Source organism: Legionella jamestowniensis, from assembly GCF_001467745.1.
GTDB lineage: Bacteria > Pseudomonadota > Gammaproteobacteria > Legionellales > Legionellaceae > Tatlockia > Tatlockia jamestowniensis.
The window spans coordinates 2,151,306-2,329,967 of record NZ_LNYG01000013.1; the positions used below are offsets into that span (position 1 = coordinate 2,151,306).

Consider the following 178,662-nt stretch of genomic DNA (forward strand, 5'->3'; position numbering starts at 1 on the left):
AGAACAGATCGTTTTTGCTCAAACATTATCAGCGGGGTATCCCTCACAGCCGCCATTATATACCTGGTTGCAATATTTCTTTTTTCAAAGTTTAGGGGTCAGTTTATTCAGTTTCGCCCTCTTAAAATACAGTCTTTTGGTGCTTTGCGTGTATGTCTATCATCAAATCTGTTGTCATTATATTAAAGACTCATTGTTGGTATGGTGTGCAACACTTTCGTGGGCGTTAATTCCTAACATCAGCTATGATTTGCTTCCGCATCGAACCCATGCCATTTTAGCATTATTGGCAGCTTGTTTAACCTGGTATTGGCTGATTAAGCCTTCTCAAATGACAAAATTGTGTTGGTCAGTTGTCTTTGGTTTTATTGTAGGTGTGGGTCTATTATCAAAGTTTAATTATTTAATCTTTTTGGCTGTGTTTGTTTTAACTGCTTTATCAGTTAAAGAATATCGCCTGAAACTCGTAAACTGGCAAATTCTTATTACTATTTTTGTCGCGTTGTTGCTCTCAAGTCCATATTGGTTTTGGTTAGTTAATCACACACAAATAGGATTGTATTCCTCCTATAAGTTAGCTATTCCAGGAGAAAGTCAATGGCATGGAATAATTCGCCTATTTGAAGTATCAGCCTGCTTTGCCATTCCGCTAATTTTAATCTGTATTTTTTTCCCTGTGAGGCGCCAGCACGGTGTGGTTAATTCTCCAAATCAGCTTTTATGGCGTTACCATCTAATAGTCATCCCTTTTTTATTGTTAGTGGTTGTGGCGGCGAAACTTCATAATGTAAAAACCCATTGGGTGCTTCCTCTGTTTTTCATGGTACCTCTGTGGATATTCACACATGTTGATCCGCAACATTACTCCAAAGATTATGCTAAGCGTTTTTTAGGATTATGCTTGGTGGTGCAACTGGCATTAGCGGGCTTATGGATACTTCGCACCCCCTACCTTGCTCAATTTCCCTTAAATGATTTTGCTAACGTGATAAAAAAAGAACAACATCCAGTATCAGCCATCATCTCTGACTCGCATTGGTTATTAGGTAGTCTCATGTTAATGTTGCCGAATCATGCTGGCATTTTAATGCACCCCGTAAAGCCAATAGTATTGCCGGCAGGAGATTTACTATTCGCCTGGGAAGGCGAGCAAATGCCTTGGTGGATAAGTAGTCTCGCATCGGCAACCTCCCAACCTCTGGGGAGTCCGTTGACAACCCGCAATAATAAAGCCGCAATAAGCCATTTATACCGTTACCAGGCTAGTTAGTGGCTGATAAAGTGAATTAAGGAAGCTTGTGTTGTTTTTTTAAAGATTGAATGTTTTCCAATATTAATCTTTTCAACCAAATCACACCATCATCATATTGGCTTTTGCTATGGGTGACCAAATAGATGGGCGTGGGTTCCAAACTAAAGGGCAGGGGTTGCATTCCTAGCAAGAATTGTTCGGCGAAAATATTAATTAAAAAACTTGGTGCTGTGGAAATGACCGTATCCGAACGAGCAACAGCAAAAATTGCTGGTAATATATTATTTACAAATAATATGTCGTTACGAATCATTTTTCTTTTTAGCAAATAGTCTGCTGAATGACTAAATCGTTCTTCATTAAAACTAAAAGCAATATGCTTGCTTGTTAAATAGTCTTCTAAAGACAAGGGTTTTTTAATAATGGGATTGTTCTTGCTGGCAAAGCAAATGATTTCTTCTTCATACAATTTTTGGATCTCAAGGTGCGGCGAAAGTGTATAGTCGTCGATAGCACCTATTGCAAGATCAATATTATTCTCCACAAATAAAAGAGAATCATCTGCCATCGCTTTGATGGTTGTCTCAATAACAATATGAGGAAGTTTTTCAAGAGAAGCAATCAGCACAGGAAGAAGAATTAATTCTACATAATCGGGTAAAGCAATTTTAAATGTTCTTTTAGATTTTAAGGGATCAAACTTTTCTTTCGGTTGCAAAATATTACTGAAGCTTGACATTATTATTTCTAATTGAGGCTGTAATTCCTTGGCCTTAGGTGAAAGCAGGTAGTGTCCTTTTCCAGGAATTAAGAGGGGATCCTGAAATAACTCTCTAAGTTGTTTAAGGGAAGAACTCATCGCCGGTTGGCTTATAAAAACCTTAGCCGCAGCCGCACTTACATTTTTTTCTTTGAGTAAAGCATCTAAATGCAGCATTAAGTTTAAATTAATTTTTTTGAAAGAGGTCATTTCTTCTGATCCCTGGAGCCCGCTCTTTGATCTTAGCATAAATTTTACTTATAAATGCCATGAAAAAAATTCGTTTTACATATAGGAAGAGGAAAGGATTTATTTGAAGCTTAGGATGGAAAGGGTTTCCAGATGCTTGGTCCGAGCATCTGGAAGTATCACTTATTCAAGATCAGTCATAGAAACGGCATGATAGCCAGCATCGACGTGAACAACCTCTGCTGTAATGCCTGAGGCTAAATCTGAGCATAAAAAGGCCGCAGCATTACCTACTTCCTCTGCAGTAATATTACGTTTTAAAGGAGTGCTATTGGCATAGACTGACTGCATTTTGCGAAAATCCTTAATTCCGGCGGCAGCCAATGTCTTAATGGGGCCTGCAGAAATAGCATTCACTCGAATACCCTTAGGACCTAAGCTGGCTGCCAGATAACGTACAGAGGCTTCTAGACTGGCTTTGGCGATACCCATTACGTTATAGTTGGGAACGGCTTTTTCAGCGCCATAATAGCTTAACGTTAGAATAGAGCCTTGGGTGTCTTGCATCATAGGTTGTGCTGCTTTTGCCAAAGCAATTAAGCTATAGGCGCTAATATCATGGGCAATGCGGAAACCATCTCGATTCACATGCTCAACAAAATCACCACTAATTTGATCGGCTGGAGCAAAAGCAACAGAATGGATCAGAATATCCAGCTGATTCCAATGACGATTTAATTGTTCAAACACAGCCTGGACTTCAACATCATTGGCAACGTCGCAAGGGAAGGTTAAATTTGAGTTAAATTCCGCTGCCATGTTTTCGACACGACTTTGCAATTTTTCATTTTGATAGGTAAAGGCAAGTTCTGCACCTTGTTCATGAAAAGCTTTTGCAATACCGTAGGCAATGGATCGATTGCTTGCAAGACCAACGATTAATGCTTTTTTTCCAGTTAAAAATCCCACATTACTCTCCTCTAATTATCGAAGTAGTCATCCTATAAGTAATTCTCTCTATCCGTCCTCTTGAGTATCCCAATCACACTGTGGCAACCATCAAAAAAGACGACCGTCATCCCGAACGTAGTCAGGGAGCCTTTGTATCAGGAGATGTCTCACTACGTTCGACATGACGTCGTCTTTGGGAGTCGCAAAAGAAAATCCTCCCGCCTAAATATCGGATGGCTTGCTGGAGATCCTCCGCTGTGCCCGGGATGACGTGATATCCCTGGTATAACATACATTTCTTTATTCTTCATGATGCCGTTTTGCAATTGTATTTATCCACTACACCTTATCCGTTGTAGCCACACCGTTGGTATGCGTTGCAAGCAGTTCTCGCATTTTGGCCTGAATCATGTCAATGGCAATACGATTTTCACCACCACGAGGAACGATAATATCTGCATAGCGGCTTGATGGTTCTATAAATTGGAAATACATAGGCCTTACTGTTGTTTCATATTGATGGACAACAGATTCAAAGGAGCGATGACGCTCAACAACATCGCGTTTTAAGCGGCGTGTCAGACAAACATCTAAAGGGGTGGACATGAAAATACGAATGTCCATGATTTCTCTTAGTGCTTTGTCACTAAATAAAAGGATCCCCTCCAAAACAATAATGGCATGTTGACCAATGTGGCGTGTTTCTGGTAGGCGAATGTGTTTAGAATGTGAATAAATAGGAATATCAACAGCTTTGCCTTGTTGCAGATTGCGTAAATGTTCGCATAATAGCGCATGATCAAAGGCATCAGGATGGTCGTAGTTGATTTTTTCTCGTTCGGCGAAGGGCAAATGACTATTGTCTTTGTAATAAGCATCCTCTGAAATGACCACCACCTGTTCAGAGCCCAATTCATTGACAATAGTATTGGCTAGGAGACTTTTTCCTGAAGCTGAAGGGCCGGAAATTCCAATAATAATCGCTTTTTTACTCATGATTCTATCATTCAAAATTTTGTGCAAATGGTAAGGGTTTATAAGGATAAATTCAATCCAAAAATACAACTAATCCCGCTATTGTTGGGGTTTTTCCTTTATATAAGCTTAAAATTATCGTTCGCGTTGACGTTTCAACAGGACATAAAGTGCCCCACTTCCCCCATCTCGCCCTAAGGCGCTGTAAAATGCCAAAACCTGAGGAAATTGGCGTAACCAGTGGTTAACCAAATTTTTAAGAATCGGTGCTTCACCATTATGGCTACCCTTTCCATGGATAATTAATACACAACGATGGGTCAGTAAAGTTTGCTCCAAAATATAATTAATTAGTGTTTCTTTTGCAGCCTCAGGTCTGAGACCATGCAAATCCAAACGGGATTCCCATCGAATCTCCCCCTGTTTTAATTCACGAAGACGCTTGTTAGGAATACTATGGCTGCAGTAGGAAAGTAAGGTATGAGCCTGTACTTCTTCCGGATAGTAATCGGATAAGTAAATAGCATGATTTTTTCTCTCGGGAAGCAATTCTTGTGGTTTAGACACCGATGCGCTTGGTTTTTCCGCAATCCAATTCATTTTTTTATTTTGTTGCAGCGGCTTTACTACACCTGCCATTTTGCGAAATAGCGCTTTATCTTCCTCGGATAAGAGATCGTCAGACATACATAATCTTCAACTTTTTACAAATTCATTAGAAATTATAGTCGTTATTTGGCGTGTGATTAAAGATTTAAAATTAACTATTGGCTGGTTTAAGATAATAAATTGTCAGTTATATTATTAACCAATAGGTTAATTTTTAAGCCCGTTCTAATAGTCAAGAGGTTTAAAAGAGCTTGTCGGCTGTACAATATGTTGGTTTTGTTGTTTTAACTGGATATCATGATTAATAATTAACTTAATTCCTGTCGTAAGGGCCATTGCAAATTTTTCATTCTCCTTTCTAATTGGTAATTTCGATAAGCTGTTAACCAATAACTCCATGATTTTGCGGTGCTTTAAAACTCCATTTTTAGGGGGCTCAAGCTTAAGTAGTTCATCATGGATAGAATTAAAGGGATCCCGTGCACGCAAACCAGGGGGTAATTTACTGGGTGGAAACAAAGAGTAAAGTTGTTCTAATAAACTAATTTGAGTGTTACAGGGGGTGGGGGATGCAACGATAGGCAACCATCTGAGCAAAGGTTCATATTCTGAAATAACGTCATCAAATTCCATTTTTCTCATGGGTAAATTATCTTTTAAATAAACAGCGTCATCAAGAACTAATCCGTTACGGATATGGTATTTGGAAAAGAATCCAGGTTTATTGATTGATTCTTGGTTAAAAACAGGATTATCAATGAAATCAGGATTTCGTTTATTCGCCCGCTTCGTTAATAATTCATGAATCAACGGTAATGTGGAATCTATTCTCATAGTCAAATCAGCATTTTTAAAATATTGTTCGCTGATTTTAAGTAACTCAGTATTCCAATAGATTGGGCTACTAAAATCTGGTCTTGTCAAATCAAAAATATATATCCAGGGCGTAAAATCATGATCATTTCTTAAAGAAGCTGACACTCTTAATAAATCAACAGGGTTATTCTCCAGAAAAGGGCGTTGTTTATGCTCTTCCATGATGACATATAATTGAAATAAATGTGAAAATTCCCCATGCGCTACATCAGCGCCTGGATCTTTGAACATGTATCCTTGTGAAATTAAAATCCCCGCAAAGCTACTATCTGGCAATAAACCATAAACTTCAGGCAAACAGGATGGTAAGTTCACTAATTTTCGAGTCTCTTGCTCTTGGCTTTTATCAATACAAAAAGCTTCCCCGCCTTGGTTAAACCCATTATCTTGAAAATAAGATAAAAAAAATGAAGTTAATAAATGTTTTTTACCATGTTTTTTACTAAATTCTTGCAGCTTTTTTTCTAGCTCTAACAGATGAGTATTCGCTACCTCACCAATTTTTATTCGTATACGCTCATAATCTTTAAGATAAGACTGTGGATATTGAAGATAACATCCAGTTAAGAACTGTTTGCTGGTATCGTTGTCTTCCTTAATTGCTTCGATTGCCATGATAATAGCCCATTTGTTTTGCCTTATTATAGACTAACTTCCTATATATCATTTGGCTCAAACTTATCCTCGCGATGAAGAGGTGACAACAGCATAAAGGGGTGCAATACCTCAAGGGGGGATAAAGTGGTCTATTCGTAATTAACTGCAATGCTATAAACACTATTTGTTAATGCAGCCAGCAACATGTTGTAAGGACAAATGCCTTAAACTCGAGTACAATTTGTGATAAATGTGGACATGCTTCCTCAAAAGCAATTCGTAAATAAAGGCTTTTATTATGACCGATTCTTTTAAAACGGCTACGGCTGAATTTGAAACCATTATTGATTTTTTCCGCTTTGGTTTAAGCCAGGCCAATGCAAATAACCTTTATTTCGGTCACGGTACGGATAATGCGTGGGATGATATTTTTTTCTTGATTTTGGAGAGTTTACATCTTCCTTTGGATACCGATCAGTCCATCCTTGCGGCGCGCTTAAGCCCCGAAGAAAAAAAACACCTTGTGAAACTGCTTTCACGGCGTATTCATGACAAAGTTCCTGTACCTTATTTAACGAACAAAGCATATTTTTGTGAATTGCCCTTTTATGTAGACGAGCGTGTATTAATTCCTCGCTCTCCCATCGCGGAACTTATCAAACAACAGTTTGCCCCCTGGTTGGTGGCTGAGCGAGTGCATCGTGTTTTGGATTTATGTACGGGCAGTGGTTGTATCGCCATCGCTTGCTGTTATGCATTCCCTGAGGCTATTGTGGATGCTGTCGACATTTCACCAGAAGCATTAGCTGTGGCTGCGATTAATTGCCAACAGCATGAAGTAGGGGAATTGGTTAATCTGATTGAATCTGATTGTTGGGACAATGTACCTAAACAACGTTACGATTTAATTGTTTCAAATCCCCCTTACGTGGGTAAAGCTGAGATGCAAACGCTCCCAGCTGAATATTATCATGAGCCTAAACTTGCCTTGGAAACCGATAAGAATGGATTAGCTATTGTTGAAAAAATTCTGGCGAAAGCTCATGATTATTTGACAGAAGACGGTGTTTTAGTTGTTGAGGTAGGTAACAGTGACCAAGCCTTAGAAGAAACATTTCCGAATGTACCTTTTACTTGGTTAGAATTCGAACATGGTGGACATGGTGTTTTTCTGTTAACGCAACAACAGTTGAAAATCTATTTTTCGCCCCAAGGAAATAATCCATGAGTGGAAATACATTCGGTAAATTGTTCACAGTCACAAGTTTTGGTGAGAGCCACGGTAAAGCTTTAGGTTGTGTTGTAGATGGCTGCCCACCAGGCTTGGCATTAACAGCGGAAGATATTCAACCTTTTTTAGATAAGCGCAAACCAGGCCAATCTAAATATACGACTCAACGGCGGGAAGAGGATAAAGTTGAAATTCTTTCAGGCGTTTTTGAAGGGTTAACTACTGGTACCCCGATTGCACTAGTCATCAAAAACAGTGATCAACGTTCCAGTGACTATGAGGATATTAAATCCTTATTTCGTCCAGGGCATGCTGACTTTACCTATCACCATAAATATGGACATCGTGATTATCGTGGGGGAGGGCGCTCCTCTGCTCGTGAAACAGCGGCACGGGTTGCGGCAGGGGCAATTGCCCGATTGTATCTGCGCCAAACGTTAGGCGTTGAAATACGGGGCTATCTACAACAAATGGGGACAATAACTATCGATTTTGTGGACGACGCGTTTACCGATACGAATCCCTTTTTTTGTCCTAATGACCATCAAATTCAAGATTTGGCGGCTTACATTGATCAATTGCGCCGCCAAGGTGATTCTATTGGTGCTCGAGTGAATGTCAGCGCGCAAAATGTACCCGTAGGACTTGGAGATCCCGTTTTTGATAAACTGGATGCCACGCTTGCTTTTGCAATGATGTCCATTAATGCTGTCAAAGGGGTGGAGATAGGGGCTGGTTTTAAAGCAGTGCAACAAAAGGGTAGTGAACACCGTGATGAAATGAATAAGTCAGGGTTTTTAAGCAACAATGCAGGTGGCATTCTTGGAGGTATCTCTACAGGACAGGCAATAGAGGTAAGTATTGCACTGAAACCAACGTCAAGCATTGTTAAACCAGGCAAAACAATAAATATTGATGGGGAAGAAGTGACTGTCGTTACCAAAGGGCGACATGATCCTTGTGTAGGCATCAGGGCGGTACCTATTGCAGAAGCCATGATGGCTTTGGTATTAATGGATCACTACTTACGACATAAAGCACAAAATAAATAGATTAACACCCATGGTTATGCCATGTGATGGCAACCATCAAACGAGGGCTAGCGGCAATGAATAGACGTTTAAATATCGCTGTGGTTGGGGCTACAGGCGCTGTAGGTGAAGCATTGTTAACTGTCTTGGAAGAGCGTGATTTTCCTGTGGATAATCTTTATCCTTTGGCAAGTTCGCGGTCAGTAGGTAAAACAGTTACCTTTAATAACACCCCACTAGATGTGGAAGACTTGTCAGGATTTGATTTTTCTAAGGCAGATATTGCTTTATTTTCAGCAGGTGGTTCCGTGTCTAAAGAGTATGCACCTAAAGCTGCTGCAGCAGGATGTATTGTCGTGGACAATACATCCTGTTTTCGCTATGACAATGATATTCCTTTGATTGTCCCTGAAGTGAATGCACATCGTATTAGCGAATATAAGAATCGGGGTATTATCGCCAACCCCAATTGTTCGACCATTCAAATGGTAGTGGCTTTAAAACCCTTACACGATGCGGTAGGCATATGTCGTATCAATGTCGCGACCTATCAGGCAGTGTCTGGCACCGGTAAAAAGGCGATTAATGAACTGGTAACCCAAGTTGGGGAGTTACTCAATGGTAGGCCTGCTAAATCTTCTGTGTACCACAAACAAATTGCATTTAATGTCTTACCTCATATTGATGAGTTTCAAGACAATGGCTATACACGCGAAGAAATGAAAATGGTTTGGGAAACTAAAAAAATTATGGAAGATGATTCTATTTTGGTAAACCCTACCACAGTTCGGGTGCCCGTCCTTTATGGACATTCCGAGGCAATCCATTTGGAATTAAAAGCGCCTATGACAGCTGCGGAGGCGCGAAAATTATTAAGCAAAGCACCTGGCGTAAAATTAATCGATGACGCCAAAAAACTACATTACCCTACACCCATTACGCATGCCATAGGTCATGATGAAGTTTTTGTGGGGCGAATTCGGCAAGATATTTCTCACCCCAATGGTTTAAACTTATGGGTAGTAGCCGATAATATTCGTAAGGGTGCGGCTACCAATGCAGTGCAGATTGCTGAAATTCTGCAGAGAAATTATTTATAATTTATACTTGTTGTTATGCCAGATATAAAAAAACCAGACTCTGATTTACCTAGCTGGCCTCCCCGTACCAAAGGGAGGATTGGTTCTATATTGTCTGAAGAAACGCGCTCTATGGAGCGGCAAAGACGTATTGCTGAACAGCAGCAGCTCAGTAAATTAGCGAAAGTCCATGCACGTGAGCATGGTGATGAAGATAATAAACCGCCTGCCCCGGAAGAAGCCATGCAAAATGGTATTTTACAGCATCCTTATCTGGATTCGCAGCGTAATGATGGAATAGATCCAGGTTTAAATCCTGAACCGCCCTTAAATACAGAAGCACGCCGCGAATATGATAATGAACGGCGTGAGCAGGAAATGGAAAAGCAACTACGTTTGGGCAATATGCCAAAGATGCGAACCGATCCGCAATTTAGACCATAGGATTTTAAATGACCATTGCTAACGATATCATCAGCTGCCGTATGCCTGATTTTGACTTTTACCTGCGTCAAGGGGAGTCATTGGATGATATTGATGAATATGGTTTCACACCACTAATCGAGTGTGCTATTACTAAACAGCCTGAGATTGCCAAACAATTACTTGCTCGTGGAGCCAATGTAAATAAAGCCGATGTAACCGGCCGTACGCCGCTGCATTGGGCTGTGGATAATAATGATTTAGAAATGTCGCGCGTTTTGTTAGAGCATGGGGCCGATGCCAATGCTTATACCACTTCAGGTTTATCCATCTTAGTGTATCCGGTGTTAAGAGGACAAGACTCCCTGAAGCACTTGCTGTATCAGCATGGGGCAAAACTGGATTTTGCCTTAGATTTTATCAATGGCAAATTGATGGGGCATCGTTTTGAGTTGACCGGAGATGTTGACATTGTTAACGCGCAGGGCGAGTTTATTGAGCTTGACTATGAAGGTTTTATTTTAGAGTTTACTGTGGCTGTGGTAAAAGATTCTTTACGCCGGTTTACCAGTAGCTATTCAACTCGTCATTATCGCAGCCGTTTTCCCTATTTATACCAGATTATGGATGCTTTTGGCGTGGCAGCAGAATTACTACAGTTTCAACAACAAAATTTGCTGACTGAGAAGCACAAGGCACGCTTAGCCCAGTTAGTTGCTTCACCTATGTTGATTTTACCTGCAGCTAGCCGCGGGCATGCGCTTGGTTTTGTTCGTTATTATCAATGGTGGGCGAAAATTGACAGAGGAGAAAATAGTCTTAAAGAGGGGAGTGTAAATATTTACTATATTTCACAGCCTGAGGTTATTAACCTTAATTTTATACTTGAGTTTCTTTATAAAAAACAAAGCCGCCGCTATTTTCACGACGTCATCAATCAAAAATTGGGTTTAAAGCCCGTCTTGCAGTTACCAATAAGTTCACAAATTGCAGGCAATTGTTCTTGGGCGAATATTCAAGCGATTGTACCTGCTGCTTATGCACTGCAGGAATTAAGCACAATCCCCATTGAGGAGTTTAATCCTGCCTCAGCGATTAGTTTGTATAATACCTGGGTAGAATGGGATCAAGACAGGGCTTTGGATGAATGCATTCATCGCTTTTATTTAGCGAATCCGATTCGCAAAGCCAGCTTTGCTTCCATGCTGGCTGCAGTTCTTTTTCAAGCTTGTGACTATGATAACCCACATCATCTTGAGCGTGCGGAAAAAATTCTTACCATTCTGACATTGCCTGACTACTATTATATTCTTTATAGTTATCTGGAAGAATATTGCATTAAGCGATTGACACGACGTGGTAATAACTTATTAAAGATATTAGATGACTGTGGTTTTAATCCCAATATTGGTGTTACGCCCATTGCGACGGGTTTAAAAGATAAAAGTTAGCAAGCAGCGAGTAGATTGGGTCATTTTTTCGCCCCAATGCCATCCATGCCATAGGCTTCAATGTTGGGTCAAACGACCTACCTATAGGTTAAGAAAAAGGGGAAGCCATGACGGCAATAATAACCAATGCATGGACCAATGCGCTTCATGCTCTTTTTTTGTTCTTCTATTTTTTAATTGCAGCAATCCAGTGGTTAAAGGGTAATAGCAAATTTACTCTCTATATTGTGATTTTCTTTCTAACTATTTTTGTTCTCAAGCTACTTGGAGTATGGGTTCATTATGCTTTTGATCAAAGTTATACAGTAAAAATTTGGATTGCTATAAGTTTGGGTGTGGTGTTTTTAAACTATTGCCTTATCCATGCTATTAGAATTTCTGATCCTATACGTATTTCCGTCCTATTGATTTCACTGATTTTTACATTTTTTTACTTAAATAAGCATGATTTTTTATATATAGCCCTTTCTGTCATTTTTATTTATTCGTTGGCGGCAGCCTATTCAAAAGGTCTAGTGCGCCTGGGTTTCATCGCTGTTATAGCTTCAAATATCATTTGGATTGGGTTAAGAGAAGGGACTAATTTAATTTTGGGATATGAATTACCTGTTCAATACCGTTACGATAATGACTTGTATCATCTCTTATTAATTGGTTCGACTTATATCATTTTTGTGGCAATTATGCGGGGAGACTGGTCTTACCCCTAAGGTTGGATCAAAACGATCCAACCCAAAAAATCACGCGGTTATTCGTTAACCGCACCAGTATTATTGGTTATCCCTATTGGAAGGCGCTTTTTTTTTTGTTTGTTCAGACTTCATTTGTACAACGCGTCCACCGGTTTGTTGGCCACTCTGGCCTTTTTTGCGTTGCTGATTGGGATTACGTCCTTGATTACCACCTTGATTACCGCTAGGACGTCGTCGTCTGCCCCCTTGGCCTTGCTGCTGACGTCGTTCAGCTTGAGCTTGCTTTTGAGGATAAGGGCGAGTCACTTTGTCCTGACGCGTTGTTGAAACCGTTGTTTCTCCAGCGCCAAATAGACTATTCCATAAACGCTTGATAAAACCATTGTGGTGCGCTTTTGCAGGTGAGGGCAAGGAGAGCGCTTTTACCGCTGGTTCATCGAGTTTTGTCCCGTCTTCAGCACGGACAATAGCCAGTTCAGGCTGATGTATTAAGGAGTAGCTCGGTTTTTTATTTTTGCCAACATTATCTTCTTTTAAGCGTGTAATTTCATAATGGGGGGATTGCAAATAAGGATTGGCGATAATTAACACCTGGACACTATGGCGCTTTTCTATGTTTAAGATAAATTCACGTTTTTCATTGATAATAAACGTTGCCATTTCAGGAGGTAATTGTACCTGAACTTCAGCGGTTTTTTCCTTAAGTGCTTCTTCCTCAATGAGGCGAATAATAGATAAACCATGTGATTGAATATTTCTTACTGTACCTCTGCCTTCACAACGTGGGCATACTTCCTGGGCATTTTCCCCTAATGACAGACGAAGACGCTGGCGAGACATTTCAAGCAGACCAAAGCGAGAGATGCGGCCTACTTGAATGCGAGCACGGTCAGCTTTTAACGCTTCTTTCAAGCGATTTTCCACATCTCTTTGATTTTTGCTTGAACTCATGTCAATAAAATCAATAACGACCAGACCACCTAAATCACGCAGTCGCAATTGACGTGCAATTTCATCAGCGGCTTCCAAATTTGTATTGAGTGCAGTCGTTTCTATATCGGAACCACTGGTGGCTTTCGCTGAGTTAATATCGATGGACACTAATGCTTCTGTTCTATCGATAACGAGTGCTCCGCCAGAAGGCAGGAGAACTTCTCGTTGATAGGCCATTTCAATCTGGCTTTCGATTTGATGAAAATTAAACAGGGGAACCGTGCTGTTATACAGTTTGAGATTCGGTAAAAAATCAGGTTTAACTTGCTCTATATATTGCTTGGCTTTTACATAAGAAACCTGATCATCAATAATAATCTCACCGATTGATTTACGTAGGTTATCGCGAATAGAGCGAATAATGACATCGCCTTCCTGATGGATAAGACAGGGGGCAAGTTGAGTATTATAGGCTTGTTTAATCGCTTGCCATTGATTGCAAAGCATGTCCAAATCAGACTGAAGCTCATCCTGGCTTTTGCCTACGCCTGCAGTACGAATAATTAGCCCCATTTCATCCGGCAATGTCAGTGCATTAAGCGTCTCTTTTAATTCATCCCGATCATCACCCTCTATACGACGAGAAATACCGCCAGAGTTGGGATTATTAGGCATAAGGACTAAATAACAGCCTGCTAAAGTAATGTAAGTAGTTAGAGCGGCACCTTTATTGCCACGTTCTTCTTTATCGACCTGAATAAGTAATTCTTGTCCTTCACGAATTAGTGAAGTGATGGGAGGCTTATCATCGCCAAACTCATCTGGGTGCCTGCTTAAATACTCAGGAGCGATTTCTTTAAGGGGCAGGAATCCCTGACGTTTGGCACCGTATTCAACAAATATGGCATCAAGGCTAGGTTCTCGCCTTGTTACTACGGCTTTATAAATATTTCCCTTTTTCTTGACTTCTGAAGGACACTCAATGTCTAAATCATAAAGATGGTTATCTTTAACCAGTGCAACTCTAATTTCTTCAGCTTGAGTTGCATTTATTAACATTTTTTCCATTAATTTACCCCATAAAGGGCGCCACCTAAGCTAGACAGTGTAAGGAAATTATTTCTTGTTGTTAAAGCAACGTGTATGCTCGAACTTTCATTAAGCTTTTCTATTTGTGTTCTACTTTTTCAAGAAATTAACAAATAATTGGGTAAGCAAACGTTTCTTAACTGTACAAAAAATATTCTTTTTAAGCATTTCCCAAGACCGTAAGGACAGACCACACGCATGTTGCCTGCAAATATTGCGACGCATGCTGGAAGGATACATCTGTAAGGACATTCGTGAGGAATAGGCGATATTGATGGTTTTATTCATAATAAGAAACCATCCTTGCCCGACATTCGCGAAACGAACTGAAACTGATGTAAGGCATGTCTGACATGCGTGGGTATCTGATGAGTTCTTTATTCAATTTTGCTCTGGTATTGGGTGCTTCCTTTTATCTTAAACTTAAGGAGCGCGTTTCATTTTTTAGGACCTATCTTCAATTATACTACAAATAGAGCCTTTAACTATTTTATTGTGCCTGGCAACTCCAGCAAGAAGTTTGCTTAAATTGCACAATCTAGTTGGGCTCATTTTGCGAATTGTTAACGGGTCCTCATATAGCCGACTTTTACACAGCGGCTGATAAACTTTCTGTTTATACGTTATAATTCGGTCGCGCGAATAATTCACGCGATTTTTAATACTATCAAAAAAAACAGCTACAGCAAATAGGTTTATGCATAAATGAGTGATGTACGTTACACTGAAATTAGTAGTGAAGAAGAGGGGCAGCGTTTGGACAACTATTTGATAAGAGTCCTCAAAGGTGTTCCTAAAAGCCATATTTACCGGATTATCCGTGCTGGCGAAGTCAGGGTTAATAAAAAAAGGGCACAGGTCTCTTTGCGTTTGGTACAAGGTGATATAGTGCGAATACCTCCGGTACGTATCACCCATACTAAAGAAATTTTCGTTGGTACAAGGCTTGAACAACAGTTACAGGAGAGTATTCTATTTGAAGACAATACGCTTTTGGTGCTTAATAAACCAGCCGGCATTGCAGTACATGGGGGAAGTGGTCTTAGCCTTGGGGTGATTGAAGCTCTGCGCAAGACACGAACTGATCTTTCTTATTTGGAACTGGTGCATCGTTTGGACAAAGAAACTTCAGGTTGTTTGGTACTTGCTAAAAAACGAAGCATGTTACGTGCTATCCAGGCTTTACTCGAAGAACGACAGGTACAAAAAACCTACTGGGCTTTGTTAAAGGATTCATGGCAAGATAAAAAAACGGTTCTGGTGGACGTACCACTCGTAAAAAATAGTTTAAAGTCGGGTGAGCGAATTGTTTCTGTACACCCAGAAGGCAAACCCTCTCAAACTGTTTTTAACTTACTTGAAAATTACCAACAGGCTTGCCTTGTAGAAGCGTCACCAAAAACAGGACGCACCCATCAAATAAGAGTTCATAGTGCTTATCTTGGACATGCGATAGTTGGTGACGAGAAATATGGCAAATCAGAACCCATAGCAGGTTTGGAAACAATAAAGTTACGACTTTATTTGCATGCAAGAGCAATTCAATTTAACCTGAACGAAAAAAATTATCGGTTTGAAGCTGACTTGGACGAACGATTTATTGAGACACTAAAAAAATTACGTACGAGGAACTTGTTAATTCATGAGTAAATCATATCGCCTGGTGGTGTTTGATTGGGAAGGAACCTTAGGAGACACACTGGGACAAATTTTCAATAGTGTGGCAACGGAAGCCAGGCGTTTAAATTTTGGTGAAATTGATGAGCAGTTAGCTCGTCAATCGGTAGAATTAGGTCTGGTTAAGGCGCTAAGAAAAATTTTCCCTCATTTAAACGAAGACGAACATGAGCAATTATTGAATGCTGTACAGCAATCTTTAATTTCACGCACGACAGAGGTTTATTTAATGCCTGGTGCAAAGGAGTTTGTGAATCGGCTACATGACGCCGGGATTGATATAGCAATCGCTACTAACAAAGGTCAACAATCTTTGCAGCGGGTTTTAAGCGTATCTGGGTTGGATGTATTTTTCAAAATAACACGCTCAGCAGGTCAAACTGCAGCGAAACCTTCTCCTCAAATGCTTGAAGAGATTTTAGAGGCTTTCGGGGTTACACCAAAGGAAGCTGTTATGGTAGGAGACTCAATTACGGACATGGAAATGGCTGGAAATCTTGGTGTGGATGCAGTTGGTGTTGATTTTTATCACCAACAGAAAGAGGCTTTACTGGCTGCTGGAGCAAAAGCAGTTTTCAATGATTATCAGCAGTTGGCGGATTTTTTACACTTGCCTAAAAAGGGAGCATTCAAGTGAGTACCTTAACTAGTTTACCAAACTTACTGACGTTAATGCGTATAGTGCTTATACCCGTGTTTATTATTGCATTTTATTTACCTTTCAATTGGGCCCATGGTTTAGCGGCGACAATTTTTGCTTTAGCAAGTTTTACGGATTGGCTCGATGGTTATTTGGCACGTAAGCTCAAGCAAATGTCTCCTTTTGGGGCATTTCTTGATCCAGTTGCCGACAAATTATTGGTTGCCTGTAGTTTATTGCTGCTCGTAGGGGCGAAAGAAATGAACTATATTACCATTCCTGCCATGGTTATTGTCGGACGGGAAATTGTCATTTCAGCCCTGCGAGAATGGATGGCTGAGATAGGTAGCCGAGCCAGTGTGACGGTTAGCTATATTGGCAAAATAAAAACCACCCTGCAAATGTTTGCTCTTTTTTTATTGGTTGCTTTTACACCTGCCCAATCAGGGTGGGGGGTGTTAGGGTTTATCCTGCTTTATGTAGCGGCAATTTTAACGATTTGGTCTATGGTAATTTATTTATCAATTGCATGGCCGCAGTTAATCAATAAACAACCTGCTGCGCCCTAGAAATTTCTCGCAAAATGGTCTATTTTTGATCACTGTTGTCTTGTTTTAATGTCTTGGCATCAAAGTATTTGGTTTAGATCACCTTCCTGTTTGGTTGTAATTCTAAAAACCAGTAAATTATTTTCATTCAATTCAGGCCATAGATCCTAAAGTTTATATGAGCTAATACAGAATTTTCTGAAAATAAAGCATTAATGTTGAATGAAATCTAAACGTTTTGCATCGTGTTTAGAAATCAATTAAACAGTTATAAAAAAAAGTAATTTAATTGGTTGACAGCGTTTTAATTTAAGGTAGAATTGCAACCCGTAGACAGGCGGGAATAGCTCAGTTGGTAGAGCACAACCTTGCCAAGGTTGGGGTCGCGAGTTCGAGTCTCGTTTCCCGCTCCAAATTAAAGCGACGCGGTAGTCGCTTTTTTTTTTAATAAATTAGTTTTGGCTGTGTGGCAGAGTGGTTATGCAGCGGCCTGCAAAGCCGTGTACGCCGGTTCGATTCCGGCCTCAGCCTCCAAGACTAGATGCCCAGGTGGCGAAACAGGTAGACGCAAGGGACTTAAAATCCCTCGGACCAAAAGTCCGTGCCGGTTCGACTCCGGCCCTGGGCACCATTCTATTATTCTATGTATGTAATCCCTGGTAATTTTGGTAATCATTCTTTAGCGGTAATGCAGGCTCTTATTGAAAAGGGCTTAACCGAAGTGCATTTTTTGTATATCAATACCGGCTGGGCGGCTGCTTGCTGGCCAAAACGAGTCACCGCTTGCTCGGCCTATGCAAAAACGCAAGGTGTGAAAGTACATCAGTTAAATGCTCAAGCCACGTTTACGGAGATGGTGACTGCCCGCAAGCAATTCCCTAGCCCAAAATTTCAATGGTGTGCCAGTTTCTTAAAAGGATTAACCTTACTTAATTATCTGGATGAGCATGATCCCTTTTGCGAAGCTGTAATAGTTTCTGGAAAGCGACAGAGTGATTCGCGACGGTATGCTGATTTACAGGAGTTTGATCACCAAAATGAGTTATATCAGGGGCGAACCTTGTGGTATCCCCTGTGGCAAACTACTGATACGGATTTTATACAATTATTAAAGCGTGCAGGTTTTGAACCTTTGTCGCATCCGAGTTTGGAATGCAGTCCGTGCATTCATGTGGACGTAAAACAGATTAGTCATCTGGAATCCTCTGCTATTGACCGTTTGGATAAGCTAGAACAAACTGTCCAGCAATCAATGTTCCAACACCCTATAAGACAATTGTGTGCTTTTAATCAAGAGGAAAAAGCTCAACAACGATTAAACTTACAGCAATTTGATCTTGGCTGTGGTGCTCCTTGGGGATGCGGAGAGTAATTATAGTGATTGGCTGCAGCTTCATTGATAACTTCAACATGTTTTTCACCGAAGGCATGAGAAATTAACCGTTCTGCTGCTAGTTTATGGAAAAGTCGCACCTTGCTTTTTACCATGGTTAGTCTCAATATCATAGTGTTGATCCCAAAGATGGTATTGGTTGAGAGTAGCCTTTACTGTTTCATCAATTTTTTCTTTTAATGCGTCACAGTTGGGCATTTTTGGTATTTTTAACAATGCATCTTCAATAGCTTTTGCTGCCCTTATGCCATTGCTTTCATGTTGTTTTTCATGATTCTCCAATGCGGTTATATAACGAATCCACTTGGTTTTTAAGTCTATTGGGGCCGAGGTTTGGTTAATCCAGTGAGGGAAATAAAGGGTAATGGTGACATTGACACTACTATTGGTAATGTAGCAAGGGTTTTGCGAAATGTCATCAAAATGCCAGGTATAATGCCATCCAATATGCCAGATCGTCTGCGCATCAAAATGCTCATTATTTATGTTAGGTCCTAATGCATCCATTTGTTGTCGGAGTTCTTCTCCATTATTCCCTGAAATGGTATAAAGTTGTTGCGTTTTAAAAATTGTCGGTGTAGTAAATGCGGGGACAACAATAAATAGAAGACTGCACGTAATCAGGTGTCGCATAACCAAGATTCACAATTGGACTTTAAAAAACAATGTTCTGATTTACTCTTCACGAGGAGAGCGACTCATTAAATTATGGGTTGCTTGTTGTGGAGTAACCGTTTCCTTTAAAACGGCGTTGACCTGAGTACAAATTGGCATTTCAACCTGGAATTTTGCGGCAAGGGAACAAACTTGAGCTGCATTGTGCTTCCCTTCTACAACTTGCCCTATTTGTTTGGTGGCCTCTAAAGCGCTCGTACCGCGTCCTAAAAAAAGGCCAAACCGACGGTTACGCGATTGATCATCGGTACACGTTAAAACAAGATCGCCTACGCCAGCCAACCCCATAAATGTTTCCTCTTTAGCCCCCATTTTAATTCCGAGCCGAGTCATTTCAGCAAGTCCTCGTGTAATCAACGCTGCTTTCGCATTCGCTCCGTAACCTAAACCATCGCTAATACCGCAAGCAATGGCTAGAACATTTTTTACTGCACCGCACAACTGAACCCCAATTGCATCGCCACTGAGATAAACCCTGATATTGTCATGGTGCAACAGGGCACGAATTGATTTCTGATAATTCTTGTTGTTGCCAGCTAATGTCAATGCCGTAGGCAAACGGTTAGCCACTTCTCGTGCAAAAGAAGGGCCCGAGACTATATTGATGGGGAAGTCATCCCCCCAACGTTCAGCAACTAATTGACTTAATAATTTATTGGTAATGGGATCTATGCCTTTAGTTAGCCAGGACAGGCCATGAGAAGGTCTGGGAATTTTAGTCAGTAAACTGGCAAAGGCATGGGAAGGAACAGCTATCATCACTTCCGTTGCCTGCTCAAGGCATTGTTGTAATTCGGCCACAGGAACAAGTGATTCAGGAAAAGAAATACCAGGCAAATACCGTCGATTGCAACGTTCTTCAGTTAGTTCTTGTATATGTTGTGGGGTATGACCCCACAACATAACAGGATTACCACAATTGGCCAGATGAATTGCTACAGCAGTTCCCCAAGAGCCGGCCCCAAGTATGGCAATCGCTTCTTTTTTCATATTAATGTGTCGTTTCAGCCTGTTCTTTAGCAGCCTTTTGCTTCTCTTCCATTTGTTGCATGTATAAGGCATCAAAGTTAATGGGTGCTAATACTAACTGAGGGAAGCTGCCGCGAATAACTTGTGATGTAATGGCTTCACGAGCATAAGGAAAAAGAATATTGGGACAAAAGCTATTGAGCAGATGCTCTAATTGATCTTTAGAAGGTCCCTGAATAGTAAAGATACCTGCTTGTTTTACTTCAACTAAAAAGGCAGTGGTGTTTTGATTTTTTACGGTAGCAGTAACAGTAAGCACTACTTCATACACATCTTGCTCAAGCTGTGTATTTTGTGTATTGAGATCCAAGGATAATTCTGGTTCCCATTTGTGTTGGAAAATCGCAGGTGTGTTAGGTGCTTCGAAAGAAGAATCTTTCATATACACACGTTGAATCATGAATTGGGCTTCTTGTTGTTGTGTATTGCTTGTTTGATCGGTCATTGTTTTTTTATCCTCGTAAAAGTTTATCTAAATGCCCTTGTCTTTCCAGTTCATACATATCATCACAGCCACCAATATGCTGGCCATTAATAAATATTTGTGGCACTGTGCGTCGACCGCTTTTGGTGATCATTTCATCGCGTTTGTCGGGTTCATCATCAATACGGATGTCAGTATAAGTAACTCCCTTTTTATCCAATAGATCTCGAGCCCGTGCACAGTATGGGCAGTAGGCAGTACTGTACATAATTACATCAGCCATAGTATCCTTCCTTTATTATTTCCCTTTAACTAGGGGAAGCTCAGCCGCTTGCCATGCGGCAATACCGCCTGATAAAACTAGCGGCTCTGAAAAGCCTTTCTCGCGTAATTTTGTTGCCAGTTGAGTTGATTGCAAACCGCGTGCACAAACAAGAATTATTGGTCTTTCTTTATATTTATCCATACGTTGCTCATCAAAATCGTCTTGACTCGCACGGATTGCATCAACAATATGACCTTTGCGGAAGGTCTCTACATCACGTAAATCAATAATAACCGCCTCTTTATGATTAATAAAATCAACCGCAGCCTGGGGAGACAACTCTTTGGCCCGTTTTTTTTGTGCTTGTGCTTCATTAATAAAGACTAAAAGTAAAATAATTATTAATGCAAGCCAAAGTGCCCAATGATTTATAATAAATTGCCAAAGTTGCCCCATACCTCTATCCCATTATAACAACGAATGGGCGAATTATCCTAAGAATAGAGATCTAAAGCAAGTAATAGGTCTGATGATTTCGTTACTTATTTTATAACCGATATGGAATTCTTGGTAAGCTATTTTTGCAAAAAATTTAACAATTTATGTATTTTGGGTACAGATTTTTCAGAAGTTGCCGATAAGAAAAATAGCTCAGGAGGAGGACATAATAACCGTTTATTTAAATAGGAAAAAATTCATTTCTCATGAACTTAAACGAAAAAATTTAAAATAATTAAAGAGGCTCTAGAGATTTATCTGCTTGCGCTCCAATAAAGTAAATTTTTACTGGACGCTATTTTAGGCATTGGACTCATCATCTGGTCAGGCGTTTTCTCCTACTTATTTTTTAGATATAAAAATGGTTATAGAGTCCCCTATAGTTAGCCTGTATACCCTAAAGAGGATGTGTTACTCTCAGTAGGCCATAGCAATTCCAATTCGGCCATACCTGCTTTCCGTGCTTCAGAATCGGGTTTTGTTTTAGTCATGATGGTCCATTTTGCCAACATTTTCATTGCTTTACTGTCAAATTTTTCAGTATGGTGCTTCGCTAAATATGCATAAAGATTAATTTCGGGTGTAAAACGATTAACCTCTTGGACATCATAGTCACCAAAAGGGGAGCCTAAGTTAAATCCTTTTTGATACCAAAATATAAGAAGCGGTAGCATACTTAAATTATTTGCCATGATTTCTTTTTCACAAGAGGCAATAAAATTAAAAAAATATTTTTTAATGAGTTCCTCATCTTCTTCACTTTTGGTAATAACAAGTGCTCGTGGTCTATCATCATCCGTTTCTTTCAGCACAAGGGTGTTTGGCTCAGTGATACTTTTAATGATTTTATGCATGTAGGCCATTTCATATTTTTCGTAGTTTACCCTTTCAATAGCAAGGGCATTGCTAAAATAAGCCAGAATAAATTGATGAATAATTTTATAATCAATAAAATCTGTGGGATCAGTCGTTCTTAAGCGCGTGTAAAATCGATGTGAAGAAAGCAATGTTGCGTCTTGTAAGAGAATTTTTACAGATACTTCTGCTTTTAGAAAAAAGTGTTCCAAAAATTGTTTAACTGTCTCCTTTTGAGGATGCCAAAAAATCAACTTTACTGTAGGGTGTAATTTGAGAACCTTGGTTAAAGCCCCTAGGAGCTCTTTCGTTAAAGGCAAGAATGATAAATCTATCGCTGAATCATGGTGTAAATAAGGTTGCATCGCCAATAATACTTCTACGGGATTCGGGCAAACCGCTAAGTCTAAGAGATTGATTTTTTGTAATCTGGCGAGTTTTGCTGCAACAAAGTCTAATTTAGGCTGTTGTTGATAAGAGAAAAAATGATGGCTCTCGCCTACAGGTATTGGATTGCTCTTGTATCCAACCTGTTTTAGCATCCAGGGGGTAATCAAGGGTTCTCCTACGCCGCCGCCGATTAAATAGTTGACTTCATTTGCAGACGTTTGCATTAATACATTACTGGCATCAAAACCATTCTTTAAAACCAGGCGGGTTAATGAACCGGATAACGTTAGTAGGATAGGCCAGTCAGGATTAATCCATCCTTTCGCTTTAGAATCCTGGATGAGCCTCCCAATTCGTAACAAATCCCCTTCTATAAAATTGCACTGGCCTGCATAATTCTGACGGCATGCAGCAATATTTTCCTGGTTAAAATCAAATCCCAGCAATTTCATGTTAAACGTTCTATTTCCAGAGAATCTTCCTTCTATTTTTTTTAAAAGTTTCCCATCACCACAGCCACCATCGATAATATTCAACCCTTGTAAACTTTCCCGGGCGGCTATCATTTCCATACCTGTTATAATTTTTTCATGTAACTCAGTATAAAATACCTCTGGGTCTTTCGTTTGTTGTTTATAAATATAACTCATTGAATTCTCTTGCCAATTCAGCTGATTTTCATTCATCCTAGAGAAGGTTTGAATTGAATTACCCGAATATTTTCGGAAAGATTTCAATACTTCTTGCACGTTATCAGGGTCGATTGACCTCACTTCTTTTTTGCCATTTTCATAATGTATATAGCATGCTGCATGAGAGGGAAGAGTGGGATTGTGCTGATTTTTGGGTTGATAAAGTAACCTTAATTTCCTGACTGGTTCTCCGTTAATCAAAAATTGGTGCGGGTGATCTATTTTTACATCGTAAAATAAGAATGATTGTGGAAATGAAAAAAGAAATCCGTCTTTTCTCTCTGGAAGTAAGGTAGCCTCGAGTAGCTTTGCAAATAATTTCATAGATCCTCAAAATTGATATTTTGTTCTTTAGGTGGTCAATTTGATGATAAATTATATAGAACTAAGATTAAGAAAAAATTAGGTGGGATAAGCTTCTGTTGAACATAAAAATACAGTGCTCGAATTTCGGTCATGCCCTTCGTTAAAGTTTGATATAGTTGCATTATAACGTTTGTAAAGGCAATGATTATGCTCACTGACACTACTAAAAAGAATTATTATCAGGCTTTACTGGATAAAAATACCGAGTATGATGGCGTTTTTTATGTCGCGGTTAAAACGACAGGGATTTTTTGTCGACCAAGCTGTCCCGCGAGAAAGCCAAAATTTAAGCACTGTGAATTTTATCAAACAGCCCAGGAGGCATTGTTGGCCTCCTACCGTCCTTGTAAACGCTGCCGTCCTCTTTCGCATCCCCATCAAGTATCAGCGACAGTGCAATTATTAGTCGAGGCAGTAGAGCTAAATCCAACAAAACGATGGAAAGATAAAGATTTTGATGAATTATCCATTGACGCATCCACAGCCCGCCGACAATTTAAAAAACGATTTGGCATGACCTTTGTGGAATATGCGCGCGCCAGACGCTTAGGTTTGGCATTAAAACAAATTCGTCACGGTGATTCCGTCATTGAGGCACAGTTAGAGGCTGGATTTGAATCGGGTAGTGGTTTTCGGGATGCCTTTACAAAAATCATGGGTGGGCCTCCTTCTTTTGCCAGGAAAGAATATCAAATTTTAAAAGCATCCTGGTTAGATACCCCTTTAGGACCAATGTTGGCTATAGCCGATGAAGAAGCACTGCATCTTTTAGAGTTTGTAGATAGGCGTGGTTTAGAGCGAGAGGTCGAGCGATTAAGGCAGCGGCTAAAAGCAGCGATTATTCCAGGGACGACATTACCAATTAACAGGATTGCCCAAGAATTAAAAGCTTACTTTGAAGGCAGTCTGCAAGTTTTTAAAACCCCTATAGCCTTGTTAGGAAGTTCTTTCCAAAAAAATATCTGGGAAGCATTGCGTCTTATCCCTTATGGAGAAACCCGAAGTTATCGCGAACAAGCGATAGCCTTAAACCGTCCTACCGCTTATCGGGCAGTAGCCAATGCGAATGGTGCTAATCAATTGGCTATCATTGTTCCTTGTCATCGCATTATTAACAGCAATGGGGATTTAGGCGGTTACGGTGGAGGTTTGGCTCGTAAGCGCTGGCTCATTGAACATGAAAGAAAATACGCTGTCTAATTCTTCAGCTGTTGCCTGTAAGATTGATTTTTTTATTGTTCCACATGTCACGGTCACCCCATAAGTGCAGTCGCCAGGCATTGAACTCGACTATATTTTTAGCATTCATCATTAGATTGATTTCAAGGCTCACATTTTTCAAATACCATTTAAAAGTTTGGCGCGCTTCATCATCTTCCGGGGATACTTCAAACATTAATTTTTCGTGTCCGAACCGTTCTATCAAGGAAAAAATAATATCGCTACGCCAGTCATTAACGTCTTTTATGCCTTCAGTAATACCCTCTGATTCAACCATTAGCATAAAAGCGCCTGCATCAAAAAAGCGTTCTGCTTCTTCTAGCAGTTGAGCTTTAGTTTTAGTTGCTTTAACTTGTTGTTGATAACCAATTTCCTTAACCCCTCCGCCTACACCGCTCATAATAGTGATTTCAGGTTTCGCTTTTAATCCTTTTTTTTCAATTGTTTTTACCAGTTTAATTTGATCGGCAAGTGAGAAATCATTAGGGTGTTGAAACATGCCACTCGATATTTCAACGACATCAAATCCTAATTGTTTGGTTTCTTCAAGGTATTCATCAATAAGGGAAACATCTTGAATGAGGATGCGTTCTATAAATCCGCCGGTATTGACATAGACTTGATGTTCATGGGCAAGGTTAGTGAATGATTTAACAGTTTTTTTATCCAATAAAGCTTGCGTTCCTCCGGCAAACTTAAACCCGTCAATATAATAACCCCAAGTGTTTAACAGATCTTTAAGTTGAGTAGTAGTAAAGGCTTCATAATAAGGCCCTCTAATTTCAATGAGTCCGGTACGGCGGGGTTTAGGTGGCAGTTGCTTTAAATTAACAAAAGCAAATGCTCTTTCATAATTTTTGCTCTCCATGCAGATTCTCCTTGTAACTGGGACAGCTAACGGTAACCCCCAGCCATTTCCTGTAAACGTTTAATGCGCTCACCTATGGGGGGATGCGTGGCAAATAAGCTGGACAAGCGTTCACTGCTTAAGGGGTTCACGATAAATAGATGGGCGGTTGTAGGGTGGGTCTCAGCCTGATGAAATTGACCTTGCTGATTGGCCATTTCCAATTTACCCAAGGCACTGGCTAACCATAAAGGGTGTCCACACAATTTGGCCCCTGCTGTATCCGCCTCATATTCTCGTGAACGAGAAACGGCCATTTGTACAAGTGCAGCTGCCAAAGGAGCTAGAATCATCATGAGCAATGCCACGAAACCATTGGGTCTTTCTTCGTCACCATGACTAAACATGGAAGTCCACATAAACATATTGGCAATCCCGCTGATTGCCCCTGCTAACGTGGCAGCAATGACACTAATCAAGGTATCACGATGGGTCACGTGAGAGATTTCATGGGCTAAAACCCCTGTTAATTCCTCTTCTGTTAAGCGGGTTAAAAGCCCTGAGGTAACTGCTATACTGGCATGTTCAGGATTACGGCCAGTCGCAAAGGCATTTGGTGTCGGATTATCCACGACATAAACTTTGGGCATGGGAATTTGCGCGCGTTGTGACAATTCTCTGACAATGCGATAAACAGGATGATTTGTATCTAACGGTTGCGCATTGTACATTTTTAAAACAATAGTATCAGAGAACCAATAAGCACTAAAATTCATGATAACGGCAAAGCCTAGAGCCAGTATTAGCCCTGCTCTCCCGCCTAATAAATTACCAATAACCAGCAATAAGGCTGTTAGGGCCGCCAGTAAGATAAAAGTTTTTACATTGTTCATAAATGAAGTCCATTTTATAAATGCCCCTATTAGGTAAAAAATAGGGGCATTTCGAGTGAATTTCAAGCATCCTTTTCGAATGTTTCAATCACCTCTGTTAGGGGTTGCCCTACGGAGGCGGAGGGAGATTTAATTGACAGAATAGCCGCCAAGGTAGGGGCAATATCCGTTGTATGGACAGGTCTTGTGATATGTTTTGTCTTAAATTGCGCATTGACAAACAATAAAGGGACATAGCTATCATATTGCCAGGGAGTCCCATGGGCTACTCGTTGCTCACTTTTATCGGCCAAGGCTTGATAAGGTGGGGGAACGAGATAAATATCCCCTGAGCGATCAGGAAATGCCATTTTGTCCACTTTCGCACTTAACCAATCGTGTTCAGTATTTGCCAATGGCATGGGGTAAGCTTGAAAAATGCCCACTTGTTGACGCAAGGTTTCTGCCAGATAAGCACTAACCTGATGAATAGACAATTGATGTTCATTAATGATTTCATGATTTAGGTAAATATAGGGTAAGGAGATAGCTTGTAATGCCTTAGCAGGCAGTTGAAAATGTTTTACCAGCGTTTGTTCAATAATTTCTCGCATTTGTGGAATTTTTAAAGAATGATTCTCTTTGATATGATGAGCTGCCAAATAAGCAGGAGAATCACTAACCCCATGGTCAGCCGTTAATACTATTAGAGTATTGTCCAATCCAACTTGTTTGTCGATGGCCGCCAATAATTTGGCCAATGTTTTATCCAGTCTTAACAGATTATCCTCTGACTCAAGGCTGTTAGGTCCAAATTGATGGCCAATCACATCAACGGCAGAAAAGCTGATACCTAAGTAATCCACTTTTCCGTTAGCACTACCTAGTTTTTCGTGAGCGAGTAGATTAATGGCAAAATCAGCCGTTAATTCATCGGCGTAGGGCATCATTGAGAAAAATTTGTAATATGTTTCTGATTTAGGGGAACCTGAATGGTGTGGGAAAGTAGCTCCAAACTCTTGAAAACGATTTTTAAACCCAGGTGCTTTGGCATAAGTATAATTGGCCACAGGAGCACTTAATTGCCAAGTTACCTCTTTGGCTTCATAGCGATTATTCCAATCAGTAACCCATACAGGGTAGGTTGAATAGTAATATTTACTGGTGATAAATCCACCATTTTCTTTGTCAAACCAAAAGGCTTTTCCAGCATGGCCTGTCAAGGTGATGGCAGCGCGATCTTTTAATGATACGGCAAAAGCCCGCCCAATTTGTGCCAATACAATTTCATCGCTTAACGTAGAGGCCATTAAATTACGAGGGGAGCGACCCGCTAACGATTTTTGTGAACGCACAGTTGATAATATGCTGCTTTGCAAATCTTCGACACAATTCATCTCTGACTTTGTTTTTCTGTCGTACCATTCATTGCTTACGATGCCGTGAAGTGCGGGGTAGCTACCTGTAGCAATCGTTGCATGACCTGCACAAGTGACGGTATTGGCATGCGGATGGTGGGCATTCTGATAGTCAAGGCTGTGCTTTAAGAGATAGTTAAATCCATCGGGGCCAAATTTGTGTTGATAACGACTGATTAAATCACCTCTTAATTGATCCACAACAAGCTGGACTACTAATTTAGGTTTAGTCGTTGCTGTAACCAGTGTACTTATCAGTAATAAAAAGAGAGTGATCGTTCTTTTCATTGCGTATCTCAGAAAAAATAAAATAGTGGCATCGTAAAGCAGATTCATGAATGGGTAAATAGAAATAGGTGGTTTTTGTTCAAATTTATGTCTTTTCCAAACTATGCCGTTGACTTATTAGTCCCTCATAACAAGGCTTTGTCGGTGAGATTTAGCAGCACTACCCTAAACAATTGGCCTTGCGGAAAAAGCCGCGAGGCAGTAATTTTTTTAATCAAATCAGTCGCTTGTAAATTGGTTAAACCGTTTAAAGAAAACACATGACGAAAGGTTTTATTTAGTTTACACTGGTTGACGGTGAATGATTGCACCAATAATAACCTATTCATGGAGTAAGGAGAGTACAATGGGTTTTACATTGACGTCGTATAATGATTTAAAATCACAGCTTGCTGTTGAAATTATAGCTTTAAGAGGCAAGCATAGTGCTGAATCGATTGATAAATTGCCTGATCACCGCCGTATTCAAGTAGAAGTATTAAATGCCGCAATTGCGCAACTCGATCACATGCCAGCTAAGTCTAATGAGCGTGAAAATAACCAGCAAGAGATTGAAAAAGCTCGAATTTTAAGCGGTTTAATTTGGATTACCATCAATGAGATTTCTGAAAACTCAGGTTCAGGAAGCTTATTCCGTAAATCATTGGGCAAAGTAATGGGTATCAGGGATGAGGATATAGCGAAAAATATCAAAGCGAACCATGTAGACCCTAATAGTGCTGCCCGCATGATTAATGCTGCTATGAAGTTTTTTTCTACCAATATTTTTGAACACGGTGATTCAACCAGAGCCATGTTGGAAAATAATCCTTTCTCTGCCGTTAAAGGGTTTGATATTCTTGCATTTGCCAAGCGAGGTATTGCTATGGAGGCTGCTGCTCGCACCCAAGTTTTTGTTGACGCAGATCTGGCTTTAAAGAAAGTGATTCATGAACGTGAACTCGCCAATAAAGGCCCTTCCGTGTTTACAAAAGCTGCCAGATATCTAACATGGAATAATACCACTTCCGCTGAAGATGAAGATGAGGAAGAAGATTTGAAAGATAATATTCAGGCTACTGTTTAATTATAAACCACCCTGCCTCCCGCAGGGTGTTATTTTTCTTCTACAGGATAACCAAACATTGCCCATTCAATGATTCCACCATCCACTGAATAAATTTCTGTATATCCTTTCTCCAATAGACAGCTTGCCGCGTAAAGCGAGCGAACACCGCCTTTGCAATGAAGATAAATGGGTTGGTTGAGATCAGAAACAAGTGTTTCAATACGCTGTGGAAGATTATCTTTAGGAATATGAATGGCGCCAGGAATACGAATGCTCTGCCATTCATGCAACTCCCTGACATCAATAAGGCACAACGAGGGATTTTCATCCATTCGTTGCTTTAATTCTTGTACACTAATTGTTGCAATATTATTTGCGTTCATAAGCATCCTCGCGAATCGTCGGTCTTGTGAGGGTCGAGTGGTGAATAAACCAATAGATAGTCGCTGTAATTACACCACCAAGGAGGGTTGCAAATGCCCAGGTTGCTGCCGACACCAAAGCAGGGCGTTGTCCGAGTTGATATAAATTCCCTGCGTCACGCGCCACAGCCCCGGCGAATAGCACATGCAACAAGGCATTAATCAACATCAACAAATACTGCAAGGTTACTATCTGTCCTTCATACTGATTAATAAGTTCCGTGAACGTCACATCGCCTCCTGCACTTGTTTGGATTGTCGCCATGATAGCAGAAAAAGGGCGGTCATCACCAAAAAGATCGCCAGTATTTGTAGATGATTAGGAATTTCATGAAAAACAACGAATCCCCAAAATAATCCCGTCAAGGCAACCATACCACCTGTTAAACTGTAAAAAACGGGGCCGGCTAAGCGAAGAAGGCTGAAAAAGAGCAAATAGCCCAGGCTTGATAAAATAATTTCCAATAAAATGACTTGCTTTACCAGGGTAAAGGAGCCTGCCAAAGAATAAAACGACTGTTGCTGAACAATGAGAGGAAAAAGCAACAAGGTTGATGCCAGTAGCATCCCCGTTGCTGCTTCAAGGGCTGTCATTGGGGAGGGTTGTTTAGCCGCGATGTAGATTGAGCAAAGAGCGAAGGCAAAAGGACTAAGTAATGCCAACAAAGCCCACCCCGATAAGAGGCCATAAAAGGTAGGGCCTATAATTAATAAAATGCCGGAAACACCAATAACTAAAGCCATCATGCGCCAGCTATCAAAGTATTCCTGCTTTACAAGTAATGCCATTGGATAAACGAGCAAAGGCACCGTATTGACCAAAACAGCAAGCAGGCCTGCAGGGATATGACTGGCTATGAAGTACATATTAGTGTTGGGAATAGTAATACCTACTAATCCGCAAATTAAAAAATAAGACCAATATTTCCACTGAAAGATAGCGGTGTTGCCTGTGAGTAGGCAAAGTAAAGTTAATAATAAAGCAGGGCCTGCAGATTGCCAAAAGGCATAACCCAACGCGGGTACGTCATGAGTCATTGCATATTTCGCCAGTGTGTAACCGGAACCCCAAATAAATCCTAGCAGGATTAGAATCGACAGGGAAAGTAAGGTGCGTTTGTTCACGATAAAAGCTAATTAAATAATTAATTCAGTTAGTCTATCATTTATATGTTAATAGATCGTATTTAATGTAAATTTACCTTTTACCTATGTGTCGTGCATAAGCGCAGAACGTAGAGATTTTAAATTATGTACCCAAGAAGTTTCATATTTTGATTCTAACTACACCTTAGGTTACCATCCTTTGATAATTTTTGCTGGAGAGAGAGCATGCAAGCGAGTGATGTACCCGTACCTCATTTGACAACGGCACATTGTGGCCCTCTACATCATGTAGAAAAAATTCTATTAAATCAGGTGGCCACTATTGAGTCCTGGTTTAGGGAAAAATGGCAGGAAACGCCGCCTTCGATTACTTCTTCAGTTGATTTACGTCATGCTGGTTTTAAACTTGCTCCGGTAGACACCAATCTGTTTCCGGCAGGGTTTAATAATCTTAATCGTGATTTTTTACCGTTATGCGTTCAGGCAGTGCAGTCAGTTATGGTTGATTCAATACCTCACTGCATGCGAATTTTATTGATTCCTGAGAGTCATACACGCAACAAGTTTTATTTACAAAGCCTGAGCGTATTACGTGATATTTTTGTACAAGCAGGTTTTATTGTGCGCATTGGTAGTTTAGACCCTGAAATAACAGAACCCCTAGACATTGCCCTAGAGCAAGGCGGCAGTTTACGTTTTGAACCTATAAAGCGCTTTGGCAATCGTGTAGGCCTTTCTGATTTTAATCCCTGTATCCTCTTGCTGAATAACGATATGTCTTCTGGCATACCGGATATTTTACAAGGTTTGGAGCAACCCATTCGGCCCACCGCAAAATTAGGGTGGGCGACACGATTAAAATCCAGCCATTTTCATTTTTTTAATGAGGTTGCTTCGGAGTTTGCCAAATTAGTGAATATGGACCCCTGGCTCATTAATCCTTATTTTACTGCAGTCGACGGCATTGATTTTATGGCTCAGGAGGGACTGGATAACTTAGCAGAAGAAGCCGATAAATTACTGTCTCAAATAAAAGATAAATACGTTACCTATGGCATCACAGAAAAACCTTTTATCGTGGTTAAAGCTGATAATGGTACTTACGGCATGAGTGTCATGATGGCCTATAGCTCCGAAGAATTGAAACAGTTAAACCGTAAACAGCGCACGCGTATGTCCGCCAGTAAGGGAAGTCGCAAAGTTGATAGAGTAATAATACAAGAAGGAGTGTATACCTTTGAGGCAATGCCTAATGGTGCTGTTGCTGAACCTGTCGTTTATATGATAGGGCAATTTGTTGTGGGTGGTTTCTACCGTGTACATCAGGGACGAGGCACAAGTGAAAATCTTAATGCCCCGGGCATGCACTTTGAGCCCCTGGCTTTCGCACAAGCTTGTAACACACCGCGACGGGATCTTGAGGCTATTGATTGTCCAAATCGATTCTATGCTTATGGTGTTATTGCACGCCTTGCAGCATTAGCTGCTGCAAGGGAAATTGCAGCCATCTCAACCTGAAAATTAAGGAGTTCGAATGAAGCTTGCAGTATTGATGGATCCTTTGCATCATTTAAAGCCTTATAAGGACACAACACTCGCCATGTTGAAGGCAGCACAAGGGTTGGGGTGGTATTGTTTTTATTTTACACAAGCTGATTTGTTTTGTCGGCAAGGACGTGCGTTTGCGCGATTATCATCCATTCACCTTGGCGACTTATCCAGCAAAGACTGGCTGCAAGAAAAAGTGCTCGGAGAACAGGGATTAAGTGACATGGATATTGTTCTTATGCGTAAAGACCCTCCCTTTGATATGGAATATATTTATTCAACTTATGCCCTGGATTTGGCGGAAAAAGAAGGCGTCCTAGTGGCCAATAAACCGCAAAGCCTGCGCGATGCCAATGAAAAATTTTTTACTCTAAACTTTCCGCAATGTTGTCCTCCCACCTTGGTAAGCCGCGATATCGCGCATTTACGCGCCTTTTGGCAAGAGCACCGCAATGTCATTTTTAAACCGCTTGAAGGAATGGGCGGTAACTCTGTGTTTCATGTTGATGAAAAAGCCCTGAACCTGTCCGTTATTTTGGAGGTGCTAACCAAGGGCCAAACAGTAAGTATTATGGCCCAGCACTACATTCCTGAAATTGTCCATTCCGGTGATAAGCGAATTTTATTAATTAATGGCGAACCTGTTCCCTATGCTTTGGCCCGTATCCCTGTCAAAGGAGAATTACGCGGTAACCTTGCCGCAGGAGCCAAAGGAGAAGTAGTACCTATTACGGCCAGAGACCGCTGGATTTGTGAACAGATTGGTCCTACATTGCAGGCGAAAGGACTTTATTTTGTAGGGATAGATGTAATTGGGGATTATTTAACAGAAATAAATGTAACCAGTCCGACCTGTTTGCAAGAAATTGCCAAAGAAACGGGGTTGGATATAGCCGGCGATTATTTGCGTTGTCTAGAGAAGTTGATTAGAAACTAAGACCCGTGTCGACTGTGGGCTATTTGTATAAGGGTAAGTTTTTTATTAAACTAAGTTAAATAGACTTAGTTTAGTAAGACTATGCATAAAGTAAATATCCATGAAGCTAAAACGAATTTATCCAAGCTAATTGAAGAAGCTGTTCGAGGAGAACCCTTTATCATTGCGAAATCAGGTAAACCTCTTGTAAAAGTAACAGCACTATCATCTTCTGCTAGCAATAAAATACGTCGTGTAGGATTCATGAAGGGACAAATTACCATTCCCAAAGATTTCGATAGAATGGGTAGTAAAGAAATAGAAGATATTTTTGGCTGTAATTCATGAAATTCCTGCTCGATACGCATTTAATTCTATGGGCAGCCAGCTCCCCTGATGATTTGTCTCAAGAGGCATGTCAACTTATCAATGATGAGGCTAATGAGCTTTTTTTTAGCCCTGCAAACCTTTGGGAAATTGCCATTAAAAGTAGTTTACAAAAGGAGAATTTTCAGGTGGATACCAGGGTTCTTCGACGAAATCTACTGGATAACGGCTATTACGAGTTAGCAATAACAAGTGCTCACACTGTATTTATTCAAAGCTTACCCTCAATACACAATGACCCTTTTGACAGAATATTGGTAGCACAAGCTACCGTGGAAGGCATAACTTTACTTACAGCGGATACCCTAGTAGCCCAGTATCCTGGGGCCGATTCGGCAGGTTTAACCTAATAAATTCTACATGTATGGTCTAAGCCTTATCAGGAACGGCGGTATGGGGTGTACCTTGAACGAAAATCCGATTTAATCGGTAACCAGAGAAAACGAGCATTGTATAGTGAAGACTTTTGAGGAATAAAGTATCATTCGGTCCGTATTAATGTAAACGGACAATTAGAATGCCAACTCAAGAGAAGATTAGAGAAAAAGTAGAAAAAACCTACGCGTCTGCCAAAAAACATCTGAAGAAGGTTGTGAAGGTAGATGATCCCGAAACAAAAAAAGCAATTAAGCATTTTCATAAAGTTCTAAATTTGCAAAGTGATCTTGAAAACTGTAACGACAATGATTATCAATTTGCGTGTTTGAGTAATGAAGGTTTAGCCAAGGCTTATTGTCAAGTGACTTCTGGAGTCAATACTGGGGATGTTGAGTATCGCAAGGAGCTGGCTAACCAGCAATTTCGGAAGATTCAATCCCCTTTAATAAAGCATTCAATTTTGTGTCAAAGTGTTTTTATTTCCGAGACTGCTGAGCAAGATGCTGAACAGACAAATAAGCTAATTAATTGTTAATACCCAGACAATGGTACTAAATACTGCCATTAAACTGCAGCTGCCTCCAAGCTTCAAAAAGAATAATAGCGACAGAATTGGATAAATTTAGACTGCGACTATGAGGACACATGGGAATGCGAATGGCAGTATAACGCTCCCTTAAATGAACGGGTAAACCGCGGGTTTCAGCCCCGAAAAGAAGCATATCTTCATCCTGATAGCTAATTTCATGATAACCTTGAGTTCCTTTCGTGGAGCAAGCATAAATTCTGCGCTGTTGATTTTTTTCCATGAAATGCTGCTCATTTTCATAATGAATGATGTTAGCCCATTCGTGGTAATCAAGGCCTGCTCGTCGCATGCGTTTATCATCTAGTGTAAACCCTAATGGATGAATAAGATGCAACTGTGCACCCGTATTGGCGCACAAGCGAATGATGTTCCCGGTATTCGGTGGGATTTCAGGCTGATGCAGGGCTATGTGAAGCATTCGGCTTTGTACCCGTCGGTTCAGTGTTTTTGGCAGGCAGGGGATCATCATCGATGTAATTGCCAATATCATCGTCGTTATCCTCATCATCGATGTACAGCGAACCGGTTTCTTGTTGCTCACCCGTAATACGGAAATTACGATGCTGTAAATAGGCGTCACGGATAAAAGCATATTTATCCAAAGCTTGGGCCATTAACGCTTCTGTTTCAAACATTTGGGAACGCAAGTCTACATATCTTACGGCTGCCAATCCCCAAATCACACCGGCATGGTCAATATAAGCATAAGGGCTTAACACAGTATAATCAAACACCATTCCCATACCATCACGAATCGTTGCAGGCCCTAATAAAGGAACTACTATGTAGGGTGATTTTTTATCCCCCCATTTGGCGAAAGTAAGTCCCATATCATTGTAATGCGGAGGTAGGCTAAAATGCTTGTCTGCTACATCAAAAATTCCTGCTATACCGAATGTTGAGTTAATCATAAATCGCCAAGTATCTTTGATAGCATAGCGCCACTCTGCTTGTAGGAGGTCATTGGCGACCGTTGGTATCATGGCAACGTTATTAAACGCATTATTAATCCCGCTACGTACGGGGGGGGGTAAAATTACTTTATAAAATTTTGCTGTTGGTTTTAAAACAGTGGCGTCAACAGCCATATTAAAATTATAAATCTTGCGATTAATGGATTCGTAAGGATCAACTGGGTTAGAACCTTTAGTTATGCAAGCAGAGAGCATCAAAGAGCCGATTACTGTAGCAAACGTGACAATTAAGCGCATGATTTTTTAACTTTTTATTGCTGCATGGAGTGATGTTACACCAGTTTATAGCCGTTGAAAACTAAAAAACTGGAACTTATGGGGAAGTTCTAGTGGCACATTTAGGAGATCCTTCAGCGACTATGTCGCTTTCAGGATGACGAATCCCAGGGATGACGTTTCGAAATCTCAGTGATGCGGTGCCGGAGATTTTGGGCATTGCTTGCATCTCGTCCCCCTGAATGCAGCAATTGCTGCATTCAGGCTCTTCCACCAACAAGGCCCCTATTCTATCAGAATGGGTATGAGCCAGCCTTACTAGAACTGAAGAATGAATGTAACGGGCCCATCATTACAAAGATGGACCTGCATATCGGCTCCAAATTGGCCCCTTGCAACCTTATTATGCTGCTGGTGTGCAAGCATGATTAATTCCTCAAACAATACCTGGCCTGCTACAGGGGATGCACCTGCAGAAAAACTGGGGCGCAATCCTTTTTGTGTGTCTGCAACCAAGGTGAATTGAGGAACCAGCAACAAACCGCCATTAATCTCCCTTAGGCTAAGATTCATCTTGCCCTTTGCATCACTGAAAACTCGGTAATTTAAGGATTTTTCTAACATACGCTTTAGTGTTTGTTGATTATCGTGCTGCTCGAAACCACAAAGGATTAAAAGTCCCTGAGAAATTGCGCCCACAACGTTCTCATCAACTGTTACATGAGCTTCACGTACTCGCTGCATAACGATTAGCATACATCCAAATCCTTACCAGCAATTTCTTTACTGACAGATACTAAGGCATCAATGATTCCCGCTTCACGCTCAGAATGACCAGCATCCCGGATAATTCTTAGATTAGAGGCGGGTAATGACTGATGTAAATCCCAGGCTGCGCCAATAGGAGAGATCATGTTATAACGACCATGAATGATATAAGCAGGAATGTGTCTTATTTTATGGACGTGCTCTAAGATTTGATTTTCTTTGATAAAAAAATGATTGCTAATGTAGTGTGACTCCAATTTAGCCAATGCCAAAGCAAAATGGGGATTACAATATTGATCAATAACGTTTAAATGAGGATGCAGGCTGCTACAACGTGCTTCCCATAATGCCCAATGTTTGGCAGCTGCCATTCGTGCCAATTCATTATCGCCTTGCAGGCATTGTGCATAATATTTTACAGGATTATCCTGTTCCGATTCAGGCACCAAACTAATAAAATCTTGCCAATAGTCAGGAAAAATACAATTTGCACCGTCTTGATAAAACCAATCGATATCCTTTTTTCGCCCTAGAAAAATTTGATGCAGCATCAGAGCGCCAATTTGCTGTGGAAATTGCTGTGCATATAGTAACGCTAACAAAGAGCCCCAACCACTACCAAATAAAACAAATCGTGTTATTCCCAAATAGTCCCGAATAGCGTCAATATCATCCAGTAAATCGCGGGTAGTATTGTTTTGCAATTCAACGTGCGGGGTTGAACGGCCACAACCCCTCTGATCAAATAAAACGATGCGATATAGCATTGGATCAAAAAGACGTCGTAAACATTTGTTTCCACCAGCACCGGGCCCTGAATGTAGAACAATGACTGGTTTACCTTGAGGATTACCAATCTCTTCTATGTAAAGTGTGTGAGGTGTGCTTACAGGTAACTCGTGACGCTGGTACGGTTTAATAGCTGGGTAAAGGGAATGCATAAATTCCTCGTTTTTTCTTAAATCTTATACTGTCAATTATCAGAAGCAAAGAAGTTTGAAGCGTAATTGTATCTTTCCATTGTTCTTTTGTAGGTATTAGAACATGCCATGTCTTATTGAGTTTAAGTATAGATAATTGTACTACATTTGATATGTCGTCAATTGCGGTGAAACGAAGTTACAAATCAAGCTTTGTTTTTCACTGCTAAATTTAAGATAATGGGTTTTATTTTGAAGTTATTAGGTTAATGCATGACAGCACTGCTTAAGGAATTAAATGAGAAACAACGGGAGGCGGTGACTGCACCGTTAGGGAATACACTGGTTTTGGCGGGTGCTGGCAGTGGTAAAACACGTGTGCTAGTCAGTCGTATTGCTTGGCTTATCGAACAAGAGCATATTTCTCCTCACGCAATTTTAGCAGTAACTTTTACCAATAAAGCAGCTGGGGAGATGAAAACACGTCTAAACAGTATGTTAGAAACTCCTTTGGTAGGATTATGGGTTGGAACCTTTCATGGTTTATGCCATCGGTTATTACGCCGCCATTATGACGCAGCAAAATTACCTGAGCAGTTTCATATCCTGGATAGTGAAGATCAAGCAAGAGTTATTAAACGTGTTTTAGCATCGCTTAATCTTGCTGAAGATCAATGGCCTGTTAAACAGGCACAAGCCTTTATTAATGGCCAAAAAGACGAAGGTTTACGGCCAGAGCATATTCACATTTTACCCTATGGACCCACCCGTACGTTAGTACAAATCTATAAAGCTTATGAGCAGGCTTGTCAGACAGCAGGCGTCATTGATTTTGCAGAATTGCTGCTGCGTACCCATGAGTTGTTACGTGATAATCCAGATATTTTGATGCACTACCGCCAGCGTTTTCAAGCGATCCTGGTTGACGAATTTCAAGATACCAACACGATTCAGTACGCCTGGATCCGTTTATTAGCGAGTGATCATGCTGCTGTAATGGCCGTCGGGGATGATGACCAATCCATTTATGGCTGGCGTGGTGCAAAAATTGAAAACATACAGCGGTTTTCACAAGACTTCAACAATACGCAAGTTATCCGTCTTGAACAAAATTATCGCTCCACTTCCACCATTTTGGATGCTGCCAACGCCTTGATAACTAACAATAATTCAAGGATGGGTAAAAACTTATGGACTGCCGGTAAAGCGGGCGAAAAAATTGTGGTTTATAGCGCATTTAACGAGCTGGATGAAGCCCGCTTTCTTGGCGAGCGCATTGCAATGGAAATTAATAACGGACGTAGTGCGGACGAAATAGCAATTCTTTACCGTTCCAATGCGCAGTCACGGGTCATTGAGGAAGCTTTGTTACGTGCAGGGATTGCTTATCGTATTTATGGAGGTGTTCGCTTCTTTGAACGCGCAGAAGTAAAAGATACGCTCGCCTATTTGCGATTAATTGCCAATTCTTATGATGATACGGCTTTTGAGCGTGTTGTTAATTTCCCTACCCGGGGTATCGGTGAAAAAACACTGGATGAATTACGTCATCTTGCCAAAGCAGAAGATATTTCTCTGTGGCAAGCAGCAAAAACGGTTTTACAACAAAAGCAGCTGCCGCAGCGTGCAGCAACAGCTCTGGAAAAATTTATTGCGCTTATCGAAACCTTACAAATGCAAACCGCTCATCAGGAGTTAGATGAGCAGATTAGTACCGTCATTGAAAACAGTGGCTTATATGCCCATTTTGCAAAAATCAAAGGGGATAAAGCAGAATCCAGACTAGACAACTTGCAAGAACTTGTAAACGCTGCCAAACAATTCCGCTATGAGCAAGAAATTGAAGAGGAATTACCATTACTGGCTGCCTTTCTTGCCTATGCATCTTTAGAAGCTGGTGAGATGCAAGCTGAAGAACACGAGCGCTCAGTGCATTTGATGACGCTTCACGCTGCAAAGGGATTGGAATTTCCCCTGGTTTTTCTGGTAGGCATGGAAGAAGGTGTATTTCCAAGTAAACAAAGCCTGGAAGAATCGGGAAGACTTGAAGAGGAACGCAGGCTTTGTTACGTAGGTATGACGCGTGCGATGGAAAAATTAATTATCTCTTATGCTGAAGTGCGAAGACAGTATGGCCGTGAAGAATACCACCGCCGTTCACGTTTCCTGCGGGAGTTGCCTGAGGAATTATTGGATGAAGTCCGTTTGAAAGCCCGTGTTCAAGCGCCTCTTTCATCTAAAAATTTATCGTCTGTTGCTGCTGAAGATGTGGGTCTAAAACTTGGACAATCTGTTAGTCATCCCAAGTTTGGTCAAGGGGTCGTTTTGGCTGTTGAGGGCAGTGGGGCTCATACTCGTGTACAAGTAAAATTTGCCGATCATGGTGCCAAATGGTTGGTATTAGCTTATGCCAATCTAACACCTCATGAAGATTATGCACCTTTTTAAGTACTAAAAATATTGAATTTAATGCACACAGGTGCTACGTTTCTGTGTGCGAAAATTTTAGGGTCTGTAGGCCATTTTCTAGGGCACCGAATGATTGAAATTAAAGCGAATAAGCCTACTTGTCCCTACGTACTGCGGCTTGTCCGCGGTATCCATGAATAGGTTAGTCTTTGGGATTCACACTTCTGGATACCGCAAACGAGCCTTGGCACGTAGGAAGAGGTTGAGATGATATATTTGGCCATAAGTAAGTATCATTCGGTGCTTAGAGATACTGTAAAATAAAGACAGATCCGGGAAGGATTTCGTTTATTTGACGTTAATTAATAACAAGGGGAAGGGTGTGAAATTTACAAATCTATTAACTGCCGGGGTATTAGCAACAGCCGTAGCATCGCCATTAGCGATTGCAGCAGGTTCAGCAAATACTCAGTCTGGTACTATGTCTGAAACGCAAAAGAAAGAGATTGAAAAAGTAATTCATGACTATTTAGTGAATAATCCAGAAGTATTATTAGAAGCGTCTCAGGCCTTACAGCAAAAGCAACAGCAAGCTATGCAACAACAAGCACAGGCTGCGATTAAAGACAATGCCAATCAATTGCTTAATGATAATTTGACAGTTCTCGGTAATCCCAAAGGAAATGTGACCTTGGTTGAGTTTTTTGATTATCAATGCATCCACTGTAAGAAGATGGCGCCTGTTATCAATGAATTAATTAAAAAAGATAAAAACTTACGTGTGGTATTTAAAGAATTTCCTATTTTTGGTAAAAGTTCCGACATGGCTTCTCGTGCAGCATTAGCAGCGGCTATGCAGGGTAAATATAAAGAAATGCACGAAGCGTTAATCAAGCAGGATAAACGATTGAATGAACAAGTCATCATGGAGACTGCCAAATCAGTTGGCTTGGATATGGCCAAACTAAAAACGGACATGGACAGTAAAACCGTGACGGATGCTTTAGATGCCAATCGCGAGTTAGCTGAAAAACTCCATCTAATGGGTACACCGGCATTTATTGTTGCAGCGACACCAGCTGGACATTTAAAAGAAGGGAGTACACCGGCCTTTATTCCAGGTGCAGCTAGTGAAGAATCCTTGCAAGAGCTTATTAAAAAAGCATCCAGCAATTAAGCAAGATGGCGGCGATTGATTAAATCGCCGCCGCTTCGCCGTGTAGCCTATTTAAGTATTAGCGTGTATGTTCGCATGGGGTACGTTGCAATAAATCTGATATAAAAAAGTTTAAGACCTGATCCTACAGGTTATACTGTATATTTAATGCTGATTTTCTTCTTTAACCAAGCCAAAAAATGTTACTATCGGGACACCTAGCAGTAAGAGACAGATATGACAAAGCCAAGTACATTTCAAGAGATTATTTTAACGTTGCAGCAGTTTTGGGCTAAACAGGGATGCGTCGTGCTGCAGCCTTTAGATATGGAAGTAGGTGCAGGAACGTTTCATCCAGCTACTTTTTTGCGCGCAATAGGACCTGAGCCATGGAATGCGGCGTATGTACAACCCTCCCGTCGTCCTACAGATGGTCGTTATGGTGAGAATCCAAATCGTGTCCAGCACTATTATCAATTTCAAGTAGTATTAAAGCCCTCACCGTTGGATATACAGGAAAAATACCTTGATTCTCTCCGGGCACTAGGTGTGGATCCTTTGGTCGATGATATTCGTTTTGTTGAAGACAATTGGGAGTCGCCTACCCTGGGTGCATGGGGTTTAGGGTGGGAAGTTTGGCAAAATGGAATGGAAGTATCGCAATTCACCTATTTTCAACAAGTGGGCGGTTTAACTTGCAAACCAGTCACTGGTGAGTTGACCTATGGTCTTGAACGAATTGCCATGTTCATATTAGGAGTAGACAATTTATTTGATCTCCCCTGGAGCAAGACTGCTAATGGTATTATTACGTATGGCGATGTGTTCCATCAGAATGAGGTGGAAATGTCTGCTTATAATTTTGAACATGCCAATGTTGATGCCTTATTTAAACAGTTTGATTATTATGAAGAAGAGGCACAAAAATTAGTCGCCCTTAATCTTCCGTTACCAGCCTATGAGATGGTAATGAAAGCTTCCCATGCATTTAATTTATTAGATGCCAGACGTGCCATTTCAGTTACTGAGCGGCAACGATACATTCTCAGAGTCCGTCACTTATCAAGAGCAGTGGCGCAGACTTATTATGATGCGCGTGAAGCGCTAGGTTTTCCGATGCTAAAGGTGTGCGATGGTCAATGATTTTTTATTTGAATTAGGATGTGAAGAACTTCCTTCGGGTGCTGTATGGCCTTTAACTAACGCCTTAACAGTGAATCTTCTCGCAGCACTTGATAAAGCCCAGATTGGTTATGGGGCAACCCATTCTTTTGCTACCCCCAGGCGTTTGGCAGTAAGAATTAGCAATCTGCAAGATGAACAGCCCACCCAAACTGTCTCTCGACGAGGACCAGCAGTCGCTGCAGCTTATGATGCTAACGGGCAACCGACTCCTGCCCTACTCGGTTTTGCCAAGTCTTGTGGTGTGGAAGTCGAAGCACTATCGATTAATAAAACCGATAAAGGCGAGTGGTTAGTTTATGAATCGGTCTCTCAAGGTGCCAAAACAAGCGATTTGTTGCCCGAATTAATTGCCCAGGCACTTACCAATTTGCCCATTCCCAAACCGATGCGTTGGGGAGATGGGGATGCTGAATTTGCCCGCCCAGTGCATTGGGTAGTTTTGCTGTATGGTAATGAGATTGTTAACGCTACCATTTTGGGGGTAAAAACGGGGCGGTTCACCTATGGTCATCGTTTTCACCATCCACAGGCTATTGAGTTATCTACTCCTAAGGATTATGAGTCGCTACTTCAAGAAGCCTGCGTTATTGCTGATTTCGCTACCCGTAAGAAAGAAATTGTTAGGCAAGTAGAACAACTTGCAGAGAAATATAATGCACAAGCCATTATGCCAGAGAGTTTACTGGATGAAGTCACTTCCATCGTTGAGTGGCCTAAAGCCTTGCTTGCCAATTTTGAAAAAGAATTTCTCAAAGTACCTTCAGAGGTACTCATTGCTTCAATGCAGTCCCATCAGAAATGTTTTGCCTTGCGGGATAAGTCAGGGCAACTTCTACCGCATTTTATTACGGTGTCGAATATTTCAAGTGCACAGCCTAAGCAGGTTGTATCCGGCAATGAAAAAGTGATGCGTGCGCGTCTAAGTGATGCGGCTTTTTTCTTTCACCAGGATCAGAAAGAACCTTTAAGCCATCACATTTTGGCCACAGAGAAGGTGGTGTTTCAAGCCAAACTTGGTAATTTACTTAATAAGGCTGAACGAATTGAAAAGCTTATGTTGTTAATAAGTCCAATTATTGCTCTGGATAAACAACAAGCGATTCGCGCAGCACAACTGTCCAAATGTGATTTAATGACAGGCATGGTAGGGGAGTTTCCAGAATTACAAGGTTTAATGGGTTATTATTATGCCATGCATGATGGAGAAGCAAATGAAGTGGCCATCGCACTTAACGAACAGTACATGCCCCGTTTTGCGGCTGATGACTTACCCTCTACACCGTTAGGTCTTGCAATGTCATTAGCGGACAGACTGGATACGCTGGTGGGCATTTTTGCCATAGGGCAAAAACCTTCAGGGGTAAAAGATCCGTTTAAATTAAGACGCCATGCATTGGCTATTGCACGTCTTTTAATTGCAACGTCGGCAAAGCTTAATTTATCAACCCTAATCGATGAGACGGCTAAAATTTACACTAATGTATTACCAATCAATCACACTACCATTGAAGAAGTGAAGCCGTTTATTTTGGAGCGTATGCAGTCTTACTATCACAGTCAAAATATAGGCGTTGATTTATTCCATGCTGTACGCGCACGACAAGACGATTGGCTTTATGATTTTGACAAGCGAATTCTCGCATTGTCAGAATTTATTTTATTACCGGAGGCCACAGTATTATCTGCAGCCTGTAAACGGGTTAATAATTTATTGCAGCAGGCAGGGCAAATAATTGACGTTGATGTCATTATAGATGAGCACTTATTGGAAGAGGGCGCAGAAAAGTCCTTGTTTGCGCATCTTGATGCTATGGAAAAAACAGTGAAACCACTTTATGACACAGCGGATTACAAAACTATTCTTACCCAGCTTGCCAGTTTGCGAGAGCCTGTTGATGCCTTTTTTGAACATGTGATGGTGATGGTCGACAATGAGGCAATTAAAAAGAATCGATTACAATTATTAGCTCGTCTGCAAACGCTGCTACAAGGTGTTGCTGACATTTCTTTGTTGCAGTTAAACCAATGAATAAGGTAATTCTGCTGGATAGGGATGGGGTCATTAATCAGGATTCCTTGCACTATATTAAATCTGCAGAAGAATTTATCTTTTTACCTGGCAGCCTTGCTGCAATTGCCAGACTTACTGAGGCTGGGTATCGCATTGGCGTGGCCACTAACCAATCCGGGGTTTCTCGTGGTTATTACAGTGAAATAGAATTAGCAGCGATACACCAAAAATTAATGGATGAGGTGCGTGCGGCTGGAGGAGACATTGCAGCGATTGAATATTGCATCCATATGCCCAATGATGGATGCTCTTGCCGCAAGCCTCAACCTGGGATGTTGCGTGCATTAGCGCAGCGTTTGCACTGCTCTTTAACAAATATTCCATTTATAGGAGATAGGGTTTCGGATATACAGGCTGCTGAAGCTGTAGGTGCAAGACCTATGATGGTACTGTCGCCGATGACCGATAGGGTTGGATTACAAAGTTATCCCCATGTTCCTGTGTTTTCCTCACTAACAGACTGCGTTAATTTTTTACTGACTGAACATGAAGAATGAAATCGCAATTGCCTATGAGGGAGAACAACAGTTAGCGCGTGCTGAAGAGCTGGCTAAGTTGTTAACATTAAAAATTGATAATCACGCCCACCAACAATTGCTAGTGACAGCCGATAAGCTTGTTTTAAAAATGGGAAATTTTTCTCCACTGCACGCAGATTTTACTGCATCAACTTGGCAGAAGCGCCGCGATGCTGGTAAGCAGCAAGGGATAGTTCGTGCTTGTAAACCAGGGCCTGGTATTTCCATTATTGATACAACTGCAGGATGGGGACGCGATGCAGCTGTCTTAGCCAGCTTTGGGGCGCAAGTGATTATGCTGGAGCGACAACCCATTCTGGCAACCTTATTGGCAGATGCGTTAATGCGCCGCGATGAACATTCCAAACGGGTTTTACAACTTCAATTGCATGCTGTGGATTCTTTCGACTATTTGCAGGAGTTAACCCAAGAGACTTTTCCTGATGTCATTTATATTGATCCCATGCATCCTGAACGACAAAAGGCTGCTTTGGTAAAAAAAGAGATGCAAGTACTACAACAGCTTGTTAATCGCGATGATAAAACGGATGAATTAATACAATTAGCAAAAACAAAAGCAAAAAAAAGAGTAGTGGTTAAATGGCCACAACGGCTGCCAACACTATTAAAACCGGATACTTCTGTTGATGGAAAAACAGTACGCTTTGATATTTATCTTCCATCTTTACAACTTTAAAATGGATTGCTGTTAGTCACGTCGAAAAGCTTCTTCTTCCTGTGGAACAGGAAAGGTGTCCGAAGGGTGCGGCAGGTATTTTAAAAGTACAGATTGGGTCATTTTTCGACCCAAAAATCATAATCTATCTAAAACCTAATGTAGGGTAAACGGGCCAACCTACTTTGAATTTATCAGGACAAGGAATATCTTTTAAAAACAGCAAGTTAATTTTTCGTTGCTATTTTCCTTAATAGTACGGTTTAATTCTTCTATATCAATAATTTTTTCGCCAATTTTCTCTTGAATAAAATTGATTCGTTTTGCCAAACTACCTTTAGGATTAACTGGTTTTCCTTGTTCAATTAATTTTTCTTCAAGGGTTGAAAGAATGTTATTCTCATTGTTATAACCTTCTTTTAAGGTGGCTAAAACAGCATCATGATGATTGCGTCCCCAATGTCCTGTAACCAATAATTTAGCGGTAGATTGCAAGCTTGCAAAAAACCCAACCCCATTGGAAACCTTGCTGTAATCTTTTAAGAGGGATTTGGCAGCGTCACCTGCTCCTAACTCTGCCTCCCATACATTGTGATAGGATTGCGGAAATTGGGTACTTCGGGGCGGTACGGTTTTTGTAATCTTTATCTTTTTCTCCCATATCGCATTGGCTATAGCCCATAACACATCAACGAGGCTACTCTTGTTGGATTGATCGTCAGTCAAGCCACTATTCTCTTTTGCAGAAGTTACAATTGTTGCGGTTACTTGAATGTCTTTTAGTGTTATAGCATTAAGTTTATCTTGAGGATTCTGACAACAATCTGCTTTCGTGCCAACAAGAATAATGGATGCACGCGGGGAGTGCGTTAGCGCTTGGTCAAGTTCTTGCTGAATTTGCTCAAGGTTAATTTCAGCTGATAAATCCACACAATAACAAAAAATTTCACTTCCTCTATAATAATATGGTCGTAAAGTCTCAAATCTTTTCGCCCCAGATAAATCCCAAATTTCAAGATAATCTGAAGTTTTATTTTTTAACGTTTTAAATGTTACTCCGATAGTTGCAGTATAATTATCATCAAAAGAAAGGTTGTGAAGTCTATCCATTATTTTTGTCTTACCTGACTTCTCCGGACCCATAAAAACTATTTTTAGAAACATAGCGATCTCTTAAAGAAAATTTGCCACATTATAGCATAAACAAAACCAAGACGAGCAAAAAATGAACTTATTTTGAGCAAGGATTAAATCTACTTATAGAGTTTTTGTTGAATAATTTTAAAATGTTAATTTTAGAGTCGCGGACTAGCCGCGACTTGTTACACTGGAGTAAAAGCTAATTGTCAGCACTCAATAAAATCCAATTCATTTAACTCTTCGCGTAAACGCTTTTCTTCAAAGAGTTCTTCAATTCTGCGACGTCGCTCAAGTTTTGTACTTAGTCCTGATTCAATTTCTTGTGAATTAATAGGATCTTCCAGGTCTGTGTCAAAATCATCGATGCTCATTGCATTTCTCCCTGTGCAAATTTAATCCTTAAAAAGAGTTGACCCTCTGGGAAGAAAAATAACAGAAATCCACTGTTAAGAACAGTGGATTTTAATGTTATGTTGGGGATGTCGTTGGAGTAGCAGTAGGATCTGGTTGTGGGGTTGGCATTGGAGCGCTACGAAGTTCAGCCAGTTTTGCTTTATATTCAGCGGTATCCTTAGGAGGTTTGGCTTCATCTTCTCGCACTGCTTTTAATTTCTTTGCAATTTTTTGCGTTGCGGTAAAACGAGACATTTCCTTACCATCAAAAATACCTGCAGCTTCGTCCTTTTTACCAGGATTTGTAAGTTTTCTCTCTGCTTTATTTACAATAATAGAAATTTTATCTGGTTCAAATCCTGCGTTAATGCAGGACTCATACATTTTTCTGGCATATTCCTCGGCTTCTTCAGGATCTTTGTCATAGTTGACATTAATTGTTACAGTCTCGTTGCCCGCAGCTTTAAATGCTTCTGCAAGACTTTGCATATCATAATCTACATTTTGATGATAACTGTTATAGAAAAGGACACCAAATTTGGGAAGTTGAATGTTAAAGCTGCCATCTTCAAGAACGTTTATTTTTCTGCCGGTGATCGTCTTTAATGGGAAATCCTGGACACGGATATTCCTTAGCTGAGAACTATCAGGAGTTAGCGTTATTTCCCCATGTTCGCCCGGGGTTTGGTTCAATTTTTTTTCATTTGCTTCGATTGCTTCATCAATAGCCTTTTGAAGGTCCTTAAATTTTTTACCTTCCAGGGTACGCATTGCTGCAATAAAAGCAATACGGTCATGTTCCTTTTGAATCCCTTTATGAGTGGTGATGATACTTTCATTAGACGTTGTTTCAAATTGTTTTAGCAGCGAATCATTTGCTTTCTCTAAAGATCCTGCCAATTCATCTATCGCTTCCTTTGCCTCTTCATCGTCCAAACCTGTACCATTTTTGAAGTCATTCATAAAGGCTGAATTGGTTTTTAAGTCTTCGATATTTTGTTTAGCACCTTCTTGATATTTCTTTATAGCATCCATTGCCTCTACTTTGGCAGCATGGAGCATTCCAGGAAGATTTTTAATGAGCGAATTATAGGCTTGCATTTCTTCAGGCGTACCTGTAAGAGGAGGATTTTGCAATCTCTCATTAAGCATCTTCATGTCAGCATTATATTGAGCAAGTGCTGTTTTTAGAGCTTCCGTTTCAGTAAGGGCATCTTTAATCGCAGTTTTGACAGGGGCTGCATGTGCATTATCTGGCTTTTGCAAGTTATCCCAATGAGCCCCTTTGAGAGCAGGCATTGTAATGGGATTTCCTTTATCATCTTTTTTACCTGTCTCGACCTGGAATTTTAAAAGATCATTCAATCCCTTAGGATGGTCTTTTTGATAAGTAGTAAACGTATCAGTTCCAGATACCCCATTGGCAAGATGAATACTGTCTAGGTATTGCTGAATGAATTCTTTTCGTTTCGCGAGACTGAAATATTTATCGAGTTCTTTAGTAGTACTAAAATATCTAAATAGTGGATAATTAAAAAGGCCGGGCATGATCATACACCTGCTTTAAGGATCTTCAATAAAAAAAGTATAACACCAATTTATTAACTAATAATTAAGATCTTTCAGATTACCAGGCTGGAATTGCTCCATCACCAAACAGTTGTTTTGCTTTTGCAGCTACAGCAGGTGAATTCATGGCTTTAACAAATTTTTCAAGTTGTGGTTTTTTACTGCTGTTTTGACGAATGACGATTAAATTGGCATAAGGGGAATCTTTCCCTTCTCGGTAGAGGGCATCACGAGTAGGACTTAGTCCTGCAGGAATAGCAAACGTCGTATTAATCACGGCAGCATCGACGTCATCTAAAACACGCGGCAATTGTGCTGCATCGAGTTCTTTAATGATCAAATGCTTGGGATTAGATGCGATATCGGCAGTAGAGGCGGTATTGCTGTTTTTTAAAGTAATTAAGCCTGCTTTTTGTAAAAGCAACAGTGCCCGCGCTTCATTACTTGGATCATTAGGGATGGCAATAATAGCCTTATTTTTTAATTGTTTTAGCGATTTAATTTTATGCGAATAAATTCCTGTTGGATAAATAAACGTTTTACCGATGACTTCCAAATTATAGCCATGGGCTTTCATCGCTGCTTGTAAATAAGGTAGATGTTGATAGACATTGGCATCCAGGCTACCGTCATCCAGCGCCTCATTTGGCAGATTGTAATCATTAAATTCAACAATTTTTACGTCCAAGCCATAGTCTTTTAAAGCCACGTCTTTAGCGACTTCTACCAGTTCAGTTTCAGGACCAGCTATTGTTCCAATGTTCAACGTATTAGGAGAAGGCTTATGGCAGGCAACAACTAAACTTACAAGAACGAACAGACTTAAAATACGCATTAATTCTCTCCTCATGAACACTTTAATCTATTTTTAATTATGAGCAAAACGACGCGCCAGGCGATCGCCTCCCATTTGCAACAATTGCACAATGACAACCAATATCACTACGGTAGCCAGCATAATTCCCACGTTGAAACGCTGATAACCATAACGGATGGCTAAATCTCCCAAACCGCCACCGCCAACAGTACCTGCCATGGCAGAATAATTCACCAAAGTAATTGCGGTGACAGTAGTTGCCTGAATTAAGGCTGGGAATGCTTCTGGCAATAGAATGAATCGAATCATTTGCCAAGTGGTTGTACCCATAGAAAAACCAGCCTCGATAAGGCCATTGGGAAGGTTTTGGTAGATATTGTCAACCAGCCGGGCAAAAAAAGGTGTTGCTCCCAGGGTCAGGGGTACCATGGCTGCATGGATACCAATGGATGTGCCTACCAGTAAACGGGTAAAAGGAATTAATGCAACCAACAAAATAATAAAAGGAATGGAACGACTAAAGTTAATCAATCCTGATATTAAACGACTTAAAAGGGCATGTGGTTTGATTTTAGTGCTACTAAAAAGCAAGGTCCCCAGCGGTAAACCGAGCACAATGGCAAACAGGGTACTGACGATTACCATATAAAGCGTTTCGCCACTGGCTATTAATAAATCATAAAGCATTGTCAGTGACATAACCTAAAATCTCCACCGTTAAATTGGATTCTTCACAGCGCTTGATGAATAATTCCAATAAATTGTTATCTGCTAGTAATTCAACCACCAATACACCACAAGTAATCATGTCAAAGCGGTCAATATTGGCCAATAAGATATTGATATCTAAATTTAATTCGCGACTGGTTTTACTGATAAACGGTACAGTAGCATTTTCTCCCTGAAAAAATAAACGCAATAAGGGTTTGTTATTGGGTATATTAGAGAGCGAATTGCGAAGACATGCTGGTAGTTGCGGGCTTAATTGGGCGTAAAGCATACTGCGGGCTAAACCCTCCTTATGGTTAAACACATTAGCCAATGCCGTGGTTTCTATGATTGTGCCTGCTTCCATCACTGCAAGGCGATGACAAATACGCTTCACTACTTCCATTTCGTGCGTAATTAAAACAATAGTAAGCCCATAAAGGCTGTTGATTTTTTTAAGTAACTCTAAAATGGAACTGGTTGTTTCAGGGTCTAAAGCGGAAGTTGCTTCATCACAAAGTAAAATTTTGGGGGAACAACTCAGTGCTCTTGCAATAGCTACTCGCTGTTTTTGGCCACCACTGAGTTGTTCGGGATAAAAATTTATCTTATCTTCTAGTTCAACCAAGGGCAGCAACTCCTCAATCCTGGCTTTTATCGCTGCATCAGACATCCCCTGGATGCGCATGGGGAGGGCAATATTTTCATAAACAGTTTTAGAATTTAGCAGATTAAAGTGTTGAAAAATCATTGCCATCTTATGGCGCGCAACGCGTAGTTGTCGAGCAGAAAGGGTTGTTAAGTCTTCATTGTCAATAATGATCTCACCGCTGTCTGGATGTTCCAATAAATTAATGGAACGCAACAGGGTTGACTTACCTGCGCCACTTTTGCCGATGATGCCAAAAATCTCGCCTTCTTGCACGAATAGATCCACATTGCGCAAGGCAATAGTATTGGCATAGGATTTATTTAAGCCATTTAATTCAATCATGATTTAACCCAAGAGTAACAGCGCGCAGGGTAAAGAAGGAAGAGAAACCCGCTTTAGCCGTATTTACAATAGTTTTATCTATTGAGCGCCCGCAAGCTGAATTTTCAAATCGGCGCAAGGTCAGTATAATAGCGGATCTTTTTCCTTAAGGAAACTCTTAATTTAATTTTTGTTCTCAGTGTACAGGACAAAATTTTTTTCTGTGGTCGTTGCGAGCGAAGTGAGGCAATCCAGAACAGATTTTTGTTTTAGAGATCGTATCGGATTACTTCACTGGCGCTCGCAAAGATGTGATTCTAAATGTTGCTTTGTCCACAGGACAGAGGGGGTGATCTGTAAGTCATCAGTATGTAGGCAATGCAAAAGAAGTTAGTGATCTATTTTCTGATTGACGATATATTTTATCAGTCTTTTCCTTTCGAATGGAAGTAAGTTGTCATGACGCAAAAGCTAAAAAATAAAACCACCCAATTACAAAAATTAGAGACTAGCTATAATGCCAGATTAGCACAAATCCGCAGCGAATATCGCAGGTTACTAGAAGAAGTAAGGGACTTTAAAAAGCATACCCATGAAGTAAAGCGAAGTGTTAAATTCGTTTCAGCTTTTGCACAAAAGGTCATTAATCCTTTAATGGAACTTGAAGCTGATGCTCTCAAGTTAGGTAAGGAGACACAAAAGCTTCCTTCTTTTATTAAATCAAGACATCTTAAAGAATTTATAGAGTTTGAACCCATACTAATGCACTCATTTATTAAGAAACATACCTGGCTGCGACGTTTATTAAGGGCCTATAATTCAGGTAACAAGAGCAGTGCAATAGAGACATTGAAGGAGGTTATAACTTCAAATCCAGCGCACAAAAGTCTTCTGATATATCTGAATCGCTATGAAAATAAAACACTTGTAGAATTCAGTAACTACAATACAAAAAAGCGCAAAGTTGAATCCCTAATTAAATCGATTGCAACCTATACTTCAACAGCTAGCGATAACGGTTATTCCCCGGTGGAAGACGAAGAACAGTTTAAAACCATCCCCTATCAGCAACTTGATGATTCTTTGCGTATGCAACAAGCAAAAATTTTAGAGCATATTCGTATTGAACTTATCAGTATTGAAACCCGCTTGCTTGCTCAAGAATCAAAGATTTTTAAATCAAGCTCAATTTACCGGGAAACCAATCCGAACAGACAGGAATGTTTAGTAAAAAATCATTTACAGGACTATAAAGAGTCATTGCTAAGTTATGATGAAGCATTAATGTTTCTTAAAAATATTTTGGAAAGCCAACAACCTATCACGCAATGGTTTAGACATCGTCTAATTGAGGATGCGACCGTAAGATTTAAAAAGGATAGCAAAGAGTACTTGGCTGCCAGCGAAAATCCTGTGAAGCAGCAAAGGCTGTTAAACAACTACCTGACAGCATTCACAGCTTCTATTCCGAATGCAGCATTTTTAGAAAAAATTATAACTAGAGAAGAGAAAGAACTGTACTTGCAACAAAAAAAGGAATATGCCCCTTTATTTAAAAGAAACGTCAATCCCTTGGCTTTATCAAAGGTAGAGCAAGCAGATACCTATGCACTACGGCAATTGAGGGAGCTATATTACTCCATGGTTGCAGCGGAAGCTGCTAGGGTTATTCTTATAAAAGCAGATGCGGCAGTGGAGAAAGGCTTGCGAGAAAAAGACAGTCATAAACGACATAGTTTTTTTAGGCATACCAGCGTTACTGCTATCACCGATAATGCATTTCAACATTCTCCAGGATTTAGTGTATAAAGATACTCACACTAAGATCATGCAAAAGAATGAGATATCTGACGTGCTTCGACGGCTTTGCGCCCAAAGACGTACGTCATGTCGAACGTAGTGAGACATCTCCATGATGCCAGGAGATCCCTCTCTTTGTTCGGGATGACGTAAGTCTTTCCTGATGTTTGCCCCAAAGGGGGCTAGGGCGCTCAGGATGACGCCGTTTGTTTTATATTTTATGAAGCATTTTATCCTAGTTCTTAAATAAGGGGTGTTGACAAATTCACCACCCTTAATCCTTTAATTCGGGCCTGTTTTTAAAATAATCGAGGGCTTCAGGATTGGCTAGCGATTGGATATTGTTAACCGTTTGTCCATGGACTACTTGGCGCACAGCAATTTCTACCACTTTACCACTAATTGTTCTAGGTATATCAGCGACCTGTAAAATTTTTGCGGGTACATGACGTGGGGACGCATGATGTCGAATGGTCTGGCGAATATTTTCTTCGATGTCAGTATTGAGTTGCACACCCTCTCTTAACTTTACAAACAAAATTACACGCACATCATCTTGCCAATCTTGTCCAATGACCACGCTATCCAGTACTTCGGAAATTTTTTCCACTTGCCTGTAAATTTCAGCAGTACCAATACGTATGCCACCGGGATTAAGCACAGCATCCGAACGGCCATAGATAATAAGACCATGGTGTTTGGTAATTTCGGCAAAATCACCATGGGCCCAGACATTCGGAAAACGTTCGAAATAAGCATGCTTATATCTCTTTTTATCAAAGTCTTCCCAAAAACCAACTGGCATGGATGGGAAAGGCTTAATGCAAACCAGTTCGCCACGTTCTTCACGAACAGGTTGTCCCTGTTCATTAAATACATTGACTGCCATACCAAGTCCAAAGCACTGGAGCTCACCTCGATAGACAGGTAGCATTGGATTGCCTAAGGCAAAACAGGATACAATATCAGTGCCGCCGGAAATTGAGCTTAATTGTACATCCGGTTTAACCTGTTGATAAATAAAATCATAATTTTTAGGCAGGAGAGGGGAGCCAGTTGATAAAATAGCGCGCAAACTTTTCAGTGAGAACTGGTAACGGGGACTGGCTCCAGTTTTTTCTACACTGGAAATAAATTTAGCACTGGTACCAAACACCGTAATTTTTTCATCATCAATTAATTTAAATAAACGATTAGCATCCGGGTAAGTCGGGGCTCCATCATAGAGGGTAAGCGTTGCTCCTAAAGCAAGCGTGCTAACCATCCAATTCCACATCATCCAGCCACACGTTGTGTAATAAAATAAATTATCATGGGGGCGAATGTCTGTATGTAAGCCCAATTCTTTTAAATGCTGCAGCAAAGTACCACCAGCACCATGGACGATGCATTTCGGTTTACCTGTAGTTCCTGAGGAAAACAAAATATAAACCGGATGGGCAAAAGGCATTTTTTTAAATTCAATAGTTTCTGCAGGCTTTATAAATTGTTCCCAATTTACAGCATGGGCTATGTTCGTTGGGTTTTCACGGTGAATAATTGGACAGATAATGATTTTTTTTATGGAGGGTATAGCACTTGAAATTTCTAAAATTTTTGCACTGGCCTCATGCTGCTTACCCATATAAAAATGACCATCACAAGCGAAAAGAATTTTGGGCTCAATTTGTCCTAATCGATCAATGGCCGCTTGCGCGCCAAAGTCAGGGGAACAAGAAGACCAAATAGCACCTAAAGAAGTTGTAGCAAGCATGGCAATAACAGTAAAGGCGACGTTGGGCATGATGGCGGCAACACGATCACCTGCAACAACGCCTGCTTCTTTTAATCCCGCCGCACAAGAGGCTACCTCCTGATGCAGTTGCTTATAACTGAATTTTTTGCGCTCCCCGTTTTCTAGGACACTGACAATAGCCGGGTGATTATCATTGCGACTTAACAGTTTCTCTGCAAAATTAAACGTTGCCCCTGAAAACCAGATAGCATTGATCATATGATCATAATGATTAAGAATTTCTGTCGCTTCAGTATCAAAATTTACTTTGAAGTACTCACAAATGGTTTGCCAAAATTGTGCAGGATGTTGAATGGACCATTCGTGAAGCTGTTGATAATGAGTGAATGTTTTCTGGTATTTCTCGCCCGTAAAATTTATAAACTCCCACATTCTAGTCTGTTTGGGTTCATTGGGTTGCCATACCAGTGTGCTCATTTTTATTTTTTCCTTAAAACACGTGTTTAAATTACAGGGATTGAACGTTTAACGAAGTTAACGGCTGCTGCTGGGTAATACAGTGAATTCCGCCCCCTCCGGCAAATACATCCAGCGCGTCAATTTGTGAAATGTGATAATTCGGAAAAAGCTGAGTAAATAATTCAAAGGCAGCTTCATCCTCTTTGGGATGCCCAAAAGCTGGCATCACTATTCCTTTATTGGCTAAGTAAAAATTAATATAGGACAGAGTTAGCCTTTCTTCAGCCAGATAGGTTGCTGGAGGTTGTTCAACGGTAAAAACCTCAAGCTTCCTACCTTTGGCATCCGTGGTTGTTTTTAATAGTTCTAAATTTTCGTGTAAAATATCATAGTTCGCATCGCTTTTATCATGCGTTATCAGTGCTAATACTTTACCTGGCGCAACAAAGCAGGCAATTTCATCTATATGTCCATTGGTTTCATCCCCAACCAGTCCTTTATTCAACCAAATGATTTTGTTTGCATTGAGATAGTTAAAAAGATAAGTTTCAATTTCAGTTTGTGACAGCTGCGGGTTGCGATTTGGATTGAGTAAGCATTCCCGAGTAGTAAGTACGGTTCCTTCACCATCAACGTGAAAAGAACCACCCTCCATCACCAATGGTACATTAAAATAGCGGGCTTGAGTTTGGTTAATAACTGCTGATGCTATTAAATTATCTAAAGAACAATCCTGGTAATTGCCACCCCAGGCATTATGTATCCAGTCAATGCCAGCTAATTCATGCTGATCGTTAATTAGAAAAGTAGGGCCTGTATCCCTTGTCCAAGAGTCATTCAAAGGTAACGTTATAATGCGAATTTTTTCACCACAATATTGCCTGGCTAACTCTTCATCACCGGGGTTGGCCAGCATCATCACCGGCTCATATTGAGCAATTGTTTGGGCAACACGTGCGTAAGCCCGCCTTGCGCGTTCAAAACCAATTGTCGCCCAGGTTTCTTCATGACAAGGCCATGCCATCCAGCACGCTGCATGCGGGTGCCATTCAGCAGGCATTTTAAAATGGGCTTCTTTAGGGGTACTCATAATTATCCTTTATTACTATCCAGGTAAGTTAATTGACTAAAAATACTTCGTAGCTCATTAAGATAACTTTGGATTTGTTCTTTTGGCAGTTCTGCCTGGATTAATTGTTTTTCGTAAGATAATAAAAGCCTTTTTGTATCAAAATGAGCGTAATTTAATACATTGGTTACCGTATCACCACTGATAAGATCAGTGATTTCAAATTGACCATCGCCCAGCAGTTTGACATCAAGGGAGTTTGTGTCACCAAATAAATTGTGTAAATTTCCTAAAATTTCCTGGTAAGCACCCACTAAAAAGAAGGCAAGTGCATAAGGATTTTGTGGATCATAAGGCGGTAACATCAGCGTGGTATTGATGGCGTCACTGCCGGTATATTTTTTAATCGTCCCATCAGAATCACAAGTCAAATCTTGAAGAATACTATTGATACAAGGTTTTTCATGCAGATGTGAGATGGGGGCAACTGGAAAAATCTGGCCAATGGCCCAAGCATCCGGCAATGATTGGAAAAACGAAAGATTGCAAAAAAACTTTGCAGCCATGCGCTCACAGAGGGTATTTAATAATTCTTTATCCCCCGGATTGTTCTTATCCAGGTGTTGTTCAATAACAAAGCAAATGGCTGTAAAAATTTGCTCAACTTTTGCTTTTTCCTCAAGACTAATCACGCCATGTAGAAACAAAGAATTTGCCTCTTCGAGTGCTAAGGCGGCGTAATTGTAAATTTCACTGGGTGAATTTTCTGCCATTGTTTGATAGGTATTCCAGATGTCACGAATGACATGTGATTCATCAGGTTCAATAGAAGGTAATTCGCGAGTTCGTTTGACCACTTCTACATCAGTGATATTAGTGACCAATACGGCGTGATGTGCTGTTAATGCTCGGCCTGATTCAGAGATTAAATTAGGCTCTGGCATGCTCGCTTCTTCGCACAATGGACGAATAGCCAATAAAATATTAGTGGCATATTCTTTAATGGAATAATTCATTGAGCAGTCAGTGGTAGAGTGGGTACCCTCATAATCCACCCCTAAACCGCCGCCTACATCAATTGTAGTGATAGGGGCATGCAAGCGCCGCAGTTCTATATAATAACGGCCAACCTCTTGCATGCAACGACGAATATCCCCGATATTTGCAATTTGTGAGCCTAAGTGACAATGCATTAACTGTAGTGAGTCTAACGAGTTATGGGCTTTTAACTGTGTGATTAAATCGAGTACTTGTTCGGCATTTAGGCCAAATTTGGATTTTGCACCGCCCGTGTTTTCCCATTTACCTGCGCCTTTGGTGACGAGGCGAATGCGTACGCCAATTTTAGGTTTAATATTAAGGCGTGCTGCTTCTTTTAAAATAATGTCCAGTTCGGAGCGTTTTTCAATAACAATGAAAACCTCATGCCCCATTTGCTGTGCTATTAATGCAATGCGAATATAAGAGCTGTCTTTATACCCATTACAGACAATCGTTGAAGGCGTTTGTCCAAGTAAGCCGATGACCGCCATCAATTCAGGTTTACTGCCCGCTTCAAGGCCGACAGAATATTGTGGTGCTTTTAAAAGTTCCCTGACGACACTGGATTCTTGATTGACTTTAATAGGATAAACCAATTTATAGGTTCCACGGTAATCGTTCTCGGCAATGGCTTCTTCAAACGCTTGGTTAAGCTTTACCACCCTGTCATGTAAAATGTCTGTGAAACGAATTAACAATGGTAACTGCAATCCTGCACGAGAAGCGCTATTTACTATGGCTTGTAATTCCACCCCAACACTTTCTGAGTTTTTGCGAACTTCAATGTTACCGCGTGAATTAACAGTAAAATAACCTTCACCCCAGTGGGCGATGTTGTATAAATTGTCATCGGACAATGCTTTATTAATCATTAGAGATTTCCGCATTTGCTTGGTAGGGTTTTAACAGTTCCTGATAGGTTTCAGGTTGACGTTGCCTGGGAAAAGGGAATAACCGACCCCAAAGTTCACGTTGAGTAAAATCCAACTCTGTTACTAACACTGCAGGTTCATGACGTGGTGCTTGCACTAAAATTTCGCCCATAGGCGTACTAATAAAACTGCTGCCGTAAAATTCCAGGCCATCTTCGCAGCCAATACGGTTCACGGCCACAATAAATGTATTGCTCATAATACCCTGGGCAACCATCACTTTTTGCCACATCGGTTGGCTATCAAAGCCGGGCGCTGTGGGCTCGCCACCAATGGCTGTAGGGTAAACCAAAATCTCAGCCCCTTTGAGGCCATAAATGCGTGATAATTCTGGGAACCATTGATCGTAGCAAGTTGGTAGCCCTATCCGATGGCCAGCTAAAGTGTGTATAGGATAATTGGAATCGCCTGGTTTAAAGTAATAATCCTCATGGTATTTTTCACCGCTGGGAATATGCTGTTTGCGAGTAATTGCAACCAACTCACCGTGCTCGTTAAAAGCAATTGCCGTGTTATAACCTGCTTTTTCAAAAAGCGAAGCCGTAATACTTACTTTGGCTTTTTTTGCCATGAAACTGACAAAACGTGCAGTTGGACCTGTATGAATATCTTCTTTATAAGGAGTACTATCCACGTCATGGCGGGTGCAAAAATAAGGGGAGAGGGTTAGCTCTTGCAAGCAGACGATTTGCGCCCCTTGCTCCGCTGCTGATAAGATTCCTGCAGCAAGGTGGGCTTGATGCTCTTGTGGGTTTTCACGCCATTTTTCCTGTACTAATCCTATTTTTAATTGATTGTTGGCCATCTTATGATCCTGGCTAATAAAAATGTGGTTAAAGATATCACCATTAGTAACGATCAAGAATAGTCTATGCGCAGAAATCTTGGAATAAAATTTAGTACCGTAGCTGCTTGCAGCCATGAAGATGTCTATTCTAACTCTCCAAACTCTGGAAGGGGTTATGACGGGCCGAAGGGGAGTTCATGATTTAGGTGGCAATTTAGCCCGGTTGCAAGCAACCGGGCTACTGCGGTGTGCGTTAAGTAGGGCGGTGTTCAAATAATCCTTTCCGAGAATTTATCTTAGCTAAGTTTGATTAGCCAACAAAGCATTGGCGACCTTCGATTGGTTCTTTTTACCAAGCGCTTTACAAATCATATCACCTGCGGACACGATTTTAAAAATATCCACACCTGTTTCAATGCCAAGCCCATGCATCAGATATAACACATCTTCAGTAGCGACATTACCTGTGGCGCCTCGTGCATAAGGACATCCACCTAATCCAGCAATGGCACTGTCAAAGCGCTCAACCCCACATTCCAAGGAAGCAAAAATATTGGCAACAGCCTGACCATAGGTATCATGAAAATGCATCGCCAATTGTGACAATGGCAAGAATCTCAAAACCTCTTCAATCACCGCTTTTGTTTGGCGAGGAGTACCCACACCGATTGTATCTCCAAGGCAAATTTCATCGACTTTCAAAGCTAGTAATTGCTGTGTTACTTCAGCGACTTGTTGTGGTGTTATTGTACCTTCGTAAGGGCAACCGAGTACACAAGATACATACGCTCTTACTCGAATATTATTAAGTTTTGCAAGCTCAATGACCGGTTCGAAACGACGAATGCTTTCAGCAATGGAACAATTGATATTCCGTTGATTAAACGATTCGCTGGCCGCGGTAAAAACTGCAATTTCTTTTACCCCGATTTCAAGCGCTTTAAGCATACCGCGCTCATTGGGAACGAGGGCAGAAAAATGAACAGCTGTAGGCTTGTCAATCGCGTGAAACACGCTTTCGTTATCCGCGAGTTGGGGAATCGCTTTTGCAGAAACAAAACTAGTCACTTCGATATGACGTAAACCACTTTGACTTAGTAAGTTAACCAATTTAATTTTAATCTCAGTAGGTACGAAAGCGGATTCATTTTGTAGTCCATCGCGCGGTCCTACTTCAACTATCGTAACTTTTTTCGGATAGTTCATGGTTGTCCTATCAGTCTTTAAGAGCTAACAATTCAGCGCCTTCATTCACCTGAGCCCCGACCTCATAAAATAATTCAGTAAGTATCCCGTCACGAGGTGCATGGATGGTGTGTTCCATTTTCATGGCTTCTAAAACAATCAAACTATCACCTTCTTTCACTTTATCGCCGATATTTTTTAAAATGGCAACTATAGTCGCAGGCATGGGGGCGGTGAGTTGTCCTTTAGTTGTCTTTGCATCGAGGCTTTGCCAGCTGAAACGCTCCACTGAAACAGGGCCTTCTTTTAAATAAAAAGTAAGTGCTTGCTTTTGATTGTCGACTAGGGCAATTTGAGTTTGGTTGCCGTCATCAAGCGCTAGCACATTGGCTTTAAGCAATTTGGGTCGCAAACAAAATTCTTTGTCGTGAAGAAATAATTTGAAGGAGAAGTTATCAAGCGGAATAACTTTAAGCTCTTCTTGCCTGTCCTCAATGATATAACGCCAATACCAATAACTGGATAAGTGCATTTGCCATGCAAAGTTTTCACGATACAAGGAATCTTTTTCTTGATGTATTAATGACAAGTAATCAAAACTGACTGCCATTAATAATGCCAGTTCGGCGTCGGGTGTTGGTAAAAGGATCACTTCCTGAGACAGAAAGTCAGTGCTTAAATTAGCTTGTACAAACCGTGGATGATTGCAAATGGCCTGTAGAAAGGAAATATTGGTTTTCACCCCGCCGATGGCATAGTTTTCTAATGCCCTTTGTAAGCGTTGTAAGGCCTCTTCCCGATTTTCTCCGAAGGCAATCAGTTTAGCAATCATTGGATCATAATGCATTGTAATGGCTGAGTTAACGATAACACCGCTATCTACGCGGATACCCTCGCCCTGGGGTTCTTGCAAAAAATGCAACTGGCCAATAGAGGGAATAAATCCCTGATGTGGATCTTCTGCATAAATCCGGCATTCAATAGCATGGCCTTTTGCGAAAATGTTATTCTGCAAATAAGGCAAGGGCTCATTGGCTGCAATTTTTAACTGCCAGGCCACTAAGTCAAAGCCGGTTATCATTTCTGTGACAGGATGTTCCACTTGCAGACGGGTGTTCATTTCCATGAAATAAAAATGCGTCTCGCCCTCTACAAGAAATTCTACGGTCCCTGCGCCGCGGTAATGTATCGAACGGGCGACTTCGCAAGCGGCTTCTGCAAGCCCCTGACGCAGGGAATCTGGTAAATTCGGGGCAGGGGCTTCTTCAATTATTTTTTGATGACGGCGTTGAATAGAACAGTCACGTTCGAAAAGATGTACCACTTGCCCATGATTATCAGCCATGATTTGCACTTCGACATGACGAGGGTTTAAAATCAGTTTTTCGATTAACATCGTATCATCGGCAAAACTAGCCATCGCTTCCCGACGTGCTCCAGCCAAGGCTTGGGCAAACTCACTTTCTTTATGAACAGCACGCATTCCTTTGCCGCCACCGCCGCTGGCCGCTTTTAAAAGTACAGGAAAGCCGATGCGGCGTGCCTCAATTAACAAGCGCTCATCGGTTTGTTCACTGCCATGATAACCAGGAGTTAAAGGAACGGCTGTTTTTTCGAGCAATTGCTTCGCCAGTTGTTTGGATGCCATGGCTTCCATCGCAGAAACAGAGGGGCCGATAAAAACAATGCCCGCTTCTTCACAGGCTTTGGCGAAAAGAGGGTTTTCTGATAAAAAACCATACCCTGGGTGAATTGCTTGTGCATCGTTGGCAATAGCAACCTTAATGATGGCTTCAATATTGAGATAACTGGCTTTTGCAGCAGCCTCGCCTACACAAAAAGCACTGTCAGCGAGTTGAACATGGCGGCTGTCTTTATCTGCAGTAGAATAAATCGCCACCGAGTGAATGCCCATCTTCCGACAGGTTTGTATAATGCGGCAGGCAATTTCTCCGCGATTGGCAATTAAGATCTTGTTAAACATCGAAAGTCCTAGTTCCAGTGAGGTGTTTCTTTGTTAAGAAAAGCATGCAAACCTTGCTGTCCCTCCGCTGAAACCCGTTTTTTAGCAATGAGGGCGGCTGTAAGGTTTAACAATTCCTCGTTAATTTCTTTATTGGCAACCATATCAACGAGACGTTTACAATCCCGGACAGCCAGTGGCGCAAGTCTAGTCATTTGCTCAGCACAATTTAAACTAAACGCCGATAACTCATTCTCTTCGACTGCATAATGTACCAATCCTAACTGTTTGGCTTGCTCTGCATCAAACGTTTCAGCAGTCATAAATAGCCATTTGGCCGCGCGCTCACCAACAGCCTTAATCACGTAAGGACTTATAACAGCGGGAATTAAGCCAAGTTTGACTTCCGAGAAACAAAAGCGGGCAGTGCTTGCGGCAATGGTCACATCACAGGCGGCTGCAAGTCCTGCTCCACCACCAAACGCAGCACCTTGTACTACGGCAATAGTAGGCTTAGGACTGGTATTGAGTGTATACATTACCCGTGCCAAAACCATCGCATCACGAAGATTTTCGTCTTCGTTAAATTGCGCCATGCGTTGCATCCAGTTTAAATCGGCTCCTGCTGAAAAATGGCGTCCATTAGCTTTCAACAGAATAATGCGTACTTGGGGATTACTTATTGCTTCATCAAGCTTGTGTTGTAATATTGCTAATAGATGATCGTCAAAAGCATTGTGTTTATCGATACGATTTAAAGTAAGAATAAAAATCTGATTTTGTAATTCAGTTAGTAATAAATCATCATTCACGAGTCCTCTCCTTTTGAGCTACTCTCTCTTACATGCGAAATACACCAAATTGCGTGGATCCAATTGGAGAATTTAACGCTGCAGATAGGCTTAAGCCAAGAACTTTACGGGTATCTTCAGGAGCGATAACACCATCATCCCATAATCGGGCACTAGCATAATAAGGATTACCCTGAGTTTCATACTGTGCCCGTAATTCCGCCTTAAATGCTTCCTCTTCGTCTGCAGGCCAAGTTGTGCCCTGCTTACTATGTTTATCGCGGTTCACTTGCGCAAGAACATTGGCAGCTTGTTCGCCCCCCATGACGGAAATCCGTGCATTGGGCCATGACCATAGAAAACGAGGAGCATACGCACGTCCACACATTGCATAATTGCCTGCACCAAAACTCCCGCCTACAATCACGGTAAATTTAGGGACATTGGCATTCGCTACAGCAGTGACCATTTTCGCACCATGTTTAGCAATACCCGCTGCTTCATATTTACTACCTACCATAAAGCCGGTGATGTTTTGCAGAAACAGCAAAGGTATTTTTCGTTGAGTGCAAAGCTCGATAAAATGCGCTCCTTTAAGAGCACTTTCGCCAAATAAAATGCCATTGTTAGCAATAATACCAATAGGATAGCCAAAAAGATGGGCAAAGCCACAAACTAGCGTGGTGCCATAAAGGGCTTTAAATTCATCGAATTCAGAGGCGTCAACAATGCGAGCAATAATTTCCCGAATATCATAGGGCTTGCGTGGATCGACAGGCACAATCCCATTTAATTCTTTCGTATCATACGCCGGTTCACGACTTAAGATCCTGCAGAGTGATTCAGGTTTGCGGCGATTTAAATGACTGACTGCTACACGGGCCAGGTGCAGGGCGTGGGCATCATTTTCGGCATAATGATCAGCTACTCCAGAGTGTCGACAATGCACATCGGCACCTCCCAGCTCTTCGGCGGAAATCACTTCTCCTGTGGCTGCTTTAACCAGAGGAGGGCCGCCTAAGAAAATGGTTGCCTGCTTTTGCACCATAATTGATTCGTCAGCCATGGCAGGAACATAGGCGCCACCTGCTGTGCAAGAACCCATGACGACCGCAATTTGCGGAATATTAGCTGCGGACAGGGTGGCTTGATTATAAAAAATTCGCCCAAAATGATCCCTATCAGGGAATACTTCATCTTGCTGGGGCAAGAATGCACCTCCTGAGTCGACGAGATAAATACAGGGTAGATGATTGGTTTTGGCAATTTCTTGTGCGCGTAAATGTTTTTTAACGGTAAGTGGGTAGTAGGTTCCCCCTTTTACTGTGGCATCATTAACCACTATTATGCACTCAGTACCAGCAACATAACCGATACCGGTAATAATTCCAGCTGCAGGGACATAGTCCTCATAAACTTGATAAGCGGCTAACTGTGACAGTTCCAGAAAGGGACTTCCTGGATCTAACAATTGTTGTAAGCGCTCACGAGGTAGCAGCTTGCCGTGTTTTAAATGTCTTTGACGTGCCTTTTCATCGCCACCTTGTGCAATTTTTTTAATGGTTGATTGTAACTCAATAACCAGGGATTGCATGGCGGCTTCATTTTGTTTGAATTCACTGCTGCCAGGATTTATCTGACTAATAATTTTGCTCATACTACCTCTCAGCGGATTAAAATATTACTGAGCACAATGACGAGCCATAAACACCAGGTTAATTCGATAAGATGAGGCATATCTTTACCTTTCACCAATCGATAAGTTAATGCAGGGATTGCTGCAATGATAACGGGAATAAACACCAACAAAAGTGTTTTTCGAATGGTAAGACCTAAACCACTATAACTAAAAATGGGCGTTAATTTAACATTAATGTAAGCGTAGAGCATATCGATGTAAACAATAAGCATATGGGCGAATTTCGCAAAAACTACAACCAGAATGCTTAACATCAGGTAAATGAGACTTTGTCTAAGCATGGACATCCTAAATTATTGTTATTGGTAAAATAAATTCACTTGTTGTGAGCGAGTAAGCCTCACTACAACAAGTGATTAATGGATAAACGGCTGTTACCTTATCAATTCGCCAGTATGCATATTTGCTTACAGCATTTCAATAGCCATTGCAGTTGCCTCACCACCACCGATACACAGGGCAGCAACACCACGCACTTTTTGACGTTGTTTCAAAGCATGCATGAGAGTAACGATAATACGGGCACCAGAAGCACCAATCGGATGACCTAAAGCACAAGCACCACCATGCACATTGACCACCTCATCATTCAGCTCAAGTTGAGTGATGGCCGCCATGGCTACTACGGCAAAGGCTTCATTGATTTCATATAAATCAACATCGTTAGGACGCCAATTGGCTTTATTTAATACTTTGCGAATCGCATCAACAGGAGCGGTAGTAAACCATTGAGGTGCTTGTGCATGACTTGCATGGGCGACAATGCGCGCCAAGGGTTTGATACCTAGTTTTTTTGCATTAGCAGCCGTCATTAATATAAGAGAAGCAGCACCGTCTGAAATTGAGCTTGAATTTGCAGCCGTTACTGTCCCGTCAGCTTTAAATGCGGGTCGAAGTTGAGGGATTTTCGCCAGTTTACTTTCATCAGGTCCTTCGTCTTTGTTAACAACGATATCACCTTTACGGTCAGCGATAGTTACAGGCACAATTTCTTCTTCAAAAGCATGTTCTTGTTGGGCCTTTATGGCACGTGTTAGAGAGCGGATGGCATAGTCATCTTGTTGCTGGCGGCTAAAGTTGAAATGAGTAGCCGTTGCTTCAGCAAAACAACCCATCAATTGACCGCGATCATAGGCATCTTCCAAACCATCAAGAAACATGTGGTCTTTCATTTCACCATGCCCCAATCGATAGCCAGCCCGCGCTTTGCTTAACAAATAAGGGGCATTACTCATGCTCTCCATACCACTTGCCAACACCACATTGGCAGAACCCACTTTAATTAAATCATGTGCCAACATGATTGCTTTCATGCCTGAACCACACATTTTGTTAACAGTCGTGGCACCTGCGGAGTTGGGAATTCCTGCATAAATTGCTGCTTGGCGAGCTGGCGCTTGACCTATGCCAGCCTGTAAAACGCAACCACTAATGACTTCATCAATATCTGCAGGAGAAACACCCGCTTGTTCCATGGCGGCACGATGAGCCACAGCGCCTAATTCTGGAGCAGATAAACCCGACAGTGAGCCCAACATAGCGCCCATAGGTGTTCTTTTTGCAGCAACAATTACAATATCATTCTGTTCCATGTTTTCTTTTCCTTATGCAGTTTCATTAAAAAGTTCACGTCCAATTAGCATACGCCTGATTTCAGAGGTACCAGCGCCAATTTCATACAACTTGGCATCCCGTAGTAAACGGCCAGCAGGATACTCATTAATATATCCATTGCCACCCAAAATCTGAATGGCTTGTAAAGCCATTTGCGTTGCTCTTTCTGCAGTGTACAAAATTGCACCAGCGGCATCCTTGCGACTAACCATACCTTGATCACAAGCACGAGCGACTGAATAAAGATAAGCCCTTGAGGCACTTAACTCAGTATACATATCAGCCAGTTTACCTTGGATAAATTGAAACTCACCTATTGGCTGATTAAATTGCTTACGTTCATGGACGTAGGGAAGAACAATGTCCATACAAGCTTGCATGATACCAATCGGACCTGCTGCCAGCACTGTGCGCTCGTAATCAAGCCCACTCATTAAAACTTTCACGCCTTTATTCATTTCACCCAACACGTTTTCTGCAGGAACTTCGCAATGCTCAAATACAAGTTCACAGGTATTGGAGCCACGCATACCCAGCTTATCAAGTTTTTGCGCGGTACGAAAACCCTTGAATCCTTTCTCGATAATAAAAGCAGTGATGCCCTTGCTGCCAGCCTGTTTATCGGTTTTTGCATACACCACCAAAACATCGGCATCCGGACCATTGGTTATCCACATCTTCGTACCATTAAGGATAAATTTATCCCCTTCAGTACGAGCATTTAATTGCATGCTAACAACATCAGAACCTGAGTTGGATTCACTCATCGCTAAAGCGCCGATGTGTTCTCCACTAATTAGTTTAGGCAAATAATTGTGTTTTTGCCTGCTATTGCCGTTTAAATAAATCTGATTAACACAAAGATTGGAGTGAGCACCATAACTTAAACCAACGGAAGCAGAAGCTCGGGAAATTTCTTCCATGGCGATGACATGGGCAAGATAACCCATGTTGGCTCCACCGTATTCTTCACTAACGGTAATGCCCAGTAAGCCCATTTCTCCTAATTTGCGCCACAAATGATTAGGAAAGGTGTTCTCAGCATCAATTTGAGAAGCTATTGGAGCAATTTCCTTCACTGCAAATTGGTAAACGCTATCCCTTAGAAGATCATAAGTTTCACCAAGCTGGTGTTGTAGGCCGGTATACATAGATTGACTTCCCGTTACTTAAGCAAATAGGCTAGACTATACCCAATCGAATTCAAGTTGCAAGAGGCTTCGTGCTAAACTGCTACTAAACTGAGATCAAGTTCTGCGATATTAAACTTGTCGTTGCTAATAACAGGAGGTATTCATGCGTAAACTTGTGCTTTGGGGACATCATGCTGATGAATACCAGGAAATGTTTCATCTGACTGACACGGATAAAAATGCTCGTATTTTAGAATATGGTTGTGGGCCGAGTGCCGTCAATGTTGAACTCACTAAACAATCTCGGCAGATTATTAGTGCTGACCCTTTATTCATGCTTGATAAAGATACGCTTTATAGCAAAGTAGATTTGATTTTTGCAGATATGGTAGAGCGGGTAATTCGTGATCAAGATAAATTTGATTTTAGTTTTTATGGCTCTCCTCAAGCTCTAATCCATAAAAGACGTGAAGGGATGAAACAATTTTTTGCAGACTATGAACAGGGAAAAAAAGAAAAACGCTATTATGGTATTAATGATTATGCTTTGCCTTTTGATAACTTTTCCTTTGATTTTGCTTTGAGTTCACATTATTTATTTGCAGATTTGGATGATCAAGACGTTGAGTTTCATTTAAAAGTGATTAAAGAATTGGCACGGGTTGCTAAAGAAGTGAGAATCTTTCCGCTTATTGATCGCCACAATCAACCTTCCCCATTTTTAGGCCCCGTTCTTCTTGGATTACAGCAGGAAAATTTTGGAGCAGAGGTCAGGGAGGTTGCCTACCATTTGCAACCTAGTGGAAATGCCATGCTGCGAGTTTGGGCACAACAATGTGAGCTTGATAATAAAGTATAGATGCTGTCGAGGTGGGTATTTTGTCGCATCGCCCGACTGTATTCGTCGGTCATAGAGAACCTCGGAGTTATTTTCTACGCTGTTAAAATGTTTGGTCTTAGGCGCAGGGGAAAGTATGTGAAAAGGACGCTTATTGCCAAAAACACGCTTAGCCATCCCATTAAGTAAAAGCAGTCATCAAGGGCTAAGGCGGTAGCCTGACGCGTTAATAGGGCACTTAGTTGAGCAAAAGCCTTCTTTCCTTCCATGTGGAATTGTTGAGCTCGATTTAAAAAGTCCGTTGTTCTTTGCGAGAATTCCGTCAAATTCTCACCTAATCGCTCGTAATAAAAAACCTGCCGACGATGCCATAAAATAACAAACAAGGAAGCGCCAAGGCCACAGCTGATTAGTCTTACAATATGAAAGAAATTGGCTGATTCACTTAGTCTTTGGGGGTACATTTGTACTGAAAGCCTAAAAAGGGGCGGTAAAAATAACATAAGTCCTATCCCTGCCAAAAAACGGGAATAAGCAACACGGGCAAAATTAATTTCCACATTAAAAGAACTGGTATAAAAGCAGGACACTGCAAAAAATAGCAAGGCTATAGTTAGGGGTAGTCTTGGATCAAATTGTTTATGGTTCAAAAAAACAGGCACCCACGCGCCAAACCCCATCGTGCCAATGATAATAGCAATCCAATTAGGTGTATAGTTTATGTAGAGTTTAAGCCACAAAGAAAGCAACACGACCATGCCAAAATAAATGGCAAATAATAAAGCAATATGCAGCATTGCGAAGGCAAAATAAAAATTCTTCAATAATGAAAAATCAATGACAGGATGTAGGGCGCTAAGACTGTACAGGATAAAAAAGATAAGCGTTAAACTTCCAAAAACCAGTAAAAAACTAATCAATGGAGAACGAAACCAATCCAGTTCTTGTCCAGTGATTAAGGCACTGCTAATGAAAAAAATGCTGATAAAATAGGAAATATAACCCACGGTATCGAAGAGTGCTTTTTCAGGCGGTCGATGAAATGCTCTAAACCTAAAGCCCATGTAAATTATTAGAAACAAACAAAGTGGGATATTACTAAGAAAAAGCAGCCGCCAATGATTAGAGTAGGCAATCCAGCCTCCCCAGCTCGCTCCTATGACAGGAGTAAAGGTAAAAACCACGTATAAAAATGACAATAATTTTGTTTGTTTTTCTGGAGGACAGACATAGGGTATCAATGTGCCAGTAATGATCAAGTACAAAGGGCCTGAGGCCAGTCCTTCCAAAAAACGAAATAAACAAAAGTGAAAATAATCTTGGGAGGTTGCACAGAGTAAGGAAAAAACAAGCATTAAACTTAGGCAGATAAGATATAACTGCACCGCACTTAGCTTGGTCATGCAAGGTTTTCCAAAAGGAACACTTAAAGCATTTCCAATACAAAAAAAGCTAACACCATATACACTTAAAAAAGTGCTACTTCCTAAATCACCAACGATGTAAATACCTGCCATAATAGGCAAGGTGAGATTAAAAATGACTGCTGCAAGCGATAGAATCAAAATACCCAAAGTCATCAAGGTTTAACTCCAGCAATCGAAATGGCTTTGAGATTTAAAGGATTGTGTGCATAAGCTTTTAAATCGGGATCAATATTTTTAGCAATAATAGCGGCAATGAGGTCTTTATCACCTGTTTCTTCCTTGTCAAAAATAGTGGTTGTGTAAGAAGGTCCACCAAAGGAAGTAGGAACCAGTAGCCCATCTTGCGTTGAAATATTAGTGGTGGCTTCCAATGACAGACCAATTCGCAAGGGGTATTGTTTTAATTCATCGGTGTTTAACGCCACACGGACAGGAAGTCGCTGAACAATTTTAATCCAGTTTCCGGATAAATTTTCAGGGGGCAAGAGTGCAAAGGCATTACCTGCCGCGCCTGGTAGGCCTACAATTTTACCGTGAAAAACAACGGATCTTCCATACAAGTCTGAAGTAATAGCAACGTCTTGACCAATACGAATATGCTTGACTTGCGTTTCTTTATAATTTGCATTAACCCACATCTGCTCAAGCGGAATAACAGACATCAGTGGGCGATGGGGTCTTACCCACATGCCTACCTGAATTGTCCGTTGGGCAATAAGCCCTTCAACAGGGGAATAAATTTTACAACGATAAAGTTGTACCCAAGCCTCTCTCACTTCCTGCGCTGCTTGTTGGATTAAAGGGTGTTGTGTAATAGAGCTTCCTTGCACAAAAGCGAGTGTTTTTTGGTAGTTATTTTTAGTACTTTTTAAGGCTGCAAGACTGGCTTTTAAATCGTCAGCCGCATTTTGATAATCTTCAAGCGAAATACCTCGTGCTTTGATTACACCTGCGCGATGCTGATAATTTTGTTTTGCTTTCAAATGCTCAGCCCGTTTAACATCAATATCAGCCCTAAGACGAAAAACATCATGAAAGGCTTGGCAAACTTCGCGAACGGTGAGTGCTAATTTTGCCTTGGCTTTTTCCAGGGCAATTTTCGAATCCGTTTCATCCAGGGTAACAAGCAATTGACCTTTTTTAACCAAAAAACTGTCATCCGTGTAAATTCCAGTTACAAAGCCTCTGCGTAACGCATTAATATGGACCTGGTTTCCCTGCACATAAGCATCGTTGGTGTAGACTTGCCAGCGCCAGATAAAAAACCAGTAAATAAAAAGAAGCAATAGTAAAATTAAAACGATTATCGAGAAATAGTAGGCAGAATTTTTTCTGTTCATGACTGCCTCTCTAAGGGAACATTAACCTGACAGTAACCACCGCCTAATGCTTTGATTAATTTAATGGATGCTAAATACTGGTTGTAAAGCAAGCCAAGATTAACCAGTTTTTTTTCAATCAGTTCCTCTTGTAAATTATAAATATTAAAGCCGCTATCTAAACCTTCACGTTCACGTAACACCGTAAGGTTATAGCGTTTATTCGTCGAATTAAGAATGCCAATTTGTTCCCTTTTTTGTTGATAAACACGTTGTGCAAAATCAAGTGTATCAAGAACCTCTTGAGTACTTCGTAACAATAATGCATTGTAAGCGAAGATTGCTGCATCAAATTCTGCCTTGGTAGCTTTAATATTCGCTTTGATAGCCCCGGCCGTAAAAATGGGTAAATGAATGGCAGGTCGAAGTGCGGCAGTAAAACTTGAACCCTGCAACAGTTTTTTCCAACTGGTACTTTCCAAACCCACTAGACCAGTCAGGTTCACATTCGGCAAATAGTCGGCCATCGCCGCGCCTGTTTTGTAGGCCAAGGCTTTAGCTCGCCATATTTGCGCCATTAGATCAGGTCGGCGGGCTATAAGATCCAACGAAATGGTTTGAGGTATTTGCAATTGTCGAGGTAGGCCCGGCAATTTAGGGTGAAGGGATAAAGGAGCTTCGGGATTGCGCCCGGCCAGCACATTGACTAGATGTTTGTCGACAGCTATTTCTTCCTGGATGCTACTGAGTAATTTTTTTGCCTCTAATAAATTCTCTTCTGCAGCATAAGCAGGCAACTCATCGGCAAGACCTTTCTTAAGCATGATATTTTGTAAATTAACAATGTTGCTTCGAACTGTAACCAATTGTTCATAAAATTGTTTTTTGACAAGATTTACCTGATAGGCAAAATAAGCTTGTGCAAGGGCTGTTGTAATTAATAAACGAACTTCAGCAGCCTCAGCTTGTTGCGCTTTTACTTTTCCAATGGCCTCATAGAAAAGATTATGATTCTGTCCCCAAAAATCGAAATCGTAGGTAAAGGATAATGATAAATCCAAAAGGGTGACGCTAAGAGGAAGGTTATGATTTAAGGCTCGATACAAACCATTTTTACTTAAGTATTGCCTGTTTTCTGTTGCATCAAAAAAAAGTAACGGGAAAAGGGCAGAACGGGTGACAAGGGCTTCTTGCTTGGCCACTTGCACGCGGCTTCTGACTTCCTGAAGAGAGGGGCTTTCTGATAGAGCATCCTGGATTAAACAATTTAATTCCGGTGAATTATAAGCAAGCCACCAACGTTTATTAGGCCAGTTTCCCGCTTTAAATATTTTCTTGTCCTTAAGTTTTGTTTGTACTGCCTGATTAATTTGCGGTGTTGCTTTTAAATGCTCTACTTGTTTGTGTGGGGGTAGGGCGATGCGACAGGATACTAAAAAACATAGTCCAAGAGATATACCTATCTTAAGGATGCTTTGCATGCCCTGTATCCTATAGTTGTAAACACTTCTATCCAAACTAAAAATTTAACTTTAACTCAGAATCACAGGAATGACTATAAGGAAAACCCGGTTGTCGCTAAAGTGTCAACCAGACTACCGTGTTTCCCGACGTCCCGCGGCTTTGTCCGCGGGATCCAGAAATGCTGCGCCAAAACACTGGGCCCCGCGGACAAAGCCGTGTGGCGTAAGCAGAGATGCGTAAAAGATTTAGTAGCTCCGGCTAGAATTTTGTCATGGATAAAACATAAGTTATTATTCACCCCTAAATTTTGTTACCTTAGCTGTGTAATTAATTATGTATTCACTCATTCGACCCTTTCTGTTGCAAATGGATGCCGAAAAAGCCCACCATCTAACCTTGTCACTATTAAATTGGCTACCAAAATGTTGGTTTAAACAAGAAAAAGGGCAACCTGTTAATGCGTTGGGGATGACCTTTCCCCATGCCATTGGACTTGCGGCGGGTTTAGACAAAAATGGCGAATATCTAGAGGCTTTAAGCAAACTTGGGTTTTCCTTTATTGAAATTGGCACAGTCACCCCACGTCCGCAATCAGGAAATCCCAAACCCCGTTTATTTCGCCTACCCCAAGCGCAGGCATTAATTAATCGTATGGGATTCAATAATCATGGGGTGGATGCGCTGGTAACCAATGTTAAAAAAGCAAATTATAAAGGCATATTAGGCATTAATATTGGTAAAAATAAAGACACAGCATTAGCAAGGGCGAGTGAAGACTATGTGCTTTGCCTTCGTAAAGTTTATCCCTATGCTTCTTATGTCACCATCAATATTTCTTCGCCAAATACGCCGGATTTACGCTTGTTACAACAAGATAAATTTTTAAGCCAGTTATTAGGGCAGTTAGTCGAAGAGCAACAGCGGTTAGTCGACAAGTATCAACGGTTTGTCCCTTTAGTGGTAAAACTCTCCCCAGATGAAAGCGATGAAACTTTAAAGCAAATGGCTGACATTTTATTGCAAAAGCAAATTACAGGCATTATTGCGACCAATACTACCTGTATGCGGGAAACGGTTAAACACTTGCCCCATGGTAGTGAACAGGGTGGTTTAAGTGGGCGTCCATTGGCTGAACGCTCTACCTATTGCCTTCGGTTGCTCAAGGAAGTTGTAGGTAATGAAATAACTTTAATTGGAGTGGGAGGTATTGATAAACCTGAAGTAGCGAAGGACAAATTACAGGCTGGTGCTTCGTTATTGCAAGTTTATACCGGTTTAATCTATCAAGGCCCTGAATTAATTTCTGCGTTGATAAGAAGTCTGAATTTGTAGAGCACGAGTCTCCATTATTATCACCCTGCATTTTATATGGACAGGAGATCCAAAAAAATTTACACTAGTGTCATTTATTTTTACACCTTTTTGTGTCTTCTGTAATCTAAAGATACAGTAAAATACACGTTGTTCTAATTTTGCCACCATGGAGTCTCCAATGCCTAAGAAAAGTAACGGGAATGAGTACACTCGGAAGGTTCTTGATCAAAAACAGAGCCTATTAAATTTGCTTAATAAAGAATCTTTTTCCATGCAGGTCTGGCAACATAAAAAAAGCCAAGTTGATGGGGAAATAAGCAAGATTAAATTAAAAGGGGAATTAAGCGCTAAAAATAAAGCTGCCCTTGCCGAGGCAGACCGTCAAATTGCAGAGGGTGTCTACTTCCATCAGCTTAGATTACTAAAGTCAGCTTTAATTACGAAACTTAAGACTTGTGATTCTAAACAATCTCTTGCAACTATCTCATCGCACTATCAACGTCAAATCGAATCGCATGAAAAAGTTGAATTGTCGGAAAATCATAAAAAACAGATAGAAGCATTAGACCAACAAATTATTTCCCTGTATGGTCAAATAAGAAGGCAATTTTTAGAACCTGCTCAAAGTATTCAGCCTGAAAAATCTTCCCCTGGAAGTGAGATTCCCCATCCTGCCAGTCTTCCACCTGTAGAAGAATTAACATTTAATCCAGAGCGGGAAAACAAATTAAGCAAGATAGTTGAGAAATTAAAGTATCTCGAGGAGAAAATAGAAGATATTCAACATTATAAAGAAGACACGACAAAAGCGGTCCGCGAAGTTCAAGCGATTATTGATAGTTTAAGCCAGCTTAATAGAAATTATGTCTCTGGAACTATAGATGACAAGCAATATCAAGACCAGGCTAAAGACATTTTATCAAACGATAAAATAACCGAAATCTCAGAGTTCCGTGGTTTAAAAATGAAAAAAGTTGGCGAGTTGCTTTTGAATATACTTGCGGCTATATCCACAGCATTCATCGGCTATGGGATTGCTGCGGCAGTAAAAGGCGATTTATTTTTATTCCGTCTGAATACCGACACCAAGAATAAAGTTAACGCAGTGGATGCTGAGATTAAAACAGCGTTTGCACCAGGTGCTTAATTTTCATCTGGCCTGAATCATTTTCAGGCTAGACATTGCTTCTTTTTTTAAATCTTAGTTGGCGTGTTTACTATTTAAGAGTACAATTTGCTCTTTCCTATTCCAGCCTTTGCAGACGCATGAAAAAAACGTTTCACGGTAAAACAGGTCCCCTCTATCGACGATTGTTGACTTATGTAAAACCCTTTTGGCCTGTTTTATTACTAGGTATTTTTGCAAATATTCTTTATTCTGGCATTGATGCAGGTTTGACGTACATGCTGCGCCCCTTCCTGGATAAAGGATTCATTGATGTCGATATGACTTTTGTACGAAAAATCCCTTTAATCGTGCTCGTGGGAGTCACTATCCGCGGACTGGTAAGTTCGGCCGGTAGTTATTGCATGACTTGGGTAGCCAGGTCAGTGGTCAAAGTGTTACGACAACGCGTTTTTGCCCACATCATTCGACTACCCGCTGATTATTATGATGAAGCAACCTCTGGGCAATTATTATCAAAAATTCTTTATGATGTGGAGCAGGTCGCGCAGGTCAGTGCAGATGCATTAACTGATTTTGTACAAAATACCTGCCTAGTGATTGGTTTGCTCATTGTAATGATGGTAATTAATTGGCAATTGTCACTCATGTTCTTATTAACCATTCCTTTTGTAGGTCTTATTGTCAGCTATACCAACAAACGTGTTCGTCGCAGCAGTCACAAAGTACAAAAATCAATGAGTGAAGTCACCGAAATTGCAAGTGAAGTGATTGATGGGTACCACGTCGTAAGAATTTTTGGTGGTGTTCAGTATGAGACTGATAAATTTAACAAGGCAACCGAAGCCTCCCGTAAAAATGATATGAAAGTTGCCGTTAGCAAGGCCATCAATGTTTCAGGGGTGCAGATAGTTATTGCGATTGGAATTGCAGCAATTATTTTTGCAGCGATTCAATTAGCGACTGTCATTACTATTACGGCTGGCTCATTTTTGGCAATTATTGCAGCGATGTTGCAATTAATTAAGCCGATGAAAACATTGACCACGTTAAACGCTACCATACAACGCGGCTTAGCAGGGGCAGAAAGTGTGTTTGAATTATTAGATCAACCCATTGAAAATGAACAAGGTAAAATACTGGCTCACAGGGTAAAGGGAGCAATTGAGTTTGATAGGGTCAGTTATGCTTATCGCAAGGGACAAACAATTTTGCATGAGGTGAGCTTTGCGATAGGCGCAGGAGAAACCGTTGCGTTGGTAGGGCATTCTGGAAGCGGTAAAACGACAATAGCAAGCCTTTTGCCCCGATTTTATGAATTAAGTAAGGGGTCTATCAAGTTAGACGGTGAATCTATTTCTAATTTGTCCCTTGCCAGTTTGCGTGCCCAAATTGCTTTAGTCAGTCAGCATGTTACTTTGTTCAATGACACCTTAGCGAACAATATAGCTTATGGTTGTACCCATGCGACGCGTGAGCAAATTATTCATGCGGCTAAATTAGCGTTTGCCGATGAATTCATTCAACGCTTGCCTATGGGGTATGATACTAAAATTGGTGAAAATGGCGTATTGTTATCAGGTGGGCAACGTCAACGTTTGGCTATTGCAAGGGCTATATTAAAAGACGCGCCCATTTTAATTCTCGATGAGGCAACTTCCGCTTTGGACAGCGAGTCTGAACGATATATTCAGGCAGCGTTAGAACAAATAATACACAATCGTACTACATTGGTTATTGCGCACAGGCTTTCTACGATTAAACGTGCTGATAAAATCATCGTAATGAACGAGGGGAGAATCGTTGAGCAAGGCAATCATCAGCAATTGCTTGCTCTGAAAGGTTATTATACTCAATTATACGGGGCACAAAAACAAAGCATTGCACATGAAGCAATTGCTTAGCAGCCTCGATTAATGCACGTAGCCCACCATGAAAAAAACACATCATTTTTCCCTGGCAGTCGATAGGTTATGGTATAGAAAACATCCATTACGCTGGTTGTTATGGCCTTTTGCGCAGTTTTATAAACTAGTAATCAGTATACGACGCGTTTATCTGCTGCGTTTTCGTCAACAGCAATTTCCTGTACCCATTATAGTGGTAGGTAATTTAACCGTTGGGGGGGTAGGCAAAACACCTTTAGTGATTGCACTGGCAAAAAAAATGCAAGCCAGAGGATTGCGCGTGGGTATTGTCAGTCGTGGCTATGGAGCTTCGATAAAACGATTTCCTTATGAAGTTCATCCTAATGATGATGCATGGTTGACAGGGGACGAACCCTTGCTAATTGCCAAAAAAACAAATTGTCCTGTGGTTATCTCCCCTCGGCGCACAGAGGCAGTGCAGTATCTGTTGGCCAACCATCAAAGCGAGGTGATTATCAGTGATGACGGGTTGCAACATTATGCAATGGGGCGGGCGATCGAAATTGTAGTTATTGATGGCATAAGAGGACTAGGGAATAAATTATGCCTACCAGCAGGTCCTTTACGTGAACCATCAAAACGCTTACAAAAGGCTGATTTTATTGTTATCAATGAAGGAGAAGAGGACCAGAATTATAGAATGACGTTGGAGGCTGGTTGTCTAACAAATATTTTGACCGGCCAAGAAGTTAAAAAAGAGGCAATTACCACACCGGTTGCCGCCGTAGCTGCTATTGGCCATCCGCAACGTTTTTTTGCTACCTTGCATAATCTTGGAATTTCATTTAAAAAATACCCTTTTCCGGATCATCACCGTTTTCAGCCGCATGAACTACAATTCAGGGAAAAGATAGTAGTGATGACAGAAAAAGATGCAGTCAAATGTCAAGCTTTTGCCATGAATTCCTGGTATTTTTTACCTGTCGAGGCAACGTTAGACGATACATTTTGGCAAGCATTATGGTCACATAAACAATTACAAGGCGCCGTATAAAATGAAATTACGAGGGTATCAGTGGTTTCTATTCTTTACATTGTTGGCAGGAAGCATTAATACAATTGCAGAAACAGTGGGGTCTGAAACTGAACAAGTAGAAATTAAAGCGAACTCACTCAATGCCTCGCAGGCAGATTGGGTATTTTCGGGCACGGTAACAAATGAAAGTGGTGAACGATACAGTTACTACTTTCAAATGCATCGTAAAGAGTCGGAATTTCATGCTGTTGCGGCTCTTATTGATAGTCAAACCAAAAATCTCATATTGTTTGAAGAAAGTAATGCTGTTATTGAAAAACCTGAGGCTAGTAACTGGCGGGTAGGCAATTCTTTTTTACAATTTAATTCGATTACGAATAGCTGGATTTTTGGTATAAAGACAAAGGAAAAGAAAGGCTTTAATTTTAAAGCAGACATGTTAAAAACCGATCAAAGCACACCTAATGTTCAAAATCTTCGTCCAGGTGTTGACTTGTTAATTCATCAAACGGGTCGTCTAAATGGTCACTTGCAAACAGGTCAGAGAGGCTCGGAACAATTTGTCACCGCATCTAAAGCCTGGTTTAGGCAAGTCTGGGTGAGTAAACCTCAAGCGTCCCCCCACCCTTTTACTGGTATTTTATGTCAATTTAATGATGGGAGCGGTTTTTATGCTGTTAATTTACAAGAAACCGATGCATTACGAGGTGCCCTTGCTGGATGGCGCGATGCCCAGGGCATCCCAATGCCTATGTCACAATTCGTAACTATTAAAGAACCAGAGGAAGGTCTATGGAGTATTCAGGTTGCCTCTCCAAAAATTAATCTGATGCTGCAAGATATGCTTGCGAAGGAAGATGAACAACATCATTTGGTTGTCGGTGTGACCAACGGTTTAATGCCTGGTTTTTGTGCAATTAGCAAAGATGAAGTCGGATTGAAAATCTTGCCTGAAACCGTGAATCTAGGTTAGTGCAAACTACTTCAAAGATGTATTTTTTTCCGGCAAGAACTGAACCAGACTGGCAGCAACAATCAAACTAATCGGAACCACTAATAATGCAGTTTGATATGCCTCCAAGAGGGGCTTTGTACTAAATTTATCTAGGAAAAAACCAATTAAGGGTTGTAAGAGAGGGGCTGTAATCATTGCCAAGGTATTGGTAAACCCTGTACAAGTGGACAAGGATTGACTAGGAGCCAATTCATTGGCTATGGAAAAAGCAAGCATATAGGCTCCACAGCAAAGCCCAATCATTAACATTAAAAAGGCAATAAGAAATGGACTGGATAACGGCAAATAAAGAACCAATAAAATCAGTCCGGCTGTTGAAAGGCAAGAACCAAGCATTAAAGGCTTTCTTTTAAAAAGGATAGCTAAATAACCAAAGAGAGGGCAACTAAGCGCTGCACCGAGAAAAATCATTGAGTCAATTGCACTTGCTGTTTTTAAATGACACAACAGTTTGATTTGAATAAACGGGACGGCCCACATCGCGCCAAAAACGGTAATTACGGTAAAGCTTAATCCTACAAACCAGCCATTAATCCAAGCGCGGCCATTAGTAACTATTTGTTTAATTTGTTCACTAAATTTGAAGGGAGACGGTTTTAGGGGGCTTACAGGAATATATTGCCAGCTGCAATAAGCAATGCCAAGACTAACAAAGGCAGCAACATTAAGAAAGCTTCGCCATCCCCATTGAGTAATGAGTGCTCCAAGACTTATCATCCCTACCATAGTGGCAAGAAAACCCAGTGTTTCTGATAAACCAATCATAAAACCAAACTGTCTCAATGGAAAATGTTGTCTCAATAAATGGGATAAACCAACGAAGGCAAAGGCAGAACCTGCTCCTATAATCACTCTTCCTATAATTAAAAAAAGAAGACTATGGCTATGGGCGAAAAAAAAGCAGCCTGCGCTACAAAAGAAAGCACTGGATGTTAACAATGCACGTGTATTTTTACGATCAAATAATAAACCCACAGGAATTTGCAGGCTGGTGTATACGTAATAAAAGGCACTGCCTAAAATCCCCGCCATCAGTGCTGAGAGATTCATCTCATGCATAATGGCACCTATGATAACGCCAGAGGACAATTGTAGAAAAAACTGAAAAAGTACAAACGAAACACCAATTAACCAAATACCATAACGTTCTGGTGTTTTTATATAGGAAATACTAACCGGAGTCATCAAATTATATACAATCAGTAAAAAGAGGGTGACTATACACAACTTTAACAAGATTGGGTATATGATAGGTCATATTGACTAATGAATTAACCTGGTTAACACCCTGTAATTATAGAGAGACAGAATGAATTTAAGAGATTTGCAATATTTTGTTGTTCTGGCAGAGGTGATGCACTTTGGAGAGGCAGCAAAAAAATGTCACATTAGCCAACCCACATTAAGCATGCAAATTAAAAAACTTGAAGATGAATTAGGTATTTTGCTTTTCGAGCGTAATAATAAGCAGGTCATGTTAACAGAAGGTGGACGTTCTGTCCTTGAGCGGGCGCAACAAATACTGACTGAGGTTTCTGAAATGAAAGAGATTGCTCGTCAGGCGTCAGATCCCTTTGCTGGGGAACTGCATGTTGGTGTTATCCCCACGCTTGCACCGTATTTGTTACCGCATGTAATGCCAGCAATTCAAAGTACTTTTCCCAAGTTAAAAGTCTGGTTAGTTGAAGAAAAAACACATCATTTAATTGACAAGCTAGCCAGTGGACAATTGGATGCCGCTCTTATGGCCACACCCATTTCAGAAGAGTTCGCCTCTCAAATACTTTTCGAAGAACCCTTTTATTTTGCTTCAACCAATAAAGGCAAACATCAGTCGAAGAAAGAAATGCAACTTGGCGATTTAGTCCATCAGCCAGTGATGTTATTGGAAGAGGGGCATTGTTTACGCGAACAGGCAATTGCTGTTTGTCAATTAGTCAAAGCTGAAGGAAGGGCAGATTTTACCGCAACCAGTTTGGAAACTTTACGCTTTATGGTTGAAGCAGGTCTTGGAGTTACACTCTTACCTGCCCTAGCGGTACAGGAGAATAAAAGAGGATTACAGTTAACTCCTTTTGCCAAACCTGCCCCTTCTCGAACGATTGCCTTATACTGGCGTCGCGGTACTGCCAAATTGCTGTGCTTGCAAGCAATTGGAGAAATAATAACCTGCAGGGTAAATGAGTTATTAAAAGAAAAACACAGCTGATAGATTTAAGTGGAAGTAGTTGAACTCCATATACAAAATTTTTTATGTGGTCATTGTGAAGTAAAGTGAAGCAATCCATTACAAAATTCCATCACAATCCCTAAATTAACCTAATTGATGTACCTTAATCAGTATACCCGCGTGTGGATGATCCAGATAATAAATGTCACCACCTTTGATGCGTTGTTTCTGGGAAAAAACAAAGGCAGTATTATTTGCCGTAGAAAATAATAAATTAGCATCCAGTAAATAATAATTCGAGCGACGAACCCTTATGGTGCCTTCCACATTCCAACCATCTCTACTGAGTTTTGGTAATACAATGGCTTGTTGGTTGTTAAAAGGTTGAAGCCAACTGTAGTGCAAAAGTACATGATATTGGGGTTTACGATTTAAAGCCCAATACTCTTGTCGTAATTTGGAAGTTGAGGGGGGCAATAAATGATAGGGGGTTGTTGCTGAGTTGACCTCTGTCCTTAAAGGGATTCCATGCAAGCTACCAGGTATTGCAGCATTAAAATCACTCAGCAAGGAAGACGCATTTTGATGAGTAAAAATGATTAAGTCAACTTGATAAAGCGCTGGTTTTTTTCCTTGTGCCAGGCATGAAAATAGTATCATGGCCGCTAATATCATTCTTCTTAACATGGGATTCTTCTTATTTTTGGATTAAAAAATTTATGCTGAATCAGAATTATGGATTATACACACTACCTTCTAATTCTGTCACCAGTGAAAAGTTTAACGATTAAGAGTCTATCATTATTGCCCTCAAGACTATCTCTTTGTTACATTGAGAAAATTTCATCTGTTGAAGACGTAACATGGCTAATGTAGCCGAAGTTAAAAACTTGAGCGTGGCATTTCAAACGGTAGATCAAACAGTGACGGCGGTGAATGAGGTAAGTTTTTCTCTTATCCCGGGCGAGACTCTGGCCATGCTGGGGGAGTCTGGTTGTGGTAAATCAATCACGTCGCTGGCTCTCATGCGGCTTTTGCCACCTAACGCTTTCTATGGTAAAGCAAGTGAAGTGCTCATCCAGGGCGAAGATATTCTTAATTTACCGGAATGTGTGATGCGCAATCTTCGTGGCAAACGTTTGGCTATGGTGTTTCAAGAACCAATGACTGCGCTAAATCCTGTGTTAACTATTGGGCAACAATTGTTTGAAGCCCTACCTAACTCTCTTAAAAAGAATCGCTCTCAAATAATAGAATATTTAATTGCTTTACTTAAAGAGGTTGAAATTCCAAAACCGCATTTACGTTTAAGACAATACCCCCATCAATTATCTGGTGGCCAGAAGCAACGAATTGTCATTGCAATGGCTTTGGCCAGTAACCCGGAAATTTTAATTGCCGACGAACCAACAACTGCTTTGGATGTCACTATCCAGGCTCAGATTTTAACGTTACTTAAAAAATTACAACGCCAGCATTGTATGAGTATGTTGCTAATTACGCATGATTTGGGTGTGGTAAAGGCGGCAGCTGATAGGGTTTGTGTCATGTATGCTGGACAAATTGTTGAACAGGCATCTGTTACTGAGTTCTTTACCCAGGTTAAGCATCCATACTCTCAACAGCTAATGGCTTCTGTTCCTGATTTTAATAAACGAGGTCAGCGTTTACAAGCCATTCCAGGTGCTGTACCTACCTTGGATGCTTTGCCACAAGGATGTTGCTTTCATCCTCGCTGTGCTCATGCCTTTTCGCCTTGTACCCACCTTAAACCACAGTTGCAAACTTTAGGCAGTCGTACTGTCCGTTGTCATCTTTATCCAGAATTAACCAAGCCGCCGTTGTTGAAATCTCAACAAAAAAATTGGGTTACGAAAGAGACGGTAGCGGAAGAACCTATCCTTCAGGTAAACAATTTGGCGGTTTATTTTTATATTAAAAAAGGTTTATTTGAGCGAAGTGAAGAAATTAAAGCAGTGGATGGTTTATCGTTGGAACTGTATTCCGGTAAAACACTGGCCCTTGTTGGTGAATCGGGTTGTGGTAAAACAACTGCCAGTCGCGCATTGCTAAAACTACAACCTATTAGTGATGGAACGATTATTTATCGAGGTGAAAATATAAGCGATTTTCGAGGTGAACGGTTGCGTAATTATCGAAAAAAAGTACAAATCATTTTTCAGGATCCGTTTTCGTCAATGAACCCTCGTATGACTGTGGCTGAAATTTTGGCGGAAGGAATGGTGGCTCAAGGTGCGCCTACCAATTTAATCAAGAAAAAGCAGCAGCTTCTATTGGAACAAGTAAACTTGCCGCGAAATTGTTTGCACCGTTACCCTCATCAATTTTCGGGTGGTCAACGGCAACGGATCTGTATTGCCAGGGCGTTAGCAACTGAACCAGAATTACTTATTTGTGACGAACCAACCAGTGCGTTGGACATTTCGGTGCAAGCGCAGATTTTGAATTTATTGAAAGAATTGCAACAGGAAACAGGCTTAACCTACTTGTTTATCACCCATAACATGGCTGTTGTTGCATACATGGCTGATGAAGTACTAGTTATGCGGCAGGGACAAGTGGTTGAACAGGGAACTTGCGAACAAATCTTTAAACATCCTCAACACGCTTATACACAACAGTTGTTATCAAGTGTTTTACAAATTTAGAGCAGCTTTTTTCTCTGCCAATTCCGTTTTTGACGCTTCGTATTGGTCACGTAAATTAGCGATTACTTTCTCAGGTTGTGCCTGTTCAACTTCTTTAGGGAAAATTTTATGTGGCCATTGCAAAAAACTGGATATTATAGGATTACATCAAGAGGAAATTGAAACCTGGCTGTCGCTTAAGCTTCAACCAGGCAGTGAGAAATTAAAAGAGTTCGGCTACAAATTCATTCAATTCAGCCAGTGAAACCAATTTAACGTCGTCACTGTTTCGCGCCTTATATTCAACCACCTGTTGTTCTAAATTTCGTTCGCTGATGACCAGGCGATGGGGTATGCCAATGAGATCGCTGTCAGCAAAGAGCACGCCAGGCCGTTCATTGCGATCATCCAGAAGCACATCAATGCCTTGATTGTTAAATTGTTGATAAAGGGATTCAGCGGTTTCCTTGACGGGAGCGGAACGGTGTCCATTAATAGGAATAATGACCAATTGAAAGGGAGCTATATTTTGCGGCCATATAATACCTTTCTCATCATGATGTTGTTCAATAGCCGCAGCGACTACGCGGGTTATTCCCAAACCGTAGCAACCCATTATCATGGTCTGTAATTGGCCGTTTTCATTAATCACGGCAGCATTCATTGCCTTGGCATATTTATCACCCAGTTGAAAAACGTGACCAACTTCAATCCCGCGGCAAGCATGTAACTTTCCTTTGCCATCGGGACTTGGATCGCCTTCTTTGACATTCCTTAAATCATAACCATCCTGATAGGTGGCATCACGTCCCCAGGCTGCATGACGATAGTGTTTATCAGCCTGGTTTGCTCCACAAACAAAAGAAGTCATAGCTAAAGCATGATGATCCACAATCACTGGAATGTCCAAACCGATAGGACCCAGGTATCCTACAGGTGCCTTTAATTTTTGGGCAATGGTTTGATCGTCAACAAATTGCAACGGAGTTTTTACCAGCGGGTGCTTCGTTGCTTTCACTTCATTTAATTCATCGTTACCACGTAAAATCAAAGCAACAAGAGGATGTTCCTCTCCAGCTACAATTAATGTTTTTACGGTATCAGCCGTGGCAATATTTAAATAGTTAGCTACTTCAGTAATGGTTTTTTGCCCAGGCGTATTGACAAGACTCATCCTTTCTTCGGGGAGTGAATTCGCCTTGGTAGGAAGTAACGAGGTGGCTTGTTCCACATTGGCGGCATAATCGCTTTCATCGCTATAGAAAATAATATCTTCACCTGAATCTGCCAAAACTTGAAATTCATGAGAAGCTGAACCCCCAATAGCACCTGTATCTGCTTCCACAGCACGATACCGCAAACCCAATCGATCAAAAATACGACAGTATGCCTGATACATGGCATCGTATGTTTCCTGGAGTGATTCCTGGCTCAGATGAAAAGAATAGGCATCTTTCATGATGAATTCTCGAGCACGCATGACGCCAAAGCGGGGGCGTATTTCATCGCGGAATTTGGTTTGAATTTGATAAAAATTGGCAGGTAGTTGTTTATAGGATTGTAATTCATTACGCATCAGATCAGTAATGACTTCTTCATGCGTGGGTCCAAAACAGTAATCGCGTCCATTACTGTCCTGCATAGTAAGTAATTGACCGCCGAATGTTTCCCAGCGGCCTGTCTCCTGCCATAATTCAGCGGGTTGTACTGCGGGCATCAGTACTTCCATCGCATAAGTACGATTCATTTCCTCACGGACAATATGTTCAATCTTTCGTAATACTTTGAGTCCAAGCGGGAGCCATGTGTAAAGGCCTGAGCCTAGTTTGCGAATCATCCCGGCCCTTAGCATTAACTGATGAGAAACAATTTCTGCATCATTAGGGGTTTCTTTAAGAGTAGCCAATAACCATTGCGATGTACGCATGCTTGCTCCTGCTGATAATACAAAAGCAAATATTATATACCCAAGAAACTTCAAAATGCGACTTTTATGCATGAAGTCTAATATCGCATTTTGAAGTTTCTTGGGTATATACTGTAAGCATTATTCCTTGGAACGTGGAATTTAAAAATTTTTTCAGCCGTATGTCCTGGATACTAACGTGAATACCCTTGCTCTCATTCAAACGTTTTGTAAAGTGGTGCAGTGTCGAAGTTTTACCGCCGCTGCTAAGCAATTGGCTATTTCCCCTGCCGCAGTTAGTAAGCAGATTACTCTCTTAGAATCAGAATTGGGAGTCATGCTGCTCGAACGCACCACACGTAAAGTTTCTTTGACCTCCGTGGGAGAGGCTTATTTTCAGGAGGTACAAACTGTTTTACAAGCTTTGGAACAAGCCAAAACAGTGGTGATTGCTTCGCAGGCCGAGCCGAGGGGAGTTTTACGCGTAAAAAGCTCACGTTTTTTTGCCGAAACAGTCATTTTACCACGCATGCCTGCATTAACTGCACGTTATCCCCAGCTAATTTTGGATTTGCAGATTGCTGAGGAAGTGCCTCATTTACTGGAAGAGGATCTCGATGTTGTTTATGGGATGTCCATGCAAGTTGCTTCCAACTCTGTACAGAAAAAAATAACGACAACCCGATATGTGTTTTGTGCTTCTCCACAATATCTTGAGACTCATGGTTATCCCCAACTATTTACTGATTTAGAGCATCACGCTTATCTGACACATAGTATGCGCATTCCCAATGATCGCTGGGTTTTTCATTCAGGGGAAACAATTCAGTTAAAGCCTTCCATGTATCTAAACGATGCAGCTGCCTTGGCTGATTGTGCTAGACGTGGATTGGGCATTGTTGCTTTGCATCATTATCAAATCGCGGATTATTTGGAAAAAGGGGAATTAATTGAACTATTTACTGGCAAATTGCCTGTTATTCCAGTTTTTCTTTTTTATCATCCAGCGCGGTTTTTGCAGCCTAAAGTGCGTATCTGGATAGAAGCAATGACGAGAGAGTTGCCTATGTTCATGTGATGGGTAAATAGGTTACTGAACATCAGTAACCTATTTGCCCACTTTAGCAAGCCTTACGGTTGGTGGGGTTTTTTCAGCTTCTTCCAGGACTTTAATGCTTTTTTCGTGTAAGAAATCAATGACTTTATCTTTGTCTTTAATGATTGGGTGAGAAAAATTATTAAAATCTACTTTTCCAGTCGAAACATCATAAATGGCACCAATAATACTAATGCTTTCCTGATTAATCATTTGTCTTAGGATTTCGCTTTCTTCATAAATTTGGCGCAACGTATTGGCTACATTCAATTCGGTAACATGCTTTACGAACTGACTGTTTTTGCTAGTACGATTTATCCTCGTTTCTGTTTCAGCATGAATGGCCGGCTGAATTTTATCGAGCAATTGTGTAATGTGTCCTTTTTGTACACCATCGCAAGCTGCTTGAATAGCGCCACAGCGAGTATGACCCAAAATAACAATTAATTTTGCGCCTACTACATTACAGGCATATTCAATACTTGCAAGTATATCGTTATTGATGACATTTCCTGCTACTCGAACACAGAACAAATCACCAAAGCTCATGTCAAAAATGGTTTCAACAGGAACACGGGAATCAATACAGCCTAAAACCACAGCCATCGGATGTTGAGTTTCTGCAGTGTACTTAATGTCAATTTTAGAACTTCTATGAATCCGTTGGTCATGTAAGAAGCGTTGATTGCCTTCACGTAATAAACTTAATACTTGGGAGGGCTTTAATGTCGCTAATATGTCGTAGGTCGTTACGTTGATGAAATCGATGTAATTGTGTATATCATAGCGCTCTTGAAACCCTATCAAATTCAGGGCAATTTGTTTTAATGGAGCTTGTTCTTCTTTAAATTCTTTAATTAATTCGATAATTTCCTTGTCAATGTAATCTGAATAACGGGCATCAATAATTAATTGAGAGTTTTTAGGAATTGAATCGAGTTCAGCAACCAGGGATGCCTTATTTAAAAAAGTGATTTGTTGAGGAAGAATCAAGCGATTGGTGATACCGTTAGGATAAATTTCTTTTACAATATCCAGACGGGCTTTGCTGTTGGATTTTAAAATATAAAAGAGACTAATGGCTAAGCCGATGAGTATCCCAGCTAATAAGTTAAAAATCACAATGCTTACCACAGTAGCAATAAAAGGAATAAACCGATCTGTTCCTTGGTTATAGACGCTCTTATAAATGGATGGTTGCGTTAATTTGTAACCAGTAAATATCAGAATGACTGCCAGAGAAGACAAGGGTATCTTGTTAAGCCAATTTGAAATCAGCAAAACAGCGAAGAGAATAAAAATGCCATGCAATATAGCAGATGCTTTGGTTTTGTTGCCTGATTGAATGTTAACGGAGGTGCGAACAATAACAGAAGTAACGGGGATTCCACCCACCAGTCCGGCTGCAAGGTTACCGAAACCCTGAGCAACTAACTCCCTATCCTTTGAGCAATGACGTCGTTTTTTATCCAGTTTTTCGCTCGCCTTAACATTAAGCAAACTTTCCAGAGAAGCGACTGTCGCTATAATAAACGCATACACATATACCTTGGGATTAGACCACGCATTCCAATTCGGGAAGGTTAATTGACTTAAAAAGTCACTAAACCCATTATGACTCGGAATATTAACGAGTTGTGGATTATTTTGTGCGAACGTTGAATTAAGAAAGACAAATGTTTCATTGAGTAAAATACCTGCTATTACCACGAGAATAGGGGCAGGAATAGTTTGCGTCCATTTGTTTTTTACCTTATCGCCATAAATTAAAATAGCAAAGGAAACCAATGAAATAATTACAGCGCCTTCATTGATGTGATAGGTCAAGTCATATAAAGGATTGAAACTTAAACCCTCTGTGGTTTCTAGAAGGTGTGCTTTTAATTCCTTCAAATCAGATGAAAAGGTAAATGCTAAAGGTAATTGTTTAATTATCAATAGAATACCAATAGCACATAATAACCCTTGTACAACATTGGAAGGTACGTAATCAGCCACAAAACCTGCACGCAAGCCACCAACAATAATCTGCAGGATACCTGCTAAAGCCAAAGCCAATAAAAAAGTCTCAAAATTTCCTAATTGACTAATAGCAGCAAGTACTACTGCCGCCATACCTGCAGCAGGACCACTTACACTGACCGGAGAACCACTGAGTGCTCCAACCACAATGCCGCCGATAATGCCGCTTAAAATGCCAGAAAATAAAGGCGCTCCGGAAGCCAAAGCTATTCCCAAACATAAAGGAACTGCCACAAGAAAAACTACGATAGCAGCTACAAAATCAAATTTTAAAGAGCGCTGCTTGTAGACATGAAACTTACGAAAATTTGTAGTTAATGCTTCATTCATGATTAAGGTATCCTGATTTGGGCAACACAATACTAACGCAGTTTGTTTATTTTGTGAACCCCTTTCTTTACAAAAAAGAAAAATTTCTTAACATTGTCCCAAAACACCATTTTAATGGCTTAGATTTAATTTGTCATTATTAAAAGTTTTAAATGATCCGTTCAAAAAACCGCGTGTCTCGGCTTTTGTCCGAGACATTCAAATTAATACCTTATGGAGTTTCACTGCCAAGCAGTGGTATGTAGAAATAGGTTAGGAACAGTCACAATATAGGTCGGGGTTTGCTTGCAGAGATCAACTTTGTTAAAAAAATATTTTTAGACATAGTTGATCTCTTGAAATGTGGCTAAAAACTTTATCTAGTTCCTTTTCAATGTTTACCCCCAAGAGGTAGACACTTGCCATACAATACTAAATGTTTGGCTTATGAAAGAAACTGAACCTGAATTATGGTTTGGCAAATTCATTCAATGAGTGGTCTTTATTGTTCTTCTTCCAAAGGTTGTAATTCTTCATTAGAAAAAACAGTTTCCCCAGGGGTTAACAAAGGACTTATTAATTGATCTTCCAGGTTTTTAAATTGCCAAAGATCCTGATCCATGAGTTGACTTGGTTTAATACTTTGCAGGGCATGAAGCATGTTACTGGGAACCTTGGGATTTTCTTCAGCTAATTGATCGATCAATTTGGCAACCCTTTTGCGCATTAAATTCTCCTGAGAGCCACATAAGTTGCAGGGTATAATAGGATAGGCCTGTTCTTGGGCAAAATTGATAATATCCTTTTCCTGAACATAGCAAAGGGGGCGTATGACGATATGTTTTTTGTTATCACTCAGTAATTTAGGCGGCATAGAACGTATATCGCCATTATAAAATATAGACATCATTAAGGTGCGAATTAAATCATCACGATGATGGCCTAGGGCAATTTTGGTAAACCCATGTTCTTCAGCGTAACGATAAATGATACCTCTGCGCAGTCTTGAACATAATGAACAATAGGTTTTGCCTTCAGGAACTTTCTCTTTAACAATACTGTAGGTATCGCGTGTCAGAATCTCATGGGGGATGTTTCGTTCACTTAGCCATTGACGTAGCTTACTATCATCCCAACCCGGTTGTGCTTGGTCCAAGGTAAAAGCAAAAATGTCAAACTTGTTATTTGAGCGACGCCGTAACGTGTGTAAAAGTGTAAGTAAGGTAAACGAATCCTTTCCCCCCGACAAACAAACCATAACCCGATCACCTCGTTGAATCATGTTAAAGTCGGCAATGGCTTTCCCTGTGTAATGTAAAAGTTTCTTTTCAACCAATGAAGGGGTAGTGGACATAATTACAACAACCTAAAACTAAAAGTTAATATTACACCATTAATCAATTTTTTTGGTGGTTTGAGGGTTAACTACAACAGCAGCTTTAACCGCAGATTTTTTAAAAGTTCCTGTGGTTGATGATTTGGTAGCTGTTATCTTAACTTTTTTAACCCTCGCTTTAAGGGGCACTTGACATGGAAATGCATTAATGCGTGTTGTTTCCAGCCAGGAATTCACTTCTTCAAGATCATTGACGTTGAGAGTGCCTGCCAGATATTTTAAATTAAGTATGGCATTAATCATATTATATTGATCACGGGCTAACTGTTCCTGGGCTTCAAACAAGCGTCGTTGCGCATTAACGACATCCACCATGGTACGTGTCCCAACCTGAAACTGAGCCTCGGTACTTTCTAAAGAGTTTTGCTGAGAGACAACGGTTTGTCTATCTGCTTTAACTTTACTGATACCATCGATAATCGTATTGAAAGCAATGCGACTATTCACAATCACATCGCGGTAAGTTTGCTCGAGTTGCTGGCTGGAGGTTTGAAAATCAAATTGAGCTTGTCTTGTTTGAGATTGTACTAATCCACCTTGGAAAACAGGAAAGTTTAATGCGATGGCAACGCTGGCTGACCCCTGTCTTGATGGAATGAAAAAGGAGGTACTGCTTGATTCATTATGGGTCTGGGACGCATTGCCCTGAATGGCTAATGTCGGCCAGGCACCGGCTGCCTGCACTTTTATTTTTTCCCGGGCCGCCTCCAAACTATATTTGGAGGAAAAAAGTTTATAGTTTTGCAGTAGCCCTGTATTTACCCACTCATCTGCATTATCGGGTTCGGGCCTAATTAATGGAATAGTACTGTTACGAAGAGGGGATAAATGTTCATATACATGATTAGTTAATTTACGTAAATCCTCTTTCCGATTAATTTCGTTATTTCTCGCGGAAATAACTTCAGCAACCGATTGATCATAGGCCGCTTTTGCTTCATAAACAGAGGTAATGGCATCTAAACCGACTTTAAAACGCTGTTCTGCTTGTTCGAACTGACGTCTGTTTGCCCGTAATTTTGCTTCTGCGAAATTAAGGGTATCCCGAGCCAGAAGCACATCAAAATAAGCTTTGGCTGTACGCAAGATCAAATCCTGGGCAGCATCATTGAAAGTAGCTTGCGCCGCTTTAACAGAGGCCTTGGCTTGCTGAACCTGAGCCCAGGCTTGATAATTAAAGATAGCTTGTGAGGTGGTAACCTGCCATTGGTTGCTATTATAAGTCGCCTCTACGCTACCGCCTCCTGCACTGACATTTTCAACATTGCGAGCCGCCTGGGTATTTACTGTTAACTGCGGGTATAGGGCCGCACGAGCCTGTGGAATAGCCTCCGTATTAGACATATAAGTACTGTAAGCTTGTTTGAATGCAGGATCATTTTCTAGTGCCTGCTGATAAATATCCATCAAATCCGTCGCATGGGACAAGGTAGGTAAACCAATAGTTAACATCAAGCATAACAGCGTTTTTTTCATACGAGCTTGTCCTAGAAAACAAATTCTTTCGGTTTTAATTTATCAATTAAAGGAGGAATATTTGTTTCAAATAGTATTTTTACATGCCATTTGCCATCATAATCCAAGCGATGTAACTGGCCTTGCATGACTGGTTCTTTACCAAGAATGGCAAATAACCTTCCACCTGGCAGTAGCTGTAGACGATGTGTTTCCTGCAGTTCTTCGAGAGAACCGGTGAATACCATCACATCGTAAGGTGCTTGTTCTAACCAGCCTCTGGAGGCGTCACCAGTAATTAATTCAACATTGGTGCAGTGATGTTCATGTAACTTGCGTCGAGCCTGGGTAGTGAAATCGGAAAAATAATCAATGCTGATTACTTTTTTACTAAGTCGACTTAACAACGCAGTCAAGAAACCTGTACCTGTACCTACTTCCAAAACGACTTCATTTCCTTTAAGGGCTAAGGCTTGTACTAGTTTGCCTTCTTCCAAAGGTGTCATCATTCGCTGTCCGTGGTCTAGCGGAATTTGCATGTCTGAATAGGCAAAATGTTGCAGATCATGGGGCACAAATTCATGGCGTGGAAATTCCTCATACAGGGAGAGAATAGATTCATCCAGAACCTCGCCCGTGCGAAGCTGCTGTTTGACCATATTAATTCGTGCAGTTTGACTAGTCATTAGAAGTTCACCGTTACTTTGAATACCTAGGTTAAAACGTTGTGGGCATTTTAGCAAGAATTGATAAAAGGTGCGATTCCTCTAGCAAAAGATTAAGCAATTTTTTATAGCCATCTTAAAGATTAGAGGGAGGTGCATGATTTCATAGTGGTGTTGTGTAAAATTTGTTATTATTTGCCGCATATTTATTACAGGAGATTGATGTGGTTGAGCGATTTACTGAATTTTTGTTTGCTGAGATTGATACACTCAAAAAAGAAGGGTTGTACAAAGGAGAACGAGTCATAACTAGTCAACAGCAGGCTGCCGTGACAGTAAAAGAAGGGAAAGTTATAAATTTATGTGCAAACAACTATTTGGGATTAGCCAATCATCCTACTTTAATTGCTGAGGGGCAAAAAGCATTGGAAAAGTACGGCTATGGAATGGCTTCCGTGCGGTTTATCTGTGGTACTCAAACACCGCATAAAGAATTGGAAAGAAAAATAAGTCAATTCTTAGGGATGGAGGATACGATTCTTTATTCGTCTTGTTTTGATGCAAACACAGGGTTGTTTGAAACCTTGTTTGGTCCGGAAGATGCTATCATTAGCGATGCATTAAACCATGCTAGCATCATTGATGGTATTCGTCTGTGCAAGGCAGCACGTTTTCGTTATGCCAATAACGACATGAAAGATTTGGAAGAGCAGCTTAAGGCAGCCAAAGGTGCCCGTTTTCGTTTAATTGCAACGGACGGTGTATTTTCTATGGACGGTATAATTGCGAATTTACCTGCTATTTGTGAACTGGCAGAACGTTATGATGCCATGGTCATGGTTGATGATTCCCATGCGGTCGGGTTCATGGGCGAAACAGGACGAGGGACACCTGAGTATTGTGGTGTTGCAGACAAAATTGACATTATTACTGGAACGCTTGGCAAAGCATTAGGCGGAGCTTCTGGGGGTTATACTTCAGCAAATGCAACTATCGTTGACTGGCTTCGACAGCGCTCAAGACCTTATCTTTTTTCAAATACATTAGCGCCGATGATTGCGCAAAGCTCAGTGGCTGTTCTTGATTTATTACAAAGTAGCAATGAGCTGGCACAAAAACTAAAGCGCAATAGCCAATATTTCAGAAGTGGCATGACCAAACTTGGTTTTGGTTTGATTCCAGGTGAACATCCGATTATTCCGGTGATGTTAGGGGATGCTACCCTTGCCGGAAAAATGGCAGCCCGCCTTCTCGAGGAAGGAATCTATGTGGTTGGATTTTCTTACCCAGTGGTCCCCAAAGGTAAAGCGCGCATTCGTACACAAATGTCTGCTGCCCATGAGCTAGAACATTTGGATAAAGCATTGGAAGCGTTTGCAAAAGTAGGTAAAGAGCTTGGTGTTATCGGGTAATTTAAATAATAGACAAATTCAGCGTTCACTTCTGTCTCCACGTACCGCGACTTGTTCGCGGTATCCAAAGCTCAAGCCAGGGTTGTACTGTGTGGTGGAATACCGCAGGTAAACCCTGGTATATCTGGTATATAGAGATAATAGAGGACATGATCAATTTTAATATCGATGCTGTAGGTAGTAATTTAAGGGGGAATACATGAAATCCTTAGTAAAAGCAAAACGTGAACCAGGAATATGGATGGAGGAGGTTCCCATACCGGAATATGGGGTAAATGATGTATTGATTAAAATTCATAAAACAGCAATCTGTGGGACCGATATTCATATTTATTCATGGGATGAGTGGGCGCAAGCTACCATACCGGTACCCATGACTGTAGGCCATGAATTTTACGGTGAAATTGTTGAAATTGGTCGAGAAGTTAAGGGTTTAAAAGTTGGACAGCGGGTGTCAGGTGAAGGTCATATTACTTGTGGAATGTGCCGCAACTGCCGTGCTGGTAAACGTCACCTCTGTCGCAATACCCAGGGTGTCGGTGTTAATCGCCCGGGTTGTTTTGCAGAGTATTTGTCTTTGCCTGCAACGAATGTACTTGTTTTACCTGACAATATTTCAGGTGATCAGGCCTCCATTCTTGATCCGTTCGGTAATGCAACGCACTGTGCTTTAGCGTTTGATATGGTAGGGGAAGATGTATTAATAACAGGTGCAGGCCCTATTGGTATTATGGCAGTTGCTATTGCCCGCCATGTAGGTGCGCGTCATGTAGTCATTACAGACGTGAATGAATATCGACTGGGATTGGCTCAGAAAATGGGGGCTACCCGAGCAGTTAACGTCAAGTATCAATCCATTAAAGACGTTATGAATGAATTAGGGATGCAAGAAGGCTTTGACGTGGGTTTGGAAATGTCTGGAAATCCTATGGCGTTAAATGACATGGTCAAGGCAATGAACCATGGGGGGCATATTGCAATGTTAGGGATCCCTCCGCAGGAGACCCCTATTGACTGGAACCAGGTTATATTTAAAGGGTTGGTGATTAAAGGAATTTACGGCCGGGAAATGTTTGAGACCTGGTATAAAATGATAGCGATGTTACAAAGTGGTTTAAACTTAGAACCTGTTATAACGCATCATTTCCCAATAGCGGATTATCAACATGCGTTTCAAATGATGGCCTCAGGTCAATCAGGAAAAGTAATCCTCGATTGGACTTAATTTGCAAAAAACATGATCTTTGGTAAGCGTTAATAGTAGTCGCAGACTTATCAAAGATACCCTTAAACTTAAGATTATCTTCTTGAGAAATTTAGGGGTTTCGTTAACTTTCTGCGCCTGCTTTTATAGATGGAGCACTCTATGTCGTCGCAATACATTTTTACCATGAATCGAGTTAGCAAAGTCGTTGATAATCAACGCTTTATTTTAAAGGATATTTCGTTAAGTTTTTTCCCCGGCGCTAAAATTGGGGTCTTGGGGTTAAACGGTTCGGGTAAGTCAACACTACTACGCATTATGGCCGGTGTTGATACGCAATATGATGGTGAAGCTCGTCCGCAACCTGGTATTAAAATTGGGTATTTGGAGCAAGAACCACAATTGGATTTAACAAGAACCGTACGTGAAGTGGTAGAAGAAGGTGTTGCTGCCATTAAGGCCAAGCTTGCCGAATTTGATGAAATAAGCATGCGCTTCGCTGAACCGATGAGTGATGAGGAAATGAATACACTCCTTGAAAAGCAAGGCGAGTTGCAAAATGATATTGAAGCCTGTGGTGGCTGGGAACTGGATCGTAAATTGGATGTCGCTGCTGATGCGCTGCGCTTGCCTGACTGGAATGCTGTGATCAGTCAACTTTCTGGAGGGGAGCGCCGCCGGGTAGCGCTATGTCGATTGCTATTATCCAATCCTGATATGCTATTGCTCGACGAACCAACAAACCATCTTGATGCAGAAAGCGTTGCCTGGCTTGAACGTTATCTTGAGGATTTTCCTGGGACTGTGGTTGCCATTACCCACGATCGTTATTTCCTCGACAATGCCGCGGAATGGATTTTAGAGCTCGATCGCGGCGAAGGTATCCCTTATAAAGGGAATTACACCTCGTGGTTAGAACAGAAAGAAGCCCGGTTGGCCATGGAGGATAAACAACAAGCGGCCCACCAGCGTGCGATTAAAGCCGAGTTGGAATGGGTGCGTACCTCGCCAAAGGGGCGACATGCTAAAAACAAAGCGAGACTCGCCCGTTTTGAAGAAATGAATTCAAAAGAATTCCAAAAGCGTAATGAAACCAATGAGCTTTATATCCCACCTGGTGAACGTTTGGGAGATTTAGTCATCGAGGCGAAGCATTTGTGCAAGTCGTTTGGTGATCGTTTATTAATTGATAATTTAAGTTTCCAATTACCCAAAGGGGGGATTCTTGGGATTATTGGGCCTAATGGAGCAGGTAAGTCCACTTTCTTAAAAATGATTACTGGACAAGAAACGCCTGATAGTGGGGAAATCCGTATTGGAGAAACAGTAAATTTAGCGTATGTCGATCAAATGCGGGATGACCTTGAAGATAACAAGACCGTCTGGCAAGAAATTTCCGATGGCTTGGATATTATGCAAGTGGGCGCTTTCCAAATGCCTTCACGTGCTTATGTTGGTCGTTTTAACTTCAAAGGGGCTGATCAACAAAAGAAAATGTCCCAATTGTCAGGCGGTGAACGAAACCGGGTTCACTTAGCCAAACTGTTAAAACGCGGGGCCAATGTTATCCTCCTTGACGAACCAAGCAATGATTTGGATGTAGAAACTTTACGTGCTTTGGAAGAAGCATTATTGAATTTTCCTGGTTGCGCAATTGTTATTTCGCATGATCGCTGGTTCCTTGATCGAATCTGTACTCATTTAATGGCGTTTGAAGGTGATTCACAGGTGGTTTTTATTGAGGGCAACTATACCGACTATGAGGCTGACAGAAAACGACGCTTAGGGGATGCAGCAGATAAACCTTCCCGTATTAAATATCGCCGTTTAGAGGCATAATAAATCATGGTAGGATATTCCTACCATATTCCCAAATTTTAAACTAAAGAGAGAATAATTTACCATGAAGAAGTTGTTGTTATGGGTTGGCTTACTGTGTCTTGGATTATCAGGCTGTATGCCCTATTGCGATGAATCTTGCTATATTACCGATGATGTGGGAATGGTTCATCGTACTATCCATTACACCGAAGATAAACGCGGTCGGGATTATTTTCCGGAAAAAGCGCCTGCTACCGGTAAAAAACAGTTTATCTTTGATCCGAAAGCCTATGCCTGGGCAGCCTATGATCCCGATGGTAATCGAGTGATGACGGGTAGTGCTTCTGGTGGTAAAGACGTTTGTGATGAAAATCAAAAGCAGTCCTGTCGAACCGTTACGGGTACTTTCCATGTGTATCATAAACGAGGCATTGATTGTCGTTCGGGTGAATACCCTGTGGAGACCACAGGCGGGGCCAAAATGCCTTATTGCATGTATTTTTTCCAGGGATACACAATCCATGCAGGCTATGAAGTACCCATGGCAAATACCAGCCACGGCTGTGTACGAGTATTCCCAAGTGCTGCCAAATGGTTAAACGAAGAATTTATCACCGTAGGTACACAGGTAACCGTACTTCCTTATGCTGATGAAGATAAAGTTGGCTAAGTATATAAGTATAAATGTTAACACCTGTCGAATGATTTAACAGTCACAATAAATCCTCTATGTCTACCTACTGCGGCTTGTCCGCAGTATCCATCTAACCTGAATGTAGCTAAAATATGCTTGCTTTGATATCATTTGGAATATTTTTTAATTAAAACGAATAAAAAATGATGATTAAGACGAGAATTTATAAATGATAGATGAAATTGAAGAATGTGAAGAAATAAAAGAAGTTGAAAAAGTAAGTACTTTAGAGATAAAACAAAATTCTTTTAAACAAGACGTTAAAGTACATAATCCCCCTTCATTAAAAACTCTTGCTTATCAGACAGTAAAAAAACATCCGATTTTATTTTTTCAGTTGCATGGCATGGAGCTTCCTCAAGAAATCGAAATCGATAATAAAATAGTGAAAGAATTTATAGCTGAGAAATATAAGCAAGCGGAAAAAAATCACGCGTTGAGAGTGGAAGCACGTACCGAAGAAATAAAAGATAAATACAGGGCATTTATTACAGATAGTTGTTTTATTAAATCAATGGCCTTTATGGGTGGTCTGCTTTTTGGTGGAATTCATTTAGGAATAACTATACCTGTTTTAAATGCAATTGATGCGGATGGAGACACACAAGCTACCAGTTATGCATTGACCATAGTAAGTTTTATTGTAGGCAACTGTGTAGGGATGTGCTTTGCTGGGAAGACAGCGAAGGCTTTAGCAGAATGCTTTACTCCTAAAGTACCTGAGCGAACTGTAGATTTAGAAGAAATAGCGATAGAGTATCAGTCAATACGAAGATAGCTAAGGAATGAACCAGATTATCACTTAGGTAGCAACTAGGATACAATTTTAAGCAGGTAGCCCGGTTGCTTGCAACCGGGATAAATCGACAATCTACATTATAATCTTTTCAGCTTATCAGCATTTAGAAGAATTAAAATAAAGTCTCCCGGCTGCAAGCAGCCGGGCTACGTTTTACTTATTATAAGCCTACTCTTAGCCCTTCCCTGTCTTCTGCAAGATTTGTATTTTGTTCCTGAATGTTTTTGACTTCTTGTTTGAATTTACTCAAGTGAGACTGTAGGGTTTTTTCATGAGTATTCTTTTCCTTGCTTCTTGGTTTAAACCGTTCTCCCTCGTCAATTTTATCAACTAATGCCTCATAGAGATCTGGAGCTGGGTTTTCTTTATATGCTTTGAAAATATCTCTCAAATCCTGTAAATACTCTTGTCGTTCCTGAGCATCAGTTTTATAGTTAAAGCATTGAAAAACAAGGGCAGCAAAGGAACTGACGGCATCTTTAAACCAATAGGTTTTAGCTCGCTCTTCCAGATATTGTCCAAACAGGCCACCCATAGGGGGGGTGGCTTTACCAAAGAATTCCTCCTCAAGAGAAATTCTAGCCCTTGTAAACTCAACTTTATCTTCATCTTTAAATAATGAGTCTATGGATTGAGGTTTATTGGTTTCCACCAAGAGAATCCACATTGATTCATTCTTCTTAATGGCGTCCAGTAGTTCAAATTCTTGTGTACCAAAGTAACTTTTATCGAAATGACTCTCAATCTCTTCCCATAATTCATTCAATTCGCTGGCATCTTTATAGAGTCTTGCCTTATCTTTCTGATAAAATTGATGTAAACCAGTACGTAAGTATTGACGTTTTGCGTTTAAAGCTTCATAAGCGGCAGCTATGTCAATCAAAATTTGCAAGGACTGCTTCTCATCCCTACGAATTGTTTCACATTTTTCTTCGATAGGTTCAAGCTTCTTTTTGGTTTCCTCAATTAGTTTAAGTTTATCACTGATTAGAATATGTCCTTCCATTTCACGGATAGGTTTTATTGCAGCAGCAAGTTCCTTTGCCTTTTTGGATAGAGCAAGGTAGGGCAGTAATTTAGAGTCACCAAGGTAGGGTATTATTTTTGAATCTGAGCTAGTTAATTCGTCTGCTTTTTTGACCAGGTTCTCATAACTATTATGAATAGCATCAAGTTGATTAAGTACTGGAATAGTAGCTTTAATCTCTTGCAGTTCTTCAATCGTGGCCCTGATGGCTGATAATTCTTTCTGGACAGTTTCATTCTGATTTTGACTACCAAGCTTAAGGATATTTTTTGCTTTTTCTGCAAATGAATCAATGCTATTGGCTATTTCTTCTCGAGTTTTCAGACTGGCGGAGGACACTTGTTGACTAGCGACTTCCAGTAGCACTTTACTTTCAGATTCCAAACTCGTTAGTAGGTCGATTTGAAGTTTTGTTTTCGCTTCAGAAAGTTCACTAAGCATTCTGGTGGTTGCTGTTAATTTTGTACGAATGTCAGGGCTTGCACCGGCGTCAAAGTGACTTAAAGAATCCGCTAGCTCTGCTTCTGCATGGTGCATTTCTTGGAGTAACGCTTCTTTTTCTTCATTGTTTTCCACAGGTTGGTTTTGTAGGCCTGTAATCTGTTGTTGAATCCCAGCTATTTTTACCAAAGATTCTATAACAGACTTTCGTGTGGCAATTTTTTCCACGGCCATCTGTGGTTTTGCATTCAACTTCACTTTTTGGGCTTTCAGCTCGTTAAAATGAGAAAGCTCTTTTTCTTTTAATTGCTGCAACTCCACAGGAATGTCTGTGATTTGGGCTGCAATTTCTTCTATTGCGCCTTCTGGACCCCAGGATTTTTCTTTCATGAGCAGAGAATCATCAATTTTTTTCATCGCGTCAGGTGCTGATAACTCCCTGTGACCTTTGGGCGTATTAAATGCGCGGACGATGTCGATGGCTGCAACGTCACTCTCTACTCTGTGCCAAAACTCCAACGCATCTTCGCCATTTAACTTGGTTAATTGCTCAGTGACTTTATTGAGAGTTTTGTTATCTTCATCCAGTATATCATTCAATTTACAGTCAAGTGCCAAAATCTGATGTTCGATTAGAGTATGTTCATGAGCTATAGTGGCTAACTCTTGATGAAATTTAGCTAGTAAAAGTTCTTGCTCATAAGGTTCTTTCTTCTCTTCCCATTTGGCTGTTTCCTGGGCTTTTTCTTTCCTTAAAAGTGCAATTTCTGGAGAGGAGTCGTATTTTTCCCGTAAAGCATATAAATTATCCTTGGCCATATTCTGACTAAGGGGTTGCACTGCCGGTCCGCGAATATCAACTCCTAATTCTTGATCAATATGTTTAAGTTTTGATTCCATGCCTTCGAGAACCTCATTGAGATCCATATCAAAATCACTTGGTCTCATAAGCGTGGTATAGTGAGAAACGTAGTTAGATAAAAGAGTAAAAGTACCTCGAACACCACTGGCAGCTTTAGATTGACTATACAAGTCATCTATCCATTGAATTTGATCCTCATTATTAATTTCTAAATAAGTTTTCAATTGCTGTTGCGGGATCTGTTCAGGGATATAAATGCCTCTGTGTTCTTCCAGGATCTTTTTATATTGAAGTAATGCCTCTTTAGCTTCCAAAAGAAAGTTTTTACGCTCTTGAGCAAGTTCATCAAATTTTTGATCAATTACTTTCAATTGAGAATTGTAGTTGTCAGTAATTTTTTGTAAAGCGGGTTTATATTGATCGTCGATAAATCGAGCCCTTTGAGCAGCTGCTTGCACTTGTTGTCGATCAGCTTCTCTCTTACCCTTAAATAAGAGTTCCACATTACTTCCCAACTTAGCTAACTCTTGCTTTCTAAACTCAGACGATAAGCTTTGCAGTTCTTCTTGCACTTCTTTTATATAATCCTTGATCTCAGCAATTTTTTGTTCCTGCTTTTGTAGTACATCCTTTTTTGCCACTTTTATAGCCATACTGTAGGCTTTTTTGTCGAGTGATTCCCACTCTTTTTCAGGAGGGTTGTTGGCTTCAAAATTGTTATAGGCAAGTGCTGCTTCTTTTTGATACCTATCTAAGTAAGCATTTAATTCTTTAAGTGTGGTTTGGCAAGTGGCAGCATCACTCGGGATTTGCTCTGGATTGTAAAAATGGGGTTGATTACCCAGCGTAGTGGCTCTGGTAATAGCAGGTTGTAGTTGTTCGGTAAAAATAGGAACCACTTTATCAAGAAATTGTTGTTCGGCTTTTATTTTTTGTCTCTCAAAATTTTCTATAACTATACCTGACGCAGATATGGTAGTGTTGTTTATATCCCTAAACGTTTTAGCCAAAGAAATTTTAATATTTTCTATGTAGGAGCTAATTTGGTCTCGAGTATTGAATAATTGTAACCATTCTGCAGTTGCCGTATTAACAGACACTGAGTTTGGGTATATTAACGTGCGTATTGCGGATGGAGTTTTGATAGAATCTGGTAAAGAACGCTCCATACCATTGAGGTTAAATTTCCCCTGATTTTCATTGTTCCACTCTTCCAGCACTGAAGCAAATTCTTGTCGAGCTTTTTTGAGCGCTTCTAAATTCTGCGTCAACCCCGCTATAATTTCTTTTAATGCTTGAGGACTATTAGAATCTTGCAAACGAAGAACCTCTTCGTTTAGACGGCTTCTTATTTGAGAGTCATTTTTCCGAAATTCTTTTTCTTCTTGCTCTATGGATTTTTTTCGATTGTCTCTTAAAGATATAATCTCCGTAATTTCCTCTACTTTTTGGGGGGAGTGCGCTTCATACCTTTCCAAGCGTTGATTTAAAATACTTTGCATATAGGTGAGTTGTTCTGTTGCTGGTTCTCGTACCGCTATACCTACTACGGGAGGAAATTTTTCAGGAACAGTTTTGATAATCTCTTCTTGAAGGACATCAGCTAAAAATTTTTGTAGAGCTTTTCCGACTCTATAGGTTCGCTCATCCACAATTTTAGGAACCCAGGTTGTATCTAAAAAACTAAAAGCTCTGTTAAGCGTTAGAATATTACCTATAGCAGCCCCATAACCGCCTTGAGAGTTGGAAGCAATTACCCAAACTGCTTGCAGAACACCTTTAGAATAGGCATCAAATGTCTGTTTATTTTCTTCATACTTGTCAGGATGTGGCTTAGTAAATCTCTCCATTGGAACGGTGGGGGCCACAGCCAATTCATCAGCACGGGGCTTTTCCCCTTCATTTAATTCAACCGTTACATCGCTGGCATCAATAGATGGAGGCAATAGCCTATAATCGACAAAATAATTTGCGGATAAGGTTTTATTATCCAAAACCTTGCTATCCACAGGAAGATCGCCGCCATTAATTTCACGCAATGCTTCCTTAAGTTCTTTTATCTTTTCAAATACATCACTCATTTTTTACCTCTTATGCCAGCGATCCTGACTCTGATTGATGTCAATAAGTTTGATTATAATTGCTCAATCTTAATGAAATATTAACTGTTTAAAATATAGAACATTTGTAGATAAATTAAAAAATGTGATGGATTTTAAATATTCATAAGGGCATTTTTGCAAAAAGTTGTTATATAATCTGATGCCAGGTCTGCATGCCCTGGTTAACAAGGGTGGAGTTCAATTTAGATGAAAGAAGAAAGTAACGAAATACAAGACGAACCTAGCGATATACAAGCATCAAGTGAAATACTAGCAATAGAATCGGCTATACAAAAAAAACATACACTATATAACCCACCTTCGCTCAAACAGCTAGCTTGCGAGACCATAAAAAGGACCAATCCATTTTTGTTTTTTCAATTGAGGGATCTGGCTTTAACACTTGATATTAAAAATCCCTCTTTTATAAAACCCGTCATTGCTCAAGCGGAAAAAGAGTACCTGGCGAAAGTAAAGCTTCGCACAGAAGAGGTGACGTATAAAACAAATATGCTCGCTAATAATTGTTGTTTCGTAAAAACAATGGGTTTTTTGGGGGTAGCAGTTTTCAGTAGCGTTTATTTCGGTATTGTTACATCTCTATTACAGGCAATTGATGCTGATGCAGAGACCGTGAAACTTGTTTATGTATTGTCACTACTATGTATTATTTTAGGTGGCGTAGCGGGGATAGGCATGGCTGATAAAATGGCCAAACTCATCACGGAATGTCGTACTCCTCAAGTATCTAACAAGGAAATTAAAGAACTAAATGAGATAGTGACTGAGTTTCACGCAACTCCGTATGGTTAACATGGCCAGCCTTTGCTGGCACAAATTTGTTCATAAGCTTTGCGGATTTTTTGCGTCTTTTCATTGGCCATTTTTATCATTTGCTCTGGTAAACCTTGTGCGATTAGCTTGTCCGGATGATTTTTACTAATCAAACGTCGATAGGCTCGTTTTACTTCCTGCTTATTTGCAGTTTGTTCAATTTCCAATAAAGCGTAAGCGTATGCCAAACTGTTAGGGGGTGTTTGGTATTGTTGTCGCTTTTGGCCAGAGGAACTTTGAGACTGGGAGTGGTGTGAAGATTGTGAGGAACGAAAGCCAAAATCTTCATAAAAGCGATATTGTTGCCGAATCGGTGCAAAACCTAAACGTCGAAAAACAACGTCTAATGCGCGCATTTTAGGTTCAGAGAAATTATCAGTTTTCGCGGCGCGGTATTGAATGTCCATGAACAATTTTAATAACTCAGGATTCTCATAACAGACCTGCTCCAAACGTGTAAGCATTTCTGCCAGATCAAAAGTAAACGATTTTCCCTGATTAAAAAAATGTTTTGCCAATGTTTTTTGTTCGCGGCTTAATCGCATTTCATCCATGAGTGTTTTGGCCATTTGTATTTCTTGCTCAGAGACACGGCCATCTGCTTTGGCAATATGCCCCATGATTGAAAACGTGGCTTCAAAAAAGATTTTTTGGACGGCTTCCCGACGCTCTTTATAATAATGCCAATGTGGGCGGTTAAAATGCTCAATAATACCCCGATCGAAAAAATTTCCGATTAAAATGCCAAATAAAGCACCAGCAGGCCCTCCAATCAGGTAGCCAAAAAAAGCACCCAGTATCTTTCCCCACCAGTGGTAATGAGTAAAAAAATCACGTAAATTCATGAAGTTGATTGTCCAATTGCATTGTTATCGATAACCTCTTCCATTCTAAGCTTAATTATATGCCTATAGCGCAAATTATGCTGAATTTAACTTTTTTTTATCAATAAGCGTATATCATTGGCATGATGAGTGATTTGTTATAAATCATGTCGCCTAAAATATCGCATTTTGAAGTTTCTTGGGTATACTTGCCTTTTTTTCCGAGATTACGCAATGCGACTAGCCTATTCATGTTTACTATATTTGTTAACGCCTTACTTGCTACTGCGGCTTTGGTGGAAAGGGCGACAAATTCCAGCTTATCGGACACGAATCGCCGAACGTTTTTCTCTGAACAATAAAAAGAAAGGCGAGTTTGATATATGGGTGCATGCTGTTTCATTAGGAGAAGTCATTGCTGTGACCCCTCTGATAGATGCCTTATTACAAAAACAGTGGCACATTTTAATAACCACAATGACCCCTACGGGTGCTGAAAGAGTGCAACAGCGTTTTGGAGAAAAGGTGGTACATCGTTATGTTCCTTATGATTTACCCGGTGTTGTGCGTCGTTTTTATAGCGTAGTGAAACCCAAAATAGCCGTGTTTGTAGAAACAGAATTATGGCCCAATCTGGGTTATTATGCGCATAAGGCAAAAATTCCTCTTTGCCTCGTCAATGCTCGTCTTTCAGAGCGCTCTTATCAAGGTTATAAAAAAGTGACGTTTCTTTTTAAACCCTTATTGCAGTATTTTGATTATATCCTGACTCAAACAGAAGACGATGCCAAACGTTTTAAAGCACTGGGAGCGCCTGATAAAACTGTGTCAGTGTTCGGTAATATGAAATTTGATTTGCAAACCCAAAACATTAATCATCCATTGTTTGCCAGTTTAAAAGAAAAATGGGGAAAGGAGCGCGTCGTAGTCATTATCGCTAGTACTCACGATAATGAAGAAGAATTGATTCTAAAACGTTTAAAAAAACTTCAGGCAGCCATTCCTGGTGTCGTGCTGCTAATTGCCCCTAGACATCCAGAACGATTCCAAAAAGTGAATCAATTGTGTATTCAAATGGGATTTAATACAGGACTTCGCTCGCGTGAAGAAACCCTATGCCCTGAGAATGAAGTGATCATTCTGGACTCTCTGGGTGAATTATTAGGATGGTATCACGTAAGCGATTACGCGTTTGTAGGTGGAAGCTTTGTACCCGTGGGGGGACATAATATGCTTGAGCCTATCGCAATGCAGGTACCTGTCCTTAGCGGTCCCCATGTGCATAATTTCAAAACAATTTGCCGCGATTTAAAAGAGGCAGAAGCCATTGAACTGGTTAATGATGCCGATGAGCTAATCACACGTATTCTGAATCTATATCAGGATAAAAAGCGTAAAGAGCAGTTAGTAAACAATGCCACGCAGGTGCTTCTGAGTAATAAAGGTGCTGTCGCCAAATATGAAAAATTAATAAACAATATTTTAGAAGAAAAAAAATAATTGCATTAGATTAAGCCTGATTGTCGCAAAAGCGACAATCGGTTTCATTTGAAAATCCCTCTATGCCAAATGAGAGAATTAACTACCTTGGTTTTGGCGTTCTTTAATTTCAGATAAGGTTTTACAGTCGATGCATAGCGTGGCAGTAGGTCGGGCTTCCAGGCGTCTTAAGCCAATTTCAATACCACAGGCTTCGCAATAGCCAAAATCGTCGTCACGCAAACGCTCAAGCGCATCTTCGATTTTTTTAATGAGCTTACGCTCTCTATCACGTGTTCTTAATTCAAGACTAAACTCTTCTTCTTGACTGGCTCGATCGGAAGGATCTGGAAAATTAGCCGCTTCATCCTTCATGTGAGTTACTGTCCTGTCAACCTCTTCCATCAATGACTGGCGCCATGCAAGCAAAATCTTCTCAATGTGAGCGAGTTGCTTCTCATTCATGTACTCTTCGCCATCCGTTTCCTGGTAGGGTGCTATTCCCATGTTGCTAACGGCATCATTTTTCACGTTTTTTATACTCTCATTGGTTGAATCGATTATTTGTTCTGGCATCAATGCCTCCTGCGTTTCATCCTCTCGTCATACTTTGGCATGCGATCGAAAACCGTTAGGTATATCAAAAAATAGGCTACTCATCAACAAATTATTCGCTTGCCACCGCTTATACGGTCATTACCTTGCCAATCTTGCCAACATTGAATCTCGGTATACCCATAATCTTTAAGCATAGACGCTACTGCAGATTTTTGATCAAAACCGTGCTCCACTAATAATAGCCCTCCTGGCTTAAGCCTATCAAGACTATGTTTAATAATATGTTTTAACGCATTTAATCCATCTTGACCACTTACAAGAGCCAATGGAGGTTCAAAACGAACATCGCCTTCCATCAGATGAGGGTCATTAGTTGCTATATAAGGAGGATTAGCTACAATTGCGTCAAATAGTCCCTCCAATGAAATGTTTTCAAACCAGTTGGAATGATAGAAATAAACATTGGACAACGCTAATCTTGCTGCATTTTCTTCTGCTGTTTGCAAAGCCCCCAGACTACAATCGCAGGCTATTATTGTCCATTGTGGTTTTTCCGAGGCACAGGCCAAGGCGATAGCGCCACTACCCGTACCTAAATCAAGAATCTGGGCTTTTGTTTTATCGGCTAATAAAATTAAAGTCAGCTCGACTAAACGTTCAGTTTCAGGCCGAGGGATCAAGGTGTCTTCACAAACTTTTAAAGGTAGAGACCAAAATTCGCGAGTACCTGTTAAATAAGCGATGGGCACACCTTCTAATCGTTTGAGGATCAAACGCTGAAAAGCATGCCATTGTACTTGCGTCAGCGTTATTTCTGGATAGGCATAAAGAAAGCTGCGATCTTTCATTAAAATATGGGCAAGTAAAACTTCTGCATCCAGGCGAGCGCTCTCACTGCATTGCGTTAGCTGCTTGGATGCGCTGTCTAACGCTTTTTTAATCTCCATCATGTTGCCCAAGTTCCGCCAGTAATTCGGCATGGTGTTCGCGTTGCAGGGCATCAATAACCGGTGTCAAATGACCTTCCATAACATCGGTGAGTTGATATAAAGTCAGATTAATACGGTGATCGGTAAGTCGTCCTTGAGGGAAATTATAAGTGCGAATACGTTCGGAACGATCGCCTGTACCTACTAATGACTTACGCGTCTCAGCTTGCTGCTGACGTTGTTTGCTTTGCTCTGCATCTAAAAGTCTGGCTTTCAATAGAGCCATGGCTTTTGCACGGTTTTTATGTTGTGAGCGCTCATCCTGGCATTCCACCACAAGACCAGTAGGTAAGTGGGTAATGCGAATCGCTGAATCGGTCTTATTAACGTGCTGGCCTCCTGCACCGGAGGAACGATACGTATCCACCCGTATTTCATCCGGATTAACTTCAATCGCATCAATTTCTTCCACTTCAGGCAGAATGGCAACAGTACAGGCGGAAGTATGTACACGGCCTTGGGATTCGGTCTCTGGTACCCGTTGCACTCGATGGGCACCGGATTCGAACTTTAACTGGGAGTAAACGGATTGGCCTGTGATACGTGCAATAATTTCTTTATAGCCCCCGTGTTCACCATGGCTGGCGCTAATAATTTCTACTTGCCATCCTTGTGCTTCAGCGTAGCGGTGGTACATCCGGAATAGATCACCGGCAAAAATCGCCGCCTCATCACCGCCAGTACCGGCGCGTACTTCCAGATAAACATTGCAAGTATCATCTGGATCTTTAGGAATCAAATGCCACTGTAATTCTTCTTCCAGTGTTTTAACTTCATCTCGAGATTTGTCGATTTCTTCTTCAGCCATGGCAGCCATGTCTTTATCATCACTGGCCAATAACTCCTCCAGTGAGTTCACATTATCCCGAGCTTTGAGAAATGCATTATAACAGTTGGCAATGGGTTCTAACTGCGCATACTCTTTCGATAAATTTTTAAATTGGTTTTGATCAGCAATGACAGAGGCTTCAGAAAGTAAACGACTCACTTCTTGAAAACGCTCAAGCATTTGCTCAAGTTTTAATTCAAGCGATTTTTTCATAAGGAAACTGGATCAATGGATGGATTAAATAAATAGCGCGCTAAATCAAGCAATTCTTCACGGCCATCCCAGGCAGCCTGGCGTAATCCAACAGTAGGATGATGCGTTAATTTATTGACCAAGCGCTCACAAAACTCATGCAGTACCATAGTTTGATTATAGCCTGCTGCAAGTTTCTCCTGGGCTCGCTGTAATTCTTGCTGGGCGAGACTTTGCATATAACTACGGTAATCACAGATTACATTTTTTGCTCGTAAAGAACGGTGCCAGCGAATAAAATTATCAAGCTCACTCTCAATTAATTGTTCAGCCTGAAGTGCAGCTTCACGTCTCTCGTCCATTCCCTTTTCAATTAATAGTTGCAAATCATCGATATTATAAAGATGGACAGCATCTAATTCAGCCACATCAGCCTCAATATCTCGTGGAACGGCAAGATCAAGAAAGAACATAGGCGCTCTGGCACGCTTATTTAAAGCGTGTTCAACCAAACTTTTATTGATAAAAGGAAGAGGGCAAGCTGTCGCTGAGATAATAACATCCGCTTTAGAAAGGTATTCTGGTATATCGCCAATGGCCAAAGCGTGCCCATCGAACATTGCGGCCAGCTGCTTTGCATTCTCAGTAGTGCGACTGGCAATTAAAAACTCTTTCACACCTTGTTTACTTAAATATTTCGCCACCAGGGTAGAGGTTTCTCCGGAGCCAATAATAAAAACCTTTAATGCCTTGTAGTCGGGGAATAATTTACCAATTAACTGGACTGCTGCATAGGCAATGGAAACCGGGTTGGTGCCGATGCCACTACGATTGCGGATGCGTTTGCTTGCGCTAAAGATGTATTCAAATACGTGGCGTAAATTGGTTTTGACCGTGCCCAACTTGCAAGCTTGCTGATAAGCTTGCTTCATTTGTCCAAGAATCTGTGGTTCACCCAGCATCATTGAATCAAGACCGCTTGCTACTCTCAATGTATGACGAATGCCCTGAGATCCAGGATGAAGGTATAGATAGGGGGAAAGTAGTTCGGGTGCGAGTTGATGTTGCTCTGCAAGCCAGGGTGCTAAGCTTTCAGGCTCTTCTGTATCGCAATAAATTTCTGTGCGATTGCAGGTCGACAAGATGGCTGCTTCATTCACTGCAGGTAAATCCACCAAATTATAGAGCAAAGTCTCTTGCATAGACGAAGGCAGAGCGACTTTTTCACGCACATCTAATGGGGCAGTTTTATGATTTAGTCCGCAGGCAACAAACACCATAGATTTTTTTAAATAGCAGCAGGGATAATCTTGGAATTGTAAACCATTAGCACCAGAATTTATAGACTTATGGCAAATGAAACAGGGGCAAATAAGCGTTATCTAAGACAGAAACAGAATTGTTAATCTTGAGCACTCAGTTTCCTGGGGGTAAACATCGTAGAAGGACTGATAAGGGGGAGATTTTTCGTGCCGCATTCAGAAGATTCCTCAAGCGACGGGGTCACTTTTCGGAATGACGTGTTACAAGCCAAGCCAAAGTTTTGCATTCAGAATGACTGTTGAACGCCGATGTTGTTTTCAGGTTGAGGTCAGAGAAACATAGTGTTCTTAAAAAGCTCAAGTCCGTTTGTTTTTTGCCGCTAATACTAATAGGCACGTTAATCAGGAGAATCTCCTGATAAGGGAAGGCAATGGACATTATTTTTCAAGGCCAGCACAATAGTGAGGAAGCCGCTGAAAGTCTGCTGACAGTCCTAAAATTATTCAAAGAGCGTTATAACATTGGCCAATTTCGGGAGATGCACCTTACCGTAACTCTGGTTGATGAGAATGGGGATGAGGTTGAACTTGTTGATAGTGAAACGTCACGTACTTACCGGACGTTTGAGGTTTATAGACAGGGTTACGAGCTGGGTGGACGACAGGGTCATCCCTTTTTACAACTTATTGTCGATAATACAAAAACACAAAAGTGAGTGCATGAATGTTATGGGCCATACTGGCAATTCTCTTAACGCTTATTTTAGTAGTAGGTATTCATGAAGCAGGACATGCGCTTGCTGCACGAATTTTTGGCGTCAAAATTCAAAAAATTTCGATTGGTTTCGGTAAACCTTTAATCACATGGACTACAAAAGCAGGCCAGAAGTGGGTATGGGCTTTATGGCCCTTAGGCGGATATGTTCAATTGCTAAACTCCCGTATTCAACCAGTCTCAGAGGAAGAACTCCCTTTTTGTTTTGATAAACAACCCGTATGGAAGCGTTGCATTATTTTACTTTCAGGCGCATTTGCCAATTTAATCGCTGCCTGGTTAGCACTAACATTGTTGTTTATGGTCGGTTATCAACAAACGCCACCCCGGGTACAAACGGTAACCACAGACAGTATTGCGGGCACCGCGGGGTTAAAGTCTGGTGATCGTTTCCTTAGCCTAGGAGACCAAAAAGTAAATTCCTGGCAAGAAACGGGTATGCGCTTAATCATGATGCTTGGTAAAAATAATGTTCCGGCAGTGGTAGAAGATAATCAAGGACGACATCGCCCCATTACTTTAAATTTGAGCCAGTGGCGTTACCAAAGGGGTCAATCGCTACTTCAGACTTTAGGTATTGAACCTGAGTCAGGCATGACTAAGGGGCAAGTCAAAGGTGAGACATTTTTTAATGCGTTTGCCCATGCAGTTACTAAATCGTTGCAATTGTTATCTTTCTTTTTAGTGATGTTAAAGCAAGTTCTAACTGGTGTTATTCCTTTTGCTGTTTTGCTTGGCCCTATTGGATTGTTCACAGCTTCGGTGACTTCATTTGTGCAGGGATTTACTGTATTTCTCTATTTTATTGCCAGTTTAAGTTTGGCTGTAGGATTAGTGAATTTATTTCCTATTCCGGGCCTTGATGGTGGTTTAATCATGTATGCCCTGCTGGAAAAAATTCGCGGTAAGCCGCTTTCAGTGCCTATGGAAATTTTATTACATCAGCTTGCTACCATAATTTTTGTGGTATTGCTTATTCAACTCATACTAAATGACCTGCAGCGATATTTTCATTAGCGTTGTTAATAACAAGCTTGCTTAACAGGCTCTTGCGCAACACCAAACATCGACGCGTGTTACCCCCTGTTGCTTGAACAATTTTGCCAGCTCATTGACGGTACTTCCTGTGGTTAATAAATCATCAATCAACGTAATATGTTGGTATGAGGGTTGTTTTATCTGGAAGGCACGATGCAAATTGTGACGGCGTTTTTCACTATTCAAACCCATTTGGGCAGGGGTATGTAACACCTTTCTACAAAGATTAAGCTCACAAGGTAGGTTTAAAATACTTGCCAGCCTTTTGGAAAATTCTGCGGCCTGATTAAACCCTCTTTCGCGTAATCTTTTGTAATGAAGCGGAACAGGAATTAAACATTGTGTATGCAATCCTTCAGAAGGTAAGGCATCCATCATTAATTTTACGAAAAGCTTGCGTAAGTAAAGTGCCCCATTATATTTGTATTCATGTAGCAAGGTACGTAAAGGTTCCTCAAAGCGATAAATCACTAATGTTTTGTCGAAAGCAGGCTTTTGTTTTAAGCAGCGGCCACAAACCAGGTAACTATCATCAAATAAGGGAAAAGCGCAGTATTGGCAAGCAGGCCCTAAAGGCTGGAAAAGACTCAAACACTCTTGGCAAACTGCACAAGCTTCTCGATGGTACTTATGACAAATCACACAGGCAGAGGGTAAACGTAACAATTGTGTTATACTATTCCTTTTACGGTGCACGAGCATTGGCTTCCTAGAATTATTCCGTTTTCATGATGAATCTTAATTTAGAAATTTGCAATACATTTAATAAGTATGCTGCCGAATATGAGCAGGCAGCCAAAGTACAAAATGAAATTGGCATGCGTTTATTCGAGCGCCTGGATTATTTAAAAATCAATCCGCGGTATGTGCTTGATTTAGGATGTGGTCCAGGGATGTTTACGCAGTTATTAAAAAAGAAGTACCCGCAAGCAGAAATCGTTGGTCTGGATCTGGCCAAAAATATGTTGTTGCAAGCAAAAATGAAGCAAGGCTTTTGGCGTAAGAGATGGTCTTTGGTTAACGGTAATATGACCTCACTTCCCTTCGCCACAGGAACCTTTGATTTAATCTTTGCTAATCAAAGTATCCACTGGGGCTTTCCTTTCGCGTCAGTAATCCGTGAATTAAATCGTGTCATGAACAGACAAGGATGTTTAATGTTTTCTACTTTGGGTCCCGATACGTTTAAAGAATTAAAACAAGCATGGCAGGCTGCTGATTATTACGCCCATGCCAATGAGTTTACAGACATGCATGATCTTGGGGATAGTCTCTTAAAAGAGCGGTTTCTTGATCCAGTGGTTGACATGGAATTGCTAACTGTACATTATGACAATTTAAAGAAGTTATTAATCAATTTAAAAACACAAGGTGTACGTAACATTAACGCTAAGCGTAATAGGGGATTGACTGGGAAAAAGACATGGCATCTTTTCACAGAGACTTATAAGGCATTGCGGACGATGGAGGGAAAATACCCTTTAACTTACGAAGTTGTTTACGGACATGCCTGGAAAGGCGATCAACAGGTTACAGGTACAGGGACTGAGACATTAATCCCTGTTTCTCAAATTCAACGGCGCCCTTCTTCAGAGTGATTTAAATAATTTCTTGCTTTCTTTCTGCAGCCGGGTTTTATAGTGTCTGGTTGTTATGCTGTACCGAACTAAAGCGCTATAATTTAAGTGATCCGGGATAACTATTATTTAGCATCTAGGAGTTCTTATGGAATTTGTCAGCCGTTATGTTTCTCATCAACCCGATGCCAGCGGCAGGGTAAATTACAACGATGAGGAGCATCGTATATGGCAATTGCTTTATGAACGTCAAATGAAACTCATTCCTGGCAGGGCTTGCGATGAATTTATTCAAGGATTAAAAAGTCTGGGCTTATCATCAGGTCAAATTCCGCAGTTACCTGAAGTGAGCAGTCGTCTTAAGGCATTGACAGGATGGGAAGTAGCCCCGGTTGCGGCTTTAATTTCAGCGAGGGAATTTTTCCAATTATTGGCAGAAAGACGCTTCCCAGCAGCTACTTTTATTCGTTGTGAAGAAGATCTCGATTACGTTCAGGAACCTGATATTTTTCATGAAATATTTGGTCATTGCCCGATGTTAACTGATCCTGTTTATGCTGATTTCGTATGCAATTATGCCCGTAAGGTTTTAAGTTTAACTGAAGACAAGTGGCCTCTGTTGCAAAGACTCTTCTGGTTTACGGTAGAATTTGGCCTCATTAAAACATCTCAAGGATTGCGTGCTTATGGAGGGGGTATTTTGTCCTCAATTAGCGAAACGCCTTATAGCGTTGAAAGTGATGCTGCCATGCGTGTTCTTTTTGATCCTGTTGCAGCATTTCGCATGCCTTATCGTATCGATATGTTACAACCCGTCTATTTCGTAATAGACAGTTATCAAGTACTTTATGACTTTGTCGAAGCGGATATTATGCGATTCATCGAACGAGCCAGGGAATTAGGTGAATACCCTCCCTTGTTTCCTGTTGATAAAAATAATCCCAGCATTCATATTTTGGCGTGTTAAGTTTATTTTGCAAGATATTTATCTTATCAATCGACTATACTCAACATTAGACTTGTTTCCTTTCTATAAAAAATGGAGACATTGTCAGGACGTCTTTTAGCAAATTAACAGGGATGAAGATTAAATTCAGTATCAATTGTAATGCCTGTTTAGTCTTGCTAATATCGATGCATGTTTTGTGTTCATTGGCTAATTTGTCAAGGAGCATCGTTTGATAAAAGTTCTAATTGTTGATGACCATGCCCTGGTAAGAATGGGGATTCGACGATTATTGGAGGATCTACCGGATGTAGAAGTGGTTGCTGATGCTGAAAGCGGTGAATTGGCTTTGGCATTGGTAAAATCTCATAAACCTGATGTTGTATTACTTGACATGAAAATGCCTGGAATTGATGGGTGGGAAGTAACCAGAAGGCTTAAGAAATCTAATCCACAGATTAAAGTCATTGCTGTAACAGCGATGTGCGCTGATCCAATACCTACTCGTGTTCTCCAATTAGGCGCTATGGGTTATTTAACCAAAGAGTCTGGCGCTGAAGAAATGGCTGCAGCAATTCGCAAAGTGGCCAAGGGCGAAAAATATCTAAGCGCTGAAATTGCCCAGCAAATGGCGATTAATAGTTTAGAAGCCCCCCAGGATTCACCTTTTGATCTCTTATCCGAACGTGAAATGCAAGTCATGTTAATGATTACAAGCGGAATGACTGTGCAAGACATTGCGGATAGATTGTTTTTAAGCTCGAAAACGATTAATGGCTATCGTTACCGGATGTTTGATAAATTAGGGATAAAAAATGACGTGGAGCTTACTTATCTGGCGATGAAACACAGAGTCATTGAACAACCTAATAATGCTTTGCATGATGAATAGTTAAAGTGTTTGCACGGGACAAAATTTTTTATGTCGTCGTTGCGAACGAAGTGAAGCAATCCCAGAACCGATTTCCGTGCAAAGATTACTAGATTGCTTCGCTTGACGCTCGCAATGACTCGCTTTAGTTTTTTTTGTCCTGAGCAGAGAGTTAAGGCAAACAGAAATGAGCTATAATACATTCTTATGCCATCTTAGTGGTCCTCAATAAAAGTTGTTCTTGATAAAATAAATGCGAGCCAATAATTTAACAACAGTAATAGCGAATCTCACCAGTGAACCTGGCGTCTATCGCATGATTGATGAAGCCGGTACTGTTTTATATGTAGGTAAAGCCAGAAATTTAAAAAAGCGTGTCAGTAGCTATTTTACGAAGCAAAACACGGGTGCCAAAACTCGTTCTCTCGTCAATCAAATTGCTTCAGTGGAAGTGAGTGTTACTCGAAGTGAAACAGAGGCTTTGTTACTGGAAAGTAACCTCATTAAAACACTGCGTCCTAAATATAATGTATTACTGCGAGATGACAAATCCTATCCTTACATCCATGTAAGCAATCATGCTTTTCCACGCATGGAGCTTTATCGCAGTAAGAAGAAACCGCAGAAGGGAGAATTTTACGGTCCATTTCCCAGTGTGGCGGCAGTACGTGATACTCTAAGTACGATTCAAAAAGCTTTTAAAATTAGAAATTGTCGTGATAGCTATTTTAATGCCCGCTCGCGTCCTTGCTTACAATATCAAATTAAGCGGTGCAGTGCACCCTGTACAGGGTATATCTCTCAGGAAGATTATAAACAGTCTATCAATGATGCTGCCCGTTTTTTACAAGGAAAGTGCCAACTTATTATTGATGATTTAGCGAAGCGCATGGAAAGGGCAGTTTCTCAACTTCATTTTGAAGAAGCGGCTGTTTTGCGTGATCAAATTAAAAGCTTGCGCTTAATTCAAGAACAGCAAAGTGTTGTGCAATTGCGTGGCGATGCTGATGTCATTGCCATTGAGGCTCACCCAGGTTTTGCCTGTATTCAATGTGTCACTATTCGTGATGGCCATGTCATCGCTAGTCAAAGCTTTTTCCCTTCGGTGCCGCGACGATCATTTGAAGAAGGGTCTGCAAACGATTTGTGGCAACAAGTTTTTGAAGCCTTTGTAGCATTCTATTATATCGACACGCCTGAACGTATTCCTGCATTAATCATTACGAACGCAACGCTTGAGCAAAAACAAACGTTTGAGGGAATGTTGGGTGAATTGCGAGGAAAAACCTGCCTGATTCAAACGACACCCCGTGGTGTTAAAGCACGTTGGCTTGATTTTGCCAATAATAATTTACGCTTGGCAATAGCCGATTATGTGGCTTCTTCGGCCACTATGCAAAAAAGATATGAAGCGTTGGCCGAGTTACTACAACGGGATTCGGCAATTACTCGTATGGAATGCTTTGACATTAGCCACACCCAAGGGGAAGAAACAGTGGCTTCTTGTGTTGTTTTTGACCAACAGGGGCCCCGTAAGAGTGAGTATCGCCGCTTCAATATCCATGGGATTACCAAAGGTGATGACTATGCTGCAATGGAACAAGCGATTACTCGTCGTTTCAAGCGTTTATTACAAGAGCAACGTTTGCCGGATGTCCTTATCATTGACGGTGGAAAAGGGCAGGTTGCAGTGGCAAAACGAGTCTTTGACTTACTGGCCATCGAGAATGTAGTTTTATTAGGTATTGCCAAGGGACCCGAACGAAAAGCGGGTTGGGAGAAGCTCATTCTGGTGACGCAGCAGGAGGAGTTAAGTTTGCCTGCAGATTCTCCGGCGTTACATCTATTACAGCACATTCGTGATGAGGCCCATCGATTTGCAATTACCACCCACCGCAAAAAACGTCAGCATGCCAGTTTTGAATCCTCCCTGGAAAGTATTGAAGGTGTTGGCCCCAAAAGGCGGCAAGCTTTGCTTCGCCGCTTTGGCGGTTTACGTGAACTTGCCCGTGCCCCCATGGATGAAATTGCCAAAGTCAGTGGTATTAATGAAGAGCTTGCACAACGGATTTATCAACACTTCCATTCTGAGTAAATTGCTATAAAAAATATTTTAATATCATGATGTTGCAACAAATTTTGCCTTCGATCTTGCTTGTTTTCTACAGCGTGAACACTTAGTTTATTTTCTAAACTTTTTTAAAAAATGACCGAAAATAACATTTAGAAGTAAGCCATTGTAATTTAAGCATGCTTTTTGCATTACAAAAGTAAACTTGAAAAATTAGGGGAATCACGATGAAGAAATTACTAGAAGTGATTGCACTCATGGTACCAGCATTTCTTGTCCAGGCTAGTAGCTATTATGGTACGGCATTGTGTGCATACCCACAATATGAATGTATTAAAGTTACTGGTGGACAAAGCTGGGAAAAGCTTTTTCCTGATGAACAACAGCGTGATATTGTGCAACGCATTAATCGCACTTACAACCATCTTTGGGCTGGTAAAGAAATTGCGGTGCCAAAACAGTTAGCGAACAAGACTATCTTTGATTTTTCTCCTTTCCCGCTAAAGATTGAGGCTGATGGTGAGAAACAAGTCATTGTCGATCAAGATAAGCTAGCCTGGGGAGCTTATGATAGGGACGGGCGGTTAGTAAAGTGGGGCCCTATCTCTTCTGGTAGTGATAAATGTTCCGATAATAGCTCTCATACCTGCAGAACGATTACTGGTATTTTCCATTTCTTCAGTAAGGAGAACGAAAAGTGCCGTTCCGGGGTTTTCCCACTTGGTCGCGGTGGTGCCAAGATGCCTTATTGCATGTACTTTCATAAAGGGTTTGCTTTGCATGGCGCACAAGACATCCCAGGTTACCGAGCCAGCCACGGTTGCGTACGTATGTTCACCGAAGATGCAAAATGGATGAATCATGATTTTGTTGAATTATCCAATGAAAGAAACCATTTTATGGGTACTAAAGTAATTGTTCGTCCTATTATGGCCACAAGTGAGAAGAAAAAATGAAAACAAACATTAAAACGACTTTAAAAGCGATTTTTTTAATATCTTCTTGTTGTATGGTGGCTAATAATCTTTTGGCTGCTAAGGAACCTAAGGAAAAGGAGGATAATAGAAATCCACTCGGTTGCTACGATACAGGGTATCAATTTGATTTAAAAACACTCCATTTGTACCCAGGGCATGCCGGAGAAATACAATCCATGTATTTCCTATTTAATACATTGAATCAAAAGGTTAATCTATATCAGATGCGGGATGAAGAAAGCTCACGGACCATGTATCTTAATCATACAATACAACCCAGACAGTGGGCTGTATTATCGACAACTGAGAAAAAAGTTAAATTTATTTGTACTGTTCCAGATGGAAAAGAAGAGTACGGAAAAATTGTGGATTGCTCTGACAGTCTACGCGTTTGTGAGTATACCAATGTTCGTTATGGGTTAAATAATCGGGGTAATTACTGGCTTGTAAAAAGTAATACTCGAAGTGGCGCATTAAGGGAAGTTGTCCATTATGGAATTATTCCAGCGCAATAAGCCGCTTTAGCGGTAACAAATAAAGAGGAATTACCATGAAATCATATATACCATGGTTTTATCTGGTAGCAGCAACTGGGAGTCAATTAGCCTATGCTGTGGACGGTTTGGAAGCTTATCGTCAAGGTAATTATCCCTTGGCTGCTCAAACTCTTGTTAATCAAACAGATAAGGATCCTGTTGCCAATTATTACCTTGGGCGCATGCGCTTGTATGGTTATGGTGAACTAAAAAATAATATGCTTGCATTGCGTTATTTTGAACAAGCAGCAGAAAAAGGGGTTTTGCCTGCTCAGCTGTTGCTTGCTCGTTACAATCTAATTCAGGCTAAAGATCCTGAAAAGGCACTCTATTGGTTTAAAAAGGCAGCGGCAGCGGGTGATCTTGATGCCCAGCTTTATTGCGCGGCTGCCTATATGTACGGTTTTGGTACCAAAGAAAGCCCAGATGCGGGCAGACGTTATTATATTGAGGCTGCCAAACGTGGTAATGCCATTGCGCAAACAACCTTAGGTGAACATTTTCTGGATAGCCGCCACTCATCCAATAAAAAGCTGGGATTGATTTGGTTAAACAAAGCCATAGAGCAGGGAAATCCTCGTGCTCAATTACTATTAGCTGAGTTCTATGCCAAAGGAGGAGCCGTTCCTAAGGATGAGAATAAAGCCTATGAATTGCTCAATCAATCCGCGGCACAAGGTTATATTCCTGCCATGATGAAACTGGGCGAAATGGCCGCTAAGCAAAATAATATGGAAAAAGCAAAAGAGTGGTACACCAAAGCGGCGAAAGATAATAATACGCAAGCCGAAATGGCATTGGCAAACCTTTACCTGGACAATAAAAATAGTCTCTATAACCCAAAAACAGGCTTTATGTGGATGTTGCAGGCTGCACAAAGTGGTTCTGCACAGGCTCAGGAAGCATTGGCTCTAATGTATCGTGAGGGACTTGGCATTACTGCAGATGAGCAACTTGCCAATCAATGGCAACAAAAAGCAAAAGAAACGGCTGCTTACGAAGCTAAAGTGAACCCAGGGATTGAGGTCTCCAGATGGTTAAGTAATGGTCAAACAAGTGATTTCAATATACAAGGTTTTCGTTTGGGCGGTATTTTTAACGATTGGCGAAATCCACGTGCTCTAAAAGAAAACAACTATAATGCAGCCCCACAAATGGAAGCAATTACTCGGTCTGAATTATACAAGCCTGATTTTACAATGATGCAACCGAAAGAAATCGCGATAAGTGATTATTTCGATGTGATTGCTCCAGCATTAAATAGTGAGCAATCCGATGAATTTTCCTTCCCGCGCTATCCTTTAGATCCTCAAATTGAAGCATTACTAAAAAATGAATCCCTCGCCTTGGCGCATTCCCCACGAATCTCAATGGTGGAGGAGGGATTGCCTTATCCTGTTTCAGGAGAACCTGAACCCTTTGATTATTTCGAGCAAATGATGAAAGGATGGCAGCACCAAGCAAACCTTCAAGCTGTTTTAAGTGAAATGTACGGTAAAGCTATTTTAGGGGAGTCGGCCGCACAATTTGAATTAGGGCAACTCTACAATTATGGAGTGATAGTTGCTAAAAATATTCCTCAGGCCATTACCTACTATAAATTGGCTGCACAGCAACAGGATGTTCGCGCTGAATATAATCTTGGAATTTTATATCTGAGTGGGAAAACAGAGCCCGTTGATTATCAGCAAGGCATCAACTGGTTGATGGATGCCGCCTTTAAAGGCAATGTGCATGCGCAATACGTTCTGGCACATATTTATGAAACAGGTTTTAAAGATGCTGCCGGAAACATCGTTGTCCAGGCAAATCCTCATCAGGCAACCTCAATGTATTATTTGGCTTCTTCCAATCATTATGGTCCTGCCCAATATCGTTTGGCGGAGTACCTTGTGAAACAAAAGCAGGGCGGTTTAAGTGTTGCTGCTAAAAATAATCGTACCAAGTTAATAAAACGTCTTTATGAAGGCGCGGTTAAAGAGGGTGTTGCTGAGGCGAATTTACCTCTGGCCTTTTATTATGCAATGGATGAGGATGGCAAAAAGCAACAGCATGCGTTAAAAATAGCTAAAAAAGAAGCAAAAGCAGGCAACAGTTATGCAGCACTTCTTTTGGGGATTATGTTCGAAAGAGGGATTGCTGTACCTACTAATGACGTGGAGTCTTTGTATTGGTATCAACAAGCTGGTTCAAATCCAGTGAATGATTTCATTTTAGGAACTTATTACACGGAAGGAAACGGTGTCACTAAAGATGAGCAAAAAGGAAAAGCATTGTTGCAGCAATCAGCCGATGCTGGCTTTTCTTATGCAAATCTGAATCTTGCGGTCTTAAAGCATGACAAAGGAGAAAATTTCCTGTCGGAATTAGATAGGGCACGTCAGCTGGGTAATAGTACGGCAGGGTTGTTGCTTGCAGATTATTATCTAGCCCAAGCAGCTGATCCTGAGAAATTACAACAAGCCAGAGATATTTATCAACATTTTGCTGAGAAAGGTGATAAGGATGCGCAATTAAAGCTGGCTTTCCTTTATGAAAAAGGATTAGGTGGTCAGCCTGACCTCCCCTTGGCAACACAATGGTATACGGCCTCTGCTGAACAGGGACAACCAGTGTCTCAGTATTTGCTGGGTCGTATGTATCAATTGGGCCAGATAGGGAAAGAGCCTGATTATGCACAAGCGAAGAAGTGGTATGCGGCTTCGCAGTCTAATTATCCTCGTTCTTCCGTGGCCTTAGGCTTTATTTATGATACGGTTGACGATCAGTATGACCAAGCTTTTAAAAATTATGAATTGGCTGCCCAGAAAAATGATAAAGTCGGCCAATACAATTTAGCCTTACTTTATGAGGATGGCAAAGGAATGCCTGTCGATTACACCAAAGCCAGGGCTCTTTTCACCAAGGCTTCCGAATTAGGATATAAGAAGGCTATGGCGCAACTCGCTGACTTGTATTTTAATGGCTTAGGTGGTCCTCGAGATGAACAACAAGCCTTGCATTGGTATAAAAAAGCAGCGGCTTTGGGTGAAAGTCATGCCTTGTACCAATTAGGCTTATTGTCTGAAACAGGGGTTGCGACAAAACTTGATTTTGCTAATGCGGTTAATTACTACCAAGAGTCAGCGAATAAAGGAAATGTAAAGGCAAAATTGGCTCTCGCACGCATGTACCAATACGGATTGGGTGTTATGAAAGATAGTCAAAAAGCGGTTGAATTGTATATAGAATTAGCTGCCAATAATAATGCTTATGCACAATATCAACTGGCTTTATTGTATCTTGATAGCAATCAAAAACCTGAAGAAGGGAAAAAATTGCTACAACAAGCCAGCGCAAATGGTAGCCAGCAAGCCCGCAAAACCTTGCAATGGCTGGATGCCCAACAGCAGGAGAGGCTAAGTTTCATTGAACCTGTGGTAATGACTGAAGCTCCCGTTGTCGTCGGGCAGTCTGCAAATATGATGTATTTTGATGCCTTAAGTGAATGGAATCGTGGTGATGAAACATTATCTCGTATGATATTAAATAGAATAATGAAGCAATTTCCACAATACATTCCTGCTAAACGCGCTTATGAGCAATTAAACCAGGAAATAAATTCTCCTTCTCCGGTGAATATAAGTGCTTCTAACTAGTAGGAAGAGCGCGATCTTAAATTTCAGGCTTAAATTACGATCCTTTAAGCAGCGCAAGTTGAAGGATCTACTGAGGGTGCACTGGGGGAATTTTCCCCAGTAAGTTCTTTTAATTAAAAAAGGTGGTCTTGACCACGAAATTGTTTAAATTTATTTGCACTCTTTAAAAAGCATCCCTATTATTTTTGGATTACATCACTAATTTGTGAAATTAGAAAAGGCTTAACAAAAAATGACTAAAAAATTATGGTTTTCATTCATGGCTATAAGTTTCTGTTTATTGAGCGGCTGTTGGACTGTTAAATCAGGGCAAAAGTCAGGAATTATAGTTAAAGTGGCCAAAGAGGGGCGCTATTGGGGCACTTATGAAGCAGAATTAATACGTGGTGGACTTGAGGATGCTTCGGGAGCTACCGGTCGAGAATTTCATTTCACGATAGGACAGTTTAGATCCGAATTAGTTGAACGTGCTGAATTGGCGATGCAAAACAATGAGCACGTGATTGTTTATTACCACTGCGAAGAATTTGTCGCTCCATGGCGTGGTGAAACCAAATGTTTTGCCGATGATATTAAAATTTTAAATGCTAAAAATAAACCTATTCCACAAACTACAAACGATAGTCATGATCCCTCTGAAAATTAACCCCATAGACGTCATTCTGAACGAAGTGATGAATCTCCTCAATATGGTTCAGGTTTATTTCGCGGGAGATTTTTCATGCAGCCTAGGCAGCTGCACTCAGGATTGTAGATGTTAGGTATTTCGCTAAATACTTGCAAGATTTAAAAACGCGCTAGTCCTGTAAACTTATTTTAAGAGTTACAAAAAACTTAAGAAACCCGAACTGAATAAATCCAGTTCGGGGGTTTACGGACTAGAGCGACGGAAAAGCAGGATTAAGCAGCCATTCCCTTAACTCGGGCAACCAGGCGGCTTTTAATGCGGGCAGCTTTATTTTTATGAATTAAACCTTTATTAGCAGCTTTATCGATAATGGGTTGTGCTTTAGCATAGGCAGCACGAGCGGCTTCCAGATCGCCAGCTTCAACGGCTTTGATAACGTTTTTAACGTAAGTGCGATACATAGAACGTGCACTGGCATTATGTTGACGCAGTTTAACGTTTTGACGGGCGCGTTTGATCGCTGATTTAATATTTGCCACTTAAAAATCTCCACTCATTCAAGATGTCACAAAAAGACGGTGATCATGCACAATGTATTAGAATTTGTCAATATTGACAGGGACTAATAGCAATAACAGGTCACTCTCTCAAATTTTAAAATTATAGCCTGGGAAGAAAAAAAATGCATGGGAAATTTGCTATCCAATCATATTTTCTAACAATAAGATGCTTAAAAACCCAATAAAGAAGCAAGCAGTGATATATGGACTTTCAATCTCTTGTTCATGTGCTTCGGTAAGCAACTCTTCAGTCACCAGGTAAAGCAAGGCGGCCACACCAAACGCTAGAACTCCTTCAGTAAACACCTTGGATAACTGCGATAACAAAAAAGCACCAAGAATGCTGCCAACAGGGATCAATAAGGCAAGTAGCACGGTTAAGGCAAGTCTGGCTTTTACAGTGACTTGTCGTTTCCCCAACGATGCGGTGGTGGAAATGCCTAAAAAAAGAATTTCTATGGCGAGGGCGATAGCGACTAATATTCCTCCCCGCGCGCCAGCCAAAAAGGCAATACCAATTAAAATACCATCGATAAACAGGTCAATGCCTACAGCACTAATCAAACCAAGGGGAATACCTGTCTGGGCGGATTCATTTTCAGACAACTTATCGGCGAGCAGCTTAAGGACAAGCATACAGATTACACCCAGAGAGAAGCCTATGATCAGGGCTAGCGTCGATTGATCCGCGCCAAGCTTGGGAAGTAACTCTTTGGCTACTGCTGCAAAAACGACACCCGCAGCAAAATGTTGTGTTGCGCTGGATAGTTTGTCACCAGGCTGGTACAAACTGGCAATTGCCCCCCCAACAATCATACTAAGCCCCGCCAGGAAGGAATACAGGGCAATAGAAGCAATAGAGGCTGTCATGAAAAGTCCTTTTTTAATGCTACTTCTGCAAATTTATATTAGCTGATTATAAAAAGCCAGCGACTAAGGTATCATAGCAGGCATTGCCTTTATTTATTTAATATCATGTCTGCGATTGAAACAATGATCCCTAAACGACAAAGTCTTTTACGTTCTACAACACTTGTGTCAGCAATGACATTGTTATCCCGCCTGGTAGGTTTTGCCCGTGACATGATTATTGCCCAGTTGTTTGGGGCACAGGCGGGTATGGATGCATTCTATGTCGCTTTTCGAATCCCAAATTTTATGCGACGTTTATTTGCAGAGGGTGCTTTTTCACAAGCGTTTGTTCCAGTACTGGCAGAGTATCAGCAGCAGCGGACTTTTCCAGAAGTCCGGGAATTCATTGCACGTGTTTCCTGGCAGTTAGGTACGATTTTATCGTTTGTTACTGTCATTGGGATTTTAGGGGCACCAATAATTATTTGGCTTTTTGCCCCAGGCTTTGGTGAACACAGTGCGCGCTCGCTCCTGGCTACAGAAATGTTGCGGCTGACTTTTCCGTTTTTAATGCTGGTCTCTTTAACCGCAATGGCAGGCGCTGTGCTCAATACTTATGGTTATTTTGGTGTTCCCGCTTTTACCCCAGTATTACTAAATATCAGCATGATTCTTGCTGCTTTATACTTGTGTCCGCGTTTGGAGGAACCTGTTGTTGGATTGGCATGGGGGGTATTGATTGCAGGAATTGCTCAATTTTTGTTTCAACTTCCTTTCTTGTATAAACGAAAATTATTGGTGCCTCCCAAAGTAGGTTGGCGAGATCCAGGTGTCAGGCGTGTTGTGAGATTAATGGTGCCGGCATTGTTCGGTGTTTCCATTGCCCAACTTAATTTAATGGTGGATTCCATCTTTGCTTCTTTCTTAAAAGTGGGCAGTGTAACCTGGTTGTATTATACCGACCGCTTGACCGATTTCCCTTTGGGTGTGTTTGGGGTGGCTATCGCAACGGTTATTCTGCCGCATCTGTCCAGACGCCATGCGGAACAAAGCAGTGAAAAATACTCCCGTGCCCTTGATTGGGGGTTACGATTAATTTTGCTGATTGGCATTCCTGCTGGATTGGGTTTGGCGATGTTTTCCATGCCATTGATTGCCGCCTGTTTTGCTTATGGCGCATTTACACCCAACGATTTGATGCAAACGCAAAAGAGTCTAATTGCTCTCAGCACTGGTGTACCTGCCTTTATGATGGTTAAAGTACTGGCCTCAGGTTTTTATGCATGCCAAGACATTAAAACACCGGTAAAAATAGGTGCCTTGGCCATGATAGTAAATAGCTTACTGTGCTTAGTATTTATTTGGTCTTTAGCACATGCAGGACTTGCCCTGGCCTCTGCTTTGGCCGGCTACGTTAATTGTGGTGTATTGCTTGTTTTATTGATTCGACGGAAAGTTTATCAACCTTCCGCTGGCTGGTTAATCTTCCTATTGCAATTACTGGTGGCAAATTTAGTAATTGCAGCGTATTTATTTATAATGGTTGGTAGTATGAATGACTGGCTAGCCAAGCCTGCTTTTCTGCGCCTATCGTGGCTTTTAGGCCATGTGGCGGTCGTCGTTATTATTTATTTAGGATGTCTGCGGTTGATGGGGATACGTCCGGCGCAGTTCCGTGGTCAAATGAAGGAGTAGTTATGCATGCAAACCTGTTTTATGACACCTGCCCTGATAAAGCGATCTCCTTGCATTTAATTAGTCAGACAGAATGGGAAACAGAATCGCGGTTATTTACCACCGCAGAGTTTAATTTCTTTTCTTTACAAGAATTTAAAGCGAAGGCCGGCGAAATTTGTCTTATTACGAATAGTGAGGGCACATTAATAAAGGCTTATGTTGGCACAGGGAATAATGAAGAAGCGTTGGCCCTTGCGTGCGCCGCCACGAAATTACCCCCAGCTTCTTACCAACTTAAGAAAGAAGTTTCTTCACAAACGCTTGTGGCCTGGGCATTGGCTCAATATCGCTTTACCACCTATAAGCAACAAGACATCATTCCGAAGATTTTGATAGTAAATGAAAATATTTTATCGGCAATTTTGGCTGATGTTGAAGCAATATTTCTTGTACGTCATTTAATTAACACACCAACGAACGATTTAGGCCCTGAAGAACTGGCTGCTGTCGTTGAGGACTTGGCTGAAAAAAATAATGCAGCGTTTCAACAATGGGTAGGTAACGAACTACTGAGCGCTAACTTTCCTGCTATCCATGCAGTAGGTCGCGCATCAGCAAAAGCCCCAAGGCTTATTGCCTTAACCTGGGGCGATAAGAATCATCCAAAGGTTACATTGGTTGGTAAAGGGGTCTGCTTTGACAGTGGCGGACTGGACATCAAACCCTCAACAGCAATGCGTTTAATGAAGAAAGACATGGGAGGGGCTGCTCATGTCATTGGTTTAGCCCAATGGATCATGCAACAACAATTACCCATTTATTTGCAAGTGTTTATTCCAGCGGTTGAAAATGCAATTGGCCCGGATGCGTTTAGACCGGGTGATATTCTAACGATGCGTAATGGCTTAACTGTTGAAGTGGATAATACGGATGCAGAAGGACGTCTCATCCTTGCAGACGCCATTGTAAAAGCTTGCGAAGAACCTCCGGAATTATTGATAGATTTTTCAACGTTGACTGGGGCTGCTCGTGTTGCAGTGGGAACTGAAATTGCGGCTTTATTCAGTAATGATGATCAGTTGGCGCAATCGTTGGCAGAAGCGTCAATTAACGCCAATGATCCAGTGTGGCGTTTGCCACTATTTGCAGGCTATAGCGGCATGTTGGATTCCACCTTGGCTGACATGGCCAATGCAAGTTCTTCTCCTTATGCTGGTGCTATTACAGCTGCTTTATTTCTGCAGCGTTTTATACCAGAATCTGTTTCCTGGGCTCATTTTGATGTGATGGCTTGGAATGTGTCATCCAAACCAGGGCGGCCAGAAGGTGGGGAAGCAATGGGACTTCGAGCAGTTGCTTATTATTTGAGTAAAAAGTATGGAGATTAGTCTTTTTGCGCGCGCTGCATAATAAAATTTATTTATTTTTAGAATAATTGCCTGGTGAGATGGGCTCAAATCCATTGTAAGGTTTCTTGGTGGCCGGATCGACTGGCTCGGAAATCACTTCCATGCCACCAGAAACTTTATTTAAACCTTTCTTAGAAAGTTTGTTTTTACTCTTAACAGATTTTTTCATGATACTTTTTTCCAATAAAAAAAGAGACTATCTATAAGAATAGTTCATAAATCATTTTTTGGGGGGAGCAACGTAGGGCCCGGTGAAATGCTGTGAAACCCAGGTTTCGCTCCTATGGATCTGCACCCAGGCTACGCTTGCTAAGAAAGTGTGTCATTTCCTCAAAGGTGAAGTTTCCTTTTCTTATTCACTTAGTTTCGGACGAAAATCTGTTTCTGCTTCAGCTGCCACTTGTTGCATTGCCAAAGACAATGGGGTGTCTTTAATCTGATAAAGAGGAAGGGTTGAGTTCTTGTCTGCTTGTATACCTTTTAAAATGCGGGCACAGAAAAATGCCGTGCCTAAATAAAAAGAGGCGTCCACTCGCCAGTCTTCCAGACCAGCAATAAATAATACAGTGCTTAGCGAAATCATTACATTAGAAAATAGCATAAAGTGGGTTACTGCTTTATCCATCTTAGAGGTGGATTCCCGTTTTTTAAACTGAGTAATAAAACGACAATAATCTTGTCTGCTTGCTTCGTTATTCTCATGAGAAATTAAATCAATGGTTTTGATTAATGCCTCAAGATAGAGTTCACTTTGGTGTTTATTGGATGTAGCTTCTTTTTTAATCTCCGATACCATGGTTCTAACATTACTGGCCAGTGTTTTATTGTTGTTGGATTTGGACCAAAAGGTTAACCTGGAGCGAGCTAGCTCGAGTTTGAAATCAACAGATTGCAGAGGCAAAGGGGTGTTTTCTAATGTTTTTATTTTAAAGTTTTTGCTGCGATAGAAAAGATCCAAGGGACTGAGAAATGGTCCTGGAATGCCTATAAGAAAAGGATGTATCCGCATTAAGGTTAATCGAGGCACTGATATTTTAATTTCTGCCAGTTGAAGGGCATAAACAGCAGCATTACTACAATTATGAGTTAGAAAACGGTAATTTTCTGATTTGATAAATGGTGAATTCCAAAAGCGTTCACAAAATAATTTAAAAGGTATTTTGCTAGAAAAAGTAATATAGTAATCATTGATATAGTTTTCATGAGAAAAAACAGGGGTCATACTGCCACTTTTATTATTGTGCCAAATTTTAAATACTCGCCAATTAAGAAAAGATTCTTCATGCGGATCAGCATATACAAAAACCTGAGCGCATTCCCCATGAGGAAGGATATTTAATTTTAGACGCATTAAAACTCCATTACTTTTTATAAACGATGGAAAAAACTACTACTCCATGTTATGGGTATGCAGTTCGCATTGATGAGTGCGGTATTTCTTGTAGTGTTTTCGGCTTAATTCTTTGGCAGTCTCGTCATTAACCACAATTTCCATCACGCGTTTAAAGCGTTTATAAAACTCAGGAATGGTGGAATTTAAATTCAACAAGATGTCAGAATAGCCCCGTGGCTCGGCTTGATAGCCAATTTGAATGGGCGGGGGAGGTTCAGGTCCTTCTCCCTGTAAGTTATGAGGAATAAAGCTGTTATCTTTGAATGTCCAAAGTAATTCATCCAGCTCATGGGCGTCTTTCTGTGATTCGCAATGGACAAAAACCCGATGACCGCGCAAATAAGCTTTTTCAAGAAGACGGCACGCTAAAAGCCAGCGTGCGGCTTCATCCTGGCTATTTAATAAATAGAAATCAACGCGAATTGCTGGCATGGCGTAACAACTGTACTAGTAAAGGAACTGGACGGCCTGTGGCATTGCGTTTCTTACCGGAAACCCACGCTGTTCCAGCAATGTCTAAATGTGCCCAACGGTATTTTTTTGTAAAGCGTGCTAAAAAGCACGCGGCAGTAATCGCCCCCGCTGCACGGTCAAACGCTGCATTTATCATATCAGCCATAGGACTTTCTAAAGCCTCCTGATAGGCGTCATCTAGGGGGAAACGCCAGGTTTTATCACCACTTTCTTTTGCAGCTTCTAAGATTTGTGTAGCCAATGCTTCATCTTCGGTCATGAAACCGGTGGTGACATAACCTAACGCAACGACCATGGCACCGGTCAATGTGGCTATGTCAATCACAAAACTCGGATTGAAGCGTTCAGCATAGGTTAATGCATCTGCTAAAACGAGTCGCCCCTCGGCGTCGGTATTTAAAATTTCAACCGTTTGCCCGGACATCGATGTTACAATATCGCCAGGTTTCACTGCTGATCCGCTGGGCATATTCTCAGCACTGGCAACCAAGCCAATGACATTGATAGGCAGCTTCAGTAAAGCACAGGCTTTTAAGGTACCAAAAACACTTGCAGCACCCGACATGTCATACTTCATTTCATCCATCGCATTGGCAGGTTTTATCGAAAGACCGCCAGAATCAAAAGTAATGCCTTTACCGACTAAAACAATAGGGGGGGCATCACCGCCGCCACAATAATTAATTTCAATCAGTCGTGGTGGTTGCACGCTCCCTTGAGCAACAGCCAGCAAAGCGCCCATGCCCATTTGTTTCATTTCTTCCGGACCGAGAATGGAAGTCGTTAAATGCTCATGTTGCTTCGCCAACTCTGTGGCTTGTTCTCCGAGGTAGGTAGGCGTACAGATATTAGCCGGCATGTCCGCTAAGGTTCGTGTACACTTTACACCCTCAGCAATGGCTGCTGCTGTTTTTACTGCTTTAGAAGTAGCGCCTGGTAAATGAAATTGGACAGATTCCAGTCGATGCCTTTTGTTGTTGCCCGTTTTAAAGTCTAGAGATTGATAAAGTTGCGCGTCTATTTGTAAAAGCATTTGCTCGATTTGCCAATCGGGCTGATGCGCAGCAAGCGGTGGCATGGTGATTGTGACCGTACTAATACGCTGTTTAGTAAGTACAGGGACTATTTCGTTTAAATATTTTTTTAAATCTTTGGCAGTGAATTCTGATTTTTTGCCGCAATTGATTAATAACAAACTGTGTTTGTCAATATCAGCTTGCCAAACCCAATCGCCCTTTTCTGGCAGTTTGGCCAATAAACGACTCATAAGGCCTTGATGCTGTTTGTCCAAAGTTTGCATAAATTCAGGCGTGGTGTCGTCAGCAAACCGCCCTAAAACCAGACATTCACTGGTTTTTAAGTTAGGCGTTTCAACAAGGCTATAGTTCATTTTACTTCCTATCTTGAGTAAAAACTGTTAGTTTACCTAGGGACATTCTGCTATTCTACCTACAAATTTAAAGTAAGAGTAGGATTTATAGCTAGTATCTGCGTATGGAATGCTTGACTCCTACACCCCGGGGTTTATCTGCGGAATTCATTAATGTTGCAAGCATTCTGGATCCCGCGAACAAGTCGCGGGACGTAGGGGATAGAGTAATTGATACCAACCGCATGAAGCTTGGGTTCTACGTTCTGCAGTTTATACGTGCAATCCCGTGGTGACAAGCATTCAAGACCTGCCACATCGCAGGATAAAAAGGCAGTAGTTGGTATCAATGACTTCAATTTAGTGTTGTGTAGATACTGGATTTAAGCAGTTCACGAGTAGAGAGCCGAGAACCGAGTGTTAATTTTTCGTTATTTAGCCAAAGAAGTTTTTACTACGCTAATCGCTTTAACAGCAATTCTATTACTCATCTTCATGAGTAATCAGTTTGTGCAATATTTAAATCGTGCTGCCGCAGGCAATATTCCTGGCATGATCATCATGAAACTAATGATGCTCGAGCTCCCTAACCTGATGGGATTATTGCTTCCATTGGGCTTTTATATCGCCTTATTAATCGCTTATGGTCGTCTCTACGCTGAAAGTGAAATGACAGTGTTACAGGCATGTGGCTATGGCCCTTCGCAACTCATCAAGCACACGTACATTATGGCAATCGTTGTAGCCATCGTTGTTACTGTGCTCATGATCTGGGTGAGTCCTGTGATTGCAACGGAGCGTGCCAAACTAATGAAAACAACAGGAATACAAACCCTGATTCAAACCATTGTACCAGGGCGATTTCGTCAGGTGTCGAATGGTAAACAAGTATTTTATGTCGAGGCAATGAGTCGTAATCATACAAAAGCACAACATGTTTTTCTAGCACGCCAGGTTGTGAAAGATAAAAACTCACAATGGGATATCCTGTGGGCCGAACGGGCCTTTGCAGAAACTGATCCAAAAACGTATGAAGACTATATCGTATTGCAGCAGGGCAGTGAATATGAGGGGTTACCTGGAAAAGCCGATTATCAGGTTGCTCATTTTGATCAATATAAAGTACGTTTGCCTCATCCAACAATGGCTATTCAAAATGACACTCGATCTGCTTCGACAGCCAGTTTGTTGCCCTTCAATAATAAAGATTTGCGAAAAGCCGCTGAGTTGCAATGGCGTTTATCGATACCAATGATGGTATTGACGCTAACCTTGGTGGCAGTTCCACTTAGTCGGGTGAACCCGCGCTCGGGTAAATATGCAAAATTATTACCTGCAATCGTGCTGTACATTGTTTATGCCAATTTTATGTTTATATCACGCGATTGGATTATCGCTGGTAAGGTTCCCCTCTGGATTGGTATGTGGTGGCTACATCTTGTTGTGGCAGGGTTAGGATTATTCTTGATATGGCGTAATCGGGTGAAGTTGTCATGAAGCTTCTCGATCGCTACATTGCCAAAACAGTACTTTCAGCCATTGCTTTAGTCACGTTGATGCTGGCGGGGTTGCAAATTTTTATTCTTTTTGTGAATCAATTGGATGATATTGGAAAGGCTGATTTTGGTATCTGGCAAACAGCGCTTTATGTGTTACTGCAAATGCCTTATCAAGTCTACTTGTTCTTTCCACTGGCCAGCTTATTAGGATCGTTAATTGGTTTAGGTATCATGGCCAATAACAGGGAATTGGTAGTGATGCGTGCTGCTGGTATGTCAATCGGCCAAATCACGATGGCGGTTTTAAAAGCGGCATTTATTGTTATTTTATTGGTTACTATTACTGGCGAAACGATTATTCCTCGACTGGCCCACTGGAGTAATGATCAAAAAATGCAAGCGTTGAGTGGAGGGCAAACACTAAGGACGGCCCATGGGGTTTGGGTGCGCAATGGTAATGATTTCATCGCGATAGGCACAATACTAGCTAATAATACATTAGAGAATGTTTATCAATTTCGGTTTGATAGTACGCATCGAATGCGTTTAGCGCGTAAGATTGCCAAAATCGTCTATGTGAATAATCAATGGCTAGCCTTCAATGTTGAGGAAACCATTATTGATGATAATCAGACCCTTGCGCGTAAAATTCCAAAAATGCGTTGGGATGTGTCTGTAAAACCTAGTATTCTGCGGGTAAGTAGTAACGAGCCTGATGAAATGACACTTCATGAATTGCGACAATATTTGCGTGCCCAGAAGCAAAATCATCAAAGTGCCTTGAATTATCAGCTGGCATACTGGCAGCGCCTAATGCAGCCTTTAACCACAGCTGTCATGATGATGTTGGCTATTCCTTTTATTTTCGGACCCTTGCGCTCCTCCACCATGGGTTCAAAAATCTTGATCGGGGCAACGGCGGGTTTTGGGTTTCACATTGTCAATCGTTTTTTTGGCCCTGTCAGTCAGGTGTTTCAATGGCCAGCAGAAATAGCAGCGATAGGTCCCACCTTTCTTTTTGCTTTACTGGGGCTTTACTTAATGCGTCGGGTTAAATAAATGGTTATTATCCGTCATCTATTGGAAACCTTATTAAATCCCTATCTTATTTGCTTATTATTATTTACGTTCTTTTTAATCCTCCTGTGGTGGCGTGATAACAATCGATTAGTGCGTTGGGGATTGACGCTCGTGTTAGCATTACTTGTTTTGTTTAGCACGGGTTGGCTCCCGCAATTGTTAACTCGCAAGCTAGAGGATAAATATCCGGTTATCACTCAAGTTGATCCAGCAATTCATTGGGTTGTTGTTTTAAGTGGTGGTCAATCAGAAATCAATAATAAACCCATCAATGCCCAATTAAACTCGGCGAGCATTAAACGACTGATGGAAGGCATTCGGTTATATCAGCTACTACCCCAAGCGCGATTATTGTTATCTGGGGGCGGTTATGGATTTGAAACACCTGAGGCTTTCCGTTTGGCAGAACTGGCTTCCTGGTTTTCCATTCCTAAATCTAAAATTGTTCTGGAAACAACCTCTATTAATACAGCCGATCAAGCAAAAGCTATTAAACAATGGGTTAAAGATAAGCCTTTTTATCTAGTGACCTCAGCAATCCATATGCGCCGTTCGATGGCGCTTTGCCTTGCCCAGGGTTTACACCCTGTTGCAGCCCCAACTGATTATACTTTTTACTGGAATGATGAGCGCATTGGGAAAATTTATTTACCAAACCCTTATAATCTTTTTTACTTAAGTATCGCCTTGCATGAGATTTTGGGAAATTGGTGGGCAAGGTTGCATCACTATTATAAAGGATAAACAAGGTGAACTGGAAATTGGAAAAACTCCATAACCAGTTCTAAGGTTTTTAAAGTAGCCGATTCTTCTGCAAGAAGAAATTTAAACTCAATTATTACAAATAAAATCGTTAGGAAATACTACTGAAACTGTATCCCCTGAATAGTTAAAAGCAATATTTCCTGCTTTTAAAATACATTCGCCAATCGCATTGTTTCTGCTATTTAAAGCAGGATAAGCAGTAGCGCTAACGATGTACGTATGGAAACAAGCAACATCTAAAAATTGTGGTGCACTGCCTCCTTTTAGTGTAATAGACCTAATAGGACCTGAATTCTCAACGGAGGTCACATTAAAACTGACGTTTTGAGTGAGTTGAATGGGTGGAGTGGCGACAGCGACCTCGACTTTACAGGAAAAATCATTGTCTGCGTAGCTACTTGCTGATGCAATTATACTCACAGTAAAAAAAGAACCTACAAAAAATTTGTTCATCATAAAAACCTCTAATCATGGGGAAGATATAGGGTAGGTTAGATAGCTTATAATTTTCAACATAAAAATTTATGAATGGTGCGTGAATTAGTGAGTCTGTGAATGGCTATATGAATTCACAATTATGGGTATTATCTTTAGGCAAAACTCGGTAAAATAGGCCACTTTACTCTTTTTTTGTAGCTTCTATGCCAAAACGAACTGACATTAAATCGATCCTCATTCTGGGGGCTGGCCCCATTGTAATTGGTCAAGCTTGTGAATTTGATTATTCCGGCACCCAGGCAGTTCGCGCACTCAAGGAAGAAGGTTTCCGTGTTATTTTGGTCAATTCCAATCCGGCAACCATCATGACCGATCCTGAGCTTGCTGATGCGACTTATATTGAACCGATTCAGTGGAAAGAAGTAGAGCGTATTATTGAGAAAGAACGTCCTGATGCCTTGTTGCCGACAATGGGAGGGCAAACTGCGCTGAATTGTGCTTTGGATCTCGTCCGGGAAGGGGTGTTGGCCAAATTTTCGGTTGAGATGATTGGGGCAACTCGTGAAGCGATTGATAAAGCAGAAGACAGAGAAAAATTTCGCCAATTAATGAAAAAAATTGGTTTGGAAATGCCACGCTCGGCCATCGCCCATAGTCTTGAAGAAGCATTTCAAGTGCAAGCACAATTAGGATTTCCAGCCATTATTCGCCCTTCGTTTACCATGGGGGGAAGCGGCGGAGGTATTGCTTACAACCGTGAAGAGTTTGAAGAAATTTGCACCCGCGGTTTACAGTTATCCCCTACTCATGAGTTATTGATTGATGAATCAGTACTTGGCTGGAAAGAATATGAAATGGAGGTAGTCCGCGATAAAAAAGACAATTGCATTATTGTCTGTACTATCGAGAATTTTGACCCCATGGGTGTCCACACAGGTGACTCGATTACTGTAGCACCCGCACAAACACTCACTGATAAAGAATATCAGCGCATGCGTGATGCAGCGATTAAAGTGCTAAGGGCGGTAGGTGTGGATACAGGAGGCTCCAATGTTCAGTTTGCTATAAACCCTGAAGATGGACGCATGCTAATCGTTGAGATGAACCCTCGTGTTTCGCGAAGCTCCGCTTTGGCCTCCAAAGCAACAGGTTTTCCCATTGCTAAAATTGCAGCCAAATTAGCAGTCGGTTATACTCTGGATGAGCTGGCTAATGAAATAACAGGTGGTAAAACACCGGCATCCTTTGAGCCTAGCATTGACTATGTAGTCACCAAAGTTCCCCGTTTCAATTTCGATAAGTTTCCCCAGACGCCTACTACGTTAACCACACAAATGAAATCGGTTGGTGAAGTCATGGCTATCGGGGCGAATTTCCAAGAATCACTACAAAAGGCTATCCGTGGCTTGGAAATTGGTCGTTCTGGTTTGGAGCCTCTTTTTGCAAAGGGCGATTTGGCACGTTTACGTGGCCATCTTAGAGAACCAACACCTGACCGGTTGTGGTACGTGGCCGATGCATTTCGCCATGACTTGTCGCTTGAAGAGATTCATTTGGAAAGTAAAATTGATCCTTGGTTTTTAGCACAAATTCAAGAGTTGGTATTGTTGGAAAATACCCTTCTTGGCCAATCTATTCAAATGATTGACAAAGTAACCATGCAACAGTTGAAGCGTCGCGGTTTTTCTGACGCCTATCTGGCGCGGTTATTGTTAAGTAGTGAGCAACAAGTAAGAGCGCATCGTTTAGAGCTTGGTGTTACACCCGTCTATAAACGAATTGACTCCTGTGCTGGCGAGTTTCCAAGCGATACCGCCTATCTTTATTCTTGTTATGAAAGTGCTTGTGAAGCAAAACCTGAAACGAATCAGAAAAAAATTATGATTTTAGGAGGAGGGCCTAATCGTATTGGTCAAGGGATTGAATTTGATTATTGTTGTGTGCATGCGGCCATGGCATTAAGAGAAGCTGGTTACCAGACAATTATGGTAAATTGTAATCCTGAAACCGTTTCTACTGATGTTGATACTTCCGATAGACTCTATTTTGAACCCGTAACACTCGAAGATGTGTTATCCATTGTTGCTGTCGAAAAACCGGAAGGCGTGATTGTTCACTATGGTGGACAAACACCCTTAAAATTGGCGAGGGCACTTGAAGAAAATGGCGTTAAAATCATTGGTACATCGCCAGATGCCATTGATCAGGCAGAAGATAGGGAGCGCTTTCAGCAACTTGTGTCAGAACTTAATTTGCATCAACCTGCAAATGGCACAGTTCGAAGTGAAGAAGAAGCGATAGAACTGGCCAAACAAATCGGATATCCCTTAGTTGTAAGACCATCTTATGTGCTTGGTGGCAGGGCAATGGAAATTGTTTATCAAGAAGAAGATTTGCGCCAATACCTGTCTAAGGCAGTAGACGTATCCAATGATTCGCCAGTTTTATTGGATAAATTTCTCAATGATGCCATTGAGGTTGACATTGACGCTATTTGTGACGGCCAGGAGGTATTGATAGGTGGTATCATGGAACATATTGAACAAGCGGGAATCCATTCGGGGGATTCTGCGTGTACGTTACCGCCATTCAGCTTAAGCGTCGTCGTTCAGCAAGACTTAATGGAACAAATTCGGCAATTAGCTTTAAAATTAGGTGTTGTTGGTTTGATCAATGCGCAATTTGCCATTCAGGCTGATGATATTTACGTGCTTGAAGTGAATCCACGTGCTTCAAGAACGGTACCTTTTGTGTCTAAAGCAACGGGATTACCTTTAGCTAAAATTGCTGCACGATGCAAAGTGGGTCAAAGTTTAAAAGAGCAGGGCTTAAGTATGCACTACCCAATGCCAGCATTTTATTCTATTAAACTCCCTGTCTTTCCATTTATTAAGTTTGCTGGTGTGGATTCTATTTTAGGACCTGAAATGAAATCAACCGGTGAAGTGATGGGGATCGCCAGACGATTCGGGCAAGCCTATGCAAAAGCGCAGCTAGGCGCTAGTTGCAATATTGTGAGACGTCGTAAAGCGTTTGTCTCAGTGCGTGATGCGGATAAAGCACGTGTGGGGGAAATAGTAAAACGTCTCATTCAGCTTGGCTTTGAAATTATTGCAACGAGAGGAACTGCGCTGGTTTTGCAGGCAGCGGGTATTGATTGCCGACGTGTTTTTAAAGTGGCCGAAGGCAGGCCTCATGTGGTAGATTTTATAAAAAATAATGAAATTGATTTCATTGTAAATACCACAGAGGGGAAACAGGCAACTGCTGATTCTTTTGCCATAAGACGCAATGCGTTGCAGCATAAGGTCAGCTATACTACTACGTTGTCCGGCGCAGAAGCTGCGTGCCTGGCGATGAAATATGAAGATCGAGAAACAGTTACTCGGTTACAGGATTTACACTAGAGGTGGATATGCAAAAGCATCCAATGACTATTCAAGGCGCAGAAGCGCTTAAAAATGAACTCCATCGATTAAAGACGATTGAGCGGCCAAGAATCATCGAAGCGATAGCCACGGCTCGTGCCCACGGTGATTTAAAGGAAAATGCCGAATACCATGCAGCTCGTGAAGAGCAAAGCTTTAATGAAACACGCATTAAAGAACTTGAAGCCAAGCTTTCTAATGCTCAGGTTGTTGATCTTAGCAAGGTACCAAATAATGGTAAGGTCGTTTTTGGTGCTTTAGTTCATGTTTATCATATTCAATCCGATGCTAACATTAGTTACCGCATTGTCGGTGAAGATGAGGCAGATATTAAAATTAACAAAATCTCCTACAGTTCTCCTATTGGCCGTGCTTTGATTGGCAAACAAGTTGATGATACTGTCACAGTGAAAACACCAGGTGGTATGGTTGAATATGAGATTGTAGGGGTTGATTACCATAATGGTGAGAGTATATAACTGTGGTCGATTCGTTTTACCCACTATCAAATCATGCATGGGCTTGAATGTTGGTTATAGGATCAACCAACTTGTATTGTATATGCTATTAATTAAAAAAATGCAACGCCCCGCGATTTATTCGCGGGGTCTAATCACTAAAGGCAGATGTGGATAGGGGTTAGGATGATTCTTGCTTATGGCAAATGATAAAAGGGATTAGGCAGTTTAAACCCTTTTTGCATATAACCACCCTTGATATCGCTGTATTGATCCCCAATAGACGCTACGATAGTATAACCTTGATTGGTAATTGACTCTCTTGCTTTTGTCTTAAAAGGGATGATTGACGATTGATTGTAATCATCGGGCCGCAAATACAAACCTGCCCAGTTCTTAAACCCTGCCTTCAATAAATTCGTTCTTGTGGCTTTAAGTTCGGAGATGCTTCGGCCGGTAACAAAAAATACTTGAACCCCATGCTTAATCGCATCATTGTAAAGTTTTACCATAGGTCGAATAGCAGGGGAATTTGCTGCCAATATTTCTTGGTGAATGAGCTTTTTATCGCCGATAAAATCGCGCTTAATCATGTTGTTGTAATTGCTTAAGCTGGTCTCGTCAATATCAAGAACAATTGCCAGTTTCTTAGGGTTTCCGTGACGTTCATTTATTGTTGCCTGTTTAATGATGTAATCTTGTGCCTGGTAGATGGCTTGCGCTAACTCTTTTTCATACAAACCAGAGTCATGATAGTTTTGAATTTCTTTCTTTAAGAGACTTAAATTGTCGGGTTCAGAGAATAAAGGAGAGGAAAAAAGGGAGATAAAACTTGCAATAATAAGCGTTTTGGCAATTGCTTTAATGGATCCTTTCATCATTAACTCAATAAATTAAGAGGGTTAAAATTATACCTTGAAATAAATGTATGTCAATTGGTCAGTTTGTGTTTATGTATTGCATTTGTGCAATAAAACTGATATTTAGGTAACAAAATTACTGAGAATATCATGCCGCAACCTTTAATCAATATTACCCGAAAGCAGGCTTTGCTTTTTGCAGGTTTTTTAGTCCTGTATGAATTTTTAACTTATATAGCCAATGACATGATAATGCCTGGAATGGTTCAGGTGGTTAGTTCATTTAATGGACCAGAATCAGCCATTGCTACGTCCTTAACGGTCTACATTTTGGGGGGGGCGAGTTTACAGTTGTTTTTAGGTCCCATTTCGGATCGTTTTGGCCGTCGTCCTGTCATGTTGTTTGGGGCGCTATTTTTCTTTTGTTGTACTGTGTTAATTGCTTGTTCGAATTCCATTGAGCAGTTTTTATTGGCGCGATTTTTTCAAGGCATGGGGCTTTGTTTTATTGCCGTGGTAGGCTATGCCACTTTACAGGAAATTTTTGCTGAGATGGATGCTGTCAGATTAATAGCCATCATGGCAAATGCTGCAATTTTGGCACCTTTAATTGGACCACTTTTGGGTGCGGTCTTTGTGCATTATTATCACTGGCGTTATATTTTTGTCATTATCGGAATTTTTGCACTTTTAGCGCTCTGGGGTTTATGGCGTTTTATGCCAGAATCGATAGGGCAAACCAAGCGGGATGGGGAGGCAATTAAACCTATTCCTTTATCTCCAAAAGTTGTGTTAAAAAACTATAAAAATTTGCTGCTCAATCCTGCTGTAGCAATGGGAGCTATTGCCCTAGGGTTTGCAGGTTTACCTTGCATTGTCTGGATAGCCTTGGCGCCTGTCATTTTAATCAAGGAAGCCCATTTATCGGTAATTGAATACGGCTTATGGCAAATCCCTTTGTTTGGGGCAAGCATTGCCGGCAATTTTTTCTTACTCAAACTAACGCATAAAGGTTCACTTAAAAACATTTTATGGCTCGGTTCACTTATAGTTGTAGTAAGTTTGCTGATGGTGGTCATTTTACCTTTGCTGATGGGTGGCCACTTCATGTGGCTTATGCCTGGGTTAATCGTTTATTTTTTTGGTTTAGGTGTGGTAGCAGCTCCTTTAAGTCGCCTCATCCTTTTTGCTACATCTGTGGGTAAAGGTACAACTTCTGCATTTATGAGTCTACTGGCTATGTGTATTCAGGCATTTGGTATTGAAGTAGCAAATTACATCTATGCAACCCATTTAAATGTCTTGTTTGCCCTTTATTGTGCTGCTTCAGGTATTATTTACTTTCTCTTTTTAATGGGCACATTTGGCTATATTAAAGAAACCGCTGCTGTATTGCCTATTGAGTGAACTTCTGTTAGCTAATTCTTAAAAAATAGAGTATTATTCGTCATTTGCTTCAAATAGAACCATTTTGGTACTATATTAAAAGAGGTAATATAAGACTTTTTTAGTACTAGATTATTTGGTGTGGGGGTGTTATGCTGCGCATCAGCAAATTGGCTGATTATGGAACAGTTGTTATGGTGTATCTCGCCAAACATTCACAGACATTATGTAATGCCCGGGATATTGCTCTGCATACTCATTTATCGGTTCCTACAGTCAGCAAAATATTAAAACGTTTAACCGCGGCAAAGTTGCTTACATCTGTGCGTGGCGTAACCGGAGGCTATCGTTTGCAACGAAGTGCTTCTGAAATTTCTGTAGCACAGATTATTTATGCTCTGGATGAACAACGCGGATTAACGGAGTGTAGTTTCCAGCCCAATGAATGTTCTTTACAAGGAGTTTGCCATATTCAGGGAAATTGGCGATTAATAAGTCAGGCCATAGAGACTGCACTGGATAGTGTAAGTTTGGAAATGCTGGCTAAACCCTCACTCCAGGCGTTTGAAATAGATCGCATCAAGCAGTTGGCAAGTGGAGTTACACATGGCTAAAAGCAGTGAACAAATTAATTCTCTTTTAGAAAGAGAGTATCAACATGGGTTTGTGACCGACATTGAGGTGGACACATTTGAGCCAGGCTTAAATGAGGATGTCATCCGTCGTTTGTCGGCTATAAAAGGTGAACCAGAGTTTTTATTGGAGTGGCGTTTAAAAGCATTTGAACATTGGCTAACGATGTCCCAACCTGAATGGGCTTCTGTGCATTATCCGCCGATTGATTATCAGGCTATTTCCTACTATTCAGCTCCGAAGAGCAAGAAAGATGCCCCCAAAAGTCTTGATGAGGTTGATCCAGAATTATTAAAAACCTATGAAAAATTGGGCATCCCACTCAAAGAACAGGAAATGCTGGCGGGAGTGGCTGTCGATGCAGTTTTTGACAGCGTGTCTGTAGCCACAACCTTTAAAGCCAAATTAGCAGAGGTGGGCGTTATCTTTTGCCCTTTTTCGGAAGCGGTGCATAAATACCCTGAGTTGCTTCGCCAGTATTTAGGATCTGTTGTGCCTTATCGCGATAATTTTTATGCAGCACTTAATTCAGCAGTATTTAGTGATGGCTCTTTCGTTTATATACCGAAAGGTGTTCGTTGCCCGATGGAGTTATCCACCTATTTTCGTATTAATGCAGCCTCTACAGGTCAATTCGAACGAACTCTTATTGTTGCGGATAGCGATAGCTATGTTTCCTACCTTGAAGGTTGTACCGCGCCAATGCGCGATGAAAATCAGTTGCATGCCGCCGTTGTTGAATTAGTGGCTCTGGATGGTGCACAAATTAAATATTCAACAGTACAGAATTGGTATCCTGGTGATAAAGAAGGTAAAGGTGGTATTTATAATTTCGTCACCAAACGGGGCGCATGCCGCGGCAAACGCTCTAAAATTTCCTGGACCCAGATAGAAACAGGTTCAGCCATTACCTGGAAATACCCTAGTGTTATTTTACAAGGGGATGAGTCGGTGGGGGAATTTTATTCCGTGGCCTTAACCAATAATTTGCAACAAGCTGACACGGGCACAAAAATGATTCACTTGGGTAAAAATACCCGCTCAACGATTATCTCCAAAGGAATAAGCGCCGGTCGGGCGCACAACGCTTATCGCGGATTAGTACGTATTGCACCAACAGCGACTAATGCGCGCAATTACACGCAATGCGATTCAATGCTGATGGGAAGTGAATGTTCAGCACACACCTTTCCCTATATAGAGGTAAAAAATCCAACAGCACAGGTGGAGCATGAAGCAACTACCTCAAAAATCAGCGAAGAACAACTATTTTATTGTCAACAACGTGGTATAGGCATGGAAGATGCGGTATCGATGATTGTCAATGGTTTTTGTAAACAAGTTTTAAAAGAACTACCTATGGAATTTGCGGTGGAAGCTACCAAGTTACTAGGTATTAGTTTGGAAGGGGCAGTAGGTTAATATGTTAACAATTGAGCAATTAAATGTCGCAATTAATGCGCAGCCTATCTTAAAAGGCATTAATCTTAATGTGAAACCGGGTGAGGTTCATGCCATCATGGGGCCTAATGGTTCTGGTAAAAGCACACTATCTAAAGTGCTTGCCGGTCATCCAGCCTATGAGGTAACCAGTGGGACAATCAATTATCTCGGGGAAAATTTATTACCCTTGGCGCCTGAAGAACGGGCACAAGCGGGAATTTTTATGTCTTTTCAATACCCTGTAGAAATTCCTGGGGTGACAAATATTAATTTTCTGAAAGCCTCTGTCAATGCAGTACGCAAGACACAAGGTAAGAAAACCCTGGATGCAATTGAGTTTTTAAGTTTTATTCGCGAAAAATGCCAACTATTGGACATGGATGAGAGCTTTTTGTATCGCAGTATTAATGAAGGTTTTTCTGGTGGCGAAAAAAAGCGCAATGAAATTTTACAGATGTTAGCGCTGGAACCAAAGCTTGCAATTTTAGATGAAACGGATTCTGGTCTAGATATTGATGCCCTGCGCATTATTTCTCAAGGGGTTAATGCCATGCGTTCCCCTGAGCGAGCGATTATTTTGGTAACCCATTATCAACGTCTTTTAAATTATATTGAACCTGATTTTATCCACGTTTTAGCAAACGGTCGCATTGTACGATCAGGCGATAAGTCTTTAGCCCTAGAATTGGAAGAAAGAGGCTATAGTTGGCTTGAGGAGATGGAACAGGCATGAGCGAGGTTCTTGATTTTTATCAAAAGCAGGCTAAAGAAGGATTGTCCTCTATTCCTTGGCTAGCTGAATTGCAAGAAAAAGGCTTGCGCGAATTGTCTTACTATGGTTTTCCTACCCGTCATGATGAAGAGTGGAAATACACGATGGTCGATGCGCTGCTTAAGCAACAGTTCAATAGACCGCAATCTGATAAAACTGAGGAAGCGAAAGAATCAGACATTCCTGTCAAGCATCAAGTTAATATTCAAAATGGTCGGATTATAGGCATTGAAGCGCTTGCCAAACAATTACCCTCAACAGTAATCCTACAACCTTTGTTTCAGGGATTAATGCAATATGAGAATAAAGTAAAACCTTATTTGGACAAGCTAGTGAAGCATGAGCACGGTTTTCATGCCCTAAATACAGCATTTTTAAATATCGGCATTGTGATTTATGTCCCTGCAGGGCTGGTTCTTGAAGAACCTATCGTTCTTTCCCATTGGCAAGACAGGGAACAGGCTGTGCATACTCGCCATTTGATAGTTTTAGAAGAGGGTGCCGAGGCTACTGTGATTGAGGATTATCGTGGTGCTGAGCAATCCAGTTATTTCACCAATACAATTACAGAGGTATGGACGGGTAAATATGCTAAATTAACCCATTACAAAATTCAGCGCGAGAGTAAGGCTGCTTATCACATTGGGCAAATTTCAGTGCAACAGGAAGAGAATAGCCAGTTTGATAGCCATTCACTAAGCCTCGGTGGCAAATTGGTTCGCAGTGATCTTAAGCTCTATTTAAATAAAGAAGGCGCAACATGTTTAATGAACGGTATTTATGCCCCCACTGATGGGCAGCATATTGATCACCACACTGCGGTTTATCATTTAGTGCCAAATTGCCGGAGTGAGCAAGATTATAAAGGTATCTTAACCGGCCGTTCCCGCGCAGTATTTAATGGCAAAGTTGTTGTGGCCAAAGATGCTCAACACACAGACGCCAGGCAGCAAAATAAAAATCTGCTGTTATCGGCACAAGCAGAGATTGATACCAAGCCACAGTTAGAAATTTTTGCTGATGATGTGGTTTGTACTCACGGTGCAACGGTGGGACAACTGGATGAAGAGGCATTGTTTTATTTGGCAACACGGGGAATTAGTAAACAGGAAGCAAGCCATTATCTAATTCAAGCCTTTGCCGCCGATAATTTACGTTTGGTTTCTCATCGGCCACTTGCTGAATGGATGGGAACTTTGTTAACCCAGCAGTTAAGGTGATAGCTATGAGTAGTGCAGCAGCATTGATTGATACATTGGATATCCCTGCGATACGCAATGATTTTCCAGTGCTTAAACAAACAGTAAATGACTATCCACTAACATATTTGGATAATGCAGCAACAACACAAAAGCCACAAGCGGTCATTGATGCTATCTCTCATTATTATGCGCATGATAATGCCAATGTGCATCGTGGCGTTCATGCTTTAAGTGTTCGCGCTACCCACCAGTTTGAAGCGGTTCGCAATAAAGTTCAGCGATTTATTAATGCAAAATCGGCGCGTGAATGTATCTTTGTTCGTGGTACCACCGAAGGGATTAATTTGGTGGCACAAAGTTTTGTGGCGCCACGTATATTGCCTGGCGAAGAAATTTTAATTACTCACCTGGAACATCATTCCAATATTGTGCCTTGGCAAATGGTATGTAAGAAAACAGGAGCGCGTTTACAAGTGGCGCCCATTTCTTTCGATGGTGATGTGTTGTTAGATGAGTTTGAAAAAAAATTAAGCGAGAATACCAAGTTTGTGGCGATTAATTATGTTTCTAATGCATTGGGAACGATTAATCCCGTTAAAAAGATGATTGAGATGGCTCATGCTTATGGGGCCCTCGTGTTACTGGATGGTGCTCAAGCAACCGCCCATTTACCAGTTGATGTGCAGGCCCTGGATTGCGATTTTTATGCCTTTTCAGGTCATAAAATGTATGGTCCCACAGGGATTGGTGTGCTATGGGGCAGGGAAAAATTACTGGATGACATGGCACCTTATCAAGGTGGGGGTGAAATGATCAACTATGTGACTTTTGAAGCCACCGATTATGCACAGCTTCCTCATAAATTTGAAGCAGGGACGCCAAATATTGCCGGTGCTATAGGTTTGGGCGCCGCAATTGATTATTTATGGTCTTTGGATATGGAAGCGATAGCTGCTTATGAAGCACATTTATTAGATTATGCAACGCTTGCAGTGCAGTCAGTCAAAGGGTTTAACATTGTAGGGACTGCGAAAAAGAAAGTACCTATCATTTCTTTTGTCCATGGCAAGATTCATGCGCATGATATCGGAACCATTTTGGATTCTTTAGGTATTGCCACCCGCAGTGGCCATCATTGTACGATGCCGCTAATGGATTTCTTAGGCGTTGCTGCGACAAGCCGTATTTCTTTATCGTTCTATAATACGAAAGAAGAGATTGATCGCTGCGTACAAGCGCTGCATAAAGTAAAAGAGGTGTTTGCATGACGATGGAACTGCGGGAACTTTATCAGGAAATTATTATCGATCATAATCGCAATCCTCGTCATCATTATGCGATGGCCGATGCGAACACCCAGGCACAAGGGTTTAATCCATTATGTGGCGACAAGCTAACGGTTTATTTAAAACTCGATGGCGGTAAGATAACCGACGTTAGTTTTGTAGGTTCGGGTTGTGCGATTTCCCAAGCCTCTGCTTCCTTGATGACTGAAGCCTTGGTGGGGAAAACCATAGCTGAAGCACATGAACTGTTCCATCGCTTTCATTCAATGATTACCTCTGATGAAGAGCAAACTGTATCATTGGATAAATTAACAGTTCTCGCGGGCGTTAAAGCCTATCCTGCCCGGGTAAAATGTGCCACTTTAGCTTGGCATACCTTGGAGGCTGCACTCAATAAAAGCAAGGAAACAGTGAGCACGGAGTGAGGCAATGTTTGGATTTAGAAAAAAGCAGGATAATGAAGCATTGAAAGAAGCAGTGGTTGCAGCTTTAAAAACGGTTTTTGATCCCGAAATACCCGTTAACATTTACGATTTGGGATTAATTTATGACATCGCTATCAATGAAGAGCAGCATGTTCATGTTCAGATGACGTTGACTACTCCAGGCTGCCCTGTGGCACAAACTTTTCCGGGAACTGTTGAGCAAACAGTGAATCAGGTAGAAGGTGTTAATGATTGTACTGTGGAGTTGGTTTGGGATCCTCCATGGACTCAAGACCGTATGACAGAAGCAGCACGTTTGGAGCTGGGGATTTTTTACTAGTCATGAACGAAACGCTTTGGCGACCTTCTGCCCCTTTAGAGATTTTACAGCAGCGTGCGCAATGTCTATCACAAATACGCTCCTTTTTTCAGCAGCGGGGCTACCTTGAGGTTGAAACTCCTGTCATGGCCCGTTTTGGCATTACTGATGTCTATCTTTCTAATATTAAAGCGACATTCAGGGGAGGATCGTATAATTTACAAACTTCGCCTGAATATCACATGAAACGCCTGTTAGCTGCGGGCAGTGGTCCAATTTTTCAACTGGCCCGTGTTTTTCGTGATGATGAATTAGGCCGATGGCATAATCCTGAATTTACTATGTTGGAATGGTATCAGGTAAATATAAATCATCATCAGCTAATGGATGAAGTAGATGCCTTGCTCCAACTTGTTTTGCAATGTAAATCGATGATAAGAAAGACTTATCGGCAAGCGTTTCTTGAAATCTGTAGGTTTGATCCATTCACTGTCACTATTCCCGAGTTGCAAACATTTTTAAAACAACATGAACTTGATAATGTTCTAGCCCCTAATGAACTAGATCCTGATCAATATTTATTTTTAATCATGAGTCATATTGTTGAACCCGCATTTGCCGAAGAGACTGTACCAGTCGCTCTTTACAATTTTCCACCATCCCAGGCTGCCTTGGCCAGAGTGCATCAAGGAGCTGCTGAGCGTTTCGAAGTCTATTTTAAAGGTGTTGAACTCGCCAATGGCTTTCATGAGCTAACCGATATAAAAGCCCAGGCTGAGCGTTTCAATCATGATTTGGCGATGCGACAACAAAAAGGACTTCTGCTTCCGGAGCCGGATGAATATTTATTACAAGCATTAGATCATGGTTTACCACCTTGTAGTGGTGTTGCCCTTGGTGTGGATAGATTAATCGCTTTGTCCCTTTCGCAAAGGAAATTAGCCGATGTCTTAGCATTTGATTTCTCGAGAGCATAATAAATTCTTGACTACTTCATCTGGTTAGGCGTCATTGCGAGCGCCAGCGAAGCAATCCAGTACGATTTTGAATATACATCTGTTCTGGATTGCTTCACTTCGTTCGCAACGACTTTATAAAAATCACTTCCCACATTACATTCCCGGACACCTCATACTGAATGCGGCATTAAGCTCCATCGCAAGTTTCATTCAATGATTGATCCCAAAAGATGGGCGCGCTTGTAGTGGCTCGATACTAGAGTTAATCGCGTTTAGAAAATTGAAATTTAAAAATTAATATTCTCTTAATAATAACTGTATAAAATATTTCCACTGCCACGTTTAGACTGATAGAGAATAGGTGTTTTATGAAATTTAAAGGGCAATTTGAAAACCGTTACAATGAATTTTGGAATAATCAGATAGTCTTATCTTATAAACAAATTAAAAATTCCTATAAGCAACCAGGTTTCTTTACCATTGATAATACGATTGATCAAGCCAATGCTGTCCACCACTATTGTGATGGAGTAGTATCAATCCTACGAAATCTGTCTCGTCAGTTTCCTTTTTTTACCGATAAAGAGCGCGTTGGCAGCTATTTTAACCAAACAAAGGAAGTTGTTATTTCCGACTTAAATAAGTTTAAAACCCATATAAAAAATCCAATGGTGCTTTCTGAAATAGAATATACACTAGCCGTGCTTGATACCATTACTCCTCAAGAGGCTATACAAGAAACTGACAGTGCTGATGAAATGAGAAACGAGTGGGAGGAAATGATGGAAACCTTCGATAAAGAGCATTCTTTAGGAAGCTTATTCACTCATTCAAGGGCGTCAGCTGCTTTATTCGACCAGGAAGAAGATGAAGAAATTAGTAAGTTTCTTAACAGCTAATTAAAATAAAGGCATGAAAGCACCTAGGCTTTCGTGCCTTTATTTTTAAACTCTTTCTCCAAAGCCAACTGAAGTTCAGGAAAACGAAATTTATAACCTGCCTCTGGTAATCGTCTGGGCACTACTCGCTGACCCTGCAAAAGTAGCGTTTCACCCATTTCTCCAAATAGAGTGCGAATAACAAAAGCTGGCAGTTTAAGCCATAAGGGACGATGCATGATTTTTGCCAAAGTTTTTGCAAACTCAGCCTGGCTGACGGGGTGGGGGGAGGTAAGATTAAATGGTCCTGTTAGATTAGTGTCCTTTAGTAAAAATAAAAAAGCGTCGATGACATCCTGGATATGTACCCAGGAAATGATTTGTTTACCATCCCCCATAACACTTCCTAAACCTAAGTTGAAGCTTGGTGTCAATTGCTTTAACATACCCTCGCCTTTTTTCAATACAACCCCAAAGCGCGTCACGGTAACTTTCATTCCATACTCGTATGCTGGCTCTAGGGCTTGTTGCCATTTTATACCAATTTCACTAAGAAAATCGTTCGGTTGAGAGAGATCTATAGGGGTATTTTCATCCAGCTCTTGTGGGTCGCCATTGGGCTGCAGACCATAAATACCTACCGCATTCGCACAATAAAAATGGGGTTTAGCTTGATGCGTAATTGCCCAATTTATCAATGCTGTGGTAGTGTCCACCCGTGAGCTAATTAATAACTTTTTTACCTTGTCATTCCAGCGAGATGCAGCAATATTATGTCCACTTAAGTTAATAATAACATCGTAATTTGTTGCCTCTAGTCTCGGAAGCATTTCCCAGGTTATTTGCGTTACATTTCCACAAAAATGCTGTTTTAATTTTTCTTGGGAACGGCCCAAAACAGTAATTTCATGATTGGGGAGTAAGGCTTTGACCAATTCACTACCAATGAATCCTGAAGCTCCTGCAATTAAAATATTCATGTGAGTCATCCTTGAGACTTAAGACTTAACGTGACAGCTTCTGCCAGCGGCGTTAAATGAAGGGTTGATTTTAGCCTTGTTTTTAATGCCTGAATAGATAAACGTTTGGACGCACTGAGAAATTCTTTTTTCATCGGGCTTGCTCTTTCCCACGCTTGCTCAAATGATTCATAACCAGCAGGACCTAATCCTAGAGTTTGTGCAATCATTTGTTGTAAAGTCCCAATCGGTGTGGGTTGTCCGTCAGCAATATTATAAAGAGAAAAAGCAGATTTTGTTTGAACAAGCGCATGGCTTATTTTCACCAAATCATCAATGTAAATGTGGTTTGTATAAGGTGCCTGTTCAGGATTAATAACGGGTGTACCCTCCATTGCAGCTTCTAATGGTAAACGATTAACACCATAAATACCGGCAATACGTAATATAACCAAGGGAATATGATTGTGTTGGCAATAGGTTTGCCATTGCGCTTCAGCATCCAATCGACGTTGTTGACGAGCATTCTGAACATGGCAAGAAGAAGATTCATCAACCCAGGCGCCTGCATGATTACCATAGACTCCGCTGGAGCCAAAATAAATAACGCAAGAAGCACTTAACTGACTGTGGTTTAAAAATTGTTTTAACCCGAAGTCTTGATCATTGCTTCCACCGGGAGGAATGAGGTAATAGATAATTGTTTCTTTTGCTTTCCACTGCAATGGCTCTTCTATGTCGTGGACAATATGATTTAATCCCTCTAATCTATAAGCGCTGTCCAAATGACGTGAAATGGCAGTGACAGATTCCTTTCTTTTTAACAGATACTGCGCCAGATGATAGCCAGAGTAACCATAACCAATAATTAAATGTTGCATCTCTTTTCCAATAAATCAGATTTTCACCTACTGAACCCGAGAAATTAAGTCAGTTTAAAACGGCATAAATTTTGATAATCACATTGTTGGCAAATGGCTGGGCTGCTGGGGCGTGGTGGACAATGTCCCTGCATAAACTCATGTGCCAATTCGTTTAACTGGGTATGCCAATGCTCACGAAGCGCTGTCCAGGTTTGTCCTTTTTTTAAGGAACCTATGCCTGCAATAGCCAGATTTTCTTCACTAAGTCCCTTAGGCGTTAACGTACCTGCTTTCAACTGTGTGAACAACAGGGTATTAATACTCTCATCCAATAATGCATAAATTAATAATTGAGGTTCCTTCGGACGTTCTTCATTCCATGGCAGACTTTGAGGCAAACTGGTTTTATAGTCGATAACCCATTTTTGTCCATTTTCCATCTTGTCTAATCTATCAATACGAATTCTAAATTCCATGTCGGCCAAGCTGATAGTAAAATTCTGTTCAATGGCTTCTACATGGAAGGGGGGACGCTGCCGATCCCAATGCAAGCTGGCTTGTACTAACTGGAGGAGCCGTTCTACTTCCACTTCCTGGATGAGGGGGGGAAAAGAAAAACTTCGTTGCTGAATAACAGGTTTTAGCGCCGTATTGATTGCAGAGTCAATGTGGTTGTTTAACGCTTCCTGTGAAAGCTGTAAAAGATTTCGTTGGCTTTTAATCCTCTGCCAAAGCAGTTCGAGTACTTTATGAATAATTTGTCCACGCTCCCTGGCATCAGGTCCGTCAGAAACCTCTCGTTCACCTTTTACATGCAAACGATGTGCAGCAAAAGCACGAAAAGGACACTTAGCTTGATTTGCCAAAATAGTTGTGCCACCAACCACTTTTTCCAGTGAAACAAGGGGCAAGGAATAGGCCTCATGAAAGGATTCTAACGGCGACTCTAACGAAATTTCTGACAAAATAGCTGCCTCGTAGGGGGGTAGGTTGTCAATTAATGGGCTGGCCAGAGTAGGTTTATCATCGACTAATCGAGGATAGCTAAACACGCAGGAAAGACTTGCTTTTTTTAAGCGAGTAACTGTTTTTTCGGCCAGACAGAGTTCGCGTGTCGGATCAGCATGCGGCATTAAGTGTTCGCGTTGCAATGAAATGGGTATAAAGGCTGAAAATTGTACTGATTGCGGCAAACATTGATCCGTTAAACCTGTAACCCAAAGACTATCAAAAGTGCACCCCGAAGCTTCTAACAAACCTAAAATCTGTACTGGCGCCGCTAGTTTTTGCGGTTGAAAAATAATCGATTCGGCTAGTTGTTTAAAGGCTGCTAAGGCTTCCCGTTTTGTCATGTCTGGAGTGATTAATGCCAATTGTTTGTACTCATCAAATAGTAATAGCAAGCGCTGATAGCATTGATAGTTAGCTGAATTAAGTGTGATTTCTCCAGGAAAACCTAATTTTTCAAGTCGTTGCTGAAATAGTGCAATCCAGGTTTGAACCGTTGCTTGTTCGGGATAGCCGGTAATATCTTGCAGCACCTTTGCAAGCTTTGGCGCTTTGGTTGTTAGTTCACGAATAAAGGTTGCTAATGAAAACGTTAACTCCCGTAAACAGGCGCTATGCTCCATTACCTCTGCGCGAGCAAGCAATTCACTCTGTGAATAGGCAAGATAAGGAGAGCTCAACAGTAAACGGGCTTGATGGAGGCTTAGCGTTTTACCGTCTAAATCAAGCCAGGATAATGCATGGGCCACCAAAGGATAATTTGCCAATGGCTTGCCTAACGAAATATTAAATTGATCTTGAGGGATGCATGTTTGTAGTTTTCGCTGCAAAAAGGAGAATTTTGTTTCTAAATCAGGGACCACAACACCAATACGGTTCTCGCCCTTGGCAAGCCGCTCTTTTATCCAGTAAAAAAGCTGCCCCTGTTCATCATCTTCATTTTGGGCAGCATATTGAAAAATGCTTGAAGGAATTTCGTCTAAATCAAAAAAGCTTTGCGGACAATTTTGGACCGTCAAGTACCGTTGTAGATGCTTTTGTTGTGGTGTAAAGTCATCAAAACAAGCCCAAACGACTGGATGTGCAGTGAAACTGTTTTTTTGAGAACTTAAATAAATTGCAAGTTGAGACTCGGTGATTGCATGCAGGCGCTGCAACGCATTTATAAATTGCTGAGCCCATTGTTTAAATTGGCGTGTTTGATGAGTGGTGTCGAAAGCTGGGTGGTGAAAATCAAGCAGCCACAAATTACACCTTTTCCATGCTTCTTCCACTGCATTTAATAAACCCCGACTCACTGTTATTTCTGTAGCCGCCAAAATTTGATGCCATAAATGAGTCGTTTGTTGTGCGGTTAACAAAAAGGGATGAGAACTATAAGGTTGCAGATGAACGAATTGTTGAAAAGCATTGAGCAGGAAAGCATTATAAGGAAGGCAGCGAGGTTTTTGATGAATTTGATTGGGAAATGCCTTGGCAAAATCCTGCAATAACTCACTACTCAGACGATTGTTGGGAGTAACAATACAAGTGCCTTCTTTCATTAATGTCAGAAGCTTTTTTTTATTCATCGGCGTTATCATTCTCTTTTTTTAAGGTCTTTTGTTGTTCACCGATGGTTATAAGACCTGGCCAAAAACGTTTGTTAAAATAAAGTGCAACGAGTGCTGTTAAAGGTATAAACCATACACCCACGGTTAAAAACAAAGTCGCTAGAATAACGCCGTAAAAAACGACATGATCTTGCCAGTATTGAAGACGCTCAAGTATGGGAGAATCTGTATAATAAAAGTGCGTCAATATGGCCAGACTAAAACAAAGCAGAATAAAGCAGGACGCTATGATACCTATCAGAAAAACAGAGAACCAGCTGCGTTTTTTAGCCAGCGCTTTACCAAATAAATTGCCAGTTAAAATTCCAATTATCAACGTCAAAATAAGCGATGTCCACAGGGGAAAAAGAGCACTGTCTTTCAAAGGAAGAAGGGTGTATTTGGTAAACAATAGTATTAATAGGCTATAAATTGCAAAAAATATTGCCCCGGTAAATCGAGGATTTAAGGACATATCGCTTTTTTTTAGAGTCATAATGTCTTTTTCACTTAGGAATTTATTCAGTTAGCAAAGTATAAAAAATTAAAGTCTCTTTCGCCTTAAATATTTCGAGTGTAGTATGTCGTAAACCAGATGGCCACGCAAATACATGGCAGCAAATCCAGCCGCAATTGCTAACCACAGACCAGCAATTATAAAACTATAGAAAAGCATGAAAAAGTAGTTTAGCAGTTGTTGGGATAATGTGTCTGTATGGATCCAGCGCGTATACCCTTCAGACAAATAAAGAAACCCCAAGACGTAAAAAGGAAGTGCTACAAGAACCATTAAAAATCCATAGGCAAAGGCTTTACGCCGGTAGGGTTTTTTACTGTAGATAATATGTTTGCCGAAAATCGCTCCAAAACAGCCAGCAACAACTACAGCTAAAAGAGTTGCTTTAAACAAGGGTAGAAATTGTTTTGCTCCCATCAAGTAAAGAAAGCCATCGACAAGACAAGTCGCTATAACTGCTAGCAAGGCAAAATAAACTCCGGCAAGTAATCTTGGATTTGAAATGCTAAGGGCCGTATCTTCATGATTCATAACAGTGGCCTCCAAAACCTGGCGGATTTGAAACTTGCGCCTAAAGCGGATAATTCTATTATAATATTAGCTTATTTTTCATTCTTTTTGCTTTATAAATTACCTAATTTTCTTATTTAAACATTATGTTCAATTTGATAATATAATGAACAGTAGTCCCTTATTTTAAAGATATGCCTAATTTTTATAAAGAAACAGAAATAACTACTGGCCCAGCAAGCCACTCAGGCCATATTGTTTATAAAGAAGCATTACTTCAGCAGTCTAAAAAAATTGTTTTTAAGTTAAATAAGCGTGACCAATCTCTTCTGTCTTTGTATGAAGCTTCCCTCACCCGTTTAATCAGTCTCTTTTTAAAGCCCAATCTGACACCGAAACAAAAGGTAGTAAGAAATGAAGAAGGCAACATTATTGGTTTGGCAGTGGAACATTTTTGTTACACTGCTGCTCGCCGTGAAACCTTAGCTCCTAATTTTGGCTCGCTTAAAAAGACAGCAACAGGCTACAGGATCAAATCAAAAAAAAGAGAAAAGGCTGAAGATATTCCCATCTATTTTCTTAATGAATTTTACAAAGGTTTTTTTGCGGATTTATACCAAGCTTTCCTTGATGGAAAGATTATTTTGGATATGGAATCGCTGGCCAGCATTTTGTGCAGCGCATATACCTTGGAAGAAGATGATTTACATAAAGGGAATTTGGGATTTTATATTGTTGAACGAGAAAAAAAACTGCGAGTCGTCTTTTTTAAAATTGATAATGATTTACTGCTCTCGAATAGTTTAATGTCTCGTTATGAGTCCCGCATCGAACATTGGGGGCATGGCGAAGATGCTTTTAAAATTACTGTCAGGGATTTATTAGGATTTCCCAAACTGATGGATTCTAAAAATCATTATTGGCCTACCTGTTTGCGGTATTTTGTCGGCTACAATGATCTTAAAGTTTATAATTCTGCTGAAACAGAGGCATTTATTCAATTAGGTAAAAACCCTGAATTTCAACAGGCAAAATGGAGAGAGTGGTATCAACATATACTGATTCAGTCAGTAATGATTGAAAGTTACCTGGAACGTTCCTTAAACAGGTCTGACTCTTATGAACGAGCGCAACTCGCCTTAATTAGTCAGGCCACAATCGCTCGCCTTTCCCAACTTAAAGCAGTTCTTTTTTCAATTCCAGAATTTCGGCAATACGTTGCCACAGTCAATCATGAGAAATTAAGTGAAGAGATTTTCACGGATCACCCTAAGTTGAGTAACGCTGATAACCATACCTTACTAAATCGCCAATTAGAATTATACAAAGGACTATGTTTGTCGGCGGATGGATTTAAAAAGGGCGACACGCCTTTACATGTTGCTATTCGACTAGGGGACTATCGATACCATGAAACGTGGAGTCATTTTAAAGAGTTTGCCAACCAGGCTAATGAAGAAGGGGAAAAACCCTTAGATGTAGCGGTAACAAAAGTCCAAACTCATTTAAGTACAAATCCGGATGTGGCGATTGAAGATCCCAGGGTCAATCCATTTTTTACCATGAAGCATTTATTGAATGAAGGAGTCGATAAAACCAGTCTTTATAAAAAATTTTGCAATGACAATAGGCAATTAAAAATAACCTCCTATCATTTACAATCCACCTATTTTGATCGAGTGAAAAAGACAACGAATGCTGAAGGTTTTATTGAGGTTTTACGTGATGTGGGTGAAGACTATCGTTTCAGCTTAAAAATGAAAAAGGAAATTTCGATTTATTGCTTAAGGTTTTTTCTAAAAAATCAGGCTGAAGATATAGAATTAGGTTCTGTACTATGCCAATTAAAACAGGCTTTAAATGGTGGGAATGGTAAGCAGCCGCGTCCAGAATTGCAATTTATTCGTCAGTTGCGAAGCTCACTTTGGATAGTACGACTTATTCGTGGTTTATTAGGTGGGACAAGTACTCAGCTTGAGTTTAACAAACTGCTTGAAGCGAAACAAAAACAGATCGCCACTTCAGAGCCTTCATCCTGTTTTTCGGCATTTTTTACGACACGAAATATTAAAGCAACTCAAGATGAAAATAGCTTAACGATTAAAAGTACTTCTTTTCGTCGTGGATTAGCAAAATAAATATTTCTGATATGAGTTAGTCTCAGCTTATTATTTAATGAAACGATTTTCCCTGGCTTCCTGCTTCTGCTCCTGCTTCAGAATCTACACCTGCATTTGATTTTTTATAGGTTTCTTCTGCTGATTTATATTTATCTTTAACAATTCCCAATTTACTTAAATAGCGTTCTCTTATTCTGCGTCCGTGTTCAAGCATGGCTTCCTGTTTTATAGAAGGGGAAGAACTCGGTGACTGTTTTGCACTAACTTTAGTTTTTGGAAGAGGATCATCTATAACAGCTGATGCAGAAACGACTCGCTCTGCTTTTAATGCCATGAGGTTATTCACCTGGGTTGTTGTTGGAAATTGCTTCTTATCCTGTACTGAGAATGTAGTAACGTATCCCGATGCGACGTTTGCTGTGATTGTTTCCATGGAGGTTGCAAGAACTGCTTGACTGGGAGCGACATCTCCTGAACATTTTATACCTACAAAAGGAATGGGGTCTTTTGAAGAGGGTATAGGGGGGAAATCCACTCGAGTGACGTCTGTTATTTCAAGAGGTTTCATAAATTTTTTTGTTGATTCTGCAGCCATAATTTCTGCCCGAAGTAGGGGATATTTGTCCCAATCCCCTCCACCTAGGGAGCAAGAAAGAGCCAACGCTTCATCATTACCCATTCTTTGAATAAAATTACCTGCATTACCACCCAGGTATTTTTTAATGATTTCTTGTGCTTCTTCAGAAACTGTAGAAGGGGATGGTTTTACCATGTAAATTTGATTGTTGTAGGATGGGTCACTTTTTTGTAAAGGATGATGTTCAAAATAGCCCATCCAGGGTGACCAGGTTTGATCACTGTTACTGTTATGCCCAGATGATTTGTAAAAAGGGTAAACAACTCCTGAGTTTCCTTGTATTACCATGAGGTCTCGAGCGGGATTTGCATACACTGTAACTCTGTTTGGATGATTTAGCCGATACATAAGATCCTTCCCTGATCTTTTTAATATCTGGTTCTATAGGTATAGACTAAAAACGGCCTAAATGGTTAATAAGAAATCAAAAGCTAGGTTAAAAAATAAAGAATAAATAATAAATCTCTGCACAGGACAAATTTGCAATCTGGATTGCTTCATGTTGTTCGCAACGACGACATAAAAATTTTGCCCTGCGAAGGTGGTAAAAAGGGATGTTTTGATCTTTAAGCCTTTAACGTTATATTGCAAATATAGAGATGATTTATGAGCAATGAATGAAAGCTTTTTTAAAATTAATTGAACGATTGCGTTTCCTGTTTCTCTTTTTTGTGTTGATACTATTTTGTTTTACCAAAGCACTGGATGCGCAGTTTGGTTTATGGCGCCTTGGTGATGTCATTTTATCGCTGCTTATTATTTACAGCTTGATAGTCATTGGTGATCGCTCGCGACGTCTTTTGCAGGTTTTAATCGTGCTTGCCATATTCGAAGCGCTCTTTCTTCTGCTCAGCTTTTTATTTGATTATCCCTTAATCGGAGTAACCAAGGCATTTTTTACGATGCTTTATTTTGCGTTAATGACGGCTGTATGCTTGCGCTATACATTTGCTGATAAAATGATTGATGTAACGACGCTATTTGGCTCAATCTCAGCTTATATGTTTATAGGATTAGCCTATGCTTACCTTTATTTGTGCATTAGTCTAATAGATTACAACGCTTTTGCAGGTTTAAGTACGAGTTATGACACGGATTTGATTTATTTTTCTTTTGTCACATTAACCACCGTAGGGTACGGTGACATGGTGCCTAAAACACCTCTCTCTCAAACTTTTTCCTGGATGGAGGCATTGGTAGGGCAGGCTTATCTCACTATCATCATGGCTCAATTAGTCGGGCGCTACATGACTAATAAATTTCGAATTAAGTAGAGGAAGTACAATGAACACGGAAGAATCAAGTACAGAAAGATGTATTATCGATTTGATAGTCAAAAAGCAGGAAAAAGCCTATATCGTTTTTGAAGACGAACAGTTTATTGCATTCCTTGACTTTCGTCCCTTATTTCCTGGCCATACTTTATTATCTCCTAAAGAACATTTTCAAACGTTGTATGACTTGCCTGCACAGTTAACTGCCAGGTTTTGCGGTTTAATTCAATTAATGGGTAAGGCAGTTGAGCAGGCAATGGGGGCAAGGGGAAGTTTTATTGCAATGAATAATAAAGTCAGCCAAAGTATACCACATCTACATGCCCACATTGTGCCGCGGAATAAAGGGGATGGCTTAAAAGGTTTTTTTTGGCCGCGAACAAAATACCACGATGAAAATCATATCCTAGAAACGCAGCAAAAAATAATAAAACAGCTAGATTTTATACTTGATTAAAATGCTATGTTTTCTGAGGACATCCTTCATGCGACTATGCGCTTTCAAGATGAGGGCGTGAGCTTTTGGAGCTTTGGTTGTCAAACACTTTTAATTAAATTACTCTATTATTCTCAAAATCAATTAAGGAACAAATATGACAATGCCAGCAGTCGGTGAGTTTTGTTGGAATGAATTAGCAACACCTGATGTTAAAAAAGCCAAGGATTTTTACGGCAAAGTATTTGGGTGGCAATTTATGGATCATGAAATGGAAGACATGACTTATACGATTGTCAAATCCCATGATAAGGATATAGCTGGAATATGGACTATACCTGCTGAACAACAAAAAGAAATTCCCCCCCATTGGATGGCTTATATTTTAGTTTCCGATGTCAAAACAGCGTTGCAAAAGGCTAAAGACCATGGTGCTACAGTAGTAAGAGATGTCACTCAAGCAGGCGAAATGGGGCATTTGGCAATCATTACCGATCCAACTGGCGCTCATGTAGCTCTTTGGCAACCTGCGAAGTAAATACCGTAATTAGTTATATTACCGAAAGACAGTATATTAAGTTTTTGGTGCTGTAGCTGTGCCAAGCTTATCCCGTATATCAATGTGACTTTTATCTCTACCTCCAGAAATTTTTTTTAAATTTTTGGAGGAAATTTTTTTCTTTCCTTTCGAGATCGTGGAGGAAGACGGTTTTCTGTTAGCCATACTATTCTCTATAAAATGTGTTTCTTCTGAAGTATAGAATAGAATCAGGCGATTAATTGGTATTATTATCTTTTGTAGCCTAAAACGTCTACCTCCCCTTGTTCATTTGCCCTATCACAGATAATATAACCAGAGCGTGGCTTGCCGATTAAGCAGTTTGCCGATGAGATTATCGCTTAATTAGGGCTGAATAAATATAGGGAAATAGTAGCGCACATGGTAAAGATTTCTACGGCAATAGTCTGCTTGTTTCTTGCTTCCTGCATGGTTGGCCCAAATTATAAAGAGCCAATTAAACCTGTTGCCAGTCAATGGTTACAGAAGAGCCCTTCGGTAAAAACAACCCCGCCAAGAGACGCAAACTGGTGGAAAGCGTTTAATGACCCTACCTTAACCTGTTTAATTGAGCAAGGCTACCATAATAATTTGTCTGTCCAGAGCGCAGGTGTTCGCATTTTACAAGCCCGAGCCCAACTTGCTCAATCAGTCGGTGAGTTCTATCCGCAGCAGCAGGCAGTAGTTGGCAATTATACTTACAATCGTATTGGGGGGAGTTCATTACAAAACCTGCTACCTTCCAGTTTTGAAACGGCAGCACTGGGCGTTACAGCGAATTGGGAATTGGATTTTTGGGGCAAATACCGCAGGGCAATTCAATCCGATGATGCCACCTTTCTAGCATCAGTTGCTGCCTATGACAATGCTTTAGTGATTCTAACCTCAGAGATTGCTAGTGCTTACATCAGTATTCGCACTTTTGAACGGTTAATTCAAATTACCAAAACCAATATACAGTTGCAGGCAATGAGTTTGCGGATAGCAAAATCTCGTTATAAAGGAGGCCAAACAAGTCTCTTGGATGTAGAACAGGCACAAACAGAATTAGCAGAAACCCAAGCTACACTACCTACTTTGGTGAGTAACTTACAAAAACAAAAAGATAAATTAGCGGTACTGCTTGGCATAGTGCCAAATCAAGTTGATGCTTTCCTTACCAAAAGCAAGGGAATTCCTAGGACGCCCCCTACAGTTGCTGTAGGTATTCCTCGAGAAGCATTGGCTCAAAGGCCTGATATCTATCAAGCAAGGTTGGAAGCTATTGCGCAATCGGAAGCAATTGGTGCAACGAAGGCGAACCTGTTCCCTGCTTTATCATTGGCAGGTACATTTGTGTTTGCGGCCAATAGCATTGGTAGTAATTCAATCAGCGATATTTTTCGTTGGTCAAATCGACAAATTACCGCCGGGCCTGCAGTCACTTGGCCTATCTTAAATTACGGGCAGATTACCAATGCTGTGCGGATGCAGGACGCCGCTTTTCAACAAGCTTTATTAAAATATGTTAATTTGGTGCTGCAGGCGCAACAGGAAGTGCAAGATAATATTACCCGCTACATTGAAGCTAAGAAATCGGAAAATTACCTTGGTAAAGCCAACCAATCTGCAACTGTTTCTACAAAACTGGCATTAACACGCTACAAGGAAGGTGAGTCGAACTATACCACCGTATTAGATGTTGAAAGGCAACAATTACGGGTGCAAACCTCATTAGCCAATGCGCAGGGGGAGGTTGCTTTGGCACTGGTAGCACTTTACCGGGCATTAGGCGGGGGTTGGCAAATCCGTTGCTGTAACGATGTTGTTCCAAATCATATTAAACAAGAAATGGCAGCGCGCACGAACTGGGGTAATTTACTTAAGCCACAAAATCATTTACCTCCAGTTACGAAAAAGCAGCGTTTGAAACAGCTTTATCTACCAAACTGGTGATGGTATGACTTCAGAAAGAAATCGAAAAATAATAAAAATAGCAATGATTGGTTTTGTTATAGTCCTGCTTCTTTATTTAATTTTCCATCATAAAACGCGAAGTACAGCAGATACTTTGCCGGTGCCAGTAGTCTTTGTTGAAAAACCGGAAGTAGTGGAAATGGGAGAGTATGTTACTCAAACAGGCAATACTGTGGCCTATAATTCAGTGGATTTGGTGGCACGCGTTGAGGGTTATCTCGACGCCGTCAAATTTACTGATGGTACTTTTGTTAAAGAAGGGCAGGAATTATTCATTATTGAGCCGCAACCCTATCTGGAAAAACTTTTAGAGGCTGAAGCCCAAGTTGCAATAGCCAAATCCGCCCATGCTTATAATCAAGCCGAATATGAACGCCAACGGCAGATGTATAAAGAAAATGCCACTTCTTTAAAAAATGTAGAAAAATGGCGGGCTCAGGCTGAAGAAAGTAAGGCGGCAATCGCCAAAAATGTTGCCAATGCCAAGGTCGCCGCTATTAATTACAGCTATACCCATGTGCGGGCTCCTTTTGATGGTCGTATTGGTCGTCATCTGGTAGATCCAGGTAATCTGGTAGGAAATGGCAAGGCAACAAACCTGGCTACGCTTGAACAAATAAATCCAATCTATGTTTATTTCAATTTAAATGAACTGGATTTAATCAAACTTCGTGAAGCAGCAAAGGCCAGAGGCTTTAAACCCTCCGATATTAACAAAATCCCTGTTTTTGTGGGCATGCAAAATGAAACCAATTTCCCGCATCGGGGTAAACTGGATTTCGTAAATACTGGTCTTAATGCCTCGACGGGTACTATGCAGTTCCGAGCTATCTTACCTAATGAAAATCACGTTTTATTACCAGGGCTTTATGTGCAGGTAAGAATTCCAGTTCGTAAACCACAACCACAACTCACTGTGCCTGATACGGCCATTCAATATGATCAAATTGGCCCATATTTGTATACGGTTGATAAAAATAATGAAGTGGAGACAAAGCGGGTAGCGCTTGGCAGTTTAGAGCAGGGCAAACGGGCAATTCTTAAAGGACTTGAGAAAGACGACAAGGTGATCGTTGATGGTTTACAGAATGCAACCCCTGGTAATCGGGTAAACCCCAAAGTGCAAAGCAATTCAGTAGGAAATGCATAATGATTTCTAAATTTTTTATCGAACGGCCTGTACTTGCGAATGTCATTGCGCTTTTGTTAGTGTTTCTTGGCGTCATTGCGATAGGTATTTTACCTGTTTCCCAATATCCTGCGATTGTGCCTCCTACTATTCAAGTAACAACCAATTACCCTGGTGCCGATGCAAAAACATTGATAAAAACGGTAGCACTTCCCATCGAACAGCAGGTTAATGGGGTGGAAGACATGCTTTACATGCAATCCACCAGCACCAACAGTGGTAATTATAATCTCATTGTGACCTTTGCTATTGGTACGGATCTGAATTATGCACAGGTGTTGGTACAAAATCGTGTACAGGCAGCGATGGCCCAATTACCAGAGTCTGTACAACAGCAAGGGGTTGTGGTCCAGCAAAAATCCACCGCTATTCTGCAGTTTATCACCTTGACCTCCGAGCACGGTGAATATGATGGCTTGTTCCTTGACAGTTATGCAGCCATTAATATGCAGGATGAATTATCCAGGCTGCCAGGGGTAGGGAACGTCATTATTTTTGGATCGGGAACTTATGCCATGCGGGTTTGGCTGGATCCTAAGAAAATGTATGCTTACTCTTTGACCCCTAAAGATGTACTTCTCGCTATTAGTCATCAAAACAAGGAGGTTTCCGCAGGGCAAATCGGTGCTCCACCCGTGACAGGCAAACCCTCCTATCAATTTACAGTGAATGTGCCGGGACAGCTTGCCAATCCTGATGAGTTTGCCGATATCATTGTCAAAACTGTGGCAACGCAGTCGGATGAAGATGCTAATGCCAGCAGCAGTGCTCAAGTGATTCGTATTCGTGATGTAGGGCGTGTGGAGCTTGGTTCCTCAAGTTATAGCCAGCTTGCAAAACTCAACGGCAAGCCTACTGCTGCTATCGGTATATTTCAGCTCCCTGGCGCTAACGCATTGGAAGTGGCTCAGGAAGTGCGTAAAACAGTAGCCAAGATGGCCAAGAAATTTCCTCCCGGCATGCAATATTCCGTCCCTTTTGATACGACTATCTTCGTGAAGGCTTCAGTGGATGAAGTTTATAAAACCTTATTCGAAGCCGGTATTTTAGTATTACTAGTCATTGTGGTTTTTTTGCAAAATTTTCGCGCTACTTTAGTGCCCGCTACCACAGTACCCGTAACGATTATCGGCACCTTCTTCGCCATGTTTTTATTAGGCTATACCATTAACCTTCTTACTTTGTTTGCCTTGGTATTAGCCATTGGTATCGTGGTTGACGATGCGATTGTGATTGTAGAGGGCGTGACCCAGCATATTGAACGTGGAATAGCGCCAAAGGAAGCGTCTATTGAAACCATGCGGGAACTATTTGGCCCAATTGTGGGTATTACCTTGGTATTGATGGCTGTATTTGTGCCGGCAGGATTTATGCCTGGACTAACGGGAGCCATGTATGCCCAGTTTGCTTTGGTGATTGCTGCAACCGCATTCATTAGTGCGATTAACGCAATGACGTTGAAGCCTACGCAATGTGCTTTATGGCTTCGGCCCATCGATCCAAACAGGCAAAAAAATATCGTTTTTAGAACTTTTGATCGCTTCTACAACCCACTGGAAGCGGGGTATGTGCGATTTATAGATCGTCTCGTCAATCGCAGTGCTTATACTTGTTTGGTGGGTATTATTTTGGTTGCTGTCGCCATTTTTGGAATTACCCGTATTCCAACCGGATTTATCCCAATCGAAGATCAAGGCTATATCATTTTAAATGTCTTGTTGCCGGACGGTGCTACCCTGGATCGAACAGAGGCAGTTCTTGATAAATTAACCAAGGAAGCCTCCAAGGTAGGCGGGGTGGAAAATGTGATTGCCATTGATGGGATTTCTTTACTGGATAACAATGCCAATCTGGCGAATGCCGGTGTGGTGTACATCATGTTTAAAGATTGGAGCGTAAGGGGGAAGGGTGAAGATTTGAGATCGCTTTATACTAAATTTAATGAAATTGCAGCGAGGACGCTGGATGCTAAAGTGTTGGTAGTGGTTCCGCCCCCTATTCAGGGATTGGGATTATCCGGTGGGTTTCAAATGCAGGTTGAATTGCAAGATGGTTCTTTCGATTACCTAAAATTGCAAAAGGTCACCGACCAGTTGGTGAAGTACGGGACACTACAGCCCGCCCTGCAAAAACTTATGACCTCGTTTCGTGCAGCAGTACCGCAGGTTTTAGCGCCGTTTAATCGATTAAAAGCTGAATCGTTAGGGGTTGCTGTTGGTGATGCATTTGATACCTTGCAAACTTATTTAGGATCTTCCTATGTGAACCTGTTTACTAAATTCGGACAGGTGTTTCAGGTGTATGTGCAAGCGGACGCATCCTCTAGGATGAGCATTGAAGATGTACGTAATTATTACGTTAAAAATCAGGCTGGGGAAATGGTGCCTCTCGGAACGCTAACCAATATTACCCAGGCCATCGGCCCTGCCCTTATTTCCCTTTATAATTTATACCCTTCAAGTAGTATCAATGGGATAGCATCCCCTGGCTTTAGTTCAGGTCAAGCTATACAGGCAATGGAGGAGTTGGCTCGTAAACTTTTACCTGCTGGTTTATCTTTCGAATGGACTAGTACGGCTTATCAGGAAAAAATAGCCGGGAATCTGAGCTATTTTATTTTTGCGCTTTCTTTGGTGTTGGTTTACATGATTTTGGCAGGCCAATATGAAAACTGGTTTACACCGGCAGCAGTTATCCTTAGTGTGCCATTAACGTTAATTGGAACCGTATTGGCGTTGTCCAGTTTAGGTTTAGACAATAATATGTATACCCAAATTGGTTTGTTACTATTAATTGCGCTAGCAGCCAAAAACGCCATTTTAATTGTTGAAGTGGCGCGTGAGCAGCGATTACTTCACAACAAATCTCCTATTGAAGCCGCAGTAATAGGTGCTAAAACGCGATTTCGACCGATTCTTATGACTTCCTTTGCGTTTATTATGGGGGTAATGCCATTGGTGTTTGCCACAGGGGCCGGTGCTAATGCACGACGCTCCATTGGTATTGCTGTTGCCAGCGGGATGATGGCCTCCACTTGTTTGGCGGTCGTGTTCGTACCTGCCTTTTATGTACTCATTCAAACTTGGCAGGATAGGAAGCAAAGTAAAAAAGTAATTGCAGTTGCAACAAATCCTCACAACGAGAGGTAAAGGGTCAAGGACTCCAAATGAGAAAATCGAGTAAATATTAAGCACATTTAATATTTACTTAACACTATTCTGTTACCATAGCCTTACTTCAATAGTATGGAAATAGCCATGTTAGACAAAAATAAATTACTTAATTTAGCGAAGAAAGCAAAGAATACTAGTTTTCCTAATCTTTATTTTGAAAAAGGAAATGGTTGGGTGCAAACTTATACTCCAACGTTTGGGGTGGTTTTTTCGCTTAAGAAAGTTCAAGAAGCATTGGATAGAGACAATTTTGACCCTTTGTTTAACTTCGCAAGAAAATTAAATACAGCAATTGATCGTTTAGAACAACGCCAAACTAATTTCAATAAAAAACTAGAGGCCTATACAAAAGTTTATGAGCAGCACCACAAGACGAGTTCTTTACTCGATCCTTTGCAATTAAAACAAGATTATTCAAAAGCTATAATCGAATTAAAAGAAATCGATGCTGAATTGAGAGAAATGTTACTTCATCCTGCTTTGGAATTTTTGAGGGTCACCCATCCAGAGCAAGCCGCTGATCAATCAAATCCTCATCCAGCTCAGGTAATCTTCAATCAACAAGGGGACTATGATGTATTGCATCGCATCATGCAATATGCAGGCTTTTTCAATCTTAAACTTCCAAAACGTGAAGCGATTCCAGTAGCTACCGAGCAATCTACCACGACGCCTAATCTGTAAAAAAAAAGGTCAGTAAGCCTGGTTGACGCATTTGTGGCAACTGGGTCTTCTTGGCCACTTGAATCCTTATTACACTGTCGCTTCATCACGTCTACCCTTGTCATTCCATATCGTTTAAATAAATTTACTTTTGCTTTATTATGAGCGCAGTATCTATAACTCAGAGTTACTATGAATTTTCATTACTCTAAATGTTCACCGTTTCTTTTTGCGGCAATCTGCTGGATGTTTATCTGTTTACCTGTATTCGCTGCAAGTCAATATACCAAAGATAAGCCGCTTCAAGAAAAGCTTGCGGAACTTGAAGTCTCTGCAGGGGGAAAAATTGGCGTATCGGCAGTAAATACTGCTAATAACCAGCATCTTCAGTATCGCGCTATGGAACGCTTTCCCATGGGGTGTACTTCCAAGGTGGTGGGGGTTGCGGCCATTTTAAAAAAAAGTATGAGCGATCCAACGTTGTTGCAACACAAAATGCACTATAAAAAAGAAGATTTAGCGGCCTGGTCGCCTATTACCGAGAAACATGTAGCTGATGGCATGACTGTTTCTGAATTATGCGCTGCTGCTATTACCGTGAGTGATAATACGGCGATGAACCTTTTGGTAAAAAAATTAGGTGGACTGCAAGCGATTAATGCTTATGCCAGGTCCATCGGTGATAAATATTTTAGAGTGGATAATGATTGGCCTAAGGAAGCTTTTTCGGGGGGCGAAGGTAATCTCTATGATTCCTCTACGCCGGCTGCCATGGAAAAAAGTTTGACAAAATTAACCCTTGGTGATGCGTTGGCACGTTCACAACGTGAGCAGTTATTAAAGTGGTTAAAAGATAATACAACTGGGGAAACCCGGATTCGAGCTGGTGTACCAAAAAACTGGATGGTGGGTGATAAAACCGGAACAGGGGCTTCCTATGGAACAACCAATGATATTGCTATTATTTGGCCACCTGGCTGTGCTCCTCTAGTAGTCACTATCTATTTTACTAAAGATAAAAAAGATGCCGTAAAGCAAGACGAAGTGGTAGCATCTGCTACACGACTGCTCCTGGATGAATTTTCAAAAACTGATTCGTGTATAAAACAAAACGTTTCTAAATCAGTTTGAGTGGGAATCTAGTTTTGTTTGGCCAACCCTTTCAGACTATGCGGACACCATTACACAGGCGAGAAACCAGCCGTAAAAAAAATTTAACTGACGGGTTTACAGCTTGTTGGGCTCGCATAGACCGACTCGTTGGTTAAATATCTCGCTTCAATATCATCCAGCTTCTTGGTTAGATTAATAAATAGCATCGTTTTAACTTGTCGAGTCGAAAGTGTCGCCAAACAAAAAACTAATTCTTTTAAACTTTCTTTCATAAATTTATTAGTTCTCTGCAAAGAGATGTCTTGGTAATGGGTAGCTTTTGTAAGGATTGAATTGAGCTTTTCCTGCACTTCTTTATAAGCCTTATTATCGCCATTACGCTTTGAATAATCATTGGAGATTTGATTGAATTTAGCGATTAATTTAAATAGCTCATTAAGAGAGGGTGGTATAAAAGATAAAGTAGAATTGTCGGCAGGATACTCTCTAGCCCACTTTGTGGCAAACGCTTTAAACCATTCTCCTATTGTAGGATTTGGTGAACCAAAAGAGGATTGTAATTTTAAATGACTGTTGAAATTTTGTTCAGTTATAAACTGTTGCAGTTCCCGGTTAATAATCATCAATGATTGAATGATCTCTTTTTGAAGCCCTGCATCCGTGTAATTTTGCCATCCCTGTACTATTTTTTCTCGTCCAGTTTGTAAAATATTGTTTACTACCCCACTTGTCTGCATCGATTCTATTGTTCTATAAAGTTCCCAAAAACAAACTTCTACAGTTAATTTGCGTTGAGTAATAGGGATTAGAGGTAGTCTATAATGAGCGTAAAGTTCTCTGGTTTGTTTAGAAAATATTAAAAAAATTTTAAGATCGTCTATAAATTGGGCAGAAATTTGCTGATAAAATTTATCAAGAGAGCCGGCTGCGAATAAACCTATTGAAATTTCGATGTATTTCTCAAAAAATTTTTCTTCAATCGTGTTTTTACCAAAAAGACCCTCCAGATCCTGGGAAAATCTATGCATTTCCAACATTTCCCTAAAGGAAATTTTGTGCGGTTCATAAGGTAGCCCTTGATAAAACATGCCATAAGTAAAGCAAAGTTGTGTTTTATTTTTGAGCTGATTCCACCAACTAAATACTTGCTGAAGTGCTTGTCCTTTTTCTATTCTTTCCTGTGCTTCTACTTGAGAAAAGACGCCTCGGGTGACAGGGTAGGGAAGGGTTTTACTTTTAAGCGCTGCATATAGAGCCTTATCGTTCAGATGTGTTTTCATCATTTCGCTAGCTTCCTTTCTAGATAATGAGTAAACCTCCACAAAATCCTGCCAATTCCCACCCAACAAAATTTCACTTAAGACTCGCACTCCAGTTAAACCTAGTTCAATGTCCATGTTAGTGGTAAAGAACACTTGCGGTATTAAATGATTGAAAACGGGCTTTTTCCAACAAGTACCTTCAGCGCGCTCGACAATGGTTTCCTGTCTATCTTTGGTTAATCCTCGTGTACCACCGGTTAAAAAATGATGTTCACAAACACGTTTATCTATGCAAATAAAATGGATGTACTCACTATGGAGGTTTAGTGCCTGTTGCAATCCAAAGCCGTCGGTAAGCGGGAAAACACTTAAATATCCTGAATCCTTATATAATTCGGCAGCATCCCGAGATAAATTCATATGGTGAGCAGGACTTACCTGGTATGCACTATGTTGTTTAGACTTAATTTTATATATATTGTCACTACGTACAAAAATATATTTATTGTCAAAGGTTTGCTCACTAAAATCAGGTTCTCTCTTTTCTTGCATGGAAGTCCACTACATTGCGCACTTTGATTAAATTATAATCATTTGGGTCTTTAACTGAAAAGGAATTTTTCTCCTCTTCAAATTCCGTTTGGGAATGCAATTTTTTTATGGGTACACTAAGCGTTTAAGACTAAACCAAATTGTCCGGAATAGCTTTTTACCTAGCAGAAATTTTTGACTTACGATTACTTCAGTGACGCTCACAAATTCTAGCTTATATTCAATTAATATTACTTTAATCTTTTTTGGCTATAGTTTAATCAAGTTAAACTGTTTTATGACTATCATGCCAAAAAAAGCTTATACCAGTGCTGTAATGTTTTTACGGGAAGTCACGGAGCTAGACTTTTTTGGATGGGTTGATAATGATTACAACGTTGATGCCGTCGCTTATTTTCCTGTTAGGGAAATCACTAAATTAGCTTCTTTGTTAGTGCTTCCTGAAAAAATACGCAAAGAAATGCATATGGAAATTACACCCCATTTTATTAGGGTGGCTATTCCTAAAATTAATTCTTCACCTATGATTGATTATTTGTCAGGATTTCAAAAAACGGTAGATGTTAAAAAGGAAGAACGTCCTTTAATTGAACAACGCCTGCTCAATATTGCGACCGTCTCTATGCCTACAGGATCTTTTGCCAAAAGCGCCCCTAGAACAATAGAAGAACAAGTTGACCTATTTCATCAACATGTAGAATTATCTTACAAGCTCATTCGGGAGCAAACGAAATTTTTTCCGGATGAATTGGCAATTTGTGTAATGCCTGAATTCTATAGCCATTGCCAATTTGGCGCTAAAAGCTCCCTGTTCATGTCTTATAATGCCCAGCAGGAGTTGGTAGCTGGATATTGTAAAGTCAGTAAAAAATATCCTTCTTTATTGATTATGGTTAATGTGACGGCAACCACACCTACCGAAGTAACGGATGACGAGGGATTAAGCATTGGCCATAAACCTAAATTTCAAAAAACAAACATGCTTCTAGGTTTAAAAGAAGGCTCCATTGTTTATGCAAGTTATAAAGTTAACAAAGGACCAACGGATATTCCAAATGAAGAATTAACTTCCAGTGAAGCAGAAAGAAATACTTATTGGCATGGGGCAGTGGATAAAAAACTTATGCCACTGGCTTATTTCAAGCAATATAAGGGGATAACCATCGCAGGTAGCGTATGTGTAGATGCAGCAGAGGGTTTGCTCGGTAAATATTTGCGCAAACAGTTTCCTGAGTTTAGTACTGATAAGTTTGGTCCAGCTGTTCAAATTATTTCTTCAAGTTCTGTTGCCTTGCCACTATTTAAAAAACGTCATGAAATTGATTCCAATCAAGTAGTGACACCTGAAATTAGCCATGGTCTCATTATTCAAGCCGATGGTCACAATACATTAAACCGTTCAGGGGTTTGGTTGGTAGAGGGTGAAAATTTTATACGGCAAAAGCCTGCTGGCATCCAGGTTCTAGACGATGGTACACGGGTAGAGAGTTATTCTATCACTGCGAAATTATTACATAATCAATTACATGATCACGTGGAGGAAGACATTGAAGAAGCGAGCTCAATCCGTCATAGCGGAATAGAGCCCAACTTGTCATAAGATTAGATTAGGTAGGTGAGACGGTTTTAGTATTTTCAGGTTCTTTTGCTGTTAGTTTGCCTGACTCTTTATCCAGATCGAAAGCCTTAGGATTTTTTAAATAAGCATCCACTTCAGCCTTTTTGCCTTGGACAAATAAGCCTTTTCCATCGGAATACATACGGTGATCTTCAGAAGTATTGTAGGCATCAAAAGCACGATTCTTACCAGCTTGCCCTTTAAAAAATTTGACTGCTTCTTCTCGTGAGTCAAAAGCTAAGGCAACCCCACCTTCCTTACCTTCAAGAGGTTTTTTACCGGTTTCTTTTTCGTAATCTTTCAGAAGATCTTCATTAAATCCTTTCTTTTTCGTGTCAACTTGATATTGTTGCGGTGGCTTATCTTCTTCAGAAGAACTTTTCTTTTTAAGAATATTCTCTCCATGGGTTTTGAAAAGACGTTCATATTCGTCCTCTTCATCAAGGCTACGATAGTTTTTCTTAGAAAGTTCTTTTAACCTGTTTATTTCCTGGATTTGCTTTACCTTATCTTCCGGTGTACTCATTTAGAACCTCATATTCGATTAAAATTGCAATCATTATAATTATTATAATCTACCTTACAGCTTATATGTAATTAGCCAAATCTGGATTAATTTTCAATTTATTTACATTTGTGAAAAAATTAAACCCCTGACAGGTCTATTGTTGTTCTTTATCTTTATCGCTTAATCTAAGTTCAAGCCACATCGCATTTAAAATGGCAAAGGTGCAAGCTAATCCTGTACCTAATATCCAAGAGAAGTACCACATAATGAATTCTCCTAATAAGCTGTATGTTCATTATTTATAATTGATTCACTCGTTACTTTACCGCGTAAAACCCGATAAACCCAGGAGGTATAAATTAAAATAAAGGGTAGAAAAATGACTGTCGCCAGCAACATAATAAATAAAGTTAATTGGCTGGACGAACTGTCCCACACGGTTAAACTTTGGTTAGGGTAAGATGATGAAGGCAAAATAAAAGGAAATAAACTAAGCCCTACAGTAGCAATAACGCCTGTCACTGCTAATGAACTGAAGACAAACGCAAGCAATGCTTTTCTGCTCAAGCTTATGGCTAATAAGGCTGCGAAAATAGCTCCTAGCGGTGCAAGTAATGTGACAGGCATCATTTGATAATTGACAAACCAGGCTGCTGGTTGACGAATTACGGTTTTAAAAAGTGGATTTGAGGGGCCATCATGAACAACAGTATTCATCAAACTATAACCCTCGATTCCAAAATAAAGCCAAAATCCACCTAAAATAAACAGAAAAATCATTGCTATGGCGCTCAGTTTGGCTGCTGTTCTTGCACGCCGTTGCAAATAATCGGTTGTTTTTATAGTAAGGAAAAAAGCCCCATGCATGGCCAACATGACCACCGAAACTAATCCGCAGAGTAAGGCAAAAGGATTTAGCAACTGTAGGAATGTGCCTGTGTAGAAAACGCGTAAACTCTCATCAAAATGAAAAGGCACGCCCTGTAATACATTGCCAATGGCTACCCCAAAAATTAACGCTGGAACAAAACCTCCTATAAACAAGGCCTTATCCCAGAAGCTTCGCCATGCTGCATTGGGTAATTTAGAACGGTATTTAAAGCCCACAGGGCGTAAAATAAGTGCAAGCAGCACGATGAGCATCGCTAAATAAAACCCTGAAAAGGAAAGGGCATACAACGCAGGCCAGGCCGCAAAAATGGCCCCTCCGCCTAAAATAAACCAAACTTGATTGCCTTCCCAGGTAGGCGCAATGCTATTGATTAGCACTCGTCTGTCAATGTCTGTTTTAGCAAGCCAGGGTAGCCATATCGCCACGCCTAAATCAAACCCATCCATTACTGCAAATCCTATCAGTAAAGTCCCAAGAAGTACCCACCAGATAATACGTAAGGTTTCATAATCTAAAGGCATGATAGTTCTCCTTAGTGGGCCAGACCATCTGGGCCTAAGCGAATGTATTTAATCATTAAATAAACTTCAACGATGGCTAAGACGGTGTAGAAAATGATAAATCCCGCCAGTGATGTTAAAAGTTGTGAAACATCTAATGAGGAGGAACCTAAGGCAGTGGGTAAAACACCTTGGACTACCCAGGGTTGTCGCCCATATTCTGCAATCACCCAACCCAGTTCAGCCGCTAACCAGGGTAGGGGAAGAGACAAGAATGCAAGGTATAAATACCAGCGTGTTGTGTGCAGTTTTCGTTTGAGGGATAAATAAAAGCCCATCGCAAATAGAAAAATAAAGAAAAAGCCGCAAGCAACCATGATTCGAAAAGAAATGAATAAGGGTAAAACATGAGGAGCTAAATCATGTGCTGCTTGATTAATTTGCTCTTCGCTGGCGTCCACCACTTTGTCGGTATATTTCTTTAAAAGTAAGCCATAGCCTAAGGAATGTTCATGTGTTGCAAACTCTTTCTTTGCTTGTTCATCCTGGGGATTTTTTTGCAGGCGCGTCAGTGCATCATAAGCAAGTATTCCTTCGCGTATTTTTCCTTTTCCTTGCTCCATTAATTCGAAAATACCTTCCACGGGTTCATGAATGGAGCGTGTGGCTATCAAACCCAATACGTAAGGAATTTCAATGCCGTAATCGGTATGCATGGTTTTTTCATTCGGAATACCAATTAACGTTAAACCAGCAGGGGCTTTTTCGGTATGCCACATGGCTTCAATGGCCGCTAATTTCATTTTTTGGTTAATGTTGGCATCATAACCACTTTCATCACCAAGAACAGCAACCGACAACGCTGAAGCGAGTCCAAATGAAACAGCAACGGTCATTGAACGTTTGGCAAATTCCTTATTACGGCCTCGCAAAAGAAAATAGGCACTAATGGCCAGTACGAAAACAGCGCCTGTAACATAACCGGCACTAATGGTATGAACGAATTTTGATTGGGCAACCGGATTAAACATCACTTCAACAAAATCGGTGACTTCCATACGCATGGTTTGATAATCAAATTTTGCACCTACAGGATTTTGCATCCATCCATTGGCGATAAGAATCCATAAAGCGGACAGGTTAGTGCCTAAAGCCAGTAGCCAGGTACACGTCATATGTTGTAATTTGGTTAATTTATCCCAACCAAAGAAAAATAGACCGACAAAGGTTGCTTCTAAAAAGAACGCCATTAATCCCTCAATAGCCAAGGGGGCGCCGAACACGTCACCGACATAATGGGAGTAGTAGGCCCAATTTGTGCCAAATTGAAACTCCATGGTTAACCCCGTGGCAACACCTAAGACGAAGTTAATCCCAAAAAGGACTCCCCAATATTTAACCATCTGGCGCCAGATATCGCGCCCAGTCATGACATAGACAGTCTCCATGATAGCCAGTAAAAGCGATAATCCCAACGTCAAGGGAACAAACAAAAAATGATAAAGTGCAGTTAAGGCGAATTGTAGACGTGACAAGTCAACCACATCGCTTCCAGGTATCATAAACACCCCCATGGCTGGAGTTAAAAAGACAAACTAAATCAAAACTTAGTTCGAGTCACCGCAATATCAGATTGCAGACTGGAACCCAATAGCCATTGCTGTGTATTTTTGATAGGTTTTTGAACATCCTTGAAACAAACAAACCAAAGGAAAAAAAATAAGGCAAACTTAAGTGATAACGTTAGAAGAATATCTCGGGTCAGGGGTTTCATAGCTTGCTATCCGATAAATCGTGCAGCACTATTTTAACGCAATCTGCGCTTTTAAACTAGTCAAACTTGAGGGACGTTATTGAGTTGTGACCTCTCATCATTATCGACTATCTTTGGCAATTAGACTCCAACGGTTTAATATTCCTTGAAAATCAGTTACCTTTGCATATCGAGATTAACTAAGGGATTGAATAATATGAAATTTAAAAAAATTTTTCTCGGTAGCGCTCTTTTTTTGCTGCATTGTTCCATGTTTGCCCACGGCTCAATGGAAATTCCAATTTCTCGTATCTACCAATGCTATAAAGAAAATCCTGAGAATACAAAATCGCCTGCTTGTAAAGCTGCTGTTGAGGTGGGAGGAAAACAACCTTTATACAATTGGCATGAGGTGAATCAGCCCGCAGCCAATGATCGCCATGAGGATATCATTCCTGATGGACAGCTTTGTAGTGGTGGGCGTGATTTTTATAAAGGATTAAATCTTGCGCGAAGCGATTGGTATACCAGTATTTTAGAACCTGATTCAGAGGGTATGTTCCGTTTTGTTTTCAATCCTACGGCACCTCATAAAACAAAATATTTTAAATTCTATATTACTAAAACTGGTTATGATTTTAATCAGCCTTTGAAATGGTCAGATTTAGAACCGCAGCCTTTCTGTACTATTAATGAAATTAGTCTTGTCAATGGTAGATATACGATGCCGTGCAAGATGCCTGTAAATAAATTAGGGAAAAATATTATTTTTGTCATTTGGCAAAGGGAGGATAGTCCTGAAGCTTTTTATTCCTGTAGTGATGTATTTATTAATGCTACCGGCAATACAGTGGAATGGCATGAGTTGCAGCCTTTGTACAATACAGCAGAGATACCTGCAGAGACCACCGTAAAACTTCGACTCTTCAAGCATGATGAAGAGGTGGAATCTCACAGTATTGTAGTAACGGATCAAAATAACAATGGTGATGAGTGGCCTTTTACTTTGGCACAGCAGGTTAATACCAACTCATCCTTGCTTCGCATTGGGCAACTGAATGTGGAATCAGGTGAAATAGTACTTATCCAGGGAAATAACGCTAATAAAATCTACATCAAAGATAACAATACCTCAGAATATCATGTTGCAATTGATTTTATTGAAAAGCAAAGTCAAATTGATTTTATTTATCCTGATGGTATCTCTCAATACATGGCTAATACTATCGTAATGGGGCGTCATGATCATAAACGATATCAGTGCAAGCCCTGGCCTTATTCAGGCTGGTGTAGTCAATCCCCCAGTTACTACGAACCTGGTGTTGGACTTGCGTGGAATGAAGCCTGGATTTTACTCGACTAAAGGATGCTTTTGTTGCTGCGGCTGTTTGTAAAATTATTAAATAAAATTCTGCAATTCAATGCGAGAAGGCAAAAGCAGACAGCAAGCGGCAACATACATAAGCGCGAAGCAAATGATTGTTACTTCGCTATTAAACTGCCTCCAAAATGGCTGCAACCCCCATTCCACCTGCCGTGCAAATTGAGATTAATCCTCTTCCCTGGCCGTGTTGATGCAAAATTTTGGCTAAGTTACTAACAATTCGCGCGCCAGTCGCTGCAAAAGGATGTCCTAAGGCAAGACTACCACCTTTAATATTCATTTTTTCTCTGTCAATAGAGCCTAAGGGATGTTCACGATTTAATACACGTTGACAATAATCAGCCGATTCCCAGGCTTTTAATGTACACAAGACCTGGCCCGCAAATGCTTCATGAATTTCATAAAAATCAAAATCTTGTAGTTTTAATTTATTACGTTTTAGCAGTTCGCTGACCGCAATAGTGGGGGCCATCAATAATCCTTCACCGTGCACAAAATCAACTGCTGCAACTTGTGCGTCTACAAAACGTGCAAGCATAGGATAGTTATAGTGTGCAGCAATAGATTCACTCACTAAATAGACCGCCGAGGAACCATCGGTGAGTGGGGTACTATTTCCAGCTGTTAAACTACCTTCCCCGCTACGATCAAAGGCCGGTTTTAAAGTGGCTAATTTTTCGATAGTGGTATCGTCTCTTACTATTCCATCCCGCTTAACTCCGTAATAATCACAAACCAAATCATCATAAAATCCTTCTTGATAAGCTTTTGCAGCATTTTGGTGGCTTATAAATGCCAATTCATCTTGTTCGTGACGAGGGATCTGCCATTCTTTGACCATTTTCTCCGTATGTTGTCCCATCGATAGACCAGTTCGTGGTTCAACTACAGCAGGAAATTCCGGTTTTAAATCGCCAGGGCGAAAAGAAGCTATCTGTTTTAATTTTTCTGAAATGCCTTTGGCCTGGTTAAGATTGAGTAATTTACGTGCAAAACTTTTGCGAAACATAATTGGAAGGTCACTATTGGTGTCAACACCTCCAGCAATACCATCTTCAATTTGATAATTGGCAATTTTAAGGGCAATCTGCAATGTGGTTTCCAGGCTTGTCCCACAGGCGCGCTGCAATGTATAAGCAGGGGTGTGAGGGTTTAGGCGGGTTCCTAAAACACATTCACGTGCTAGGTTCCAATTTGAAGAGCTGTTAATAACGGCTCCTAAACCCACATCACCCAATAGTCTATCGTCCAGTTTCATTTTTTCTACAAGTGCTTGCAAGGAAGCAATCATTAAGTCTTGGGTAGCGATCTTTTTATAAGAGGTCATGGATTTAACGAAAGGTGTGCGCATGCCTCCAGCAATATAAACGGCTCTAGTTTCCATTAATGACATCCCTATCTAGCAATTAATAAAGTAATCATTCCATTACCATGCGTAATTTGCAATCGGCTCATGAAAAATCCTTACCTAAATCAAAGAGATTGCTTAACTACCCATTGATTTTGTCCAATATTTTCTTGCATTGTTTCCAATGTAATACTCTGCAGAATATTATCCACGTCACTCGATGAATATTTGCGTTGTGGATTGGTTTTCTCAAATAAGCCATGACCAAAAAAAATTTGATGATAGGCAGGATCATCTGAATTACCTACGTCAAATACAATGTCTTGTAGTCCGAAGGCGGATTGTAATAGGGAGGCAATATAGGCCTCCAGAATTTGAGTTTGTTTTTGATTCAAATCAAATCGTTCAAAGCGACCAGACACTAAATACACTTGTAAAAATCCTTTTCGTTGACACAAATAACCCGCATAATAAACAGAGCCATCATAGTTATTTTCAGTTAACGTTAATGAAGGGTGGCCGTATCTATCCTCCCAATTGATAAATGGAAATGAACACTCACTAAAATTTTCTTTTAATCCCTGGTAGCCGTATTCCTTTTGATAGGCATTTTTTACACCCAATGCCATTGTAAAGTCACTTCTTAACACCCATATGCGTTTTTCCAACAAGCGCAAAGGAAATCTGACTTGTTCAATATTTTGAAAAGCGGGATTAATATTACCCTCATTATTGTACTGATATTTGGGATTAACAGGCTCTATGTAATTACGAATATAAATTTTTGAATTCTCGTAGTGCATCGCTTCAGACGCTAATTCGCTTGCTTTTAAAATGTCAATTTTTTTATAAATGCGAGGCACTTTGGATTGAGGAAAGGGGGTATCTGTGAAAAAAAGTGCCGAATCTTGATCATCCTGTATACCGGGGCTTGTTTCATAAAAATACACAGGCTGATTGCCATAAGCTTGTGTGAATTTCAGTGCAAGATAACTTTCAAGGATAGTTGTTTGTTCGTCTGTCAAAGGCTGGATGCCTTCATCTACTCTATCAACTCGATTATATCGCCCGGTTGACAAGAAGATTTCTAAATAACCCTGACGTTGGCATATAAAGCCAGCATAAAAGACTTTTCCGTTTGAAGAGTCATCTATTAACGCCAACGAAGGGTGTCCATATCGATCAGTCCAATTAATAAAACAATGATTTTGGGAATCTATTGCTCTTTTTAAACCCTCGTAGCCATGTTCTTGGTAAGCATTTTTAACTCCAGTCGCAAGGAGTAAATCATCTCTTAACGCAAAAATACGTTTTTCATTCATAAAAAGAAGACTTTTAACTTCTTCTATTGTTTGAAAAGCGGGATTAATCCCTTTTTCGTCCTGGTATGAATATTTTGGTGGTATGGGTGAAATTTTGTGACGAATATATGCTCTTAACACAAATTCAATAGAAATGAATGTCAATTGGTTGTTTAATATTTTCATGTGTTAGCCTTTAACTTGCCTAGTATCCCCAATAGGAATAGGTGCGTTGAAGCGCTTAGACAGAGCAGTGCAGTAACCTGGACACTGGTGTTGGGGGACTGCAAATAGATTAGCGCGGGTAACTATTTTTTTGCCCAACCTGAATAACAGTGTCCAGGTTAAGCATCATCAAAAAGGCCAAGTGAACCATAATTATCTTTTTAGAATTAAAAATGATTTTTTAGAAGCAAATATGCACAAGTATGTAACTTTGATTTTTAAGAGTCAAGCCTAGTGAAACATTATCTAGTCATGTAGGATTTTACAGGGTAAGTTCTGAGTCCTCATCCACGAGATTCTTCACTGCGTTCAGAATGACGTTGCTACGTTCAGGATGACGTTACTACATCAGGATGACGTTACTACATCAGGATGGCGTTACTACATCAGGAT

Annotated in this window: 157 protein-coding genes and 3 tRNA genes (1 of these 160 cut by a window edge); 82 read left to right on the forward strand and 78 right to left on the reverse strand. The window is 40.8% G+C overall.

Translation table 11 applies throughout. The features are described 5' to 3' along the window. Window positions 1-1,270 carry the 3' portion of a glycosyltransferase family 39 protein gene (locus Ljam_RS13955; RefSeq protein ID WP_058450594.1) on the forward strand. 122 nt of this gene lie to the left of the window's left edge, so 1,270 of the gene's 1,392 nt are visible here — the last part of the coding sequence; its start codon lies off the left edge, out of view; it ends in the stop codon at window positions 1,268-1,270. 16 nt (window positions 1,271-1,286) lie between these two features. Here the strand turns inward: Ljam_RS13955 and lelA are convergent, their stop codons facing one another. From lelA to Ljam_RS13980, 5 genes are all read right to left on the reverse strand, one after another. Beyond that, window positions 1,287-2,222, reverse strand: coding sequence for a LysR family transcriptional regulator LelA (gene lelA / locus Ljam_RS13960; protein WP_058450595.1), 936 nt, complete (start codon window positions 2,220-2,222; stop codon window positions 1,287-1,289). Between the two features lie 162 nt (window positions 2,223-2,384). Continuing rightward, window positions 2,385-3,170, reverse strand: a complete 786-nt coding sequence (locus Ljam_RS13965) for an enoyl-ACP reductase FabI (protein ID WP_058450596.1) — start codon at window positions 3,168-3,170, stop codon at window positions 2,385-2,387. Window positions 3,171-3,491: 321 nt separating this feature from the next. Continuing rightward, the gene (gene udk / locus Ljam_RS13970; protein ID WP_058450597.1) at window positions 3,492-4,148 is read right to left on the reverse strand and encodes a uridine kinase; all 657 of its coding nucleotides are present in this window, start codon (window positions 4,146-4,148) and stop codon (window positions 3,492-3,494) included. 114 nt (window positions 4,149-4,262) lie between these two features. Further along, window positions 4,263-4,814, reverse strand: coding sequence for a Smr/MutS family protein (locus Ljam_RS13975; RefSeq protein ID WP_058450598.1), 552 nt, complete (start codon window positions 4,812-4,814; stop codon window positions 4,263-4,265). 147 nt (window positions 4,815-4,961) lie between these two features. Beyond that, the gene (locus Ljam_RS13980) at window positions 4,962-6,227 is read right to left on the reverse strand and encodes a LirA/MavJ family T4SS effector (RefSeq protein ID WP_058450599.1); all 1,266 of its coding nucleotides are present in this window, start codon (window positions 6,225-6,227) and stop codon (window positions 4,962-4,964) included. A gap of 280 nt (window positions 6,228-6,507) precedes the next feature. Here Ljam_RS13980 and prmB point away from each other — a divergent pair, with 280 nt between their 5' ends. The 6 genes from prmB to Ljam_RS14010 all read left to right on the forward strand — a co-directional run bounded on the left by prmB (window position 6,508) and on the right by Ljam_RS14010 (window position 12,134). Next, window positions 6,508-7,437, forward strand: a complete 930-nt coding sequence (gene prmB, locus Ljam_RS13985; protein ID WP_058450600.1) for a 50S ribosomal protein L3 N(5)-glutamine methyltransferase — start codon at window positions 6,508-6,510, stop codon at window positions 7,435-7,437. Further along, a complete protein-coding gene (gene aroC, locus Ljam_RS13990) occupies window positions 7,434-8,492 on the forward strand; it encodes a chorismate synthase (protein ID WP_058450601.1) in 1,059 nt (352 codons plus the stop codon). Before prmB ends, aroC begins: the two co-directional genes overlap by 4 nt. A gap of 56 nt (window positions 8,493-8,548) precedes the next feature. Continuing rightward, window positions 8,549-9,571 (forward strand): aspartate-semialdehyde dehydrogenase, encoded by a 1,023-nt coding sequence (locus Ljam_RS13995; protein WP_058450839.1) that lies wholly within the window; start codon window positions 8,549-8,551, stop codon window positions 9,569-9,571. Between the two features lie 15 nt (window positions 9,572-9,586). After that, window positions 9,587-9,994: a hypothetical protein gene (locus Ljam_RS14000; RefSeq protein ID WP_058450602.1), complete on the forward strand. Its 408-nt coding sequence runs from the start codon at window positions 9,587-9,589 to the stop codon at window positions 9,992-9,994. A gap of 8 nt (window positions 9,995-10,002) precedes the next feature. After that, a complete protein-coding gene (gene ankH, locus Ljam_RS14005; protein WP_058450603.1) occupies window positions 10,003-11,424 on the forward strand; it encodes a Dot/Icm T4SS effector AnkH/LegA3 in 1,422 nt (473 codons plus the stop codon). Window positions 11,425-11,531: 107 nt separating this feature from the next. Next, window positions 11,532-12,134, forward strand: coding sequence for a hypothetical protein (locus Ljam_RS14010; protein ID WP_058450604.1), 603 nt, complete (start codon window positions 11,532-11,534; stop codon window positions 12,132-12,134). 60 nt (window positions 12,135-12,194) lie between these two features. Here the strand turns inward: Ljam_RS14010 and Ljam_RS14015 are convergent, their stop codons facing one another. Then, window positions 12,195-14,117 carry an Rne/Rng family ribonuclease gene (locus Ljam_RS14015; RefSeq protein ID WP_058450605.1) on the reverse strand — a complete coding sequence of 641 codons (1,923 nt, stop codon included), beginning with the start codon at window positions 14,115-14,117 and terminating at the stop codon, window positions 12,195-12,197. A gap of 726 nt (window positions 14,118-14,843) precedes the next feature. Here Ljam_RS14015 and Ljam_RS14020 point away from each other — a divergent pair. The 7 genes from Ljam_RS14020 to Ljam_RS14050 all read left to right on the forward strand — a co-directional run bounded on the left by Ljam_RS14020 (window position 14,844) and on the right by Ljam_RS14050 (window position 18,375). Beyond that, window positions 14,844-15,788 (forward strand): RluA family pseudouridine synthase, encoded by a 945-nt coding sequence (locus Ljam_RS14020; protein ID WP_058450606.1) that lies wholly within the window; start codon window positions 14,844-14,846, stop codon window positions 15,786-15,788. Further along, window positions 15,781-16,452 carry an HAD family hydrolase gene (locus tag Ljam_RS14025; RefSeq protein ID WP_058450607.1) on the forward strand — a complete coding sequence of 224 codons (672 nt, stop codon included), beginning with the start codon at window positions 15,781-15,783 and terminating at the stop codon, window positions 16,450-16,452. The genes Ljam_RS14020 and Ljam_RS14025 overlap by 8 nt, the downstream gene beginning before the upstream one ends. Next, complete coding sequence (gene pgsA, locus Ljam_RS14030; protein WP_058450608.1) at window positions 16,449-17,024, forward strand: CDP-diacylglycerol--glycerol-3-phosphate 3-phosphatidyltransferase; 576 nt, start codon at window positions 16,449-16,451, stop codon at window positions 17,022-17,024. The genes Ljam_RS14025 and pgsA overlap by 4 nt, the downstream gene beginning before the upstream one ends. 316 nt (window positions 17,025-17,340) lie before the next feature. After that, window positions 17,341-17,416: transfer RNA gene (locus tag Ljam_RS14035), tRNA-Gly, on the forward strand. Window positions 17,417-17,463: 47 nt separating this feature from the next. Continuing rightward, a tRNA-Cys gene (locus Ljam_RS14040) sits at window positions 17,464-17,537 on the forward strand. Window positions 17,538-17,546: 9 nt separating this feature from the next. Next, window positions 17,547-17,634, forward strand: a tRNA-Leu gene (locus tag Ljam_RS14045). A gap of 12 nt (window positions 17,635-17,646) precedes the next feature. Next, window positions 17,647-18,375: a phosphoadenosine phosphosulfate reductase domain-containing protein gene (locus Ljam_RS14050; RefSeq protein ID WP_058450609.1), complete on the forward strand. Its 729-nt coding sequence runs from the start codon at window positions 17,647-17,649 to the stop codon at window positions 18,373-18,375. Window positions 18,376-18,459: 84 nt separating this feature from the next. Here the strand turns inward: Ljam_RS14050 and Ljam_RS14055 are convergent, their stop codons facing one another. The 6 genes from Ljam_RS14055 to Ljam_RS14080 all read right to left on the reverse strand — a co-directional run bounded on the left by Ljam_RS14055 (window position 18,460) and on the right by Ljam_RS14080 (window position 23,548). Beyond that, complete coding sequence (locus Ljam_RS14055) at window positions 18,460-19,029, reverse strand: DUF922 domain-containing protein (RefSeq protein WP_058450610.1); 570 nt, start codon at window positions 19,027-19,029, stop codon at window positions 18,460-18,462. A gap of 42 nt (window positions 19,030-19,071) precedes the next feature. Further along, on the reverse strand, window positions 19,072-20,061 hold the full coding sequence (locus tag Ljam_RS14060) for an NAD(P)H-dependent glycerol-3-phosphate dehydrogenase (RefSeq protein WP_058450611.1): 990 nt from the start codon (window positions 20,059-20,061) through the stop codon (window positions 19,072-19,074). Between the two features lies 1 nt (window position 20,062). Then, window positions 20,063-20,545, reverse strand: a complete 483-nt coding sequence (gene secB, locus Ljam_RS14065) for a protein-export chaperone SecB (protein ID WP_058450612.1) — start codon at window positions 20,543-20,545, stop codon at window positions 20,063-20,065. A 7-nt stretch (window positions 20,546-20,552) separates the two neighbouring features. Then, window positions 20,553-20,807: a glutaredoxin 3 gene (gene grxC / locus Ljam_RS14070; RefSeq protein WP_058450613.1), complete on the reverse strand. Its 255-nt coding sequence runs from the start codon at window positions 20,805-20,807 to the stop codon at window positions 20,553-20,555. A 15-nt stretch (window positions 20,808-20,822) separates the two neighbouring features. Further along, window positions 20,823-21,245, reverse strand: coding sequence for a rhodanese-like domain-containing protein (locus tag Ljam_RS14075; RefSeq protein WP_058450614.1), 423 nt, complete (start codon window positions 21,243-21,245; stop codon window positions 20,823-20,825). A 425-nt stretch (window positions 21,246-21,670) separates the two neighbouring features. Next, the gene (locus Ljam_RS14080) at window positions 21,671-23,548 is read right to left on the reverse strand and encodes a class I SAM-dependent methyltransferase (protein WP_058450615.1); all 1,878 of its coding nucleotides are present in this window, start codon (window positions 23,546-23,548) and stop codon (window positions 21,671-21,673) included. A gap of 189 nt (window positions 23,549-23,737) precedes the next feature. On the opposite strand from Ljam_RS14080, the gene Ljam_RS14085 reads away from it, so the two are divergent. Next, window positions 23,738-24,790 carry a bifunctional transcriptional activator/DNA repair enzyme AdaA gene (locus Ljam_RS14085; protein WP_058450616.1) on the forward strand — a complete coding sequence of 351 codons (1,053 nt, stop codon included), beginning with the start codon at window positions 23,738-23,740 and terminating at the stop codon, window positions 24,788-24,790. A gap of 4 nt (window positions 24,791-24,794) precedes the next feature. Here Ljam_RS14085 and Ljam_RS14090 read toward each other — a convergent pair whose 3' ends face one another. The 3 genes from Ljam_RS14090 to Ljam_RS14100 all read right to left on the reverse strand — a co-directional run bounded on the left by Ljam_RS14090 (window position 24,795) and on the right by Ljam_RS14100 (window position 28,236). After that, the gene (locus tag Ljam_RS14090; protein WP_058450617.1) at window positions 24,795-25,679 is read right to left on the reverse strand and encodes a phosphosulfolactate synthase; all 885 of its coding nucleotides are present in this window, start codon (window positions 25,677-25,679) and stop codon (window positions 24,795-24,797) included. A gap of 26 nt (window positions 25,680-25,705) precedes the next feature. Continuing rightward, window positions 25,706-26,551 carry a zinc metalloprotease HtpX gene (htpX, locus tag Ljam_RS14095; RefSeq protein ID WP_058450618.1) on the reverse strand — a complete coding sequence of 282 codons (846 nt, stop codon included), beginning with the start codon at window positions 26,549-26,551 and terminating at the stop codon, window positions 25,706-25,708. 62 nt (window positions 26,552-26,613) lie between these two features. Beyond that, window positions 26,614-28,236 (reverse strand): alkaline phosphatase family protein, encoded by a 1,623-nt coding sequence (locus tag Ljam_RS14100; RefSeq protein ID WP_058450619.1) that lies wholly within the window; start codon window positions 28,234-28,236, stop codon window positions 26,614-26,616. Between the two features lie 346 nt (window positions 28,237-28,582). On the opposite strand from Ljam_RS14100, the gene Ljam_RS14110 reads away from it, so the two are divergent. Next, window positions 28,583-29,302 carry a hypothetical protein gene (locus Ljam_RS14110; RefSeq protein ID WP_058450621.1) on the forward strand — a complete coding sequence of 240 codons (720 nt, stop codon included), beginning with the start codon at window positions 28,583-28,585 and terminating at the stop codon, window positions 29,300-29,302. A gap of 29 nt (window positions 29,303-29,331) precedes the next feature. Here the strand turns inward: Ljam_RS14110 and Ljam_RS14115 are convergent, their stop codons facing one another. Genes Ljam_RS14115 through Ljam_RS14125 form a run of 3 tightly spaced genes read right to left on the reverse strand, consistent with a single transcriptional unit; the run spans window position 29,332 to window position 30,831 of the window. Next, complete coding sequence (locus Ljam_RS14115; protein WP_058450622.1) at window positions 29,332-29,667, reverse strand: rhodanese-like domain-containing protein; 336 nt, start codon at window positions 29,665-29,667, stop codon at window positions 29,332-29,334. Beyond that, window positions 29,654-29,875 (reverse strand): hypothetical protein, encoded by a 222-nt coding sequence (locus tag Ljam_RS14120; protein ID WP_238583754.1) that lies wholly within the window; start codon window positions 29,873-29,875, stop codon window positions 29,654-29,656. Before Ljam_RS14120 ends, Ljam_RS14115 begins: the two co-directional genes overlap by 14 nt. Window positions 29,876-29,934: 59 nt before the next feature. Further along, on the reverse strand, window positions 29,935-30,831 hold the full coding sequence (locus Ljam_RS14125) for a DMT family transporter (RefSeq protein WP_242604037.1): 897 nt from the start codon (window positions 30,829-30,831) through the stop codon (window positions 29,935-29,937). Between the two features lie 207 nt (window positions 30,832-31,038). On the opposite strand from Ljam_RS14125, the gene gshA reads away from it, so the two are divergent. The 5 genes from gshA (at window position 31,039) to Ljam_RS14150 (ending at window position 34,577) form a co-directional block, all read left to right on the forward strand. Further along, a complete protein-coding gene (gshA, locus tag Ljam_RS14130; protein WP_058450625.1) occupies window positions 31,039-32,331 on the forward strand; it encodes a glutamate--cysteine ligase in 1,293 nt (430 codons plus the stop codon). A 16-nt stretch (window positions 32,332-32,347) separates the two neighbouring features. Next, the gene (gene gshB, locus Ljam_RS14135) at window positions 32,348-33,298 is read left to right on the forward strand and encodes a glutathione synthase (RefSeq protein WP_058450626.1); all 951 of its coding nucleotides are present in this window, start codon (window positions 32,348-32,350) and stop codon (window positions 33,296-33,298) included. An 81-nt stretch (window positions 33,299-33,379) separates the two neighbouring features. Continuing rightward, on the forward strand, window positions 33,380-33,625 hold the full coding sequence (locus tag Ljam_RS14140) for a type II toxin-antitoxin system Phd/YefM family antitoxin (RefSeq protein ID WP_058450627.1): 246 nt from the start codon (window positions 33,380-33,382) through the stop codon (window positions 33,623-33,625). After that, window positions 33,622-34,014 carry a type II toxin-antitoxin system VapC family toxin gene (locus Ljam_RS14145; RefSeq protein ID WP_058450628.1) on the forward strand — a complete coding sequence of 131 codons (393 nt, stop codon included), beginning with the start codon at window positions 33,622-33,624 and terminating at the stop codon, window positions 34,012-34,014. The genes Ljam_RS14140 and Ljam_RS14145 overlap by 4 nt, the downstream gene beginning before the upstream one ends. Window positions 34,015-34,181: 167 nt before the next feature. Then, a complete protein-coding gene (locus Ljam_RS14150) occupies window positions 34,182-34,577 on the forward strand; it encodes a hypothetical protein (protein ID WP_058450629.1) in 396 nt (131 codons plus the stop codon). Window positions 34,578-34,593: 16 nt separating this feature from the next. Here the strand turns inward: Ljam_RS14150 and trmL are convergent, their stop codons facing one another. The 4 genes from trmL to pip form a co-directional block, all read right to left on the reverse strand. After that, window positions 34,594-35,049, reverse strand: a complete 456-nt coding sequence (gene trmL / locus Ljam_RS14155; RefSeq protein ID WP_058450630.1) for a tRNA (uridine(34)/cytosine(34)/5-carboxymethylaminomethyluridine(34)-2'-O)-methyltransferase TrmL — start codon at window positions 35,047-35,049, stop codon at window positions 34,594-34,596. After that, window positions 35,021-35,842 (reverse strand): MlaA family lipoprotein, encoded by an 822-nt coding sequence (locus Ljam_RS14160; RefSeq protein ID WP_058450631.1) that lies wholly within the window; start codon window positions 35,840-35,842, stop codon window positions 35,021-35,023. The genes trmL and Ljam_RS14160 overlap by 29 nt, the downstream gene beginning before the upstream one ends. Before the next feature lie 297 nt (window positions 35,843-36,139). Further along, on the reverse strand, window positions 36,140-36,577 hold the full coding sequence (gene dtd, locus Ljam_RS14165; RefSeq protein WP_058450632.1) for a D-aminoacyl-tRNA deacylase: 438 nt from the start codon (window positions 36,575-36,577) through the stop codon (window positions 36,140-36,142). Beyond that, window positions 36,571-37,530 carry a prolyl aminopeptidase gene (pip, locus tag Ljam_RS14170; RefSeq protein WP_058450633.1) on the reverse strand — a complete coding sequence of 320 codons (960 nt, stop codon included), beginning with the start codon at window positions 37,528-37,530 and terminating at the stop codon, window positions 36,571-36,573. The genes dtd and pip overlap by 7 nt, the downstream gene beginning before the upstream one ends. Window positions 37,531-37,782: 252 nt before the next feature. Between pip and uvrD the strand changes: the two genes are divergently transcribed. The 6 genes from uvrD (at window position 37,783) to Ljam_RS14200 (ending at window position 45,545) form a co-directional block, all read left to right on the forward strand. Continuing rightward, complete coding sequence (gene uvrD, locus Ljam_RS14175; RefSeq protein WP_058450634.1) at window positions 37,783-39,957, forward strand: DNA helicase II; 2,175 nt, start codon at window positions 37,783-37,785, stop codon at window positions 39,955-39,957. 343 nt (window positions 39,958-40,300) lie between these two features. Further along, window positions 40,301-41,095 (forward strand): DsbA family protein, encoded by a 795-nt coding sequence (locus Ljam_RS14180; RefSeq protein WP_058450635.1) that lies wholly within the window; start codon window positions 40,301-40,303, stop codon window positions 41,093-41,095. A 216-nt stretch (window positions 41,096-41,311) separates the two neighbouring features. Then, entirely contained in the window at window positions 41,312-42,217 is a 906-nt protein-coding gene (gene glyQ / locus Ljam_RS14185; protein ID WP_058450636.1) for a glycine--tRNA ligase subunit alpha, read from the forward strand. Then, the gene (glyS, locus tag Ljam_RS14190) at window positions 42,207-44,288 is read left to right on the forward strand and encodes a glycine--tRNA ligase subunit beta (RefSeq protein ID WP_058450637.1); all 2,082 of its coding nucleotides are present in this window, start codon (window positions 42,207-42,209) and stop codon (window positions 44,286-44,288) included. The genes glyQ and glyS overlap by 11 nt, the downstream gene beginning before the upstream one ends. Next, a complete protein-coding gene (gene gmhB, locus Ljam_RS14195) occupies window positions 44,285-44,827 on the forward strand; it encodes a D-glycero-beta-D-manno-heptose 1,7-bisphosphate 7-phosphatase (protein WP_058450638.1) in 543 nt (180 codons plus the stop codon). The genes glyS and gmhB overlap by 4 nt, the downstream gene beginning before the upstream one ends. Further along, a complete protein-coding gene (locus tag Ljam_RS14200; protein WP_058450639.1) occupies window positions 44,817-45,545 on the forward strand; it encodes a class I SAM-dependent methyltransferase in 729 nt (242 codons plus the stop codon). Before gmhB ends, Ljam_RS14200 begins: the two co-directional genes overlap by 11 nt. A gap of 192 nt (window positions 45,546-45,737) precedes the next feature. Here Ljam_RS14200 and Ljam_RS14205 read toward each other — a convergent pair whose 3' ends face one another. The 6 genes from Ljam_RS14205 to Ljam_RS14225 all read right to left on the reverse strand — a co-directional run bounded on the left by Ljam_RS14205 (window position 45,738) and on the right by Ljam_RS14225 (window position 51,145). Further along, window positions 45,738-46,688, reverse strand: a complete 951-nt coding sequence (locus tag Ljam_RS14205) for an ADP-ribosylation factor-like protein (RefSeq protein ID WP_058450640.1) — start codon at window positions 46,686-46,688, stop codon at window positions 45,738-45,740. A 182-nt stretch (window positions 46,689-46,870) separates the two neighbouring features. Next, window positions 46,871-47,035, reverse strand: a complete 165-nt coding sequence (locus Ljam_RS15380; RefSeq protein ID WP_165483385.1) for a PA3496 family putative envelope integrity protein — start codon at window positions 47,033-47,035, stop codon at window positions 46,871-46,873. Window positions 47,036-47,132: 97 nt separating this feature from the next. Then, the gene (locus tag Ljam_RS14210; protein WP_058450641.1) at window positions 47,133-48,605 is read right to left on the reverse strand and encodes a hypothetical protein; all 1,473 of its coding nucleotides are present in this window, start codon (window positions 48,603-48,605) and stop codon (window positions 47,133-47,135) included. 79 nt (window positions 48,606-48,684) lie between these two features. Continuing rightward, window positions 48,685-49,461 carry a MetQ/NlpA family ABC transporter substrate-binding protein gene (locus Ljam_RS14215; RefSeq protein WP_074881629.1) on the reverse strand — a complete coding sequence of 259 codons (777 nt, stop codon included), beginning with the start codon at window positions 49,459-49,461 and terminating at the stop codon, window positions 48,685-48,687. Window positions 49,462-49,494: 33 nt separating this feature from the next. Next, window positions 49,495-50,142, reverse strand: coding sequence for a methionine ABC transporter permease (locus tag Ljam_RS14220; RefSeq protein ID WP_058450642.1), 648 nt, complete (start codon window positions 50,140-50,142; stop codon window positions 49,495-49,497). After that, window positions 50,120-51,145, reverse strand: coding sequence for an ATP-binding cassette domain-containing protein (locus Ljam_RS14225; RefSeq protein WP_058450643.1), 1,026 nt, complete (start codon window positions 51,143-51,145; stop codon window positions 50,120-50,122). Before Ljam_RS14225 ends, Ljam_RS14220 begins: the two co-directional genes overlap by 23 nt. Window positions 51,146-51,583: 438 nt before the next feature. Between Ljam_RS14225 and Ljam_RS14230 the strand changes: the two genes are divergently transcribed. Next, window positions 51,584-52,933 carry a hypothetical protein gene (locus Ljam_RS14230; protein ID WP_058450644.1) on the forward strand — a complete coding sequence of 450 codons (1,350 nt, stop codon included), beginning with the start codon at window positions 51,584-51,586 and terminating at the stop codon, window positions 52,931-52,933. Between the two features lie 265 nt (window positions 52,934-53,198). Here the strand turns inward: Ljam_RS14230 and Ljam_RS14235 are convergent, their stop codons facing one another. From Ljam_RS14235 to Ljam_RS14285, 11 genes are all read right to left on the reverse strand, one after another. Further along, window positions 53,199-55,136: an acetoacetate--CoA ligase gene (locus Ljam_RS14235; RefSeq protein ID WP_058450645.1), complete on the reverse strand. Its 1,938-nt coding sequence runs from the start codon at window positions 55,134-55,136 to the stop codon at window positions 53,199-53,201. Between the two features lie 31 nt (window positions 55,137-55,167). Further along, window positions 55,168-56,214, reverse strand: coding sequence for an agmatine deiminase family protein (locus Ljam_RS14240; RefSeq protein WP_177203745.1), 1,047 nt, complete (start codon window positions 56,212-56,214; stop codon window positions 55,168-55,170). Further along, window positions 56,211-58,100, reverse strand: coding sequence for a biosynthetic arginine decarboxylase (gene speA / locus Ljam_RS14245; protein WP_058450647.1), 1,890 nt, complete (start codon window positions 58,098-58,100; stop codon window positions 56,211-56,213). Before speA ends, Ljam_RS14240 begins: the two co-directional genes overlap by 4 nt. Beyond that, complete coding sequence (locus Ljam_RS14250; RefSeq protein WP_058450841.1) at window positions 58,093-58,965, reverse strand: carbon-nitrogen hydrolase; 873 nt, start codon at window positions 58,963-58,965, stop codon at window positions 58,093-58,095. Before Ljam_RS14250 ends, speA begins: the two co-directional genes overlap by 8 nt. Window positions 58,966-59,247: 282 nt before the next feature. Then, on the reverse strand, window positions 59,248-60,153 hold the full coding sequence (locus tag Ljam_RS14255) for a hydroxymethylglutaryl-CoA lyase (protein ID WP_058450648.1): 906 nt from the start codon (window positions 60,151-60,153) through the stop codon (window positions 59,248-59,250). 10 nt (window positions 60,154-60,163) lie between these two features. Further along, complete coding sequence (locus tag Ljam_RS14260; protein ID WP_058450649.1) at window positions 60,164-62,116, reverse strand: acetyl-CoA carboxylase biotin carboxylase subunit; 1,953 nt, start codon at window positions 62,114-62,116, stop codon at window positions 60,164-60,166. Window positions 62,117-62,124: 8 nt separating this feature from the next. Continuing rightward, on the reverse strand, window positions 62,125-62,907 hold the full coding sequence (locus Ljam_RS14265) for an enoyl-CoA hydratase-related protein (RefSeq protein ID WP_058450650.1): 783 nt from the start codon (window positions 62,905-62,907) through the stop codon (window positions 62,125-62,127). Window positions 62,908-62,935: 28 nt separating this feature from the next. Further along, window positions 62,936-64,543, reverse strand: coding sequence for a carboxyl transferase domain-containing protein (locus Ljam_RS14270; RefSeq protein WP_058450651.1), 1,608 nt, complete (start codon window positions 64,541-64,543; stop codon window positions 62,936-62,938). Between the two features lie 8 nt (window positions 64,544-64,551). Continuing rightward, a complete protein-coding gene (locus tag Ljam_RS14275; RefSeq protein WP_058450652.1) occupies window positions 64,552-64,866 on the reverse strand; it encodes a hypothetical protein in 315 nt (104 codons plus the stop codon). 126 nt (window positions 64,867-64,992) lie between these two features. After that, the gene (locus Ljam_RS14280; protein ID WP_058450653.1) at window positions 64,993-66,177 is read right to left on the reverse strand and encodes a thiolase family protein; all 1,185 of its coding nucleotides are present in this window, start codon (window positions 66,175-66,177) and stop codon (window positions 64,993-64,995) included. A 12-nt stretch (window positions 66,178-66,189) separates the two neighbouring features. Beyond that, on the reverse strand, window positions 66,190-67,350 hold the full coding sequence (locus Ljam_RS14285) for an isovaleryl-CoA dehydrogenase (RefSeq protein ID WP_058450654.1): 1,161 nt from the start codon (window positions 67,348-67,350) through the stop codon (window positions 66,190-66,192). 145 nt (window positions 67,351-67,495) lie between these two features. On the opposite strand from Ljam_RS14285, the gene Ljam_RS14290 reads away from it, so the two are divergent. Next, entirely contained in the window at window positions 67,496-68,191 is a 696-nt protein-coding gene (locus Ljam_RS14290; protein ID WP_058450655.1) for a class I SAM-dependent methyltransferase, read from the forward strand. Between the two features lie 74 nt (window positions 68,192-68,265). Here Ljam_RS14290 and Ljam_RS14295 read toward each other — a convergent pair whose 3' ends face one another. Genes Ljam_RS14295 through Ljam_RS14305 form a run of 3 tightly spaced genes read right to left on the reverse strand, consistent with a single transcriptional unit; the run spans window position 68,266 to window position 72,397 of the window. Continuing rightward, the gene (locus Ljam_RS14295; protein WP_058450656.1) at window positions 68,266-69,750 is read right to left on the reverse strand and encodes an MFS transporter; all 1,485 of its coding nucleotides are present in this window, start codon (window positions 69,748-69,750) and stop codon (window positions 68,266-68,268) included. Then, entirely contained in the window at window positions 69,750-70,937 is a 1,188-nt protein-coding gene (locus Ljam_RS14300; RefSeq protein WP_058450657.1) for an HlyD/EmrA/EmrK family protein, read from the reverse strand. The genes Ljam_RS14295 and Ljam_RS14300 overlap by 1 nt, the downstream gene beginning before the upstream one ends. Beyond that, the gene (locus Ljam_RS14305) at window positions 70,934-72,397 is read right to left on the reverse strand and encodes an efflux transporter outer membrane subunit (RefSeq protein WP_058450658.1); all 1,464 of its coding nucleotides are present in this window, start codon (window positions 72,395-72,397) and stop codon (window positions 70,934-70,936) included. The genes Ljam_RS14300 and Ljam_RS14305 overlap by 4 nt, the downstream gene beginning before the upstream one ends. Window positions 72,398-72,713: 316 nt before the next feature. On the opposite strand from Ljam_RS14305, the gene Ljam_RS14310 reads away from it, so the two are divergent. The 5 genes from Ljam_RS14310 to Ljam_RS14330 all read left to right on the forward strand — a co-directional run bounded on the left by Ljam_RS14310 (window position 72,714) and on the right by Ljam_RS14330 (window position 78,697). After that, a complete protein-coding gene (locus tag Ljam_RS14310; protein WP_058450659.1) occupies window positions 72,714-73,712 on the forward strand; it encodes a quinone-dependent dihydroorotate dehydrogenase in 999 nt (332 codons plus the stop codon). A gap of 160 nt (window positions 73,713-73,872) precedes the next feature. Continuing rightward, window positions 73,873-74,841 (forward strand): hypothetical protein, encoded by a 969-nt coding sequence (locus Ljam_RS14315; protein WP_058450660.1) that lies wholly within the window; start codon window positions 73,873-73,875, stop codon window positions 74,839-74,841. 119 nt (window positions 74,842-74,960) lie between these two features. Then, entirely contained in the window at window positions 74,961-76,724 is a 1,764-nt protein-coding gene (gene msbA / locus Ljam_RS14320; RefSeq protein WP_058450842.1) for a lipid A export permease/ATP-binding protein MsbA, read from the forward strand. Between the two features lie 28 nt (window positions 76,725-76,752). Further along, the gene (lpxK, locus tag Ljam_RS14325) at window positions 76,753-77,742 is read left to right on the forward strand and encodes a tetraacyldisaccharide 4'-kinase (RefSeq protein ID WP_058450661.1); all 990 of its coding nucleotides are present in this window, start codon (window positions 76,753-76,755) and stop codon (window positions 77,740-77,742) included. 1 nt (window position 77,743) lies between these two features. Then, window positions 77,744-78,697, forward strand: a complete 954-nt coding sequence (locus Ljam_RS14330; protein WP_058450662.1) for a hypothetical protein — start codon at window positions 77,744-77,746, stop codon at window positions 78,695-78,697. Between the two features lie 6 nt (window positions 78,698-78,703). Here the strand turns inward: Ljam_RS14330 and Ljam_RS14335 are convergent, their stop codons facing one another. Further along, entirely contained in the window at window positions 78,704-79,924 is a 1,221-nt protein-coding gene (locus Ljam_RS14335; RefSeq protein ID WP_074881632.1) for an MFS transporter, read from the reverse strand. Window positions 79,925-80,048: 124 nt separating this feature from the next. On the opposite strand from Ljam_RS14335, the gene Ljam_RS14340 reads away from it, so the two are divergent. Next, the gene (locus tag Ljam_RS14340) at window positions 80,049-80,948 is read left to right on the forward strand and encodes a LysR substrate-binding domain-containing protein (protein WP_058450663.1); all 900 of its coding nucleotides are present in this window, start codon (window positions 80,049-80,051) and stop codon (window positions 80,946-80,948) included. Between the two features lie 105 nt (window positions 80,949-81,053). On the opposite strand, the gene Ljam_RS14345 is transcribed toward Ljam_RS14340, so the two are convergent. After that, window positions 81,054-81,596, reverse strand: a complete 543-nt coding sequence (locus Ljam_RS14345) for a CsiV family protein (protein ID WP_058450664.1) — start codon at window positions 81,594-81,596, stop codon at window positions 81,054-81,056. A gap of 176 nt (window positions 81,597-81,772) precedes the next feature. Here Ljam_RS14345 and Ljam_RS14350 point away from each other — a divergent pair, with 176 nt between their 5' ends. Next, window positions 81,773-83,578: an ABC transporter ATP-binding protein gene (locus Ljam_RS14350; protein WP_058450665.1), complete on the forward strand. Its 1,806-nt coding sequence runs from the start codon at window positions 81,773-81,775 to the stop codon at window positions 83,576-83,578. Between the two features lie 202 nt (window positions 83,579-83,780). On the opposite strand, the gene Ljam_RS14355 is transcribed toward Ljam_RS14350, so the two are convergent. Beyond that, window positions 83,781-85,484, reverse strand: coding sequence for a proline--tRNA ligase (locus tag Ljam_RS14355; protein WP_058450666.1), 1,704 nt, complete (start codon window positions 85,482-85,484; stop codon window positions 83,781-83,783). 178 nt (window positions 85,485-85,662) lie between these two features. Between Ljam_RS14355 and Ljam_RS14360 the strand changes: the two genes are divergently transcribed. Further along, window positions 85,663-86,541 (forward strand): LysR family transcriptional regulator, encoded by an 879-nt coding sequence (locus Ljam_RS14360; protein ID WP_058450667.1) that lies wholly within the window; start codon window positions 85,663-85,665, stop codon window positions 86,539-86,541. Between the two features lie 30 nt (window positions 86,542-86,571). On the opposite strand, the gene Ljam_RS14365 is transcribed toward Ljam_RS14360, so the two are convergent. The 4 genes from Ljam_RS14365 to Ljam_RS14380 all read right to left on the reverse strand — a co-directional run bounded on the left by Ljam_RS14365 (window position 86,572) and on the right by Ljam_RS14380 (window position 92,427). After that, window positions 86,572-88,911: a bifunctional SulP family inorganic anion transporter/carbonic anhydrase gene (locus tag Ljam_RS14365; protein WP_058450668.1), complete on the reverse strand. Its 2,340-nt coding sequence runs from the start codon at window positions 88,909-88,911 to the stop codon at window positions 86,572-86,574. Window positions 88,912-89,392: 481 nt separating this feature from the next. Beyond that, window positions 89,393-90,244, reverse strand: a complete 852-nt coding sequence (gene ttcA, locus Ljam_RS14370) for a tRNA 2-thiocytidine(32) synthetase TtcA (protein ID WP_058450669.1) — start codon at window positions 90,242-90,244, stop codon at window positions 89,393-89,395. A gap of 39 nt (window positions 90,245-90,283) precedes the next feature. Next, window positions 90,284-91,762 carry a TolC family outer membrane protein gene (locus Ljam_RS14375; protein WP_082651632.1) on the reverse strand — a complete coding sequence of 493 codons (1,479 nt, stop codon included), beginning with the start codon at window positions 91,760-91,762 and terminating at the stop codon, window positions 90,284-90,286. A gap of 11 nt (window positions 91,763-91,773) precedes the next feature. Further along, window positions 91,774-92,427: a protein-L-isoaspartate O-methyltransferase family protein gene (locus Ljam_RS14380; protein WP_058450670.1), complete on the reverse strand. Its 654-nt coding sequence runs from the start codon at window positions 92,425-92,427 to the stop codon at window positions 91,774-91,776. Window positions 92,428-92,630: 203 nt separating this feature from the next. Between Ljam_RS14380 and Ljam_RS14385 the strand changes: the two genes are divergently transcribed. The 5 genes from Ljam_RS14385 (at window position 92,631) to Ljam_RS14405 (ending at window position 98,315) form a co-directional block, all read left to right on the forward strand. Continuing rightward, on the forward strand, window positions 92,631-93,818 hold the full coding sequence (locus Ljam_RS14385; RefSeq protein ID WP_058450844.1) for a glycine C-acetyltransferase: 1,188 nt from the start codon (window positions 92,631-92,633) through the stop codon (window positions 93,816-93,818). Window positions 93,819-94,017: 199 nt separating this feature from the next. Next, window positions 94,018-95,043, forward strand: coding sequence for an L-threonine 3-dehydrogenase (gene tdh, locus Ljam_RS14390; RefSeq protein WP_058450671.1), 1,026 nt, complete (start codon window positions 94,018-94,020; stop codon window positions 95,041-95,043). Between the two features lie 141 nt (window positions 95,044-95,184). Then, window positions 95,185-96,861, forward strand: a complete 1,677-nt coding sequence (gene ettA, locus Ljam_RS14395) for an energy-dependent translational throttle protein EttA (RefSeq protein ID WP_058450672.1) — start codon at window positions 95,185-95,187, stop codon at window positions 96,859-96,861. A gap of 64 nt (window positions 96,862-96,925) precedes the next feature. Further along, entirely contained in the window at window positions 96,926-97,513 is a 588-nt protein-coding gene (locus Ljam_RS14400) for a L,D-transpeptidase (protein ID WP_058450673.1), read from the forward strand. 193 nt (window positions 97,514-97,706) lie between these two features. Then, a complete protein-coding gene (locus tag Ljam_RS14405; RefSeq protein WP_058450674.1) occupies window positions 97,707-98,315 on the forward strand; it encodes a hypothetical protein in 609 nt (202 codons plus the stop codon). Between the two features lie 181 nt (window positions 98,316-98,496). Here Ljam_RS14405 and Ljam_RS14410 read toward each other — a convergent pair whose 3' ends face one another. Then, entirely contained in the window at window positions 98,497-102,747 is a 4,251-nt protein-coding gene (locus tag Ljam_RS14410) for a hypothetical protein (RefSeq protein ID WP_058450675.1), read from the reverse strand. A 228-nt stretch (window positions 102,748-102,975) separates the two neighbouring features. Here Ljam_RS14410 and Ljam_RS14415 point away from each other — a divergent pair, with 228 nt between their 5' ends. Continuing rightward, a complete protein-coding gene (locus Ljam_RS14415) occupies window positions 102,976-103,581 on the forward strand; it encodes a hypothetical protein (RefSeq protein ID WP_058450676.1) in 606 nt (201 codons plus the stop codon). On the opposite strand, the gene djlA is transcribed toward Ljam_RS14415, so the two are convergent. After that, a complete protein-coding gene (gene djlA / locus Ljam_RS14420) occupies window positions 103,578-104,447 on the reverse strand; it encodes a co-chaperone DjlA (protein ID WP_058450677.1) in 870 nt (289 codons plus the stop codon). The two genes, Ljam_RS14415 and djlA, sit on opposite strands and share 4 nt — an antisense overlap. Window positions 104,448-104,660: 213 nt before the next feature. On the opposite strand from djlA, the gene waaA reads away from it, so the two are divergent. Further along, window positions 104,661-105,926 carry a lipid IV(A) 3-deoxy-D-manno-octulosonic acid transferase gene (gene waaA, locus Ljam_RS14425; protein ID WP_058450678.1) on the forward strand — a complete coding sequence of 422 codons (1,266 nt, stop codon included), beginning with the start codon at window positions 104,661-104,663 and terminating at the stop codon, window positions 105,924-105,926. Window positions 105,927-106,004: 78 nt separating this feature from the next. Here waaA and dksA read toward each other — a convergent pair whose 3' ends face one another. The 4 genes from dksA to hemA form a co-directional block, all read right to left on the reverse strand. Next, complete coding sequence (gene dksA / locus Ljam_RS14430; protein ID WP_058450679.1) at window positions 106,005-106,481, reverse strand: RNA polymerase-binding protein DksA; 477 nt, start codon at window positions 106,479-106,481, stop codon at window positions 106,005-106,007. 83 nt (window positions 106,482-106,564) lie between these two features. Next, window positions 106,565-107,413 (reverse strand): peptide chain release factor N(5)-glutamine methyltransferase, encoded by an 849-nt coding sequence (gene prmC / locus Ljam_RS14435; protein WP_058450680.1) that lies wholly within the window; start codon window positions 107,411-107,413, stop codon window positions 106,565-106,567. Then, window positions 107,400-108,494: a peptide chain release factor 1 gene (gene prfA / locus Ljam_RS14440; protein ID WP_058450681.1), complete on the reverse strand. Its 1,095-nt coding sequence runs from the start codon at window positions 108,492-108,494 to the stop codon at window positions 107,400-107,402. The genes prmC and prfA overlap by 14 nt, the downstream gene beginning before the upstream one ends. Next, window positions 108,491-109,753 (reverse strand): glutamyl-tRNA reductase, encoded by a 1,263-nt coding sequence (gene hemA, locus Ljam_RS14445; RefSeq protein ID WP_058450682.1) that lies wholly within the window; start codon window positions 109,751-109,753, stop codon window positions 108,491-108,493. The genes prfA and hemA overlap by 4 nt, the downstream gene beginning before the upstream one ends. 413 nt (window positions 109,754-110,166) lie before the next feature. On the opposite strand from hemA, the gene Ljam_RS14450 reads away from it, so the two are divergent. Both Ljam_RS14450 and Ljam_RS14455 read left to right on the forward strand, forming a co-directional pair. Next, on the forward strand, window positions 110,167-110,451 hold the full coding sequence (locus tag Ljam_RS14450; RefSeq protein ID WP_058450683.1) for a hypothetical protein: 285 nt from the start codon (window positions 110,167-110,169) through the stop codon (window positions 110,449-110,451). 8 nt (window positions 110,452-110,459) lie between these two features. Then, on the forward strand, window positions 110,460-111,527 hold the full coding sequence (locus tag Ljam_RS14455; RefSeq protein WP_058450684.1) for a M50 family metallopeptidase: 1,068 nt from the start codon (window positions 110,460-110,462) through the stop codon (window positions 111,525-111,527). A 21-nt stretch (window positions 111,528-111,548) separates the two neighbouring features. Here Ljam_RS14455 and Ljam_RS14460 read toward each other — a convergent pair whose 3' ends face one another. Then, entirely contained in the window at window positions 111,549-112,250 is a 702-nt protein-coding gene (locus Ljam_RS14460; RefSeq protein WP_368610038.1) for a ComF family protein, read from the reverse strand. A gap of 29 nt (window positions 112,251-112,279) precedes the next feature. Between Ljam_RS14460 and bioC the strand changes: the two genes are divergently transcribed. The 8 genes from bioC (at window position 112,280) to Ljam_RS14500 (ending at window position 122,810) form a co-directional block, all read left to right on the forward strand. After that, the gene (gene bioC / locus Ljam_RS14465; protein ID WP_058450846.1) at window positions 112,280-113,146 is read left to right on the forward strand and encodes a malonyl-ACP O-methyltransferase BioC; all 867 of its coding nucleotides are present in this window, start codon (window positions 112,280-112,282) and stop codon (window positions 113,144-113,146) included. Between the two features lie 127 nt (window positions 113,147-113,273). Then, window positions 113,274-114,092, forward strand: a complete 819-nt coding sequence (gene phhA, locus Ljam_RS14470; protein WP_058450685.1) for a phenylalanine 4-monooxygenase — start codon at window positions 113,274-113,276, stop codon at window positions 114,090-114,092. Window positions 114,093-114,303: 211 nt separating this feature from the next. Then, a complete protein-coding gene (letA, locus tag Ljam_RS14475) occupies window positions 114,304-114,963 on the forward strand; it encodes a two-component system response regulator LetA (protein ID WP_058450686.1) in 660 nt (219 codons plus the stop codon). Window positions 114,964-115,195: 232 nt separating this feature from the next. Next, complete coding sequence (uvrC, locus tag Ljam_RS14480; protein ID WP_058450687.1) at window positions 115,196-117,037, forward strand: excinuclease ABC subunit UvrC; 1,842 nt, start codon at window positions 115,196-115,198, stop codon at window positions 117,035-117,037. 203 nt (window positions 117,038-117,240) lie between these two features. Continuing rightward, on the forward strand, window positions 117,241-117,969 hold the full coding sequence (locus tag Ljam_RS14485; protein WP_058450688.1) for a L,D-transpeptidase: 729 nt from the start codon (window positions 117,241-117,243) through the stop codon (window positions 117,967-117,969). After that, window positions 117,966-118,505 (forward strand): hypothetical protein, encoded by a 540-nt coding sequence (locus Ljam_RS14490; RefSeq protein ID WP_058450689.1) that lies wholly within the window; start codon window positions 117,966-117,968, stop codon window positions 118,503-118,505. Before Ljam_RS14485 ends, Ljam_RS14490 begins: the two co-directional genes overlap by 4 nt. 35 nt (window positions 118,506-118,540) lie before the next feature. Further along, window positions 118,541-122,164 carry an SEL1-like repeat protein gene (locus Ljam_RS14495; RefSeq protein ID WP_058450690.1) on the forward strand — a complete coding sequence of 1,208 codons (3,624 nt, stop codon included), beginning with the start codon at window positions 118,541-118,543 and terminating at the stop codon, window positions 122,162-122,164. A gap of 232 nt (window positions 122,165-122,396) precedes the next feature. Next, window positions 122,397-122,810 carry a hypothetical protein gene (locus Ljam_RS14500; RefSeq protein ID WP_065235556.1) on the forward strand — a complete coding sequence of 138 codons (414 nt, stop codon included), beginning with the start codon at window positions 122,397-122,399 and terminating at the stop codon, window positions 122,808-122,810. A 254-nt stretch (window positions 122,811-123,064) separates the two neighbouring features. Here Ljam_RS14500 and rpsT read toward each other — a convergent pair whose 3' ends face one another. Together rpsT and Ljam_RS14510 are read right to left on the reverse strand one after the other, a co-directional pair. Continuing rightward, complete coding sequence (gene rpsT, locus Ljam_RS14505) at window positions 123,065-123,331, reverse strand: 30S ribosomal protein S20 (protein WP_058450691.1); 267 nt, start codon at window positions 123,329-123,331, stop codon at window positions 123,065-123,067. A gap of 159 nt (window positions 123,332-123,490) precedes the next feature. Next, window positions 123,491-124,222, reverse strand: coding sequence for a ZIP family metal transporter (locus Ljam_RS14510; RefSeq protein ID WP_058450692.1), 732 nt, complete (start codon window positions 124,220-124,222; stop codon window positions 123,491-123,493). 105 nt (window positions 124,223-124,327) lie between these two features. Here Ljam_RS14510 and murJ point away from each other — a divergent pair, with 105 nt between their 5' ends. Continuing rightward, window positions 124,328-125,899 carry a murein biosynthesis integral membrane protein MurJ gene (gene murJ, locus Ljam_RS14515; RefSeq protein WP_058450693.1) on the forward strand — a complete coding sequence of 524 codons (1,572 nt, stop codon included), beginning with the start codon at window positions 124,328-124,330 and terminating at the stop codon, window positions 125,897-125,899. 2 nt (window positions 125,900-125,901) lie between these two features. After that, the gene (locus Ljam_RS14520; RefSeq protein WP_058450694.1) at window positions 125,902-127,269 is read left to right on the forward strand and encodes a leucyl aminopeptidase family protein; all 1,368 of its coding nucleotides are present in this window, start codon (window positions 125,902-125,904) and stop codon (window positions 127,267-127,269) included. Window positions 127,270-127,297: 28 nt separating this feature from the next. Here Ljam_RS14520 and Ljam_RS15280 read toward each other — a convergent pair whose 3' ends face one another. The 4 genes from Ljam_RS15280 to Ljam_RS14535 all read right to left on the reverse strand — a co-directional run bounded on the left by Ljam_RS15280 (window position 127,298) and on the right by Ljam_RS14535 (window position 130,547). Next, the gene (locus Ljam_RS15280) at window positions 127,298-127,459 is read right to left on the reverse strand and encodes a hypothetical protein (protein WP_156411934.1); all 162 of its coding nucleotides are present in this window, start codon (window positions 127,457-127,459) and stop codon (window positions 127,298-127,300) included. 183 nt (window positions 127,460-127,642) lie between these two features. Next, window positions 127,643-128,641 carry a hypothetical protein gene (locus Ljam_RS14525; RefSeq protein WP_058450695.1) on the reverse strand — a complete coding sequence of 333 codons (999 nt, stop codon included), beginning with the start codon at window positions 128,639-128,641 and terminating at the stop codon, window positions 127,643-127,645. 39 nt (window positions 128,642-128,680) lie between these two features. Further along, a complete protein-coding gene (locus Ljam_RS14530; protein ID WP_058450696.1) occupies window positions 128,681-129,115 on the reverse strand; it encodes a DNA polymerase III subunit chi in 435 nt (144 codons plus the stop codon). Further along, window positions 129,096-130,547, reverse strand: a complete 1,452-nt coding sequence (locus Ljam_RS14535; RefSeq protein WP_058450697.1) for a leucyl aminopeptidase — start codon at window positions 130,545-130,547, stop codon at window positions 129,096-129,098. Before Ljam_RS14535 ends, Ljam_RS14530 begins: the two co-directional genes overlap by 20 nt. A 396-nt stretch (window positions 130,548-130,943) precedes the next feature. Between Ljam_RS14535 and lptF the strand changes: the two genes are divergently transcribed. Genes lptF through Ljam_RS14550 form a run of 3 tightly spaced genes read left to right on the forward strand, consistent with a single transcriptional unit; the run spans window position 130,944 to window position 133,849 of the window. After that, entirely contained in the window at window positions 130,944-132,023 is a 1,080-nt protein-coding gene (gene lptF, locus Ljam_RS14540; RefSeq protein ID WP_058450698.1) for an LPS export ABC transporter permease LptF, read from the forward strand. Continuing rightward, the gene (gene lptG, locus Ljam_RS14545) at window positions 132,020-133,084 is read left to right on the forward strand and encodes an LPS export ABC transporter permease LptG (protein ID WP_058450699.1); all 1,065 of its coding nucleotides are present in this window, start codon (window positions 132,020-132,022) and stop codon (window positions 133,082-133,084) included. The genes lptF and lptG overlap by 4 nt, the downstream gene beginning before the upstream one ends. Beyond that, window positions 133,085-133,849 carry a YdcF family protein gene (locus tag Ljam_RS14550; RefSeq protein WP_058450700.1) on the forward strand — a complete coding sequence of 255 codons (765 nt, stop codon included), beginning with the start codon at window positions 133,085-133,087 and terminating at the stop codon, window positions 133,847-133,849. Between the two features lie 87 nt (window positions 133,850-133,936). On the opposite strand, the gene Ljam_RS14555 is transcribed toward Ljam_RS14550, so the two are convergent. Continuing rightward, window positions 133,937-134,326, reverse strand: a complete 390-nt coding sequence (locus Ljam_RS14555) for a hypothetical protein (RefSeq protein WP_058450701.1) — start codon at window positions 134,324-134,326, stop codon at window positions 133,937-133,939. A 185-nt stretch (window positions 134,327-134,511) separates the two neighbouring features. Here Ljam_RS14555 and carB point away from each other — a divergent pair, with 185 nt between their 5' ends. Both carB and greA read left to right on the forward strand, forming a co-directional pair. Continuing rightward, complete coding sequence (gene carB / locus Ljam_RS14560) at window positions 134,512-137,715, forward strand: carbamoyl-phosphate synthase large subunit (RefSeq protein ID WP_058450702.1); 3,204 nt, start codon at window positions 134,512-134,514, stop codon at window positions 137,713-137,715. Window positions 137,716-137,723: 8 nt separating this feature from the next. Next, window positions 137,724-138,215: a transcription elongation factor GreA gene (gene greA, locus Ljam_RS14565; protein WP_058450847.1), complete on the forward strand. Its 492-nt coding sequence runs from the start codon at window positions 137,724-137,726 to the stop codon at window positions 138,213-138,215. A 176-nt stretch (window positions 138,216-138,391) separates the two neighbouring features. Here greA and Ljam_RS14570 read toward each other — a convergent pair whose 3' ends face one another. Then, complete coding sequence (locus Ljam_RS14570; RefSeq protein WP_058450703.1) at window positions 138,392-139,072, reverse strand: HAD family acid phosphatase; 681 nt, start codon at window positions 139,070-139,072, stop codon at window positions 138,392-138,394. A 132-nt stretch (window positions 139,073-139,204) separates the two neighbouring features. Here Ljam_RS14570 and Ljam_RS14575 point away from each other — a divergent pair, with 132 nt between their 5' ends. The 10 genes from Ljam_RS14575 (at window position 139,205) to Ljam_RS14620 (ending at window position 148,378) form a co-directional block, all read left to right on the forward strand. Beyond that, entirely contained in the window at window positions 139,205-140,461 is a 1,257-nt protein-coding gene (locus tag Ljam_RS14575) for an MFS transporter (RefSeq protein WP_058450704.1), read from the forward strand. A gap of 131 nt (window positions 140,462-140,592) precedes the next feature. Then, window positions 140,593-141,054 (forward strand): SUF system Fe-S cluster assembly regulator, encoded by a 462-nt coding sequence (locus Ljam_RS14580; RefSeq protein WP_058450705.1) that lies wholly within the window; start codon window positions 140,593-140,595, stop codon window positions 141,052-141,054. After that, window positions 141,047-142,495: a Fe-S cluster assembly protein SufB gene (gene sufB, locus Ljam_RS14585; RefSeq protein WP_058450706.1), complete on the forward strand. Its 1,449-nt coding sequence runs from the start codon at window positions 141,047-141,049 to the stop codon at window positions 142,493-142,495. Before Ljam_RS14580 ends, sufB begins: the two co-directional genes overlap by 8 nt. A 1-nt stretch (window position 142,496) precedes the next feature. After that, a complete protein-coding gene (gene sufC, locus Ljam_RS14590; protein ID WP_058450707.1) occupies window positions 142,497-143,249 on the forward strand; it encodes a Fe-S cluster assembly ATPase SufC in 753 nt (250 codons plus the stop codon). Then, the gene (gene sufD / locus Ljam_RS14595; RefSeq protein ID WP_058450708.1) at window positions 143,246-144,508 is read left to right on the forward strand and encodes a Fe-S cluster assembly protein SufD; all 1,263 of its coding nucleotides are present in this window, start codon (window positions 143,246-143,248) and stop codon (window positions 144,506-144,508) included. Before sufC ends, sufD begins: the two co-directional genes overlap by 4 nt. A gap of 5 nt (window positions 144,509-144,513) precedes the next feature. Next, window positions 144,514-145,758, forward strand: coding sequence for a cysteine desulfurase (locus Ljam_RS14600; protein WP_058450709.1), 1,245 nt, complete (start codon window positions 144,514-144,516; stop codon window positions 145,756-145,758). Further along, a complete protein-coding gene (gene sufU, locus Ljam_RS14605) occupies window positions 145,755-146,201 on the forward strand; it encodes a Fe-S cluster assembly sulfur transfer protein SufU (protein WP_058450710.1) in 447 nt (148 codons plus the stop codon). The genes Ljam_RS14600 and sufU overlap by 4 nt, the downstream gene beginning before the upstream one ends. A gap of 4 nt (window positions 146,202-146,205) precedes the next feature. Further along, on the forward strand, window positions 146,206-146,541 hold the full coding sequence (locus Ljam_RS14610; RefSeq protein ID WP_058450711.1) for an SUF system Fe-S cluster assembly protein: 336 nt from the start codon (window positions 146,206-146,208) through the stop codon (window positions 146,539-146,541). Between the two features lie 2 nt (window positions 146,542-146,543). Further along, window positions 146,544-147,497 (forward strand): elongation factor P--(R)-beta-lysine ligase, encoded by a 954-nt coding sequence (gene epmA / locus Ljam_RS14615; protein ID WP_058450712.1) that lies wholly within the window; start codon window positions 146,544-146,546, stop codon window positions 147,495-147,497. A 350-nt stretch (window positions 147,498-147,847) separates the two neighbouring features. Further along, a complete protein-coding gene (locus tag Ljam_RS14620; RefSeq protein WP_058450713.1) occupies window positions 147,848-148,378 on the forward strand; it encodes a hypothetical protein in 531 nt (176 codons plus the stop codon). Window positions 148,379-148,401: 23 nt separating this feature from the next. On the opposite strand, the gene Ljam_RS14625 is transcribed toward Ljam_RS14620, so the two are convergent. The 5 genes from Ljam_RS14625 to Ljam_RS14645 are packed head-to-tail and all read right to left on the reverse strand — an operon-like array spanning window position 148,402 to window position 153,827. Beyond that, on the reverse strand, window positions 148,402-149,337 hold the full coding sequence (locus tag Ljam_RS14625) for a TIGR01777 family oxidoreductase (protein ID WP_058450714.1): 936 nt from the start codon (window positions 149,335-149,337) through the stop codon (window positions 148,402-148,404). Between the two features lie 5 nt (window positions 149,338-149,342). After that, window positions 149,343-150,197 (reverse strand): Rossmann-fold NAD(P)-binding domain-containing protein, encoded by an 855-nt coding sequence (locus tag Ljam_RS14630; RefSeq protein WP_058450715.1) that lies wholly within the window; start codon window positions 150,195-150,197, stop codon window positions 149,343-149,345. A 44-nt stretch (window positions 150,198-150,241) separates the two neighbouring features. Next, window positions 150,242-152,758 carry a PD-(D/E)XK nuclease family protein gene (locus tag Ljam_RS14635; RefSeq protein ID WP_238583740.1) on the reverse strand — a complete coding sequence of 839 codons (2,517 nt, stop codon included), beginning with the start codon at window positions 152,756-152,758 and terminating at the stop codon, window positions 150,242-150,244. Continuing rightward, the gene (locus Ljam_RS14640; protein WP_058450717.1) at window positions 152,751-153,275 is read right to left on the reverse strand and encodes a hypothetical protein; all 525 of its coding nucleotides are present in this window, start codon (window positions 153,273-153,275) and stop codon (window positions 152,751-152,753) included. Before Ljam_RS14640 ends, Ljam_RS14635 begins: the two co-directional genes overlap by 8 nt. A 48-nt stretch (window positions 153,276-153,323) precedes the next feature. After that, window positions 153,324-153,827 (reverse strand): hypothetical protein, encoded by a 504-nt coding sequence (locus tag Ljam_RS14645; protein ID WP_065235557.1) that lies wholly within the window; start codon window positions 153,825-153,827, stop codon window positions 153,324-153,326. A gap of 173 nt (window positions 153,828-154,000) precedes the next feature. On the opposite strand from Ljam_RS14645, the gene ankK reads away from it, so the two are divergent. After that, complete coding sequence (ankK, locus tag Ljam_RS14650; RefSeq protein ID WP_058450718.1) at window positions 154,001-155,944, forward strand: Dot/Icm T4SS effector AnkK/LegA5; 1,944 nt, start codon at window positions 154,001-154,003, stop codon at window positions 155,942-155,944. A 34-nt stretch (window positions 155,945-155,978) separates the two neighbouring features. On the opposite strand, the gene Ljam_RS14655 is transcribed toward ankK, so the two are convergent. After that, a complete protein-coding gene (locus Ljam_RS14655) occupies window positions 155,979-156,911 on the reverse strand; it encodes a hypothetical protein (RefSeq protein ID WP_058450719.1) in 933 nt (310 codons plus the stop codon). Window positions 156,912-157,180: 269 nt separating this feature from the next. On the opposite strand from Ljam_RS14655, the gene Ljam_RS14660 reads away from it, so the two are divergent. From Ljam_RS14660 to bla, 8 genes are all read left to right on the forward strand, one after another. After that, complete coding sequence (locus Ljam_RS14660; protein ID WP_058450720.1) at window positions 157,181-157,837, forward strand: potassium channel family protein; 657 nt, start codon at window positions 157,181-157,183, stop codon at window positions 157,835-157,837. 10 nt (window positions 157,838-157,847) lie between these two features. Next, window positions 157,848-158,294 carry an HIT family protein gene (locus Ljam_RS14665; RefSeq protein WP_058450721.1) on the forward strand — a complete coding sequence of 149 codons (447 nt, stop codon included), beginning with the start codon at window positions 157,848-157,850 and terminating at the stop codon, window positions 158,292-158,294. Window positions 158,295-158,430: 136 nt separating this feature from the next. Next, a complete protein-coding gene (locus Ljam_RS14670) occupies window positions 158,431-158,811 on the forward strand; it encodes a VOC family protein (RefSeq protein WP_058450722.1) in 381 nt (126 codons plus the stop codon). Window positions 158,812-159,213: 402 nt separating this feature from the next. After that, a complete protein-coding gene (locus tag Ljam_RS14675; RefSeq protein WP_058450723.1) occupies window positions 159,214-160,767 on the forward strand; it encodes an efflux transporter outer membrane subunit in 1,554 nt (517 codons plus the stop codon). 4 nt (window positions 160,768-160,771) lie between these two features. After that, window positions 160,772-161,938 carry an efflux RND transporter periplasmic adaptor subunit gene (locus tag Ljam_RS14680; RefSeq protein ID WP_058450724.1) on the forward strand — a complete coding sequence of 389 codons (1,167 nt, stop codon included), beginning with the start codon at window positions 160,772-160,774 and terminating at the stop codon, window positions 161,936-161,938. After that, entirely contained in the window at window positions 161,938-165,126 is a 3,189-nt protein-coding gene (locus tag Ljam_RS14685; RefSeq protein WP_058450725.1) for an efflux RND transporter permease subunit, read from the forward strand. The genes Ljam_RS14680 and Ljam_RS14685 overlap by 1 nt, the downstream gene beginning before the upstream one ends. Window positions 165,127-165,234: 108 nt before the next feature. Next, the gene (locus Ljam_RS14690) at window positions 165,235-165,834 is read left to right on the forward strand and encodes a hypothetical protein (RefSeq protein WP_058450726.1); all 600 of its coding nucleotides are present in this window, start codon (window positions 165,235-165,237) and stop codon (window positions 165,832-165,834) included. Window positions 165,835-166,059: 225 nt separating this feature from the next. Further along, window positions 166,060-166,944 (forward strand): class A beta-lactamase, encoded by an 885-nt coding sequence (gene bla / locus Ljam_RS14695; RefSeq protein WP_058450848.1) that lies wholly within the window; start codon window positions 166,060-166,062, stop codon window positions 166,942-166,944. An 83-nt stretch (window positions 166,945-167,027) separates the two neighbouring features. On the opposite strand, the gene Ljam_RS14700 is transcribed toward bla, so the two are convergent. After that, window positions 167,028-168,740: a hypothetical protein gene (locus Ljam_RS14700; RefSeq protein ID WP_058450727.1), complete on the reverse strand. Its 1,713-nt coding sequence runs from the start codon at window positions 168,738-168,740 to the stop codon at window positions 167,028-167,030. Between the two features lie 286 nt (window positions 168,741-169,026). On the opposite strand from Ljam_RS14700, the gene Ljam_RS14705 reads away from it, so the two are divergent. Beyond that, entirely contained in the window at window positions 169,027-170,340 is a 1,314-nt protein-coding gene (locus tag Ljam_RS14705) for a hypothetical protein (RefSeq protein WP_058450728.1), read from the forward strand. 7 nt (window positions 170,341-170,347) lie between these two features. Here the strand turns inward: Ljam_RS14705 and Ljam_RS14710 are convergent, their stop codons facing one another. From Ljam_RS14710 to cydP, 5 genes are all read right to left on the reverse strand, one after another. Further along, window positions 170,348-170,884: a hypothetical protein gene (locus Ljam_RS14710; protein ID WP_058450729.1), complete on the reverse strand. Its 537-nt coding sequence runs from the start codon at window positions 170,882-170,884 to the stop codon at window positions 170,348-170,350. A gap of 136 nt (window positions 170,885-171,020) precedes the next feature. Continuing rightward, entirely contained in the window at window positions 171,021-171,134 is a 114-nt protein-coding gene (gene cydX / locus Ljam_RS14825; protein WP_202967575.1) for a cytochrome bd-I oxidase subunit CydX, read from the reverse strand. Between the two features lie 8 nt (window positions 171,135-171,142). Then, entirely contained in the window at window positions 171,143-172,279 is a 1,137-nt protein-coding gene (cydB, locus tag Ljam_RS14715; RefSeq protein ID WP_058450730.1) for a cytochrome d ubiquinol oxidase subunit II, read from the reverse strand. 11 nt (window positions 172,280-172,290) lie between these two features. Continuing rightward, window positions 172,291-173,820: a cytochrome ubiquinol oxidase subunit I gene (locus tag Ljam_RS14720; protein ID WP_058450731.1), complete on the reverse strand. Its 1,530-nt coding sequence runs from the start codon at window positions 173,818-173,820 to the stop codon at window positions 172,291-172,293. Window positions 173,821-173,858: 38 nt separating this feature from the next. Next, window positions 173,859-174,032 (reverse strand): cytochrome oxidase putative small subunit CydP, encoded by a 174-nt coding sequence (gene cydP, locus Ljam_RS15625; protein WP_177203744.1) that lies wholly within the window; start codon window positions 174,030-174,032, stop codon window positions 173,859-173,861. A 196-nt stretch (window positions 174,033-174,228) separates the two neighbouring features. Between cydP and Ljam_RS14725 the strand changes: the two genes are divergently transcribed. Continuing rightward, complete coding sequence (locus Ljam_RS14725; RefSeq protein ID WP_058450732.1) at window positions 174,229-175,374, forward strand: lytic polysaccharide monooxygenase; 1,146 nt, start codon at window positions 174,229-174,231, stop codon at window positions 175,372-175,374. Between the two features lie 130 nt (window positions 175,375-175,504). Here Ljam_RS14725 and Ljam_RS14730 read toward each other — a convergent pair whose 3' ends face one another. Beyond that, window positions 175,505-176,779, reverse strand: coding sequence for an acetyl-CoA C-acetyltransferase (locus Ljam_RS14730; RefSeq protein WP_058450733.1), 1,275 nt, complete (start codon window positions 176,777-176,779; stop codon window positions 175,505-175,507). Window positions 176,780-176,868: 89 nt separating this feature from the next. Next, on the reverse strand, window positions 176,869-178,230 hold the full coding sequence (locus tag Ljam_RS14735; RefSeq protein WP_058450734.1) for a hypothetical protein: 1,362 nt from the start codon (window positions 178,228-178,230) through the stop codon (window positions 176,869-176,871). Between the last annotated feature and the right edge of the window lie 432 nt (window positions 178,231-178,662).

Coding starts and splice junctions, on each gene's coding strand:
- lelA (WP_058450595.1), bottom strand. CDS start 2,222: ATGACCTCTTTCAAAAAAATTAATTTAAACTTAATGCTGCATTTAGAT.
- udk (WP_058450597.1), bottom strand. CDS start 4,148: ATGAGTAAAAAAGCGATTATTATTGGAATTTCCGGCCCTTCAGCTTCA.
- Ljam_RS13975 (WP_058450598.1), bottom strand. CDS start 4,814: ATGTCTGACGATCTCTTATCCGAGGAAGATAAAGCGCTATTTCGCAAA.
- Ljam_RS13980 (WP_058450599.1), bottom strand. CDS start 6,227: ATGGCAATCGAAGCAATTAAGGAAGACAACGATACCAGCAAACAGTTC.
- prmB (WP_058450600.1), top strand. CDS start 6,508: ATGACCGATTCTTTTAAAACGGCTACGGCTGAATTTGAAACCATTATT.
- aroC (WP_058450601.1), top strand. CDS start 7,434: ATGAGTGGAAATACATTCGGTAAATTGTTCACAGTCACAAGTTTTGGT.
- Ljam_RS13995 (WP_058450839.1), top strand. CDS start 8,549: ATGAATAGACGTTTAAATATCGCTGTGGTTGGGGCTACAGGCGCTGTA.
- Ljam_RS14000 (WP_058450602.1), top strand. CDS start 9,587: ATGCCAGATATAAAAAAACCAGACTCTGATTTACCTAGCTGGCCTCCC.
- ankH (WP_058450603.1), top strand. CDS start 10,003: ATGACCATTGCTAACGATATCATCAGCTGCCGTATGCCTGATTTTGAC.
- Ljam_RS14010 (WP_058450604.1), top strand. CDS start 11,532: ATGACGGCAATAATAACCAATGCATGGACCAATGCGCTTCATGCTCTT.
- Ljam_RS14015 (WP_058450605.1), bottom strand. CDS start 14,117: ATGGAAAAAATGTTAATAAATGCAACTCAAGCTGAAGAAATTAGAGTT.
- Ljam_RS14020 (WP_058450606.1), top strand. CDS start 14,844: ATGAGTGATGTACGTTACACTGAAATTAGTAGTGAAGAAGAGGGGCAG.
- Ljam_RS14025 (WP_058450607.1), top strand. CDS start 15,781: ATGAGTAAATCATATCGCCTGGTGGTGTTTGATTGGGAAGGAACCTTA.
- Ljam_RS14050 (WP_058450609.1), top strand. CDS start 17,647: ATGTATGTAATCCCTGGTAATTTTGGTAATCATTCTTTAGCGGTAATG.
- Ljam_RS14055 (WP_058450610.1), bottom strand. CDS start 19,029: ATGCGACACCTGATTACGTGCAGTCTTCTATTTATTGTTGTCCCCGCA.
- Ljam_RS14060 (WP_058450611.1), bottom strand. CDS start 20,061: ATGAAAAAAGAAGCGATTGCCATACTTGGGGCCGGCTCTTGGGGAACT.
- secB (WP_058450612.1), bottom strand. CDS start 20,545: ATGACCGATCAAACAAGCAATACACAACAACAAGAAGCCCAATTCATG.
- grxC (WP_058450613.1), bottom strand. CDS start 20,807: ATGGCTGATGTAATTATGTACAGTACTGCCTACTGCCCATACTGTGCA.
- Ljam_RS14075 (WP_058450614.1), bottom strand. CDS start 21,245: ATGGGGCAACTTTGGCAATTTATTATAAATCATTGGGCACTTTGGCTT.
- Ljam_RS14080 (WP_058450615.1), bottom strand. CDS start 23,548: ATGAAATTATTTGCAAAGCTACTCGAGGCTACCTTACTTCCAGAGAGA.
- Ljam_RS14085 (WP_058450616.1), top strand. CDS start 23,738: ATGCTCACTGACACTACTAAAAAGAATTATTATCAGGCTTTACTGGAT.
- Ljam_RS14090 (WP_058450617.1), bottom strand. CDS start 25,679: ATGGAGAGCAAAAATTATGAAAGAGCATTTGCTTTTGTTAATTTAAAG.
- htpX (WP_058450618.1), bottom strand. CDS start 26,551: ATGAACAATGTAAAAACTTTTATCTTACTGGCGGCCCTAACAGCCTTA.
- Ljam_RS14100 (WP_058450619.1), bottom strand. CDS start 28,236: ATGAAAAGAACGATCACTCTCTTTTTATTACTGATAAGTACACTGGTT.
- Ljam_RS14110 (WP_058450621.1), top strand. CDS start 28,583: ATGGGTTTTACATTGACGTCGTATAATGATTTAAAATCACAGCTTGCT.
- Ljam_RS14115 (WP_058450622.1), bottom strand. CDS start 29,667: ATGAACGCAAATAATATTGCAACAATTAGTGTACAAGAATTAAAGCAA.
- Ljam_RS14120 (WP_238583754.1), bottom strand. CDS start 29,875: ATGTTGATTAATGCCTTGTTGCATGTGCTATTCGCCGGGGCTGTGGCG.
- gshA (WP_058450625.1), top strand. CDS start 31,039: ATGCAAGCGAGTGATGTACCCGTACCTCATTTGACAACGGCACATTGT.
- gshB (WP_058450626.1), top strand. CDS start 32,348: ATGAAGCTTGCAGTATTGATGGATCCTTTGCATCATTTAAAGCCTTAT.
- Ljam_RS14140 (WP_058450627.1), top strand. CDS start 33,380: ATGCATAAAGTAAATATCCATGAAGCTAAAACGAATTTATCCAAGCTA.
- Ljam_RS14145 (WP_058450628.1), top strand. CDS start 33,622: ATGAAATTCCTGCTCGATACGCATTTAATTCTATGGGCAGCCAGCTCC.
- Ljam_RS14150 (WP_058450629.1), top strand. CDS start 34,182: ATGCCAACTCAAGAGAAGATTAGAGAAAAAGTAGAAAAAACCTACGCG.
- trmL (WP_058450630.1), bottom strand. CDS start 35,049: ATGCTTCACATAGCCCTGCATCAGCCTGAAATCCCACCGAATACCGGG.
- Ljam_RS14160 (WP_058450631.1), bottom strand. CDS start 35,842: ATGCGCTTAATTGTCACGTTTGCTACAGTAATCGGCTCTTTGATGCTC.
- dtd (WP_058450632.1), bottom strand. CDS start 36,577: ATGCTAATCGTTATGCAGCGAGTACGTGAAGCTCATGTAACAGTTGAT.
- pip (WP_058450633.1), bottom strand. CDS start 37,530: ATGCATTCCCTTTACCCAGCTATTAAACCGTACCAGCGTCACGAGTTA.
- uvrD (WP_058450634.1), top strand. CDS start 37,783: ATGACAGCACTGCTTAAGGAATTAAATGAGAAACAACGGGAGGCGGTG.
- glyQ (WP_058450636.1), top strand. CDS start 41,312: ATGACAAAGCCAAGTACATTTCAAGAGATTATTTTAACGTTGCAGCAG.
- glyS (WP_058450637.1), top strand. CDS start 42,207: ATGGTCAATGATTTTTTATTTGAATTAGGATGTGAAGAACTTCCTTCG.
- gmhB (WP_058450638.1), top strand. CDS start 44,285: ATGAATAAGGTAATTCTGCTGGATAGGGATGGGGTCATTAATCAGGAT.
- Ljam_RS14200 (WP_058450639.1), top strand. CDS start 44,817: ATGAAGAATGAAATCGCAATTGCCTATGAGGGAGAACAACAGTTAGCG.
- Ljam_RS14205 (WP_058450640.1), bottom strand. CDS start 46,688: ATGTTTCTAAAAATAGTTTTTATGGGTCCGGAGAAGTCAGGTAAGACA.
- Ljam_RS15380 (WP_165483385.1), bottom strand. CDS start 47,035: ATGAGCATCGATGATTTTGACACAGACCTGGAAGATCCTATTAATTCA.
- Ljam_RS14210 (WP_058450641.1), bottom strand. CDS start 48,605: ATGCCCGGCCTTTTTAATTATCCACTATTTAGATATTTTAGTACTACT.
- Ljam_RS14215 (WP_074881629.1), bottom strand. CDS start 49,461: ATGCGTATTTTAAGTCTGTTCGTTCTTGTAAGTTTAGTTGTTGCCTGC.
- Ljam_RS14220 (WP_058450642.1), bottom strand. CDS start 50,142: ATGTCACTGACAATGCTTTATGATTTATTAATAGCCAGTGGCGAAACG.
- Ljam_RS14225 (WP_058450643.1), bottom strand. CDS start 51,145: ATGATTGAATTAAATGGCTTAAATAAATCCTATGCCAATACTATTGCC.
- Ljam_RS14230 (WP_058450644.1), top strand. CDS start 51,584: ATGACGCAAAAGCTAAAAAATAAAACCACCCAATTACAAAAATTAGAG.
- Ljam_RS14235 (WP_058450645.1), bottom strand. CDS start 55,136: ATGAGCACACTGGTATGGCAACCCAATGAACCCAAACAGACTAGAATG.
- speA (WP_058450647.1), bottom strand. CDS start 58,100: ATGATTAATAAAGCATTGTCCGATGACAATTTATACAACATCGCCCAC.
- Ljam_RS14250 (WP_058450841.1), bottom strand. CDS start 58,965: ATGGCCAACAATCAATTAAAAATAGGATTAGTACAGGAAAAATGGCGT.
- Ljam_RS14255 (WP_058450648.1), bottom strand. CDS start 60,153: ATGAACTATCCGAAAAAAGTTACGATAGTTGAAGTAGGACCGCGCGAT.
- Ljam_RS14260 (WP_058450649.1), bottom strand. CDS start 62,116: ATGTTTAACAAGATCTTAATTGCCAATCGCGGAGAAATTGCCTGCCGC.
- Ljam_RS14270 (WP_058450651.1), bottom strand. CDS start 64,543: ATGAGCAAAATTATTAGTCAGATAAATCCTGGCAGCAGTGAATTCAAA.
- Ljam_RS14275 (WP_058450652.1), bottom strand. CDS start 64,866: ATGCTTAGACAAAGTCTCATTTACCTGATGTTAAGCATTCTGGTTGTA.
- Ljam_RS14280 (WP_058450653.1), bottom strand. CDS start 66,177: ATGGAACAGAATGATATTGTAATTGTTGCTGCAAAAAGAACACCTATG.
- Ljam_RS14285 (WP_058450654.1), bottom strand. CDS start 67,350: ATGTATACCGGCCTACAACACCAGCTTGGTGAAACTTATGATCTTCTA.
- Ljam_RS14290 (WP_058450655.1), top strand. CDS start 67,496: ATGCGTAAACTTGTGCTTTGGGGACATCATGCTGATGAATACCAGGAA.
- Ljam_RS14295 (WP_058450656.1), bottom strand. CDS start 69,750: ATGACTTTGGGTATTTTGATTCTATCGCTTGCAGCAGTCATTTTTAAT.
- Ljam_RS14300 (WP_058450657.1), bottom strand. CDS start 70,937: ATGAACAGAAAAAATTCTGCCTACTATTTCTCGATAATCGTTTTAATT.
- Ljam_RS14305 (WP_058450658.1), bottom strand. CDS start 72,397: ATGCAAAGCATCCTTAAGATAGGTATATCTCTTGGACTATGTTTTTTA.
- Ljam_RS14310 (WP_058450659.1), top strand. CDS start 72,714: ATGTATTCACTCATTCGACCCTTTCTGTTGCAAATGGATGCCGAAAAA.
- Ljam_RS14315 (WP_058450660.1), top strand. CDS start 73,873: ATGCCTAAGAAAAGTAACGGGAATGAGTACACTCGGAAGGTTCTTGAT.
- msbA (WP_058450842.1), top strand. CDS start 74,961: ATGAAAAAAACGTTTCACGGTAAAACAGGTCCCCTCTATCGACGATTG.
- lpxK (WP_058450661.1), top strand. CDS start 76,753: ATGAAAAAAACACATCATTTTTCCCTGGCAGTCGATAGGTTATGGTAT.
- Ljam_RS14330 (WP_058450662.1), top strand. CDS start 77,744: ATGAAATTACGAGGGTATCAGTGGTTTCTATTCTTTACATTGTTGGCA.
- Ljam_RS14335 (WP_074881632.1), bottom strand. CDS start 79,924: ATGACTCCGGTTAGTATTTCCTATATAAAAACACCAGAACGTTATGGT.
- Ljam_RS14340 (WP_058450663.1), top strand. CDS start 80,049: ATGAATTTAAGAGATTTGCAATATTTTGTTGTTCTGGCAGAGGTGATG.
- Ljam_RS14345 (WP_058450664.1), bottom strand. CDS start 81,596: ATGTTAAGAAGAATGATATTAGCGGCCATGATACTATTTTCATGCCTG.
- Ljam_RS14350 (WP_058450665.1), top strand. CDS start 81,773: ATGGCTAATGTAGCCGAAGTTAAAAACTTGAGCGTGGCATTTCAAACG.
- Ljam_RS14355 (WP_058450666.1), bottom strand. CDS start 85,484: ATGCGTACATCGCAATGGTTATTGGCTACTCTTAAAGAAACCCCTAAT.
- Ljam_RS14365 (WP_058450668.1), bottom strand. CDS start 88,911: ATGAATGAAGCATTAACTACAAATTTTCGTAAGTTTCATGTCTACAAG.
- ttcA (WP_058450669.1), bottom strand. CDS start 90,244: ATGTCCACTACCCCTTCATTGGTTGAAAAGAAACTTTTACATTACACA.
- Ljam_RS14375 (WP_082651632.1), bottom strand. CDS start 91,762: ATGAAAAAAACGCTGTTATGCTTGATGTTAACTATTGGTTTACCTACC.
- Ljam_RS14380 (WP_058450670.1), bottom strand. CDS start 92,427: ATGACTAGTCAAACTGCACGAATTAATATGGTCAAACAGCAGCTTCGC.
- tdh (WP_058450671.1), top strand. CDS start 94,018: ATGAAATCCTTAGTAAAAGCAAAACGTGAACCAGGAATATGGATGGAG.
- ettA (WP_058450672.1), top strand. CDS start 95,185: ATGTCGTCGCAATACATTTTTACCATGAATCGAGTTAGCAAAGTCGTT.
- Ljam_RS14400 (WP_058450673.1), top strand. CDS start 96,926: ATGAAGAAGTTGTTGTTATGGGTTGGCTTACTGTGTCTTGGATTATCA.
- Ljam_RS14405 (WP_058450674.1), top strand. CDS start 97,707: ATGATAGATGAAATTGAAGAATGTGAAGAAATAAAAGAAGTTGAAAAA.
- Ljam_RS14410 (WP_058450675.1), bottom strand. CDS start 102,747: ATGAGTGATGTATTTGAAAAGATAAAAGAACTTAAGGAAGCATTGCGT.
- Ljam_RS14415 (WP_058450676.1), top strand. CDS start 102,976: ATGAAAGAAGAAAGTAACGAAATACAAGACGAACCTAGCGATATACAA.
- djlA (WP_058450677.1), bottom strand. CDS start 104,447: ATGAATTTACGTGATTTTTTTACTCATTACCACTGGTGGGGAAAGATA.
- waaA (WP_058450678.1), top strand. CDS start 104,661: ATGCGACTAGCCTATTCATGTTTACTATATTTGTTAACGCCTTACTTG.
- dksA (WP_058450679.1), bottom strand. CDS start 106,481: ATGCCAGAACAAATAATCGATTCAACCAATGAGAGTATAAAAAACGTG.
- prmC (WP_058450680.1), bottom strand. CDS start 107,413: ATGATGGAGATTAAAAAAGCGTTAGACAGCGCATCCAAGCAGCTAACG.
- prfA (WP_058450681.1), bottom strand. CDS start 108,494: ATGAAAAAATCGCTTGAATTAAAACTTGAGCAAATGCTTGAGCGTTTT.
- hemA (WP_058450682.1), bottom strand. CDS start 109,753: ATGGTGTTTGTTGCCTGCGGACTAAATCATAAAACTGCCCCATTAGAT.
- Ljam_RS14450 (WP_058450683.1), top strand. CDS start 110,167: ATGGACATTATTTTTCAAGGCCAGCACAATAGTGAGGAAGCCGCTGAA.
- Ljam_RS14455 (WP_058450684.1), top strand. CDS start 110,460: ATGTTATGGGCCATACTGGCAATTCTCTTAACGCTTATTTTAGTAGTA.
- Ljam_RS14460 (WP_368610038.1), bottom strand. CDS start 112,250: ATGCTCGTGCACCGTAAAAGGAATAGTATAACACAATTGTTACGTTTA.
- bioC (WP_058450846.1), top strand. CDS start 112,280: ATGAATCTTAATTTAGAAATTTGCAATACATTTAATAAGTATGCTGCC.
- phhA (WP_058450685.1), top strand. CDS start 113,274: ATGGAATTTGTCAGCCGTTATGTTTCTCATCAACCCGATGCCAGCGGC.
- uvrC (WP_058450687.1), top strand. CDS start 115,196: ATGCGAGCCAATAATTTAACAACAGTAATAGCGAATCTCACCAGTGAA.
- Ljam_RS14485 (WP_058450688.1), top strand. CDS start 117,241: ATGAAGAAATTACTAGAAGTGATTGCACTCATGGTACCAGCATTTCTT.
- Ljam_RS14490 (WP_058450689.1), top strand. CDS start 117,966: ATGAAAACAAACATTAAAACGACTTTAAAAGCGATTTTTTTAATATCT.
- Ljam_RS14495 (WP_058450690.1), top strand. CDS start 118,541: ATGAAATCATATATACCATGGTTTTATCTGGTAGCAGCAACTGGGAGT.
- Ljam_RS14500 (WP_065235556.1), top strand. CDS start 122,397: ATGACTAAAAAATTATGGTTTTCATTCATGGCTATAAGTTTCTGTTTA.
- Ljam_RS14510 (WP_058450692.1), bottom strand. CDS start 124,222: ATGACAGCCTCTATTGCTTCTATTGCCCTGTATTCCTTCCTGGCGGGG.
- murJ (WP_058450693.1), top strand. CDS start 124,328: ATGTCTGCGATTGAAACAATGATCCCTAAACGACAAAGTCTTTTACGT.
- Ljam_RS14520 (WP_058450694.1), top strand. CDS start 125,902: ATGCATGCAAACCTGTTTTATGACACCTGCCCTGATAAAGCGATCTCC.
- Ljam_RS15280 (WP_156411934.1), bottom strand. CDS start 127,459: ATGAAAAAATCTGTTAAGAGTAAAAACAAACTTTCTAAGAAAGGTTTA.
- Ljam_RS14525 (WP_058450695.1), bottom strand. CDS start 128,641: ATGCGTCTAAAATTAAATATCCTTCCTCATGGGGAATGCGCTCAGGTT.
- Ljam_RS14530 (WP_058450696.1), bottom strand. CDS start 129,115: ATGCCAGCAATTCGCGTTGATTTCTATTTATTAAATAGCCAGGATGAA.
- Ljam_RS14535 (WP_058450697.1), bottom strand. CDS start 130,547: ATGAACTATAGCCTTGTTGAAACGCCTAACTTAAAAACCAGTGAATGT.
- lptG (WP_058450699.1), top strand. CDS start 132,020: ATGAAGCTTCTCGATCGCTACATTGCCAAAACAGTACTTTCAGCCATT.
- Ljam_RS14550 (WP_058450700.1), top strand. CDS start 133,085: ATGGTTATTATCCGTCATCTATTGGAAACCTTATTAAATCCCTATCTT.
- Ljam_RS14555 (WP_058450701.1), bottom strand. CDS start 134,326: ATGATGAACAAATTTTTTGTAGGTTCTTTTTTTACTGTGAGTATAATT.
- carB (WP_058450702.1), top strand. CDS start 134,512: ATGCCAAAACGAACTGACATTAAATCGATCCTCATTCTGGGGGCTGGC.
- greA (WP_058450847.1), top strand. CDS start 137,724: ATGCAAAAGCATCCAATGACTATTCAAGGCGCAGAAGCGCTTAAAAAT.
- Ljam_RS14570 (WP_058450703.1), bottom strand. CDS start 139,072: ATGAAAGGATCCATTAAAGCAATTGCCAAAACGCTTATTATTGCAAGT.
- Ljam_RS14575 (WP_058450704.1), top strand. CDS start 139,205: ATGCCGCAACCTTTAATCAATATTACCCGAAAGCAGGCTTTGCTTTTT.
- Ljam_RS14580 (WP_058450705.1), top strand. CDS start 140,593: ATGCTGCGCATCAGCAAATTGGCTGATTATGGAACAGTTGTTATGGTG.
- sufB (WP_058450706.1), top strand. CDS start 141,047: ATGGCTAAAAGCAGTGAACAAATTAATTCTCTTTTAGAAAGAGAGTAT.
- sufC (WP_058450707.1), top strand. CDS start 142,497: ATGTTAACAATTGAGCAATTAAATGTCGCAATTAATGCGCAGCCTATC.
- sufD (WP_058450708.1), top strand. CDS start 143,246: ATGAGCGAGGTTCTTGATTTTTATCAAAAGCAGGCTAAAGAAGGATTG.
- Ljam_RS14600 (WP_058450709.1), top strand. CDS start 144,514: ATGAGTAGTGCAGCAGCATTGATTGATACATTGGATATCCCTGCGATA.
- sufU (WP_058450710.1), top strand. CDS start 145,755: ATGACGATGGAACTGCGGGAACTTTATCAGGAAATTATTATCGATCAT.
- Ljam_RS14610 (WP_058450711.1), top strand. CDS start 146,206: ATGTTTGGATTTAGAAAAAAGCAGGATAATGAAGCATTGAAAGAAGCA.
- epmA (WP_058450712.1), top strand. CDS start 146,544: ATGAACGAAACGCTTTGGCGACCTTCTGCCCCTTTAGAGATTTTACAG.
- Ljam_RS14620 (WP_058450713.1), top strand. CDS start 147,848: ATGAAATTTAAAGGGCAATTTGAAAACCGTTACAATGAATTTTGGAAT.
- Ljam_RS14625 (WP_058450714.1), bottom strand. CDS start 149,337: ATGAATATTTTAATTGCAGGAGCTTCAGGATTCATTGGTAGTGAATTG.
- Ljam_RS14630 (WP_058450715.1), bottom strand. CDS start 150,197: ATGCAACATTTAATTATTGGTTATGGTTACTCTGGCTATCATCTGGCG.
- Ljam_RS14635 (WP_238583740.1), bottom strand. CDS start 152,758: ATGAATAAAAAAAAGCTTCTGACATTAATGAAAGAAGGCACTTGTATT.
- Ljam_RS14640 (WP_058450717.1), bottom strand. CDS start 153,275: ATGACTCTAAAAAAAAGCGATATGTCCTTAAATCCTCGATTTACCGGG.
- Ljam_RS14645 (WP_065235557.1), bottom strand. CDS start 153,827: ATGAATCATGAAGATACGGCCCTTAGCATTTCAAATCCAAGATTACTT.
- ankK (WP_058450718.1), top strand. CDS start 154,001: ATGCCTAATTTTTATAAAGAAACAGAAATAACTACTGGCCCAGCAAGC.
- Ljam_RS14655 (WP_058450719.1), bottom strand. CDS start 156,911: ATGTATCGGCTAAATCATCCAAACAGAGTTACAGTGTATGCAAATCCC.
- Ljam_RS14660 (WP_058450720.1), top strand. CDS start 157,181: ATGAAAGCTTTTTTAAAATTAATTGAACGATTGCGTTTCCTGTTTCTC.
- Ljam_RS14665 (WP_058450721.1), top strand. CDS start 157,848: ATGAACACGGAAGAATCAAGTACAGAAAGATGTATTATCGATTTGATA.
- Ljam_RS14670 (WP_058450722.1), top strand. CDS start 158,431: ATGACAATGCCAGCAGTCGGTGAGTTTTGTTGGAATGAATTAGCAACA.
- Ljam_RS14675 (WP_058450723.1), top strand. CDS start 159,214: ATGGTAAAGATTTCTACGGCAATAGTCTGCTTGTTTCTTGCTTCCTGC.
- Ljam_RS14680 (WP_058450724.1), top strand. CDS start 160,772: ATGACTTCAGAAAGAAATCGAAAAATAATAAAAATAGCAATGATTGGT.
- Ljam_RS14685 (WP_058450725.1), top strand. CDS start 161,938: ATGATTTCTAAATTTTTTATCGAACGGCCTGTACTTGCGAATGTCATT.
- Ljam_RS14690 (WP_058450726.1), top strand. CDS start 165,235: ATGTTAGACAAAAATAAATTACTTAATTTAGCGAAGAAAGCAAAGAAT.
- bla (WP_058450848.1), top strand. CDS start 166,060: ATGTTTATCTGTTTACCTGTATTCGCTGCAAGTCAATATACCAAAGAT.
- Ljam_RS14700 (WP_058450727.1), bottom strand. CDS start 168,740: ATGCAAGAAAAGAGAGAACCTGATTTTAGTGAGCAAACCTTTGACAAT.
- Ljam_RS14705 (WP_058450728.1), top strand. CDS start 169,027: ATGCCAAAAAAAGCTTATACCAGTGCTGTAATGTTTTTACGGGAAGTC.
- Ljam_RS14710 (WP_058450729.1), bottom strand. CDS start 170,884: ATGAGTACACCGGAAGATAAGGTAAAGCAAATCCAGGAAATAAACAGG.
- cydB (WP_058450730.1), bottom strand. CDS start 172,279: ATGCCTTTAGATTATGAAACCTTACGTATTATCTGGTGGGTACTTCTT.
- Ljam_RS14720 (WP_058450731.1), bottom strand. CDS start 173,820: ATGATACCTGGAAGCGATGTGGTTGACTTGTCACGTCTACAATTCGCC.
- cydP (WP_177203744.1), bottom strand. CDS start 174,032: ATGAAACCCCTGACCCGAGATATTCTTCTAACGTTATCACTTAAGTTT.
- Ljam_RS14725 (WP_058450732.1), top strand. CDS start 174,229: ATGAAATTTAAAAAAATTTTTCTCGGTAGCGCTCTTTTTTTGCTGCAT.
- Ljam_RS14730 (WP_058450733.1), bottom strand. CDS start 176,779: ATGGAAACTAGAGCCGTTTATATTGCTGGAGGCATGCGCACACCTTTC.
- Ljam_RS14735 (WP_058450734.1), bottom strand. CDS start 178,230: ATGAAAATATTAAACAACCAATTGACATTCATTTCTATTGAATTTGTG.